This window comes from Paraburkholderia phytofirmans PsJN, assembly GCF_000020125.1.
Lineage (GTDB): Bacteria > Pseudomonadota > Gammaproteobacteria > Burkholderiales > Burkholderiaceae > Paraburkholderia > Paraburkholderia phytofirmans.
Window position 1 is genome coordinate 1370380 of record NC_010681.1, and the last position, 228441, is coordinate 1598820.

The following is a 228441-nucleotide window of genomic DNA, read 5'->3' on the forward strand; positions in this document are numbered from 1 at the left end:
CCTGCTTGACCGCGCTCTCGCCGCTCCTATACTCTTTCGAAGCTTTCGGGGCGCCCGTGGCCATCCGCTATGGGATCCACCACCCGTCAAACACGGGCCAACATTTCAATAATAGGGAAGAGGAGACGTCATGGCTCACGACGCCGACGCGAACAAGGCCAGCAAGCACTGGCTCTGGTTGCTGCTGTTGCCCTGGATCGCGATGATCTGGGTGCCGTCATATAACAAGGTCGAACCGGTGCTGTTCGACTTTCCGTTCTTCTACTGGTATCAGCTCCTGTGGGTGCTGATCAGCGCAGTCATCACGGCGCTCGTGTACTTCAAGACCAAGACGCGCTCGCGTTCCAATGGCCGTCCGCAGGGGGGCGCACGATAATGAACGCCATAGCAACTTTCGTCTTCGTTCTGTTTTTCATCGGCGTCACGATTCTCGGCTTTATCGCGGCCCACTGGCGGCGCGGCGATCTTGCGCATCTGGAAGAGTGGGGCCTCGGCGGCCGGCGCTTCGGGACCATCGTCACGTGGTTCCTGCTGGGCGGCGACCTGTACACCGCGTACACCTTCATCGCCGTGCCCGCGCTGGTGTTCGGTGCGGGCGCAACGGGTTTCTTCGCGCTGCCGTACACGATCCTGATCTATCCGTTCGCGTTCGTGGTGTTCCCGAAACTGTGGAGCATCGCCAAACGCCAGGGCTATGTGACGTCGGCGGACTTCGTGTCGGCGCGCTATGGCAGCCGGATGCTCGCTCTGGCGATCGCCGTGACCGGCATCGTCGCGACCATGCCGTACATCGCGTTGCAGCTGGTCGGTATCGAAGTGGTGATCGGCGCGCTCGGTTTCGACACCAAGGGCTTTGTCGGCGATCTGCCGCTGATCATCGCGTTCGCGATCCTGGCGGCGTACACGTACACCTCGGGTCTGCGCGCGCCGGCCATGATCGCGGTGGTCAAGGACGTGCTGATCTACATCACGATCTTCGCCGCGATCATCGTGATTCCGCCGCAACTGGGCGGCTTCGGTCACATCTTCAGCGTGGTGCCCCCGGCCAAGCTGCTGCTGAAGGCGCCGGACGTCTCGAGCCTGAACGGCTACAGCGCGTACGCGACGCTCGCGGTGGGGTCGGCGCTGGCGCTGTTCCTGTACCCGCACTCGATCACAGCTGTGCTGTCGTCGAAGTCGGGTAACACGATCCGCCGCAATATGGCGATGCTGCCGGCTTACTCGCTGGTGCTCGGCCTGCTCGCGCTGCTCGGCTTCATGGCTTTGGCTTCTGGCGTGAAGGACATGCCGGAGTTCGCGCCGTACTTCAAGGCGTTCGGCCCGAACTTCGCGGTGCCGGCGCTGTTCCTGCATTACTTCCCGTCGTGGTTCGTCGGCGTGGCGTTCGCGGCGATCGGCATCGGCGCGCTGGTGCCGGCGGCGATCATGTCGATCGCGGCCGCTAACCTGTACACGCGCAACATCCACAAGGAGTTCGTCAATCGCAACATGACGCATGAGCAGGAGACCAATGTCGCCAAGCTGGTCTCCCTGATCGTCAAGGTCGGCGCGGTGGCGTTCATTCTCGGCCTGCCGCTCACGTACGCGATCCAGTTGCAGCTGCTCGGCGGGATCTGGATCATCCAGACGCTGCCGGCGATCGTGCTGGGTCTGTACACGCGTGTGCTCGACTACCGCGGCCTGCTGGCCGGCTGGGCGGTTGGCATTGCAACCGGCACGTGGATGGCGATTTCGCTGAAGCTGGCCGGCTCGATCTTCACGATCCACCTGTTCGGCATGGCGATTCCGGGCTATGCGGCGGTGTGGTCGCTGATCGTGAACCTGGTGGTGGCGGTGGTGGTGAGTCTGCTGGTGCGTGCGTTCGGCATGCAGCGCGCCGAAGACCGCACCCGTCCGGAAGACTATCTGGACGTGGTCGAAAGCTGATCAAGGCTGCTTCATGTCGCGCAGATCCACGGGGCGCGACAGCCTGAAAAACGCGACGCCCGCACACCAAAATGTGCGGGCGTTTGTCCTGATGAGGCACTCCAGGGCAGGATAGCGGAACTGTCCTTCATCGTATCGAGCGCGCCGCCATGGCTTCTGCCGATTCCCGCACCGTGATTCCACGCCGCTCGGCCTTCAGCCGGATGGTCCGCGCGGTGACGTCGCCTTACTACCGCTATCGCCACGCCAAGGTGCTGCACAGTCTGCGTGTCGGGCTGGCCATGCTGGTGTCGATTCTGGCCACCACCGGCATCGACATTCCGCACGGCATCTGGTCGTCGGTCACTTTGCTGGTGGTGATCGGCGGCTTGCAGCATCACGGCAATATCCGCAAGAAGGCGGCGGAGCGGGCGGCGGGTACGCTGCTCGGGGCATCGATCGGGCTCACGCTGATCGTACTGCAGAATCTGACCGACTCGCCGCCGCTCACTTACGTGCTGATGTCGATCGTCGCGGGCATCTGCGCATGGTTCGCGATCGGCTCGTCGGGCTATATCGGGCTCCTGACGGCGATCACCATGTGCATTGTCGCGGGTCACGGCGACAACCAGATCGACGTCGGCCTGTGGCGCACGGCGAATGTGCTGATCGGCATCGTGATCGCGCTGGCGTTTTCGTTCGCGTTGCCGCTGCACGCCACTTATTCATGGCGCTACGGGCTCGCAATGAATCTGCGCGAATGTGCGCGCATCTACACGCGGCTGCTGGAGGGCGAAATGATCAGCGAGGAAGAGCAGGTCAGGCGCTTTCTGGCGATCAACAAGCGGCTTGTGCAATTGCGTTCGCTGATGCCTTCGGTCGCGAAGGAAATCGAGGTGCCGCAATCGAAGCTTGAGGAGATTCAGCGGCTGCACCGCTCGGTGCTCAGTTCGCTGGAGTTGCTCGCCACCGGTCCGCTGATGCAGGCCGACGCCACGGCGCGCGCCGCGTACGCCGAGCAATGCGGCGTCGAAGTGCGCGCTGTGCGCGCGACTCTGCTGGCGATGGCACGCGGCCTGCGCTTTGGCCGGGCGACGCACTTCGGCATTCCGTCCGCGTCGGCGCTGGCGCAGAGGCACGGCGACGCGGCGCTGAAGCTGCCGCCCGAATTTCAGGGACCTTACTGGCTCGGACAACGGCTTGCCGAACAGGTGGACCGCCTGCGCGAGCGGTTATTGGAAACCGAGCCGAACTGGAACATCGAACGGCGTGCGCGGCCTTTGTTGAAGGCTTGATGCGTTGGCGCCCGCTCCTGGGCGGCGCGGCGGGCTGACCGAATCGAGAGCAGTGACGAGCGCAATCGCGGCTGCCGTCGCGAGCGCCGCTGCGAACGCGGCAACTGCGGCAACCGCAACCACTGCTGGTGCGCACGCTCACTGTGGTCTGCTGTGCCGTCCCGTTCAACTGTCGGGCACTGTGACCATCCACATGAGACCGAAGCGATCGACCACCATGCCGAAGCCTTTGCTCCAGAATGTTGGCTGAAACGGGAGCGTTACCTGACCGCCGTCGGCGAGCGCATTGAAGAACTGTTTGGCGGACGCATCGTCGTCGGCGGTGAGTGAGAGGCTGAAGCCGTTCATGGTGGCAGCGGGATCGCAATGACCGTCGGAGGCCATCCAGTCGGTTGAGCCCATGCGCACATTGGCGTGCATGATTTTTTCTTCGAGACCGGGTCGCGGCTGATTTTGCGGATCGGGCGGCGCCTCCTTGTAGCGCATCTTGAAGGTGACTTGAGCGCCGAGCTTAGCGCAGTAATAGTCGAGCGCTTCCTCGCACCGTCCGTTGAAAAATACGTAAGGTTGAACAACCATGACCGTCTCCGGAAGATGTGAGCAGCGCGACATCCCGCAAGAGCCCACGGATTGAAGAAGTACCGCGCCGGCGCGCGCAGCGCCGCCGGAAGAATGAGTGCCTTGTCACGAAAGCGGAATGTGCGAGAACACAGATTCCAGATGCACCACTACCGCGACTGTGCGAGGGCTCCGCTTATGAGCTGGCGGTGTGAAGCGGCTTTCTTTGCCTACTTTCTTTGCCGCGGCAAAGAAAGTAGGTGCCGCCCCGCACAGGGGCGACGCCAATAGACCACCGAGAAAGGCCCTTGCAAAAAAGATTCTAGTCGTCGATCAGGCGTCAATTGTGACTAAATGTCGTAGACGCGACGGCGCGCGACGCGGTTCAAATGCAGCAGCAGACACGTGCCGCAGGTGAGTAAACGGCACACGGCCCTGAACCGTGAAGTCCAAGGCCGTGTACGTGGCGCGCCGCCAAGAAGCAGCGCAAGCGACTCTTACCGCAATGCTTCGATCAACTTCTCCAACTTAACCGCATCAGCAGCAAACGCACGAATCCCTTCAGCGAGCTTCTCAGTCGCCATAGCCTCGTCATTAACTAGAAACCGGAACGACGCTTCATCAACCGGCACGCGTTCAATATCCGCATCTTTAGCGCTATCCGGCGACAGCTTCCGCTCCACCTTCTCCGTGCTCTCCTGCAGCTTCTGCAGCAGATCCGGACTGATAGTCAGCAGATCGCACCCAGCCAGTTCGAGAATCTGCCCCGGCGTGCGAAAACTCGCGCCCATCACCTCGGTCTTGTAGCCGAACTTCTTGTAGTACGCATAAATGCGGCGCACCGATTTAACGCCCGGATCATTGGCGCCGCCATCTTTCGCTTCATCCCACGCGCTGCCGGCGTTCTTCTTGTACCAGTCGTAAATCCGCCCGACGAACGGCGAGATCAACTGCGCGCCGGCCTCGGCACAGGCCGCCGCCTGAGCGAGCGAAAACAGCAGCGTCATGTTGCAGTGAATGCCTTCCTTCTGCAGCACTTCCGCCGCGCGGACACCTTCCCACGTGGAGGCCAGCTTGATCAGCACGCGTTCGCGGCCGATGCCGTGCTCCTTGTACAGCGCGATCAGTTCGCGGCCCTTGGCGATAGAAGCTTCAGTGTCGAACGAGAGGCGCGCGTCCACTTCCGTCGACACGCGGCCCGGAATGATCTTGAGAATTTCGGTGCCGAAGGCGATCAGCAACTGGTCGATGATCGCGCCGACCGGCTTCGACGCGTGCGCCTTGACGGTCTTTTCGAGCAGCGGCTTGTAGTCGTCTTTTTGCACCGCTTTCAGAATCAGCGACGGATTGGTGGTCGCGTCCTGCGGCTTGTACTGGGCAAGCTGCTGGAAGTCGCCGGTATCGGCCACGACGGTGGTGTATTGCTTGAGTTGATCGAGTGCGGTTGTCATGTTCGGGCCTTCAGGGCGCGTGCGCGCCGTGGTTCGGGAGAAATGAGGTTGCCGCCGGCCTGAAACGCAAACCAGATCCGGCGGCCGCGGGTCACGCTGCAGCGCTGCCCGTCATCCTGCCAGGGAATTTTGACGGAAAGCGCTGCCGGATGCTTCTATTCTATGGCGGATCGGCTGATGCAGTGTTGACACTTGCCCGAGGCGATCCGTTCACTCCAATTTCAGACGGCGTTTTCCGCCGATTGATCCGGCGCTGACTGATTCTGCCGGGCGATCTGCCGACTGGTTTCGGCAGCAATCGGCGGCGGGACTGCGCGTCGTTGCTTCGCGTTGCAGGCCCTTCAGGCACGCGGCGCGTTTCTATACCATTTGCGTCGGCGCGGCTATCACCCGCCACTGGAGCACCGGACCGCTTTGCTGGGCTGCAGACGCATCAAGCGCGCCGCGCATTCAACACTACTTGCGTCAGCACACCCGCCACCAGCCCCCAGAAAGCCGAGCCGATGGACAGCAAAGTCAGCCCCGACGCCGTCACCATGAACGTGACCAGCGCCGCCTCGCGCTGCTTCATGTCCTGCATGGCATTGGCGAGCCCGCTCATGATCGAGCCGAACAACGCCAGCGCCGCGACCGACACGACCAGCGCCTTCGGCAAGGCCGCGAACAGCGCGGCGATGGTCGCGCCGAAAACCCCGGCGATCAGGTAGAAGATGCCGCACCACACCGCGGCCATATAGCGCTTGTTGCGGTTTTCGTGTGCTTCGGGGCCGGTGCAGATCGCCGCGGTAATTGCTGCAAGATTGATGCCGTGCGAGCCGAACGGGGCGAGCAGCAGCGAGGCGATGCCGGTGGTCGAAATCAGCGGCGCCGAGGGCGTGGTGTAGCCGTCCGCGCGCAGCACGGCGATGCCCGGCACGTTCTGCGAGGCCATTGCCACGACGAAAAGCGGAATCCCGATGCTGACGCTAGCCGCCACCGAAAACACCGGCATCGTGAACACCGGATGCGCCAGCGCGACGTGAAAGCGGCTGAAGTCGAGCAGCCCGAGCCCGCCGGCAGCCGCCGTGCCGACGATCAGCGTCGTGACGATCGCGTAGCGCGGCGCGAGCCGTTTGACGATCAGATAGGTGAAGAACATGGTCAGCACGAGCGCGGTCTGGAATTGCGCGGCGCGGAATATCTCGATGCCGATCTCGAACAGGATGCCCGCCAGCAAGGCCGAGGCGATGCCCGCCGGAATCTTCTTCATCAGCGTGTCGAACCAGCCGGTCAGGCCAACCAACGTGAGCAGCAGCGCGCAGACGATAAACGCGCCGATCGCCTCCGCATACGCCACATGCGGCAGGGAGGACACCAGCAGCGCAGCGCCGGGCGTCGACCAGGCGATCACGATCGGCGCGCGAAAGCGCAGCGACAGGCCGATCGTGCAGACGGCCATGCCGATCGACAAGGCCCAGATCCACGACGAAATCTGCGCGTCGGATAGATGCGCCGCCTGGCCCGCCTGGAACATCAGCACGAGCGAACTGGTGTAGCCCGTCATCATCGCGACGAAACCGGCGACGATGGCGGACAGCGAAGTGTCGGCGAAAGGATTGAGGCGCCCGGGCGGCGTGACGGCAGGGGACAAATCGGGCGTGGAAGACGGACTCATGCAGATGCTTTCTTATCGTTAAAGGTAAAACGAGGGCAAAACGAGGGTAAAACGAAAGTCAAACCTGGACGGGCTATTTGCTCAGCATGCGCATGGCGGCCTCGAGGCCGGCGAGCGTGAGCGGGTACATGCGATGGCCAAGCACTTCGCGGATCGCGCTGACCGACTGCCGGTACGCCCACAAGCCTTCCGGTTCGGGATTGAGCCACGCGTGATGCGGGAAATGATCGGCGAGCCGGCGCAGCCATACCGCGCCGGCTTCGGCATTGTTGTACTCCACCGAGCCGCCGGGCTGCAGCACTTCGTACGGGCTCATGGTCGCGTCGCCGACAAAGATCAGCTTGTAGTCGGACGTGAATTTGTGCAACACCTCCCACGTCGGCATGCGCTCGGCGTGACGGCGGCGGTTGTTCTTCCACAGGAAGTCGTACACGCAGTTGTGGAAGTAGTAGAACTCCAGGTGCTTGAACTCGGCTTTGGCGGCGGAGAACAACTCTTCGGTGCGCTTGATGTGATCGTCCATCGAGCCGCCCACGTCGAGCAGCATCAGCACTTTCACCTTGTTGTGCCGCTCGGGCACCATCTTCAGATCGAGCCAGCCGGCGTTCGCGGCGGTGCTGCGGATCGTGTCGGGCAGGTCGAGCTCTTCGGCGGCGCCTTCGCGCGCGAAGCGGCGCAGGCGGCGCAGCGCGATCTTGATGTTGCGCGTGCCGATTTCCACCTGGTCGTCGTAGTCGCGATAGGCGCGCGCTTCCCAGACCTTGACGGCGGTGCGATTACCCGCCGCGTCGCCACCGATGTGCACGCCCTCCGGGTTGTAGCCGCCATTGCCGAACGGCGACGTGCCGCCGGTGCCGATCCACTTGCTGCCGCCTTCGTGGCGCTCTTTCTGTTCGTCGAACAGTTCCTTCAGGCGCTCCATGAGCTTGTCGAGGCCGCCCATCGCCTCGATCTGCGCTTTTTCTTCGGGCGACAGATCGCGCTGCAGCTTCTTCTTCAGCCAGTCGAGCGGGATGTCGAAGGCAAGCTCCGAAGCTTGCGCGACACCTTTGAAGTACGCGCCGAACGCCTGGTCGAACTTGTCGAAATACTGCTCGTCCTTGACCAGCGTAATGCGCGCGAGATAGTAGAACTCGTCGAGCGACGGCGCGATCACGTTGGCCTTGAGCGCTTCGAGCAGCGTCAGGTATTCCTTCACCGACACCGGCAGTTTGGCGGCGCGCAGCGAGTAGAAAAAGTCGATCAGCATGCTGGGTCCTCTCCGGCGGCGGTTGGTCGGGGCGGCGCGCTTTTCCGTGGCGGCCTCGCGACCCTCCGGCTCCTGGTCACGATCTATACGCGCTCATTGAACGTTCAGTGAGCGCCCAATCAACGCTCAATCAGCGCTCGATCAACGGTTATTGCGGTTCATGAAGATCAGCCGCTCGAACAGGCTCACGTCCTGCTCGTTTTTCAGCAGCGCGCCATGCAGCGGCGGAATGATCTGCTTCTGGTCGGACGAGCGCAGCGCTTCGGGCGGAATGTCTTCGGCGAGCAGGAGCTTGAGCCAATCGAGCAGTTCCGAGGTGGACGGCTTCTTCTTCAATCCGGCGACGTTGCGCAGTTCGAAAAAGCTCTGCATGGCGGCCGCGAGCAGTTCCTTCTTGATGCCGGGGTAGTGCACCTCGACGATCTGCTGCATGGTGACCGGATCGGGAAACTTGATGTAGTGGAAGAAGCAGCGGCGCAGGAACGCGTCCGGCAGCTCCTTCTCGTTGTTCGACGTGATGATCACGAGCGGGCGCTGCTTCGCGCGAATCAGCTCGTGCGTCTCGTACACGTAGAACTCCATGCGGTCGAGTTCACGCAGCAAATCGTTCGGAAATTCGATGTCGGCCTTGTCGATCTCGTCGATCAGCAGCACGGTTTGCTCGTCCGACTCGAACGCCTGCCACAGCACGCCCTTGACAATGTAATTGCGGATGTCCTTGACGCGCTCGTCGCCGAGTTGCGAATCGCGCAGCCGCGACACCGCGTCGTACTCGTACAGACCCTGCTGCGCCTTGGTGGTGGACTTGATGTGCCACTGCAGGAGTGGCATGCCGAGCGCGGCGGCGACTTCTTCGGCGAGCATGGTTTTGCCCGTGCCGGGTTCGCCCTTGATCAGCAACGGGCGCTTGAGCGTCATCGCGGCGTTGACCGCGAGCTTGAGGTCGTCGGTGGCGACGTACTGCGATGAGCCTTCGAAACGCATGGCGAGATGCTCTTTTTTCGGGAAAAAACCCAGTATAAGTCAGAAGACCTGTTGGCCTGAAACCGCCTCGCGTAAGGTGTCACCCGCGGTGCCGTGGCGTGCAGCGAGTGCGCATGCGGCGTCGGCGAACGGGCCGAAGGCTCGCCCGGCGGGCCCGGTGGGCGGGCGCGCCGGGCGCGGGCGGGCTGAATGCGGCGTCGGTTGCCGTGCTGGCCGCGGAGCGAGCCGGTGCAACCTGCGCGAGCGGCCCGGATGCGACGGCGGCGGCCATGCCCTGCGAGTCGGGCGCGGCCGAGCAAAGCGGCGCTAGCCGTGGCTTTGCGGCAGCCGGATGCGCCGCGGCCCCGCGCGGTGGACGTTCGGCGCGGCGTCGCGGTACAATTAGCCCGATTTTTTTGGCCTGCGTGGCTACCCTATAAGAATAACGGCGCGGGCCGTTGCCTTTTGGTCGCCCGTTTCCCCTCAAGCCAGGTTACATGCTATGAATAAATTCGTTGGCAAAAACGTCGTGATCGCAGCGCTGTCGGTGCTCGCGGGCTATACGGCCAGTGTGCAGGCTGCGGATGTCGTCGGCAACGCGAAGGCGGGCCAAGGCAAGGTCGCGATGTGTATTGGCTGCCACGGCATTCCTGAATACCGCACGGCTTACCCTGAGGTCTACCGCGTGCCGATGCTCGGCGGGCAGAACCAGGCGTACCTCGAGAACGCCCTGCATGGCTACAAGAAGGGCGACCGCCATTTCGAAACCATGCGCGCCATCACCGCGTCGCTGTCGGATCAGGATATCGCCGACATCGCGGCCTACTACGCAGCGCAAAATTCCTCTTCGAAGAGCAATCCCGACAAGTGACCGGCTGCGGCTCGTCCATCCAGTCACTCGGCAAATAAATTCGCGGGATAGGAGAATTCATGAATAAGCCCCAACAGCCACTCCACACGGTGTTCAAGGCTGCATGCGCGTCGGCGGCAGTGATCGGTCTGGTTGCAGCGAACCTCGCGCACGCGGCCGACGCCGGCAACGGCAAGGTGCTGTCCGAAAGCCACAACTGCGCGGCATGCCACGGCGTGAACCTGAACAAGCCGGTGAGCCCGGAGTATCCGAAGCTCGCGGGTCAGCATTCGGATTACGTCTACTTTGCGCTGCGTCAGTATCAGATGGGCAACGGCAACCCGCATTTCGGCCGCAATAACGCGATCATGCAGGCGCAGGTGCAAAGCCTGTCGCAGAGCGATATGAAAGACATCGCCGCTTATATCGAATCGCTGAACGGCGATCTGGTGCAGAAGAAGTAAGCGCGTCGCACATCCTTCGCGCCGCTTTCTGATTGAACGACACCCCGCTTCGGCGGGGTGTTGTGCTTTTGGAGCCGCGGTCTTTGCCCGGCTCGCGTGTGTGCGCGCGACGCCGGTCTTAGTCGCGCGTGGCGCGCCGCTCGATGCGTTGCAGATACGCATCCGTGTCCGGCGGCGTGCCTGTGCGCTGCGCTTCCCAGATGGTTTCGCCGAGGCAGTCCATGATCGCGTGCTGCGCCTCGTGGGTCGAGCCGAGGCGAGCGGCAAGCCGTTCATGCGCCGCGCGAATGCCGGGCGGCTGGTCGATCGACAACTGTTCGGTGATCGCCAGATGCATCGATAGATGCAGAAACGGATTGGTTTGGCCGCGTTCGGGCGAATAGTCCTGAGCTTGGGCGGCGTCGCCGTCGGTCAGGTCGGCGTGGTACTCGGGATGTTCGACGATCCAGTCGGCGGCGATGGCCTCCAGCGGCGTCAGAATCTCGCCTTTGCGCTGCTTGCGCCAGGTGTCGGTGAAGAAAAGACGGACTTCGTCGCGGCTGGGATTGAACATCGTAAGACCGGTGCGTTGAGTGGGGCGTTGGACGTGAGCCTGTAAAGCGTCAACTCGTGAAGCGGACGAGCGGACGAGGCAGGGCGTCATTTTACGCCGGGGCGCCGCGGGCTGCTGGCGGCGCTTCAGCGCGCCGGCGCTTCAAGCGGCGCCGTTGCGCTTACAGCTCCGGCGGCGGCGTTTTCGGCCGGAACTCGCACAGCGGCTCGATCACGCAATGCCAGCATTCAGGCCGGCGCGCCTTGCACACATAACGGCCGTGCAGGATCAGCCAGTGGTGCGCGTCCTGCTTGAACTCGGCGGGCGTGAATTTCTCCAGCGCCACTTCGACTGCGCGAACGTCCTTGCCGGGCGCAAGACCGGTTCGATTCGCAACCCGAAAGATGTGCGTGTCCACCGCAATGGTCGGATGACCGAATGCCGTGTTCAGAATCACATTGGCCGTTTTCCGGCCGACGCCCGGCAGACTTTCGAGCGCTTCGCGATCCTCGGGCACATCGCCGCCGTACTGGTCGAGCAGAATGCGGCAGGTCGCGATGACGTTCTTCGCCTTGGTGCGATAGAGGCCGATGGTCTTGATGTAGCCGGTCACGCCTTCTTCGCCCAGATCGAAAACCTTCTGCGGTGTGTTCGCGACCGGGAACATCTTGCGCATGGCCTTGTTGACCGACACGTCGGTGGCCTGCGCCGACAGCAGCACGGCGATCAGCAGTTCGAACGGAGTGGTGTACTCGAGTTCGGTTGTCGGGTGAGGATTGAGACTCTGAAGCGTCTCGTAGATGGCGCGGCGTTTGTTCGCGTTCATGCTGGGCGTGACGGTGCGGTTAGCGCTTGTCGGACGGCGTGCCGGTGTCGTCCGCGGCGAGGCCGAGACGGCGGCGGCGTGCTTCGGCGGCGTCGATCTGCGCCTGCACATCCGCGCTCACGCGCTCGGTGTTCAGCGGGCCTTGGCCCTTGGCGGCCAGTTCCTCTTTTTTCTTGCGAGCACGTTCGAGCGCGGCCTGGATAATCGCGCGTTTCTTGGCTTCGGCGTCGTCCGCTGCGGGTGCGGCCGATGGCGCCGCGTCAGTGTGCGCAGTTGTTTCGGTAACCTGAGCAGTGGCAGCGCTGCCTGCTCGCCGCGCTGCAGCACGTGCTTCGGCAGCCTCGCGCTCGCGTGCGAGACGCGCCTCGCGCCGGTCGTGGCGTGCGCGCGCGGCGTCGGCCTGCGCCTGGCTCCACGCATCCCAACCGGTCGCTTCGCCCGTGACCGGCGGCAAGGCGATGCAGTCGACGGGGCAGGGCGGCACACACAGGTCGCAGCCGGTGCAAAGCTCGACGATCACCGTATGCATCTGTTTCGGTGCGCCAACTATTGCATCGACCGGGCAGGCCTGCATGCACAACGTGCAGCCGATGCAAACTTGTTCGTCGATAACCGCCAACGGGCGCGGCCTTTCGACGCCGTTGGCGGAATTGAGCGGAATCACCGGTTTGCCGAGCAACGCAGCGAGTCGCGCGACACCTTCGGCGCCGCCCGGCGGGCATTGGTTGTAATTGGCCTCGCCGCTTGCAACGGCTTCGGCATAGGGACGGCATGCGGGGTAACCGCACTTGGTGCATTGCGTCTGGGGAAGCAGATCTTCGATGCGGTCTGCGAGTGTTCTGGTATCGGTCACGGTCACGGCGTGGGGCTCTGACTGGTGCTTTGGCTTGCGGCCGCACAGCTTGAACTAAATAGCACATTATCGCCGATTTCCCCAATTGCCATCCGCAATCCATGTGCCATAATCGAAGCGCTTTTTCGAAAGACCGCAGAAGGGTATTCCCCCAACCAGCCCGTTCAGTGCTGTCGGTGCAAGGCCCGAGGAGAGGCCGGCGGCGCGATCCGGATAACGCGGCTCACGAAGACGATGCCACCATGAATCAGCCGAAAATCAAAAGAGATCCTGAAGGCACACGGCGCCGCATTCTGCTCGCGGCGGCCGAAGAGTTTGCAAATGGTGGGCTATTCGGCGCGCGCGTCGATCAGATCGCTCGCCGCGCGGAAACGAATGAGCGCATGCTCTATTACTACTTCGGTAGCAAGGAGCAACTTTTCACCGCGGTACTCGAGCACGCGTTCAGCGCGCTCAACGAAGCGGAGCGCACGCTCGAACTCAATGGCATTGCCCCGGTCGAGGCCATCACGCGTCTCGCGCATTTTGTTTGGGATTACTACCGCGATCACCCCGAGCTGCTGCGTCTCATCAATAACGAGAATCTGCACGAAGCACGCTATATGCAGAAGTCCACGCGCATCCGCGAAATGATCTCGCCGATCGTCGCCACGCTCGGCGGCATTCTCGAGCGCGGTCAACGCGCGGGGCTGTTTCGCACCAATGTCGATCCGCTGCGCTTCTATGTCACCCTGTCCGGCATGGGCTATTACATCGTGTCGAACCGCTTTACGCTCGAAGCCACCCTCGGCCGCGATTTCAGCAGCGCGAGCGAGCGCAGTGAAGTGATTCAGATGAACACCGAGTTGCTGCTCGCCTATCTGTTGCGAAAGTAAGCTCGCGTCGTGCGTTGCGCACTGAGGCTTCGGGATCCTCATAAACGAAAACGGCCTCCGAAGAGGCCGTTGTCTTTCGACTATGCGTGCGAAGCTCAGGCTTCGACTTTTTCCTTCGCTACCTTCGGCGCCTTGTTGTGCTCGAGGATGAAGTCGCGAAGCTGCGGGTAGATGATGGTGCGCCAGCGGCGCCCCGAGAAAATGCCGTAGTGCCCGCACTTTTCCGCGGTGAAGTGACGCTTGTGCTCTTCCGGAATGCCCGTGCACAGATCGTGTGCGGCATAGGTCTGGCCGTCGCCGGAGATATCGTCCAACTCGCCTTCGATCGTGAAGAGCGCGGTCTTCGTGATGTCCTGCGGTTTCACCCGTTCGCCGGAGACGTCCCACGTGCCTTCGGCAAGGCTGAATTCCTGGAAGACCACGCGGATCGTGTCGAGGTAATAGTCCGCGTCCATGTCGAGCACGGCGTTGTACTCGTCGTAGAAGCGGCGGTGCGCTTCCGCGTCGTCTTCGTCGCCGCGCAGCAGGCTCTGGTAGTAATCCCAATGCGACGCCGCGTGGCGCTCCGGATTCATGGCCACAAAACCGGTGTGCTGCAAAAAGCCCGGGTAAACCTTACGGCCCACGCCCGGATAATTCGGCGGCACCGTGAAGATCACGTTGTTCTCGAACCACTCGTACGAGTGCTGCGTGGCGAGCGAGTTGACCGAGGTCGGGCTCTTGCGCGCGTCGATCGGGCCGCCCATCATCGTCATGGTGCGCGGCGTGTCTTCGCCGCGGCTCGCCAGCAGCGAAATGGCGGCGAGCACCGGCACGGTCGGCTGACATACCGAGATCACGTGCAGATTCTTTGCGCCAATGTGACGGATAAATTCCTGAATGTAGGCGACGTAGTCGTCCAGACGAAACTGGCCGGCTTCGAGCGGCACCATGCGCGCGTCGATCCAGTCGGTCAGGTAGACCTTGTGATCCTGCAGCAGTGTTTTAACGGTGTCGCGCAGCAGCGTGGCGTGGTGTCCTGACAACGGTGCGCACACCAGCACGACCGGCTCGTCTTTCAATTGGGTAACAGCGTCGCTGTCGTCCGCGAAACGCTTGAAGCGCATCAGGCGGCAAAACGGCTTCTCGATGATCGTCTGTTCGATGATCGGAATGTTGTGGCCGTCTTTGACGATCTGATGGAGGTTGAACTCAGGCTTTTCGTAATCTTTGCCAAGCCGGTAGAGTAGTTCGTAACCGGCTGAGAGGCGCGTGGCGCCGGGCACGTAGGCCAAAGGGCTGGCGGGATTCGCGAAGGATTTCGACGCGGCCTGAGCCCAGGCGGTGAGCGGGCTCAACATCGCCCGTTGGAATTCGTGCAGTTGGTAGAGCATGGGTGCTCCGTTTTAAGCGGTTCGCATGAGGCTTCGCAAACACGCGTGTGGCGCTGCGGCAGGCCATTCTGGTTGTAGGCACATTGTTTTTCGGCCGACAGTCTCGTCGATCATATCGAACAAAGCGTACTTGTGCAATGCAGCATTTTGCGCGCGGCTAGCACGCAAACTGTCATTAAATCATGCTACTGGCGATGTTGCCGCGCCGCTATCCGGGGTTGCAGCAGCATCAAGTTCCGTGGCTCCAGTGCCGTTATGGGGCGGCTGCCCGGTCGCCTGCGCCATGGCCTGTTCATGTTTCATCAGGTTCAGGCCGGTGTGCACGAGCGCCACGTGCGAAAACGCCTGCGGAAAATTGCCGACCAGACGCTTCGCAGCGGGATCGTACTCCTCCGCGAGCAAACCAACATCGTTGCAGAGCGCGAGCAGCCGTTCGTACATCGCGATCGCTTCGTCGAGGCGGCCTTGCAGCGCCAGGTTGTCCACCATCCAGAACGAGCACGCCAGAAACGTCCCTTCTCCCGGCGGCAGGCCGTCGTCGTATTCGGTCGTGCGATAGCGCATCACGAAGCCGTCGTGCATCAGGTCGCGTTCGATCGCGGCCACGGTGCCTTTCACGCGCGGATCGTGCGGCGGCAGGAAGGCGACTAACGGCATCAGCAGCACACTCGCGTCGAGCTGGTCGGTGCCGTAGCACTGCGAGAACGCGTTGAGCGCGGGATTCCAGGCCTTCTCGCAGACTTCCGCGTGAATTTGCGCGCGGGTGGCGCGCCATTCGTCGAGCGGGCCCTCGAGCTCGAACATTTCCGCCGACTTGATCGCGCGGTCATACGCGACCCACGCCATGACCTTCGAGAAAGTGAAATGCTGGCGGCCGCCGCGTGTTTCCCAGATGCCTTCGTCGGGTTCCTGCCAGATCGTGTCGAGGTGCTTCAGCAGCGCGCGTTGCACGTTCCATGCGGTGTCGTCCGCCTGCAGGCCGCCGACGCGCGCCAGATGCAGCGCATTCATCACTTCGCCATAGACGTCGAGCTGGCGCTGGCCGACCGCGTTATTGCCGATCCGCACCGGTTTCGCGTCCTGATAGCCCCGCAGCCAGTCGATTTCGAACTCAGGCAGACGGCGCTCGCCGGCGATGCCGTACATGATCTGCAATTGATCCGGCGCACCGGCCATCACGCGGCCGAGCCAGCTGCGCCACGCGCGCGCTTCGTCGTAGTAGCCGCCGCGCATCATGGCGAGCAGCGTGATGGTCGCGTCGCGCAGCCAGCAGTAGCGATAGTCCCAGTTGCGCGTGCCGCCGAGCTGCTCCGGCAGCGAAGTAGTAGGCGCGGCGACGATGCCGCCGGTCGGCTCGTAAGCGAGCGCCTTCAGCGTGATCAGCGACCGGCGGATCGGTTCGGCCCAGCGTCCTTCAACCGTGCTGCGCGCCGACCATTCGAGCCAGTGATTCTCGGTGCGTGCCAGCGAGGTGTGCGGATCGCGCGCCGGCGGAATGCGCAGATGCGAGGCCGCGTAAGCAAGCGAGAACGGCACCCGTTCGCCTTCGCTGACAGTGAATTCGGCGACCGTCTTCATGTCTTCGCCGCGCAATTCGACCGGCGTGCGCAACACGGCGGTGTCCGGTCCGACGATCGCCTTGATGCCGCTGTCGTGCGTCAGGCGGTCGACCCACGGCACCGAAAAGCCGTAATCGAAGCGCAGCACCAGTTCCATTTTCATGCGCACGGTGCCGCGTCTGCCGACCACGAGCCGCACCATCTCCGACCAGCCGTTACCCGGCGGCATGAAATCGATCAGCGTGATGGCGCCCTCGGGCGTCTCGAAGTCGGTTTCGAGGATCAGCGTTTCGCCGCGATAGCGCCGGGTGATGGTCGGCGGCGTGTCCGAGACCGGCGCGATCAGCCAGCGGCCGTTTTCGGGCGTGCCGAGCAGGGCGGCGAAGCAGGCGCCCGAATCGAAGCGCGGCCAGCAGAGCCAGTCGACCGATCCATCGCGGGAAACTAGCGCGGCCGTATGGCCGTCGCCGATGAGCGCATAGTCTTCGATGAGTGCTGACATGGGAGCGGGTCAGTAGTGCGCGCGGCGTGTCGCGCCGCGCGAGGTGTCGTTGAAGTGTCGTTGCCTATACCCGACTTGCGCGATGCGTTTTGGTTCATCACGCGACGCAAAAACGCGGGTTGGTAATTGTCAAATCAATGCCTACAATCAGATTTCATGCCGACGCCCGGAGGAGCTTTCGGGATTATGAACCGGCCCCGCCCATGGCGCATACAGACGCCGTTTCCGAGGACCCAAGCTATGCTGAACCCGTCGAAATCCGATTGCATCACGATTCTCTCGGCCGCCAGCGAACTTGCCGACGATTCGATGTTGCCGCTCGACCATGGCCGCCTGGGCCTGAGTCGCAACGGCTTGTTGACCGCTGCCGCCTTTCTGGTCGAACGGGCCTGCTTTCGCCGCTATCAGGCAGGCGACGGCCATTATGCCGTCGGTGCGCTGTCGCTGCAGGGACGGCTGCGTCTCGACCAGCTTTCGAACGGTTAAGCTGCGGCGCTTCATGGGCACCGGATGGTGATTTCACAGCACTGACCGCAAAACTCACCCTGCTTCGGGCGAACGAACGTTGCTTCGCCATGCCGTCCGGGTTTATCGCTTGCATCGAGCTTCACGGCCAATCGGCGCGTGAAGCTTTCGCACGTCTCATGTCTTACCTCCATGCGAGGCGCAGCCGGGCCGGCGCTGCGCCCGGTCGCACTTTCCATGCTTGCGTAACCCTTGCGTAAGCATGGAACGCCGCCGCTCAGAAGTGCGACGACCCCACGCCGAAGATCCCAATGATGCCGATGATGATCAGATAGAGCGCGACGATGTAGTTCAACAGGCGCGGCATGACGAGAATCAGAATACCGGCGATCAACGAAACCAGCGGGCCCAGGCTGAGTGTGACGTTCATGAAGACTCCGTAGTGTGAGACGCGATTGAAAAAACGACCCGTCAGGCGGGACAATTGCTATTCATGCTGCCGATTGTCGATTGCCGGCTGACCCGGCGCGGGTCGACGGAATCGCTGCATGATCCGGCACAACGCTTTTATACTTCTTTCGATAAGAACAACGCTCGACCGATTGCGCGGCAGACCAGCGACACCATGACAACCGCTTCAACCAAATAACCGCTGTCCGAGGAGGTCATATGCTTCGTCGTCACCGAGCCGCCGCGATGCGTGCCGTTGCGGATTCCCGCTTGCCTTCTGCTGCTGATTCCACTTCATGGCGCGTCGCGCAAACACCATTGCGCTCTGCCCGCTCGATAATAAAAGGTTTCGTGCTCATGGTCTCGATTGTTGCTTCGCATGCGTTTGCGCAAGATTCCGGCCCGGCTCCCGCCGACGGCGTGTATGACATGCTGGTCGGCACTTATACCGGCCCAAAGAGTGAAGGGCTGTACGTCTATCGCTTCGACACCAAGACGGGTGAAGCGACGCGCGTCTCGGCCGCGCAGACGGTCAACCCGTCCTACCTCGTGGTGAGCCGCGACCGCCGCTTCGTCTACGCAGTCAACGAAATGCCCGGCGACAACGGCCCGGCCACGCAACGCGGCGGCATCAGCGCGTTTCGCTTCGATGCCGCGAGCGGCCAGTTGACGTTTCTCAACAAGGTCTCCTCGGACGGCAACGACCCCTGCTATCTGAGCCTCTCGCCGGACGGCAAATATTTGCTAACCGCAAACTATTCGGTGGCCGCGGATCCGGGCGGCAGCTTCGCGGTGTTCCCGTTGCAGGCCGACGGCCAGGTCGGCGCGTCGGTGCTCACCGTACACCACGAAGGCGGCGGTCCGGTGAAGGGCCGTCAGGACAACTCGCATGTTCACTCCACCGTGTTCTCGCCGGATGGCCACTATCTGTTCGCGCAGGATCTCGGCGCGGACAAGCTGTACTCGTATCGCTACACGCCTGACGGCAGCCGCGGCCTGTTCGGCCCGACCGACTGGCGCTACAACCAGGAAAAAGCCGGCTCGGGTCCGCGCCATCTGGTGTTCGGCGCCGACGGCAAACACGCGTATCTGACGAGCGAAATGGCCGCCACGGTCAGCACGTTCGACTACAACGACGGCAAGCTCACGCAGGTGCAAACGCTGCCACTGACCGAACCTGGCTTCAAGGGCGCGGTGGGCGCGGCGGCGATTCATCTGTCGCCGGACGGCCGCTTTCTGTATGCCACCAATCGCGGCGACGCCAACGACATCGTGATCTTTTCGGTCGACCCAACCAACGGGCACCTGAAGAAGGTCGGCCATCAATCGAGCATGGGCAAGTCGCCGCGTGAGTTCGCGATCGACCCGACCGGCAACTGGCTGATCGTCGGCAATCAGAACAGCGATACCGTATATGTGTTCAAGCGCGACCAGCAGAGCGGTTTGCTCGAAGCGAATCCGAAACATTTCGAACTCGGCGCGCCGGTGGATTTCAAGCTGGTCTCGCCGTCGTAACACGAGATGCCGACGAGGCCGTGAACGACGAGGCGGGTGCTGTCGACGCGCCGCGCGCGGGATGAAAAAACGGGCCGCTTTTGTGAAGCGGCCCGTTTCTTTTTTGTGGTCGATTTCGCAACGAGGCTGTTTGCGCTTGCGTTTTGCGCCCTTCGGAAGCGCCGGCAATCAACTGCAATCAGCGGCGTTCACTGGCCATTCGCCGCCTATTCCGCCGGCCCGGGCGCCAGCACTTCGCGGCTGCCGTTGATGCCCATCGCCGACACGAGGCCCGCGGTTTCCATCTGCTCGACGAGCCGCGCCGCGCGGTTATAACCGATGCGCAACTGCCGCTGCACCGACGAGATCGACGCACGCCGCGTGCGCACCACGAAGGCGACCGCCTCGTCGTAGAGCGGGTCGGCTTCCGCATCCGGCGACTCGCCGAACAGGTCTTGCGCCGCGCCGCCGTCGGTGGCCGGGCCGTCGAGAATGCCTTCCTCGTACTGCGGCTCGCCGAACTGCTTCAGATACTCGACGATCCGATGCACTTCCTCGTCGGCGACGAACGCGCCGTGCACGCGTTGCGGATAGCCCGTGCCGGGCGGCAGGAACAGCATGTCGCCCTGGCCGAGCAGCGACTCGGCGCCCATCTGATCGAGAATCGTGCGCGAGTCAATCTTCGACGATACCTGGAAGGCGACGCGCGTCGGAATATTCGCCTTGATGAGGCCGGTGATCACATCAACCGAAGGACGCTGCGTCGCCAGAATCAGGTGGATGCCGGCGGCGCGCGCTTTCTGCGCGAGGCGCGCGATCAGCTCTTCGATCTTCTTGCCGGCCACCATCATCAGGTCGGCGAGTTCGTCGATCACGACCACGATCAGCGGCAGCGGCGCGAGCGGTTCGGGCGCTTCCGGCGTCAGCGAGAACGGGTTGCCGAGCTTCTTGCCCTTGGCCTCGGTATCGCGGATTTTCTGGTTGAAGCCGGCCAGGTTGCGCACGCCGACCGCGGACATCAGGCGGTAGCGCTTTTCCATTTCGCCGACACACCAGTTGAGCGCGTTGGCCGCCAGCTTCATGTCGGTGACGACGGGCGCGAGCAGATGCGGAATGCCTTCGTAGACCGACAACTCCAGCATCTTCGGGTCGATCATGATCAGGCGCACTTCTTCCGGCGTCGCCTTGTAGAGCAACGAGCAGATCATCGCGTTGATCGCCACCGACTTGCCCGAACCGGTCGTGCCGGCGACCAGCATATGCGGCGCCTTCGCCAGATCGGCGACGACCGGATGGCCGGTGATGTCCTTGCCCATGGCGAGCGTCAACTGCGAATGCGAGTTTTGATAGACGCTGGCTTCGAGAATTTCGGAGAGGCGGATCGTCTGACGCTTGGCGTTCGGCAATTCGAGGCCCATGCAGGTCTTGCCGGGAATCGTCTCGACCACGCGAATGGACGTGAGGCCGAGGCCGCGCGACAGATCCTTCATCAAGCCGACGATCTGACTGCCGCGCACGCCGAGCGCCGGTTCGACTTCGAAGCGCGTGATGACCGGGCCGGCCGACGCGCCGACGACGGTCACCGGCACCTTGAATTCCTGCAGACGCTGTTCGATCAGCAGGCCGGTTTCGATGAGCTTTTCTTCGGAGACCGGTTCGACGTCGATGTCCGCGGGCGCGAGCAGGTCGAGCGTGGGCAATTCGACCATCGATGCCGCGGGCGCGCGGAACTCGAAGCCGTTGGCGGGGCTGTGGCCGCGCAGGGGAGGGCGCGGTTGGGCTGCGGGTTCGGTGGGTTCGGTTGCCGCGGTTGCCGCGGTCGCCTCTGCGGATGGGGTCTTCTCGGTGGTAAATGGCGCCGCGAGCGATGTTGATGTTATCGGCGCTGGCGGCGGCATGGCGGCTTCGTTCGGACGTTCTGCGATGGCGAAAGATTCGTCGTCAGCGACGTCGGATGCCACGGGCGCAGTCTGAACCGCGAAGCCTGGAAAGCGAACCACGTTTGATGCTTGCGGCGCGTGGCTCTGCGGCGGCACCGCGATGGGCGGGTTCGACGCGTGCTCGTTAGCCGACGAGTCCGACGTCTGCGGTGCAGTGCTTTGCGGCGTCGCTGCGGTGCTTATGTTGGCCGCGTGTGCGGTGGCCGATGTCTCCGAGACGTGCGGCGCGACATGCTGCGGCGGCATTGCGGCGGTGAGGTTTGCAGCGTGCGCGGCGGTCGGCGAGTCCGATGCTTCAGGTACGTCCGACAGGGCAGGGGCGTCCGCCGTTTCCGTTTCGACGGGCGTGGCGGACTCGCCAGCGCGGGCAATGCTCAGCGATGGCATGGCGGCGTCAGGCGTCGGGCCGGTTCCGCTCGACACAACGACGCGGCTGACAGCCGGCACACTGGATGACGAAGCGGCGTGTTGGGCCAGCACCGCGTCGAGCTCGGCTTCCCACGGCGCGAGTGTTTTATCGATCACGACTTCGGCAGCCGAAGCAGCCGCGGCGGGTTGCGGCTCGACAAACGATGCGGCTTCTTTCACTTGTTCGGCCATCGCCGGCGCAGTGGTCTGCTCGCCGACGCGCGGTGCAATGACTTCTGAATGGTGCGCAGGCTGACTGAGCGTCTGTGCCGTTTCAATGCTCGGGCTCGCGTAATGGTCGGCGTGAGTCGTCGATACGGTCGGGTTGTCTTCGAACGGCGGTTCATCCTCGTGCGCTTCGCTTGCTTGCAACTGCGCAGCGAAAATCTGGAACGGCGTCGGCGTGGCGACTGGCGGCACATACGGCGATGCCGGCGAAGACGAAGGCGAAGACGAAGACGAAGACGAAGACGAAGATGCAAGTGCAGGTGCAGGTGCAGGTGCAGGCTCAGCAATCGGCGCCTGCTCAACGAATGGCGCAGACGCAGACGCAGACGCAGACACTGACGCATGCGTAGGCGTAGGCGTAGGCGTAGACGCAGACGCAGCAACCGGCGCGTGCTCAGCCACTGGCGCGCGCTCAACCACTGGCGCCGCCGTCAACGGCGGTTGAATAACTGGCGGCTCGATCGGCCACTGCACGACGGGTTCGTGGCTGACTTCGGGCGGCACTTCGAACGAGGCTTCCACGCGCGGCGCATCGGCCGGCGCGTTTATCGCGTGATCGACCGGTGCGCTGTCCACAACTTCAAGCGAAGGCCGATGCGCATCCGGCGTCAAAGCCGCTTCTGTCGCATCCGTTCGCGGCACATCGACAATCGGCTGCTCAGGCTCGAACGACGGCGCTGCGTTCGGCGCACTCGTCAGCTTCGCGTTTTCCGAACCGGTGCTGCGCGCGAGGCTCACGCCCGCGATATCGGTCCAACGTGCGGCGTTTTCCGCGATGCTGCGAAGGGTTTCCTGGACGCTGGCAGGCGGCGTGACTTTCTGCGTCGCCGGCATCGGACGCGTGTAGCTGGGCGCCAGACGGCTCGCTGCCGGTGTCGGCGCGACATCGTTCGAACCCGGTGCAGGCGAGAAAGCTTGCCGGGGCGCCGGCGCGCGATTGACGGAAGCCGCCGACGCCGCCGCACCTTGGGCCATCGTCGAAGGGCGGCCCGCGCCGGCCGCTGCGGTTCCAACTGAACCTACGGCGGAATGAGAACCCGCGCTGCCCGACAGGGCCCGCGCCGTCGCTGACGTGTGCACTGCTGCCTGAGTTACCTTGCCTGCAGCACCCGCAGCACCCGCCGCGAAAGCACCGCCGGCCGCCAACCCCGCGCCGGCTCCTGCCGATCCGACGGGCCGTTGCTCACCGGCCGAACGACGTCCAACCTGTGACGCGCCAACGCGAGCGGAAGCACCAGAAGCACCTGCCACCCCCGTCGCACCTGCTGAACCTGCGACCGAACCCGCCACCGAACCCGCCACCGATCCCGCTCCCGGCACAGCCACGCGCGACCCAGACTCGCGCAACCAACCAGCCGGCGCAACGGGCTCAGCCGGCATCCACGCAGCCTTCTCCGCTTTAAGTGGTGGCGTCTGCATCGGCACATGCCGCGGCGATGTCGTCGCCGCGCCCGTGCGCAGTACCGGCTCGGCCTGCTTCGCATGGCTGCGTGGCGTTGTCGCGCCCGTGCGCCAGCTCGGCGCAGCGCCACGCGCCGCCGCATCCTTGCCCGCCACGCTCGCCGCGGCGCCGGCCGCAGCCGCGTCGCGCCCACGCGCCGGCGGACGCCAGACTGTCGGGCGCGTATAACGGCCATTGGTTTTAGGCGCCATCGTATTGGCAGCCGGCGAAACATGCGACTGCAAACCGTCGTCGACACTGCGATGACGGCGCGCTTCCTCGTCGCGTTTGGCGAGGCCGCGCGACAGGCCGAGGCCGAACGCGCCGTCGGCCCAGGCGGCGAAATCGCGCCAGCGGAAATCGATCAGCCAGGGCAGGCTGATGAAAAACAGCGCGAGCGCCGCGAGAGGCGTGCCGATATGCCCAAGGAGATGGCCGAAGCCCGCAGCCAGCGCACGGCCGAAGCCATTCACGCCGGCCACGGCGATCAGCGACGCCTCGAGTGTGCAGCTCGCCACCAGCACGCAGACGAAGCCGAGCCACAGCCGGATCGTGCCGGGGCCGCGCAGACCCGCGCCGCCCGGCAGAGCCGACTTCACGAGACGCCACAAAAGAGGAATGAACCAGACGGCTGACCCGCCGAACCAGCCGAAAACTACCGTGTGCATACTAGACATCAGCGAATGACGGACGCGCAAAAACGCAATCCGTCGAGTTTAACCGGCGAAGCCCGATGCTTCGAAGGCAGACGCAAGTATGCTTGCGTCCAATTGGAAAACAGACCGGCGCGCGGTCTGCCGTCGGTGAAAAACAACGGCTGTCGGGACAGCCTTCACCCGTCATCCGGACCTTCCGGATCGCGGCGCCGCTGTGGGCATCCCGCTTCGCTCATCAGCGCGCCGGCGCATCGACGGGACGATCCTCGACGCGTTCATTTCGTGCTGCTGTCGAAGGTCAGCGTGTCGCCGTTGTCAAGCACCAGTTGCATCTGCTGCGGCGCGCGCATCTGCACGCCGGTACGGTCGATGTGCGTGAGCGCATTGAGATACGCCCCTTCGATCTGTCCGCCCGGCGTCGCGCATGCCATGCGCGTGCCGCCGAGCGTGCCGAAGCTCAGCTTGCCGTCTTTCAGCGCGTACGAGCCCATGTAACGGTTGCAGCCGGAAAAACCGCTGGCGTGGCGTTGGCCGGTCGAGGTGGAGAGCGTCAACGTGATCGGCTTGCCCTGATCGGCGGCCGGGATCGCGCGCGCCGTGCCGTCGGCCTGTTTCCAGGCGCTCAGCACCCAACTGGTGTCGTCGAGCAGTTGCGCGGCGGCGGGATTGAATGGATCGGGCGCGGCGGCTTGCTCATCGGGATGTTTCGGGATCGCACAGGCGCTCAACAGCGCGGCGACGCTCAACGCGGCAATGGCGGTGCGCAGATAAGGGTTGAAGCAAGGGGTGAAGCGCGCAACACGTCGCGCGGAGGAGCTTTGGAGCATGGCGTCGTTCCTCTTCAAACTGGCGAAGGCGTAAGGGTAACGCACTAAGCTCGCCGCACGCGAGAGCAACGGCACGCGAAAGCGCCGATTCGGAGCGCCGCGGCGCCCTTGCGCGCCGCCTTCGCGCCACGCCGTTGCCCTGCACGCGCGAATCATGGTGCGGCCGCCGCGAGCAAGGCGCGGCGAGGGGCCCGCATGTTAACATCGTGCTCTATCCAATCCCACCCTCATCCGACTTTTATCTGGAGACCTCATGCAGATCGGCCAACGGATCGGCACGCCCCTTTCTGAATCCGCCACGCGCGTCATGCTGCTCGGCGCCGGCGAGCTCGGCAAAGAGGTGATCATCGCGCTGCAGCGGCTGGGCGTCGAAGTGATCGCCGTCGACCGTTACCCGAATGCGCCGGGTCACCAGGTGGCGCACCGCGCGCACGTGATCGACATGACCGACCGCGCCGCGTTGCGCGCGCTGGTCGAACAGGAGCGGCCGCATCTGATCGTCCCCGAGATCGAGGCGATCGCCACCGACGCGCTCGCCGCCATCGAAAGCGACGGTCTCGCCGAAGTGATCCCAACCGCGCGCGCCACGCAGCTCACCATGAATCGCGAAGGCATCCGCCGTCTGGCCGCCGAGGAACTCGGCTTGCCGACCTCGCCGTACGCATTCGCCGATTCGCTCGACGAACTGCGCGCGGGCATCGCCAAGGTCGGTTATCCGTGCGTGGTGAAGCCGGTCATGTCGTCGTCGGGCAAGGGGCAGTCGGTGCTGCGCAGCGACGCCGACGTCGAACCCGCATGGCAATACGCGCTGGCCGGCGGCCGCGTGAATCACGGCCGCGTGATCGTCGAAGGCTTTATCGACTTCGAATACGAGATTACGCAACTGACCGTGCGCGCCATCGACCCGGCAAGCGGCGAGGTCAGCACGTATTTCTGCGACCCGATCGGCCACGTGCAGGTGGCGGGCGACTACGTCGAATCGTGGCAGCCGCAGCCCATGAGCCCGCTCGCGCTGGAACGTTCGCGCGAAGTCGCGCACAAGGTGACGGCCGCGCTCGGCGGCCGCGGCCTGTTCGGCGTGGAACTTTTCGTGCGCGGCGATGACGTATGGTTTTCGGAAGTGAGTCCGCGTCCGCATGACACGGGTCTCGTCACGCTGTGCTCGCAGCGCTTTTCGGAATTCGAATTGCACGCGCGCGCGATCCTCGGTTTGCCGGTGGATACGTCACTGCGGGCGCCGGGTGCGTCGGCGGTGATTTATGGCGGACTCGACGAGGCCGGCATTGCCTTCGAAGGCGTGGCCGCGGCGCTGGCGGTACCGAACGCGGACCTGCGGCTGTTCGGCAAGCCGGAGAGTTTCGCCAAACGCCGCATGGGCGTGGCGCTCGCCACCGGCGAGAACACCGACGAAGCCCGCTCGCGCGCGAAGCAGGCCGCGGCGGCGGTGCGGCCGGTGTCGGCGAAGTAAGTGACGGCACAACGCAGCGAATCGCGGTAGCCGAAGCGATTCGCCGCGCGCCGTGCAACCCGCGTGTCCGGCGCCATTGCCGCGCGTGCAATCTGAGTGCTTGGGGCTCGTCGAGCCCACCGGAGTAGAGGTAAGTATGGCGCTGGAAATCCGCAACACCACGCGGCGCGGTTGGACCGGCCGACTCGGCACACTCGGCGTGTTGTTTGCGCTGTGCGCCGGCTTGAGCGGATGCGGCCTCGCGGCCGCGCCGTGCCGGGTCGCGTCGGCAGGCCTGAAGATCGTGCCGCTGGTCGGGCATGTCGCCGCCGCGCCGACCGACGCGTGCGCCGACGTGATCGATCCATAACCGGGTCCGTCGCCGGTCGTTTAGCCGCAACGCCACGCGCAATGTGCAGTGCGTCATTCGTGTTTGATTGGTAGCAACGATCGAGGCATCTCATGAAGAAATGGCTTGTTGCAGTCACCACGGCGGCGGGTCTCGCGGCGCTATGCGGCGAGGCGTGGGCCGCGCCGTTGCAGTTCTCCGAGATTCAGACCAAAAACCGTCAGACGCACAAATACACCTGTGCGACCGGCAAGATCCTGCACGTCACTTACTGGAACACGGCGAATGGCCAGAGCTTCGCGCTCGTGCCGGTGAAGGGCAAGCAACTGCTGTTCGTCAACACGCTGTCGGCGTCCGGCGCGAAATATCAGGCCGGCAGTTACACGTGGTGGACCAAGGGCCCGCGCGCCGACCTGTACGACGCCATGGCCGGCGAAAACGCGCCGCCCATGCTCTCCGACTGTATCACCATCAATCGCTGAGCGCGATGCGGCGGCTTTTCCTTCCCATGCCGCCGCTTCTTCTTTCGACCTCTGCCTTGCGCTTCGCGGCATTGCCCGCCGGCGCACACCGTTTCCATTCGAGTAGTAAGCTGTCCCGCATGGCATTGCCGCCGTGCCGCCGCGTCCTGCCATCGTAGTCATGCCAGGGGCTGCCGGCGTGGCCGTCGTCGTTTTCGATCGTCCGTTTCCGGAGCCCGAGCGTTGGGCTCACGGCCCGCGTCCGTATCATCAAGCGAGACCCTCAATGAAAGCATCGGACCTGTTCGTCAAATCGCTGGAAGCCGAAGGTGTCGAGTACGTGTTCGGCATTCCCGGTGAAGAAAATCTCGATCTCCTCGAATCGCTGCGCCGCTCGAAAATCCGTCTGATCCTCACGCGTCACGAACAGGCGGCCGGTTTCATGGCCGCCACGTACGGCCGTCTCACCGGGCGCACGGGAGTGTGTCTGGCCACGCTCGGGCCGGGCGCGACCAACTTCGTGACCGCCGCGGCGTACGCGCAGCTTGGCGGCATGCCGATGCTGATGGTCACCGGGCAAAAGCCGATCAAGTCGAGCAAGCAGGGGCATTTCCAGATCGTCGACGTGGTGCGCATGATGGAGCCGCTCACCAAGTACACGCGGCAGATCGTCTCGATCGCCAATATCCCGGCGATGGTGCGCGAGGCGGTTCGTCAGGCGGAGGAAGAGCGGCCCGGCGCCACGCACCTCGAATTGCCCGAAGACGTCGCGCATGAAGAAGGCGACGGCAAGCCGATTCCGAAGAGCTTCAGCCGCCGTCCCGTCGCCGAGGAAAAAGCCGTTGCGCGCGCGGTCGAGGCGATCACCGGAGCGAAGCATCCGTTACTGATGATCGGCGCGGGCGGCAATCGCAAGACCACCACCAAAATGCTGCGCGAATTCGTCGACCAGATCGGCATTCCGTTCTTCACGACGCAGATGGGCAAGGGCGTGATCGACGAATCGCATCCCATGTGGCTGGGCAATGCGACGCTCTCTGACGGCGACTTCGTGCACCGCGCGATCGATCATGCGGACTGCATCATCAACGTGGGTCACGACGTGATCGAGAAGCCGCCGTTTTTCATGCGCAGCGGCGACGCGGGCGAGAAAACGGTGATTCACGTCAACTTTCTCGGCGCGGAAGTGGATACCGTTTACTTCCCGCAGATCGAAGTGGTCGGCGATATCGCCAACGCGGTGTGGCAACTTAAGGAAAGTCTCAAAGAGCGGCAGGAGCATTGGGACTTCACGCGCTTCAAGGAGATCAAGGAGCACTTCGAGGCGCATCTGGCCAAAGGTCAGCACGACGACCGCTTTCCGATGTATCCGGTGCGCGTCGTCAACGACGTGTACGAGACCACGCCGGTGGACGGCATCGTGTGTCTGGACAACGGCATGTACAAGATCTGGTTCGCCCGCTACTACCGCGCGCACGAACCGAATTCGCTGCTGCTCGACAACGCGCTGGCGTCGATGGGCGCGGGCTTGCCGTCCGCGATCGCCACCAAGATCGTGCACCCGGACCGCAAGGTCATGGCCGTGTGCGGCGACGGCGGCTTCATGATGAACTCGCAGGAGCTGGAAACGGCGGTGCGTCTGAAGCTGGACCTGGTGATCCTGATTGTGCGCGACGACGCCTTCGGCATGATCCGCTGGAAGCAGGAAAACATGAACTTCCCGGACTACGGCATGACGCTGAGCAATCCGGATTTCGTCGCGTATGCCGAGAGCTACGGGGCGAAGGGGCATCGCATCGAAACGGCGGCGGAGTTCGCGCCGTTGCTGCGCGAATGTTTCGCGACGCCCGGCGTGCATGTGATCGATCTGCCGATCGACTATTCGGACAACGAGCGCGTGCTGAATCGCGAAATCAAGCGGCTTTCGGCGCAACTGTGAAAGCATCGGATCAAGGAGACGCGTCATGTTGCAAAAGACTTACCCGTACTACCTGGCGAACGTTGCGGTGGCCGCCAACACCGATCTCGAAGTCACCGATAAATTCAGCGGCGAAGTCGCCACCCGCGTCGCGATGGCCGACGCCGCCGCGATCGACAAAGCGATCGGCCATGCCGTCGACGCCATGCCCGCTTTGCGCGCCTTTCCCCCGTTCAAGCGCCAGGCGGTGCTCGAACATTGCGTGAAGCGCTTTCGCGAGCGCTACGACGAGCTGGCGCTGGCGCTGTGCATCGAAGCCGGCAAGCCGATCAACGACTCGAAAGGCGAAGTCACGCGCCTGATCGATACGTTCAAGGTGGCGGCGGAGGAATCGGTGCGCATCGACGGCGAGATCGTCAATCTGGAGATATCGCCGCGCGCCAAGGGCTATCACGGCTATGTGAAGCGTGTGCCGATCGGCCCGTGTTCGTTTATCTCGCCGTTCAATTTCCCGCTGAACCTGACCGCGCACAAGGTCGCGCCGGCTATCGCGGCGGGCGTGCCGTTCGTGTTGAAGCCGGCGAGCCGCACGCCGGTCGGCGCGCTCATCATGGGCGAGATTCTGGCGGAGACCGACCTGCCGAAAGGCGCATTCTCGATTCTGCCCGCGCATCGCGACGGCGCGGATCTCTTCACCACCGACGAGCGCTTCAAATTGCTGTCCTTCACCGGCTCGCCGGCGGTGGGCTGGGACCTCAAAAAGAAAGCCGGCAAGAAGAAGGTGATTCTGGAGTTGGGTGGCAACGCGGCGGCGATCGTCGACGGCGATCAGGGCGAGAAGCTCGACTACGTGGTCGAGCGGCTCGCGTTCGGTGCGTTCTATCAATCGGGGCAGAGCTGTATCGGCGTGCAGCGGATTCTGGTCCACACGAAAATCTACGATGCGCTGCGCGAGAAGCTGATCGCGAAGACGAAGTCGCTGGTGATGGGCGATCCGAAAGACGAAAAGACCTTCGTCGGGCCGATGATCTCCGAATCCGAGTCCAAACGCCTCGCCGGCTGGATGGACAGCGCGGTGCAGGCGGGCGCGAAAATCGTCGCGGGCGGCAAGGTGGACGGCGCGATGTTCGAGGCCACGCTGCTCGAAGGCGTGAAGCGCGACACGGATCTGTATCGCAAGGAAGCCTTTGGGCCGGTGGCGATTCTGGAGCGCTTCGACGATTTCGGCGCGGCGCTCGCGACCGTCAACGACAGCGACTTCGGCCTGCAAGCGGGCGTGTTCACGGATTCGCTCGCGCATGCGCATCGCGCGTGGGACGAACTCGACGTCGGCGGTGTGGTGATCAACGACGTGCCGTCGTTCCGGGTCGACAACATGCCGTATGGCGGCGTGAAGGATTCGGGGCTGGGGCGCGAAGGCGTGCGCTACGCGATCGAGGACATGACTGAACTGCGCTTGATGGTGATGCGCGAGACGTGGTGAGACGCGCTGTCACGCAACTGTCGTCTCCACGAACTACGCTCGCGAGCGAGGCGCGCCGGTGCTTTGCCGCGATTTGCCGGCGGCTGCGCCGCCTGCCTGCACCCGCCTTTCGCTGACGTAAGCAGAAAGCCGGCACATGCGCCATGAGTGTTTTTGCTGAAGTGCTACAATACCGGCCTTTCCGGCGGGTGTTTCCGCCGGCCGGAGCCGGCCGCAATTTTTCCCGCCGTACCGACAGTACCAACGGGTCCCGTGCGGAACGCCGTGGCTCCGCCTTCATCACAATGCCCTCTGCGGTTCCAACCGCGGCCGCGCGCACGCGCGAAGCGCATTTTTAGCGAAAGCCACCATGTCCGACACAGCCGTCACGCCCAGTACTGCGACTTTTGATCAATTCGGCCTCGCGCCCGACATCCTGAAAGCCGTCAAAGAGTCGGGCTACACCATCCCCACGCCGATCCAGGAGCAGGCGATCCCTGTCGTGCTGGCCGGCCGTGACATGATGGGCGCCGCGCAAACCGGCACCGGCAAGACTGCCAGCTTCTCCCTGCCGATCATCCAGCGTTTGCTGCCGCAGGCCAGCACGAGCGCTTCGCCCGCCCGCCATCCGGTGCGCGCGCTGATCCTCACGCCGACCCGCGAACTGGCCGACCAGGTCGCCGCGAACGTGCAGGCGTATGCGAAACACACCGCGTTGCGCAGCGCGGTGGTGTTCGGGGGTGTGGATATGAATCCGCAATCCGAGCAACTGCGCCGCGGCGTCGAGATTCTGATCGCCACGCCAGGCCGTCTGCTCGATCACGTGCAACAGAAAACGGCCAACCTCGGCCAGGTGCAGATTCTCGTGCTCGACGAAGCCGACCGGATGCTCGACATGGGCTTCCTGCCGGATCTGCAGCGCATTCTGAACCTGCTACCGAAAGAGCGTCAGACGCTGCTGTTTTCGGCCACGTTCTCGGGCGAAATCAAGAAGCTGGCCGCCACGTACCTGCGCAACCCGCAGACCATCGAAGTCGCGCGCAGCAACTCGACCGCGACCAACGTGACGCAAGTCGTCTACGAAGTCGCCGAGGGCGACAAGACCGGCGCCGTCGTGCAATTGATTCGCGAACGCGGCCTCAAGCAGGTGATCGTGTTCTGCAATAGCAAGATCGGCGCGAGCCGTTTGGCGCGCAGCCTCGAGCGCGACGGTGTGGTCGCGACCGCGATTCACGGCGACCGCACGCAGAATGAGCGGATGCAGGCGCTCGACGCGTTCAAGCGCGGTGAGATCGAAGCGCTGGTGGCGACGGACGTCGCCGCGCGCGGCCTGGACATCGCCGAACTGCCGGCGGTGATCAACTTCGACCTGCCGTTCAACGCGGAAGACTACGTGCACCGGATCGGCCGCACCGGCCGCGCGGGCGCTTCGGGCGATGCGTTGTCGCTGTGCAGCCCGAACGAGCGCAAGCAGCTGGCCGACATCGAGAAGCTGATCAAGCGTCCGCTGGATGTGCAGCGCCTGACGGTGGAGGCGCCGGTGCGGCATCATCATGAAGAACGCGCGCCGCGTCGCGAGCGCAGCAGCGAGGGCCGTGAGGATCGTGGCAGCCGTCGTCGCACAGGGGCGTCGTCGGGTTCGTACGACCGGCCGCATCATCATCGCGCGCAGCCCGTGGATGATTTCTTCCTGAAGCCTTATGAGCCGTCGCCTTCTTCGGTTCGCAAGATCGAGGAAGCTGCTGCTGCGGCCGCGCCGCAAAAGCCGGCGTCCAAGCAACCGCTGGCAGCGCTGCTGGGCGGGTTTGGGATGCCGCGGAAGTCGTCCTCGTCTACCTGATTTGTAGTTCGCTGGCGCGGCTCGGTTTATCTCAAGGGACCGGGCTTGGCCGCAAGCGGGGCGCCGCTTGAAGCGCGGCAAGATTTGGGGCGCTTCGAAAACTCACGCCGCACGTTACCGCACCACGTACCACACAGCATGCCGGTTGCCGCAGTCAGTCTGCGCAATGCGCGCCGCGCCCGGCGAGATCATTTTCAAACGCGAATCGCGTTCACGCTGCTGGTAAGCCCATCCGTTTTGCCCATGCCGCCGTGGCGGCAGCGTAAAAGCCATCTAGCGTCGTCTGGGCCGCAGCGTTTTCCAGATCGAGCCCGAGGTGCCGTGCCGCCGCGCTCAGTGCTTCGAACGGCTTCTCGCTGTCCAGTGCTGTGGCTCCGTTCTGCTTGCTGAGTTTTTCGCCCGCTTCATTCGTGACGACGGGCACATGCAGATATTCCGGTGTCGGCACACCCAGGCAGCGCTGCAAATAGATCTGCCGTGCCGTTGAGTCCATCAAATCCGCGCCGCGCACGATGTGCGTAATGCCCGCGTCCGCGTCGTCGACGACCACCGCCAGTTGATACGCCCATTGGTCGTCCGCGCGCTTCAGCACGAAGTCGCCGACCTCGGTGGCCAGATTCTGCGTCTGTTTGCCTTGCCAGCGGTCTTCGAATGTGATGACCGCACTGTCGCCGTCGGGCACGCGCAGGCGCCAGGCGCGCGCCGGTTTGCCGTGCAGGCCGTCGCGACAGGTGCCGGGATAGGCGAGGGTCGTATTGCGCGTGTGCGCGTTGAGCAGCGAGTCGGCGATTTCCTTGCGCGTGCAGCCGCACGGATAAATCACGCCGTTCGCTTTCAATTGCTCCAGCGCTTCCTGATAGCGTGGCATCCGCGCGCTTTGCCACACAGGCGGTTCGTCCGCGTGCATGCCGAAGCGTTCGAGCGTGGCGAGGATGTCTTCGGCGGCGCCCGGCACGGTGCGCGGGCCGTCGATGTCTTCAACGCGAACGAGCCATGCGCCGCGATGCGCACGCGCGTCCAGCCAGCTTGCGAGCGCGCTGACCAGCGAACCGAAGTGCAATGGCCCGGTGGGTGAGGGCGCGAAACGTCCGCGGTAGGTCATGGCCGAGTGGTGGCGTGGTGCGCCGCCACCCTCACGCGGCGCGCGCCGCCTTGCTGTCCGGATGGCATTCCGGACAAGTCTTGCCGGCTACGTACAGCGGCGATTCTTGCGCTTGCGGCGGGACTACCGCGCGGCAGCCGAAGCATTGCGTGGTCTTGCTAGGCTCGAGTTGCGGATTAAGTGCGGTGCGGTAGTCGAATACGAAGCAGTCGCCGTGATAATGCGCGCCGCCTACTTCCTCGAAGTATTTCAGAATGCCGCCTTCAAGCTGGTACACGTTCTCGATGCCGACTTCCTTCATGTGGATCGCGGCCTTCTCGCAGCGAATCCCGCCCGTGCAGAACGACACCACCGTCTTGCCTTCCAGGTCGGCGCGATTTTGCTCAATCACCTCGGGAAACTCGCTGAATTTCGTAATGCGGTAGTCGAGCGCATTGTCGAACGTGCCGACGTCGACCTCGAACGCATTGCGCGTGTCGAGCATCACGACCGGACGGCCCTGGTCGTCGTGACCGCGGTCCAGCCAGTGTTTCAGCGTAGGCGCGTCGACGAACGGCGCGCGGCCGAGTTCCGGACGAATGGCCGGCTTTTTCATCGTGATGATCTCGCGCTTGAGCTTGACCAGCATGCGGGTGAACGGCTGCTTGTCCGACAGACTTTCCTTGAACTGCAGATCCACGAACTTGCCTTCGAACAGCGCGTCGTGGCGGATGTAGTGGATGAAGGCGTCGGTGTTTTCGCGCGTGCCGGCGACGAACAGATTGATGCCTTCCGGCGCGAGCAGAATGGTGCCCTTCAGGCCAAGCGCGTTGCAACGTTCCGTGACGAACGGGCGCCATGCGGCGGTGTCTTCGATAGTCGCGAAATGATACGAAGAGAGATTGACGATACTCATGAGTGTCCAGCGGTAAGAAGTGACCGGCCTCGCGGAAAACGGGGGCGCATTGGGCTGCCCGCCTTCAAACGCCATACGGCGCGGCCACGTCGAATAGAGCGAAACCCGTATTATCCCTCAACCCGGCTCTTTCCCCGACTAGGCCGAATGACCAACGGGTTGCGGTAGCGCAAATCGTTTGTCAACTTGCTGTCGATTCGCTCTGCGCGAGTGTCCGTTCGCGTGCTCGGACGACGTAGAAGCGCCTGTGCACACGGCTTGCGCAATGGCGTCCTAAGCCGATCGGCCAACGCGTCGTTTCGGCCTGAAAAGTCCGGACGGGTGGCGTTACAATGTCGCCCATGTCAGATCCCCGCTTCGTCCATCTCCGCGTTCACTCCGAATTCTCGATTGCCGACGGCATCGTGCGTCTTGACGACATCGTCAAGGCCGCGGCCAAAGACGGTCAGGGCGCGCTCGCCCTCACCGATCTCGGCAACGCGTTCGGCCTCGTCCGTTTCTACAAGGAAGCCCGTGGCAAAGGGGTCAAACCCATTGCCGGCTGCGACGTCTGGATCACCAATCCGGACGATCGCGACAAGCCTTCCCGTTTGCTGCTGCTCGTCAAAGACCGGCGCGGCTATCTGAACCTGTGCGAACTGCTCAGCAAGGCATCGCTCACCAATCAGTACCGCGGTCGTGCAGAGGTCGAAGCAGGCTGGCTCGAATCCGGTCTCGGCGAAGGCTTGCTCGCACTATCAGGCGCGCAGCAGGGCGACGTCGGCCTCGCGCTTGCGGCGGGTAATGAGGAAGCGGCCAAACGCAACGCGTTGCACTGGGCGAAGGTGTTCCCGGGCGGCTTCTATATCGAGTTGCAGCGCAGCGGCCAGCCGGGCGGCGAGCAGTACGTGCAGCAGGCGGTCGCGCTCGCGGCGTCGCTGAAATTGCCGGTGGTCGCCACGCATCCCATGCAGTTCATGACGCCGGACGACTTCACCGCGCACGAAGCGCGCGTGTGCATTTCCGAAGGCGACATTCTGGCCAATCCGCGCCGCTCGAAGCGCTTTACGTCAGAGCAGTACTTCCGCACGCAGGAAGAGATGGCGGCGCTATTCGCGGACATTCCGTCGGCGCTCGCCAACTCGGTCGAAATCGCCAAGCGTTGCAACCTCACGCTCGAACTCGGCAAGCCCAAGCTGCCGCTGTTCCCCACGCCCGACGGCATGTCGCTCGACGACTACCTCGTGCAGCTATCGAAAGAGGGCCTCGAAAAGCGTCTCGAGCAGTTATATCCGGACGCGGCCGAGCGCGAAGCGCAACGCGAAACGTATTACGCGCGCCTCGAATTCGAGTGCGGCACGATCATCAAGATGGGCTTTCCCGGCTACTTCCTGATCGTGGCGGACTTCATCAACTGGGCGAAGAACAACGGCGTACCGGTCGGGCCGGGTCGGGGCTCGGGCGCGGGTTCGCTGGTCGCGTACGCGCTCGGCGTGACCGACCTCGACCCGCTGCGCTACAACCTGCTGTTCGAACGTTTCCTGAATCCGGAGCGGGTGTCCATGCCCGACTTCGACATCGACTTCTGCCAGCACGGCCGCGATCGCGTGATCCAGTACGTGAAGGAAAAGTACGGTGCGGACGCCGTGTCGCAGATCGCCACCTTCGGCACGATGGCGGCGAAGGCGGCGGTGCGCGACATCGGCCGGGTGCTCGACCTCGGCTACATGTTCACGGACGGCATCGCCAAGCTGATTCCGTTCAAACCGGGCAAGCACGTCACCATCGCCGACGCGATGAAAGAAGAGCCGCTCCTGCAGGAGCGCTTCGACAATGAAGACGAAGTGCACCAGCTGCTCGAACTCGCGCAGCGGGTGGAAGGGCTGACGCGTAACGTCGGCATGCACGCGGGCGGCGTGCTGATCGCGCCAGGCAAGCTGACGGATTTTTGCCCGCTGTATACGCAGGGCGATGAAAGCGGCGTTGTGAGCCAGTACGACAAGGACGACGTCGAAGCCGTCGGCCTCGTAAAGTTCGACTTTTTGGGTCTGACCACACTGACGATTCTGGATTGGGCCGAGCGCTATATCCGCCGTCTCGATCCGTCCAAGCAGGACTGGTCGCTCGGGCAGGTGCCGCTCGACGACCCGGCGTCGTTCTCGATCCTGAAGAAAGCGAATACGGTCGCCGTGTTCCAGCTGGAAAGCCGCGGCATGCAAGGCATGCTGAAAGACGCGCAGCCTGACCGTTTCGAGGACATCATCGCGCTGGTCGCGCTGTATCGTCCGGGCCCGATGGACCTGATCCCGAGCTTCTGCGCGCGTAAGCACGGCCGCGAAGTGGTCGAGTATCCGGATCCGCGTGTCGAATCTGTTCTGAGAGAGACCTACGGCATCATGGTCTACCAGGAGCAGGTCATGCAGATGGCGCAGATCATCGGCGGCTATTCGCTGGGCGGCGCCGACTTGTTGCGTCGCGCGATGGGTAAGAAGAAGGCCGAGGAAATGGCCGAGCATCGCGAGCTGTTCCGCCAGGGCGCCGCGAAGAACGGGCTGACTGCGGAAAAAGCGGACGAAATCTTCGACTTGATGGAGAAGTTCGCGGGCTACGGCTTCAACAAGTCGCACGCGGCGGCGTATGCGCTGCTCGCGTACTACACCGCGTGGCTGAAGGCGCATCATCCGGCGGAATTCATGGCGGCGAATATGTCGCTCGCCATGGACGACACGGACAAGGTCAAAATCCTGTTCGAAGACTGCCTCGCGAACAAAATGGCGGTGCTGCCACCGGACGTCAATCTGTCCGCTTACCGCTTCGAACCGGTTGCCGAGCCTGACGGCAAGCGTTCGAAAACGATCCGCTACGGCCTCGGTGCCATCAAGGGCAGCGGGCAGAACGCGATCGAGGAGATCCTGCGCGCGCGTGAAGAAGGTCCGTTCATCGACATCTTCGATTTCTGCAACCGGGTCGATCGCCGCATTGTCAATCGCCGCACGGTCGAGGCTTTGATCCGCGCCGGCGCGTTCGACACCTTGCATGCGAATCGCGCGCAACTGATCGCGTCCGTCTCACTCGCCATGGAAGCCGCCGAGCAGGCGAGCGCCAACGCGTTGCAGGCGGGTCTGTTCGACATGGGCGACGCACCCTCGCAAGGTCACGAACTGGTCGACGAACCGGAGTGGCCGGAAAAGAAAAAACTGCAGGAAGAGAAGGCCGCGCTCGGTTTCTACCTGTCGGGCCATCTGTTCGACGCCTACAAGAACGAAGTGCGCCGCTTCGTGCGTCAGAAGATCGGCGAACTGAAGGAAGGGCGCGACAAGCTGGTTGCGGGCGTGATCGCATCGCTGCGTACGCAGATGACCCAGCGCGGCAAGATGCTGATCGCGCTGCTCGACGACGGCACCGGCCAATGCGAAGTCACGGTGTTCAACGAGACGTTCGAAGCGCACAAGCAACTGTTCAAGGAAGACGAACTGCTGGTCGTGCAGGGCCAGGCGCGTAACGACGCGTTCACGGGCGGCATCCGCTTCACCGTCGACACGGTCATGGACCTCGGCCGTGCGCGCTGCCGTTACGCGGAAGCGGTCAAGGTGCAGATGAACGGCAATGCGGACGCGCTGGCGTTGCGTCGCGTGCTCGAAGCGCACAGCGCGGGCAAGGACGAACCGCAAGCAGTCGCGGCGCCGGCGGCTTCATCGCGAGGTGGAAATGGTGGAAATGGCGGCGGCCGTAATGGCGGTGGCTATGGCGGAGGTGGCCAGCGTCAGGCGGTACAGATCCCGAACGGGCTTGCCGTTCAGGTGGTCTATCGCAGCCAGAATGCGGAAGGCGAAATGCGTCTGGGCGACGCATGGCGCGTGAAGCCGACCGACGAACTGCTCGCAGCGTTGCGCGGTGAGTTCGCGGGAAGTTCGATCGAGATAGTCTATTGATCGCTCAGGAGGCCGGCGCGGCTTACGTCCCACTACCTATCGCCGCGCCTTCTTCCCCAGCCGCGCCAGCTTCAAAAACCGGTAATACACCGTCTCCGCATTGAAGATCGCGATCATGAAACCGGCGCGGCCGTCCAGAAAACCACGCCGCAACAAGTAAGTCCGCACGAACGCCCACGCACCGCGCCCGAGTGCCTTGCCGAAGCTGCCGCGCTGACCCGCCGCATGACGTTGCTGGGCGCCCGCTGTCGAATACGCGTCGAGCTTGCGCAACACGCCTTCGAAGTCCTCGTACGAGTAATGCATCAGCTTGCCGGTGAGCCGCTGCGCAGGCGTGTCGAACACCAGCCGCTCGTGCACGAGGTCGTCGGAGAATCGCGCGGCGCCGCGTTTGAAGAGGCGCGGAATCCAGTCCGGATACCAGCCGCTGTGATGAATCCAGTGGCCGCAAAAACTCGACAAACGGTCTACCGCGTAGACATCGGCAGTGGGGGCCAGCAGCGCCGCGCGAATCGCCGACGCCAGTTCCGGCGAAACGATTTCATCGGCATCGATCGACAGAATCCAGTTCGTGCCGAGCGCGTCGACCGCGCGATTCTTTTGCGGGCCGAAGCCCGGCCAATCGGTCTGTTCGATCACGCGAGCGCCGTGCGCGCGTGCGATCTCGGTGGTGCCGTCGGTGCTGCCGCCGTCGATCACGACGATCTGATCGGCGAAGGCCACGGCTTGCAGGCATTCAGCCAGCCGCGCCGCCGCGTTTTTAGTGATGATGGCGACGCCGAGGGTGGTTTCTTGCATACGTGAGTAGCGTAAGGGCGGAGTGACGGAGCGAAGCGCGCAGGCGAGCCGCGCGAAACGAGTCGCACCGGGAGTATACACAGCCGGCTTCTAACCGCCGACGCTCACCCCCAAGCGTTTACAATGCTCCTTTTCGATATTCCGCCCGGCCGGCATTCCGTCCGCCGCGCGGCAGCCGTTCCGCCTTCTCAGAGGATTCCTTGAGCGCGAAGCCAACGTTAAGCAAACCCATCGGTTCAGGCGAGGCGTCGTCGGCCGCCGTCGTCTTTAAACGGCTCTGGCCGTACATCCAGCCGCTGATCTGGGTTCTCCTCGGCGCAATCGTCGCAATGGCCGTCAGCGCCGCCACCGACGCGGCGATCCCCGCCTTGCTCAAGCCTCTGCTGGACAAGGGCTTCGGCGCCCACGCCAACGACAAGACCAAGTGGTTCGTGCCGGCCGCGGTGATCGGCCTCGCCCTGGTTCGCAGCCTGTCGCAATACGCGTCCGGGTATCTGCTTGCCTACGTGACGAACAAGATCCTGCTCGACCTGCGCCTGAAGATGTTCAGCCGCATGATTCACACGAGCGTCGCGTTCTTCCAGCGCGAAACCGCGAGTACGGTCATCAATGCGATCGTCTTCGAGGTGAACCAGATTCTCAACGTGCTGCTGAGCGTGCTGGTCACTCTGGTGCGCGATTCGCTCACGGTGGTCTTCCTGCTCGGCTATCTGTTCTATCTGAACTGGCGTCTGACGCTGATCGTCGCGGTGCTGCTGCCGGCCATCGGCTGGCTGGTCGGCAAGATCAACCGCCGTTTGCGCCGTCTGAACCGCGAGCATCAACTGTTGACCAATGAGCTTTCGTACATCGTCGAAGAATCCGTGGGTGGCTACAAGGTCGTCAAGGTGCACAACGGCGAACAGTACGAGATGGACCGCTTCGAGTCGATGAGCAAGCGTCTGCGCGGCTATGCCATGCGCATGACCGTGTCGGGCGGCCTCGCGCAGCCGTTGACTCAGTTCCTCGCGTCGATCGCGCTCGCTGTCGTGATTACGATCGCGGTGGTGCAGTCGTCGTCGGACCAGACCACGGTCGGCGGTTTCGTCGCCTTCGTCACGTCGATGCTGCTGATCATCTCGCCGCTCAAGCATCTGATGGACGTGAACCAGCCGCTGCAACGCGGCATGACGGCGTGCGAACTGATCTTCGGTCTGATCGACGAGCCGTCCGAGCCGGCAGGCGGCGGCAAGCCGCTCGAGCGCGCGCGCGGCGAAGTGGAATTCCGCGACGTCTCGTTCAACTACAGCGCCAACGCCACGCACAACCGCCACACGCTCGACCAGGTGTCGTTCAAGGTGGCGCCGGGCGAAATGGTCGCGCTCGCGGGCCCATCGGGCAGCGGCAAGACCACGCTGGTGAATCTGCTGCCGCGCTTTTTCGATCCGACCGCCGGCCAGATTCTGGTCGACGGCGTGGCGATCCCCGAATACGATCTGCACGCGTTGCGCAGTCAGATCGCGATGGTGAGCCAGGACGTGGTGCTGTTCAACGACACGGTCGCCAATAACGTCGCCTACGGCCAGACCGCGGATCCCGACAAGGTCAAGGCTGCGCTGCGCGCGGCCAATCTGTGGGACACCGTCGAGGCCATGCCGAAAGGCATCGACACACTGGTCGGCGACAACGGCTTGATGCTCTCGGGCGGCCAGCGGCAGCGTCTGGCGATCGCGCGCGCGATCTACAAGGACGCGCCGATCCTGATCCTCGACGAGGCCACCTCGGCGCTGGATTCCGAGTCCGAGCGCCACGTGCAGGCCGCGCTGGAAACCTTGATGAAGGGCCGCACGACACTCGTCATCGCGCACCGCCTGTCGACTATCGAGCGCGCCAGCCGGATCCTCGTCATGGAAGCGGGGCGGATCGTCGAGAGCGGCAGCCATCGCGAACTGCTGGCGCAAGACGGGCTGTACGCGCATCTGCACCGCATCCAGTTCCAGCAGACCGCGGCCTGAAGCGAACGACACGTCGATCCGCCTTTCGGGTTCCCATTCACGCGGTCCGCCAGCGCGGACCGCGCATGATTTCTCCCTCTAATATTTGACGAGGCGCAGGCGCGCGCTGTCTGAATGAAGAAACTTGGACTCTCCAGTAACGCCCTGCGGCACAGCGGCGGGCTCGAGCGCTACGCCATGGATCTGGTGCGTGGCTTCGCCGCGCTCGGCGTGGAGCCGGCTTTTTTCGCGCGCCGTTTCGACGCGTCGCTGCCCGAATTCAAACTGGTCGAGCCGCACCGTATCAACGTCTCGTTCCTGCCGGGCAAGCTGCGCGATCGCTGGTTTTCGTGGCGCCTGCGCGCGGCGCGGCGCGCGGCGCAGGTCGATGTGCTGATCGGCTGCAACCGCGTCGATTCCTCGGAGATGGCAATTTGCGGCGGCACGCATCTCGGCTTCTTACGGGCCACGGGCCGCGAGCGGAAGCGCTCGGACGATTGGCAGATCGCGCTGGAGCGCCGCCAGTACGAGCGCTCGAAAGTCGTGGTGGCGCATTCACAGTTGATGCACGACGAACTGCGCGAACTGTACGGTGTCGACGAAGCGAAGATCCGCGTGCTGTATCCGCCCGTCGATGCCACTCGCTTCGCGCCGACCGACGCCGCCACGCGCGCCGCATTGCGCCAGAAATATGGTTTCGCCGACCACGAAATCGTCCTGCTGTTTCCGTCGAGCAGCCATGAGCGCAAGGGCTTGCCGCTCATCGAAGCCGCGCTGCGCGACACCTCGCTGCCCGTGGTGGTGGCCGTGGCCGGGCGGCCGCCGGCGCGCACATCCGAACGGCTGCGCTACATCGGCTATGTGAAAGAGCTCGCCGAGTGCTACCAGGCCGCGGACTTCACGATCCTCGCATCGACGTATGAGCCGTTCGGCCTGGTTGGCATCGAATCGGTGATGTGCGGCACGCCGGTTATTTTCCCGTCGAGCATCGGCTGCTGCGATGCGATCGCGCCGCACGCGAAGTTCGTTTTCGCGCCGCACGACCTCGCCGACCTGCGTGCCACCCTCGAGCGAGCGGTGCGCGCGCATGGCGACGGCACGCGTCGCGCGCCGTCCGAGCTTGCCCGCGACGCGGTGCTTTACAACGCAAGCGTGACCGCTCACGCAAGCGCGCTGTTGACGCTGGCGCGGCAGATCGACGCCTCGCGCTAGGACCCGCCGCAGGGTTGCCACGTAAGGCGCGGGCGGCCCTGCTGGCGCGGTTTTGCGTCGTTCGGCGGCAGGGCCACATGTTATAATTTTGTGCTATCAACGCTCGAACTCAATTCGAGCCGAACACCCCTTTTATTTCATCGAGCTTTCCATGCCGGCCTGGGCAGGCGGCGGGCGAGAGGCGCCGCGTCCGAGCCGCGCCAGCCCGCCGTGACGGGGCCGTCGCCGCTGCACTGGAGGCCTTCGGGAAGAATACCGCTGGAGATTGTGCATGGCGAACGCGACCTCACGCCGGGTATCGGCGTACAGCAAGATCGCGGCGGGAACCCACGCGCCGATGAGCCTATGAGTCGGCTTGCCGGGCGTCTTCGTATTTTTGCGCGGGCCATCCCGCGACTGCTGATCAAGCCATTGCGCCGCGAGCCACGCCACCCGCGCCGTATCCTGATTGCGCATCATCTATTGCTGGGCGACACGCTGCTGCTCACGCCGTTGCTCGCCAAGCTGCGCGAGCAATACCCCCAGGCGCAGATCGTTCTCACCTGTCCGAAGGCGATCGTGCCGTTGTATGCCGGCCGGCCTTTCGACGTCACGGCCTTGCCGTTCGATCCGCGCGATTCGAAGTCCGTGCGCAACGTTTTGCTTTCCGGACCTTACGACATCGGCATGGTGCTCGGCGACAACCGTCACAGTTGGCTCGCATTGGGCGCGGGCTGCCGCTGGATCATCGGGCACGCGGGCGACCGCCCGGCCTGGAAAAACTGGCCGCTCAACCGCAGCCTGCCGTATCCCGACACGGCGGCGGCCTGGGCCGACCTCGCCACGGAACTGATCGACGGGCCGCCGCCGCGCGCTTATCGCCCGGCCGACTGGAGGGCGCCGCAGCACGCGGCGCTGCCCGAGCCCTCGCTGCTGACAAAGCCATACGTCGTGCTGCATCCGGGCGCGAGCACGAGCGTCAAACGCTGGCCCAACGCGCGCTGGCGCGAGCTTGCGCAACGCGTCGAAGCACTCGGCTATCTGCCGGTATGGACCGGCGGACCGGGCGAAGCGGAACTGATTCGCGCGATCGACCCGGAACCGCATCATCCGAATCTGGCGGCGCGGCTCGGCCTCGGCGAGTTATGGCATCTGTTTGCCGGCGCGCAAGCCGTGGTTTGTCCCGATACCGGCGTCGCGCATCTGGGGCGTCTGATTGGGGTGCCCACCCTCGCGCTGTTCGGGCCGGGTAACGCGGCGATTCACGGCGCGGGCCGCTATTGGCGCGAGGTGCCCTTCGTGCCGATTACGATCGCCGATATGCCGTGCCGCGATCAGCCTTTTATTTTCCGGCGGGAGGTAGCATGGGTGCGACGCTGTGATCGCAACGAGACGACCTGCGTCGCGTGGCGCGGCGACCATGCCGACTGTATGGGCCGGCTGTCGGTCGAGTCGGTATACAACGCATTGCAAAATGTTCTGGTGAAAGTGTAATGACTCACACGGCTGCGCGAGTGGAGCGCGTGTTCTGGGTTGCCTGTCCGGTCATTCTGTTCGTGGTGATGTTCGGCCACATGACGGCGATCGTCTTCAATGCGCTCGCCCTGATGGCGCTCGGCGTGGCGGCGGCGGCCTGGTCGCCGGAGCGGCCCTCGCTGTGGCGCTGGCCGCTGGCGTTGCCCATCGCGGGCTGGGCCGGCTGGAGCCTCGCCTCGGTCGCGTGGTCCATGTATCCGATGATCAGTCTGCACGCGTGGTGCGACGAGGTGCTCTATCCGCTGGTGTCGTTCTGGGGCTTCTGGCTATTCGGCACGCAACTGCGGCGGCCCGAGCCCGTGGTGGCCGTCAACTGGATCGCCTGCCTGGCGGTCGCCGTGATCAGCGCGCTCAACTGGGGGCATTTGCAGCCGCCCACCGCCAATACCTTCCCCATGCATTTCTATAACCGCGTCGGCCACACCAGCACGCTCGCGGTATTTGCCATGGCGCTGTTCGCGGGCTTCCTGCTGCGGCCGCGCTGGCGCGTGATCGGTGCGAGCGGCATCGTGCTGTGCCTCTTCATTGGCCTCGCCACGCTCAACCGGTTCTTCTGGCCGGCGGCCGCCGCGACGCTGCTGGTCGCGCTGTTCCCGCTGTACCGGCGGCGCCTGCCGCTGGCATTGCTGGTGGTCGCCGTCGTGGGCGCGGCCGGCGTCGGCACGCTCGAGCTGAGTTCGCGTTTGCGCTCGGCCGCGCTGCCTCCTGCGGCGCAGCAGCCGCATGATCTGGCGATCGAAGGTCATCAGGTGTACGTGCCGGGTTCGCTGTCCGCGATCGGCGACACGGTATCCGCCGACACGCGTCCGAAGCTCTGGGCGTTCTATATCCGCGAGGCCGAGCGCCACGCGTGGGTCGGCGTGGGCTTCGGCAAGCCGCTGCCGGGTATCGTCTATCGCAGCGAAATGCCGGCCAGTTTGCTGGCGGTCGAACCGCAAGCACTGACGCATGCGCACAATCTGTTCATCAATACCTGGTTGCAGACGGGATTCGTCGGCATGGTGCTGCAGACCGTGCTGTTGCTGTGTCTCGCCCTGCGTTTCTGGCGCTTGCGACGAGTCAACCCGTGGCTGTGCGCCGCGGGCGTCGCGCTGGTGGCCGGCATGATCGCGAAAAATTCGACGGATGATTTCATGTGGCAGACTACCATGCTTGCATTCTGGGCTTTTGCGGGCCTGCTGCTAGGCTGCGCAGAACAGGCTCGCGCGCCGGGCGCGGCGTCGAGCGGGACTGCACGTGGGCAATCCACGGCGGCACGCAGTGAACAGCGGCGCGAAGCGCCAACGGCCGAGTTGGGCGAATAACCGAGATGACGAACGTGAACCCCCACTCAGTTGAAGCTGACCGCACGCCGCTGCGCATCCTGTTTCATATCAACGATTTCGGCAAGGGCGGTACCGAGACCGCGTTGCTCTCGTGGCTGAAGACGCTCGACCGGAGCCAGTTCGCGCCGAGCCTCTCGGTGGCGTATCCGACCGACGACCTGACATTCTGGCGCGCACAGTCCATTCCCGAAGACGTTCCCGTCCACGTACTCGCCTCGTCGAAATGGATGTACGCGCTGCATCAGGCGGCGCGCGTGCGCAAGCTGGGCACCGGCGAGAAGTTATTGCACAAGCTGTCGACTTACGGCGCGATCCGGCCGCTGCTGGCGTTGCGTATGCGGCATCTCGTCAGGCAACACGATCTGGTCTGCGATTTCGATTTTTCGCTGCGCCATATGGCGGGCAGTTGCAATGTTCCCTGGTTCGGCGTGAACCATTTCAGCCTCGCGGCACGGCTCGGCAGCAAGAGCGCGCGATACATCGCGCGGCGTGTGCGGCATTACGCGCGTTACTCGGCCATCACCGTGCTGATCCCCGCCATGCTGCACGAGGCGCGGGAACTCTTTTCGACAACCGGCGTGGACATGGACATCGTCGAGTTGCCGAATGTGATCGACGTCGACGCGCTGCGCTCCGCGGCGCGCGCGGAGATCAAACGTCCGGCTGAGTCGTTCATTGTTTCGGTGGCGCGTCTGGACGAAGGTCAGAAGGACCACAAGACCTTGTTGCGAGCCTATGCCCAGTTGCGTGAGAGCGGCCGCTGCGAGGCAGCGCTCGTCCTGATCGGCGACGGGCGCGACCGGGGCGAACTGGAGCAACTCGCCGAGCAACTGGGGATCGGTGCGTCGGTGCAGTTTCTTGGCTTCTGTGCGAATCCGCTGCCCTATATCCGGCAGGCGGAAATGCTCGTCCTGAGCAGCCGCTACGAGGGTTGCGCCGTGGTGCTCGGCGAGGCGATGGCGCTCGGCACGCCGGTGCTGTCGACGGATTGCCCGACCGGCCCGCGAGACATGCTGGAAGGTGGCAAGGCCGGCCTGCTGGTGCCGATCGGCGACGTGGACGCCATGGCGCTCGCCATGGAACGTCTGCTGACGGACACCGAACTGCGCCGCAGCGTCGCGCAAGCCGCGCTGCAAAAGGTCGAGACCTTCACGCCGCCGCGCGCCAATCAGCGGATGCTGGATCTGGCGTTGCGCCTGCTGGCGAAGCAGGGCTCGCCGTCGGGCGTGCTGGAAGCTCGCTGAAGCGCAAGCCGAGATTCACACGCCGCCAGTCACCAGCGGCAATACCGTCAAGTCTGGATGCGTGCCTTCCACGATGCTGCGGCCCACGTGCACGGCTTCATACACGGCTTCGTCCTCGCCCGCGAAGCTCTCTTCGCCGTCGGGGTGAAACGGCACCGCATGGCCCGGAATGGCCGGGTCCGCGCCTGGATGGCAAACGTAGCCGATATACGTGTAGCGCTGATTCGCCGCGGTCGGCGTGTGCCCTTCGCTCGGCGGGTTTTTCAGAAACGGCGCTACGTGAATCTCGAATCCCTCGTATTCCACCATCTGCCAGGCTGCGGTTTGATCGGCCATGGCCGCCTCCGTCTAGTCACGTGCTTGTCAAAAAGTCTAGGTGATTTCAACGTGAAGCGCGCTCAAAACGGCTACGGCTAAACCACTACGGCTTGATGGCGCCGAGTTGCTTGAGCAGCGTCAGGTTGTCTTCGAGGTGCCAGTTTTCGACGATGCGGCCGTCTTTCACGCGATACAGATCGAAGGCCTGGAAGTCGACGGTCTGGCCGCTGCCTTTGAGGTCCTGAAATTGCCCGGTGAAATGGCCATGGAAATGCAGATGAACCGAAGCGCGATCGCCGGCTACCACGAGGTCGTCGATTTCCGCGTGCAGGTCGGGCACCGCCGCGCGAAAACCCTTCGATGCCTGCAGCGGACCGTCAGGACCTTGCGGGCGTCCATCCGGCAAGGTGCGGTCGATGAAGGCGGGCGACAGTGCGAGCTTTGCGTAGGCATTGTCGCCGGTGTTCCAGAAGGCGGCGTAGCGGCGGGCGGTCAATACGACTTCGGCGCTTTGCGCCGAGTTCGACGCGACAGCGACGTGGTGCGGCACGGGCAGGTCGGCGTCGCTTGCGGCGTGGGCGCTCAAGGCGCCGGCGAAGCTTGCGGCGACCAGCATATGGCGGGCGATCCGGGAGAGAGAAGAGGTGGACATGGCGCGCTCCAGACAAAGAGTTGAAATGGATGAAGCGCATTCTCCAGCGCAAACCCGCATTTGATAATCGGTCTGTCGCTTAAAGGATTTTCGCGTTTTATTTGAAAATGGCCACCGTGCCGTGAACGCTCGGGCGATGAAGTAACAGAGTCCTTCCAGCCGCCCGCGCGACGTCTATCGTCAGATAGAATGGTGCGCTTTGCCCGTACACGACACTGCCCATGTGGTTCAAAAACCTTCAGCTTCACCGTCTTCCCGCTCCGTGGTCCGTCACTGCGGAACAGATGCAAAAGTGGCTCGCGCCGCACGCGTTCGCGCCCGGCAATAGTGTCGAGATGCAAAGCCATGGCTGGGCGTCGCCGCGTGATAACGACTCGCTGGTGTACGCACTCAACGGCCAGATGTTGCTGGTGTTTCGCGCCGAAAAGAAACTGCTGCCGGCCTCGGTCGTCACGCAGGTGACCAAGGAACGCGCGCTCGAACTCGAAGATCAGCAAGGCTTCAAACCCAGCCGCAAGCAGATGCGCGAACTCAAGGAACAGGTCACCGACGAACTGTTGCCGCGCGCTTTCAGCATTCGCCGAGACACGCGCGTGTGGATCGATTGCAAGAACGGCTGGCTCGTGATCGACGCCGCTTCGCAAGCGGTCGCCGATGAAGTGCGCGGCCTGCTGGTCAAGTCGATCGATCAATTGCCGCTCGGCACGGTGCGCGTCACACACTCGCCGGTCGCGGCCATGACCGAATGGCTGCTATCCGGCGAGGGCCCCGCCGGCTTCACGCTCGACCAGGACACCGAGTTGCGCTCGCCCACCGAAGGCAACGCGACCGTGCGCTATGTCGGACATACTTTGGATGCCGAAGATATGCGCCGTCATATCGAAGCCGGCAAGCAATGCATGCGGCTCGCGATGACATGGAACGATCGCGTGTCGTTCGTGCTGACGCCTTCGCTGACGATCAAGCGTATCGCGCCGCTCGACGTGCTGAAGGAAGCGAGCGATCCCACCGCGCAAAACGACGACGAACGCTTCGACTCCGACGTCACGCTGATGACCGCCGAACTCGACCGCATGCTGAGCGATCTGCTCGATGCGTTGGGTGGCGAGCAGGGCGGCGAAGCCATGCCGCAAGCCAAGGCGGCGTAAGCAGCTTCTGGTTTGATGGTTCGTTGCAGGCCGGCGCGTTGAAGTCATTCCGCGCCGGCTTTTTTCATGGCCGAACGATCTAAGCATGAAAGCGCAGCCGCGTGAGCGGCACAAAAATACTCGGGCGAGGCGTGGTGAATGTGCGCTGTCGCTACGTGGGTCACGCCGGAGCGTTGCATGCTCGCAGCGCGAAACTGGTTAAGATGGCGCTCAGCAGAACGCATCTGTCACGGAGGACTTGCAATGGTTCGTCTGGTCATGATTCTGTTGGGCGTCGACTATCTGCGCACGCGTTGGCTATCGTTGCGGATCGTCGGTTGCATCAGTTTTCTGCTCGGTGTCTTCGTATTCATCGACGCGCTCGATAGCGCGCTCTATTTTCCCATCACCCCGTTCGTCTCGTTGCTGCTGCTCGAAGGCCTTGCCACGCTGGCCGTCGCCTGGACCGGCATGGGCGGGCAACGCACGCTGCGCTATGTGAAGGGCATCGCGTTCACCACCGCGGCGGCGCTGATTCTGATCGGCCACGAGCACGGCAATTTCATTCTGTCGATGATCTTCGGCACGCTCTTTTTCGCCGATGGCCTTTTGCAGATCGTCGCGGCGAAAGTGGTCCGCTTTCGCACGTGGCGGCTTGCGATGATCGGCGGCGCCGTCGAAATCGCGCTGGCGATTTTCTTTTATCAACCCTATCCGACGCACTACGTGGGCACGGTGCCGTACTGTGTCGGACTCGGCCTGATCTTTGGCGGATGGAACATGATCCTGCTGAGCGCGCGGGTGCGGCGGCTCGCGTCGAACCCCGCGGTCGCCGCGGGCGATTCCGCGGCCGACGCCGGCATTGCCGCCGCGAGCGCGCTGGCCGCGAGCCGTGTGATTGCGCACGAGTGGGACGGCCCGCCCGCCGCCGACGAAGCCGCATTGACCGTGCATGTCTGGACGCCGGTCGGCTCCGCGAAGGGCGAAGCGCGCCGGCAGCTGATCGTGGACCGCTATATCGCGGCGGTGGATCGCAACGGCGTGATATCGACCGGCCATGCCGCGCTCGAATCGCCCGAGGGCGTCTATATCAGTCTGTATCCGGGCGTGGAGATCGATCGTTCGCCGGACGATTTCGCGCGTCTTCTGCGTGCCACGCGCGAGAACGACGTGCCGGGGCTATTCCAGCCCGATTACCCGACGGAATCCAAGGCGTGGTGTCCGTCGACGGTTCAGGTGCGCATCCGCAACTACGATCCGGTACGCCTCGCCCGCTTCTGGGACACCTATCGAAAGGACACGACCTACAACCTCACGCATCGCAACTGTTCGAGCAGTGTCTCGCGCGCATTGGAAGCAGCGATCGAAGGCGCCTCGGCGCGCGTGTGGGGCAATCTTGGCGGCTGGCAGCCGTTTCTGCGTGTGATCTCAACGCCCGAATTGTGGGTCGCCGCGCAAGTGCGCAAGCGCGCCGCGACGATGGCATGGACACCCGGCCTCACGCTCGACTACGCGCGGGCGCTCAGCATGCTGGCCGACCCGCGGCCTTCGGGCTGGGTCAAGATGGCGCGGCTCGCGGTGCGCAGAATGGTTCGCTCGCGTCAGCAATGGCGTAAAGAGGCCCGTCACGCACACGTTGCCGACGACGCGGCGCGCGCCACGGTGCGCGAATGACGCGCGCCTCGTACGCGTGCTGCCCAACTTCGGCGTTGCGGTAGAAATGGCAATCGCATCAACAGGTTGCAGTTTTTGCCGAATGGTTATGCACAGATTTGCAAACAGATTCTGTTGATAACTTCGCGCGCGCGATGCCGGGGCCAAATGAATGTTTTCAACCAATATGGCGGGTGTATGCTCAACCCGTTAGTTTCTGTTTGAGAGCACTCGACCACACCGCTATCCGGCCGTGGCTCATTGAAGATCAAAACCGCGCTGCGCGCTTTTTGCCCGCTGTGGCCGCGGCTTTTTACAAGCGTGAACGCGATGGACAGGATGAACCCGGCAGCATCCATTGGGCGGCCGGATGAATGAGCCGCAGCGTTTCACGGTGCGCCACGTCAGCGTCTACCGTTATTCGGAACCCGTGCGCTTCGGCGAACATCGCATGATGTTCCGGCCGCGCGCGAGCCACGATTTGCGTCTTGTCACCAACAAGCTGGTGATCACGCCCGTGCCGTCGCGGCTGCATTGGCTGCACGACGTGTTCGACAACTCGGTGGCGGTCGCGAGTTTCGCGGACAAAGCGAACGAATTGCGCTTCGACAGCGAAGTGACACTCGAACACTTCGAAGCGCCGATGCCCGATTACGCGCTCGAACCGTATGCGGTGAACTGGCCGTTCGCCTACACCAACGAGGAAGCGTCCGATCTCGTGAACGCGCGCAGCCGCCAGTATCCGGACAGCGACGTGGACGAGTGGGCGCGCCGTTTCGTGCCGACCGCGGGTGTTGCCGCAAAGAGCGCCGCAGGCAGCAAACGCGGCGCCGCAGGCAGTGGCACGATGGCGCTCCTGCGCGCCATGACGCTCGAAATCAAGAGCACGTTTTTCTATGTGCGGCGCACGGAAAAAGGCGTGAACCGTCCCGGCGACACCTTGCGCAGCCGCAGCGGCAGTTGCCGCGATTTTGCCGTGCTGATGATGGACGCGGTGCGCTCGCTCGGCCTCGCGGCGCGCTTCGTGAGCGGCTACATATTCGTTCCCGAGCACGACGCCACGCAAGGCGGCGGCGCCACGCAAGGCGGCGGCGCGACGCACGCGTGGTTGCAGATCTATTTGCCAGGCGCCGGCTGGGTCGATTTCGATCCGACCAACAGCATCGTCGGCAATCGCCATCTGATTCGCGTGGCGGTGGCGTGGAACGCCTATCAGGCGCTGCCCTTGTGGGGCACATGGCATGGCGCGCCGCATTCGTTTCGCGGTTTGCAGGTGGACGTGAGCGTGACGGAAGGCGAATGACAGTCAAAGCCCGGCGCATACGGACGAGCAAGGGCGATCAAGATCGAATGAACGCGCGCCGCGAGTCACGGCGTGTCGAATCGAAACGTGTTTGCGGGGAGTGCCGCTTCGGGCGGCTCGCCGTGCGCGTCAATTGAATGTTTCAACTGGAAGAGGGCGCCGCGATGAAATTGCGCGTTGGCTACGAGCTGGTCTATGAGTGCGTGCAACCGACGCCGATGATGCTGATGTTGAACACCCACTATTCGCATGCGAAAGAAGTGCTGAATCCCGACTTGCTGGCGGTCGATCCGCCGGTGCCGATCAGCCAGTATCGCGACTCGTTCGGCAATCTGTGCAGCCGGCTGGTGGCGCCGCCGGGAAAGATTTCCTTTTCGACGAGCGCGGTGCTTGAAGTATCGTCCGAGCCGGAGACGCGGCCGCCGTACACCGAACAGCATCCGGTGGAAATGCTGCCCGACGACACGCTGGTCTTTCTGCTCGGCAGCCGCTATTGCGAAACCGATCTGCTCTCCGAATTCGCGTGGCAGACCTTCGGCAAGCTGCCGCTCGGCCGCGGGCGCGTGGATGCGATCTGCAATTACGTGCACAACCACATCGTGTTCGGCTACGACTTTGCGCGTTCGACCAAGACCGCATGGCAGGCCTGGCAGGAGCGCAAAGGCGTGTGCCGTGACTTCGCGCATCTGGCCGTGGCGCTATGCCGGGCCATGAATATTCCGGCGCGCTATTGCACGGGCTATATCAGCGACGTCGGCCTGCCGCCGCCGTACGCCCCGATGGATTTCGCCGCGTGGTTCGAGGCCTATGTCGGCGGATGCTGGCAGACGTTCGACCCGCGCAACAACGCGCCGCGCACGGGGCGTGTGCTGATGGCGCGAGGACGCGACGCGGCCGACGTGGCGCTCAGCAATGCGTTCGGGCCCACGCAGCTGTTGAAATTCGCGGTGGTGTGCGAGCCTGTCTAGCTGCGTGGCGGATAAAGATCTAAAGTTTCAGACGTGAAATGCCGACATGTTCGGCATCCACACCCGCTTCACGAACTGATCTGTCAACAGCATGATGTTCCGCGCTTTAGCCGCTACGTCCGCAGTCATTCTGCTCGCCATGCCGTCGGTGCATGCTTTGCAGGCTGCGCCGTTGGAGCTCGCTTCGATCCCGGTAAGTTTGACCGTGCAGGAAGCCTGCCTCGTGCAGTCCGCCGACGCGCTGATCAGTACGGCGAATCAGCCGGAGGTGTCCTGTATCCACGGGGCGCCGTTCCAGATCACGCAGGCCGGGTTCGATCCCGGCACGCCAGCCGACACTGCACGCAACGCGACGCAGCCAGTCGAATTCGTCGCCACCCACGACACGCAACACACCGTCTGGACCGTCAACTTTTAGTGGTTTCCTCGCATCGGGCTTTCCTCAGAAAGTGATCGTCGCGGTGATCGTGTCGCTGTAGCTGCCCGGCATGGGAGTGCTCTGTGCCGGCACGCGGCCATACACGTTGATCGATAGGGCATTGCCGCTACCCGTGCCGGTGGCCATCGTGGTGCCGGCCGTGCCGTCACCCCAGGCGCTTGTGTGGCCTGAATCCGTGTAGAGCTGGTAATTCACCGTGCCGCCGCCGCCTGAGCGCTGCATCTGCCGGGCCGCGACGTTGCCGCTCGAGCCGCTGCTGAGCGCGATCCGGTACGCGTCGCCGTTGGTGCAGCGCGCCGTGATCGCGCCAGTCGCGTTGAGTGCGGAGCTGAGCACGCCCGTCGACGTGAACGCGATGTTCGTCGCGCTGATCAGGCAGTTGTTGACGACCGTTGCGTTGACGGTGAAACCGAAGCTGCCGGCGCTCGTCGTCAGCGAGGCGCATGTCGGCCCGAGCAGCAGAAAGAAGGCGTAGGTCAGAGAGGTTTGGCTCAACGTCTGTGAATAACTGGTGCTGCTGTTACCTGTGGTCGGCACGGCCGGCTGATTGGCGGCGATCTGGCCGTAGAAATTGACCGTCGCTGAGGCGGTCGTGCCGCTCACCGGTTTCTCCAGCGTCAGCGATATCGGCGTCGTGCCGAGCGTGCTCGAGCCCCATGCGAGCGAATGCGCCGCGTCCTGGTACAGATCGTATTGCAGCTGGTTGCTGCCGGCGCTCAGATGGCGCGGCGTCGTGCCGCCCATGTTCAGGCACACCTGCACACTCGGCGTCAGCGTGACCGCGGGCCACGTGCATTGCACCGTGACGCTGCCGGTTGCGGCCACGGCGCTGAGGCTGATGGGGCTCACGTTGCCGAAGCTTAGCGCCGACGGACTCGCCGTGCAGGTCTGCGCGCTAACGTGGCGCGGCATGATGCCGAGCAGGGCGCATAGTGCGAGGAGCAGCAGGAGCCGTTTCATTGCGCTGCTCTTGCGTGCGGCAGCAGGCTGTCGAGCAGAACGCGTTGCAGGAAGGGCAAAAAGATACCGCCTCATTGCGCTGCCTTCACGTTTGTCGCGGCATCCGTGACTGCATTCGCCGCGGCATTCGCTGTAGCGTTCATTGCTGCGGTTGCCGCTGCATTAGCTGCTGCATTCATCGCTGCATTCGTCGCAGCGGCCGACATTGCATCCGCTGCCGCGTTGGAACCACGCGCGCCGCAGGTCAGCGGTCCGATGGTCGGCAACGAGCCGTTAGCAGGGCGCTCGTAGATGAATTCGACGCTACACGTCGCGGAGCCGTTCTCGACTTCCAGATGATTGTCGTGCTGCAGGTTTTCGATGAAAGTCAGGCCGTCGTAGCCGACGATCGTGTCCACCCCGCTTTCCACGTGGTGCACGCGCGTGCCCGGCGGCATCAGGTGGCCGTCGGCGCTGCGCAGAATCACCGAGGCCGCGCTATAGCGCGACACGCGGAAGCTCGCCAGCACGCCGGCACGCGACTTCGGCACGAGGTCCATCGCGGTCGTGGCGATACGCGCGTCGGCAGGCAGATTCATGCTGTCGATCCCGACCTGGTTGTGCTGGTACGCGTTCAGATCGGGAATCAGCAGATGCCCACCGCGGTCGGTCGTACCGATCACGCGGTTCTCGTGCAGCACCGGCACGCTCGCCGCGCCGTCGGTGGAAACCAGCGCGAAGCCGTCGTCGATCCGGCGCGCCGGTTGCACGGTGCGGTCCATCAGCACGATCGCGCCGGTGACGTCGAGCGAGGCGCCCGCATGCCGGTCGATGTCCTGCGCAAGTGCCGTCACCTGGCCATATCTGCCGAGATATCGCGCCTGCGCCTGACGGTACGGCACCGCGCCGGAGCCGCCCGCCTGCACGCCCCAACCCCAGCCGCCGGCGTAATCGGGTGGACGCTGCGCGTTGACGTTGTAGGTGGACTGGCCGTTCTGGCGGCCCACGCTCGCGTTGATCGCGGTGTTATTGCCGAGCCCGAAACTCGCGGTCAGAAACACGCCTTGCGCGTTGTGCTGCAGAAAGTCTTTGTAGGTGCTGAGCGTGAGCGACGCGAGATTGCCGAAGTTGAGCGTGTACGACAGCGAGCCGATGCGCGACGCCGGCACGCCGGGATAACGGTAGCCGACGTAGCTAAGCGACAGCGTCTGGCGGCTGAAGAAGGGCAACGCCAGCGTGACGCGGTCGGTGGCGGTGGGCACGGGTGTGCCGTCGCGCGCGGCGAGGTCGCCGTAGTTGCCGTACACGCGCAAGGTTTGTGCGTCGATCGAGAAGTGTGGCTCGATCAGTTGATAGCCGAGACCGAGTTGGATGCCGTTCAGCTTACCCGCGCTCCCCGACACCGAGCCATTGATCACACCCGCCATGCCTATGCGCACCAGCGCGCCGGCGCCCGCATTGGCGAGTCCGCCGGTCGCTTCCGCGTGGCCTTCCAGCGTCAGCGTGTCGCTCATGCCGCGGCGCGCGGTGGCGCTGACGGCGGGACGCGGATCGTAGGAAAACGAATCGATGCCGTATGCGCGGCGCAGGAAGCCGGCTTCGAACGAATAGCTCGACAGGCCCGCGGCCAGCATGCGCGTATCGACGTAGAGCGGCAGCGAAGTCGAAATGGTGCGGCCGAGCGCGTCGTGCGTAATCACGGTGGCTTCGCCCGCGCCGGTGATGCCCGGCACGTTGTTGACGATAAACGGTCCGCTCGGCACGTTGCCGCTGAACTGGCGCACGTTGTTGATATACAGGTCCACCGCCGACGGGACCACGGCCGTGCCCGACAGCGCCTGCACGGGAAAGGTCACGAGGTCGGGGCGCAGCGCGAAGTTGCTGCGCCACTGAAACCCGCCGATGCGAATCGAGCGGCTCCAGTCGAGCGATGACGAAATGGTGTCGCCGAACTGGGTAGTGCTGAGCGCCGCGGGATTCGACCTGCTCCACGAAGTGTCGTATCGCACGTAGCGATGCAGATCGCGATATAGATACGCAATGCCGGTGTTGCTCAACACACCGGCCGGGTCGAAGTAGCGTTGCTCGCTCCATAGTGCGAACTGCGCGTTGGTGTCGGTTTGCGCGAACGCATCGTAGTTGATCAGAAAGCCGCGCGACGCAGTGGCGTTCGGCGTCTGCGCCAGCTCGCGCGTGTCGAACGTGTATGGCTTGCGGATGGCGTCGGGCACCTGCAGGTCGATGCTCTGACGCCCGGCGTCGTAGTGATAGCGCAGGCCAGGGATCTGGTCGAGTTCGAGCGTGGCGGTGTCGGCGGCGCCGAGCTTCTCCGTGGCGACGCCGATGTCGCTCAAATCCCTGGCCGTCGCGCTGAGCCGGCCGTCGCTTTCGCGAAAGTGGGCGATCAAAGAAGTGCGTTGGCCGTTCAGCATGACTTCCAGATACAGATCACGGCCCGCAGCGGAAGCTTGCGCGGGCTTCGCTGTGACAGACCTTGCGCTGTCCACGTTGGCGGCTGGCGTGGGCGCGCGGGCATCGGCGTGACGGCCGCCCATGTCCACGTCCGAGTCGGTGCGCGCATCGACGCCCGTATCCGCGAACTGCAGTGAAGGCTGCGCTTCGGCCCGGTCCATGCCCAGCATGTACAACGTGGCTGCGAGCGCGATGGCATGCGGTTTCCATCCAAGACGTATTCGCCGTCGTGTCATTCTCATTGGTTGAATGGCGGTCGATCGTGTCCGTTCCCCATGGCCGGGGCGCGCTCGTGGCCGGCGGCGTGTGCTCGCCGGCTGTCTTATGCCCTCGCATGTTTACTCGACAGTCACGCTGGCTTCAGCCGGCAAAGAGTTGACAGCGGCGCGCACCTTCAGCGGACCGTTCTGCGCGACGTTGTCGGGGAGCGTGATCGGCCAGTGCCGTTGACGCCCGGCAAGCGCATAGCCGAGCAGTCCCTTGTTGATCGGGTAGGCGTTGCCGGCGTTGTCGATCAATTGCACGGCGGCGATTTGCGCGCGCCTACGGCCCGTGTTGTCGACGCGCAGCATCCAGGCTTGCTCGCCGGTGCCGCGCGATAGATGCCACGACAGCCTGGGCTGGCCGACGTCGACGGCCGGTTCGACGAACACCGGCACCGAGTAGCGAAGGCGGATCGTCACGCCGCTGGTCGGCGCGGCGTCGGCTTCCGGCAACTCGTCGATCAGCACGCGATAACCCTGCTCGGATGCGGATGGCGCTGGCGCGGTGCGCACCAGCCGCACCAACTGGTCGGCATGGCCGGCGATCTGGATCAGCGGCGGGCTGGCGACGAGGTCCTGGGTCGGCGTGAGGGTGTCGTCGCCGTTAGCCTGATCCCAGCGGAACACGCGCACCTGACCGAACAGCGGCTTCTCGCCGGGGTTTTTCAGCGTGATGCCGGTGGCGTTGGCTTCGGCCGCCATGTCGACCATGACGGGCGAAATCTGCAGCGTGGCCGCGTGCGCGAATGTCGGACTCAGACACCACGCGCAGGCGCATGCCGCCAGGAGCCGGCGAGGCGCGCTCATGGCGCTCGCACGACGCGTCAAAAGTAGACCGTGGCGGTGATGGTGGTCTGGTAGGTGTCAGGTTTCGGCGTGGTCTGCGCGGGCACCTGACCGTACACCACAATCGATTGCGCCGACCCGGTGCCGGTGCCGCTGACGGTATTCGTACCTTGGGTGTTGCCCCACGCCGTGGTGTGGCCGGCGTCCTGATACAGCTGGAAGCCGACGGTAGTGGACGTGTTGCCGGTGGCGGTGCCGGCCATCAGGCGATTGGTCACGGTTGAGCCGGTGACGGTGCCGGCGTCGAGCCCGACGTTGTACGGCGTGGTGTTGGTGCAGGTCACGGCAACCGTGGTCTGCTGGTTGATGGCGGTGGCGAGCACGCCGTTCGTGCCGAAGTTCAGCGGGTTGGCGCTGATCGAGCAATTGGCGTTGAGCGTGAGCGTGACGGTAAAGGTGGTGACTGCGGTGCCGTTCGAATAAACCGCGGCGTGCGCGAGCTGCAAAGGCAAGCCGAACATCAAGGCGACGATCAAGCTGGATGACAGCAATTTTTGTTTCATCACGCTACCTCTCTCTCGGGCCTACGAAACACCGGTTGTCATTGCGCGGTCATTAGAATCGAACCCGCCAGATAACGGGATGAATTACTGAAAATGCCGTGCTGGATAATCGCGTTATGTGAGTAGTCAATAGGATTGATGAAAATTAGTCTACACAGACTTTCTGGATCGTACAAATTATTGCGTAATGAATTGATATCGAATTCCGCGTAAGAGGCTCGCCCTGATTGGATCTTGAGGAGGGGGCGGGAAATTTGTTCTGAATGATGGCTGGGGCAATTACCTAAATGCGGTATTTTTTTCTAATTGATAATTTTGCGTGACTATAGAGTGGTGGCAATTGCGAATGCATAATTATGCAAATCGAATTTTTTTAAGAAATTTTGATTGGCCTATTGAAAGGTGCGTAGGCGAGAAAGTCGATGTAATGGCGCGCCCAGCGTCCGATATGAATCACGGCATTCGGGTGAGCCAACGCGACTTCATTCCCCGAGCGCCAGTGCGCGCTGCTTCCTCCGCACCAGCGCCGCACCGATCGACACCGCCGCGCCGATGCCGCCCATCGTCAGCGAAAGAATGACGATAAGCGGCCCGGTTTGCGTGCGCGCCGAGAATACGCTGACCAGCAAGCCGGCGAGCGGCTGCGTCATGTTGTTTAGAAGGATCACCACGCCGGTCGTCTTGCCGTAGTCTTGCGCTGGAATGATTTGTTGCCGCGCGCTGCGGATGTAGACGTTGAACATCTTGTCGAAGCCGACGATCAGCAGGAAGCCGAGCGCATAGCCCCACGGCGCCGCGCTCGCGCCGGCGATCACGCCGCCCGCGCAGATCGAGACGAAGGCGACCAGTCCCAAAGTGCGCGCCGGCCAGGCGGCGCGTGCGATCGTCAACAGAATCAGCACCGTAGCCACGGCGCCGGCTGTTTGCAGTCCGGCATAGTAGCGATTCGATTGCGCATGAAGGCCGGTCACCATGGCGGCGGACGTGGCGAGCGTCACGCCGATCACCAGATTTTCAGCGGCGGCGAGCAGCACGACTTTCTTCAGGCCCGGCAGCATCAGCACATGCCGCAGCGCGATACGCAGCGGCAGCGTCCAGTGGCCCGGCGCCGGGGGCGGCGGCTCGGCGGCGCGAAAACCGCTGGTGCGGTGCCACAGCAGCAGTGCGGCATCGGCGAGGAGAAACAGCGTGCCGGTTGCGCCGACGACCCATTCCCAACGCCACAAGCCGAGCAGCAGTGCGGCGAGCATCGGACCGAGCACGAACCCCAACTGATCGGCCAACTGCGAGTAGGCAAGCACGCGCTGAAACTGCTGCGTACTGAAGATTTGCGGCAGCATGACTTCACGCGCGACCAAGCCTTGGCTCGTCAACACGCCGCAGACCGCCGAGAGCGCGATCAACCAGCCGATGCCGCCGAACAACGCATAAGCGAGTATGCCGCCGAAACATGCCAGCGCCCGCACCGTCTGGCTCACGCGCATCAACCTGAGCGGCGAGATGCGGTCGCACAAGGCGCCGAAGAAAGGAAACACCAGATAGCGCGGCAGCGTTTCGATAAAGAACGCGAGGCCCGACCACGAGACTTGATGTGTGGTCTGGAAGACGACGAGCGGCACGAGAAACAGCAGGACCTGATCGGCGAGACGCGCGACAAACAGCGAGCAGAAGAAAGCCTGATGGTTGACGCGCACCGTTCATGTCCCGCCGTTAATGAGCCGAGACCGATCCTATCAAAGATGGAGGCGTCGCGTCCCAGGCCGGCAAGCTCGCTGCGCTGCGCCGTGAGTGCTCGGCGCGTTGCAAGCGGACCGCGCGCCGACGCCGGCGACGCGCGGTCAGGGGCGTACTTCAGGCGCCGCGATAAGCCGCTTCGAGCGGCGCGATATCGAGCTTGACCATGCTCATCATCTGCTTCATCACGCGGCTCGCCTTGACTGTGTCCGGGTCGCGCAGCATCTCGCCGAGTACGTCGGGCGCGATCTGCCACGAGACGCCGAAGCGGTCCTGAAGCCAGCCGCATTGCCACTCCTTGCCGCCGTCGAGGAGCTTTGTCCAGTAACGGTCGATTTCCTCCTGCGACTTGCAGTGCACGAACAGCGAAATCGCCGGCGTGAAGGGGAACTGCGGGCCGCCGTTCAGGGCCATGAACTCCTGGCCTTCGATCTCGAACGTGATGGCCAGCACCTCGCCCTCCGGCCCGGGTCCCGCATCCGTGTAGTGCATTGTGGTGGCGATGCGGGAATCGGAAAACACGGACGTATAGAAGCGTGCCGCTTCTTCGGCATTGCCGTCGAACCACAGGCACGGCGCAATCTTTTGCATGACGTTTCTCCTCCTTCTCACCGGGCGGACCGTGCCTTACTTCATGCAGTCCATCATGCCTTTCTGGATTTCTTCCGGGCTCAGGTCGCGCTTGTGCGTGGCCAACGACCAGCTATGGCCGAACGGGTCTTTCACCTGGCCGTAACGATCGCCCCAGAACATGTCGGTGACGGGCATCACGGCGGTCGCGCCGGCGTCGACTGCCTGCTTGAAGCTGGCGTCGACATCTTCCACATAGTAGTGAATCGTGACGGGCGTGCCTTTCAGCGTATTCGGGCCGAACGACTGGTGCTCGGGCCATTCGTCGGTCAGCATCAGCATGGAGTCGCCGATCTTCAGCGTGGCGTGCATGACCTTGCCGTTCGGGCCCGGCAGGCGGACCTGTTCGACGGCGTTGAAGGCTTTCGTGTAGAACGCGATGGCTTCGGCGGCATTGGCGCAGATCAGATACGGGGTGAGCGAATGCATTCCCTCGGGGATCGGTTTGACAGCGTTGCTGGACATGACGGCGACTCCTTGAAGTAACAGGTTCGTGAGTTGAAAGACCGACTCGTCGAGTCAGGTCTTCAACGTTACGACGAGTACATGACCGTTGAATCGACACTCCGGAAAAAATATTTTTTGGCGCGCGTCTCAACCGGCGGCATTGTCCTCGTCCGGCGGCGCGGCGGACGGCGCCGGCGCGCCGAGGATGCTGATCTGGAACGTCGGCGTCGCCGCGAGGGATTGCAGCGTGGCGTCTTCGGGAATGTGTTCGAACAGCGGCAGAATCACCGAGCCGCCGATCACCGCGCGCCGGCTGTTGTCGGCGGGCCGCAAGCCCCATACGTCCTGATAGACGACCGGCACCGCGCTGCCGTTGCGGGTGGTGTTGCCGATATACAGCATCACGTGGCCGCCGATGTAGATCAGCGTGCGCAACGGTTCGCCGTGTTGCGCCAGATAGTCGAGCCGCTGCGCGGGCGTGGACGACGACAGATCGATCATGCGCCCGGCGCTCATCTGCGTGGACGAATGGCGCGGCAGCCAGACGCCGAACGCGGCGAAGATGCTTTGCAGTTCCGACGAGCAGTCGTTGTAGAGCCCGCTATTGCCCCAGCCGTAGGGGCGGCCGATCAGCGTTTTCATCAGCATCGCCAGATGGCGCGGCGTGGCGGCGAGCGACGCCGGCGCGATTTGCGCGTCGCTCAGGGCGGCGCTGCGGATCAACGCCTGGCCGTCGGCGTCGCGGGCCGGGACGAGTATTTGACGCGCGGCTGCCGGCCCGGCTACGGCGCCAATGTCGCTCGCCGCAGGCTTGGCTTGCGCCGGCCGCGCGGCGTTGGCGGGCTCGATCGGCAGCAGCGTGCCGGCCGGCGCGTCGAAGCGGAACACGCCGCGGCTGTCGCGCACCGGCGCCGACGCCACGATCACCGCGCCGAGCGATTTGCCCGTTGCGGCGCGCCATGTATCGACGAAGCGATCGTCGGCCATGCCGACGCCGTCGCTGCGCACCCAGCCCTGCACGTCGGGCGTCTGCACGTAATGCCACGCGCCGTCGACGCTGCCGCCGAGCACATACAGCGGCGTGCCGGGACGCACGGCCGAGATCTGCAGGTTGTCGAACGGATAGCCTTCGCCGGCCAGATGGTGGTCGTAGAACGACGGATCGGTGGTCGGCAGTTCGCGCACCATCAGGTTGCCGGTGGCGATCGCGCGGCGCCGCGGCTGATAAACGGCCATCTGCGTGAACTGCGCGACATTCATGTTTTGCGCGATGGCGTCGATCCACGCCTTGTCGTGCGGCCGGAAATTTTCGCCGTAGCCGATGTCCGCGCCGCTCTTGCCGGTGTTGTCGAACCGGTCGATACGCCGCTGCTGCAATGCGGCAATGTCCGCGCCTTGCTGCCGGTAGACGCGCATCGTGACGTAGCTGGCATTCCACGGCGAGGGCGCCGCAGTGCCGGTGCCGAAATAGCGCGCGTAGAGCGCTGTGAAGTGCGCCTGCTGATCCGCCGGACTCAGGAACGGCTGGTCGTAGCCCGGGCTGTCCGGTTCGAGCCAGTGATCGACGTTCTGGTCGTAGTGTGCGATGGGAAACAGCGTGACGGTATCGAGCGGCGCATGGGTGTCGTGCGTCGGCGACGGGTTGCTGCAGGCGGCGATCGCCGCGACGGCGGCGCACAGCGCGGCGGCACGGCAGGCGTTCGGCCAGGCGGCGGCAACGCGGGATAGGACGGCAACGGGCATGAGGTTCGGCGAAGAAGGTCTAGGGCACGATGATACGGTGTCGGCGCACTGTGCAGCACGTTGTAGCGGCACAGCGTTGCGCGCACCCATGCATAATGCTTATGCGGATGCATTGGAGGTTCGCATCGTCCATAGCGGCTGCGCGATACCGTGCTTCACGCGCAGACTGCCGCAGCCGGCGCCTGTTTCATTACACTCAATGCTCAACCCAACGCATGGCCTCGAAACAACGTTCGCACCAGGCCGCCTGATCAAGAGGAACAACATGCAAACCAGCGCACGCAATCAATTCGCCGGCGAAGTCACCGAACTCAAACACGGCGCCGTGAACGACGAAGTCACGCTGCGCACTCAGGACGGCCTTGAGATCGTCTCGATCATCACCCACGGCAGCGCGGCGTCGCTCGGCCTCGCGGTGGGCAAGAAAGCTTTTGCGCTGGTCAAGGCTTCGTCGGTGATCGTGATGGTCGACGTCGCGCAAAATCAGGTGTCGGCGCGCAATTGCATCGCCGGTACGGTGGCGGCGCTCACGAAGGGCGCGGTGAATTCCGAAGTATCGATCAGTGCCGGCGGCGCGCAGATCGCGGCAATCATCACCAATGAGAGCGTCGATCGCCTCGGCCTCGCGAACGGCAAAGCGGCGACGGCAATCTTCAAGGCGTCGAGCGTGATCATCGGCGTCGATCAGTAGTCGTCGTGTATTGTCGCGTGGTTCCGAGGCTGGCAGGCCTGACGGACCCGGAACGAAAGAGGGCTTGACTCTGTGCGCCCGTCGTCGCGCGGCGCCGGCATGCCGTGAAGGAAATGGCGGCTTGCTTTAAACTGCACGACTCGCTGCTCCTCTTTCCGCTTTCATCACGGACGCCGTCATGTTCGAAGTCTCCTCCGCCTCGCATCTGCCCAAAGCCGCGCACTATGAAGAACTGGTCGCGCAGGCGCGCTCGCTGCTCGCCGGCGAAACCGACTGGATCGCCAACGCCGCGAATTTTTCCGCCTTCGTGTTTCATTCGCTCAGCGATCTGAACTGGGCCGGCTTTTATTTCCACGATGGTAAGGAACTGGTCGTCGGACCGTTCCAGGGCAAGCCGGCGTGCGTGCGAATTCCGCTCGGCAAGGGCGTCTGCGGCACGGCTGCACAGACGCGGCAAACGCAGGTGGTGCGCGACGTGCGCGAGTTTCCCGGCCATATCGCCTGCGATTCGGCTTCGCAATCGGAAATCGTCGTGCCGCTCGTCGCGCCGGACGGCACGCTGATCGGCGTGTGGGATGTGGACAGTCCGAGCGTCGCGCGCTTCGACGAAGAAGACGCGAAGGGCATGGAAGCGCTATGCGCGGTGTTTATCGAAGCGGCGTTGCCGCGCGCTGCGTAAAAAACACAGCGGCGACGGGGCGGCGCCGTATGCTTCTCCGTACATAGAGTCAATGCAGTTCAGGGGATGGGTCGGTGAACCTCATCCCGCTATCGTTCTCTGCCGCGCGCTCGAAACAACTCATGAGCACGACGAACCTCACCAGGTTTGGAGACATGCATGGGTTCCGTCGCTGCAACTGCCACTGCGACCGCCAGCCCGCCGACATTCCAACGTTCCTCGCCTTTACCCCCACAACTGCACTTTCGATAGCCACGACTGGGAGATTCTCAGCCGCTACTGGCAACCGGTGGCGTTCGCCGCCAAGGTCACCGACAAACTCATCAATCAGTGTGACGCTGCTCGACGTCCTGCTCGTGGTGTTCCACTCGTACGGCCAACCGGTGAGCGCGCGCAACGCATCGCGCAAGCGTGCCGCTCGCGAAGATCGGGGATTACACCAAGGGAAACGATTGCCGCGAAGATTGCGGGGCGGCCAATTCGGCGGGGGCGCGAAAGCCGTTATCATACGCACGGTTGCCCGAAACATCGGACCGGAATTTCGAGGCTCTACTGGTTGCGCCCACGCGTCAGGAACACGCTCGATCGCTCTCACTACTCAGGAAAATCAAAAGGCCGGCGCGATGCAAGTCCCCCTCTACGCCGAAACGCGTACGCGCGATGCCGCGCTTGCATCGGCGCCTTACGGCATGTTTACCTGCACTGCGGACGGCACGTTCGACTGCGTCAACGCCGCTTTCGAAAAGCTGACGGGACTGGCGGCTGAAGAACTGATCGGCCGGCGCACCTTCGAGTCTTTGTTCGATCCGGCCGAACTGGCCAAGCGTCGCGCCGAACTGCCGTCGCTTGCCATGGTGACTTCGCGCTATGAAGGCGAGTGGAGCTTCTTGCGACGCAACGGCACGCCGGTTCGCGTTGTGCTGGCGTTGGCGCCGCTCGTCACCGAGCCCGCGCGGACCGCTTGTCCCGCGCTGTATGTGGGCATCGCCATCGACATGACGCGTTACGCGCAATCGGAAGCGCGTCTCTGGTACGTCGCGCATCACGACGGCGTGACCCGCCTGCCGAATCAAACGCTTTTCACCGAACGGCTGGAACTCACGATCGCGCGTTGCGAGCGTAGCGGCAGCGGTTTTACCGTGCTGATCGCCGAGCTCGATCATCTGCGCAAACTGCGCGACGCGCTCGGCTTGCATGCGGCCGAACTCGTGCTGCAAATCGTCGGCGAACGGTTGCGCGGTCTTTTTCCGAACGACGGCACGATCGCCTCGATCGGCGGCACGCAGTTCGCATTGCTGGTCAACGAAACCGGCCCGGCGGCCGATGCGTTCGCCGCCGAAGCGCTGGGCCGCATTGCCGAGGCGATCGATTACGCCGGCACCGCGTTGAACATTACCGCGAGCATCGGCATCGTGGCGTATCCGGCCGACGGCGGCGATGCGCCTACGCTGATGCGCCGCGCGGGCGTGGCGTTGTCGGCGGCCTCGGCGGTGAACGGCAATGCGGTGCGGCGCTTTTCCACCGCGCTCGAAGGCCAGGCCGCGCGCCGCTTCGAACTGCAGACCATGTTGCGCGACGCAATCGATCGTCAGCAACTGCATCTCGTGTATCAACCGCAGGTCACGCTCTCCAACGGCCATATCGCGCAGGTGGAGGCGCTGCTGCGCTGGAACCACCCGCAACGCGGCCTGATCAGTCCCGTCGAATTCGTGCCGGTTGCGGAGGAGGCGGGCTTGATCGAGCAGATCGGCGAGTGGGTGATCCGGACCGCGTGCCGCGATGCCGGCAAGTTGCTGCGGCTGACGGGCAACTTGCCGCGCTTCGCGGTGAACGTCTCGCCGCAGCAGTTCCAGCGGCACAATCTGTTCGAGACCATCCGCGAGGCGTTGGAAGATGCCGCACTCGACCCGTCGTATCTCGAAGTGGAAATCACCGAGGGCGTTCTGCTCGGCGACACCGAACAGGCGTTGCAGACGCTCTTTGCATTACGCGATCTGGGCGTGGAGGTGGCGGTAGACGACTTCGGCACCGGCTATTCGAGCCTCGCTTATCTGACGCGCTTTCCGTTGAATCGCCTGAAAATCGACCGCTCGTTTGTGATGCGCATGAGCACCGATCCGCAGTGCGCGGCGCTGGTGGGCGCCATCATCGCGATGGCGCACGCGCTCAAACTGCGCGTGACGGCCGAAGGCGTCGAAACGGCGGAGCAGGCCGCGCAACTCGAAGCGCTCGGTTGCGATGAAGCGCAAGGCTTCTGGTTTTCGCGGCCGATCACCGTTGCGGCACTGCGTAATCTGTTGAGGCCCTTGGGCACTCTCTGAAGCCGGAGGGCGGGCGGCAAGGATTGCCGTGCGCCTGCATGTGCTTAGCCATCCCTATCAATTATTCAGTCGATGCAGCGCGTCGCCGCGATGAACGGCATGCTTGCCGCTTTTCTCGCTTTGCACCTCGTAGTGTGGATCGGATGTGGAGGCATCGACGGTTCTGCCATCCACGGTCGTGTGGGTAGAAATGACGCGCACAATCTTGCCGTGCGTGACACCTTGCGGCGTGTTCCAGCTGACACGGTCGCCAGATTTCAGATGTTGGGACATGTGACGCTCCACGGTGGCATTCCGCATATTTGCGTATTCGGATATGGGAGCAAGTCGCGTGCCTTCGCACATGAAAAGTGAAGAGCGGGAACGTAACCTGCTTCCTTGCGTCAGGGTACCTATACCGTAACGGACCGAAGACTCAAGATGAACGATCTCCTGACCCGACTTTTTCACTTCCAGCCGTCGTTGCTCGTCACGCTGACGCACGACGCCCTGCATATCGTGCTGGCCGTGCTGATCCTCGCGCTCGGCTGGTGGCTGTCGAACCGCGTCGGCTCCATGTTCGCCCGCGCGCTCGCGCGCACACATGCTGACCCGACCCTCGCGCCGATGCTGGCGGCCATGGGCACCTGGGCCGTGCGGGTGCTCGTTTTCATCGCGGCGCTCAGCGAAGTCGGCATCGCGACCGCAAGCGTGCTTGCGGTGCTGGGCGCCGCCGGTCTCGCAATTGGGCTCGCGCTGCAAGGCACGCTGCAAAATATCGCGGCCGGCATGATGCTGTTGATGCTGCGGCCGTTTCGCGTCGGCGATGTGATCGAAGGCAGCGGCGCGGCAGCAGGCATCGTGCGCGAAGTGGGGCTCTTCACCACCCGCATCGAACGCGGCGACGGCAATGCCGTGTTCGTGCCGAACAGCCAGATCTGGAGCAATCCGGTGATCAACTACAGCAGCGGCGGCACGCAGCGCATCGAGGTCGAAGTGGGCCTCGCGCAGCGCAAGGACGTCGACGCCGCGATCGGCGAATTGAAGAAACTCGTCGCCGACGAACCGCGCGTGCTGGGCGGTGCCACGCTCGCGCCGATCGTGACGGTCGCGGACTATCCGGACGATGGCGGCGCGACGCTGCGCATCGCGGCGTGGGTGCGCACGCCGGACGCGTCGCTGACCAGCGGCGACCTGCACGAGCACGCGCAGGCCGCGCTCGAACAGGCCGGTTGCCCGGTAGCGGCGTAGTTCGCCGCGGGCGTTGCACCTCGCCACCGTGCGACAGCGACGCGCCGGCGCCGACGGCCCGTAGACGGGCGTGAGGCACACCGTACCAATCGCACCGCGTGCCGTCTGGCGACCGCCTCTATAATCGTTCACTGCTCATTCACAATGAACCGGACTCGTTTGACGTTTGACCGACACATCTGAAACCACTGTCCGCTCGTCTTCGGGTGGAAACGAGGGGGCGGCCGGCGCACTACCCGCTGCGCTTGTCGCGCTGCGCGCCGCGACCGCTGAACGCCACGAACTGCTGCACGAAATCATGCCGCTGTCGGTCGACAGCGTCGCATTGCGCGACTATCTCGCGCACCTGCAAATTCTGCGTGACTGGCTCGAACCGCTCGAAGCCTGGCTGGGCACTTTCAGCGATGGTCCGCAGTCGCCGCTGCTTCCAGCGCGCATCAACCGCCTGGCGCTGATCGACGCCGATCTCGCGCATGAATCGGCGCTGCCGCAGGAGCGCGCCGCCTCGGCGGCGTGGAACGCGCACCGCTGGCAAGGCGGCGCGAGTGCTGCCTATCGCTGGGGCGTCTGCTATGTGATCGAAGGTTCGCAACTCGGCGGCGCGGTGCTGTATGCGCGCCTGAAAGACCGCCTCGCGCCGCATCCGCTAGGCTTTCTGCAAGCCGGCCGCGAATCGCTCGCCGCGCGCTGGCAGGCCTTCCATCGCGCCATGGCTGCGGAGGTTGCCCATTCCACCCTGATCGATGAAGCGTGCCGCGGCGCGGCCGATGCCTTCGACCGTCTGATCGAACTCGCGCGGCGCCCTGTCACGGCCGCCTGCGCGAACGCCGATTGAAGCGCGACCGGAACACACCTATGGACAGCCGCCACCAGGAACCTTCCTCGCCGACTCGCCAGTTCGACGCAGCCGCCGCATTCGAGGCGTTGCCCGAGGCCTACCTGATCCTCAACCACCGCTACGAGATCCTGCTCGCCAACGCACGTTATCTGCACTTGACGGGGCAGTCGGCGGTCGATCTGCTCGGCAAATCGATTCTCGACGTTAATCAGTTCGGCTCGTCCGAGCAACGGGAAGCGCGGCGTGCGTGGCTGACCACTGCCTTGCGCGAGCTGTCCACTGGCGAGTCGAAATGGTCGCCGCTGTTTCGCTACGAAATGCCCGGTCACGCGGGGGCAGGCGGCGAGAGCGAAACCCGGCTGCCGCGCTACTGGACGATCAAGGCGAGCCTGTTGCCCGCGCGTGACGGACAAGCCAGCGCGATCGCGCTGCGTGTGAGCGAAGTCACCGAGCGCGTTTCCGACTACGAACGCGACCAGCGTGAGCGCGCGAAGCTGCGCTCGCAGGCCCAACTGCGCCGGCTCCTCGCCGATGAAGCCAGGGCGCAATTGCGCGAGCAGCAGGAGCGCTTCCAGATTGCCATGACGTTTTCGCAACTGGGCGCGTGGGAACTGGATCCGGTGACCGGTGCGATTGATTGCACCGATCAATGCAAGTTGAACCTCGGTCTGGGGTTGAACGCGGAGTTGACCGCAGCGCGCCTGTTCGACGAAATCGTGCATCCCGAAGACCGCGCCCGTTTGCGTGATGCGATGAATCAGGCGCTGGCGGCCCACGACCATTTCGAAGTCGATTACCGGGTCGGCTGGGCAAACGGCAGTGTGCGCTGGATCCTCGTGCGCGGCGTCGGCCGTTTCCTGCCGGACGGCACCTTGAGTTCCATCATCGGCTTCACGCTCGACATCACGTCGCGGAAAGAAGCCGAACTAGAGCAGCGGGAGATCGCGGCTTCCGAGAAACGCATGCGCGAGCATAGCGAACGTCTCGCCATGGCAATGGATCATTTCGTCACCACCGTCAGCCACGAACTGCGCTCGCCGCTTTCGGCCATCATGTCGTGGACCGATCTGTTGCAGCGCGCAGCCGATCCTTCGCATCTGGCGCGCGCCACCAGCGTGATCAGCCGCAACGCGCGGCAACTGTCGCATATGGTGGACGATCTGCTCGACAGCGGCGCGATCGTGACCGGCAAATTGTCGGTCAATTTGCAGCCCGTCGATCTTGGCGCGCTGGCCGGGATCATCGCTGAAGATATGCGCATGCATGCCGAAGCCAAAGGCTTGCGGCTGATTGCGGACGATCTGGCGTCCGCTACGGTGCTCGCCGACGAAGGCCGCATGAAGCAGGTGGTCTGGAATCTCGTGTCGAACGCGGTGAAATTCAGCCCGCAAGGCACCGTCGAACTGTCGGTGCGGGCCGACGCCGAGTGTGTCGAAGTCGCGGTGCGCGATACCGGGCTCGGTCTGGATCGGGAATCGATGGAGCGGATTTTCGAACGCTTCCAGCAGTTCGGTGCCGATGGTTCTGGCCGCGTGGCCGGTCTCGGTTTGGGATTGTGGCTCGTGAAGAACCTGGTGGATCTGCACGGCGGCACGGTCACCGCGGAAAGCCCCGGCCCGGGACAGGGCGCGACGTTTCGGGTGAGGCTGCCGGCGTACCGCTAGTGCGCGGTGATGAAGCGCGCTAGCGTGGTCGATCGATGCTGCAAATCAGCGTGGATCAGCGTGTTTCAGCGTGCATCAACGTGGATAAGGCGGCGGCTCGTTCAGCACGCCCCAGAACACGCCGAGGTCGTTGATCGCCGCCATGAAATCGTCGAACGCGACGGGTTTCACCACGTAGGCATTGACGCCGAGATCGTAACTGCGCAACAGATCGCTTTCTTCGCGCGACGACGTCAGCATCACCACCGGAATGCGCTTGAGTTTGTCGTCGGCGCGCAGGGCTTTGAGCACCTCGTGACCATCGATCTTGGGCAGCTTCTTGTCGAGCAGAATCACCGCTGGATTGTCTTCCGAGCGGTTCGCCCATTGGCCTTCGCGGCGCAGATATTGCAAGGCTTCCTCGCCGTCGCGCAAAGACACGACGGGATTGGCGAGGCGCGTTTTTTCGAGCGCGATCAGCGTGAGCTCCACGTCGTTGGGATTGTCTTCAACCAGCAGGAAAGGTCTTAGCACGCTGTGTCCTTCATTTTGATTCATCTTTCGACTCCTTCGGCACGGGGCGAAAGCGCTTGCCCGGCGCCAACGCGGTTAGTCGCGCCATGGCCGCCGCGGGAGATTTTTCTCCCGCAGCCGGGGCGGCGGCGAATACGTGGGGAAGCGAAAAATAGATCGCTGCGCCCTTGTCGATTTCGGCCGCCGCCCAGGCTTTACCGCCGTGCCGCTCCACAATTCTTTTGACGCCAGCAAGCCCGATTCCCGTACCGGCGAATTCCTCGACCCGATGCAGCCGCTGGAACACGCCGAAGAGTTTATCGACGTAGCGCATGTCGAAGCCGACGCCGTTGTCTTTGACAAAAAAGACATCCTGCCCGGCCAGTTCGCCGTCACCCGCATAGCGGCCGATTTCGATTTCAGCGCGCTCGCGGGTCGACGTGAATTTTACCGCGTTCTCGATCAGGTTCCGGAGCACGACATGCAGCAGCACGGCGTCGGCGGTCACATGGCCGAGCGCGCCAACGCGCCATGCAATGTCGCGCGAGGGCGCGTCCTTGACTTCGTCCGCGATGAGCGCTTCGGTCATGGCGTTCACATCGACCGATTGCGGACGCAAGGCCGCGCGCCCCATCTGCGAAAAGGCGAGCAGATCGTCGACGAGTTTGCCGCCGAAGCGCGCCGAGGAAATGATTCGCTCGACGAAATGATTGCCGCGCGCCGACAGGCGCTCGCTTTCCATCTGGCGCAGCAGGTCGCCGAAACCGACGATGTGCCGCAGCGGCGCGCGCAGGTCGTGCGATACCGTGTACGAGAAACCTTCGAGTTCCTTGTTGGCGCGCCCGAGTTCGAGCGCCAGTTGGGCGAGTTCCTCGGCGCGGCGCAGCACGATGCCCAGCAGCGCGGTACGGAACTCGACCGCGATTTCGAGTTCGGCGGGACGCCAGGCCGGCGAGCGGCCGCGTACGGTATCGGTCCAGACAGCAAAGCTCTCGCGCGGCGAGAGGGAAGCGGACAGGCTGGCCAGTTTCACGCGCGGATCGCCCGCCCATTTGATCGTCTGAACGACTTCCTTGCGAAACCACAGCACGTAGTTGCGAAACAGCTTGGAAATCGATACCGCGAGCACGCCCGCAAAGTCAGGATTAACCGGCAACGCCGGGTATGCGGTAGCGAGCGTGTCTGTGGCGAAGGTGTCGTCTACTTGCGTGTCGAGCCATTCGACGAGCTTCGACACTTCCGGCTCGGAAGGCGTGGTGCCGACCAGCAGCACACGCCCGTCGAAGACGATCGCCGCGCCGTCCGACGCGGTCAGTCCGAGCAGATCTTGCGGATCGCCGGCAAGCGCGTCCGTGAAACTGTCCGTATTGGCCATGACCGCGAGCAGGCGCGCGAGCGCGCGGCGCAGTTCGAGCCGGTACTCGGCTTCCGCGTGATCCTCCTTCGCTTCGATCTGCAGCGACAGCACTTGCGCGATGTGTTCGCACGCGGTGCGCACCTCGAAGGGCGGGACGCGCGCGGTGTCGTGATGGCAGGAAATCAGTCCCCACAGCTTGCCGCGCACCACGATCGACATCGACATGGACGACAGCGTGCCCATGTTCTTCATATATTGCACGTGCACCGGCGAGACGCTGCGCAGCGACGCGTAGGTGAGATCCGTCGGCCGGCCGGTGGACGGATGCAGCGGCGGCACGAGCGGCGCGGGCCGGTAGTCGGCGTCCGCGATCAGACGGATGCGGTTGCGCACATAGAGCGCGCGCGCTTGCGCGGGGATGTCGGAGCCCGGGAAGTGTTGGTCCGCGTAGGACGCATAACCCGGCTCGACATGTTCCGCGATCACGTGGCCGCTGCCGGTGCCGTCGAAGCTGTAGACCAGCGTGCGGCCGTAACCGGTGATGCGCTGCACTTCGTCGGCGGCGAGTTGCGCGAGTCCCGCGACCGTTTGCACGTCTTCCAGACGGTTGATGAACGTGCGCACCAGCGGGTACATGGACGAGAACACGTCGAGCGTGCCGCGTGCCGGTTCCAGTTCGACGATTACGACGCCCTGATACCGATGCACGATGACGGCGAACGGCGCGGCGGGTGAACCGGCGACGTTCGCGCGCGGATCGTTCATCGAGCCGACGTAAAGCGGAATGCCTTCTTCCTGGTGCGTGGCCAGCGTACTGACAATGCGTTCTGCCCATTCGTCGCCGACGATTTGCGCGATCGGCTGGCCCAGCGCGTGTTCCGCGGGTAAGCCGGTCAACGTTGCCGTGTTGGCGCTGACTTGCAGCAGCGTGCCGGTGGCCGAAATGCTGAACAGAAAACCGTGCGGCTGGATGCCGCCGGGAATCTGGATAGGTTCTCTCGCGCAGTCGGCTTCGACTGTCGAAGACGCGGAAGAGTTGAGGTCTGCCATGCGTGCTCCACGAACGGTACGCTTCATTTTCGCATAGCAAGCGCGCGCGCTCGCTTGAGTGGGTCGATGGCGAGGCGCCGATTGTTCAATGCCCGCGTGGATGGGCCAGGAAAAACCTCACCATTTCCGCGGTGGCGTCGGGACCGGACGGATCTGTGTACGAACCGCGCTGACTGCCGCCGGCCCACGCGTGAGCTGCGCCGTGAATCGACCACGACTCCGCTTCCACGCCGTTCGCCGCGACATGCCGTTGCCGCGTATAGGCACGCTGGCCGCTTGCCGCGCCCGATTGCTGGCTGAGGGTGGTGGTGCCGGCGTCGAAGGCCGCGACGATCTCGGCCGCGTTCGACGGATGGACCGTCGTGTCAGCGTCGCCATGAAACACGATCAGCGGACGTTGCGGCGTGCCATGTGCGCGTTTGCCTTGCGCTTTGCCGCCCTTCATCGCGCCGAGCGCCGAAGGCAAGTCCTTCGCGCAGCCGTAGGCGAGCCCCGAATGCACGCCGGCCGCGGCGTAGAGATCGGGCGACGTCTTCAGCATGATGTCCGCCATCGCCCCGCCCGCCGACAGACCCGCGACGTACACGCGCGCGGGATCTACTCGATAGCCACCCATCACTTCTCGCGTGATGCCGGCGATCAACGACGGCTCGCCCTGGTCGCGCAGTTGATCGGCAGGCTTGAACCAGTTCCAGCATTTCGAATGATTGGCCGCTTGAGCCTGATTCGGATACACGACGATAAAGCCATGACGCTCGGCCATTTCGTTCATGCGCGTGCCGGCGGCGAAGTCGTCGGCGTTCTGCGTGCAGCCGTGGAGCATGACGATCAGCGGCACGGGTTCGCTGTTGTAGACAGCCGGCACGTAGAGCTTGTACTGGCGTTGGCCCGCTGCGTTGCTGAACGTGTGCGTGCTGAAGGTGCCCGGCGAGTCGGCTTCGAAAGACGGCGCGCCGGGGGCGTGCGGAGCGGGGCGCGCCTGCGCTTGCGTTTGCATTTGCTTCCACGCTTGCGCCCATTCGCTGGCATTCGGCGTGTTCGATGCTGGGGAGTGGTCCGCGCGGCCCTCGTTCGCTTTGCCGCCCGCGAGCGCGCGCTGAACCGCCGCGGTGGCTTCCTGCGGGCCCTTCGTGCGCAATAGCTCGAAGGCATCTGTCATCGATTTCAGGAAATCTTCGTTCATCTTCATGGTGGTTGCGTAGACCTGTGTGGGGCGTGGGTGAGCGAGTCGATTGATGCGTCGCTGCTTCAGCCACGGCAATGAGTCGAGCGCCGCGCCTAGCTGATGCGGCCGGCAAGCGCCGCCTTGACAGCGGGCGACGCATGAAACGCGCCTAGCACCACCACCGATGCAATCGTGGCCGCCGCGAGCTCGGGCGGCACATCGGCTGCGATGCTGGCGAGGCCTAGCACGTGAATGTCCAGTTGTTCGTGCGCGGCCTGAGCCGCTTCGAGGTCCTGACGCGAGAAGTGCTGCATGCCCAGCACCATGGCGCGCCGGGTCACCGTCTCCGCGACGGCCTGAGCATGCACCGCGATCTGGTTGCGGATCGCCGTGCGGATCAGGTCGGTGCGGTTCGAGTAAAAGCCCTCTTCGACCAGCAAATCGATCTGGCCGAGGTCGATCGGGCCCAGGTTGATGGTGATTTTTTCGGTTTCGCCGCCTTTCGGGCGTGAAGCGTCGATGAGCTTGAGTTTTGACATTTACACTCCGGTAGCCATCTGATGGCCATCCAATTAACATCCAGTGGGATGGTTATACGCCTCGCGGCGGAGCGCGGTCAAGAAGGAAATTGAGGGTTCGTTCGGGGTTTGCCGTGGGCAGCGGAGGGCCGTGAAGCGCCTCGCGGGTGCGGGTCCTGCGATTGCAAGTCGAGGTCGCTCTGGTCCCATGCGCCGCAATCCGCATGGGACCACAGCATTCTTTTTTATCAGTAGAATGCTGCAATCGCAAAGGGCCGTATTGCTTCGAAGCCGGCTTTCAGGCCCACCAGGCTAACGAGCTCGTTAAGACCGTGATGCCCATTAGCACACGTGCTGTCGCAAGACGATGCGGACAAGTCAAACGCACAACTTGTCCGGCCGATGCAGTTCGGGAGGAAGGGGTACGCCACCCGGAAAGAACGGGTTGCTGCGGCGACAACAGAAATACCGATGGCGACGCTTCGTCACCTGGACCTGAGGACACCGTCGACGCTGAACCGGCCGCCTGCCGGCCTGGTATAGCACCAGATTTCAAACCAACTTCTCGTGGTACTTTCCTGGCCGCCATACTGTGTATTCCAAAACGCAAATCGATCCGGTAGTGAGCTTCCTCAACTCGCAGGGCGAGCAGGTGCGGGGCACGATCATCAATCTTCAGCGAAAGTCCCTGGTGATGGAGGTCTATAACCCGTACTCGATTGTCCAGGTCAGCGAGGTGTTGAGCGACCTGTCGGTCAAGATGGGTGTTGAGCACGCCTATTCGGGCAAGGCGGTCGTGATCAGCATGGTCAACACCGGCCTGACAGCCATTGTCTCGGTGACGTTGATCGCCGAGTGGCGAGAACTGAGCGGCGGCACGCTGGAAGCGCGCGCGGTCGGGGAGGAAGCGCGCCGCTTCTCGCAGGACTGGGCCGAGCGTTTCAAGATCCGCCGTGACTACCAGATCGCGGTCAACCAGATCCGGGCGTTTCTCTCGGACATGTCGCGTTGGGTCGAACAGGCGGACCTGGCCGACAGCATGCCGAAGGAAGGCAAAAGCCTGCGCGAGGACTTCTTCCTCGAACTGGCATCGCCGCTGATGGAAAGGACCAAGGTCTACTTCGACGAATTCGAAGGCGAGGCACGTCTGGTCGACGAAGAACTCGCGCCGGCGCACCGTGCCTTTGCTCAGGCCGCGCTGCATCCGCTGCTGCTGCGTTCACCCTTTGTGTTCCGCACGTTCACCAAGCCGCTGGGTTATGCCGGCGACTACCAGATGGTCAACCAGATGCTCGACGATCCCCGCCAGGGCCCGAGCACGTATTTCCAGATCGTCAACGCGGCCTTCCTGCAAACGGCCGTGGCACGCGCGCACCGCAATCGCGTCGAACTGCTGGTGGACTACCTGACCCGGCTTGCCAATGAAGCGCGCGCCGCGCGGCGGCCGTTCCGGGTCCTGAACGTGGGTTGTGGCCCCGCTCAGGAAATCCAGCGCTTCATGCATGAATACGACGAACCGGAGTGGCTGACGTTCGAACTGCTCGACTTCAGCCAGGAAACACTCGATTGGACCCGCGACCGCCTGGGCGCCATTGCGCAGAAAACGTCCAGGCGCATGACCATCAGCTATACCCATGATTCGGTCCACCACCTGCTCAAGCGCCGGATGGATGCGGACGCACCCGACGTTCGCGAGTTCGACGCGGTCTATTGCGCCGGCCTGTTCGACTATCTCTCGGACAAGGTCTGCGCCCGGCTGAACCAGCATTTCGCCAGCCGCACCAGGCCGGGCGGCCGCCTGCTGGTCACCAATGTCCACGCCGACAACCCGGAGCGCTTCAGCATGGAGCACGTGCTGGAGTGGTACCTGATCTATCGCAACGAGGCACAGATGGCCGAAATCATGCCGGAGAACTGCGGCGAGCCGCGCCTGTATACGGACGCGACCGGCGTGAACGTGTTCGCCGAGGTGGTGATCGGCCAGCAGCAAGTAGCCTGAGATGACGACATCGCTGGCTGGGCTACAGTCGAACTATCGTGAAGAATTGCGCGACTACCGGTTGCTGCGCAGCAAGGCCGGCGGTCTGACCGTGATCGTGCTTGTGCTGATGGGCGTGGCGCTGGACTATGTCGTGTATCCGGCCGAGCAGAAGCGCTTTGCCATCGTTCGGATACTGACCAGCGCGGCCATCGGCCTCGCATTGCTCTCGCTTTACACGCAAACGGGCAAACGCCACGTGCAGGTCATCACCTTCTTCTGGCTGCTGCTGCCGCAGGCAATGATCTCGTGGATGATTTATGTCACCCAGGGTGGGGAGTCGCTGTTCTATGCCGGACTCATGCTGACGATCTTCGCGGTCGGGATCCTGTTCCCCTCCGGCTACTGGCAGACGCTGGCATTCGGCCTGGCCACCGTCTTGCTCTATTACGTCGCCTGCGCGGCACATCCGGGCGGCATCCAGAACCCAAGCAAGTTTCAGTTCCAGCTCATCCTGATCTTCTTCTGCGCGTTGGCCAGTTCCATTTACACCTACTTCAACGAGAAGGGCCGTTTCCAGCTTTTCCGTTTGAAGGATGAGGTGGCGCACAAAAACGACCAGCTCGCCCTGACCAATGAAAACCTCGCGCAGATCAAGGGCCAGCTGCTGCAGCAGGAGAAGATGGCTGCGATCGGCACGTTGTCCGCGGGGCTGCTCCACGAGGTCAACAACCCGGTGAACTTCTGCCTGATGGCCATCGAAATAGCCATGGAGGAACCGCAGGTCAAGGACAGCGCGTCGCTGCAGGAGTGCCTGACCGACGTCAAGCAGGGCATGCACCGCATCCAGCATATCGTGTCGGACCTGAAGACCTTTGCTTACCGCAAGCCCGGCGCGGCGGCGGACGACGTGCCGTTCCTGTTCGAAAAGGCCCTTGACTCGTCGATCCGGCTGAGCGCGCATGAACTGCGCGGCGTGAGCGTCACGCGCGAGCTGCCTGGCGACACGCTTGTGCTGGGCGACGAAGCCGCCATCATCGGCGTGCTCATCAACCTGTTCTCGAATGCCGCTCTGGCCATGCAGAAGGCCGGCACCGTATCGCCGAAGGTCCATGTCACGGCGCAATGGCGGGACGACCGGCTGCATGTGAATGTGCGCGACAACGGCCCGGGGATCGCCGCGGAGAATCTGGCGCGGGTGTTCGAACCGTTCTTCACGACCCGCGAAGTCGGCCAGGGCCTCGGCCTTGGCCTGTCAATCAGTTATGCGGTGGTGGAGCGGCACGGCGGCACACTGTTTGCGGAAAGCCAGTTGGGCGAGTGGACAGCGTTCAACTTCGACCTGCCGCGTCTGGAGTGATGTCGAGATGAAAGAGACCCAGCAAGCGCGGCCCACTGTCCTGTATGTCGACGACGAGGAACTGGCTCGCAAGTACTTTGCGCGCTCGGCCGGCCGTGAGTATGAGGTGCTGCTCGCCGGCGACGCCGACGAGGCCCTGTCGATCCTGCGCCGCGAAGGTGCGCGCGTGACGATCCTGGTGACCGACTTCCGCATGCCGGGCCGGCACGGCGACGATCTGCTGCGGCAGGTCTCAGAGGAGTATCCGCATATCGTGCGAATCCTCGTGACAGCCTACGCGGAAAACCACGCGCTCCCGGGAGCGGTTGATTCTGGCGAAGTATTTCGCATCCTGGAAAAACCGCTCGGCGTGGCCACGGTGCGCGAGGTCCTGGCGTCAGCGGCAACGGCCACGGCATCGCGCCCGAAATGACGCGGCGTTTGCGGGTCGGCCCGGTTATCACGAGCGTCGGCGCGAGCGGCTGCGACATGATTTTCTGCAACCGCGTCATGCAGTCCTTCGGCGGGAGGATCAGGATCGTATCCGCGCCCGGCGCCGGCACGACCGTGACGCTGGAATGCCCAAATTTGAAAGATCGAATCAGGAGTTACCCATGAGCGATACGATTGCCAACCAGACACCGCCCCCGGCGATTCTGTTCGTTGATGACGAAGCCACCGCGGTCAAATACTTCGAGCGCGCCATCGGCGCAATCGCGCCGGTGGTGACGGGCGCCTCCGTGGAGGACGGCAAGGCAATGCTGGATGCCCACGCCGCCAGCCTGGCCGTGCTGGTGTCCGACCAGCGCATGCCGGGCGAATATGGCAACGAACTTCTGCGCTACGCGCGCGAGCGCTATCCGCACATCGTCCGGATTCTGACCACCGCCTATTCGGAGCTGGACCAGACCGTCGAGGCCGTCAACCAGGGCCAGATACATCGCTATATCAAGAAGCCTTGGGACATCAGCGCGCTGCGCATGGAGATGAAGCAGGCGCTGGAGCTGGCGGGACTGCGCAAGGAACGCGACCAGCTCGTGCGCGAGAAGCTGAGCGTGCTGCAGACGCAGACCGTGGCCACCCGCATCGGCATCGTGCAAACGTTGTGCGCCAGCCTGATAGGCCCCGGCCGCTTCCAGCCGGTGGAGACTTACCTGGCCGGTGCCGACCTGGCTGGTACGCGCAATGTGGAGCCGGACTGGCAGCGGATGGACTACGCCGACCTGGTGCGCGTCGAGAGCGAAGGCAGCGGCAGTTTCGGCCATGCGGTCAGCACGCGTCTGGCGCAGTTGCGTACGCAGAATGCGGGGCGTAGCGCTGCAGAGGCGGTGCAGGTTTTCACTGAAGTTCTCGGCGCCGCAGTGCGCGGCGATGGGGACGCGCTCATCTGGACTTCGCCGGCCACGTTGAGTGAGTTCCTCACCCGGCCCGTGGCTCAGCCTGTATCGGCCGAGCACGCTGGCTGGCTGGCTTGCCTGCTGTGGCTGGAAGAAGCCGGCGGCGCCCTGCGATGCGTGCGTGAAGGCGACACCATCGTCTGCCGCGCCGGCACACGCGCTGCCAGTTTTGCGACCGACCGCCTGGCGCTCTGGATCGAACGGTTCTCGGAGCGGGCGTTCGATTAGGCGAAGGAGACGATCCGCTGTACGAGAAGCAACGCATGACGCCGGCCGCTGCAACCCGTTGTTAGGCGTCCGCGCGCCCCTGGCGCCGTAGGACGACGTGCGTGGCCTTCTCCGATGCTGCGAATTCGACGCATTCGTATCCCAGAGCCCGCAAGTCAACCCCTTCGAACAGCCGTTCTCCTTGACCGAGCAGGACCGGTGCGATAGCAATGTGCAGTTCATCGATGAGGCTCTCGCGAAGATACTGCTGGATGGTGTTCGGTCCGCCGCCGATGCGCACGTCCATTCCACCGGCCGCCTCGCGTGCCCTTTCAAGCGTTTCCCGAACACCGCCCGTGACGAAATGGAATGTCGTGCCGCCTTCCATCTCGATGGGTGGACGCGCATGATGCGTCATGATGAAGACCGGAACGTGATACGGTGGATTGTCCCCCCACCAGCCTTTCCAGCTCATGTCCGGCCAAGGCCCGCGATCGGGGCTGAACATGTTCCTCCCGAGAATCCAGGCCCCGACATTCTCAAAACCACGAGCGGCGAAGTCGTCGTCAACCCCGGTCGTGCCGCCGTCCTTGCCGAACAAGGACCGCTGGAACGTGCGTGTTGGAATCAACCAGTGGTGTAGATCCGTTCCGCCGATGCCGAGCGGATTGTCGATGTCCTGGTTTGGGCCTGCTCCGTAGCCATCGAGCGAGATGGTGAAGCCGTTCACGCGAACTCGTGTCATCCTGTGTCTCCGTCTGGACGTTTGATCATCCGTTCTGGGACAGTGTACTGAGGTTGAGCCGGTTCGACAGATGGATATGCAGGAAACCTCACCACCTACGAGATGGGCTTTGCCTCCGGCAGCGTCCACTTCCCATCGAGAATTTCAATTCGAGGACGATAGAAGCGGACCATATAGTTCCAGCCCGGCATGATGGCGATGCAATTGGTTGCGCCAGGCGTGCAATCGCCGAAGCGAATGGTCGTCGAACCGCCCGGCGATTTTTTTGCGGTCAGGCTATTGATGGAGTATGCGTTGTCCGGGTTCGGGTGCAGGTCGCCGGCTGCGTCATACACGGTGACCGACCAGAAGGCGTCCACCGGCACATTCGACATGTCGAGACGATAAGCCGTCGTGCCGTCGTTTCGTTCCGGCGTGACAAGCTGGTAGTACGCATCCTTTTCCGGAATCCCACCCCATGCAATGGCGCTTCCGATCAGGTGTCGCACCGGGTCGACTTCGGCGGCCGTGCCGAACATCCGCCGGGAATCAGGAATGGTCGTACCGAGGGCGATCAGCAGTTTGCGGATAGTGTCCTGACTCGCGGTGTCCCAGCCAGGAACCTCGAAGCGACCCGGGCCATTGGGCTGCTCAACCCGGATGGCGTCTTGCAGTGTCCATGCCTGCTTCGCGTCGTCGGACTTGTCGGGATCGACCAGCGTACGGACACCCAGCAGGACGTAGCGGGTCCCGATGTCTTTTCTGTTGAATGTGTGGCTGGCGCCGCCGTGATACACGCCGAAGACGTGGCCGTCTTCGTCAAACACTGCGAGCGACATGTACCGCGTGCCGGCGTCGGGCAGGGTTACAGTGACTGGCCCGGCATCGAGATCGAATACCGCGCTCGAGTACAGCGTATCGCGGTTCGGGCGGACCACGGTCTTGCTGCCCACAGGCACGAACTCGCGCCCATGGAAGAACTTGCCGAAGCCGCCGCGTTTTACTGTCAGGCTGAAGTAGCGGTCCGATTCGCTGCGCGGGAAATTGTCGACAGTCACCCGGATGGGGGCGGTCTTCATGGTCTGCGCGTGAACATTCGGCAGAGCCACAATCACCATGGCACAAGCGACTGCACGCAATGGTTTCATGGACATCTTGGTCTCCCTCGTTTGGCTTGCGGTACGGCGAAATATTGCAGCGTGGGGGCTCGTCGGCGAGACATAGCCGCTAGCGGTCGCCCGGTCTCTGAGCACGCAGAACGGAAACTTCACCAGGTGTATTGCTTAGCGCACAAGCATGTACACCCTGGAGGCCTGCTCGACCTCCCAGTCCCGCACTGAACATCGGTTTCATCTGCGTCGTGCGACTCGAGCGTCGGGGCGTTCAGATCGGCTATGCAGCTTAACGCAGGCAAGCGCCGCCTTACCCCACTCAGAAAGGGGGGCGCCAGCATATCAACGGAGGGAACGGCGATTTGCCGCGTCCGGCAAACCCGGGTTAAAGCATCGGGATCGCCGAGAAATGCGATTGAAAAGTCTTCTTGCGCGACCTTGATCGAGATTGCGGAAACGCTCGGCTATACCTTCGGAGAAGGCATTTGCACGAGTATTTCAACGCTGGTCAGGCATGGCGCCTTTCTGAAAGTCACATCAGCACAATATCGTACTGCTCCTGACTCAAATTCGACTCCACCTGCAGCGACACCGGCTTGCCAATAAAATCAATCAGCATCGCCAGATGCTGCGACTCTTCCTCGAGAAACAGATCGATCACCTGCTGCGACGCCACCACGCGAAACTCGCGCGGATTGAACTGCCGCGACTCGCGCAGAATCTCGCGCAGCACGTCGTAGCACACCGTTCGCGGCGTCTTGACCTGCCCCTTGCCCTGGCAAACCGGACAAGGCTCGCACAGCACATGCGCGAGAGACTCACGCGTACGCTTGCGCGTCATCTCCACGAGGCCGAGCTGCGAGAACCCGTTCACCGTCACACGCGTGCGATCGCGCGACAGCGCCTTCTTCAATTCGCCCAGCACCTGATCGCGATGCTCGACGTTCTCCATATCGATAAAGTCGATAATGATCACGCCGCCCAGATTGCGCAGACGCAATTGCCGCGCAATGGTGTGCGCGGCTTCGAGGTTGGTCTTGAAGATCGTATCGTCGAAGTTGCGCGCCCCGACGTAGCCGCCGGTATTCACGTCGATGGTCGTCATCGCTTCGGTCTGGTCGATCACGAGATAACCGCCTGACTTCAGATCCACCCGGCGCGACAACGCGCGCTGAATTTCCGCCTCGATGTTGTACAGATCGAAGAGCGGCCGCTCGCCGGTGTAGTGGTGCAGCTTGGACGACACCGCCGGCGTGAACTCGGCCGCGAAATCGGCCAGCATCTGATACGTCTCGCGCGAGTCGACCTGAATGCGCGACGACTCGTCGTTGACGAAATCGCGCAGCACGCGTTGCGCGAGATTCAGATCCTGATACAGCAGACTGGTTGGCGGCATGCGCTGACCTTGCGACAGAATCGTCGCCCACGTCTTGCGCAGATACGCGACGTCGCCGGCCAGCTCTTCGCTGGTCGCATCTTCCGCGATGGTGCGCACGATGTAGCCGCCTTTCTCATCGGCGGGCAGCACGGCGGTCAGACGCGCACGCACGGCTTCACGTTCGGCTTCGCTCTCGATCTTCTGCGAGATGCCGATATGCGGCTCCTGCGGCAGATACACGAGCGTGCGCCCGGCAATGCTCACTTGCGTGGATAGCCGTGCGCCCTTGGTGCCGATCGGATCCTTCACGACCTGCACCATCAGCGTCTGGCCTTCGAAGACGATTTTCTCGATCGGCTGATGCGGTGTCTGATGCTGCGGCTCGCCGGCAATGCGCGGGTGCCAGATGTCGGCGACGTGAAGGAACGCGGCGCGTTCCAGACCGATGTCGATGAAGGCGGATTGCATGCCCGGCAACACGCGTACGACCTTGCCGAGATAGACGTTGCCGACGCGGCCACGCGACAGCGTTCGTTCGACGTGAAGTTCCTGGACGGCGCCTTGCTGGACCAGCGCGACGCGCGTTTCCTGCGGCGTGACATTGATCAGGATTTCTTCATTCATGGTGTTATTTTAGAAGTCGATGCGCGCTGCACGCAGGAGGGCAGCGCATTCAAAAAGCGGCAAACCCATGATACCTGAATAGGACCCGTCGATATGCTCGATAAACTCCGCGGCGCGCCCCTGCACACCGTACGCGCCCGCCTTGCCGAGCGGCTCGCCGCTCGCCGCATAGCGGCGGATCGCGTCTGCGTGCAGTGCAGCAAAACGCACCTTCGATACGGATAGCGCGGCGGGCAGCAACGTGCCCTCGGCATCGACCACGGCCACGGCTGTCAGCACTTCGTGATCGCGGCCGGCGAGGCGCTTGAGCATCGCGACGGCGTCGTCGGCATCGACGGGCTTGCCGAGTATCGCGTCGTCGATCGTGACGGTTGTATCCGCAACCAGAATCGGCCGCGCTGCGTGGCCGCCGGCCACGAGGCGCGCGCGCGCCGCATGCGCCTTGGCGACGCACACCCGCTGCACGTAGTCGTGCGCGCGTTCGCCGGGCAGTTCGGCTTCGAGCGCTTCGGCGTCTTCATCGGGGCGCGGCAGCAGCAGTTCGAAACGCACGCCGAGCTGTTGCAACAGCTCCTGGCGGCGTGGACTCTGCGAAGCGAGGTAGACGAACGGATGCAGCGAAGCGGCGGACGTGGACATGAACAGGTCTCGATGAAGCGGATTGCGTGAGGGCGCGACGGGCGTCGGGCGTCGATCGGTGCGGTGGGAAAATCGTTAGTGCGAGCATGACGACGCATACCGCGCGCACGTTGTTGTGCACGCCAGCATACGCGTCGCTTAACGCCGCAAATCGGCCGCCTCCACAGACGCCTTCATTGCGGATATCTTGCGCGGACCGAACAACATGGCGAAGGCGCGATTCTACGTGCGATACGAGGCGCGACTACGAGGCGCGATTTGGTGTCGCGACCGCAACCGGCACCCGCAACAAGCACCCGCAACATGCGCCGGCAATCCTCGACGCAATCCGCGCTCGCGCCCGCGCATTCTCCGCGCAGCCGCGTTCGCTCACACGCGATGATAGGGGTGATTTTGCGTGATGGTCCACGCGCGGTAAAGCTGTTCGGCAAGCAGCACGCGGACCATCGCGTGCGGCAAGGTCAGGCTGGAGACGCGCAGCAGCATATCGGAACGCGCTTTCAACTGAGGATCGAGCCCATCGGCGCCGCCGATCAGGAACGCCACGTCGCGGCCGTCCTGCTGCCAGCCGGGCAGGGCGCCGGCGAGCTGCATGGTGGTCCAGTCCTTGCCGCGTTCGTCGAGCGCGACAATGCGCGCGTTCTTCGGCAACGCGGCTTCGATTTTCAGCCGCTCGGCGGCCATCACGCTGTCCGCCTGCCGTCCCGACGAGCGCTGCTCGGGTTTGATTTCGCGCAACTCGATGCGCAGCTCGGGCGGCATGCGCTTCGTGTATTCGTCGAAGCCGGTGGCGATCCAGTCCGGCATCTTGTGGCCGACGGCGAGGATATGCAGTTTCATGACGGATCGAAAAACGCGAATGTCATCACGGACCAGAGCGTTGTGAAGCGCCCGCGGCCCGCCGGCTGACTGACTTACTTGCGGCGTGCGGCCGTCTTGCGCGCGGGCTTCTTCACGGCCGGCGCTGCTTCGAGTTCGTCCTCGTCCTCGTCTTCATCGGGTTCGCTCGAGCGCGCGCCGCCGAACGGATCCGGCGTGGACAGCTTGATGCGCACCGGCTTGTCGCCCCAGATTTCTTCGAGGTTGTAGTACTGGCGCAGCGCCGGTTGCAGGATGTGCACGATCGCGTCGCCGCAATCCACCAGCACCCATTCGCCGACGTCCTCGCCCTCGGTACTGACGATGTCGCCGCCGTTTTCCTTGACGCTCTCGCGCACGCTCGAAGCGAGCGCCTTGGTCTGGCGATTGGAGGTGCCGCTCGCGACGATCACGCGATCGAACAGCGCGGTCAGGTGGCTGGTGTTGAACACCTTGATGTCTTGCGCTTTGACGTCTTCGAGAGCGTCGACGATCACGCGTTGCAGTTTGCGAATATCCATTGAGGTTACCGGTGGTACAGATGATGTTGAAGAATATAGTCCCACACCGCGGTGGGGACATGGCTCGCCGCCTGGTCTTGCTGTTCGTCGCCTGCGAGGGCGAGCCGCTGGCTTACCTGTTCGCGCAGATGCGCGCGAATGTCGGTGGCCGAAACGTTGAACGCAAGCGTCGTATCGATCAGCAAGTGGCCGCAGGGCGTGGCTTGCAGAACGTCGGCGCGGGCACGGCGCGCGTCGATTTCTTTTGCGACCACGGGCGGAATCGACGCGAGGTCGAAGCCGGGCCGCGTGGCCGCGCAAATATGCGCATAGTCGAACAGGCGCCGCCAGTCGCGCCATGTGTCGAGATGCACCAGTTGATCCGCGCCCATCAGGAGCGCAAGCGAGGCATCCTCGCCTTCACGTTCACGCCAGCGTTGCAGCGTGTCGACCGTGTAAGTCGGGCCGTCGTGCTCGATTTCGTCGGTCGCGACACGCACGGTCGCGCCCGGCAACGCGAGTTCGCTAGCCGCCGCGCGCGTCATGGCAAGCCGATGCACGGCCGGCGAGACGTCCGCTTTCTGCCAGGGCTGGCCGGCCGGCAACAGCACGAGTTCGGTCAATTTCAGCACGTGCGCGAAACGCCGCGCGAGCGCGAGGTGGCCGTCGTGGATCGGATCGAAAGTGCCGCCGAGCAGTCCGATCCGGCGAGGCAGGGCAACAGGATGAGCGTTCGGCTTCAGGTGAAGATCCTTTGTCGTGACGATGCGCGGTGCGGGCCTGAGCCTCACACCCACTCGCGCGGCACGAGAAAATCGCTATAAAGACGCGCTTCCGGCGTGCCCGGTTCGGGGTGCCAGTTGTAGCGCCAGTTCACCACAGGCGGCATGGACATCAGGATCGATTCCGTGCGCCCGCCGCTCTGCAGCCCAAACAGTGTGCCACGGTCGAAGACCAGATTGAACTCGACGTAGCGCCCGCGCCGGTAGGCCTGGAAATCGCGCTCGGCCTGACCGTACGGAATGTTGCGGCGCTTTTCGACGATCGGCAGGTACGCTTTGAGGAACGCGTCGCCCACACTTTTGAGCATCGCGAACGATTGATCGAAGCCTGGCGCCGAAAAATCGTCGAAGAAAATTCCGCCGATGCCACGCGCTTCGTTGCGGTGCTTGAGGAAGAAATACTCGTCGCACCAGCGCTTGAAACTCGGGTAGAGGTCCGCGCCATAAGGCTGCAGCGCGTCGCGGCAGGTGCGATGGAAATGCCGCGCGTCTTCCTCGTAGCCGTAGTACGGCGTCAGATCCATGCCGCCGCCGAACCAGAACACCGGCTCTTCGCCGGGCTTGGTCGCGATCAGCAGACGCACGTTCATATGCACGGTCGGGCAGTGCGGATTGTGCGGATGCAGCACGAGCGACACGCCCATCGCCTCGAAGCCGCGACCGGCCAGTTGCGGACGGGCCGCGCTCGCCGAACCTGGCAAGGCGTCGCCCGCGACGTCCGAGAAACCGATGCCGGCCCGCTCGAAGAACTTGCCGCCTTCCAGAATCCGCGTGTAGCCGCCGCCGCGCAGCTTCTCGCCGGGCGCCCGCTGCCATGCGTCGGTGGCGAACGGCGTGCCGTCGAACGCGCCGAGCGTGTCCGCGATATGCGTTTGCAGGCCTTGCAGCCAGCTGCGCACGGCCTGTGCGTCGTAGCTCGAATCGGTCATGAATGCAGATGCTGAGGGCGGCACGCTTATCGTGCCGCAGGTTCTTCGTGAAGGGCGACGGCCGGGCCCGCGTCAGGGTGAATCTTGCGAAGGCGCGGCCATACGGGGTTTCGCTTCGGGCGGGAAACTGCCGCCGAGGCGGGCTTTGGTCAGGTCACGTTGGGCTCGTGCCGGTTCATATCGGCCCACCACCTGCGGCGGGCGTGGCCACCGGTGCAAAGCGTGACGCAACGCGACGTAAGGCGACGCAAACGCGACGCAAAACCCGTCGCGAAAACCCGCAGTGTAGCGCCGTTGGCGCCGCACGCGGGCGAGTGGGGTCGTCCCTCAGTGCTTGCCGTCCGTCTTGACGTCGTGCTTGCGGTTCAACGCACGGTAGCCGATGTCGCGGCGATACTGCATGCCGTCGAACGAGATCTGGTTGATCGTTTCATACGCGACCGACTGCGCGCTGCGCACCGAATCCGCCAGACCCACCACGCACAGCACGCGGCCGCCCGAGGTGGTCAGCTTGCCGTCCGCCAGCGTGGTGCCCGCGTGAAACGTGACCGAATCCGCGGTTTCAGCGGGAATGTCGTTGATGCGATCGCCCTTGCGCGGCGTGTCCGGATAGTTGTACGCGGCAAGCACGACGCCGAGCGCGGTGCGGCGATCCCACTCCAGTTCCACCGTATCGAGCGTGCCGGCGATGGCCTGCTCGACCACCTTCGAATAGTCGCCCTTCAGACGCGCCATGATCGGCTGCGTTTCGGGGTCGCCCATGCGGCAGTTAAATTCGAGCGTTTTCGGATTGCCTTGCGCGTCGATCATCAGACCGGCGTACAGGAAACCGGTGTAGCGGATGCCTTCCTTCTCCATGCCGCGTACCGTAGGCAGGATGATTTCGCGCATCACGCGGGCGTGCAGTTGCGGCGTGACGATCGGCGCGGGCGAGTAGGCGCCCATGCCGCCCGTGTTCGGACCCTGGTCGCCGTCGAGCAGACGCTTGTGATCCTGGCTCGACGCGAGCGCCAGCACATGTTTGCCGTCGACCATCACGATGAAGCTCGCTTCCTCGCCGGCGAGGAATTCCTCGATCACGACACGCGCGCCGGCGTCGCCGAGCTTGTTGTCCGACAGCATCATGTCGACCGCGGCGTGCGCTTCTTCCAGCGTTTGCGCAACCACCACGCCCTTGCCCGCAGCGAGGCCGTCGGCCTTGATGACGATCGGCGCGCCCTTGGCGTCGAGATAGGCGTGCGCGGCGGCGACGTCGGCGAAGGTTTCGTATTCGGCCGTCGGGATCGCGTGGCGCTTCATGAACGCCTTGGCGAAGTCTTTCGAGCTTTCCAGCTGAGCGGCTTCTTTGGTCGGCCCGAAAATCTTCAGACCGCGCGAGCGGAACAGATTGACGATGCCAGCCGCCAGCGGCGCCTCCGGCCCGACCAGCGTGAACGCGATCTGTTCCTGTTCGACGAAATCGGCGAGCGCAGCCGGGTCCGTGATGTTGAGGTTGCGCAGACGCTCGTCCTGGGCGGTGCCGCCGTTGCCCGGAGCAACGTAGACGAGCTGAACCCGCGGCGATTGCGCGAGCTTCCATGCGAGTGCATGTTCGCGACCGCCGGAACCGACGACGAGTAACTTCATGTGAATCCCCGAGACTTAAAAACCATAAACGGCTGACGCAGCACGCTCAGCCGTGGAAAGACAGCAAGGTTCGCATGAGGCCCGCAGCAGCCGGTGGCGGCGCGCAGGGCACAGTGCGAACCCGGGTGGTCGCGCGGCGTGAGGCAACACGCACGCCCGCTCAGCAACGACGCGAGGGCCGGCCGGCGGCGCTGGCGCGGTGCGAGGCAAGTGCATGCGCCACGCAACACGCGCCGCCGGGGCGCGCTCATTCGTCGGCGATCGCGGCGTTTGTATAGACTTCCTGCACGTCGTCCAGATTCTCCAGCGCGTCGAGCAGCTTCTGCATTTTCACGGCGTCTTCGCCGGTGAACTCGACTTCCGTCTGAGGTTTCATCGTCACCTCGGCCAGTTCGGCCTTGAAGCCGGCGGCTTCCAGCGCCGACTTCACCTTCGGAAAGTCGTTCGGCGGGCACAGCACTTCGATGCTGCCGTCGTCATTCGTGACGACGTCGTCGGCGCCGGCTTCGAGCGCGGCTTCCATCAGCTTGTCTTCCGCCGTGCCGGGCGCGAACAGGAATTGGCCGACGTGATCGAACATGAACGACACCGAGCCGTCCGTGCCCATGTTGCCGCCGTTCTTCGAGAACGCGTGACGCACTTCCGCCACCGTGCGCGTGCGGTTGTCGGTCATGGTGTCGACAATCACCGCCGCGCCGCCGATGCCGTAGCCTTCGTAGCGGATTTCTTCGTAGCTTGCGCCGTCCACGCCGCCCACGCCACGCTGGATTGCGCGATTGACGTTATCTTTCGGCATGTTGGCGTCGTACGCCTTTTCGACGGCGAGCCGCAGGCGCGGGTTCGAGTCGATGTCGCCGCCGCCCATGCGAGCCGCGACCTGGATTTCCTTGATGAGCCGCGTCCAGACCTTGCCGCGCTTGGCGTCGGCCGCTGCTTTCTTATGCTTGATGTTGGCCCATTTCGAATGACCCGCCATACCTATTCTCCATCGCGCGCGCCGCTGGGGCGCACGCATTATGCAATTGTCGTTGCGATGTCGGGCGCTTGCTCGTGTTCGCGCGCCGTGCGCGCGTTCGCGGTGTTGTGCGCCTCGCTGTCAAACCGCCCGCTGCCTGACGGCCCAGCTCAACTGTTCGTGGCCGACCGCCCGTGGCTGAGCGTTTCGCGCCTGATCACGGCCAGCCGGGTCCGGCTGGCGGGACCGCGAGTTCGCAGCGCGATTGGGACGGGGAGGTGCGGCTGGCGCGCGGCAAACGCCGCGCCGGCCTGCCAGGCCCCGCGAAAGGCGCGATGCGCCAGGCGGTGTGGTCAACGGTAATGCGAGTTGAGCCGCTCTTTGAGCGGATTCGAATTTTATCACGCCGCAAGGGGGCGGCAGAGGACGAGATAGCGGCCATCGCCGCGAAAAGTGCGTGGCGACGGCGGGTGGCGCACGCCGTCGCGCGCTTTTCAGGCCGCGTTCAGTTCTTCGTGCCGAACAGACGGTCGCCGGCGTCGCCGAGACCCGGCACGATGTACGCATGCTCGTTCAGATGCGAATCGAGCGAGGCGACATACAGCTTGACGTCCGGATGGGCGTCCTGGAACACCTGCACGCCTTCGGGCGCGGCGACCAGCGCGAGGAACATGATGTTCTCGCCGGCCACATTGCGGCGCTTGAGCACGTCGACCGCGTGCACGGCGGAATAGCCGGTCGCGACCATCGGATCGCACAGAATGAACACGCGGTCTTCGAGGTCGGGCAGGCGCACCAGATATTCCACCGGCCGATGGTCCTCGGCGCGATACACGCCGATGTGGCCCACCCGCGCCGACGGCACCAGTTCCAGCAGGCCGTCCGACATGCCGATGCCGGCCCGCAGCACCGGCACGATCGCCAGTTTCTTGCCGGCGATCACCGGCGCGTCGATCTCGACGAGCGGCGTGGTCAGGCGGCGCGTGGTCATGGGCAGGTTGCGGGTGATTTCATAGCCCATCAGCAGCGTGATTTCGCGCAGCAGTTCGCGGAACGTGCGAGTCGAGGTATCCCGGTCGCGCATATGCGACAGCTTGTGCTGGATCAGCGGGTGATCGAGGATGAAGAGATTGGGAAAACGGCTGTCCTGGGTCATGGCGGGTGCGCACGGGGCGGCTAGAGGGATCGGTTCGGCGCGCCGCGCGGCCGGAGAACCGGCTGGCTGGCGAACGCGCCACGGCGCAAGTTTACCGAAAGAGTGCCGCCCGAAGATACCGGAGATTGCACAGGCCCGGCACAGTCCGGCACCGATTCTTCTAGAATCGGGGAAACTTTTGCCGCGAGAGGGCCCTGGATTTGTCGCTGGGGTCGAGGCCGAGGGGCGAGCGCTCGAGGCGGTCCGCGGCTTCCCGAGAATGCTGCCTCAGACCTGTCGCAATGCGCCGAGCTTTACGGAACGTAGAAAACTTGCGGCGGCCCGGCGTTTTTCACGCGGCATAACTTCACGAGGAGAACACTGATGGACATGGGAATCGCAGGACGCACCGCGCTGGTCTGCGCGGCGAGCAAGGGCCTGGGGCGCGGCTGCGCGGAAGCGCTCTCCGCCGAAGGCGTCAACCTGACGATCGTCGCGCGCACCGCCGAGACGCTTGAGGCGACCGCGGCGGAGATCCGCAAGCAAAGCGGCGTGGAAGTGAAGACGGTGGCCTGCGACATCACCACGCCGGAAGGCCGCGCGGCGGCGCTCGCCGTGTGTCCGCAGCCGGACATTCTGGTTAACAACGCGGGCGGCCCGCCGCCCGGCGACTTCCGCGACTTCACGCATGAAGACTGGATCCGCGCGCTCGAGAGCAACATGCTCACGCCCATCGAACTGATACGCGCGACCATCGACTCGATGAGCGCGAACGGTTACGGCCGCATCGTCAATATCACAAGTTCGGCGGTGAAGGCGCCGATCGACGTGCTCGGCTTGTCCAACGGCGCGCGCTCGGGGCTGACCGGCTTCGTCGCGGGACTTGCGCGCAAGGTCGCGCCCACCGGCGTGACCATCAACAACCTGCTGCCGGGGCTGTTCGACACCGACCGCATCGGCGTCACTTTCCAGGCGCAGGCCAAGGCGCAAAACATTTCCGTCGACGAGGCGCGCAAGCAGCGCATGAAGACGATTCCCGCCGGCCGTTTCGGCACGCGCGAGGAATTCGGCGCCGCCTGCGCGTTTCTGTGCAGCGTGCATGCCGGCTATATCACCGGACAGAACTGGCTGATCGACGGCGGCGCCTATCCGGGCACGTTCTGAGCGGCCCATCATCGAGCGTCACCACAACAACGACAATCACAACGGTTTCAGGAGTCTTACGTCATGACCACCCGCATCGCGCTGATCGCGCACGATCATAAAAAGGACGATATCGTCAAACTGGCCGGCGAATACGTCGACACGCTCAGGCGCTGCGACATCGTGGCGACCGGCACGACCGGCGGGCGCATTGCCGACGCGCACGGCCTCACGGTCGAACGGATGTTGTCCGGCCCGCACGGCGGCGATTTGCAGATCGGCGCGCAGCTCGCGGAAGGGCGCGTGGACATGGTGATCTTCCTGCGCGACCCGATGACGCCGCAGCCGCACGAGCCCGACATCAACGCGCTGGTGCGCGCGTGCGACGTGCACAACATTCCCTGCGCCACCAACATTTCGACGGCGCGCATGGTGCTCGACTCGCTGACCTTGCGACTCACGCAACAGGTTTGAGCTTTCGCTCCCGGCACGCCTGAATCAAAACCAACCTCAAGGAGACGAGATGACCAAAGCAATCCGATTCGATAAAACCGGCGGTCCCGAAGTGATGAAGTGGGTCGACGTCGAAGTCGGTGAGCCGGGCACGGGCGAGATCCGCGTCAGGCAGACGGCGGTCGGGCTGAACTATATCGACGTGTACTTCCGCACCGGTCTCTATCCGTTGCCTTTGCCCGGCGGCCTCGGCATGGAAGCGGCCGGCGAAGTGACGGCGCTCGGCCCGGGCGTGACCGGTCTGAAGGTGGGCGATCGCATCGCGTACGTGGGCCGTCCGCCCGGCGCGTATGCGCAGGAACGCGTGCTGCAGGCAGCGCAGGTCGTGAAAGTGCCCGACGCGTTGAGCGACGAGCAGGCCGCCTCGGTGATGCTGCAAGGCCTGACCGCGCACTATCTGCTGCGCCGCACGTATCCCGTGAAAGCCGGCGACACGATCCTGATCCAGGCCGCGGCGGGCGGCGTCGGTCTGCTGGTGTGCCAGTGGGCGAAGGCGCTCGGCGCGACGGTGATCGGCACCGTCGGCTCGGATGAGAAAGCGGAGATCGCCACGGCGCACGGTTGCGATCATGCGATCGTCTACACGCGCGAGAACTTCACCAAACGCGTGCGCGAGATCACCAACGGCGCGGGCGTGCCGGTGGTGTACGACTCGATTGGTAAAGACACGTTTACGGGCTCGCTCGATTGCCTCGCGCCGCTCGGCCTGTTCGTGAGCTTCGGCAACGCGTCGGGGCCGTTGCCGCCGATCGATTCGTCGGAATTCGCCGGACGTGGTTCGCTGTTCTTCACGCGCCCGACGCTCTTTACCTACATCGCCAAACGCGGCGACTACGAGGCGGCGTCCACCGAGTTGTTCGACGTGCTGGTGTCGGGCAAGGTCAAGACGAGCATCAATCAGCGCTACGCATTATCGGACGTCGGCCGCGCGCATGCGGATCTCGAAGGGCGCCGCACGACGGGCTCGACGGTGCTCCTGCCGTAACGCACGACGACGGCCTGAGCGCGAGAGCGACGGCCGTATAAAAACGAAGCTCATTGAAGGTCGCGCCCCAACCGTAGTCAAACCGGCGCCGCACGCCGCAAAACCAGGCCCAGCCAACCCGAGGCCGTTCCATCGCAGGATGGAACGGCCTCGTCCGTTTACGCGATTTTTATATCCCCCACTTCATCTTTGACCAGGCCTTTACACGGTTCGGCATAACGTTGCGGCTATCCAAAGTCCGTGTAATGGAGAACAAAAATGGATGTGCTGTATGTCGGGGGGCTGGTGCTGTTTGCCGCGCTGACCTTCGCTTTGATTGCCGGCTGCGAGAAGTTGATGCAGTTCCGTCGTGGGCAGGGAGCGCGCTGATGAACTGGATTCTGTGGTTATCGGGCGCGGCCACCGCGCTGCTGTTCGTCTATCTGGTCTATGCGCTGTTGCGCGCGGAGGACATTGAATGAACTCGAACAATGTCCTGCAAGCGGGCCTTTTCATCGTCGTGCTGCTGGCAGCCGCGGTGCCGATGGCCCGCTATCTCAGCGCCGTGATGGACGGCAGCTCGCGCGTGGTCCGCTTCGGCGGTCCCGTCGAGCGTCTGCTGTATCGCATCGCGGGCGTCGATGCGTCGAAGGAAATGAGCTGGAAGCACTACGCGATCGCCACGATCGCCTTCAACGTGCTCGGCGTGGCGTTCCTGTACGTGCTGTTGCGCGTGCAAGGCTGGCTGCCGGGCAACCCGCAGCAGTTCGGCCCGATGACCGTGGACGGCGCGTTCAATACCGCGGTCAGTTTCGTGACCAACACGAACTGGCAGGATTACACGCCTGAGCAGACGGTCGGCTATCTGACGCAGATGCTCGGCTTCACGGTGCAGAACTTCTTCTCCGCGGCGACCGGCATCGTGGTGGTGGTTGCTTTGATTCGCGGCTTTGCGCGTCACACTGCGCAAACCATCGGCAACTTCTGGGTCGATCTCACGCGCGTGACGCTCTACGTGTTGCTGCCGATGGCGGCGATCGTCGCGGCTCTGTTGATGAGCCAGGGCGTGGTGCAGAACTTCAAGGCCTATCAGGACGTGCCGACGCTGCAAACCACCACGTACGCCGCGCCGAAGCTCGACGCGCAAGGCAACCCGGTGAAGGACGCCAAGGGCAATCCGGTGACGGTCGATACGCCCGTGAAGACGCAAACCCTCGCCATGGGCCCGGTCGCGTCGCAGGAAGCGATCAAGATGCTCGGCACCAACGGCGGCGGCTTCTTTAACGGCAACTCGGCGCATCCGTATGAAAACCCGACACCGTTCTCGAACTTCCTGCAGATCTTCTCGATCCTGATCATTCCCGCCGCGCTGGCGCTGGTGTTCGGCCGCATGATCGCGGACCGCAAGCAGGGCGTGGCCGTGCTCGCCGCCATGACGATCGCGTTTGCCGTCTGCGTGTTCGGCGAGATCAGCGCGGAGCAGGGCGGCAATCCGGCCATCGCCGCCTTGCATGTCGATCAGTCGGCTAATGCGTTGCAGTCGGGCGGCAACGCGGAGGGCAAGGAAACGCGCTTCGGCATCGCGCAGTCGGGCATCTTCACGGTCGCGACCACCGCGGCTTCATGCGGCGCGGTTGCCAACACGCACGACTCGCTGACGCCGATCGGCGGCCTCTATCCGATGCTGCTGATGCAACTCGGCGAAGTGATCTTCGGCGGCGTGGGTTCCGGCATGTACGGCATGCTCGTATTCGCGATGCTGGCTGTGTTCGTGGCGGGGCTGATGATCGGCCGCACGCCGGAATACGTCGGCAAGAAGATCGAAGCGTACGAGATGAAGATGGTGTCGATCGTCGTCTTGCTGACGCCGCTGCTGGTGCTGGTCGGCACGTCGATCGCGGTGTTGAGCGACGCGGGCAAGGCGGGCATCGCCAACCCCGGCGCGCACGGTTTCTCCGAAATCCTCTACGCGTTCAGCTCGGCTGCCAATAACAACGGCAGCGCGTTCGCGGGCCTCACCGTGAGCACGCCGTTCTACAACTGGCTCACCGCGATCGCGATGTGGTTCGGCCGCTTCGGCACGATCATTCCGGTGCTCGCGATTGCCGGTTCGCTTGCCGCGAAAAAGCGCATCGGCGTGACGGGCGGCACGTTGCCCACGCATGGACCGCTGTTCGTCGTGCTGTTGCTCGGCACGGTGCTGCTGGTTGGCGCGCTGACTTATGTGCCCGCGCTCGCGCTCGGTCCTGGTGTCGAACATCTGATCATGATGGGCGCCCATTGAGGCGGCCCAACGAGATGACCAAATGAGATGACACAAGCGACCCATGACTGACCAGGCGCAAACGGGAAATTCGAGGATTCAATGACTGAACATAATGCAACCCGGTCCATGTTCGACCCAGCGCTGCTGCGCCCGGCGATCGTGGACTCCTTCAAGAAGCTGACGCCGCGCACGCAGTTCCGCAATCCGGTGATGTTCTGCGTGTACGTGGGCAGCATTCTCACGACCATTCTCTGGATCGCCGCGCTCGGCGGCCAGGCCGAGGCGCCCGCGGGCTTCATTCTCGCGGTCACGTTGTGGCTGTGGTTCACGGTGCTGTTCGCCAACTTCGCGGAAGCGCTCGCCGAAGGCCGCTCGAAGGCCCAGGCCGCGTCGCTGCGCAGCGCGAAGAAAGACGTGATGGCCAAGAAGTTGAACGAGCCGCATCCGAAGTCGCCGATCCGCATTCTGACGGCTTCAGATCTGCGCAAGGGCGACGTCGTGCTGGTCGAAACCGGCGACGTGATTCCTGCCGACGGCGAAGTAATCGACGGTGTCGCGTCGGTCGACGAATCGGCGATCACGGGCGAGTCCGCGCCGGTGATCCGCGAGTCGGGCGGCGACTTTTCGTCGGTGACGGGCGGCACGCGCGTGCTGTCGGACTGGATCGTGGTGCGTGTCACCGCGAATCCGGGCGAAGCGTTCCTCGACCGCATGATCGCGATGGTGGAAGGCGCAAAGCGTCAGAAGACGCCGAATGAAATCGCGCTGACCATTCTGCTGGTTGCGTTGACGATCGTGATGCTGCTCGCCACCGCCACGCTGCTGCCGTTCTCGATGTTCTCGGTCGAAGCCGCGAAAGCGGGCCACGTGGTGACGATTACCGCGCTGGTCGCGCTGCTGGTGTGTCTGATTCCGACGACCATCGGCGGTTTGTTGTCGGCGATCGGCGTGGCCGGTATGAGCCGGATGATGCAGGCGAACGTGATCGCCACCTCGGGCCGCGCCGTGGAAGCAGCCGGCGACGTCGACGTGCTGTTGCTCGACAAGACCGGCACCATCACGCTCGGCAATCGCCAGGCTTCGCAGTTCGTGCCGGCGCCGGGTTTGACGGAAGAAGCGCTTGCGGACGCCGCGCAACTATCGTCGCTCGCCGACGAAACGCCGGAAGGCCGCAGCATCGTCGTATTGGCGAAGCAGCGCTTCAACATTCGTCAACGCGACATGGCCTCGCTGCATGCCACGTTCCTCGCGTTCACCGCGCAAACGCGCATGAGCGGCGTCGATCTGCCGGGCCGCGAAATTCGCAAGGGCGCGGCCGACGCGGTGAAGAACTACGTCGAGGCCAACGGTGGCCGTTTCCCGAATGAAGTAAGCAACGCCGTGGCCGAAGTCGCGCGGCGCGGCAGTACGCCGCTGGTGGTCGCCGAAAAAGGCGAGCAGGGCGCGCGCGTGCTCGGCGTGATCGAGTTGAAGGACGTGGTGAAGGGCGGCATCAAGGAACGTTTCGCCGAACTGCGCAAGATGGGCATCAAGACCATCATGGTGACGGGCGACAACCGCTTGACGGCGGCGGCGATCGCCGCGGAAGCCGGCGTCGACGATTTCCTCGCCGAAGCCACACCTGAAGCGAAGCTCGCCACGATCCGCGCGCACCAGGCTGAAGGCCGCCTCGTGGCGATGACCGGCGACGGCACCAACGACGCCCCGGCGCTTGCACAGGCCGACGTCGCGGTGGCGATGAACACGGGCACGCAGGCCGCTAAAGAAGCGGGCAACATGGTCGACCTCGATTCGAATCCGACCAAGCTGATCGAGATCGTGGAGATCGGCAAGCAGATGCTGATGACGCGCGGTTCGCTCACCACCTTCTCGATTGCCAACGACGTCGCCAAATACTTCGCGATCATTCCGGCCGCGTTCGCCACGACCTATCCGGCACTGAACGCGCTGAACGTGATGCATCTGGCCACGCCCGCCTCGGCGATCATGTCGGCGGTGATTTTCAACGCGCTGATCATCGTGTTGCTGATTCCGCTGGCGCTCAAGGGCGTGCGTTATCGCGCGCTCGGCGCGGCGATCCTGCTGCGCCGCAATCTGCTGGTCTACGGTTTGGGCGGGATCATCGTGCCGTTCATCGGCATCAAGCTGATCGATATGGTGCTGGCCGCATTCGGTTGGGTCTAAGCGCCAGTGCGCCAGTTCATAAGGAATCATTCATCATGAAAAATCTGTTCCGTCCGTTGATCGTGATTTTCGCGGTGCTCACCGCCGTGACCGGGCTTGCTTATCCTGCCGTTATGACCGCCGTCGGTCAGGCGGCCTTCAGCGATCAGGCTAACGGCAGCATGCTCGAACAGGACGGCAAGGTGGTCGGCTCGAAGCTGATCGGCCAGCAGTTCGATGCGCCGCAATACTTCTGGGGCCGCCTGTCGGCCACCAGCCCGATGCCGTACAACGCGCAGGGTTCGGGTGGTTCGAATCTCGGCCCGACCAATCCGGCGTTACTCGACGAAATCAAAGGCCGTATCGACGCGTTGAAAACGGCCGGCACGGATATGTCGAAGCCGGTGCCGGTGGATCTGGTGACGTCGTCGGGCAGCGGTCTCGATCCGGAGATCAGCCCGGCCGCGGCGGCTTATCAGATCGAGCGCGTCGCCAAGGCACGCAAGCTCGCGGCGAACGACGTGCAGGCGCTGGTGGATCGTTACACGAGCGGCCGTCAGTTCGGTATTCTCGGTGAGCCGCGCGTGAACGTGCTGCAACTGAATCTGGCGCTTGACGAAATGAAGCACGGCTGATCGACGAAACGCTGTAGCGCTTCGCATCGCAAAGGCGGCGTCCGCGCGACTCCGCCTTTGCCATTTGACGGCGCGACGCAATACAGGTAATAGCGCCGTTATTTGCGGCCGGCCCGCCGCCGTGCCACCATGCACACACCGAAGCTCGCCCAACGATGAAAACCATTGAGCATGAACCGCCCCGATCCCGATGAGTTGCTCGACAAGCTGCAACGCGACGAAGAAAAACGTCAGCGAGGCAGGCTGAAGATTTTTTTCGGCGCGTCGGCGGGCGTCGGCAAAACCTATGCGATGTTGCAGGCCGCGCGCCGTCGTCATGACGAAGGCGCGGACGTGGTGGTCGGCATCGCCGAAACGCATGGCCGCACCGAAACCGCGGCGCTGCTCGACGGTCTCGACGTGCTGCCGCTCGCGCAGATCGAATATCGCGGCCGCAAGCTCGGCGAGTTCGATCTCGACGCCGCGCTCGCGCGCAAGCCGGCGCTGATTCTCGTCGATGAACTCGCGCATTCGAACGTGCAGGGCGCGCGGCATCTGAAGCGCTGGCAGGACGTGTATGAACTGCTCGACGCGGGTATCGACGTCTATACGACGGTCAACGTCCAGCACCTCGAAAGCCTGAACGACGTGGTCGGCCAGATCACCGGCATTCGTGTCTGGGAGACCGTGCCGGACCGCGTGTTCGATCGCGCCGACGAAGTCACGCTGGTCGACCTGCCCGCCGAGGAACTGCTCGACCGGATGCGCGACGGCAAGGTGTACATGCCGCAGCAGGCCGAGCGCGCGGTGCGCAACTTCTTCCGCAAAGGCAATCTGATCGCGCTGCGCGAGCTGGCGTTGCGCCGTACCGCGGATCGCGTCGATGCGCAAATGCACGAGTACCGCGCGGACCGTTCGATCCAGCGCATCTGGCAGGCGCGCGAGCGTTTGCTGGTGTGCGTCGGCCCCGGCCCGGAAGCACCGATGCTGGTGCGCGCGGCGGCGCGCCTCGCCGCGAGCCTGAAGGCCGACTGGATCGCCGTCTATGTGGAAACGCCGGCGCTGCAGCGTCTGCCCGACGCGCGTCGCGAACGCACGTTGAACGCGCTGAAGCTCGCCGCGGAACTCGGCGCCGAAACCGCGACGCTCGCGACCGCCGACGCGGCCGTCGCGTTGATCGGCTATGCGCAGGCGCGCAACGTGTCGAAGCTGGTGGCCGGCGCGTCGGCACGCACGGGCTTGAGACGCTGGCTGCGCCGGCCGCTCGGCGAACGGATCGCCGAGAAGGCGGCCGATCTCGATCTCACGCTGATTCGCGCGTCCTCCGAGCGCGACGGCGGCGAGCATCGCCATCTGTTGAACACCACGGCAAATGCATGGCGCGAGGCGCTGAGCGCGGCGCGCGAACGCCGCTCGCCGCCGCGCGCCTACGGCTTCGCGCTGTTGATCTGCGCGGCCATCACGCTGCTGGCGAGCCAGTTGATCGACCATATCGATCTGACCAATCTCGTCATGCTCTATCTGCTCGGCGTGATCTTCGCCGCCGTGAAGCTGGGGCGCGGGCCCGGCGTGGTGCTGTCGTTCATGAGCGTGGCCGCGTTCGATTTCTTCTTCGTGCCGCCGCGCATGTCGCTGTCGGTCTCCGATACGCAATATCTGCTGACCTTCTTCGGCATGCTGCTGACTTCGCTGGTGATCAGCCATCTCACTTCGAGTCTGCGCCGCGAGGCAAGCGTGGCGCGGCGTCGCGAACAGCGCACTGGCGCGATGTACGCCATGGCGCGCGAACTCGCCGCGGCGCTGACCACGGAACAGATCGTCGGTATCGGCAGCCGGCATGTGAGCGAGGTGTTCGGCGCGCGTGTCGCGATTCTGTTGCCGGACAGCGCCGATCAGGTGAAGCAGAAAATCGAGGATCCGGACGCGACGATCACGCTCGAAGGCGAATTGCTCGATAGCGACGTCGGCCAATGGGTCTACGACCAGCAGAAGCCGGCCGGCCACGGCACTGACACGCTGCCGGCCGCCGCCGCGCTCTACCTGCCACTCAAGGCGCCGATGCGCACGCGCGGCGTGCTCGCTGTGGTGATGCGCGACGAGGGCGAACTCGACGTGCCCGAGCAGCAGCGCATGCTCGACGCGTTCGCCGCGCAGATCGCGCTCGCGCTGGAGCGGGTGCATTACGTCGATATCGCGCGCGATGCGCTCGTCAACATGGAGTCGGAGCGCTTGCGCAACTCGTTGTTGTCGGCGATCTCGCACGATTTGCGCACGCCGTTGACGACCATCGTCGGCTTCTCGTCGATGCTCGCACAAGCGCCCGACGCGCAGCCCAACGGCGAGCTGGTCGAAGCGATTCACGAGGAAGCGCTGCGCATGACCGGCATCGTCACGAATCTGCTCGACATGGCGCGTCTGCAGGCGGGCAGTCTGCAACTGAACCAGCAATGGACGCTGCTCGAAGAGACGGTGGGCGCCGCGCTGCGGGCTTGCAAACGTGTGCTGACGAATCATCCGGTGCGGGTGAAACTGCCCGCCGACCTGCCGCTCTTGCACCTCGACGCCGTGCTGATGGAGCGCCTCTTCTCCAACCTGTTCGAGAACGCCGCGAAATACACCGCGCCGGCCACGCCGCTGACAATCGGCGCGCAGCGTCTCGACGCGGACGGCAAGTCGTTCGTGCGCGTGACCGTCGACGATAGCGGCCCGGGTCTGCCCGCCGGCATGGAAGCGCGCGTGTTCGAGAAATTCACGCGCGGCGAGAAGGAGTCGGCCAAGCCGGGCATCGGCCTGGGACTGGCGATCTGCCGCGCGATCGTGGAAGCGCACGGCGGTACAATCGGCGCGCTCAATCGCATGTCGGCGGACGGCCGTGTCGAGGGCGCGCGCTTCTGGTTCACGCTGCCGGTGGACACGCCGCCTGACGCGCCGGATGCACTGGAAAACGAAGGCGCCGATTCCTTGACCCACGCCGACACCGGCGGCGATTCAACTCTTAATCCGCTTTCCAAGCCTAGCCATGAGTGACCCGAGCATCACCGTCGTCCTGATCGAAGATGAAAAGCAGATTCGCCGCTTCGTGCGAACGGCGCTGGAAGGCGAGGGCATCGTCGTGCATGACGCCGAGACCGGCAAGCAGGGTCTCGTCGAAGCCGCGACGCGCAAGCCCGATCTGGTGATCGTCGATCTCGGCCTGCCCGACACCGACGGTCTCGACGTGATCCGCGAACTGCGCGGCTGGAGCGAGTTGCCGGTGATCGTGCTGTCGGCGCGTACCCAGGAAAGCGAAAAAGTCGCCGCGCTCGATGCCGGCGCGGACGATTACCTCACCAAGCCGTTCGGCGTGTCCGAGTTGCTGGCGCGGATTCGCGCGCATATGCGGCGCCGGAATCAGGGCGGCGCCAACGAAACACCGCAGGTGCGCTTCGGCACGGTGACCGTCGATCTGGCCTTGCGGCAGGTGAGCCGCGACGGCGCGGTGGTCCATCTGACGCCGATCGAGTACCGGCTGCTCGCGACGCTGGTGCGCCATGCCGGCCGCGTGCTGACGCATCGCCAATTGCTGCGCGAGGTGTGGGGGCCGTCGCATGTCGAGAGCCATCACTATTTGCGCATCTATATGGCGCATCTGCGCGGCAAGCTGGAGCGCGACCCGGCGCAACCGGAGCACATCATCACGGAAACGGGTGTCGGATACCGGCTGGTGGGCGCGATTTGAGCGTGAGGCGACAATTTGCCACCGCGCGACACGCGTTCCGGCAGCGAGCGCCCACCGGCGGCCTCGAGCTATTTTGGTATAATTACAGTTCGTAAGGACGACCTTGCGGTTTCACGAACGGGGACGGCCCCATCTGACCATGGAGCTGTCTCATGTCCTGGATTCTTCTGTTAATTGCCGGTTTGCTCGAAATCGCGTGGGCCGCCGGTCTCAAAACCTCCGATGGTTTCACCCGCCTGTGGCCGTCCGTGTTCACAATCGTGACGGCGCTCGGCAGCTTCGTGCTGCTCGCCATGGCCATGCGTCAGCTGCCGCTCGGCACGGCGTACGCGGTATGGACGGGAATCGGCGCGGTCGGCGCGTTCATCTTCGGAATCGTGGTGATGGGTGAGGCGTTGACCGTCGCGCGAGTGGCCAGCGCGGCGCTGATCGTGATCGGATTGATCGGCCTGAAGCTGTCTTCCGGGCATTGAGCCCGGCATTTCGACCTACTGCCGGGCGTCTTTACCCAATCCGGGTGCGCCCGGCCCGCGCCTTCAATCAAGCCGGCCAATTATTCGCCGCTCTGCGTTCTGCGAATTAAGGTGGCTATAATGAGATCGAATCCAACCTGAAATTGTCCGCGGCCCATTTGGCGCGACCGGCTTGGCGCGGGTCTGACGACTTCGATGCGCGGCCCCATTCGTGGCCCGTCGTAGCGCCCGGCACGCACAGCGCGCCTGGAGGCGGCCATGCTTGAATCACTTTCGCTCGCGGCGGGCCTCTCATGGGGCAGCGGCCTGCGCCTCTACCTGACGGTCCTGCTGGCCGGCGTGTTCGCCCGGCTCGGCCTTGTCCATCTTCCCGATACGCTGTCCGCGTTGTCCTCTCCGTGGGTGATCGGCGTGGCGGGCGTGCTCACAGTCACCGAATTTCTCGCCGACAAGATCCCCGCGTTCGATTCGCTGTGGGACGCGGTCCATACCTTCATCCGTATTCCGGCCGGCGCGGTGCTGGCCGCCGGCGCGCTAGGCCATGCCGATCCGGCGCTGCTGACGGTGGCCGCGCTCGCGGGCGGCACGCTGGCGGGCACCGCGCACCTCGCGAAAGCGGGCACACGCGCGTTGATCAATTTGTCACCGGAACCGGTCTCGAATGTGGTGACCTCGACTGCTGAAGACGGACTCGTGTTCGGCGGCATGCTGCTCGCGCTGTTCGTGCCGCTCGTTTTTCTGGTGTTGATGATCGGTTTCCTGATGCTGGCCGGCTGGGCGTTGCCGCGGCTTTGGCGTGGGGTGCAGGGCGGTTTTCGCGGCATGGCGACGCACATGGTGTCGCGCTTCGCCAGGAGCAGGCACGATTGAGCGATACGGTACGGGGTTCCACGGCGCACAGAGCTTTACCGGTGACGACGCGCCGGTTCGGCGGCATGGATCTGGTGCGCCAGTCCATTCGCATGACGTCGCGCGACTGGCGCGCGGGCGAGCTGACCATGCTGCTGCTGGCGCTGGTACTCGCCGTGGCGGCTTTGTCGAGTGTCGGCTTTCTGGCTGACCGTCTGCATCAGGGGCTCGAGCGCGACGCACGGCGCATGATCGCCGCCGACTTCATCGTGCGGGCCGATCATCCGGTCGATCCGCAATTCGCCGCGCAGGCCAAGGCGCTCGGCCTGAAGACCGCCAGCACGGCGATCTTTCCCAGCATGATCAATTCGACCGGCACGCAGCCGGTCTCGCGGCTCGCCGCCATCAAGGCGGTCTCGCCGGGTTACCCGTTGCGCGGCGCGTTGCGCATTGCGCCGGCGCCGGGCGCGGCGGACCACCCGGCGCAGTCGATTCCGCCGCCGGGCGTCGTGTGGGTCGATCAGGCGCTGCTCGATGCGTTGAAGGTGCGTGTCGGCGATCGCGTGAAAGTCGGCGGTCGCGATTTCATGATCGGCGCGGTGATCACGCGCGAACTCGACCGCGGTTTCTCGTTCGTCAACTTCTCGCCGCGCCTGATGCTGCGTGCCGACGACGTGCCGTCCACCGGCCTCGTCACCTACGGCAGCCGCGTAACGTACCGCCTGCTGGTCGCGGGCACGGACGAGTCGGTGGCGCGCTTCGCGCAGTTCGCGCATGAGCGCGTGGACGGCGGCAAGATGCGCGGCGTCGCGCTCGAATCGTTGCAGGACGGCCAGCCGCAAGTGCGTCAGACGCTCGATCGCGCGAGCCACTTCCTTACGCTCGTCTCGCTGCTCACCGCGTTGCTGGCGGCCGTGGCGATTGCGATGGCCGCGCATCGGTATATGCGCCGGCATCTGGACGGCTGCGCGGCGATGCGTTGCCTCGGCGCCAGCCAGTCGACTTTGCGTGCGCTTTTCACGCTCGAATTCGTCGGGCTCGGTTTGATCGGCGGCGCGCTTGGTGTGGCGCTCGGTTTTCTCGGGCATCTCGCGTTGCTCACGTGGCTCGGCAGTCTGATCGATGTCGTGCTCCCCTATCCGACGGCGTGGCCGGCACTCGAAGGCATCGCGGCCGGTCTCGTGCTGCTGCTGGGCTTCGCCTTGCCGCCGCTGTTGCCGCTCACGCGCGTGCCGCCGGTGCGCGTGCTGCGCCGCGAATGGGGCGAAGCGGGGCGCACGGCGTGGGCCGCCTACGCGCTCGGCATCGCGCTGTTCGCCGCGCTGCTGATCATCGCGGCGGGCGAACTGAAGCTCGGCGGAATCGTGGCGGGCGGCTTTGCGGGCGGGATGCTGGTGTTCGCGTGCATCGCGCGGCTGGCGCTGTGGGGCGCGGCGCGCGTCGTGCGCAGCGAGCGCGTGAATGCGAGCATCGGCTGGCGTTATGCGCTGGCGTCGCTCGAACGGCGCAGCAGCGCGAGCGCGTTGCAGATCACCGCGCTCGGCATCGGCCTGATGTGCCTGTTGCTGATCGCGATGACGCGCAACGACCTCGTGGCCGGCTGGCGCAAATCGACGCCGCCCGATGCGCCGAACGAATTTATCATCGACATCCAGCCCGATCAGCGCGACGCGGTCACGCAGTACCTGAGCACGCACGGCGTGCCCGGCACGGTGCTCGCGCCGATGGTGCGCGGACGGCTGACGGCGATCAACGGCAAGCCGGTCAACCCCGATTCGTTCAAGGGCGACGACGCCAAGCGTCTGGTGGATCGCGAATTCAATCTCTCGTACACGACCGAGCTGCCCGACGACAACCGCCTCGCAGCCGGCACCTGGTACGGCGACACGACAACGCCGCAGATTTCGATCGAGCAGGGACTCGCCAAGCTGATCAACGTGAAGCCCGGCGACATGCTGCGTTTCGACGTGACCGGCTTGCAGATCGACGCGCCGGTCACGAGTGTGCGCAAGCTCGACTGGGGTTCGTTCAAGGTCAACTTTTTCGTGCTGATGCCGCCTGCCGCGCTGCAGGATTTCCCGGCGACGTTCATCACGAGTTTCCATTTGCCGCAGGAAAAACAGTCGACCATCGACGGCCTGATCGCCGCCTATCCGAACCTCACGGCCATCGACACCGGTCCGATTCTCGCGCAGGTGCAGCGCGTGTTGCAGCAGGTGATCGGCGCGGTGCAATTCCTGTTCGCGTTCACGCTCGCGGCGGGCGTGCTCGTGCTGTACGCGGCGCTCGCCGGCACGCGCGATGAGCGTATGCGAGAATCCGCGCTGCTGCGCGCGCTGGGCGCGTCGCATCGCCAGGTGCGGGCGGTGCAGGTCGCCGAGTTCGTCGCGGTGGGTGCATTGGCGGGCTTGATGGCGGCGGCCGGCGCGCAGGCCATCGGCTATGTGCTGGCAACGCGCGTGTTCGAGTTCTATCTGAGTTTCAATCCCTGGTTGTTGCCCGCGGGCATTGCCGCCGGCATCGCGTGCGCCGGTGTGGGCGGCTGGCTGAGCCTGCGGCATGTGCTGGCGCGGCCCGCGTTGCAATCGTTGCGGGACGCGTGAATTTTCTTATCGGTTGGTGAGCAGGTATGAGTGATTTGAACGACGAGGTGTCTGCGGCGCAGCCGACGGCCTTCGAACTGGTGGGCGGCGAAGCGCGTGTGCGCGAACTGGTCGACCGTTTTTACGATCTGATGGATCTCGAAGCGGACTTCGCCGGAATCCGCGCGTTGCATCCCGAATCGCTCGACGGTTCGCGCGACAAGTTCTTCTGGTTTCTGTGCGGCTGGATGGGCGGCCCCGATCATTACATCAGCCGCTTCGGTCATCCGCGTTTGCGCGCGCGGCATCTGCCGTTCGCGATCGCGTCCAGCGAGCGCGATCAGTGGCTCAGATGCATGGCGTGGGCAATGGAAGATGTCGGTCTCGACGAGCCGCTGAGGGAGCGCCTGCTCGGCTCGTTCTTCGAAACAGCTGACTGGATGCGCAACCGGAATGGCTAACGGGTTGGACTCGGGCCAGCTTTGCGCTGAATACGCTTGTTTGCCTACGGAAGCGCGGGAGGTTCTCGACTGCTGGTTCGGCATACCCGGCACGCCGGAGTACGACACCGAGCGCAAAATCTGGTTCTCACGCAATGCGGCTTTCGACGCGATGTTGCGGGAACGCTTCGGTGCGTTGATCGACATGGCACGCGAATCCATGCTCGATAGCTGGACGCAAACACCGCTCGGCGCGCTGGCGCTCGTCATCGTGCTGGATCAGTTCTCGCGCAATTGCCATCGCAATACAGCGCGCGCGTTTGCGGCTGACCAGAAAGCCTTGCGTATCGCGCAGCAGATGATCGCGAGCGGGGCTGACCGCTTGTTGCCTACCGCGCATCATCGTGCGTTCGCTTATCTGCCGTTCGAGCACGACGAAACACCTGGGAGCCAGCGTGAGTCGCTGCGTCTATTCGAACAGTTAAAAGCGGAGCCGGGCGGCAAATCGTATTACCGGTTCGCGGTGCGGCACGCGGAAATCATCGAGCGTTTCGGGCGCTTTCCGCATCGCAATGCGACGCTCGGGCGAACCTCGACGGCTGAAGAAATCGCCTTTCTGCGTACACCCGGCTCATCGTTTTAGGCGCGCAGCGCCCCGTGCTATGCGTCGATCGCCGCTCTCGCGGCGCTTGGCGCAAGCACGCAAATCACGCCAGTACATTCGCCTCACCCGCGCAAGGCAAGGCGGCCGCTCGTGCATGAGCGCGGCCGGTTATAACGAGAAAAAGCGGGAAGCGAGCTGACGCCTTAGCGTCCGCCGGACACGTCGAGCAGCGCGCCCGTCACATACGAGGCGGCATCGCTCAACAACCATACGATGGTCTCGGCCACTTCGTCGGCCGTGCCGGGGCGGCCCAGCGGTGTGGTCGCGCCGAGTTGCGCGGCGCGTTCGGGCTTGCCGCCGCTCGCATGAATCTCGGTATCGATGAGGCCAGGGCGCACCGCGTTCACGCGCACGCCTTGCGGGCCGAGTTCCTTGGCGAGGCCGAGCGTCATCGTATCGACAGCGCCTTTCGAGCCGGCGTAGTCGACATATTCGTTCGGTGAACCAAGACGCGAAGCCGCGGACGACACGTTAACGATCACGCCGCCCGCGCCGCCTCGATCAGTCGACATGCGCCGCGCGGCTTCGCGCGCGCACAGATACGCGCCCAGCACGTTGACGTCGAACATGCGCTTCAGGCGCGCGAGGTCCATGTCGGCAAGCTGGCTGGACGGCGCGACGATCCCGGCGTTATTGACGAGCGCGTCGATCCGCCCGAACTTCTGCTGAAGCGCGTCGAACATGGCGAGCACGTCGGCTTCATTCGCGACGTCGCCGGCGATGGTCAGCGCGCGGCCGCCGGCGCGTTCCACTTCAGCGGCAGTATCTTGCGCGGCAGCGAGATTGCGCGCGTAATTCACGCCGACGAACCAGCCGCGCGCACCCAGCAAACGCGCGGTCGCGCGGCCAATGCCGCGGCTGCCACCGGTGATCAGAACGGTTTTCGTCATCGCAAACTCAGCAACCTTCAGGTTCGGAAAAGTCAGACCGCGTCGCGCTTGATCGCCCACTTGTCGCTGACGGGCGGCTGGTAGCGTTGCAGCTTGCCGATCAACCCGGCGGGATCGGCGTCGATCTGCAGGATGTCGAAATAGGTTTGGCGCATGAAACCTTCGTCGACCGTGTGCTGAAGCATGTTGATCAGCGGATCGTAGAAGCCGTCGATATTCAGCAGTGCCACCGCTTTCTGGTGATAGCCGAGTTGCGCCCACGTGTAGACTTCGAACAGCTCTTCGAGCGTGCCCGCGCCGCCCGGCATCGCGACGAACGCGTCGGACAGGTCGGCCATCATCTTCTTGCGATGATGCATGTCGGGCACCACGTGCAATTCGGTCAGGCCGTTATGGCCGACTTCCTTGTTGACCAGCAGCTCGGGAATCACGCCGATCGCGCGGCCGCCTTCGGCCATCACCGTGTCGGCGATCACGCCCATCAGGCCGACCTTGCCGCCGCCGTACACCAGCGCGAGATCGGCTTGCACCAGCGCGCGGCCGAAGGTGCGCGCCGCTTCCGCATACAACGGTTTGGCTCCGTTGGAAGAGCCGCAATACACACACACCGACTTCATGCTCAAACGTCCTTCGGTTCGTTGCGGGGCGCGGCGCCTTCCTTGGGCGGCAGGTAGTCGTAAAACTCGCGCTTGGGCAGCTTGCCCGACACGAGGTCGTCGAAAATCTGCCGCGAGCGGCCGCGCAGATAGGGCGCCATGAGCGACACGATCTGCACGCTCACCTGATGCAGCTCCGCGCGAATCGCTTCCTGCTCGTTGTATTTGCGCGGGTTCATCACGAACTGATACGAGAGCCAGTACGTGCCGATCACGCCGACGTTGGTGGCGATTACGTGAAGCTCTTCCGGCGTGACGACCATTTCGCCGTCGGCGACGAGTTGTTCGCAGAACTGGCTCGCGAAACGCACCTTGTGGCTGATGATCTGCTTGAAGTGCGTTTCAAGCGTGCGATTTCGCGCCAGCAGATCGTTCAGATCACGATACAGGAAACGATAACGCCAGGTGAAATCGACCATGTACTGCAGATACGACCACATTTCGTCGATGGTCGCGCGATGGTCGTCGGGGAAACGCAGACGCTTTTCGATCTCCTGCTCGAACTGGCTGAAGATGCTGTTGATGATGTCGTCTTTGTTGCGGAAGTGGTAGTACAGGTTGCCTGGACTGATTTCCATTTCCTCGGCGATCGTCGTCGTCGTGACGTTCGGCTCGCCGATTTCGTTGAACAGCTTCAACGACAGCTCGAGAATCCGTTCGCGCGTGCGGCGGGGAGGTTTGGCTTCCATGTCGTCCGGCCCTGGTTACGCCGGGCTGGGGCACACGGCGGCGAGCCGCTCTTTGCGTGATCCGCCCGGACGCGGTTGGTGTATCGGACGATTATAAACCGAGCGTTCTAATACCAAGCGGATAGTCAGGGTTTTCATTCCTCGCGACGCTTCGCGCGTCGATCGAACGCGCCTGTACGGCGTTAAAACAGCCTGCCGCGCGCCTTCACAGCCATGCCTCGACCCAATGCGCGACGAGCGGCCCGACGATCAGCAGCCACGTCATCAGGCACATGCCGAGCGCGACCATCACAGCCGCGCTGCCGAGATCCTTCGCGCGGCGCGAGAGTTCGTGGCGTTCGAGTGAAATCCGGTCGATGGCCGCTTCCACGCTCGAATTCAGCAACTCGACGATCAGCACGAGCAGCACCGAACCGAGCAGCAACACGCGCGACACCGGCTCGACGGGCACCAGCACGCCGCAGGGAATCAGGATCGCGGCAAGCGTGAGTTCCTGACGAAACGCGCTTTCCTCGCGGATCGCGACGCGAAAGCCCGCGAGCGAATTTTTCATCGCGTGCCAGGCGCGCGTGAGGCCGCGATTGCCTTTGTAGGGATTGAAAGGCAATGGCGCGAACGGATCGTCGGGGCTGAGGGGTTCGTTCTGCGTGTCGTGTTGCGTGACGTTTTGTTGCGTGCCATTCGCGTCGTTCAAACCATGCGCGTGATCTGCATGATTCGCCGTGCCTGGCTCGTGCACGTCGTCGAACGGTTCGATGCTTGCGGTGTGGTTGTCGTTGTCGGTATCGACGGCACGCAGCGCGCCGTTCGGCGCGCGCCCCACGGTGGATGGTCTGGTTCGCATGGACGGCTCGGCACACCGCGTCACGCGGCGGCGCTTTCCTCGCGATACGAGGCGCGCGGCAGCGGCTTCAGATGCGCGGCGAATTGCTCGGAGGCCGCCGCCCACGAGAAGCGTTCGGCCCACGCGCGCGCATGGTTGCGGTCGATCTTCAAGGCTTCGAGGCAGGCTTCGCGCAGATCTTCATGCATCGCGCCCGCGCCGCCGTCGCCGAGCACATCGATCGGGCCGGTGACCGGATACGCCGCGACCGGCGTGCCGCAGGCGAGCGCTTCGAGCAGCACGAGCCCGAACGTGTCGGTGCGGCTCGGGAACACGAAGACGTCCGCCGCCGCATAGACCTTCGCCAACTCGGCCTGCGTCAGCACACCCAAATAATTCGCTTGCGGATAGCGCGACTTCAGTTCGGCGAGTGCCGGACCTTCACCTGCGACCCACTTCGAACCGGGCAGATCGAGCTTCAGAAACGCCTCGACGTTTTTCTCGACTGCCACACGTCCCACGTAGAGAAAGATCGGGCGCGCGCTGTTGAGCACCTTCGAGTCCATCTGATGGAAGATGTCCAGGTCGACACCGCGCGTCCAAAGCACGACGTTGGTAAAGCCGAATTTTTCGAGGTCGGCTTTGACGACCGGCGTAGGCGCCATCACGGCCAGCGACGGCTTGTGAAACCAGTGCAGGAACTTGTAGGTCGCGGCGAGCGGAATGCCGAAACGCGCCTGCACGTACTCCGGAAAACGCGTGTGATAAGCGGTGGTGAACGGCAGCTTGTGCTGGATCGCGTAGGCGCGCGCGGCCATGCCGAGCGGACCCTCAGTGGCGATGTGCAAGGCGTCGGGCGAGAACGCGTCGATACGTTCGCGCAGTTTGCGGCGCGGCAGCAGCGAGAGGCGGATCTCCGGATAAGTCGGGCAAGGGATCGTCTTGAATTCGAGCGGCGTCAGCAGATCGACGTGATGGCCGAGCGCGCTGAGTTCGCGCGTGGTGTTTTTCAGCGTGCGCACGACGCCATTGACCTGCGGTTCCCATGCGTCGGTGACGATCATGATCTTCATCGGTTTCGGCCCAATAGAGGAGTTGACAAGCAGGGACTATGCGGTCGCCCGGGCCTTTTGCACGCCCACTTCCGGAGAGCGCATCACGGTCCAGTAGATCACCTTGAGTTCGCCTTCATACGTCTCGACGAGAGCCGACAGGCTTTCGACCCAGTCGCCGTCGTTGCAATACAGGACGCCGTCGATATCGCGTATCTCGGCTTTATGGATGTGCCCGCAGACCACGCCGTCGCAGCCGCGGCGGCGCGCTTCGTCGGTCATCACGCGTTCGAACGAGGAGATGAAATTGACCGCGTTCTTCACCTGATGCTTCAGGTACTGCGACAGCGACCAGTACGGAAAACCGAGCCGGCTGCGGATCCGGTTAAACCAGCGGTTCAGGATCAGGATCATCGTGTAGAGCGTGTCGCCGAGATAGGCGAGCCACTTGGCGTGCTGGATCACGCCGTCGAACAGATCGCCGTGCACGATCCACAGACGCTTGCCGGCGAGCGTGGTGTGAAACGCCTCGCCGCGCACGTGGATGTCGCCGAACGCGAGGTCGCAGAACTGGCGCGCGGCTTCGTCGTGATTGCCGGGCACGTAGATCACTTGCGTGCCCTTGCGCGCCTTGCGCAGCACCTTCTGCACGACGTCGTTGTGAGCCTGCGGCCAGTACCAGCCTTTCTTCAACTGCCAGCCGTCGATTATGTCGCCCACCAGGTACAGATATTCCGACTCGTTGTGACGCAGGAAGTCGAGCAGATAGGGCGCCTGGCAGCCGCTCGACCCGAGATGGATGTCGGACAGCCAGATGGTGCGGTAGCGGTGCGGCTCGGCGTGATCGTCGTCGTGATGACTGGCTTTGGCGTCGAGCGGCAGTGGCGCCACGGGCAGCGGCAAGCCGTGACTGTGGTTGGGTTCCGGGCGGAACGCGACAGGGTCGACGCTCGGGCCGGTCTGGCGGAACAGGGAAGTCGCGGACGTTTTGGGGTCCATGGCTCACGCGTCGAGTTGCGGTGCCCGTATTGGGCCAAGTGTGCGTGACTGTGCCGTGACAGTCATGAGAAGTTCTTATTACTGCGGGGGCGGGAGAGGATCGGGTCGGCGTGAAAGGCGGAGCTTGAAACGCGGATGACCCGCGACAGACATGGCTCTCGCGGATTGGTGGCGGACCGACGGTAGGGTGAAGTAACCGGGAGGTCGGCTAAGCCGCGGATCGCGCGAGGCGCGTCGTGTGGTAGCGGCCCGACAGCAGCAGCGCGAAATAATCAGGCGGCTAGTGCGGCAGCGTCTGGCGAGGCTCGCTGAAAGCGATGGCTACTCGGCAGGAGGGCGAAATAAACGACCGGCTGGCCCGCGACAGCTCAGCGCGAAACGCTGACGATTCGAGTGCCCGCGAGGCGGTCGTGCAGGAACTGGCGCTGCGGATCGAAGCGGCCGGTAGCCGCCCACAGCACGAACCAGATGCCGGCGATTATCAGCGTCTGCGGCAGCTTGAGCCCGAGCAGCGGATGCAGCGCCAGCGGCGGCAAAAACCACAGCCACGCGAGCACGTAGCGGGCGATTGCGCGGCCGGTGGAGAGCGGCGCGCCGTTGGCGGCGACCACGCGCAGACGCCAGGTTTTCATCGGCAAGGTCTGGCCGCTGTGAGTCCAGAACCAGACGAAGTACACGCCGACCACGAGGCCGATCCATGCCGCCAGCAGGTTGTGATGCGTCAGGCCGTTGCGTTGCTGTGTCAGCGTGCTGAACAGATAGCCCGCGATGAACACCACGCCGAACAGGATCAGCGCTTCGTAGAGCAGCGCCGCGAGGCGCCGCCGGACGGTGGGTAGGTCGCCGTTGTTGCTATCGGCAGCGATGGCCTGAGAAGCGAGCGGTTGGGACACGGCGGCGGCGTCAGGCTCAGGAGCCGTTGAAGATCGACGGCGCTTCGGCCGGCGAAACCGGCAGCGGCGTAGCGGGAACGAAGCTGCCGGCGGCGGGAATCGGCGGCGCGGCGGCGGGGCTCGGCAACGAAGCCGCGGCTGCGGCGCTGGCCGCCGCCGCGCCGCTAGCGCCGTGCTCACGCGCATTGACGAGACGATCGAGCCCCTTGATCTCGCTGCGGCCCGAAGGCGGTGCGCTGACCACGCTGGGACGGCGCTTGCGCTCGCTGGCGGCGAGCCGTTCCTTCTGCTCTTCGGGCAACTGCTGATAGGCCTTCCACGCGTTCTGACGGGCTTCGCGCGGCAATTCCTTCGACACCTGGTAGTTTTCACGCGCGACGCGCCGCTGGTCGGGCGTCATACGGGTCCATTCAGTCATGCGGTCATGCAGACGTTTTTGCGCATCAGCCGACATCTTCGGGTAACGCGACGCGATCTTGATCCATTTTCGCTTGCGTTCCTCGCTAAAGGAATCCCACTGGGCTTCGAACGGCGCGAGCGCGATATGCTCGGCTGAAGTCAGCCGCGACCACGCCATCGGACTGTTGCTGCCGGGCAGGCTGGGCAATTCGACGGCGAGCGTCGGCGCGGGCGCCTTGGCGGTCACGTTGCCGCCCGCGGCAGGCGCGCTGACGGGCGAGGGGCTCGGATGAAAGCGCGGATAAGTCGCGGCAAACGACACCAGGGCCGCGATCGTGCATCCGAAAACAACGGCCAGGCCGCGCTTGTAACTCACCCGAAGAATCTCCCGCTCAGTGGGCGCGTGAAAGGTACGCGTTGAAACCGTGGTCGAGATAGGCATTGAGCGGCAGGTCGTCGCTTAGCATGGCGGCATCGATATCGGCGAGTTCGGCGGTGCGTTGCTGGTCTTCCCAGTAGGCAATGCCCACGAGACTGATGACCAGCGCGGCCAGCGGCCACGCAAGCGCGAAACGGCGCAGCGGCGAACGGCGGCGCTGCGGCAGTTCGACCGGCGGCATGCCGGCTGCCATGCCCGCGCCGGCGAAGGCCGGCACGAACACCGGCGCGCTCACGGTTTCGGGCTTCTTGCGGGCAAGCGCGGCACGGCGCGCCGCCGCGAGTCGATCGACGGTGGCGGACGGAATGCTGGCAGCGTTTTCGTCGAGCGCGCGGCGCACCTGGCGGGCGAACTCGAGTTCTTTGGTTTCTAGGGAGCTCATAGCGTGATTCCTTTGGCCTTGAGCGCTTGCGCCAGCGTGTGGGTGGCCCGCGAGCAGTGCGTTTTCACACTGCCTTCGGAGCAGCCCATAGCGGCGGCAGTCTCGGCGACATCCATATCTTCCCAATAACGCATGAGAAACGCCTCCCGTTGACGTGCCGGTAACTTTTGGATCTCGTCGTCGATTAACTGCAGGACCTGTTCGCGTTCGAGTTTCTGTTCGTTGCTCTCGGAGCCCGCCGAGCCCTGCTGGGCCTCGAAGGTTTCGAGCGGGTCGAAATCTTCGTCGTCGGCGTTGCCGAGCGACGAGAAGAGACTGACCCAAGTATTGCGTACTTTGGCACGACGGAAATAGTCGTGCATCGCATTCTGCAGAATACGCTGAAACAGCAGCGGAAGTTCGGCCGCCGGACGGTCGCCGTATTTTTCGGCGAGCTTGATCATCGCGTCCTGCACGATATCCAGCGAGGCGTCGTCGTCCCGCACGGCGTAGACCGTCTGCTTGAATGCGCGCCTTTCGACGCCCGCCAGAAAATCGGCGAGTTCCTTGTCTGATGCCATCCGTTGGGGGTCGGCGCAGCGAGCGTGCGCGTAATCGGTCGAAAAATGTCGTAAAACTCGCGGATGCTAACAAACTTTTGCGCCGCTGGGGCGAAACGTGATGCACCTTGCATCTCTATAACAAGGTTTCGGTCGCTTTTGGCGAGTGGCGAGATTCGGCTGATGGCGCCATGGCAATATTTGCTTGACCGCGCGGGCGTCTGCAGATATCGTCGCTGGTTCGCAACATAAGTGACTTGTCTCAATTGAGGTGTGGCCCAAGAAGCTCACCTGTCAACTGGACGCGCCGCTTGAACCCGAGCCACAAGCCCGGCAGAGAGCACCCGATCAAATTTTTGCCGAAATTTCGAAAGGTGAATTAATGAATATGCCCAGCGCGGAATTCTCCACGTCGGATACGACACCCCATCCCGAAGCTGACTCTATCGGCGCCACCGTGCTCATGAAGGCACTGGCCGACGAAGACGTCGAGTTTGTGTGGGGCTATCCCGGCGGCTCGGTACTCTACATTTACGACGAGCTGTACAAGCAGGACAAGTTCCAGCATATCCTCGTGCGCCACGAGCAGGCCGCGGTCCACGCCGCCGACGCTTATTCGCGTTCCACCGGCAAGGTCGGTGTGTGCCTCGTGACCTCCGGCCCCGGCGTCACCAATGCGGTGACCGGCATCGCCACCGCGTACATGGATTCGATTCCCATGGTGGTGATCAGCGGCCAGGTGCCGACTGCCGCGATCGGCCAGGATGCGTTCCAGGAATGCGACACGGTCGGTATCACGCGTCCCTGCGTGAAGCACAACTTCCTCGTGAAGGACGTGCGCGACCTCGCCGCTACCGTCAAGAAAGCGTTTTTTATTGCCCGTACCGGCCGTCCCGGCCCGGTGCTGATCGACATTCCGAAAGACGTCTCGAAGGCGCCTTGCCAGTACGAACCGCTCAAGACCGTTTCGCTGCGCTCGTACAACCCGGTCACGAAGGGCCACTCCGGCCAGATCCGCAAAGCGGTCTCGCTGTTGCTGTCGGCCAAGCGCCCGTACATCTACACCGGCGGCGGCATCATTCTCGCGGATGCATCGCGTGAGCTGAACCAGTTCGCCGATCTGCTCGGCTATCCCGTTACTAACACGTTGATGGGGCTGGGCGGCTACCGCGCGAGCGACAAGAAATTCCTCGGCATGCTCGGCATGCACGGCACGTACGAAGCCAACATGGCGATGCAGCACTGCGACGTGCTGATCGCGATCGGCGCGCGCTTCGACGACCGTGTGATCGGCGACCCGGCGCACTTCTCGTCGCGTCCGCGCAAGATCATCCATATCGACATCGATCCTTCCTCCATTTCCAAGCGCGTCAAGGTCGACATTCCGATCGTCGGCGACGTGAAGGAAGTGCTCAAGGAGCTGATCGAGCAGTTGCAAACGGCCGAGCATGGCCCGGACACCGCGGCGCTCGCCGACTGGTGGAAGGACATCGAAGCCTGGCGCGCGAAAGACTGCCTCAAGTTCGACCGCAAGAGCGACATCATCAAGCCGCAGTACGTGGTGGAAAAGGCGTGGGAACTGACCGACGGCAATGCTTTCGTGTGTTCCGACGTCGGCCAGCATCAGATGTGGGCGGCGCAGTTCTATCGCTTCAACAAGCCGCGCCGCTGGATTAATTCCGGCGGTCTCGGCACGATGGGCTTCGGCCTGCCGGCGGCGATGGGCGTGAAGATGGCGCACCCGGATGACGACGTGCTCTGCATCACGGGCGAAGGCTCGATCCAGATGTGTATTCAGGAGCTCTCCACCTGCAAGCAGTACGAGACGCCGGTGAAGATCATTTCGCTGAACAACCGCTATCTGGGCATGGTGCGCCAGTGGCAGCAGATCGAATACAGCAAGCGCTATTCGCATTCGTACATGGATGCGCTGCCGGATTTCGTGAAGCTCGCCGAAGCGTACGGCCACGTCGGCATGCGTATCGAGCGCACGGCAGATGTGGAGCCGGCGCTCAAGGAAGCGCTGCGCCTGAAAGATCGCACGGTGTTTCTCGATTTCCAGACCGATCCGACCGAAAACGTCTGGCCGATGGTCCAGGCCGGCAAGGGCATCACCGAGATGCTCATGGGTTCGGAAGATCTATAACGACGGCATCGGTGCCGGCTTCGTCATGCGCGCCTTCATGAAAGGCGAGGGCGGACGAAGCGGCGCGAAGCCGTTCGCGGACATCGACAAAACATCTGGAAGAAGCGAATCATGAGACACATCATTTCCGTCCTGCTGGAAAACGAACCGGGCGCGTTATCACGCGTGGTTGGTCTCTTCTCGGCACGCGGCTACAACATTGAAACCTTGACGGTGGCTCCGACCGAAGACCGTTCGCTGTCGCGCATGACCATCGTCTCCATTGGCTCGGACGACGTGATCGAACAGATCACGAAGCATCTGAACCGCCTGATCGAGGTGGTGAAAGTGGTCGACCTTACCGAGGGCGCCCACATCGAGCGCGAGCTGATGCTGATCAAGGTGAGGGCGGTCGGCAAGGAGCGTGAGGAGATGAAACGGATGTCGGATATTTTCCGCGGCCGCATCATCGACGTCACCGAAAAGACCTACACGATCGAACTGACGGGCGCGAGCGACAAGCTCGATGCCTTTATCGAAGGGCTCGACGCTACGGCGATTCTCGAAACGGTCCGTACGGGCGGCTCGGGGATCGGTCGCGGCGAGCGCATTCTGAAGGTGTAACGCGCGAGCGTTCAACCGTCTCGATCCAGGCCGGGCCGTGCCTTTAAGAACCCGGCCAGCAACAACTATATGCAGTATTTGAATCTCACTGAATCATCGAATTTAGCCAAGGAACCGACATGAAAGTTTTCTACGACAAGGACGCTGACCTCTCCCTCATCAAGGGTAAGCAAGTCACGATCATCGGCTATGGCTCGCAAGGCCATGCGCACGCGCTGAACCTGAAGGAAAGCGGCGTGAACATCACGGTCGGTCTGCGCAAGGGCGGCGCATCGTGGAGCAAGGCTGAGAATGCCGGCCTGCAAGTCAAGGAAGTGGCGGAAGCGGTCAAGGGCGCGGACGTGGTCATGATGCTGCTGCCGGACGAGCAGATCGCCGAAGTCTATGCGAAAGAAGTGCACGCCAACATCAAGCAGGGCGCTGCGCTGGCCTTCGCGCACGGCTTCAACGTTCACTACGGTCAAGTGATTCCGCGTGCCGACCTCGACGTGATCATGATCGCGCCGAAGGCGCCGGGCCACACGGTTCGCGGCACCTACTCGCAAGGTGGCGGCGTGCCGCACCTGATCGCTGTCGCGCAAGACAAGTCGGGCGCAGCACGTGACATCGCTTTGTCGTACGCAGCAGCGAACGGCGGCGGCCGCGCCGGCATCATCGAAACCAACTTCCGCGAAGAAACGGAAACCGACCTGTTCGGCGAACAAGCCGTGCTGTGCGGCGGTACGGTCGACCTGATCAAGGCCGGCTTCGAAACGCTGGTGGAAGCGGGCTATGCGCCGGAAATGGCGTACTTCGAATGCCTGCACGAACTGAAGCTGATCGTCGACCTGATCTACGAAGGCGGCATCGCGAACATGAACTACTCGATCTCGAACAACGCCGAATACGGCGAGTACGTGACGGGTCCGCGTATCGTGACGGCTGAAACGAAGAAGGCGATGAAGGCCGTGCTGACGGACATTCAGACGGGCGAGTACGCAAAGAGCTTCATCATCGAAAACAAGGCTGGCGCACCGACGCTGCAATCGCGCCGCCGTCTGACGGCTGAACACCAGATCGAAACGGTCGGTGCCAAGCTGCGTTCGATGATGCCGTGGATCGCTGCGAACAAGCTGGTCGACCAGTCGAAGAACTAAGCTGCTTGTCGCTGATGTCCGGTGCGGCGTCATGCCGTAATAGCCGGACAGATCAAAAAGCCGCCCAAGGGTGCTGAACCCTGGGCGGCTTTTGCTATCCTACGGTTTTACAAAAACACAGAAGCCATTCATGAATTACCCTCATCCGATCATCGCGCGAGAAGGCTGGCCGTTCATCGCCATCGCGGCCGTCGTTGCACTCCTGGTTCACTTCATCGCGGGTTTCGGCTTTTCATGGCTGTTCTGGCTCCTCCTGATCTTCGTCGTGCAGTTCTTCCGCGATCCCGCGCGCCCGATCCCTACGCAGGCGAATGCCGTGCTGTGCCCGGCCGACGGCCGCATCGTCGCGGTCGAAACCGCGCATGATCCGTACGCCAATCGTGAAGCGCTGAAAATCAGCGTGTTCATGAACGTGTTCAACGTCCATTCGCAGCGTTCGCCGGTGGATGGCGCGATCTCCAAGGTCGAATATTTTCCGGGTGCGTACCTGAATGCCGCCGTGGACAAGGCTTCGACCGAAAACGAGCGCAATGCGGTGGTGATCGAAATGGCCGGCGGCCAGACGGTGACTTCGGTGCAGATCGCCGGTTTGATCGCGCGGCGCATTCTTTGCTACGTACGGGCAGGTGAGCCGCTCACCCGTGGTCAACGTTACGGATTTATCCGCTTCGGTTCGCGCGTCGACGTGTATCTGCCAGTGGGCAGCCGTCCGCGTGTGTCGATCGGCGAGAAGGTTTCGGCGTCGTCCACGATCCTCGCTGAACTATAAAGCGGCACCAAGGAGGTTTTCCGAATGGCCGCATTCAAACCGCGTCGACCCCGTAACAGCGGACCGCTTCCGCGTCCGTTCCGCCGCAACAAGCCGATGGTGACGGAGGCGGCGGTCGACAGCCGGCGTGCGCAGCGTCAGCAGTTCCTGAGAAAGCGCGGCATTTATCTGCTGCCGAACGCCTTCACCACGGCCGCTTTGTTCTGCGGCTTCTTTGCCGTGGTGCAGGCCATGAATGTGCGTTTCGAGGTCGCGGCCATCGCGATCTTCGTAGCCATGGTGCTCGACGGCATGGACGGCCGCGTCGCCCGCATGACGCATACGCAAAGTGCGTTCGGCGAGCAGTTCGACAGCCTGTCCGACATGGTGTCGTTCGGCGTGGCGCCGGCGCTGGTCATGTACGAGTGGATTCTGAAGGACCTCGGCCGCTGGGGCTGGCTTGCGGCGTTCGTCTACTGTTCGGGCGCGGCATTGCGTCTCGCGCGGTTCAACACGAACATCGGCGTGGTCGACAAGCGCTTCTTCCAGGGCATGCCGAGCCCGGCCGCGGCGGCGCTTATCGCTGGTTTCGTGTGGCTCGCCACGGACAACCGCGTGCCGCTCAAGCTGGTGTGGTTGCCGTGGGTTGCTTTCGTGCTGACGATTTACGCCGGCGTGACCATGGTGTCGAACGCGCCGTTCTACAGCGGCAAGGCGCTCGACGTGCGGCATCGCGTGCCGTTCGGCGTGATTCTGCTGGTGGTGGTCGCGTTCGTGCTGGTGTCCTCCGATCCGCCGTTGATGCTGTTCGGCCTGTTCGTGCTGTATGGCCTGTCCGGCTACGTTTTCTGGGGTTATCAGGCGGTGCGGGGTAGGGCGAATCCGGCTAGATCGGTGTCGGTAGACAGGTAGCGATCGCTTGACGTGCGCTGCAGGCACGGCATGGAAAAACGGCGGCCTCCGGGCCGCCGTTTTGCTTTGGGCGAGACCGTCCGGCGGCCCTCCGCGGCCTGTCGCAGGCAGGTCCGGCGCTAATTGCACGGCGGCGGGAATGTCGCTATAGTCGTTGGATCAATGCGTTCCCGCTCCTTGCCGAGCCGCGTAACAAGTCTCGACAGCGGCGCGCCGCTGAGCGTGCCGATGCTGGAGCGTCTGCCGCGCGGATCGTCGCGCCGACCTTCACGCTTTCGGCCACGCTGATCGTTTTTGCCCTCGGTTCACCTCGTCCGTAATCGAGCGTCGCCAGCGGTGGCGCAGACAGCCAGGTTCCAATCCCATCCCCACAATTGAACGACTCCGCAGGAGACTCGACATGTCCGACAAACTGATCATATTCGACACCACGTTGCGAGACGGCGAACAATCGCCCGGCGCGTCGATGACGAAGGAAGAGAAAATCCGTATCGCCAAGCAACTCGAACGGATGAAAGTGGACGTGATCGAAGCAGGCTTCGCGGCAAGCTCGAACGGCGACTTCGATTCGATCCATACGATCGCGGGCCTGATCAAGGACAGCACGGTCTGCTCGCTCGCCCGCGCGAACGACAAAGACATTCAGCGCGCGGCCGACGCGCTCAAACCCGCCGATCACTTCCGCATCCACACGTTCATTGCAACCTCGCCGTTGCACATGGAAAAGAAGCTGCGCATGACGCCGGACCAGGTGTTCGAGCAGGCGAAGCTGGCCGTGCGTTTCGCCCGCAAATTCACCAACGACGTCGAGTTCTCGCCGGAAGACGGCAGCCGCTCGGATATGGATTTCCTGTGCCGCGTGCTGGAAGCGGTGATCGCCGAAGGCGCGACCACCATCAACATCGCGGATACGGTCGGCTATGGCGTGCCGGAGTTGTACGGCCAGCTCGTGAAAACGCTGCGCGAGCGCATTCCGAACTCGGATAAAGCGGTGTTTTCGGTGCATTGCCATAACGACCTCGGCATGGCGGTGGCGAACTCGCTGGCCGGTGTGCAGATTGGCGGCGCGCGTCAAGTGGAATGCACGATCAACGGGCTTGGCGAGCGCGCGGGCAACACGTCGCTCGAAGAAATCGTGATGGCTGTGAAAACCCGCAAGGATTACTTCGGGCTCGATATCGGTCTCGATACCACGCAGATCGTGCCGGCTTCCAAGCTGGTGTCGCAGATCACCGGTTTCGTCGTGCAGCCGAACAAGGCGGTGGTCGGCGCGAACGCTTTTGCGCACGCATCGGGCATTCACCAGGACGGCGTGCTGAAGGCACGTGACACCTATGAAATCATGCGCGCCGAAGACGTGGGCTGGAGCGCGAACAAGATCGTGCTCGGCAAGCTGTCGGGCCGTAACGCGTTCAAGCAGCGTCTGCAGGAACTGGGTATCGCGCTGGATAGCGAAGCGGAATTGAACACGGCGTTTGCGCGCTTCAAGGAACTGGCCGACCGCAAGTCGGAAATCTTCGACGAAGACATTATCGCGATCGTCACGGAAGAATCCGCCGAAGCGCAGGAGAGGGAGCACTACAAGTTCCTGTCGCTGTCGCAACACTCGGAAACCGGCGAGCAACCGCACGCCAGGATCGTGTTCTCGGTGGAAGGCAAGGAAATAACCGGCGAAGCGCGCGGCAACGGTCCCGTCGACGCCACGCTGAACGCGATCGAAACGGAAGTGGGTAGCGGCTCGGAACTGCTGCTGTATTCGGTGAACGCGATCACCACCGGTACGCAGGCGCAAGGCGAAGTGACCGTGCGTCTGTCGAAGAGCGGACGTATCGTCAACGGCGTGGGCACCGATCCGGATATCGTCGCCGCTTCGGCCAAGGCGTACATCTCTGCGCTCAACAAGCTGTATTCGAACGCGGACAAGTTGAATCCGCAACGTTCGGAGTAAATGGCGCAGTTGCAGCGCGCTGTCGGCGCGGCTGTGTGGCCATCGTCCGCCGTTGCCGTATGAGTTAGGAAAGCCCCGTGCCTTGATTGGCGCGGGGCTTTGTTCATTGCGAGCAGCGTTATTCCGTCGCCGTGCGTCGCATGGACCAGCCGCGTGACGCGCGCGCTTGTGCCTGGACCTGGTGCCGCACTTCGACCGCGATATCGCGCCGCGGCGCATCGGTCACGAACGTGTCGAGCAGTTCGCGCACGTCGTGGTCGACGAAATCGGCGCGCGTTGCATCGACGATCAAGGTGGCGCCATCGGGAATCTGCTGCAGGTAGTGTTTGAGCGGTACCTTGCCGAGAAACGACACGTCTTTGCGGAACGACAGCAGATAGTGATCGCCGTGTTGCGCGAGCACGATCGGGCTGCGCAGATTCGCATACAGCGCGAGCAGCACGCTGCACAGAATGCCGAGTACGATGCCGATCAGCAGGTCGGTCGCGAGCACGCCGACGAGGGTGACGATAAACGGCGCGAACGGCGCAAAACCCTGTTTCGCGATGGCGACGAACAGCGACGGCTTGGCGAGCTTCAGTCCCGTGAAAATCAGAATCGCCGCGAGACAGGCCAGCGGAATCAGGTTGATGACGCTGGTGAGCGCAAACACGCTGACGAGCAGCAGCACGCCGTGAATGATTGCTGAGAGCCGGCTTTGTGCGCCCGCGTGCACATTGGCCGAACTGCGCACGATCACCGACGTGATCGGCAATCCGCCGATGGCGCCGGCAATCAGATTGCCCACGCCTTGCGCCTTCAGTTCGCGATCCGGCGGCGCGGCGCGTCGTTCGGGATCGATCTGCTCGACGGCTTCGAGGCTCAGCAAAGTTTCCAGGCTCGCGACGATGGCCAGCGTGATCGCGACGCGCCAGACATCCGGATTGACGAGCTGTGCGAAGTGCGGCCCGAAGTCGGCCCACTCCAGTGCGAGTTGCAGCGCGGCGAACGATTCCAGCGGCGGCAGGGCGACCCGATGCTCAGCGAGCGGCGCAAGCGACGGCGCCAGCATGCTGAGCAGCAACGTCGCGCCGATTCCTAGCAGAACGACCGCGAGCGGCGCCGGTACGCGGCGCACCAGTGCGAAGCGTCGAAATGCGCGGGTTTCCCAGCCGATCAGAATTGCTAGCGATAGCAAGGTGATCACGCAGGCCGCCAGCGAGATCGAACCGAACGGCGTGGCGACCGCGCCGGCCGCCTGCGCGACACCTTGCGTGCCCGGCGCCGAATTCACGCCGGATAACCCGAGCGCGAGCGGGAACTGTTTGACGATCAGCAGCACGCCGATAGCCGCGAGCATCCCCTTGATGACCGGCGACGGCACGTAGGCGGCAAAACGACCCGCCTTGAGCATGCCGAAGCCGAACTGGATCGCGCCGGACAGCAGCACGGCCAGCAGGAACGCGGAGAAGCTGCCGAGCTGCGCGATCCCGTCGACGACGATCACGACGAGGCCCGCCGCCGGCCCGCTCACGCTCAAGCGTGAACCGCTCAGCACGGCCACCACCAGCCCGCCGACGATGCCCGAGACGAGCCCGGCAAATGGCTCGACGCCCGATGCGTTGGCGATGCCTAAACAGAGCGGCAAGGCCACCAGAAAAACGACCGTGCCCGCAAGCAGGTCGCGCTGAAACGTGGAGAAGAAAGCTCGAAGGTTCATGGTGTCGGTGCCGTGAGGAGTGGGGCCTGGAATGCGGCGAAAGCTGAACCGGATCGGATTCGCATGAGGTGTCGCCGAAGCGCCGCCGCAGTGCCGCGCTAGGCGGCGCTGTGGGCGGCGGTCGCGCAGGTCATCGCGTCGTCGGCGTCGTAGCCGGACGTGAGGACTTTGATGCGCCCGTCTTCGAGCGCGAAGATCCAGCCGTGCACGAGCGGCGCCGCGTCGGCGTCCCGCACGATGGGGTGCGCGCGTAACCCGCGCACCTGTTCGAGCACGTTCAGTTCGGCGAGACGGTTGACGCGCTCACGCTCTTCCTCGTGACCCTGCAGTTCTTCGCGATGCGCTTTGGCGAGCGTGCAAAGCGGTGCGATCCGCCGGTTCACATGCGGCAGGCTCGGCTCGGGCGGCAGCAGCGCGGCGCGTACGCCGCCGCACCCGTAGTGGCCGCAGACGATCACATGACCGACCTTCAGCACCTTCACCGCATATTCGAGGACGCTCGCCGAATTGTCGTCGTCGGGCTGAAAGAGGTTGGCAATGTTGCGGTGGACGAAAAGGTCGCCGGGTTCGCAATGCGTGATGGTTTCGGCCGGCACGCGGCTGTCCGAGCAGCCGATCCACAGTACGTGGGGATTTTGGCCTCGCACCAGATCGCGAAAAAACTCGGGGTTGCGCACGGCGGTTTCATGCGCCCAGGCGACGTTGGCGACCAGCAGGCGTTTGGGGCGGTTCATCGATAGTGGCTCCGTAAGTGGGGCGAACTCATTCGGCGTCGAAATCACGGCTACGCTCGTGCGGCCCCATGAGAGGCCAGCACCGAATCAATCCTTACGAAAGCCTTTCTATCAAAAAATAAATCCGCTGTGCGCGAAATAAAATTCGCCGTCATGCGCAATAAATAAAAAAAAGCCGCTTGGGAAGGCGGCTTGGTAGATATATGCGAATCGGCTCAAAGTGGCGCTCAGAACAGGCTGCGGCGATCGGGATCGTGCAACGGGTCGGGCGTTTTTTGCGTAAGACGCACGATACCCTGCTCGTCGAAATAAAAGCTGTACATCATGTACCAGACGTTGTCTTCCAGATAGCGATAGGTCCAGACCTCGCGCTTCATCAACGGGAAGTACGATGTTTCGACCGGTCGGCCGAAGTTCACCAGCACGTCGCTCTTGGTCCATTTGCCGATTTCCGCACGATAGAACTCGTTGGGCTGCAGCACCTGGCGCACGTTGACGATTTTGCCGGCCGCGTCGATGTCGGCCGCGGTGGTGGTTTCGCCCATCGGCTGGGTCGGCCACATCAGCCGCTTGCCGCCGTTCGGCAGGTCGTAGCTTTCACGCGGCGGGCCGAGGCGCGCGACAATGGTCGATTCGTCCGCGCCTTGCTGGTATTGCTGCCATGGCTGCACGCAGCCGGCGAGCGCCAGCGCACTCACGCAGACGAGCGCCGCGCGGCGCAGGCGCCCTGCGGCCGGCGCTCCGATCGAGGCCGCCGTGGTGTGATGGCGGTTGAACATGTATTCCTCCGATGGTGTTTGAGTAGCGGTTTTTATCATCGAGACGCATTATTTTGACACGCGCTGCGGCAAAAGATTTGCGCTTCGTGAAGAGCCGGCTGGGCACTACGGTAACGCTTGCGCCGGCTTGCTTATTCCGTCATGAACGACCTATGATCCGCGCTTTCATCTTTCAGGCGGGGCGATGACGATGGCGAAGTGGCAACGGAGCGCGGCAGTGGCGCTGGCGGCGATGTCGATGGCTGCGGTGGCGTATGCGGCGAGCGAGCCGGGTGCGACTGCGACTAACCGGGCGGTCGGCCCTGGAGCTAACCCGGCAACTGGCCCGGCAGTCGGCGTCGCAGCTAGCTCGGCGCCCAGCCCGGTAGCTAGCGCGGCGGCGAAGCCCGTGAGCAAGCCCACCGGCGCGCCGATCCAACTGGCGCTGATCGAAGGCATGTCCGGCCCGTTCGCCAACGCGGGCGCAGCGGTGGAGCGCAACTTGCGCTTCGGCGTCGAGCAGGTGAATGCGCATGGCGGCGTGAAGCTCGCCGATGGCGCGCATCCGTTCGAACTGGTCGTGCTCGACAGCAAGGGCGGCACCGAAGAAGCGCTCACACAACTGCGCGCAGCCGCCGACCGCCATATCGGCTACATCATGCAGGGCAACAGTTCGGCGGTCGCCGCCGCGCTGATCGGCGCGATCGACAAGCAGAACAGCCGCGAACCGGGCAACCGCGAACTGTTTCTCAACTATTCCGCCGACGACCCGGCGCTGACCAACGCCAACTGCAGCTTCTGGCATTTCCGCTTCGACGCGCACGCGGGCATGCGCATGGATGCGCTGGCCGACGTGATCCAGCGCGACAAGGCGGTGAAGAAGGTCTATCTGCTGAACCAGGATTACAGCTTCGGCCACGACGTCAGCAGCCTCGCGCGCTCGACGCTAGCGACGAAGCGTCCGGACATCGCGGTGGTCGGCGACGAGTTTCATCCGATCGGGCGCGTGAAGGACTTCGCGCCCTACATCGCGAAGATCCGCGCGAGCGGGGCGGACGCCGTGATCACGGGCAACTGGGGCAACGACCTGACGCTGCTCGTCAAGGCTGCCCGCGAGCAGGGGCTGGACACGAAGTTCTATACGTTCTACGGCAACAGCCTCGGCGCGCCAGCCGCGTTGGGCGACGCCGGCGTCGGCCACGTGATCGCGGTGGCCGACTGGCACCCTAACGCCGGCGGCGCGCAATCCGACGCCTGGTACGCCGCCTTCCGGACCCGTTTCCCGGCCGCGCAGGACGATTACCCGGTGCTGCGCATGCCGCTGATGATAGAAACCCTGGCCGCGGCGATGACCCGCGCCGGCAGCGCCGATCCGACGGCGGTGGCGAAAGCGCTGGAAGGAATCAAGTTCGACAACGGCTTCCACGCCACGCGGATGCGCGCCGACGACCATCAACTGATTCAGCCCCTTTACGTCATGGAGATGGACAAAGCCGGCACGCCGGGCGTGCATTTCGATAACGAAGGCTCCGGCTACGGTTTTCGCACGGTGCTCGCGCTGCCGCCAGAGCGCACGGTCCCGCCCACCGTCTGCAAGATGAAGCGGCCGTGACGCGGGCGGCGCACGTCATCGCCCGGTGCGGCCGGCTTCGCGGCCGGAATCGGCTGTGCTACAATACGCGTCCCGTTGTGAGGCGAACCGGTATGCAAGGTGCGTCGGCAATATTTAAAGCACACGGGTAACCCACGGCACGGCCTTTCTTCCGTGACCGCCTGTCTAGTTCTTAAGGAAATCGACATGTCCGCAGTTGAAACAAGCAAGAAGTCCGAAGTCGTTGCGCAATTCGCACGCGCAGCTAACGACACCGGCTCCCCCGAAGTTCAGGTCGCGCTGCTCACGACCCGCATCAACGAACTGACCGTTCACTTCAAGGCACACACGAAAGATCACCACAGCCGCCGCGGTCTGCTGCGCATGGTGAGCCGCCGTCGTAAGCTGCTCGACTACCTGAAGGGTAAGGACGCGGATCGCTACCGCGCACTGATCGAGAAGCTGGGTCTGCGTAAGTAATCGGCCAGTCGTTCAGCAAGATGCCTGTGTCAGTTCCACTGATACAGGCATTTTGTTTTTGCACGGTGCGCTTCATGTGATGCGCGCCGGCTGTTCTCCGCAGTGGCGTGCCGGTTCATGCGGCGGGAGCAGGTAGTAGGAATCAGACAGCAGTAATCAAGCAGTAGAGCAAGCAGTAAAGAAGAGATTCATGGCCGGGCTTCAGGGGCGGAGCTTTGTGTCATTCCAGCGGTTCGCGCGCGTACTTGTCGTAAGGCGTGGTTCTCTGGAATGGCATAACACTACTCTTCCCATGCGGCGCCGGTCCTGGCGTTGCCGCGCCGCTTCTGGTCCGCGCGGCATTACGAAGAGGAAAAGCAATGACTATGTTCAATAAGATCGTCAAAGAATTTCAGTGGGGACAACATAAGGTTCGCCTCGAAACCGGCGAGATCGCTCGCCAGGCGAGCGGTGCGGTAATCGTCGACGTCGAAGATACCGTGGTGCTGGCCACCGTGGTCGGCGCCAAGACGGCCAAGCCGGGTCAGGACTTCTTCCCGCTGACCGTCGACTACCTCGAAAAGACCTACGCCGCCGGCAAGATCCCGGGTGGCTTCTTCCGCCGCGAAGGTCGTCCGTCGGAAGGCGAAACGCTGATCTCGCGCCTGATCGACCGTCCGCTGCGTCCGCTGTTCCCGGAAGGCTTCTACAACGAAGTCCAGGTCGTGATCCACGTCCTGTCGCTGAACCCCGAAATTCCCGCTGACATCCCCGCGCTGATCGGCGCGTCGGCGGCGCTCGCCGTGTCGGGTCTGCCGTTCAACGGCCCGGTCGGCGCAGCACGCGTGGCCTACATCAACAACGAGTACGTGTTGAACCCGACGCGTCCGCAAATGAAGGAATCGGCGCTCGACCTGATCGTCGCCGGTACGGAACGCGCGGTGCTGATGGTGGAATCGGAAGCGCAGCAACTGAGCGAAGAAGTCATGCTCGGCGGCGTGGTGTTCGGTCATGAGCAAATGCAGATCGCGATCGACGCAATCCATGATCTGGTCCGCGAAGGCGGCAAGCCGGAATGGGATTGGCAACCGGCGGCGAAGAACGAGCCGCTGATCGCACGCGTGACGGAACTGGCGCAAGCCGATCTGCTCGCCGCCTATCAACTGCGCGACAAGCAAGCCCGTTCGGCCAAGCTGAAGGAAGTCTACGCAGCAACGTCGAAGAAGCTGGAAGAAGACGCTGCAGCAGGCGGCACCGTCGCAGCCGACAAGGCAACCGTCGGCAACGTGCTGTTCGATATCGAGGCGAAGATCGTCCGTACGCAGATCCTGAACGGCGAGCCGCGTATCGACGGCCGCGACACGCGCACCGTGCGCCCGATCGAAATCCGTACCGGCGTGCTGCCGCGTACGCACGGCTCGGCACTGTTCACGCGCGGCGAAACGCAGGCCATGGTGGTCGCAACGCTGGGCACGAAGGGCGACGAGCAGAACATCGACGCGCTCGAAGGCGAGTACCGCGAACGCTTCATGCTCCACTACAACATGCCTCCGTTCGCGACCGGCGAAACGGGCCGCGTCGGTTCGCCGAAGCGCCGTGAAATCGGTCACGGCCGTCTGGCCAAGCGCGCGCTGGCTGCATGCCTGCCGAGCGCCGACGAATTCGGCTACTCGATTCGCGTCGTGTCGGAAATCACGGAATCGAACGGTTCCTCGTCCATGGCTTCGGTGTGCGGCGGCTGCCTCGCGCTGATGGACGCCGGCGTGCCGATGAAGGCGCACGTCGCCGGCATCGCCATGGGCCTGATTCTGGAAGGCAACAAGTTTGCCGTGCTGACCGACATCCTCGGCGACGAAGATCACCTCGGCGACATGGACTTCAAGGTGGCGGGTACGGAACAAGGCGTGACCGCGCTGCAGATGGACATCAAGATCCAGGGCATCACCAAGGAAATCATGCAGGTCGCCCTCGCGCAAGCGAAGGAAGGCCGTATGCATATCCTGAGCAAGATGACCTCGGCGGTCTCGGGCGCGAACACGGTGCTGTCGGACTACGCACCGCGCATGATCACCATCAAGATCAATCCGGAAAAGATCCGCGACGTGATCGGCAAGGGTGGTTCGGTGATCCGCGCGCTGACCGAAGAAACCGGCACGACGATCGATATTTCGGACGACGGCGTCGTCACCATCGCGAGCACGAGCAGCGAAGGCATGGCCGAAGCGAAGAAGCGTATCGAGAACATCACGCTGGAAGTCGAAGTGGGCCAGGTGTACGAAGGCACCGTGCTCAAGCTGCTCGATTTCGGCGCGATCGTGAACATCCTGCCGGGCAAGGATGGTCTGCTGCACATCTCCGAAATCGCCAACGAGCGTATCAAGGACATCAACGACTACCTGAAGGATGGCCAGCAAGTGAAGGTCAAGGTCATCCAGACGGACGAAAAGGGCCGCGTGCGTTTGTCGGCCAAGGCGTTGCTGAACGAAGGCGCGAATGGCGCAAGCGGCGCGCCGCAAGGCGAGCCGACGCCGCAGTAATGCGGTAGCAGGACAACGGCCGGCAGCGCGAATGCGCGCCGGCCGTTTTTTATGAAGGGTTCAGGGTGGATTGCGTTGCAGGTAATTAGAAACGGGTACTCTACTTGTTCATCCCGGCATGCAACGCAATCCAATCTTGGAGTTGACGCAGATGAAAGCGATCGAAATCACCGAATTCGGTGCGCCGGACGTCCTGAAGCTGGCTGAGCGGCCCATGCCGCAGCCTAAAGCAGGCGAGGTGCTGATCAAGGTGGCCGCATCCGGCATCAACCGTCCGGACGTGTTCCAGCGCAAAGGCGGCTATGCGCCGCCGCCGGGCGCGTCGGATCTGCCAGGGCTTGAAGTGGCGGGCGAAATCGTCGAAGGGTCGATCGACGAGAAGAACAACCCGTTCGGTCTGAAGGTTGGCGATCGCGTGTGTGCGTTGCTGGCCGGCGGCGGCTACGCGGAATACGCGGTCGCGCCGCTGCTGCAATGTCTGCCGGTGCCGGCCGGCTTGTCCGATGTCGAAGCTGCTTCGCTGCCCGAAACGTTTTTCACGGTGTGGAGCAATGTGTTCGACCGTGCGCAACTCGGCAAGGGCGAAGGCGCGCCGAACGAAACGCTGCTGGTGCAGGGCGGCTCGAGCGGCATCGGCGTGACGGCAATCCAGATTGCGCATGCGCTCGGTTTTCGCGTGTTCGCGACAGCCGGATCGGACGAGAAGTGCCGCGCGTGTGAAGCGTTGGGCGCCGAACGTGCGATCAACTACAAGACTGAAGACTTCGTCGAAGTGATCAAGTCGCTGACCAACGATCGCGGTGTCGATGTGGTCCTCGACATGGTGGCCGGCAGTTATGTGTCGCGTGAGCTGACGGCGTTGGCGGACGGTGGGCGTATCGTGTTGATCGCGTTGCTGGGCGGCGCGAAAGCCGAGCTGAATCTGAACGAAGTACTGCGCCGCCGCTTGACGGTGACCGGTTCGACGCTGCGTCCGCGGCCGATCGAATTCAAGGCGAAGATTGCCGCGCAGTTGAAAGAGTACGTGTGGCCACATCTCGAAGATGGCCGCATCAAGCCGGTGGTGCATCGTGTATTTCCGGCGGCGCAGGCTGCCGACGCGCATGCGCTGATGGAGAGCAGCACGCATGTCGGCAAGATCGTACTGTCTTGGGGTCGGGACGCTTGACAAGGTCGGTTTGACACGGTCTGTTTGACCCGATCCACCCCACGCAGTAAAATTGCGCGTTTTGCGCACGCCGCATGAAACCGAAAGGCGGACTGTAAGCGCAAACGAAGTCCGCCGCCAAGACAAGACGAGACGATGTCGAAACAACGAGCCAAGCTGGTAGTCGGTAACTGGAAGATGCACGGGCGCCTCGCCGAAAATGCCACGTTGCTGCAAGCGGTGGCGCATGGTGCGGGCGAATTGCCGGCCGACGTGCGCGTCGGCGTCTGCGTGCCGAGTCCGTATCTCGCGCAGTCTCAATCGTTGCTGGAAGGCAGCCGGGTGGTATGGGGCGTGCAGGACGTGTCGGCATTCACGCATGGCGCCTATACCGGTGAAGTGGCCGCGCCGATGGTGGTGGATTTCGGTGCCACGCTCGCGATCGTCGGGCACTCGGAGCGCCGTGCCTATCATCGCGAAAGCGCTGAACTGGTTGCGGTGAAGACGCAGCGCGCGTTGGAAGCAGGGTTGACGCCGATCGTCTGCGTCGGCGAAACGCTTGAAGAGCGCGAAGCCGGTTTGACCGAGCAGGTGGTCGGCACGCAACTGGACGAAGTGCTGGCGAAATTGTCGGTGCAAGAGGCGGCGCGGCTTGTCGTCGCATACGAGCCGGTCTGGGCGATCGGTACCGGCAAGAGCGCGAGTTCGGAGCAGGCGCAGGCGGTCCATGCGTTCCTGCGTGCGCGTCTGGCGGCAAAGGGCGCGGCGGTGGCGGATGTCCCGCTGTTGTACGGCGGTAGTGTAAAGCCGGAGAACGCGGAAGAATTGTTCCGCCAGCCGGATATCGACGGTGGCCTGATCGGCGGCGCGTCGTTGAAAGACCAGGATTTCCTGGCGATCTGCAAGGCGGCGGCCGCAACGAGCGTGGCCGGTTAAGCAGGGCGCCTTGGCGAGGATGACCCCATCCCGCGTGACACGCAATGTGTGGCGCGGTTAAATAAAGACTCAGGTGAGTGTGATGCTGTATTTGAAAACATTGATTATCGTCGTTCAGCTGTTGTCGGCACTCGGGGTGATTGGCCTCGTCTTGCTGCAACACGGCAAAGGCGCCGATATGGGCGCGGCTTTTGGTAGCGGCGCGTCGGGCAGCCTGTTCGGCGCGACCGGTTCGGCGAACTTTTTGTCGCGTACAACGGCCGTGCTCGCAGCGGTGTTTTTTGTCACCACGCTGACGCTCACTTACCTCGGCGCGTATCGTGCGAAACCTTCCGCAGGCGTGCTGGGCGCGGCTGTGACTGCACCGGTCGCGGCTTCGGCTGCGTCCGCGCCGGCGGCTGGCTCGGCTGTTTTGCCTGCCTCGGCTGCGTCCGTCCCGGCAACCGACGTGCCGAAATAAATTTTCGCTCAAACGTGCTTTTGTGCGTTGAACAATCTGTTTAGACCAGTTACAATCTAAGTCTTGAAGCGATTCGCGGGTTTTATAAGTTGTTTTCCCGGATTGCATGCAGTGCCGACGTGGTGAAATTGGTAGACACGCTATCTTGAGGGGGTAGTGGCGAAAGCTGTGCGAGTTCGAGTCTCGCCGTCGGCACCAAAATGTTATCTAAATGCCAGCCGCTTGCTTCGCTTCGGCTGGCATTTTCACTTCTGGCGTGCGGCTTGCGTTGGGCTTGCGGCATGTGCGTTTCGGAAGTGATTTCGCGTCAGGAGTGCTATGCTCCTGACGGCACTCAGAACCAACCGATTGAGGATAGTCTTGAACCTCGCAGCCTATTTCCCCGTCTTGTTGTTCCTCGTTGTGGGCACCGGTTTAGGCGTAGCACTGGTCAGTATCGGCAAGATCCTCGGTCCCAACAAGCCTGATACCGAGAAGAACGCACCGTACGAGTGCGGCTTCGAAGCATTCGAAGATGCGCGCATGAAGTTCGACGTGCGCTATTACCTCGTCGCCATTCTTTTCATCATTTTCGATCTTGAAACCGCGTTCCTGTTTCCGTGGGGCGTTGCCCTGCGTGACATCGGCTGGCCTGGCTTCTTGGCAATGATGATTTTCCTGCTCGAATTCCTGTTGGGCTTCGCCTATATCTGGAAGAAAGGCGGCCTCGACTGGGAATGATGGATTAATCGCCGGTTTGCGTGGGTGGCCAAGGCTTGCCGCCCCGTCTGGAGTGGAAAGCAAATGAGTATCGAAGGGGTCTTGAAGGAAGGGTTTGTCACCACCACGGCTGACAAACTGATCAACTGGACGCGCACCGGCTCGTTGTGGCCGATGACGTTCGGTCTTGCGTGCTGTGCGGTCGAGATGATGCATGCGGGCGCTGCCCGTTATGACCTCGACCGTTTCGGCGTGGTGTTTCGTCCGAGTCCGCGTCAGTCGGACGTGATGATCGTCGCCGGCACGCTGTGCAACAAGATGGCGCCGGCTCTGCGCAAGGTCTACGACCAGATGGCCGAGCCGCGCTGGGTGATCTCGATGGGTTCGTGCGCGAACGGCGGCGGCTATTACCACTACTCGTATTCGGTGGTGCGCGGCTGTGACCGGATCGTGCCGGTCGACGTCTATGTGCCGGGTTGTCCGCCCACTGCGGAAGCGCTGGTGTACGGCGTGATCCAGCTCCAGGCCAAGATTCGCCGCACCAACACAATCGCCCGTCAATAAGGCCAACGCCTCCCCCACAATATGGCAAGCAAACTCGAGACCCTGAAAGCGAACCTCGAGGCGGCCTTTGGCGGCCTCCTGCTGAACCTCAGCGAAGCAATCGGTGAGTTGACGATCGTCGTGAAGGCTAGCGACTACCTCAACGTTGCAACGCGTCTGCGCGACGACCGCTCGCTCGGCTTCGAGCAATGCGTGGATCTGTGCGGCGTCGACTATCAGACTTACGCTGAAGGCGCTTACGACGGTCCGCGTTTCGCGGCCGTGCTGCATTTGCTGTCGGTGCAGAACAACTGGCGTCTGCGTCTGCGCGTGTTCGCGCCGGACGACGAAGTGCCGATCCTGCCTTCTGTCGTCGAAATCTGGAATTCGGTCAACTGGTACGAGCGCGAAGCATTCGACCTGTACGGCATCGTCTTCGAAGGCCATCCGGATCTGCGCCGCATCCTCACCGATTACGGTTTCATTGGTCACCCGTTCCGCAAAGATTTCCCTGTCTCCGGTTATGTCGAAATGCGTTACGACCCGGAAGAGAAGCGCGTCGTCTATCAGCCTGTGACGATCGAGCCGCGAGAAATCACGCCGCGCGTGATCCGCGAAGATCGCTATGGCGGTCTGAAACACTAAGAGAACGCCATGGCAGAGATCAAGAACTACACGCTCAACTTCGGCCCTCAGCACCCGGCAGCGCACGGTGTGCTGCGCCTCGTGCTCGAGCTCGACGGCGAAGTCATTCAGCGCGCCGATCCGCACATCGGTCTGCTGCATCGCGCGACTGAAAAGCTCGCCGAAACCAAAACATTCATCCAGTCGGTGCCGTACATGGACCGTCTCGACTACGTGTCGATGATGGTCAACGAGCACGGCTATGTGATGGCGATCGAAAAGCTGCTCGGCATCGAAGTGCCGGTGCGCGCGCAATACATTCGCGTGATGTTCGACGAAGTCACGCGCGTGCTGAACCACCTGATGTGGATCGGCGCGCACGCGCTCGACGTCGGCGCAATGGCGGTGTTCCTGTACGCGTTCCGTGAGCGCGAAGACTTGATGGACGTGTACGAAGCGGTGTCCGGCGCACGGATGCACGCGGCTTACTATCGTCCGGGCGGCGTCTATCGCGATCTGCCTGACGCAATGCCGCAATACAAAGCGTCGAAGATTCGCAATGCCAAGGCATTGTCGAAGATGAACGAGAACCGTCAGGGTTCGCTCCTCGACTTCATCGACGATTTCTTCACGCGGTTCCCGAAGTGCGTCGACGAATACGAAACGCTGCTGACCGACAACCGGATCTGGAAGCAACGTCTGGTCGGTATCGGCGTGGTCAGCCCGGAACGCGCGCTGAATCTCGGCATGACCGGCGCGATGCTGCGTGGTTCGGGTATCGAATGGGATCTGCGCAAGAAGCAACCTTATGAGGTCTATGACAAGCTCGATTTTGACATCCCGGTGGGGGTCAACGGCGACTGTTATGACCGATATTTGGTACGCGTCGAAGAAATGCGCCAGTCCACACGCATTGTGAAACAGTGCATTGAGTGGCTGCGTAAGAATCCCGGCCCCGTGATGATCGACAATCACAAGGTTGCGCCGCCGTCGCGCGTGGGCATGAAGTCGAACATGGAAGAGCTGATTCACCACTTCAAGCTCTTCACGGAAGGCTTCCATGTTCCGGAAGGCGAGGCATACGCCGCGGTCGAGCATCCGAAGGGCGAGTTCGGCATCTATCTGATCTCCGACGGCGCTAACAAGCCGTATCGCCTGAAGATCCGCGCGCCGGGCTACGCTCACCTGTCCACGCTCGATGAAATGGCGCGCGGTCACATGATCGCCGACGCCGTGACGATCATCGGCACGCAGGACATCGTGTTCGGCGAAGTGGATCGCTAGGACGTATTCATCAGAGCGCGCCTTCAGATTGCACCGAAGCGCGCGTCAAGCAAAGGAACGCCGGGTCTGTCGCATCATGCAGCGCGCGACAGGTTTTCGTTCGGTAGGAATTGAAAGAGTCGTGTCTGAAAATGATCTCAGCTGAAGGCCTGAAAGAAATCGATCGCGCGATCGCGAAGTATCCCGCCGATCAGAAACAGTCCGCCGTGATGTCGGCGTTGGCCACTGCTCAGGAAGAGCATGGCTGGCTGACGCCCGAACTCATGCAGTTCGTCGCGGACTATCTCGGCATGCCGGCAGTCGCCGTGCAGGAGGTGGCTACCTTCTACACGATGTACGAGACCTCGCCGGTCGGCAAATACAAGATCACGCTCTGCACCAACCTGCCGTGCCAGCTCGGCCCGGACGGCGGCTCGGACAGCGCTGCTGAATATCTGAAGCAGAAGCTCGGCATCGACTTCGGCGAAACCACGGCCGACGGCAAGTTCACCCTGAAAGAAGGTGAGTGCATGGGTTCGTGCGGCGACGCGCCGGTGATGCTGGTGAACAACCATCGCATGTGCAGCTTCATGAGCCGCGCGAAGATCGACCAGCTGCTCGAGGAACTTTCGAAATGACGTCTTTACACGATCGTCACATCAAACCGCTGATTCTCGCCGGCCTGAACGGCGATAACTGGCATCTCGAAGACTATGTGGCGCGCGGCGGTTACGCCCAGCTGCGCCGTATTCTGGAAGAGAAGATTCCGCCCGAGCAGGTGATCGCCGACGTCAAGGCGTCGGGTCTGCGTGGCCGTGGCGGTGCAGGCTTCCCGACCGGTCTGAAGTGGAGCTTCATGCCGCGTCAATTCCCTGGCCAGAAGTACCTCGTCTGCAATTCGGACGAAGGCGAGCCGGGCACGTTCAAAGACCGCGACATCCTGCGTTTCAATCCGCATTCGCTGATCGAAGGCATGGCCATTGGCGCGTATGCGATGGGCATCACGGTCGGCTACAACTATATCCACGGCGAAATCTGGGAAGTCTACAAACGCTTTGAACAGGCGTTGGACGAAGCTCGCCGCGCCGGGTTCCTCGGCGAAAACATCATGGGTTCGGGCTTCTCGTTCGAACTGCATGCGCACCACGGTTACGGCGCCTATATCTGCGGCGAAGAAACCGCGTTGCTCGAATCGCTGGAAGGCAAGAAAGGCCAGCCGCGCTTCAAGCCGCCGTTCCCCGCGAGCTTCGGCGTGTACGGCAAGCCGACCACGATCAACAACACCGAGACGTTTGCCGCTGTGCCGTTCCTGCTCGCAATCGGCCCGCAGAATTACCTCGAAATCGGCAAGCCGAACAACGGCGGCACGAAGATTTTCTCGGTCGCAGGCGACGTCGAACGTCCGGGCAATTATGAAATTCCGCTCGGCACGCCGTTCTCCACGCTGATGGAACTGGCCGGCGGCATGCGCGGCGTCAAGAAGATCAAGGCCGTGATTCCTGGCGGCTCGTCGGCACCGGTGATTCCGGGCGACATCATGATGCAGACCGATATGGACTACGACTCGATCGCCAAAGCCGGCTCGATGCTCGGTTCGGGCGCGGTCATCGTCATGGATGAGACGCGTTGCATGGTGCGCTCGTTGTTGCGTCTGTCGTATTTCTATTACGAAGAATCGTGTGGTCAATGCACGCCTTGCCGCGAAGGCACGGGCTGGCTGTACCGCGTTGTGCATCGTATCGAGCACGGGCTCGGCCGTCCGGAAGATCTGGATCTGCTGAACTCGGTCGCTGAAAACATCATGGGCCGCACAATTTGCGCGCTCGGTGATGCAGCGGCCATGCCGGTTCGCGGCATGCTCAAGCACTACTGGGACGAATTCGAATATCACGTCGCCCATAAGCATTGCCTCGTCGGCGGTCATGCCGGCGCAGCGGCGGCGTCGGAAACCGTAGCGGCTTGAGTCTGCGAATCGATAAGCAGATAAGCACGCAGAGAACACGTCATCCGCGGGATTCATTGCCTGAAACGGGCGATGAACGGGCGAACGATTGAGCGGTAACAGGTTAAGGAAGATTGACCATCATGGTTGAACTTGAAATAGACGGCAAGAAAGTAGAGGTGCCTGAAGGCAGCATGGTGATCCAGGCTGCGCATAAGGTCGACACGTACATTCCTCACTTCTGCTATCACAAGAAGCTGTCGATTGCGGCCAACTGCCGGATGTGTCTGGTCGATGTCGAAAAGATGCCGAAGGCCGTGCCTGCATGCGCCACGCCGGTATCGGCCGGCATGATCGTGCGCACCAAGTCGGACAAGGCGGTGAAAGGCCAGCAAGCCGTGATGGAATTCCTGCTGATCAACCACCCGCTGGACTGCCCGATCTGCGACCAGGGCGGCGAGTGTCAGTTGCAGGATCTGGCCGTGGGCTACGGCAAGTCGGGCTCGCGCTATAGCGAAGAAAAGCGCGTGGTGTTCCACAAGAACGTCGGCCCGCTGATCTCCATGGAAGAAATGTCGCGTTGCATTCACTGCACGCGTTGCGTCCGTTTCGGTCAGGAAGTGGCCGGCGTGATGGAGCTCGGCATGCTGGGCCGCGGCGAGCATTCGGAAATCACGTCGTTCGTCGGCAAGACGGTCGATTCGGAACTGTCGGGCAACATGATCGATCTGTGCCCGGTCGGCGCGCTGACCAGCAAGCCGTTCCGTTACAGCGCCCGTACGTGGGAGCTGTCGCGCCGCAAGTCGGTGAGCCCGCACGATTCCGTCGGCGCGAACCTCGTGGTGCAGGTGAAGAACAATCGCGTGATGCGCGTTCTGCCGTTCGAAAACGAATCCATCAACGAATGCTGGATTTCGGACAAGGACCGCTTCTCGTATGAAGGCCTGAACAGCCCCGAGCGTCTGACTCAGCCTATGCTCAAGCAAGGCGGCAAGTGGGTCGAGACCGACTGGCAAACCGCGCTCGAATACGTGGTGAAGGGGCTGAAGGGCATCAAGGGCGACCACGGCGCGAATGCGCTGGCCGCACTCGGCAGCGCCCACAGCACGGTCGAAGAACTGTTCCTGTTGAAGCAACTGGCGCAAGCAGTCGGCACGCCTAACGTCGACTTCCGTCTGCGTCAATCGGATTTCTCGGCACCGGTCAACGGTACGCCGTGGCTCGGTACGGCGATCGCCGATCTGTCGAACGTCGACGCCGCACTGGTGATCGGTTCGGATCTGCGGCGCGATCATCCGCTGTTCGCCGCTCGTCTGCGTCAAGCCGCCAAGGGCGGCGCGAAGCTTACGCTCGTGCAGTCCACCAACGACGATGCGCTGATCCCGCAAGCGGAGCGTGTAGTTGCTGCGCCGTCCGCATGGCTCGACGCACTGGCCGGTATAGCCGGCGCGGTGTCGGAAGGCAACGGCGTGGCTCTGCCGGAAGCCTTCGCCGGCACGCAGCCGACGGACGCCAACAAGAAAGTCGCGAAGTCGCTCGCTACCGGCGAACGCCGCCTCGTATTGCTCGGCAACAGCGCGGTTCGTCATCCGGACTTCGCCGCCATTCACGCCGCGGCGCAATGGATCGCGGACGCGACCGGCGCGACACTGGGCTTCCTGACGGAAGCGGCCAACACGGTCGGCGCGCATCTCGTGAACGCGTTACCGGGCGAGGGCGGTCTGAACGCTCGCGAAGTGTTCGAGCAACCGCGCAAGGGTTATGTGCTGCTGAACGTCGAACCGGAGTTCGACACGGCCAATCCGGCACAGGCTTTGGCCGCGCTGAAGCAGGCTGAAATGGTTGTCGTGATGTCGCCGTTCCAGACCGGCGCGGAATACGCCGATGTGCTGCTGCCGATCGCTCCGTACACGGAAACGGCCGGCACGTTCGTCAACGCCGAAGGTACTGTGCAGACGTTCAACGGCGTCGTACGTCCGCTCGGCGACACGCGTCCGGCATGGAAAGTGTTGCGCGTGCTGGGCAGCCTGCTGGGCCTGCCCGGTTTCGAATTCGACACGTCGGAAGAAGTGCGCACGGCCGCTCTCGGCGACGGTGAACTGAACTCGCGTCTGTCGAACAAGACGAGCGCCACGGTTGCACGCGGCAAGGCGGCGAAGGCAGCGGAAGGCAAGTTTGAGCGTCTCGCGAACGTGCCGATCTATCACGCCGACGCGCTGGTGCGTCGCGCCGAATCATTGCATCTGACCGCGGCGGCACGTGCGGCGAACTCGGTCGGGTTGCCGGCCGGACTGTTCGACAAACTGGGTTTGAAGGAAGGCGACGCAGTGCGCGTGCGCCAGGGCGAGCAATCGGTGCAGTTGCCGGCCGTGCGCGACGCGAATCTTGCGGAGACGGTCGTCCGCGTATCGGCGGCTACGCCTGCCGGTGCAGCGCTGGGCAGCCTGTTCGGTGAACTGGTGGTGGAGAAGGCGTAAATGAGCTTGTTCGATACGATCAACTCGGGCGGCACCCAGCTTCTCGGTGTGGCATGGCCCACGGTGTGGGCACTGGTGCGCATCCTGGTGGTAGCCGTCGTGATCCTGCTGTGCGTGGCTTACCTGATTCTGTGGGAGCGTAAGCTGATCGGCTGGATGCACGTGCGTCTCGGCCCGAACCGCGTCGGCCCCGCAGGTCTTCTGCAGCCGATCGCCGACGTGCTGAAGCTCTTGCTGAAAGAAGTGATTCAGCCGGCGCAGGCAAGCCGCTGGATTTACCTGATCGCGCCGATCATGGTGGTGGTGCCGGCCTTCGCGGTCTGGGCGGTGATTCCGTTTCAGGCCGGTGCGGTGCTCGGCGACATTAACGCAGGTCTGCTGTACGCGATGGCGATCTCGTCGATCGGCGTGTACGGCGTGATCCTGGCCGGCTGGGCGTCGAACTCGAAGTACGCGTTCCTCGGCGCGATGCGCGCCGCGGCGCAGATGGTCTCGTACGAAATCTCGATGGGCTTCGCGCTCGTCGTCGTGCTGATGACCGCTGGCACGCTGAACCTGTCGGGCATCGTCGCTTCGCAGGAACACGGCATCTTCGCGTCGTACGGCTTGAACTTCCTGTCGTGGAACTGGCTTCCGCTGCTGCCGATGTTCGTCGTGTACTTCATCTCGGGCATCGCCGAAACGAACCGTCACCCGTTCGACGTGGTGGAAGGGGAGTCGGAAATCGTCGCGGGCCACATGATCGATTACTCGGGTATGGCGTTCGCGCTGTTCTTCCTCGCCGAGTACATCAACATGATCGTGATCTCGGCGTTGGCTGCAACACTGTTCCTCGGCGGCTGGAGTGCACCGTTCGGCTTCCTGTCGTTCGTCCCGGGCATCGTGTGGCTCGTCGCCAAGGTTTTCTTGCTTCTGTCGGTGTTCATCTGGGCGCGCGCCACATTCCCGCGCTATCGCTATGACCAGATCATGCGTCTAGGCTGGAAGATCTTTATTCCGGTCTGCGTGGTATGGCTGGTGGTGGTCGGCTTCTGGATCATGTCGCCGTTGAACATCTGGAAATAAAGGGCGGATGAACCTATGACCGCAATCCAAAACTTTTTCAAGACCTTCTTTCTCACGGAACTGCTCAAAGGCCTCGCGCTGACCGGACGTTACACGTTCCAGCGCAAGGTGACGGTGCAGTTCCCGGAAGAGAAGACCCCGATTTCGCCGCGTTTCCGTGGGCTGCACGCGCTGCGCCGCTATGAAAACGGCGAAGAGCGCTGCATTGCCTGCAAGCTGTGCGAAGCAGTGTGCCCGGCGCTCGCCATTACCATCGAGTCGGAAACGCGCGCGGACAACACCCGCCGCACCACGCGTTACGACATCGATCTGACCAAGTGCATCTTCTGCGGTTTCTGCGAAGAGAGCTGCCCGGTCGATTCGATCGTCGAAACGCACATTCTCGAGTATCACGGCGAGAAGCGTGGCGACCTGTACTTCACGAAAGACATGCTGCTGGCCGTGGGCGATCGCTATGAAGCGGAGATCGCGGCGAACAAGGCAGCCGACGCACCGTATCGTTGAAGCGCTTCAGTTAATAAATTAGTCAATGCGGCAGTAAAAGCAGCAATCACGGCCTGTTGTCAGGCCGGGCGCCGCGGCCTGAACGCCGCGGCACGGCGCACCTGTGCGGCTGTGCTGGCGATACGCCAGTTGTACGGCATTCACAGGTGCCAAAGAACAATGCCTGACGATGGCCTAACGATGAACCGGTAATCATGGAATTCACGACCGTACTGTTCTACATCTTCGCGCTGCTCCTGGTGGTTTCAGGGCTGAAGGTGATCACCTCGCGCAACCCGGTGTCGTCCGCACTGTTTCTGGTGCTGGCGTTCTTCAACGCAGCCGCGATCTGGATGCTGCTGCAGGCCGAGTTCCTCGCGATTCTGCTGGTGCTGGTCTATGTCGGCGCGGTGATGGTGCTGTTCCTGTTCGTCGTGATGATGCTGGACATCAACATCGACGTGCTGCGTAAAGACTTCAAACGTTTCGTGCCGATGGCCACTCTGGTGGGCGCGATCATCGTGATCGAAACCGCGCTGATCCTCTGGCACGGTTACGGCGCGACCGCCACGGCGCTGCGCGACACCACGGCCGCCGCGAACGGCATGGGCGACTGGTCGAACACGCGCCTGATCGGCAAGGTTATCTACACCGACTACATCTTCGCGTTCGAAGTGGCCGGTCTGGTGCTGCTGGTGGCGATCATCGCCGCGATTGCGCTGACCGCGAGCCACAAGAAAGACAGCAAACGTCAGAACGTCAGCGAGCAGGTCAAGGTACGTGCTCAAGACCGTGTGCGCGTCGTGAAGATGAAGTCGGAAAAGACCGCGGCAACCGTCGCGGCAGAAGAAGCCGCGGCAGCGGCTGCAGCAGCAGCGGCCGACTCGGCACCGGCTAAGAACAGCTGAGCGGACAGGAGATAGAAATCATGTTGACCCTTGCCCATTACCTTGTCCTCGGCGCGATCCTGTTTGCGATCAGCATCGTCGGCATTTTCCTGAACCGTCGCAACGTCATCATCATTTTGATGGCGATCGAACTGATGCTGCTCGCGGTGAACACCAATTTCGTCGCCTTCTCGCATTACCTCGGCGACGTGCACGGCCAGATCTTCGTCTTCTTCGTGCTGACGGTTGCAGCAGCGGAGGCGGCAATCGGCCTCGCGATTCTGGTGACCCTGTTCCGTAGTCTCGACACGATCAATGTCGAGGATCTCGATCAGCTCAAAGGTTAATTTCAGGAAAAGCGGTTATGTCCACGATACTCAATGAAAACCTGCTGCTGGCGATCCCGCTGGCACCGCTGGCCGGCTGTCTGGTTGCCGGTCTGGCCGGAAAAGCGGTAGGGCGAGCCGGTGCGCATTCGGTCACGATCCTCGGCGTCGCGATCTCGTTCATCCTGTCGGCCATCGTCTTCTTCCAGGTGCTGAACGGCGCGAGTTTCAACGCGACCATCTACGAATGGATGTCGATCGGCAAGACGAAGTTCGAAATCGGCTTCCTGGTCGACTCGCTGACGGCCATGATGATGTGCGTGGTGACCTTCGTGTCGCTCATGGTGCACATCTACACGATCGGCTACATGGCCGACGAAGACGGCTACCAGCGCTTCTTCTCGTACATCTCGCTGTTCACGTTCTCGATGTTGATGCTCGTGATGAGCAACAACTTCCTGCAACTGTTCTTCGGCTGGGAAGCGGTGGGTCTGGTGTCGTATCTGCTGATCGGCTTCTACTTCACCCGTCCCACGGCGATCTACGCCAACATGAAGGCGTTCATCGTGAACCGCATCGGCGACTTCGGCTTTTTGCTGGGTATCGGCCTGCTGTTCGCGTTCGCCGGTTCGATGAACTACGGCGACGTGTTCGCGAAGCGCACCGAACTCGCGGCACTGAGCTTTCCGGGTACGGACTGGGGTCTGCTGACGGTCGCCTGTATTTGCTTGTTCATCGGTGCAATGGGCAAGTCGGCGCAGTTTCCGCTGCACGTCTGGCTGCCGGATTCGATGGAAGGCCCGACGCCGATCTCCGCACTGATTCACGCGGCAACCATGGTGACGGCCGGTATCTTCATGGTCACGCGCATGTCGCCGCTGTTCGAACTGTCGGATACGGCGCTGTCGTTCGTCATGGTCATCGGCGCGATTACCGCGCTGTTCATGGGCTTCCTCGGGATCATCCAGAACGACATCAAGCGCGTGGTGGCGTATTCCACGCTGTCGCAACTGGGTTACATGACGGTCGCGCTGGGCGCGTCGGCTTACTCGGTCGCCGTGTTCCACCTGATGACGCACGCGTTCTTCAAGGCGCTGCTGTTCCTCGGCGCGGGTTCGGTGATCATCGGCATGCATCACGATCAGGACATCCGCAACATGGGCGGCCTGCGCAAGTACATGCCGATCACGTGGATTACGTCGCTGGTCGGTTCGCTGGCGCTGATCGGCACGCCGTTCTTCTCGGGCTTCTACTCGAAAGACTCGATTATCGACGCAGTGAAACTGTCGCATCTGCCCGGTGCAGGCTTCGCGTACTTCGCAGTGGTGGCGAGCGTCTTCGTGACCGCGCTGTATTCGTTCCGTATGTACTTCCTGGTGTTCCACGGCGAGGAGCGCTTCCGTGGTCCGAAGCATCCGGAATCGCCGATGGGCATCGAAGCGGCCGCGCATGCGCATGACGCGCACGGCCACGATTCGCACGGCCATGGCCACGACGCACACGGCCACGGTCACGACGACCACGCTCACGAGCCGCACGAAACCCCGTGGGTGGTGTGGCTGCCGCTGGTCCTGCTGGCAATCCCGTCGGTGGTGATCGGCGCGATCGGCATCGGTCCGATGTTGTACGGCGACTTCTTCCAGCATGGCGTGGCCTTCGACAAGGTGATCTTCATCGGCGAAAACCATCCGGCGCTGCATGAGATGGCCGAAGAGTTCCAGGGTTGGGCGTCGATGGGCCTGCACTCGGTCGCGGGCCTGCCGGTCTGGCTGGCGCTCGCGGGCGTGGTGGTCGCGTGGTTTCTGTACCTGGTTCGTCCGGATCTGCCGGCTGTCATCAAGCGCGCGTTCGGTCCGATCTACACGCTGCTCGATAACAAGTACTACATGGACAAGATCAACGAAGTCGTGTTCGCGCGGGGCGCCGTGGCAATTGGCCGTGGTCTCTGGAAGGAAGGCGACGTCGTGGTGATCGACGGCATCGTCAACGGCAGCGCACGCTTTATCGGCTGGTTCGCCGGCGTGATCCGCTTCCTCCAATCCGGCTACATCTATCACTACGCGTTCGCCATGATTATCGGCATGCTGGGGCTCCTGACCCTGTTTGTAACGCTCGGCGGCAAATAAGGCGAGGGACACTAATGCACGCTTATCCGATTCTCAGTATTGCGATCTGGTTGCCGATCCTCGTCGGCCTCCTGGTCCTGGCCATCGGTTCTGACCAGAACCCGGCTCCCGCGCGCTGGATTGCGCTGATCGGTTCGGTCGTCAGCTTCCTCGTGACGATCCCGTTGATTACCGGTTTTGATTCGAGCACCGCCGATCTGCAGTTCGTCGAAAAGGCGAACTGGATCGAGCGCTTCAACATCACGTATCACCTGGGTGTCGACGGCATCTCGATGTGGTTTGTCGTGTTGACTGCATTGATCACGGTGATCGTCGTGATCGCCGCGTGGGAAGTGATCACGAAGAAAGTGGGTCAGTACCTGGCCGCGTTCCTGATCCTGTCCGGCATCATGGTCGGCGTGTTCAGTTCGGCCGACGGCATGCTGTTCTACGTGTTCTTCGAAGCGACGCTGATTCCGATGTACATCATCATCGGCGTATGGGGTGGGGCGAACCGCGTCTACGCGGCGTTCAAGTTCTTCCTGTACACGCTGATGGGCTCGCTGTTGATGCTGGTCGCGTTGCTGTACCTGTACATCCAGACCGGTACGTTCGACCTCGCCACGTGGCAGCATGCGCAGATCGCCATGACGCCACAGGTGCTGATATTCATAGCGTTCTTCATGGCCTTCGCCGTGAAGGTGCCGATGTGGCCGGTTCACACGTGGTTGCCTGACGCCCACGTGGAAGCGCCGACCGGCGGCTCGGTCGTGCTGGCCGCGATCATGCTGAAGCTGGGCGCCTATGGTTTCGTGCGCTTCTCGCTCCCCATCGCGCCCGACGCCAGCCACTTTCTGGCGCCGGTCATCGTCACGCTTTCACTGATCGCGGTGATCTACATCGGTCTCGTCGCGATGGTGCAGACGGACATGAAGAAGCTGGTCGCGTATTCGTCGATCGCGCACATGGGTTTCGTGACGCTCGGCTTCTTCATCTTCAACCAGCTCGGCGTGGAAGGCGCGATCGTGCAGATGATCTCGCACGGTTTCGTATCGGGCGCGATGTTCCTGAGCATCGGCGTGCTGTACGACCGTATGCATTCGCGTCAGATCGCCGATTACGGCGGCGTCGTCAACGTGATGCCGAAGTTCGCGGCGTTCGTCATGCTGTTCTCCATGGCCAATTGCGGCCTGCCGGGCACCTCCGGTTTCGTCGGCGAATTCATGGTGATTCTGGCTGCTGTCCAGTACAACTTCTGGATCGCGGGCGGCGCGGCAGTCACGCTGATTCTCGGCGCGGCCTACACGCTGTGGATGTACAAGCGCGTGTACTTCGGCGCGATCGCCAACAATCACGTGAAGGGCCTGCTCGACATCAACCGTCGCGAATTTTTCATGCTGGCAGTGCTTGCCGCACTGACGCTGTTCATGGGCCTGTATCCGAAGCCCTTTACCGATGTGATGCACGTATCCGTGGAAAACCTCCTCGCCCACGTTGCGCAGTCAAAGCTGCCGTTGCCTCAGTAACGCAGAGCGAGGAATTCAAGACCATGCAAAACGCCCCTATGACTGCTCTGTTGCCCGACGCGCTGGTGATGCTCGCCGTTGTCGTCGCGTGGCTCAACGATACGTTCGTCGGCCAGGCCGGTCGCCGTACCACGTACTTCATCGCGTTCTTCTCGACGCTGGTCGCCGGCGTCTGGTTCGCGATGAACGCGTTCGATCCGCAAGTGCACTACTACTTCGGCCACATGTACGTGGTGGATTCGTTCGCCAACGTGATGAAAGCGGTGGTGACGCTTGGCTACGCGGTGTCGATCGTATATTCGCGACGTTACCTGGAAGATCGCGGTCTGTTCCGCGGCGAGTTCTTCCTGTTGGGCATGTTCTCGCTGCTCGGTCAGCTCGTCATGATCTCCGGCAACAACTTCCTGACGCTGTATCTCGGCCTGGAACTGATGTCGCTGTCGCTGTATGGCGCGATCGCCCTGCGCCGTGACGCAGCGCCGTCGAACGAAGCGGCCATGAAGTACTACGTGCTCGGCGCACTGGCTTCCGGTTTTCTCTTGTACGGTATTTCCATGTTGTACGGCGCGACCGGTTCGCTCGACCTGAACGAAGTGTTCAAGGCGATCGGCACGAGCCACTACGATCCTAGCGTGCTGCTGTTCGGCGTGATCTTCATCGTGGCGGGCGTAGCGTTCAAGATGGGCGCGGTGCCGTTCCACATGTGGGTGCCCGATGTCTATCAAGGCGCACCGACGGCGATGACGCTGATGGTCGGCGGCGGTCCGAAGGTTGCCGCGTTCGCGTGGGGCCTGCGTTTCCTGGTGATGGGCCTGCTGCCGCTGGCGGTGGAGTGGCAGCAAATGCTGGTGATCCTTGCTGCACTGTCGCTGATCGTCGGCAACATTACCGGTATCGTGCAACGCAACGTCAAGCGCATGCTCGCATATTCGGCGATCTCGAATATGGGCTTCGTGCTGCTGGGTCTGCTGGCCGGCGTGGTCGACAGCAAGACCACCGGCGCAGCCAACGCGTACGGCTCGGCGATGTACTACAGCATCGTCTACCTGATTACGACGATGGGCACGTTCGGCGTCATCATGCTGCTGGCGCGCCGCGATTTCGAAGCGGACACGCTCGAGGACTTCAAGGGCTTGAATCAGCGCAGCCCGGTGTTCGCGTTCGTGATGATGATCATGATGTTCTCGCTCGCCGGCATTCCGCCCGCGGTCGGCTTCTACGCGAAGCTCGCGGTGCTGCAGGCCACCATGAACGCCGGTTTGACCTGGCTGACGGTGCTGGCCGTAATCACCTCGCTGTTCGGCGCGTTCTACTACCTGCGTATCGTCAAGCTGATGTATTTCGACGATCCGCAAGACAAGTCGCCCATTCTCGCCGACACCAGCACGCGTGCGTTGCTCGCGTTTAACGGTGTGGCCGTACTGGTGCTCGGTATCGTGCCGGATCCGTTGTTGAAGGCCTGCCTGCAGGCAATCCAGCACACGCTGCTGCTCTGATGTCCGCTGCGGGTTGGTTTATCGTGCTGTTGGCGCTGGTCGGCGCCAACCTGCCGTTCCTGAATCAGCGCCTCTTCGCCGCCGTGCCGTTGAAAGCGGTGAAGAAAAGCGCCTGGCTCCGGATTGCCGAATTAATCGTGCTGTACTTCGTGGTCGGCGCGCTTGGTTTCCTGCTGGAAGCGCGCGCGGGTAACCGCTTTGAGCAGGGTTGGCAGTTCTACGCGATCACGTTTGCGCTGTTCGTGGTGTTCGCGTTCCCTGGCTTCACCTTCCAGTATCTCGTCAAACGCCGCTGACGGCGTCTCGCCGTCGGCGCAACCTGTCCCCAAGGTCCGCATATGGCTGAACTTCCCGATCACGACGCCGCGCTCAAAGAGACCTGCCTCGAGAGCAAAACGATCCATCAGGGACCGTTTCTGACGCTCAAATGCGATACCGTGCGGCTGCCGGACGGTAAGCACGCCACGCGCGAATATGTTCAGCATCCCGGCGCCGTGATGGTGATTCCCTTATTCGACGACGGTCGCGTGCTGCTCGAAAGCCAGTATCGCTATCCTATGGGCAAGGTCATGGTCGAGTATCCGGCCGGCAAGCTCGATCCGAACGAAGGTGCGCTGGCTTGCGCGATACGTGAGTTGCGGGAGGAGACGGGTTATACCGCCCGCGAGTATGTTTATCTGACGCGCATTCACCCGATCATTTCCTACTCGACTGAGTTCATCGATATCTACCTCGCGCGCGGTTTGACCGCCGGCGAGCGCAAGCTGGACGAAGGCGAATTTCTCGAACTGTTCACGGCGACTGTGCCGGAGATGTCCGAGTGGGTGCGCACTGGCAAGGTCACCGATGTCAAGACGGTGATCGGCACGTTCTGGCTGGAGAAGGTGTTGTCGGGCGCGTGGCCGTTGGCTGAGCCCGAATAACGCCGGCAGCGAAGAAGGTGCGCGCGCTGCGTGCCGCTTAGGAAGTCTGAGAAAAGCCCTTGTTGGTCTGAGACCGGCAAGGGCTTTTCTCTTTGCGAGGCGTGCGAAATCGGGCAGTCGCTGGCATGTTGGCCGACGTCTCAAAAAGTGTGTCGTTTGCCTTATGCCATTCGACAGTCTCGCCGCGCGGCCTTTGTCCCACTAGTATCGACCTTTGAGAGCGACCGCCACGATCCGTTTTATTTCGGATGACGAAGTTGTGGTGGGCGCATTTGATTCCGGATGTCGAATGAGTTGTCACTTGACAACCAATTCTCCACTCGCTAAATTGGAGGGCATTAGATGGTTCGAGGAACCCATTCTAAGAAAGAGGTCGAGGCCGCGTTGGCGTACGCCGAGAAAAATGGCTGGCGTATTCAGGGCGGTGGCAAAGGTCACGCTTGGGGAAAAATGTACTGTCCTGATAAAGACGCGGAATGTCGGTGCGGCGAGTTCTGCATATCGAGTGTCTGGAGCACGCCAAAGAATCCTGGCAGCCACGCCAGACATCTGCGGCGCATCGTCGACAACTGTACGGCGCGGCGGTAGCAAATCCGTTCTTTCGGCGAAAGCCTTGGGACTGAATGAAGGCAGGAGTAACTTATGGAATATGTGTTCACGTTGAAATACCGGCTTGCGGCTGAAGACTGCGATCTTGACGCGATCGTCGAGCGTCTGGGCGAAGCCGGGTGCGACGACGCCACCGTCGGTATCGGGCAACCGGGCCGCATCGCGCTGTTTTTCACTCGCGAAGGCTCGTCCGCATTCGAGGCGCTGCTCAGCGCTCTGCAGGACATCAAGCGGGTGGTGCCATCCGCGCGTCTTGTCGAGGCCGGCCCCGATTTCGTCGGCCTGACCGACGTCGCCGAAGTCGCCGGTGTGTCGCGGCAAAACATGCGCAAGCTGATGCTCAACCACGCAATCGACTTTCCGCCGCCGGTCCACGAGGGCAGTGCGTCCGTATGGCATCTGTCGGACGTCCTTGACTGGCTCGCTGCGCGCGGCGGCTATGAAATCAAGGCAGACGTGTTCGACATTGCGAGAGCGGTCAAGCAGATCAACCTTGCGAAAGAGGCACGCGAACTCGAGCCGCGGCTTAGCCGTCAACTGGAGCGTCTTGTCGCATAGAAACGGTGCGGCATGCAGCGTGCGAAGCGGCGCAAGCGTATGTGATCGGCAGGCCCGTTTGCCTCCCAGAGCACCTCCGGCAAGCGTGTACGCAAAGCGTTAAAATCGCCCACCGAGTTTGAATTATCAGCAACTTCCGGCGTTGGTACTTTCGTCCGTAAAAATTTACGAACGACCGTTCACAAATTTATGTTTTGCGCTAAACTGGCACGCAAGCCCTGATTCCACATGAAGGTCCTCGATTTACAGTGTCCGCATGGCCATCGGTTCGAAGGCTGGTTCGCTTCGGCTGATGACTTCGAATCGCAGCAGTCCCGCAAGCTCGTCGAATGTCCGATCTGCGGTGCGAACGAGGTGAGCCGTTTGCCGTCGGCCCCGCGCCTGAACCTGTCGGGTGCGACCGAAACGAAAGCGCCAGCGGGCGCGGGGGAAATGCAGGCGCGTGTAATGCGCGCCTTGCGCGAGGTGCTGGAAAAGACCGAGAACGTGGGCGACCGCTTCGCCGAGGAAGCACGGCGCATTCACTACAATGAAGCGCCCGCACGCAATATTCGCGGTGTCACGACACCGGAAGACGCGAAAGCCTTGGTCGAAGAAGGCATCGAAGTGATGCCGCTGCCGGTCCCGGCTGCCTTGAAGGAACCGCTGCAATAGCGCAGTGGCTCACTGGCGGTGGGTGGTGGCGGCCAGGAGGCACGACACATGGATCTGGACTATTCCCCCGCTGATAACGCGTTCCGCGCAGACATCCGCGCCTGGCTCGAAGCGAATCTGCCACGCGAGCTGAGCGACAAGGTACTCAATCACAAGCGTCTTGCGCGCGAAGACTACGCCGGCTGGCATAAACTGCTCGGCACGCGTGGCTGGTCGGTAATCGCATGGCCGAAGGAATATGGCGGCCCGGGCTGGGATGCGACCCAGCGGCATATCTGGGACGAAGAGTGCGCGCGCATCGGCGCGCCGTCTGTGCTGCCTTTCGGCGTTTCCATGGTGGCGCCCGTGCTGATGAAGTACGGCAACGAGGCGCAGAAGCGCCACTACCTGCCGCGCATTCTCGACGGCACGGACTGGTGGTGCCAAGGCTATTCCGAGCCGGGCTCGGGTTCGGATCTGGCCTCGCTGCGAACACGCGCCGAGCGCGTCGGCGACCATTACGTGGTCAACGGTCAGAAAACCTGGACCACGCTCGGCCAATACGCCGACATGATGTTCTGCCTGGTGCGCACAGACGGCGGCGCCAAAAAGCAGGAGGGCATCTCGTTCCTGCTGATCGACATGAAAACGCCGGGCATCACCGTGCGGCCAATCATTACGCTCGACGAAGACCACGAAGTCAACGAAGTCTTTTTCGAAGACGTGAAGGTGCCGGTCGACAATCTGGTTGGCGAAGAGAATCGCGGTTGGACTTACGCGAAATATTTGCTGGGCCACGAGCGCACCGGCATCGCGCGGGTCGGGCAGTCGAAGCGCGAACTCGTTTTCCTGAAACGCCTTGCCCTGAATCAGAAAAAGAACGGCAAGCCGCTGCTGCAAGACCCGGTGTTTGCCGCGAAAGTCGCGAGCCTCGAGATCGAGTTGATGGCGCTCGAAGTCACCGTGCAACGCGTCGTCGCCAATGAGACAGGCGGACGCGGACCGGGACCGGAAGCGTCGATGCTGAAGATCAAAGGCACCGAAGTCCAGCAGGCGCTGACCGAGCTGATGTTCGAAGCAGTCGGGCCGCTTGCCGCACCGTTCGACGTTCCGTTTCTGGAAGGTGAACGCGAACACAGCCTCGCCGGTGACGACGATGCCGCGCCTCTCGCCGCGTATTACTTCAACTTCCGCAAGACGTCGATTTACGGCGGCTCGAACGAAATTCAAAAGAACATCATCGCGCAGATGATTCTCGGACTCTGAGGAGCGGCGCATGGACTTCACTTTCAACGACGAACAGCAGCAATTCGCCGACGCGCTGCGCCGCTATCTGGACAAGAGCTACGGGTTCGAAGCGCGCCAGGCGACTGTGCGATCGGAAACCGGCGTGTCGGACGCGCATTGGGCCGCGTTTTCGGAGTTGGGCCTGACAGCGTTGCCGGTGCCGGAGGCGCAAGGCGGTTTCAATGGCGGCCCAATCGACATGCTGGTGGTCATGCAGGAACTCGGCCGCGCGTTGGTCGTCGAGCCTTATTGGGCGACTGCGGTCGGCATCGAGGCATTGCGCCTCGCGGGTAGCGACCAGGGCGAAGACGCGTCGCTGCTCGAGCGCGCTGCTCAGGGCGAGATCAAACTGGCGATGGCATTTCACGAGCCGCATGCACGTTACGATCTGTTTGCGGTCGAGACAAGCGCGAACGGGCAGGGCGAGCAACTGACGCTGACAGGCAAGAAGTCGGTGGTGCAGCACGGCGCGCAAGCGGATTACTGGATTGTCCCGGCCCGGCTGAACGGCGAGATCGCGCTCTTCGTCGTGGCGCGCAATGCGGCCGGCGTCGAGATTACCGACTACCGCACGATCGACGGCCAGCGTGCCGCCACACTCGAATTCAACAACACGCCTGCGCGTCGGCTTGCCGGCAAACACGCCGGTGCGGCCGCGCTCGAACATATTGCGGACTACGGCACGGTCCTATTGTGTGCCGAGGCAATCGGTGCGCTCGACGCCTTGAACCTCGCCACCGTCGATTACACCAAGACGCGCCAGCAGTTCGGTCAGCCGATCGCGCGGTTTCAAGCCTTGCAGCATCGCATGGTCGAGATGTTGATCCACGCCGAGCAGGCGCGCTCGGTCACGTATCTGGCCGCGATGCGCTACACGAGCATGGATGCGGACGAACGTCGCCGCGCGGTTTCCGCCGCGAAGGCGCGGGTCGGTCAGGCCGCGCGTTTCGTCGGCCAGCAGGCGGTTCAGTTGCATGGCGGCATGGGCGTCACGAACGAAGTGGCTGCGGCGCATCTGTTCAAGCGGCTTGCTATCATCGAAACCACGTTGGGCGATGTCGATCACCATCTCGCGCGGTTCGCCGCGCTGCCCGGCTTTGTGACTGCCGAGGCCTGATCAGACATCCGAATCGGATACAAGGAGGTGCGACGATGGGTTTGAGTTACGAGGACTTGATAGTCGGCACAAGCACTGAAATCGGCAAGCACACGTTCACGCGCGAAGAGATCGTCGAGTTTGCACAGAAGTTCGATCCGCAGCCGTTCCATCTGGATGAAGCCGCAGCCGCTGAGTCGCCGTTCCGCGGGTTGGTCGCGAGTGGCTGGCATACCTGTTCGGTCATGATGGGCATGCTGGTGCGCAACGCGTTCGCGGGTTCCACGTCGATGGGCTCGCCCGGTATCGACGATATCCGCTGGTTGAAGCCGGTACGTGTCGGTGACACGATCACCATGATGAACGCCGTGCTCGACAAGCGCATCTCGGAGAGCAAGCCGGATCGCGGCATCGTGTCGACGCAGTGGGAAGGTATCAATCAGCATGGCGAAACGGTGATCACGGTGCGCTCGAAGGGACTGTTCGGCCTGCGCAATCCGGGCGCCGCGTCATGACGGGCAGCGCGGCGCCCGCCGCAACCTTCCGCAGCGCTGCGGCTTTGGGCGAGTTGGTGGGCGGCGAGCCGCTCGTGAGCGAATGGCTGACGGTGGATCAGGCGAGCGTCGATCGTTTCGCCGAAGCGACCGGTGACCATCAATGGATTCACGTCGATCCGGAGCGGGCACGGCGCGAGTCGCCGTTCGGCGGTCCCGTGGCGCACGGTTTCCTGACGCTATCGTTGATCCCGGCGCTACTTGGTAAGACAGTGGCGCTTGAGCAGCGCATGGGCGTCAATTACGGATTGAATCGCGTGAGGTTTACGTCGCCGGTGCCGGTCGGCTCACAGTTGCGCGCTAAATTCGCGGTCGAGTCCGTTACCGAAGTCGATAACAACGGCGTGCAAGTGGTGTGGAACGTGACGTTGGAGCGGCAGGGCAGTGAGCGGCCGGTGTGTGTCGCGGAGTTCATCACGCGGCATTATTTCTAGCCGCGGCGTACGAGAAAAAGCGCGAGCGGCATTCATGCCGGCTCGCGCTTTTCTACAGAAGCAGTTTTAGATTCAGGCGCGGCTGCGAATTCAATGCTTCGCGTATTGCGTCGCACCGAACAGCACTTCCTTCGCCTTGTCGTCCATGAGCGGTTGACGCGCGGACGCCAGCACTTCAACACCGCGCACGACCGCAGGACGCGCGGCGATCTCTTCATGCCAGCGCTTCACATTCGGAAACGCGTCGAGTTCCAAGCCCTGGTTTTGCCACGAGCGTGTCCACGGGAAGGCGGCGATGTCCGCGATCGTATAGTCGTTGCCCGCGAGATATTGCGTCTTGCCGAGTTGCGTGTCCATCACGCCATACAGGCGCTTCGTTTCGTTCGTGTAACGGTTGACCGCGTATTCAATCTGCTCCGGCGCGTAGTTGCGGAAGTGGTGCGTTTGACCGAGCATCGGACCCAGACCGCCCATCTGGAACATCAGCCATTGCAGCGTCGAATAGCGCGCAGCCGGATCGGTCGGCAGAAACTTGCCGGTTTTCTCGGCGAGATAAATCAGAATCGCGCCGGATTCGAAGAGAGCGAACGGCTGGCCGTCCGCGCCCTTGGGGCCTTCGGAATCGACGATTGCCGGGATCTTGTTGTTCGGGCTGATGGCGAGAAACTCGGGGTTGAACTGGTCGCCCGTGCCGATATTCACACCGTGTACGTTGTACGCGAGGCCCGTCTCCTCGAGCATGATGTGAATCTTGTGGCCGTTCGGGGTTGCCCAGCTATAGACATCGATCATCTTAGTTCCTTTGTCTCGTGAAAGCGGCGCCTCGAAGGGCGCCGCTGTTGACGAAAATTAGAGCATAGATCCCGCGATGCTGCTTGCGGCGCTGCGAGTCAGTCGCGACCCGCCGCGCCGTGCTGAATTTCCGGGCTGGGCTTGGCTTGCCTCAGCTCGGCATCAGACTCGCGTGATTGGCGTTTCCACGCGAGCCGCCGCGCCCGCATCCATATAACGCGCGAGTTCGAGCTTGGCGATCGCATTGCGGTGCACCTCGTCGGGACCGTCGGCGAAACGCAGCGTTCGCGCCGACGCGTAGGCATACGCGAGCGGAAAGTCATCGCTAACACCGCCGCCGCCGTGAGCCTGAATCGCCCAGTCGATCACCTGACACGCCATGTTCGGCGCGACGACCTTGATCATTGCGATCTCGCCGCGTGCACCCTTGTTGCCAACGGTGTCCATCATGTAAGCCGTTTTCAGCGTGAGAAGACGCGCCTGCTCGATCATGCAGCGCGCTTCGGCGATACGTTCCTGCGTGACGCCTTGAGCGGCGACCGGTTTGCCGAACGCAACACGTTGCAGCGAACGTTTCGACATGAGTTCGAGCGCGCGTTCAGCAAGACCGATTAGACGCATGCAGTGATGGATGCGTCCCGGCCCGAGCCGGCCCTGCGCGATCTCGAAGCCGCGGCCTTCGCCGAGCAGCATGTTGCCGACCGGCACGCGCACATTCTCTAGCGTGATTTCCATGTGCCCGTGCGGCGCGTCGTCGTAACCGAACACGGTCAGCGGCCGATGCACGGCGATGCCGGTGGCGTCGGCGGGAATGAGGATCATCGACTGCTGCTGGTGGCGCGGTGCTTCCGGATCGGTCTTGCCCATGACGATATAGATCTTGCAGCGCGGATCGCCCGCGCCGGACGACCACCACTTGTGGCCGTTGACCACATAGTAGTCGCCATCGCGCACGATGCTGGTCTGGATATTGGTCGCGTCCGACGACGCCACTTCAGGCTCGGTCATCAGAAACGCCGAACGGATCTGACCTTGCAGCAGTGGTTCGAGCCACGCACGCTTGTTGTCGTCGCTGCCGTAGCGCTCGATCGTTTCCATGTTGCCGGTGTCGGGCGCGTTGCAGTTGAATACTTCAGGCGCCCAGGGCACGCGGCCCATGATCTCGCACAACGGCGCATATTCGAGATTCGTCAGGCCGGCGCCGCGCACGGAGTCGGGCAGAAACAGGTTCCACAAGCCGGCGTCGCGCGCTTTCTGTTTGAGCTGTTCGATCAGCTCGGTCGGCAGCCACGCGTTACCGCTATGGCGATTGCGTGCGATCTCCGCGTAAAACGCCTGCTCGTTCGGATAGATGTGCTCGTCGAAGAAGGCGAGCAGTTTTTCGCGCAACGCTTGAACCTTCGGGGTGTAATCGAAATTCATGTAAGACCTCGCGGATAACGGATAACGGACGACGTTTGTTCAAAGCGCGGCAGAACGCACAAGCGGACGCACAACCGGACGCACAACCGGACGCGTGATTCAGCACGCGACACCAGTCAGCGCACTTTCTGCGCGTAGCGCCAGGCGAGTTCGGCCATCGGCTTCGCGCGGCGGCCGGCATCGAGCGCCTGAGCGCTGGCTGCCGTACCGTCGACGACGCGTTTCATGATCCCCTGCAGGATCGCGGCGATGCGAAACATGTTGTACGCCAGGTAGAAATTCCAGTCGCCGTGAATCTTGAAGCCGGTACGTTGACAGTAACGCGCGACGTACTGTTGCTCGTCCGGAATGCCGAGAGTCACCCAATCGAGGCCTGCGATGCCACGGAATTGCGCCGGGTCGACGTGCCAAGCCATGCAGTGATACGCGAAATCGGCGAGCGGATCGCCGAGCGTCGACAACTCCCAGTCGAGCACGGCAAGTACGCGCGGTTCCTCGGGATGAAAGATCAGGTTGTCGAGCCGATAGTCGCCATGCACGACCGATGCGCGCTCGCCCGTTTCGGCCGGCATATGCTGCGGCAGCCATTCGATCAGGCGCTGCATTGCGTCGATCGGTTCGGTCTCGGAGGCGATGTACTGCTTGCTCCACCGGCCGATCTGGCGCGCGAAGTAATTGCCTGGTTTGCCGTAGTCGGCGAGACCCACGGCCGCGACGTCGACGCTGTGCAGCGCCGCGATCACGCGGTTCATTTCGTCGTAGATGGCGGCGCGTTCGGCAGGCGTCATGCCGGGCAGCGATTGATCCCACAGCACGCGGCCCTCGACGAACTCCATGACATAAAACGCGCGGCCGATCACGCTTTCGTCCTCGCACAAGGCGAGCATTTTCGCGACCGGCACGTCGGTGTCGGCGAGCGCGTGCATCACGCGGTATTCACGTTCGACGGCGTGCGCCGACGGCAGCAGTTTCGCCGCCGGCCCAGGCTTGGCGCGCATCACATAGGAACGCGATGGCGTGAGCAGTTTGAACGTGGGATTGGACTGGCCGCCGGCAAATTGCTCCAGCGTGAGCGTTCCGGAAAATCCGTCGACATGCTGGGTCAGCCAGGCGGCGAGCGCGTTGGTATCGAAGCGTTGCCGCTCGCTGACGGGGCGCGTGCCTTCGAAATCTGAATAATCCGGTTGATGTTCTGGTTCGCCGGTCTGTGTGGCTTGCACCATCTGTCTCCTCCAGTTCGGGGTTCAGCTACGCTTGTATTGGGTAAACTGTGCGTAGAGCATTTCCATCGTGGTGTTGCGGACGTCGCGATGCAGCGGCGACGGTGGTGAATAGTTGATCGTGCGCAGGACCCAGTCGCGCGGCGCCGCGCCCACGTCGAGCGCGTTGATGCAGCCGGTGGCTTGCGCCAGATGGCCGAAGAACGTGCGGCCGCCGGCCGTGAGCGCATGCGACAGGATCGCCCGGTTCACGCCGCCATGCAGAACGAGCAGCACGGTGTCCCACGACGAGTCCTCGCGCAACGCAGCGACTGCGGGCAAGACGCGATCGAACAGCGCGCCGATGGTCTCGCCGTCGAGAAACCGCGTGCTTTCCGGCACGATGCCGTCGAACACGCCAAGAAACGCGGCCTCGATGTCCTGCAGCGGAATATTGCTGAGCTTGCCGCCGCGAATCTCTTCCCAGGCGGGCTCGATTTCAAGTTCGATCTGCTGGTTGATCTCGGCCAACACACGCCGCGCGGTTTCGATGGTACGCGGCAGGCCACTCACAATCACCCGGTCGAAGCGGACCTGCTGTTCGGCGAACACGCGGCCTGCCGCGCTGGCCTGCTCGCGGCCGTTAGCGTTCAGCGGCACCGTTTCGGGATCGATCGCGCGGCCGGAGTCGTCGAAATAGGTAACGTCGCCGTGACGCATCAGAAAGATGCGGCGGCGCTTGGGCAGTTGATAGTCAGGCATCGTTCCTTCGTTCACTTGTAGACCGGCGCGCGTTTTTCGAGGAATGCGGAAATCCCTTCCAGCCCTTCGCGATGATGCAGCGAGGCGACAAAGCTGTCGCGCTCCGCCACGAGATGATCGGCGAGCGGCTGCGCGCCGGCTGCGCTGATCAACCCCTTGATGCGCGCGACCGAGTTGGGCGAAATCTTGCCGAGTTCGTCGGCCCAGGCGACTGCGGCGTCGCGCACGGCGCCGGTCTTTGCCAGTTTGTTGACGACACCGAGTTCATGCAGACGTGTGGCGCCGATCGGTTTGCCTTCGATCAACACTTCGGTGGCCAGTTGACGCGGCAGCGCTTGAGCCAGAAACCACGAGCCGCCGCCGTCGGGCGTCAGGCCGACGCGTGCATACGACATGACGAATTTGGCTTCGTCCGCGGCCACGATCAGGTCGCACGCGAGCGCGAGCGAGAAGCCCGCGCCGGCGGCGGCGCCATCGACCGCAGCGATCACCGGCTTCGACGAAAGACGCACCGCCGAGATCCATTCGCCGAGCAGATCGATGCTCTCCGCTTGCACGGATGGATCTTTCGCGCGATTTTCCAGCAAACGGTTCAGATTGCCGCCCGCGCAGAAGAAGTTGTCCGCGCCGGTGATCACGACGGCGCGAATCGACGCATCGCGTTCCACCGAGTCCAGCGCCTCGATGCCGGCGGCGTACATGTCCGGATGCAGCGCGTTGCGTGCGCCTGGGTTCGAGAGCGTGAGGACCAGTGTCGATTCGCTTTCGGTGGGGCGCGAGGTCAGCAGTTCGGCGCTCATTGTTGTGTCTCCTGAGTCTTCGTTTCGAGGTCGGCTGCATCGCGTTGGGTCAACGACATGCCCAGTTGCGCTCGCCGCGCGAGCCAAGGCGAAGGGCGATAGCGCGGATCGCCAAGCACACTGAACATGTTGCGCAGGATCGTGAGAATGGTCGTCGAGCCGAGCGCGTCGCCGAGGCCTAGCGGGCCGCGCGGGTAGCCGAGGCCGAGTGTCACGGCGAGATCGATGTCTTGGGGTGTGGCGATCTGTTTTTGCGCGATGTCGCAGCCGATGTTGACGATAGTCGCCACCACGCGTTGCGCGACAAAGCCGGTCGAGTCGCGGATCACGGTGACGGGCACGCCGTCGGCGGCGAACAGCGCATGCGCCGTGTCACGCGCGGTGCGCGTGGTGGCGGGCGTTGTCATCAGTGTGCGGCGTTGCGCGCCGACGAGCGGGAAGAGCGCATCGATTGCGACGACGCGGGTCGCGTCCAGCGCTTCATCGACCGCGGCCGTGGTCGCGTCGTGGCCGAACGGCGTGACGACGATCAGCGAGTTCGCCGCGGGCGTGGCACCGTCGTCGAGCTTCACGCCGGCTTTCTCGATGAGTTGCACGACCGCGTCGTGAGCTTGCGGATAACGCTTGCTGACCCACACGCCGGCCGGCAATCCGGTCGGCGCGGGCGCTTCGGCAGGCACCTGCTGCTTGCCGTCTTCGTAGCGATAAAAGCCTTCGCCCGTCTTGCGGCCGATCAGTCCGCCCGCGAGCCTCGTACCGGTAATGGGCGACGGCGTGAAGCGCGGCTCTTCATAAAACTGGTGGTAGATCGACTCCATCACCGGATGCGAGACGTCCAGCGCCGTCAGATCGAGCAACTCGAACGGCCCGAGGCGAAAGCCCGCCTGCTCGCGCACGATGCGGTCGATGTCGGCGAAGCTCGCCACGCCTTCACCGGCCACGCGCAAGCCTTCGGTATTCATGCCGCGGCCCGCGTGATTCACGATGAAGCCGGGCATATCTTTCGCGCGCACCGGCGTGTGTCCCATGCGGCGCGCGAGATTCATCAACGCGTCGCCTGCTGCGGGGTCGCTGCGCAGACCGTCGATGACTTCGACGACCTTCATCAACGGCACGGGATTGAAGAAGTGATAGCCGACCACGCGCGACGGGTCACTGCAGCCGGCGGCAATCGCCGTGATGGACAGCGACGACGTATTGGACGCCAGCACGCAGCGGCCACTGACGACGGTCTCGAGTTCGCGGAACAGCGCCTGTTTCACGTCGAGTTTCTCGACGATCGCCTCGACAACCAGATCGCAACCAGCCAACTCGCCGATGCTCTGCGCGCCGCTTACGTTCGCAAGTGCGGCAAGCGAGCGGGCCTGATCGAGCTTGCCTTTGGCGGTCAGCTTGGCGAAAGTCTCGGCGAGATAGTCGCGCGCGGCGCCGATCGCGGCAGGGTTGGTGTCGTACAGACGCACGGTGAGACCGGCCAGCGCGGCGATCTGGGCGATGCCGCGACCCATTGCTCCGGTTCCGACAATGCCGATAGTCTCGATGCTGAAATTGCGAGAGGTCATTGGAATGCTCGACTCCATGGTTATTTTAGAATAGCACGATCGTGCAATTTACTGGATGATTGATCGAAGGCCGCTGCTGGGAAGTCGACGAGCGGTCGCATACAACTCGAAGGAAGGAGACACCCAATGATCAAGCTGTGCGGTTTCGCGCTCTCTAACTATTACAACAAAGTGAAGTTCGTGCTGCTCGAACACGGCATTCCGTTCGAGGAAGTGTCCGTGAAACCCAGCCAGGACGAGGCCATGCTCGAGCATTCGCCGCTCGGCAAAGTGCCTTATCTTCAAACTGAAGACGGCGATCTGAGCGAATCGCAATGCATTGTCGAGTATCTGGCGGCGCGTTTTCCCGATAAGGCGATTTTCGCCGCCGACCCGTGGGAAGCGGCCAAGGAGCGCGAACTGATCATGTTCGTCGACGTGCATCTCGAACTGACTGTGCGCAATCTCTACAAGGAGGCATTCTTTGGCGGCATCGTGACCGAGGCGACCAAAGGGCGCGTCGAGAAACTGCTCAGGCATCACATTGCCGGCTTCAAACGGATCGCGAAGTTCGGGCCGTATCTGAGGGGCGAGCGCTTCAGCGTCGCGGATACGGCCGGCTATGTGAGCTTGCCGCTGGTGGGCATGGCGACGCAGACCATCTACGGCAGCGATTTTCTGCTCGACGCCGGAATCGATTGGAAGAGCTATGTGAAAGCGGTCAACGTGAGGCCGGCCGCGCAGCGTGTGACCGAGGACCGCAAGGCGTATATCGCGGCGTCGCGCCCGACTTGACGGGCGCTGCCCGGAAGCAGGCGAATCGGGGCGTGCTGCGCACGCCTTGCCCGCTGCGCGCGATGGCGAGGAACGTTGGTTCGTTCGCAGCATCGCGCGGGACATCCTAGAGGCGCGCCAGCCGCTCGAGTGCGGTGGCCAGCGTGCTCTCCTGCTTGGCAAAGCAGAAGCGCACCACGCCCGATTCGTGGGCCTCGTGATAGAAGGCCGAAACCGGAATGGCCGCGACGCCGATCTCGCCAGTCAGCCATTGCGCGAATTCGGCTTCGGGCAAGTCGCTGATCGCCGAATAGTCGACGCACTGAAAGTACGTGCCCGTGCACGGCAGCAGCTTGAAGCGTGAGTTCGCGAGGCCAGCGCGGAAGAAGTCGCGCTTCTTCTGATAGAACGCCGGCAGGTCGAGATAGGGAGCGGGGTCTTTCATGTAGTCGGCGAGGCCGATCTGCATCGGGGTGTTCACCGTGAACACATTGAACTGGTGCACCTTGCGGAACTCGGCGGTGAGCGCGGCGGGCGCGGCTACATAGCCGACCTTCCAGCCCGTTACGTGATACGTCTTGCCGAAGCTCGACACCACGAAACTGCGCTGCGCCAGTTCCGGATAGCGCGCCACGCTCTCGTGCGGCGCGCCGTCGTAGACCATGTGCTCATACACTTCGTCAGACAGGATCAGCACGTTGGTGCCGCGCACGATCTCCTCGAGCTTGCGCATGTCGTCCGCGCGCCAGACCGTGCCGGTCGGATTGTGCGGCGTGTTGATCAGCAGCAGCCGCGTTTTCGGCGTGATCGCGGCAGCCAGCTTGTCGAACGGGATCGCGTAATCGGGCGCATCGAGCGTGACAAACACCGGCTTGCCGCCGGCCAGTTCGATGGACGGCAAGTAGCTGTCGTAGGTCGGCTCGACTACGATCACCTCGTCGCCCGGATGGACTGTGCAGAGAATCGCGGTCAGCAACGCTTGCGTCGCGCCTGCTGTCACGGTGATTTCGGTGGTAGCGTTGTAGCGGCGGCCGTAGAGGCTCTCGATCTTGTCCGAGATCGCCTGACGCAGCGGCGCGACGCCGCCCATCGGCGGGTACTGGTTGTGGCCGTCGCGCATGGCGTTCGCGACCGCATCGACGATCCGCGGATCGCAGTTGAAATCGGGAAAGCCCTGACCCAGGTTCACCGCGCCTTTTTCGGCGGCGAGCGCACTCATCACGGTGAAAATCGTCGTGCCGACGTCCGGCAGGCGAGACGGAAACGTGGGACTCGAAGGCGTGTCGTGCGGTGCATTCATGGCGCTGTCCGGAGCGTGGGCAAATGAGTTAGACAAAGGCGTCGTTTGAAACGGGCGAAGCCTGATTGTAGGGAATCGCGGCGCCGTGTGCGCGCCGCGGACTTCACGTTAGCCGTCTGGCCAGGGCCATGCGGCTCGAGGGTCATGCGCTTAGAGGCTCGACGGCGGCGCTCAGGGACATGCCGATGGCGGCAACGAAAGGCGCCGGCTGGGCGATCTGAAAGCCGAAATCACGCGCGATCCGTTTGGCCAGCTTCAAGACGGCACGGTCCTTCGAAACCAGCCAGTCGGCCCGCGCGGCGTGCGCGAGCTCGAGAAACTTCTGGTCGTCGCGGTCTTTGCATTTGGGCAAGGGCCTCGCATCTTCCGCTTGCGCCTCGGGTTCGACCAACTGCGCGAGCCGTGAAACGACGGCCAGTGCCACGGCTTTGTCCACATTTCGATGCACGAATTGCGGATAGTCGAGCACGTAGGTTAATTCGGCGAGGCAGCGCGCGTCGATCAGGGCGGTCAGCGCGCCGCCTTCGAGCGCGGCCGCGATCGGCCGCGTGTGCGGGTCGTCGAACACGAGAATGTCGATCCACACATTGGAATCGAGGACGACGCGCAAAGCGTCGGGTGAGGCATGGGAACCGGGCATTCGTTACAATCTGGCTTTCGTCTTTGACCGCCAGGCACGGCGTGCCTGCAAGCCTCTATGATAATCGTTCTGTCGCCGGCGAAATCGCTCGACTACGAAACCCCGCCTCACGTCAGAAAGCACACGATCCCCGATTTTGTCGACGACGCGGCCGAATTGATCGGCGGATTGCGCCGTTTGTCGCCGCAGCAGATCGCTTCCTTGATGGACATTTCGGATCAACTCGCGCACCTCAATTTCCAGCGTTACGCGGAGTGGTCGCCCAAGTTCGGCACGCACAATGCCAAGCAGGCGGTGCTGGCGTTCAACGGCGACGTGTACGAGGGCTTTAACGCGAAGACGCTGTCATCGGCCGATCTGGACTATGCGCAGAATCACGTGCGCGTGTTGTCCGGCCTGTACGGTTTGCTGCGTCCGCTTGATCTGCTGCAGCCTTACCGGCTCGAAATGGGTACGCGTTTCGCTAACCCGCGAGGCAAGGATCTGTACGCGTTCTGGGGCGAGCGGATCACACAGGCGTTGAATGCGCAACTGAAGAAGAACGCGGTGGCGTCGCGCGTGCTGGTGAATTGCGCATCGGGCGAATATTTCAAATCGGTCAAGCCGAAGCTGCTCGAAGCGCCGATCATCACGCCTGTTTTCGAAGACTGGAAGGGCGGCCGCTACAAGATCATCAGCTTCCACGCAAAGCGCGCGCGTGGACTGATGGCGCGCTATGCCGTTGAGAACCGCATCGACAGGCCCGAGCAACTGAAGGACTTCGACGCCGACGGCTACGCGTTCGACGCCGAAGCCTCGAACGATTCCACTTACGTATTCCGCCGCCGCGTCGTTGAATAAGCGTCGCCGCGCGGACAAGCAGGGAAGAACATCATGACGTTATCGATTACAAGCAACTTCGACGCGGGTGCGATCGAAGTGCTCTCCTGCGAAGAGGCGGGCAACATCCGCTTGCGCGTGCGGCCGGACAGTCATGCCGAGTTCGCGCAATGGTTTTATTTCCGCTTGTCGGGCGCCGCGGGCGAACGCTGCGTGATGACTTTCGAGAATGCGGCCGCGTGTGCCTTTGCCGAAGGCTGGCGCGACTATCAGGCAGTGGCGAGCTACGACCGCGTGAACTGGTTTCGCGTGCCTACCTCGTACGACGGCCGCGTGCTGACGATCGATCACACGCCGGATTTCGACCGTATTTACTACGCGTACTTCGAGCCGTACAGCGAGGAGCGCCACTCGGAGTTTCTCGGCGCGGTGCAGCAGATGCCGCAGGCCACGCTCACTGAGTTGGGCACGACCGTCGAAGGCCGGCCCGTGTCGCTCCTCACGCTCGGCACGCCGCAAACTGGCGACACGCCCAAGAAGAAGATCTGGCTGATCGCGCGCCAGCATCCAGGCGAGACGATGGCCGAATGGTTTATCGAGGGTCTCGTGAAGCGGCTCGCGGGTTGGGGCGATTGGGCGGGCGACCCGGTCGCGCGCAAGCTCTACGATCACGCGGTCTTTTACATCGTGCCGAACATGAATCCGGACGGCAGCGTGCACGGCAATCTCCGCACGAATGCCGCTGGCGCGAATCTGAATCGCGAATGGATGGAGCCGGATGCCGCGCGCAGCCCTGAAGTGCTGGCGGTGCGCGACGCAATTCATGCCACGGGTTGCGATCTGTTCTTCGATATTCACGGCGACGAGGCGTTGCCCTATGTGTTCGTGGCCGGCTCCGAAATGCTGCCCGGTTTCACCGAAAGGCAAGGACAGGAACAGAAAGCGTTCATTGAAGCATTCAAGCAGGCGAGTCCTGATTTCCAGGACAAGTATGGCTACGCTGCGAGCAAGTATCGCGAGGACGCACTGAAGCTGGCGTCGAAGTACATCGGCAACGAATTCGGCTGCCTGTCGCTGACTTTGGAGATGCCGTTCAAAGACAATGCCAATCTGCCCGACGAACGAGTGGGCTGGAACGGCGAGCGCAGCGCGGCGCTCGGCGCTGCGATGTTGCAGGCGATCTTGCGGCACGTAGAAACATTTGCTTGAACATCGCTGCACATGAAAACGAGGCACACACCGTGAGGTGTGTGCCTCGTTTTCATTGGGGCGCCTGGTTGATCTGCCTCGCTGGCGAGGGGCTGCCGCAAGCTTGAAAGCTTGAGCCGCTATTGGGTTTTTTTCTTCGCCGGCGTCTTCTTGGCAGTTGCTTTGTTCGAGCTTGTTCGCGACGATTTGCCCGAGCTCGGTTTGGTGGACTTGGTGGTGGCTTTCTTCGTTGTCTTGCCGCTCGCCGAGTGCTTGCCTTTGGCGCTCTTATGCTTGCCCGACGATGCACGCGACCCCGAAGGTTCCGAGCTGTGCGCGCGGGCCGGCGGCACCGGATCGTTCCAGCTGAACGCCAGCATCTGCGCGCCGACGTAGCCGCAGCGGAATTTGAGATCGGCGGGATCGCCGCTGCCGCTCTGGCGGATGCCGAGCCCTTCGACGGTGACAATATTGTCTACCTTGACGCGCTGCTTGCCCTCGTCGAACGAATCGTTCCACGGCGTGACCGACGCATGCGCGCTGTCGAACGAACTAGGGGGAAATTCGACATGGTCGAAGGCGGTCGACGTGCTGGCGACAAAGTTGCCATGAGCCGCGCAGTCCGCAACGAGCGGGTCCGCGTGCAAGTCATTGACAAATTTGTTGACGAGATCGTTGTGCTGTTCGAGTTGATCGGCGAATGCGGGAGCAGAGCATATGAGCGAGAGACTCGCCGCACATGTTGCCAACCGGCCGACCATCCGCAGCAATCGGCGCGGTACGTTGGTGCGATCCATCTAGGTAGTTAGACGCTAATCAGACATGAGGCACGTAAGATGCCCGGCAAGAGGGCGGAGTTCAATCCTGACACAAATATTTTGTCCTGTTGGTAGTGTGTGGGCGCGGGCAGCCCGACGTGGCGGAGTCACCGATCACCGTTAGTACGCGTTCGGTGCCCGCGTGAGTGTCAGGTGCGTGGTCCGCCCAGCCGGTATCTCCGCACATCATAAGTGGTGACCCACGCAGGACGGTAGACCGCGATCAAAGCCGTGGACATGCCGGTGAACCAGGATTCCCCGGTGGCAAGCAGGAACACGCTGAACGCGTAGCCGGCGGGCACCACGGTCATGGAACCGTCGGCGAGCGCGATATGAATGCCGAGGGCGGCGGCTGCCGTGAGCGACACGGCGATGGCAGGCGAGACAAAGCCCTGGCCGAGGATGAACATGAACAGATTGCGTGGCAGCCACGCGATGCTGATGCGCTGGAGCAAAGTGGAAATGCCGACCGGCAGTGCACCGTACACGAGGAACGTGAGTGCGAGGCCCTGCCATGGCGCGTCGAAGACTACGGCGGCAAGACCCGTGACCACCGCCATGGCGATCAGCGCCAACGCCCAGTCGAACAACGTGACGACTAACGTGGCGCCGAGCAGATGCATGACCGTGCCGTCGTCGAGCCATGCATTACTTGCCCACAGCACCGAGACTGCGACGATGATCGCAAGCCAGACATGCTGCAGTGTGCCGTCCTGAAGTCGTTTGAAAGGATTTTTCCACAGCGCGAGCGCAACCACTATCGCAGTGGCGATCCAGCCACCGACAGCGACCCAGAACGGAAGCGGTGTGTAGAGGAAACCCATAAGTCTCATATTACTCGTTGGACGAGAAAAGGTGTGAGCGGATTCCATGCCAGCAGGCGCAAACGCTGCCGGAAGTTGCTCGCCCGGATTCTGCTGCGCACGCCGGCTGTCTTCATGCAGGACCTTGTGCGAGCGGGTCCGATGCGGGCCCGGTGGACGGTGCATCGCCATACGGTGCACCTGGTTCTGCCGCCATGGGCAACAATGCCGCGGTGTCGTTAGCCGGCAACGGATACTGAAAGCGCCGCCGCGCGCGACGCCGTAACGGCACTACGCCGGGCTGGCCCATGATGGGGCGCACCGGGCCGTCGCCGCCATTGCGCAGCACTTGCAAATGGTTCGACAGCCAGCCGTTATAGAGCGCGACCGCGGCCGCGCGGTTCGGCGCGCCGAGCTGTTGGAATATGCTGGTCAAATGGATCTTGACGGTGCCCTCGCTAATGCCGAGCGTGCGCGCGATCATCTTGTTGGTGCTCCCCATATGGACGCAGCGCATGATCTGCTGCTGACGGGGCGACAGTACGTTGGCCAGTCTGGCGCGGCGCGGTGGCGGGCTCTTTTCGTCGAACGGCCGGATAGTGATGTCCGGTGGCAGCGGAGGATCCAGCGCCAGCGCGCCAGGCGGTACGTAGTGCCCGCCCAGCAGCACCATTTCGAACGCGCGCACGATCAGGCAAGGATCGGTGTCGCGCGGCACGACGCCGAGCACGCCCTCGTCCATGAGATCTCGCACCGCGGCCGGCGAGATCTGATCTGAGAGCACGGCAACGCGCAGATCAGGGTAATGGCTGAGCAGATGGCGAACGTCCGCGATCGACATCCAGTCCTCCCAATCGACCAGCAGCAGATCGGGCCGCTGACGTTTGAGCGTGCGTTCGACCTGACGCCAGTCTTGTGCCTCGTTGAAACGCGCCAGGCGGTCGATTTGCCGCAGCAGTGCTTTGAGCCCGTCACGTCGTTCGGCGTCTGAGTTGAGTATCGAGAATCGCATGCATGTCTCCAGATGAGTCGGGCAAAGTGGCGCGATGCCTGCGCACGGCTTGTGAGAGCCGGATGCGTTTGTGATGCGCCGTTATGCCTATGATGACAAATTCCCTTCAGTTTGACGGCCTGTCCAAAAGGCATAAGAGGAATGACGTAAAACCGAACGGGCACAAAAAAGCCTCGCGCACGGCGAGGCTTTTTTATGTCGACGCCGACGCGCAAAATGCGCCGGCGAGGATGGTCAATGGAAGTGCGGCTGCGCGGGCTCCGCGTCCTCCGGCATTTCGGCGTGGACGATTTCGCCGAGCGGATCGGCATACAGCGGTACGCCGCAGTCGTCACAGTACTCTGGCTCGAAGCGGCCCGCATGGCGGCGCACTTCGGTCACGCCGGTTTCCTTGAGCAGCGCGACGATTTCTTCGAGTGGGTCGTCCGATGCGGCGGTTTCCTGCGGCTCTTCGTCGATGCCTGGCTCGCCGTTCTCACGGCCGTACAGTGGCCACACGACGCCGTAGATCACATCATTGCTGCCGCGGCGCGTGAAGCCGACGCGGTATTCGTCGATGCGGCGTTCGCCGAAGCCTGCGACAACAGCGCGCAGCTCCTGCGGCGCCGCGCCGATCGTGTCGAACAGATAGCGCACGGCAGTGCGCACCGTGTGAGGGCGCACGCGTTCGTCGGCGTCGCGGCAGGCCGAGTAATAGGCGTCTGGCAGCAGGCACTCGAATTCGCAGCCCGGCAACACCAGCGACAGATTGGCGCCACCTTGCGTAGCCCATTGTTCAAGGCATTGCCCGCGTTCGATCCGGTTGCCGTGTTCTTCTTCCTGCCAGCGGAACGTGGGTTCGCCGACCGGCGCCGCGACCACGGCCAGCAGGAAGCGCGGGTCGGCGAGAATCGGCGAAGTTTCGGGCAACTCGCCGAAATTCAGTTTGGCGTTGCCACCAGCCGTGGCCGCCTGCGCGAGTTGCTGGGCGATGCGCCAGGTTTCGACATGGTGGCGCGGCAGTTGATCGATGCTGTACAGGAACGGCGCCATGGCGACCCGCGTGTTGGCCGCGAGCACATGCGCTTGCAGATGCGCGCGCAGGGCGTCGGCGGCGTCGGCCTTGAGCGGGCCGGACGGGATCATGTAGCGCGTCCACGCGAGCACGGGCGCGGCGATCAGCAGCGCCTCGTAAGGCACGCCTTCGTGTTCGACGATGAACGATTCACTATGGGTTTCCGCCATATCGGCGAGCGCGCCGTAGGCATCGGGATGATTTTGCTGCAGATGATCGAGCGCGGCGTCCAGCGTAGTCTGGTTGGCGTTGCGGACGATTTTGGCCAGCAGCGCGTCGAGTTTTGCTTCCCAGAAGCGGTCCTCGGTGCGGCTGCCCGACGCGAAAAGCGCGAGCGAGAGACCGACAAGCTTGTCGGCATCGGGGGGGAGACGTTTGGCGATTCGCGAGCGCATAAATCCGGAAATTGGGGTGCACAGAACCTTATATTCTAGTCTTTTCTATGCCGCCATATTGTTTGGCCGGCAATGCCGGATGAATTAGGACGTTTCTACAGGGAAAATCAGCACTATTGAGCGGACCCGTCGGGCCTTTGTTACGCGACCTGGCCTGATGATATAAGACGCCCCGGGCGCATGCCGCGCTTCTATACTGACCCTTTCAGAGAGCGCTCTGCAAACTTACGTCCGCTCGACACCGGAGTTTGGCGCAACAGGAGATTCATCGTGAAATCGGACCAACTGATCGAACGTCTTGCCGCGGTGTTCGCGCTAATTATTCTGGTGGGCGGGTCGCTGCTGGTGCTGGCGCCTTTCACGACCGCGCTGCTGTGGGGCGCGATTCTCAGCTATAGCTCGTGGGGCTTGTACCGGCGACTGACCGCAGCTTTGGGCGGGCGTCGCAAAGGGGCCGCCACGTTGATCGTGTTGATCATTCTGATTGTGGTGCTTGGACCGTTCGTCTACGCGGGCTTTGCCTTTGGAGCGCACGTGCACGAGATCGTCGCACTGGTGCAGCGGCTCTTCGAGGCCGGCTTGCCGGATTTGCCGCCGTGGGTTGCCCGGATTCCGCTGGTGGGTTCTAACATCGAGGCATTCTGGGAGCGGCTTACAAGTAGCAATTCGGAACTGATCGCGCAATTGCGTACGCTCGCTGCGCCTGCCGGCAAGTGGATTCTGGCGGCCGCGATTGCTGTTACGCATGGTCTCGGGCTGCTGGCGTTGAGCATTGTGCTGGCGTTCTTCTTTTATACAGGGGGAGAGGGCGCGGCTGCCTGGCTGAATGCGGGCATGCGACGTATTGCGGGCGAGCGTGCCGATTATCTGCTGGCGCTGGCTGGTAGCACGGTGAAAGGTGTCGTGTACGGAATTCTCGGCACGGCGCTCGTGCAAGGCATTTTGGCCGGTTTCGGATGCTGGATCGCCGGGGTTCCGGCGCCGGCGCTGCTCGGGTTGGCGACATTCTTCCTGTCGGTGATACCGGGCGGTCCTGTTGTCGTCTGGTTGCCTGCGGCAATCTGGCTGTACCACGGTGGCGCGACGGGATGGGCGATTTTCCTGGTGGTGTGGGGCGTGCTGGCGGTCGGCATGTCGGACAATGTCATCAAGCCAATCCTGATTGGCAAGAATAGCGACATGCCTCTGATCCTCGTGATGCTAGGTATACTGGGCGGTGCGTTTGCTTTCGGCTTCCTTGGGGTTTTCATCGGACCGACTTTGCTGGCGGTCGCATATACCGTACTCCACGACTGGACGATTGGCGCGCCGGCCGCGCGCGCCTTGGTGCCGGACGTGAAGGCGCTTGTTGTCGATGACCCGGGCCCCGTAAAAAAGGTGCCTTGAATAAATTCCAGATAACGCTTGCAAGGCGGGGTGTGGGTCGCTAGAATCTCGCTCTTTCGTGCTTCGGACAACGAGGCACGGGAAGCGGGAGAGCCAGCAATGGCAAGGCTTTCAGCGAAGCGGGCAGGTTCAGGAAGTTGGAAAAACCTGTTGACGGCGTAGCGAAAGTTCTTCATAATCTCGTTTCTCTGCTGCTGATGCAGCGACGCAGAACGAAGCGGTGCCGGGTAGTTGGAATGCTGATGATAGATGTCAGCGGCGTGCGGTGCCGGTTTGGTGGTGAATGCGGAATCGATCTTTAAAAATTAACAGCCGATAAGTGTGGGCGCTTGATGCGCGACGCGCAGTGGATCCTTCGGGGTTTGCTGGAAGCGAAAGTATCAAGTCTCACACAGTAATGAAAGGAAGGTTTTTCCATTGAAAGATGGAGAGATCATTCGTCAGTACGTTGAGTGAGCGACCGGTTGGTAAAACAACCGAAAAACAGTAACAGGTTTGAACTGAAGAGTTTGATCCTGGCTCAGATTGAACGCTGGCGGCATGCCTTACACATGCAAGTCGAACGGCAGCACGGGGGCAACCCTGGTGGCGAGTGGCGAACGGGTGAGTAATACATCGGAACGTGTCCTGTAGTGGGGGATAGCCCGGCGAAAGCCGGATTAATACCGCATACGATCTGCGGATGAAAGCGGGGGATCTTAGGACCTCGCGCTACAGGGGCGGCCGATGGCAGATTAGCTAGTTGGTGGGGTAAAGGCCTACCAAGGCGACGATCTGTAGCTGGTCTGAGAGGACGACCAGCCACACTGGGACTGAGACACGGCCCAGACTCCTACGGGAGGCAGCAGTGGGGAATTTTGGACAATGGGCGCAAGCCTGATCCAGCAATGCCGCGTGTGTGAAGAAGGCCTTCGGGTTGTAAAGCACTTTTGTCCGGAAAGAAAACCTCTTGGTTAATACCTGAGGGGGATGACGGTACCGGAAGAATAAGCACCGGCTAACTACGTGCCAGCAGCCGCGGTAATACGTAGGGTGCAAGCGTTAATCGGAATTACTGGGCGTAAAGCGTGCGCAGGCGGTTCGCTAAGACAGATGTGAAATCCCCGGGCTTAACCTGGGAACTGCATTTGTGACTGGCGGGCTAGAGTATGGCAGAGGGGGGTAGAATTCCACGTGTAGCAGTGAAATGCGTAGAGATGTGGAGGAATACCGATGGCGAAGGCAGCCCCCTGGGCCAATACTGACGCTCATGCACGAAAGCGTGGGGAGCAAACAGGATTAGATACCCTGGTAGTCCACGCCCTAAACGATGTCAACTAGTTGTCGGGTCTTCATTGACTTGGTAACGTAGCTAACGCGTGAAGTTGACCGCCTGGGGAGTACGGTCGCAAGATTAAAACTCAAAGGAATTGACGGGGACCCGCACAAGCGGTGGATGATGTGGATTAATTCGATGCAACGCGAAAAACCTTACCTACCCTTGACATGTATGGAATCCTGCTGAGAGGTGGGAGTGCCCGAAAGGGAGCCATAACACAGGTGCTGCATGGCTGTCGTCAGCTCGTGTCGTGAGATGTTGGGTTAAGTCCCGCAACGAGCGCAACCCTTGTCCCTAGTTGCTACGCAAGAGCACTCTAGGGAGACTGCCGGTGACAAACCGGAGGAAGGTGGGGATGACGTCAAGTCCTCATGGCCCTTATGGGTAGGGCTTCACACGTCATACAATGGTCGGAACAGAGGGTCGCCAACCCGCGAGGGGGAGCCAATCCCAGAAAACCGATCGTAGTCCGGATCGCACTCTGCAACTCGAGTGCGTGAAGCTGGAATCGCTAGTAATCGCGGATCAGCATGCCGCGGTGAATACGTTCCCGGGTCTTGTACACACCGCCCGTCACACCATGGGAGTGGGTTTTACCAGAAGTGGCTAGTCTAACCGCAAGGAGGACGGTCACCACGGTAGGATTCATGACTGGGGTGAAGTCGTAACAAGGTAGCCGTATCGGAAGGTGCGGCTGGATCACCTCCTTTCTCGAGCTCACGTGTCAATCGTGTTGAGCGCTCACGCTTATCGGCTGTGAATTAAAGACAGAAACGCAGACAGACTCAGGGGTCTGTAGCTCAGTCGGTTAGAGCACCGTCTTGATAAGGCGGGGGTCGATGGTTCGAATCCATCCAGACCCACCATTGTCTTGTCTGCGATGGCTGACCGGCAAAACCCCTGAGTGGCAACAGATGATGGTCTGTGCATGACTGGGGGATTAGCTCAGCTGGGAGAGCACCTGCTTTGCAAGCAGGGGGTCGTCGGTTCGATCCCGTCATCCTCCACCAATCCTCAATGCGTAGCGCTGCTGTGAGAAGCAGAGTGCTGTGCATTGGCGATTGAGCCAGTCAGAGTGATACATGGTTATAGCAACCATGATATCGGCTGTCGTTCTTTAACAATCAGGAAGAAGTAGTAAAGAGATTCACGAAAGCATGCTTAGAGATGGGTGTGCGAGTAGGTGAATCAGGGTTGTGATTGTATCAATGTATGAAAAGGTGATCGAAAGATTGCTTTGGAATACGGCGCAACACGAATACTCAACCTGTAGCGAGTGTGGCAGCCACGGTCCTTCCCAGTGAAGGGCGTGCGAGACACACCCGTTATAGGGTCAAGCGAACAAGTGCATGTGGTGGATGCCTTGGCGATCACAGGCGATGAAGGACGCGGTAGCCTGCGAAAAGCGGAGGGGAGCTGGCAAACGAGCTTTGATCCTCCGATATCCGAATGGGGAAACCCGGCCCGAATGGGTCATCCATGACTGAATACATAGGTCATGAGAAGCGAACGCGGTGAACTGAAACATCTAAGTAACCGCAGGAAAAGAAATCAACCGAGATTCCCAGAGTAGTGGCGAGCGAAATGGGACCAGCCTGTACTCTTTATCTTCATTGTTAGTCGAAGGCTCTGGAAAGTGCCGCCATAGCAGGTGATAGCCCTGTAGACGAAAACAGCGAGGAAGAACTAGGTGTACGACAAGTAGGGCGGGACACGTGAAATCCTGTCTGAAGATGGGGGGACCATCCTCCAAGGCTAAATACTCGTGATCGACCGATAGTGAACCAGTACCGTGAGGGAAAGGCGAAAAGAACCCCGGGAGGGGAGTGAAACAGATCCTGAAACCGCATGCATACAAACAGTCGGAGCCTCGCAAGGGGTGACGGCGTACCTTTTGTATAATGGGTCAGCGACTTACATTCAGTGGCAAGCTTAACCGATTAGGGCAGGCGTAGCGAAAGCGAGTCCGAACAGGGCGATTCAGTCGCTGGGTGTAGACCCGAAACCAGGTGATCTATCCATGGCCAGGATGAAGGTGCGGTAACACGTACTGGAGGTCCGAACCCACTAACGTTGAAAAGTTAGGGGATGAGCTGTGGATAGGGGTGAAAGGCTAAACAAACCTGGAAATAGCTGGTTCTCTCCGAAAACTATTTAGGTAGTGCCTCGTGTATCACCTTCGGGGGTAGAGCACTGTCATGGTTGTGGGGTCCATTGCGGATTACTACGCCATAGCAAACTCCGAATACCGAAGAGTGCAATCACGGGAGACAGACATCGGGTGCTAACGTCCGGTGTCAAGAGGGAAACAACCCAGACCGCCAGCTAAGGTCCCCAAATATTGCTAAGTGGGAAACGAAGTGGGAAGGCTAAAACAGTCAGGAGGTTGGCTTAGAAGCAGCCATCCTTTAAAGAAAGCGTAATAGCTCACTGATCGAGTCGTCCTGCGCGGAAGATGTAACGGGGCTAAGCAATATACCGAAGCTGCGGATGCACATTTATGTGCATGGTAGGAGAGCGTTCCGTAAGCCTGCGAAGGTGCATTGAAAAGTGTGCTGGAGGTATCGGAAGTGCGAATGCTGACATGAGTAGCGATAAAGGGGGTGAAAAGCCCCCTCGCCGTAAGCCCAAGGTTTCCTACGCAACGTTCATCGGCGTAGGGTGAGTCGGCCCCTAAGGCGAGGCAGAAATGCGTAGCTGATGGGAAGCAGGTTAATATTCCTGCACCATTGTTAAATGCGATGGGGGGACGGATCGCGGAAGGTTGTCCGGGTGTTGGAAGTCCCGGTCCTTGCATTGGAGAAGGCGCTTAGGCAAATCCGGGCGCGGAATTCAAGGGTGCGAGGCCATTCACTTCGGTGAAGAAGCAATCGGAAGTGGTTCCAAGAAAAGCCTCTAAGCTTCAGTTTAACAGGACCGTACCGCAAACCGACACAGGTGGGCGAGATGAGTATTCTAAGGCGCTTGAGAGAACTCGGGAGAAGGAACTCGGCAAATTGGTACCGTAACTTCGGGATAAGGTACGCCCCTGTAGCCTGATGCGCCTGCGCGCAAAGGGTGAAGGGGTTGCAATAAACTGGTGGCTGCGACTGTTTAATAAAAACACAGCACTCTGCAAACACGAAAGTGGACGTATAGGGTGTGACGCCTGCCCGGTGCCGGAAGATTAAATGATGGGGTGCAAGCTCTTGATTGAAGTCCCGGTAAACGGCGGCCGTAACTATAACGGTCCTAAGGTAGCGAAATTCCTTGTCGGGTAAGTTCCGACCTGCACGAATGGCGTAACGATGGCCACACTGTCTCCTCCCGAGACTCAGCGAAGTTGAAGTGTTTGTGATGATGCAATCTCCCCGCGGCTAGACGGAAAGACCCCATGAACCTTTACTGTAGCTTTGCATTGGACTTTGAACCGGTCTGTGTAGGATAGGTGGGAGGCTTTGAAGCGTGGACGCCAGTCTGCGTGGAGCCATCCTTGAAATACCACCCTGGTTTGTTTGAGGTTCTAACCTTGGTCCGTAATCCGGATCGGGGACAGTGCATGGTAGGCAGTTTGACTGGGGCGGTCTCCTCCCAAAGTGTAACGGAGGAGTACGAAGGTACGCTAGGTACGGTCGGAAATCGTGCTGATAGTGCAATGGCATAAGCGTGCTTAACTGCGAGACCGACAAGTCGAGCAGGTGCGAAAGCAGGTCATAGTGATCCGGTGGTTCTGTATGGAAGGGCCATCGCTCAACGGATAAAAGGTACTCTGGGGATAACAGGCTGATACCGCCCAAGAGTTCATATCGACGGCGGTGTTTGGCACCTCGATGTCGGCTCATCTCATCCTGGGGCTGTAGCCGGTCCCAAGGGTATGGCTGTTCGCCATTTAAAGAGGTACGTGAGCTGGGTTTAAAACGTCGTGAGACAGTTTGGTCCCTATCTGCCGTGGGCGCTGGATATTTGAAGGGGGCTGCTCCTAGTACGAGAGGACCGGAGTGGACGAACCTCTGGTGTACCGGTTGTCACGCCAGTGGCATCGCCGGGTAGCTATGTTCGGAAGAGATAACCGCTGAAAGCATCTAAGCGGGAAACTCGCCTTAAGATGAGATATCCCCGGGGCTTCGAGCCCCTTGAAGGGTCGTTCAAGACCAGGACGTTGATAGGTCAGGTGTGGAAGCGCAGTAATGCGTTAAGCTAACTGATACTAATTGCCCGTAAGGCTTGATCCTATAACAGGTGTGTTTCGACATGAGTTAGCGCTTCAGCGCTTACTCAGGTCAACCCCCGAAGGGGGCAGGAACACTCAGGTTCAGTGATCGTGTTGTGCCAGAATCAACACAACCCCAACCGCTTTACCCCTGGTGAGCATCACCAGAAACTACTTCTTCCAGATTGGCTGCAGCGCTCCCCGAGCGAGGCAGCAACCCGTCAAAGCCTGATGACCATAGCGAGTCGGTCCCACCCCTTCCCATCCCGAACAGGACCGTGAAACGACTCCACGCCGATGATAGTGCGGATTACCCGTGTGAAAGTAGGTAATCGTCAGGCTCCCCTGCAGCATCAGAAACCCCACCCCAACATAGGTGGGGTTTCTGCGTTTACACCGCAGAAATACTCAGACAATCCCGCGCAATACGGCCGCCTTCACTTTTGCCGTACCTATCTAGACGGTACTGCCATGACGCTTACGTCCTAAAAAAGCATTCATCACTTCCCCAGACCGTTCCTGCGACAGTCCGACAGCATCCCTCAGTCTTAACATCCACTCCAAAATACTGTATAAATATACAGTGAAAACTCGTCACCTCATGCTTGCTCGATGCCGGGCAGGGCGGAGCATTCCCTAATTCAAGAGCGTGTCTATGGCAGCAGCGATTCAGCTTGCGACATCCGCCCTGTCGTCCCAATTGCGGCGTCAGGTGTGGCAGGGCAATGAGCTTGCCGAGGCAGACTCGCGTGTGATTTCCAGCGGCTATGCCGCGCTGGATTGTTTGTTGCCGGGGCAAGGCTGGTCAGCTGGCGGTCTGACGGAATTGTTGATCGAGCATGGTGGCGTTGGTGAAATACGTCTACTGGCCCATGCGCTGTGTCATCTGACGAAGCACGTCAAGCGGCATGTCATGCTCGTGGCGCCTCCGTATCAGCCATGCGCTGCCGCATTGAAAGCCTGGGGTGTCGATGTCGAGCGAGTCTTATGGGTGCGCTCGAGTGAGGATCAGGCCTTGTGGGCCGCTGCTCAGGCCTTGAAGCAGGATGGCATCGGCGCGGTCCTGGTTTGGCTGCCGAATGCGCGCGCCGACAAGGTCAGGCGTCTGCAGGTAGCGGCCCAGGAGTCGGCATCGCTGGCATTTTTGATCCGGCCTGTCGAAGCCGCCACGCAATCTTCCCCGGCGCCATTGCGAATGATCTGCGAGCCGCTCTTACCGGCCAATGCGCAGACGATCAACCGTCGTCAATGGTTGCAGGAGATTGGTGTGTCGATCGACATCTTCAAGCGTCGCGGGCCGCCGCTAGCCGAGCCTCTTCGTCTCGTTTTGCCTTTACAAAGCGTCTTGTTGCCGGAAAACGGAGTGGGTGGCCATCAAGGGCCAGAGATTAAACATGCTGTGGATCGCAGTCACATTGCCACTCTTGTCGCTGGAAGCGGTGAAGCCTCTCACGCCGCTCCCGGATGGTTCGCTCGCGAAGCCGAATCGGCGTGAATCGCGCGACGAGACAAGCCAACTTCACGATGCCGACAACATCGTCGAAGGGCGTTGTTACGCGCTAGCCGACCACGCGCACATTCTGATGCCGGATTTGGATGCGCTGCGCGCCGGCGTGCACGCGGGTCATTCGCGTTCGTACGCCTTGGCGTTGGCGCCGGGGCTCGAACTGCTTGCCGCCGATACCGCCCGCGAAACTCAGGCATTCGAAGCCATAGCGCTTGCCTTGCTGACGTACACGCCGAAAGTGTCGCTTACCGAAGCGCATACCCTGTTGCTGGAAGTCGGCTCCGGGTTGAGGTTGTTCGGCGGCTTGCGTGCGTTGTTGTCGCGGGTGTCGGCCACGGTGGCGGAATTCGGCTACACGGCGCGCATCGCCTGTGCGCCGACTGCCTGGGGAGCGTGGCTATTGGCGCAGGCTCGCGCCGTTCGGCAGAAGAATCGCTGGCACGTGATCAAGGAGACGTCGCTTGCGCGTGTCCTCGATGGTTTATCGGTATCGTTGCTGCCGGTCACGCAAGCGCATCGCGATGCGCTTGCGCACGTCGGCTGCACGACGCTGGCCGATTTGCGTCAATTGCCGCGCTCCGGTGTCGTGCGACGTTTCGGCAGCGGCATTCTGGATCTGCTGGCACAAGCGTATGGCACGCGCCCGGACCCACGCGAATCGTTTCGTGCGCCGGCGTCGTTTCATGCGCAACTCGAATTGCCCTCGCGGGTCGACAACGCGGATGCCTTGCTGTTCGCCGCGCGTCGGCTGATCGTGCAGCTGGCCGGCTGGCTGAGCGCGCATCACGCGGCGCTCAGCGGCTATACGTTGCTGCTCGAGCATGAATTGGCGTCCCGTCATGCGCCGACGACATCGAGCCTGAAGGTCGCGTGGGCCATACCGTCGCGCGATGCCGAGCATCTGATCTGGTTGCTGCGGGAAAAATTGAATCAGACCGTGCTGGCGGCACCGGTCATCGAGTTGAAGCTGGTTGCGGATCAAATTGGCGAATATGCCGGGCAGTCGGACACCTTGTTTCCCATGCCCGAATCCGATGGCGATTCGATTGCGCGTCTGCTCGAACGCCTGAGCGCGCGGTTGGGGCCGGAGAATGTGCTGCAGATGTCGGTGCAGGACGATCATCGTCCCGAGCGGGCAATGCGCGTCGAAGCCTACGAGGCGCAAGCGTTTTCGCGCAAGAAGCGTTCGCCGGCGAAAGCCCGGACAAAAGTTAAAGCAGACAACGCCTGGCTGACCGATGCATTGCAGCACGCCGCATCGGCGGAAGAGGGGCGCGCAGACGGCGATGCGCTTGCGCGAGTGGCACTAGCGGCACAAGCAGCCCAACACCTAAACGAAACAGCCAACGCAAGAAACAATCGCCGATCCGACTCCCAACCGGCCGATACCCAAACCTCGCTCGATCTACCCGACAGTGTGTTGCCGTCGCAGCCTCGCCCGGTCTGGATGCTCGACAAACCGCTGCGCCTGATGATGCGCGACCAGCGGCCCATCTATCGTCGGCCATTGAAAATGCTCACGCGCACCGAGCGGATCGAAGCAGGGTGGTGGGACGGCAACCGGGTAGAGCGCGATTACTATGTCGCGGCCGACGACCGCGGTCACATGTTCTGGGTATACCGCGAACGCCTTAACGGCGAGTGGTATTTGCAGGGTCTGTTCGGCTGACCATCATGCCACCAACCCAGCCGTCACTCCTCGTGCAGCAGCCACTCGCCACTCAGTTGCCGGCGTATGCGGAATTGCATTGCCTGACTAATTTCTCGTTTCTGCGGGGCGCATCGCATCCTCATGAGCTCGTCGAGCAGGCGATGTCGCGCGGCTACAGCGCGCTCGCCATCACCGACGAATGCTCGTTGGCCGGCGTCGTGCGCGCTCACACGGCGTTGAAGGAAATCAAAACGGAGCGGGAGCGTCAGCAGAAAGAGCGCGAGGACAAGGCAAACACTGCGCAATCGGAAGCGCCTTCGGAAGACGGGACACAAATCGAAGCGTCGCAACAGGAAACCGCGCCACAGGAAACTGCAGAAGCCGAGGCACCAAAACCCCTCCCTCACCTGATCATCGGCAGCGAACTCAATCTCACCGACGAAACCGGCGATCCCTTCTGCACCCTCGTTGCGCTAGCAACCAACCGCAACGGTTACGGCAACCTTTCCGAACTGATTACGCTAGCCCGCTCGCGCGCGGACAAAGGCAGCTATCGCCTCGGTCCATCCGACTTCACTGCCTCCTTACCCCATCTGGCGCATCTAAAAACCTTACCCGATTGCGTACTGATGCTCGTGCCGCAGCGCACGGCGACGCTTTCGCATACGCTGCGCTGCGCGCATTGGCTCGCCTCGTTCGCTGCACAACGGGCATGGATCGCGCTCGAACTTTGGCAAACGGGCAGCGACGATCTTCAGATCGACGCCTTGCGCATGATTTCAAAAGCGAGCGGTTTGCCGCTGGTCGCGGCAGGCGGCGTTCTCATGCATGCCCGATCGCGCAAGCCGTTGCAGGACACGATGACCGCCATCGGCCTCGTCACGCCGCTATCGCAATGCGGCCATGCGCTCGAGGCGAACGCGGAGCGGCACATGCGTACGCGCGTGCGGCTTGGCAAACTGTATCCGCGCGATACGCTGGAAGAAACGCTGCGTATCGCCGCGCTATGCCGCTTTTCGCTCGACGAACTCAAGTATGAGTATCCCGAGGAACTCGTGCCCGCCGGCGAGTCGCCATCGAGCTATCTGCGCAAGCTGGTTATGGCCGGCGCGATGGAGCGCTGGCCCAAGGGCATCGACCTGAAGCGAATCGGTCAGATCGAAAAGGAGTTAGGGCTGATCGCCGATCTGAAATACGAAAAGTATTTTCTGACGGTGCACGATATCGTGAGTTTCGCGCGCTCCAGAAACATTCTGTGTCAGGGGCGAGGGTCAGCGGCGAATTCGATCGTTTGTTATTGCCTGCACGTGACGGAAATCGATCCGGTGCACATGAACATGCTGATCGAGCGTTTCATCTCGCGCGCGCGCAACGAGCCGCCTGATATCGACGTCGACTTCGAGCATCAGCGGCGCGAAGAGGTCATTCAATATATCTATACGAAGTACGGCCGTCATCGGGCGGCGCTGACTGCGTCGCTGATTACATATCACGCGCGTAGCGCACTGAAGGACGTCGGCAAGGCGCTGGGTCTCGAGGTGTCGTTGATCGAGCGGATCAGCAAGTCACAACAATGGTGGGACGGCACGGATGCGGTCGCCAAATATCTGGCTGAAGCGGGCTTCGACGCCAATTCGCACATCACGCAGAATCTGATTCGTCTCACGAAGGAGTTGCGCGCTTTCCCGCGTCATCTGTCGCAACACGTCGGTGGCTTTGTGATCGCGAAAGACAAACTGTCGCGACTCGTGCCGATCGAGAACGCGACGATGAAAGACCGCAGCGTGATCGAGTGGGACAAGGACGATATCGACGCGCTCAAGTTGCTGAAAGTCGACGTGCTGGCGCTCGGCATGTTGTCGGCGATCCGGCGCGCGCTGGAATTCGTCGCGTTGAGGCGTGGCTTTCCGAAGTTCAGTGTGCAGGATATTCCGCGTGAGGATCGCGCCGTCTACGAAATGTGCGGCCATGCCGATACGATCGGCGTATTTCAGATCGAATCGCGTGCGCAGCAAAGCATGTTGCCGCGTCTGAAGCCCAACAAGTACTACGATCTCGTGATCGAAGTGGCGATCGTGCGGCCCGGGCCGATTCAGGGCGGCATGGTGCATCCCTATCTGCGCCGCAAGCAGGGGCTCGAGGCGGTCGACTACGCGAAGGATGAATTGCGTCCCGTGCTCGAACGTACGCTCGGCGTGCCGATTTTCCAGGAACAGGTCATGCATCTGGCGATGGTTGCGGCGAAATATACCGGTGAGCAGGCCGATCAGTTGCGGCGCGCAATGGCCGCATGGCGGCGCAGCGGCAACCTCGCGAAGTATCAGAAGGATTTGAACGAGCGCATGCTCAAGCGTGGTTATGAACAGGAGTTCATCGACCGCATCTGCAAACAGATCGAAGGCTTCGGCGAATATGGTTTTCCGGAGAGCCATGCGGCGAGCTTCGCGCTGCTCGTCTATCTCAGCGCATGGTTGAAGCGCTATGAACCGGCTGCTTTTCTGGCGGGTTTGCTGAACAGTCAGCCGTTGGGGTTTTATTCGCCGTCGCAACTCGTTCAGGATGCAAAGCGTCACGGCGTCGAGGTATTGCCGCCCGACGTGACCTTGAGCGATTGGGAGTCGACATTCGAGAGACGTGGTCATGAAGGACAACGGATCTCAGCGGACGAAACCTGTTTGCATCGTCAGCAGGCCGTACTATCCGCGCAGCAATTGCGCGATCTTTCGCTGCGGCGTCTGACGGTGAGCAGGACGGTCCGGCGCGCGGCGCAGCGATTGACTGCCCGCGTGTTTCAACCGTCGCACACTTATGGCGCGCGCGGTCCCGCTGTGCGCATCGGCATGCATCTGATCAAGGGCTTCTCGCAAGCGGCGGCCGAACGCATCATGGCCGCCCGGAACGAGGCGCCGTTTACCGATGTCGACGATCTGGCGCGACGCGCGGCCCTGACGCGGCGCGATCTCGAAGCGCTTGCCGCGGCGAACGCGCTGGTCAGTATCGCGGGACATCGACGCGAAGCGTGGTGGGCCGTGACGGCGCAGCACACGGTGCCCAAACTGCTGCGCGATGCGCCGATCGCCGAAGCGCCGCTAATGTTGCCGCAGGCAGCCGAAAGCCGCGAAATCGTCGACGACTACGCGAGCCTTGGCCTTACGCTCAATCGTCATCCGCTTGCGCTTTTGCGTGCACGCCTTGCCCAGCATCGTTTTCGCACGGCCGCCGAACTCGCCGCGTGTCAGCACGGCACGCTGGCGCGAGCGTGCGGCATCGTCACCGTGCGGCAGCGGCCGGGCACGGCAAACGGCACGGTGTTCGTTTCCATCGAAGACGAGACCGGTTCGATCAATGTGATCGTCTGGCCGTCACTGGTGGAAAAGCAGCGCAAGGTTTTGTTGGGCGCATCGTTGCTGGCGGTCTACGGCGTTTTGCAGCGCGACGACGGCGTGGCGACCGGCGGCGACCAGGCCGGCAACGGAGTGAGCGCGAATCAGGCTAAGGGGAAGCGGAAGAACAAGGGTGAAGTGATCCATCTCGTCGCTCATCGTCTCGAAGACCATAGCGAATGGCTGGGTGAACTGGCCACGGCGAGCCGCGATTTTCATTGAGGCCGGTTCGCGGTAGTCAAGCGCACCGGCTCGACGTAAGACCGTCGTGCCGGCGCGCATCGATCGAAGCACAACGCGGGCGACTTACCGCGCTCAATCGCACCTGCCAGACAAAACGTTCTATGCGTGTGCGGCGCCGCGCCACGGAAATGCCGCTAACACTTGCCGAATCGCCGTATCGAACGGCGTGCGCCGGCCTATGCCGAGCGCCTCGAGGCGGCTCGAAGCCAGGTGGCAGTTATGCGGCCGGGGCGTCGAATCGGTCGGCGTAGCTTGCGGCGTCAGATGCGCGTCGAGTTGCAGCGCTTCGGCAAGGCGCACGGCGATCTCGTACTTGTTCATCGGTTCGTCGCCGGACCATTGCACGATGCCGCGGATCGCGTCGCCTTGCGCATGCCGTTCGAGCATCTGGCGGATTACGAACGCGACGTCCGGCGTGAAAGTGGGGTAACGGATCGCCCATGCATCCATGACGGCGGGCTTGCTCCCCGGCGCCGCCGACCCGGCGATCGCGGGCACGAGACTCGTCACGGCCGACTCCGCCCAACTGACGATCGGCCCGTACAGCAGCGGCAGACGCAACACGCAGCCGAGGTCAGTCGATTCAGTCAGCGCGTGCTCGCCTTCAAGCTTGCTATGCCCATAGGCGTTGAGCGGCGCGGGCACGGAATCGTGCTGGTAGGGCGGGTGCGTGCCGTCGAACACATAGTCGGTAGAGATCGACAGCGTCCATGCGCCGCGCCGGTTTGCCGCGCTGGCAAGGGTGCGCACCGCATCGACATTCAGCGCGCGCGCCAGCGCGGGATCATGCTCGCACACGTCCGGCCGACGCTCCGCCGCGGCAATCACGAGCGCGTCCGGTGCTTCGCGTTCGACGAACTGCTCGACCGCCCGCGCGTCGCGGATATCCAGCGAGACCTTGCCCGGCGCCGGCCGGCTGAATGCTGTGGCGACGACTTGCCAATCGCTCTGCTGCGCCAGTTCGTCGACGAGCGCGCGGCCAAGCAGCCCGGAGGCACCAATGACGGCAACTTTGAACATGATGAACTCGCTTAACGGGCCGCGCCGGGCGAGCCGCTGGCCGTGCCGCTCGTGATGCCCGTCACGGTGTAGCCGGCTTCGTCGATGGCAGCCTTCAGCGTCTCGGCCGGTTGCGCCGATTCCACCGCGACGCGCCCGGACGCCAGATCCACGCGGACTTGCGCGCCGCTATCGTGTTCGCGGATGGCGTTCGTGACCGCCGTCACACAATGCTGGCAGCTCATGCCTTCTACCTGGAATTCGATCGTCATCGGGGTTGCCTCGGGGAAATGGATAGTGCGACGGTTGAATTATGCCTGCCGATCCGCAATTCAGTGGATGACCTTCCCATTATGGGAAGGTGTACGATCGACGCACACACTGGAGAAACGGCCATGAATATCGGTGAAGCGGCCCGCGCGTCGGGCCTCACGGCGAAAATGATCCGCTACTACGAGAGCGTCGGCCTGCTGGCGGCGAAATCGCGTACCAGCGCCAACTATCGCGTATACGGTCCGCAAGAGGTTCACTCGCTGCGCTTCATTCGCCAGGCGCGCCGGCTTGGTTTTCTGATCGAGGATATTCGAAGGCTGCTTGCGCTGTGGCACGATCGCTCGCGGGCTAGCGCCGAGGTGAAGTCGATTGCGCTGGAGCACGTCGCGGAACTCGATCGCCGCATCGCAGAACTGACCGACATGCGCGACACGCTGGCGCATCTCGCCGACCACTGTCACGGCGACGATCGTCCTGACTGTCCGATTATCGAGCGCCTCGCCGACACTGATCTGGTTTCGGGGCAGGGTTGTCATCCGATTTGAGATTGTGTTTTGCCGCGGGTGCAACCTTGTCCTTCGATTTGTCGCAACCGCAGCGGAATTTGCACCAATGTTGGGCTAAAAAATATGGGGCGACATCGAATGACGCTGAAATCCGATCTCAACTTGAATTAAATCAGGCATTTACGCGCACCACGCGCGTGCACCATTCCAAATCGGAATGCACGTCATGCGGGCATTTCACTAGCCAGGTTGCACTATAGGGCTATAATCCGGGTTAACCCTTTTACGGGAAATCCCTGATGCCCAATCCACCGGGGATTCAATCTGATCCTTGGAGAACATCATGTTTGCATACGTACTTGAAAAGCTGAGCACTTGGTTTGAAACCGCTGAACGCACCCGTCGCGAAGCCTACCTGGCATCGTCGTCGGACATCGTCCAGCTCGAACAGCGCATCCGCTCGCTCGAAACCAACGGCTACTCGCTGTAAGTTTCATCGGCATCGCGTTTGACCCGGCGGCGTTCATCGCAGCCACGGCAGTAAAAGCATCAAGCCCCGTCTAAGCGGGGCTTTGTCGCATCTGGACTACGAGTATTTCAGCCGGACGGCGCTTGAACGCTACGCGTGGCGAATATCGACTAGCCTCGCGGCGACCGTCGCGGTAAGGTAAAGCGTTTTCCGCGAAATCCGGCTTTCCCAAACTCAACCGGTCCGCCCATGCCACCTGTTCGCCCGCTCAAATCCATTCTGACCGTGACAATTGCAATCTCGCTGAGCACGGCCTTCGCCGTGTCGAGCGCTTATGCGGCGTCGGCCAGCGCGCGTAAGCCGGTGATTCTCGATTCGCAGAACGGCATCAACGACGGCCAGAGCGGAACCGTGCTGCAGACCGCGCCGCTTTCGCATCAGCCGATCGTCGAAGCGCAGCCCATCGCGACGCCGGCCGAGCTGGCGCCGAATTCGTCGATCCCGATCGTTGTGGCGCCTTATATACAGTTGCCCACAGGAGGAGGTACGTTGCCGCCGCAACCGCAGCCTCGTCCAGCGCCTCGGCCGCAATAGGCGCTCGCTCTCTGCGTCAGATCCGGTCGCAACATGTGGCGGCCCGCGCCAGCGCAACTGCAGCGTGGTCCAGCGACGCGGCACTTGGCAAGTGCTGGAGACGCGACTTCTCACGGCAGTGCTTCCCATCTTATTCAATGCCTTTCCCTGCATAACCAACTCGCCGACGTACGAGTGCCCGCATGAGCGCGCACTCAATTGACTCAATTTCCCCTCGTCGACCAACGACAACAGCGCGGCCTTAACGCGAGCGCAGACAAAGAATCGGCAACTCATGCGCCGACGCGTCACGTGCGCCATTGGGGTTTGGGCGCATGGCGCGGGCGCAACCGTGCGACGACAATCATCGCGCGCGGTCTCTCGCCGTTGACTGGGGCCACACATCAAGCCCGGCGTGACCGCATCGAACGAAAAACAGAATAAGGAGACATCGAATGCACACCCACTGGATGCGACAGGCCGCCGGCGCCTGCGTTACGCTGCTTGCGCTGGCCACGTTGCCGGGCGCCGCGCTTGCCAAAGACACACCGGAAAAACCCGCGCTGACCATGGCCGTCGGAGGTCTGCCGGGCCTCTACTATCTGCCGGTGCTCGCCGCGCAACAGTTGGGCTACTTCAAGGACGAAGGCCTCGACGTCACGCTCGAGGATTTCGCGGGCGGATCGAAGGCGTTGGAAGCGGTCGTGGGCGGCAGCGCCGACGTCGGCGCCGGCGCGTACGAGCACACGCTGTTCATGCAGGAGAAAGGGCAGCATTACCGGGCGTTTGCGCTGATGGGGCGCGCGCCGCAAATCGTCGTCGCGGTGCTGAAATCGAAGGCCGATCAGCTCAAGACTCTGGCGGACTTCAAAGGCGCCAAAGTCGGCGTGAGCGCGCCGGGTTCGTCGACGGATCTCGTGCTCACCGTGGCTTTGCGCAAGGCCGGCGTGCAGCGTAACGAGATTTCGGCGATCGGCGTGGGCAGCGGCGCCTCGGTGCTCGCGGCAGTAAGCGGCGGCCAGATCGACGCGCTATCCAACGTGGATCCGATGATGACCAAGCTGTCGCGCAGCGGCGCGATCAAGGTGCTGGTCGATACGCGTACGGTGAAGGGCACGCAGGAGGTATTCGGCGGCACGATGCCGGCAGCGACGCTTTATGCCTCGGACAATTTCATCCAGAAGTATCCGAAGACCACGCAGGCGCTCGCCAATGCCATCGTGCGCGCGGATCACTGGCTGCAGAGCGCGAGCGACGCCGATCTGCTGAAGATGGTGCCGCCGGCCTATTTGCTCAACGATTCGGCGCTCTATGTGGAGGCCTTTCACAACGTGCGCGACGCTTACTCGCCCGACGGCTTGATGCCTGCTGACGGCCCGGCGACGTCATTGCGCGCGTTGTCCTCGTTCGATAACCGGCTCGATCCGAAAAAGATCGACCTGAACGCGACTTATACCAACGACTTCGCCCGGAAGGCCGCGGCGCAGCTTAAATAGTCGGTAGCTTGGGCTGACTGAGCAACTGGACCGGCCGCGCGCGTCGTGCGCGCGTGGCCGGCGAAAACGACGCTAGGCCGGCTCGGCGAACTGTACGCTCGGAGGCCGCAAAAGCTCAGAAGCCACAAAACCGTGAAGGCTGCAAAACCCTCGCGGCCAACAAAACCTCGCAGCCCACAACAAGAAACTCAGTCGCCGCGATACTCCACCTTAAACTGCGCGGCCTTGTCTTCACCGAGCGCCTTGACGAGCCAGGGCATCTGGTCCTTCAGCGTTTTTGCCAGCGTATACGGCGGGTTCAGAATGAACATTCCGCTGCCGAAGAGCCCAAAACCATCTTCTGGCGGATTGCTGACGGTCAGGCTCACGTGCAGCCAGTTCTTGTCCTGCAACTTCTTCAGCTGGTCGGGGAAGCGCTGCGACTCAGGGCGCCTCACCTGCGGATACCAGACGGCATAAGTGCCCGTCGGAAAACGCTTCAGGCTTTCTTCGACGCAGCGCAGCGTGCGGATGTAGTCACGCTTGTCCTCATACGATGGATCGAGCAGCACCAACGCCCGGCGTGGGGCCGGCGGCAACAAGGCGAGAATGCCGTCGAAGCCGTCGCCCGCATACAGCATCGCGCGACGGCCCGCGTCGCGGAAATTGTGGCGCAGCACGTCGATTTCGGTGGTGTGCAGTTCGAACAGGCGCATGCGATCCTGTTCGCGCATCTGCCGCCACGCGATATACGGCGAGCCGGGATAGAAACGCAACTGGCCGTCCGGATTGAGCGCGCTCACTTCGTCGACGTAGTCGGCGAACATCGGCGGCAGATCGTTGCGCCCCCACAGTTTGCCGATGCCGCTCTGGAACTCGCCGGTCTTGGTCGCGTAACCTTCCTTCAGCGAGTAGACGCCGGCGCCCGCATGCGTGTCGATATACCAGTAGGACTTGTCCTTCTGGCCAAGGTAGCGCAGAAGCTGCAACACGACGGCGTGTTTCAGAACGTCGGCGTGATTGCCTGCATGAAAGGCGTGGCGGTAGCTGAGCATGATGAGGAGACGCTGAAAGAGGGCGCGCCGCTCCAGGGCGGATTCGGCGATGCGGATGCAATGCGGCTGCACAATGAACATACGGCGCCGGTGTGCAGCGCGGTCGCGTATTGTACGCGACGCCGCGTTGCGCACCGCGCATTGCAGCGGGTTGCACGCGTAACGCTGCAATGGCCGCAGTGCGACCACGGCCATGTCACGCGTTCACCCGAGTCCGATCAGTCGTGCGCGTCGCCGATGATTTCCTCGATTCGCGTTTTGACTTCCGGCGTGATCCGTGCGGCCACGTCGGCGGACTTCATGTTCTCGCCGATCTGTTCGACCCGCGACGCACCCGTTATCACGGTGCTGACATTCGGATTCTTCAGAATCCAGCCAATGGCGAGTTGACCGATCGTGCAGCCCAACTCGTTAGCCACTTCGCCGAGCTTGCCGACCACGTTGTTCTTGCCCGCGTCGGTGACCTGCTTGCGTAGCCAGTCGTAACCATCCAACTGCGCGCGGCTGTCGGCCGGCACGCCGTCACGGTATTTGCCGGTCAGCAAGCCGGATGCGAGCGGGCTCCAGGTAGTCAGCCCGAGGCCGATATCCTCGTAAAGCCGCTTGTATTCCTCCTCGACGCGCTTGCGATGGAACAGGTTGTACTGCGGCTGCTCCATGACCGGCTTGTGCAGATGATGACGCTCCGCGATGTCGTAAGCGGCGCGGATTTCGTCGGCGCTCCATTCGGACGTGCCCCAGTACAGCGCCTTGCCGCGAGTGATCATGTCGCTCATGGCCCAGACGGTTTCCTCTACCGGCGTGTTCGGGTCCGGACGATGACAGAACACCAGATCGACATAATCGAGCTGCAGCCGTTTGAGCGACGCATCGATCGCGTTCAGCAGATATTTGCGGTTCAGCGTGTGGTACTGGTTCGGTGCTTCCGCGAGTCCCCAGAAGAATTTCGTCGACACCACGTAGCTCACGCGCGGCCACGCCAGTTCCTTGAGCGCCTGGCCCATGATTTCTTCGGACTTGCCGCCGGCATACACCTCGGCGTTGTCGAAAAAGTTGACTCCTGCGTCACGTGCGGCCGCGAGCGATTCGCGTGCCGCGTGGGTGTCCACCTGATTGCCGTAGGTGACCCACGAGCCGATGGACAGTTCGCTGACTTGCAGGCCGGAACGGCCCAGACGTCGATAATTCATGCATTCCTCCTTGTTGGTGATGCCACCGGAATTCTGCCGAAACGTCCAGTTTAAAGAGATACGCTTCGACGCGCAGTTTACCGATGCAGTTCACGCGGTTCATGCACAATAGCAGCGTTGGCCGCAGTGCAGCATTCGGCCAGACGGCCTATGTCGTCTGGCTGACTTCCCGCCGCCCGCGGCCCGTGGTCTCATTGCTCATCAACTGCATGGAGGTTATGGATGTCGTCAACGAACACGAATCTGAATGGCAAGGTTGCGGTTGTTACGGGCGCCGCAAGCGGCATCGGCAAGCAGATTGCGCTGACTCTTTCCGCAGCAGGCGCGGCTGTCGCGATCGCCGACCTGAATCAGGACGGCGCGAACGCTGTCGCTGAAGAAATCAAAAAGGCCGGCGGCAAGGCAATCGGCGTGGCGATGGACGTCACGAGCGAAGACGCCGTCAATCAGGGCATCGACAAAGTGGCCGCGGAACTCGGCTCGGTGGATATCCTCATTTCCAACGCCGGCATCCAGATCGTCAATCCGATCGAAAACTATTCGTTTTCGGATTGGAAGAAGATGCAGGCAATCCACGTGGACGGCGCGTTCCTGACCACCAAGGCCGCGCTCAAGCACATGTACAAGGACGATCGCGGCGGCATCGTGATCTACATGGGCTCGGTCCACTCGCACGAAGCGTCGCCGCTCAAATCGGCCTATGTGACGGCCAAGCACGCGCTGCTGGGTCTCGCGCGCGTGCTGGCTAAAGAAGGCGCGAAGCACAACGTGCGCTCGCATGTCGTGTGTCCGGGTTTCGTGCGCACGCCGCTCGTCGACAAGCAGATTCCCGAGCAGGCCAAGGAACTGGGCATCAGCGAGGAAGACGTGATCAAGCGCGTCATGCTGGGCGGCACGGTCGACGGTGTCTTCACCACGGTGGAAGACGTCGCGCAAACGGTGCTGTTCCTGTCCACGTTCCCGACGGCGGCGCTGACCGGCCAGTCCTTTATTGTGAGCCACGGCTGGTACATGCAATAAGGGGGTGCCTATGGCGCAACGCAATCTCAAGCGGGCGCGCGTCGGCGCGCCCGGCGACGGGGAAGGCGAGGGCGCCGGTCCGGCGCCCGCCACGCATCCCGGCCGGCACCTCCATTTGCCCAAGTACGAAACCGTCGCCTTGATGCTGCAAGGCGGTGGCGCCCTGGGCGCTTATCAGGCCGGTGTCTTTCAGGGACTTTACGAGGCCGGCATCGAACCGAACTGGCTGGCCGGCATTTCGATCGGCGCGTTGAATACGGCAATCATCGCCGGCAATCCGCCTGAAAAGCGCGTTGAACGGCTGCTGCAATTCTGGGAGACGATCTGCCAGCCGGCCTTCGGGCCGCCGCTGCCTGCGTTCATCGAGCACGCTCTCTTCAATTCCAGCGACGCAATACGCAAGGCCTTCACGGCAACGCAGGCCGTGGGCGCCATCGTCGAGGGGCAGAAGGGCTTTTTTGTGCCGCGCTTCCCGCCGCCGTTGCCCACGGTGTCCGGGCCGCCGCAATTGGCCAGCTATTACGACACCACGCCGTTGAAGGCCACGCTCGAAGCGTTCTGCGATTTCGACCGGATCAATTCGAAAGAAATGCGCGTCTCGGTCGGGGCGGTCAATTGCGGTACGGGAAATTTCGCGTACTTCGATAACACGCATACAACGCTCAGGCCCGAGCATTTCATGGCGTCAGGCGCGTTGCCGCCCGGTTTCGCGGCGGTCGAGATCGATGGTCAGTACTACTGGGACGGCGGCTTGATGTCGAACACGCCGCTCTATGAGGTGATCCAGTCCACGCCGCGTCGCGACACGCTCGCCTTCCAGGTCGATCTCTGGAGCGCGATCGGACCGGTGCCGGACAACATCACCGACGTGCAAGGGCGCATGAAAGACATCCAGTATTCGAGCCGCACCCGTCTCGTGACCGATATGCTGCAGCGGTCGCAGCGTTTCCGGCATGTGTTGCGCGAGGTGCTGGATCGCGTGCCGTCCGATCAGCGTGACGACCCGTGGTGCAAGCTGGCCGAGGATCTCTCGTGTTCGAAGCGCTACAACGTGGTCCATCTGATCTACCGCCACAAGGAATACGAAGGTCACTACAAGGACTTTCAATTCGGCCTGTCGACGATGCGGGAACATTGGCAAAGCGGTTTGGAGGACATCCGCCATTCGCTCGCGCAACCCGATTGGCTCGACATGCCGGATAACGACGCGGGCTTTGTCACGCACGATATCCATCGGGATGCGCGCTGAAGGAGTCACGAGTCTGAGTAGCGCGTGACCGAGGTGAGACGCGGCAATCGTGGCAGCCCTTGGCAGTATCGAAAACGGCCCTGTTCAAGCAATAAGCAACCGGCAATCAGCAACAAGCACGTTGCAAACCGCCACCGGGCCACAAACAAAAACGGCGCCCTAAAAGGGCGCCGTTTCCAGAACCAGTTTCAGCAGAGCGCGTGCAGTGCATGCCCGCGCCCGCCAATACCTTACTTCAGCACGTGAGCGACCGCGCTGGCCACCACATCGAGATTGCGCGTATTCAGCGCAGCCACGCAGATGCGACCGGTGCTCACGGCATAGATGCCGAACTCTTCACGCAGGCGGTCCACTTGCGGCGCCGTCAGACCCGAGTACGAGAACATGCCGCGTTGCGCGTTCACGAAGCTGAAATCGCGATCCACGCCGCTTGCCTTCAGGCGTTCGACCAGACCGTTGCGCATGGCGCGAATACGGTCACGCATTTCGGCCAGTTCGGTTTCCCACGTGGCGCGCAGTTGCGGCGATGCGAGCACCGCCGCAACTACCGAGCCGCCGTGCGTCGGCGGGTTCGAGTAGTTCGTGCGGATCACGCGCTTGAGTTGCGACAGCACGCGAGCGGATTCTTCCTTGCTTGCCGTGATCACCGACAGCGCGCCGACGCGCTCGCCGTACAGCGAGAACGACTTCGAGAACGACGACGACACGAACACGTTCAGTTCCGACGCTGCGAAAAGACGCACGGCTGCAGCGTCCGATTCGATGTTGTCGCCGAAACCTTGGTAAGCGATGTCGAGGAACGGCACCAGGTTGCGCGCCTTGACCACTTCGACGATCTGCTTCCATTGCTCGACGCTCAGGTCCACGCCGGTCGGGTTATGGCAGCACGCGTGCAAAACAACGACGGTGCCTGCTGCGTAGCTGTTCAGCGCGCTCAGCATGGCGTCGAAATTCACGCCGTGGGTTTGCGCGTCGTAGTACGGATACGACACGACTTCGAAGCCTGCGCTTTCGAACAGCGCACGATGGTTTTCCCAGCTCGGATCGCTGATCGCGACCTTCGCGTTCGGATTCAGGCGCTTCAGGAAATCCGCGCCGATCTTCAACGCGCCCGTGCCGCCCAATGCCTGCGCCGTCACAACGCGGCCCGCTGCGATCAGCGGCGAGTCGTTGCCGAGCAGCAGTTTCTGCACGGCGGCGTCGTAAGCGGCAATGCCTTCGATCGGCAGATACCCGCGCGGCAGCGCAGCTTCGACGCGCGCCTTTTCGGCGTCGCGCACGGCGCGCAGCAGCGGAATCTTGCCTTCTTCGTTGAAATACACGCCGACGCCAAGATTGACCTTGGTGGTGCGCGCATCGGCGTTGAAGGCTTCGTTCAGGCCCAGAATCGGGTCGCGGGGAGCAAGTTCGACGGCGGAGAACAGAGACATGATGGGTGGGCAGCAGTAGTGAGAAGAGGGCGGCTTCGATCGCGGACGGCCGGGCCAGCGGCGTCCGACGCAAAACGTGGACGCGCTGCGGGCGGCAGCGACCGGGCGCAACTTCGCATTGTAACGAATTCGCGCCCATTTTTCGGACGCCAACGCCGCTCGTAGGGAATTTTTTGCTTGAAAAACAGGCACTCCGGCGCCAACTGCAAACCACGACGCTGTCCGCCAGGCCGCCTGAAGATAGCCGGAAAGCGGCCCGCAGCCGGCGGAATCAGGGCTCGTTGCGGCAGTTCGGTCGCCGTAAGCGAATGCCACGCGACTGCGCCCAAAGGGCCACAGCATTGCGCCTGAACCGGCCCGCGCGACTCCCCAAAACCCTACGCAGACCCGCTCGATCTTCGATTCCCGCAACCCGTTAGAATAGTTCTTTGCCCCCAAGGCCCGGTACCGCCCCCCCATGTCCGAACAACATCTGACTGAAGCCGACGAAACGCTGGACGAATCCAAATTTGTCCGATTCGAAGGCTCGCCGTTCCAGCTATACCAGCCGTATCCGCCCGCCGGCGACCAGCCCACGGCGATCGACACGCTCGTCGAAGGCGTCGAAGATGGCCTCTCGTTCCAGACGCTGCTCGGTGTGACCGGTTCCGGCAAGACCTTCACGATGGCCAATACGATCGCGCGGCTCGGCCGCCCGGCCATTGTGTTCGCGCCGAACAAGACGCTCGCCGCGCAACTCTACTCCGAGTTCCGCGAGTTCTTCCCGCGCAATGCGGTCGAGTACTTCGTCTCGTACTACGACTACTACCAGCCGGAAGCGTACGTGCCGCAGCGCGATCTGTTCATCGAGAAGGACTCGTCGATCAACGAGCACATCGAGCAGATGCGGCTGTCGGCCACCAAGAGTCTGATGGAGCGGCGCGACGTGGTGATCGTCGCTACCGTGTCGGCCATTTACGGTATCGGCAACCCGTCTGAATATCACAAAATGATTCTGACGCTGCGCACCGGCGACAAGCTCGGCCAGCGCGACATCATCGCGCGTCTGATCGCCATGCAGTACAACCGCAACGAGGCCGACTTCCAGCGCGGCTCGTTCCGCGTGCGCGGCGACACGATCGATATCTTTCCGGCCGAGCACGCCGAGATGGCGGTGCGCGTCGAGTTGTTCGACGACGAAATCGAAACCCTGCAACTATTCGATCCGCTCACGGGCCGCGTGCGTCAAAAGATTCCGCGCTTCACGGTGTATCCGTCGTCGCACTATGTGACGCCGCGCGATACCGTGGTGCGCGCGGTCGAAACGATCAAGGCCGAACTGCGCGAGCGGCTCGAATTCTTCTATAGCGGCGGCAAGCTCGTCGAAGCGCAGCGGCTCGAACAGCGCACGCGCTTCGACCTGGAAATGCTGCAGGAACTCGGCTTCTGCAAGGGCATCGAGAACTACTCACGGCACTTCTCGGGCGCGGCGCCCGGCGAGCCGCCGCCTACGCTGGTCGACTATCTGCCGTCGGACGCGCTCATGCTGCTCGACGAATCGCACGTGCTGATCGGCCAGCTGAACGGCATGTACAACGGCGACCGCGCGCGTAAGGAAAATCTGGTCGACTACGGTTTCCGCCTGCCGTCGGCGCTCGACAACCGGCCGCTCAAGTTCAACGAGTTCGAGCGCAAGATGCGCCAGGTGGTGTTCGTGTCGGCCACGCCGGCGGACTACGAGCAGAAGACGGCAGGGCAGGTGGCCGAACAACTGGTGCGTCCGACCGGCCTCGTCGATCCAGAAATCGAGGTGCGTCCGGCTCGCAGCCAGGTCGACGACGTACTCGGCGAGATCAACGAGCGCGTCAAGGCGGGTGACCGCGTGCTGGTCACGGTGCTGACCAAGCGCATGGCCGAACAGTTGACCGAGTTTCTGGCCGACCACGGCGTCAAGGTGCGTTATCTGCACAGCGACATCGACACCGTGGAGCGGGTGGAAATTATCCGCGATCTGCGTCTGGGCACCTTCGACGTGCTGGTCGGGATCAACCTGTTGCGCGAAGGGCTGGATATTCCGGAAGTGTCGCTGGTCGCGATTCTCGACGCGGACAAGGAAGGCTTTCTGCGCGCCGAGCGCTCGCTGATCCAGACCATCGGCCGGGCGGCGCGCAACGTGAACGGCAAGGCGATTCTCTACGGGGACAAAATCACGGACTCGATGCGCCGTGCCATCGACGAAACCGAGCGGCGGCGCAACAAGCAGATCGCCTTCAACCTCGCGAACGGCATTACGCCGCGCGGCGTGGTCAAGCGCATTCGCGACATTATCGACGGCGTGTACAACGTCGACGACGCCCGCGCCGAACTGAAGGAACAGCAGGCGCGCGCGAAATTCGAGGACATGTCCGAGAAGCAGCTTGCCAAGGAACTCAAGCGCCTCGAAAAGCAGATGATGGAGCACGCCAAGAACCTTGAGTTCGAGAAGGCCGCGCAGACCCGCGACCAGCTCGCGCTGCTGCGCCAGCGCGTGTTCGGCGCGAACGTCGGCGATCACGTGTCGGGCGCCGATTAATCGCCCGCGCGCCTGGGGCGCGGCTGTGCGCCGCGCCCGATCGATCCATGCCGGACGCTCGCCCGGCATCGCATCACTTCCTCCCCAGCGCTTCCTTAACTGCGCCTTAAGACCCTGCTGCCACAAGGCTTGCCGCGCGTTCTCATTTGTTCTCCCATGCGATCAATGATAAACTCGACCAATATTGAGAATGGTTCGCATTAACGTTCGTAATGCCGCCCGCCGACGATTATCGCGGCGTGCAAGCGCCGCGACCGCTGCATCGCACGGCATGCGCGACGCACTGTTCCAATGGGTTCGATTCCAGTCTGATAAAAATAAGGAGTTTCAATGCGGATTTCTTCATTTGTGCGTGGTGGCGCAGCAGCGGTGGCCGCAGTCGCGGCGTTCTCGGCAACGGCGGCGGAATATCCGATCGGCAAGCAGCAGATTCATGGCGGCATGGAAATCAATGCGGTCTATCTGCAGCCGATCACGATGGAACCCGAAGGCATGATGCGCAAAGCCTCGGATTCGGACATCCACCTGGAAGCCGACATTCACGCGGTCAAGAACAACCCGACCGGCTTCGCCGAAGGCGACTGGATGCCGTATCTGCAAGTGCACTACGAACTGACGAAAGCCGGTTCGACTCAGACGCAAAAGGGCGACCTGATGCCGATGGTCGCCAACGACGGCCCGCACTACGGCGACAACGTCAAGCTGCAAGGCCCGGGCAAGTATCACCTGAAGATGGTTGTCGAGGCGCCGATGCAATCGGGCCACATGGCGTTCGGCCGCCACGTCGACAAGGAAACCGGCGTGGGTCCGTGGTTCAAGCCGATCACCCTCGAATACGACTTCGCGTACGCCGGCATCGGCAAGAAGGGCGGTTACTGATCGCCGCGCATCATCACGCGTGAGTACGCTTTGCCGAGTGGCCGCGCGTGAATGGATGGCTCGATGAGTGGGTGAATGAATGGCCGAATGAGGCCGAACGAGTCAGTGCAGCACACGGCGCATTGGCGATCGACTGCCAACGCGCCGCGTTTTCCGGATGGGCTAATGAGAATCAACCGAAAGATCGCGATCTTCGCCGCCACGGTTTTGCTGGCAAGCGCGGCGCAGGCGGCCGACCTGCCGACCTTCAAGCTGGAAATGAACGACGGCAAGCTGAATCCGGCCCGCATCGAAGTGCCGGCGGGACAGCGTATCAAGATCGAAGTGCGCAACACGGGCAAAGGCGCGGCCGAATTCGAAAGCGTGCAGTTGCGTAAGGAAAAAGTGTTGGCGCCGGGCGCGGATTCGTTCGTCGTGATCGCGCCGCTCGAGCCGGGCGAGTACAAGTTTTTCGACGATTTTCACCAGCAGGCGCAGGGCGTCATCGTCGCAAAGTAGTGACTTGGGACGCGAGCGCAGAGCCCTGACGGGTTGCGCGCTCGCCAGACCAGAAGAAGGGAGAGCTTGATGGGTCAGATTCTATTCATCGTGTGGCGGGAAAGTGTCGAGGCGTTGCTGGTCGTCGGCATCCTGTACGCGTGGCTGAAAAATGGCGACGACGACGCGCGCCGCGGTTTGCCGTACCTGTGGGGCGGCGTGGCAGCCGGTCTGATTGCGGCGGTGGCGCTCGGCGCCGCGCTGGTGGGTTTCACCGAAGTGCTCTCCGGCGACGCGCAGGATTATTTCCAGACCGCGATGGTGCTGGTCGCCTGCGTGCTGATCGTGCAGATGGTGCTGTGGATGAAGCAGCACGGCCGCACGCTCAAGCGCGACATGGAACAGTCGCTGCAAAAGAGCCAGCGCGATTCGAACTGGTGGGGCGTCGCCTTGTTGGTAGCGTTGGCGATCGCGCGTGAAGGCAGCGAGACGGTGATCTTTCTGTACGGCCTCGGCTTCGGCCAATCGGGTCACGTGGGCGCCAGCCAGATGCTCGCGGTCGTGATCGGCCTGGCGCTCGCGTTCCTGACCTTCTATATCCTGCAGTTGGGCGGCAAGATCTTCTCGTGGCGGCTCTTTTTCCGCATCACGGAAATCATGCTGCTGTTCCTCGGCGCGGGTCTGTTCCAGACCGGTGTGGACAAGCTGATCGACAAGGAAATCCTGCCGACCATCATCGATCAGATGTGGAATTCGTCGGCGGTCCTCGACGATTCGAGCACCTTCGGTTCGCTGGTTGCCACGCTCACCGGCTATCGCGCTCACCCGGCGTTGATGAATCTGATCGCTTATGCGGCTTACTGGGGTGTGGTCTACCTGCTGCTGCGCCGCGCGAATCGCAAGCCGGCACGACAAGCCGCTGGGCGCACGGCATGAGTACGGTAATGACCCGCCCAGGCCGCCTCGCCGCGGCCGGGCAGTGGATGCAGCGTCACGGTGCCGCGATTCGCGGCATTCAATGGGTCGTGGTGGCGGTGTACGCGTTTCTGATTCTGGTGCCGGCGGTGATGCCGCTGCCGGACGACTCGGCGCACTTGTGGAACAACCTGACGCTCGCCGCGCAGTTCGTGTTCTGGGGTATCTGGTGGCCGTTCGTGTTGCTCTCGATGGTCATGCTCGGTCGTGTCTGGTGCGGGGTGCTATGTCCCGAAGGCGCGCTCGCCGAATTCGCCAGCAAATACGGCCGAGGCAGGGCGATCCCGCACTGGATGCGCTGGGGCGGCTGGCCGTTCGTCGCGTTCGGCATCACCACCATTTACGGTCAGATGGTGAGCGTCTACCAGTATCCGAAAGCCGTGCTGCTGGTGTTAGGCGGCTCGACCTTCGCGGCGATGATCATCGGCTTGCTATACGGACGCGAGAAGCGCGTCTGGTGCAAATACCTCTGCCCCGTCAACGGGGTTTTTTCGCTTCTGGCGCGGCTCGCGCCGTTTCACTACAAAGTCGATGAAGAGGCATGGCGCCGTTCGTACAAGAACGGCGAGCATGGGCATCGCGTGATTCCGATCAATTGCGCGCCGCTCGTGCCCTTGCGCAATATGAAGGGCGCGTCGGACTGCCATATGTGCGGCCGCTGCAGCGGCCACCGCGACGCGATTGCGTTGACATGGCGTGCGCCGTCGTCGGAAGTGGTGCAGTTGGGCGACAAGCAGGCCAACCCGTGGGATACCGCGTTGATCCTGTACGGCCTGCTGGGCATCGCGATCGGCGCGTTTCACTGGACCGCGTCGCGCTGGTTCGTCGATCTGAAGATTTTCCTCGCGAACTGGCTGGTCGATCACGACATCACGTGGCCGCTCGACACCAACGCGCCGTGGTTCCTGTTCACGCATTACCCCGAACAGAACGACGTGTTTTCGTGGCTCGACGGCACGATGGTGATCGGCTACATCCTCGCCACGGCGTTGGTGTACGGCACCGTGCTACTGGTGCTGCTGATGGGCGCGACGCGCATGCTGGGGCGCTTCAATGGCGTGCGTCTGCATCATTTGACGCAAGGGCTGATTCCGATTGCTGGCGCGGGCGTGTTTCTCGGTCTGTCCGCGACCACGCTGTCGCTGCTGCGCGCGGAGCATGTGTCGCTGTGGTGGGCGTCGGATATGCGCATCGCGATTCTGGCGATTGCCAACCTGTGGAGCGCATGGCTCGCCTGGCTCGTGACGCGTCGCTACAGCGAGCGTTTCGTTCAACGCGGCCTCGCGATGGTGTGGTTCGCCGCGGCGTTGGCCGTGGTCGATAGCGCGTGGTGGCTGATGTTCTGGGGCTGGGCTTCGAAGTAACGTGCTCGATGCTTTTAACGCGGTTGCACTAGTCCGCGCCTGGCCAAACAAAAAGCCGTGGAGATGAAATCATCCCACGGCTTTTTCATTTTCCGCATGATCGACGCACAAAGTAGCGTGTCGCCGTATCGAGTGAGAACCAAAAAAAGCGGCTTGGCTTGCTGCGACGGCTGGCTTGGTGTCTGCACGAAGGGGTCTAGTTCTCACGTGCAAGCCGTCGTGGCTGGCTACTGCCCAACACCTCTCTGGGAGGTGGTCCCCACAATACCCGGTACTAACTGCTATTCATTCCTACTTCGTCAGGATCAGCTTGCCTAAGCGCGTGGCCCGCAGCTGGTAGGTCTCGCCGTTATGCACGATGCTGACGTGGCTATGTCCCTGCAGCAAGGTGTCGCTTTGAACGACCCGCGCCGACGTCTCGCCCGAACCGTTGGCGCGGTCCGCGCCAGGCTTCTGGCCGGTTACCGTTGCCGTCGACGTTTTCGGACGGCTGGTCAGCGCGGCCGCCGGACGGCGCAGGCTGAGTGTGGAAGGGCGCGTGAGATCGGTCATTCGTTTTTGCTGTTGGTCGATTCGATGGATTAATTCTAAATGATAACTATTCCCATTTACAAGGAAGAGAAATTGATCGGATTTGAATTTCGATAGTCAGGAAAGCTTAAAGGCGGACGGGAGTCTGGAGAACGACCAACTGCTCGTTCCGGTGGTCTTGCGCTCTATGGCGGGCAGGGCGCCCGCGCGATGTTCAATGCAACGAGCCGGGTTCCTGCTTCGCCTGCACAAACTGGCGAATCAGCCGAACGGTATCGATATCGTTCTCCCGATACGCCGACTTCACGATCTCCTGCGTCTGATGCGCATCAGGGTCGGTCGACTCGGGCAGCGTGGTCGCGTATTCGAAGCGCAGGAACAACTGCAGTTCGTCCGGTTGCTCGATGGTCATGGTGAGCGAGCCGCCAACGTAGTCGGCCGTCGGCAGAATGTCGTAGCGCACGCTCTGGCTTTCCGCGAGCGTGACGCGGTCACGCACCGTGGCCTGGCCGTAGTGCAATTCCCGTTCGAGTACGTTGCCTTCGCGCGAAAGGATCGTGCAACTGTCGAGCCCCATCACGAACAGCTGCGGCTGTTCGGCGCGCAGCACGAGACCTTCCCACAATTGCTCGCGGGTCATCGATTCGACAAACGGATTCAACGGGTCGTTGATCTGGATAAGGTGTTCGAAATTCAAAACGACGGCTTCCTATGAAAGCGTTTAAGCGACGGCGAGCCCCGAACGGATCGTGATCGAATGCGTGAGGATCTTGTGGACCGGGCACTGATTGGCTATTTGCAAAAGCCGTTCCCGCTGCTCATCGGACAGGTCGCCTTCGAGCACGATCTTACGGTCGATGGTCGTACCGGCGTCGCCAGTTTCGAGCGAGAGCGTCACGCGCACGTCGGCGAGCGGCCAGTCCTTGCGCTGAGCGTACATCTTCAGCGTAATCGACGTGCACGCGCCGAGGCTCGACAGCAGCAGCGAGACGGGCGTCGGCCCGCGATCGCCGCCGCCGAGCGACTCGGGTTCGTCGGCGAGCCATGTGTGCTTGCCATCGTCGAAAAGAACCTGGAAATTCGTCGAGCCGATGTGGGCGGTGACGGTGGACTCTGCCATGCGCGCTCCTGAACAGGGACGGAAATTGCCGCGCGCCACGGCCTGTTATAAGTGAACGGCGTGGCGCGCGGCCTGAATTGCTATTGTGAACGAATTCACCGGCCTTCGCGCCCTCGGTTGTGATGCGCCGGGCGGCGAATTAATGCGTGATCGCACCCATGCGCCCGGCCTGGTAATCCACGACGGCCTGACGAATCTCGTCTTCCGTATTCATCACGAACGGGCCGTAGCGCACCACGGGCTCCTTCAGCGGCACGCCGCCTAGCAGCAGCACCTCGAGTGGCTCCGCGCCGGCCGTGAGCGTCACGGCGCCGCCATCGTTCTGAAACACAACCATTTGCCGCGCGTCGACTTCTTGACGCGCTTCGCCTTCGCCATAGAAGCCCTTGCCGGACAAACTATAGGCGAACACGCGATAGTCGGCCGGCACCGGTTGCCGGATCGTGGCCCCCGGTTGCAGCGAGAAATGCTGATACAGAATCGGCGTACGCGTTTCGATTGCCGCTTTGACGCCGAGCGCTTCGCCGGCGATCACCTTGACGCGCACCTTGCCGTCCGCGGACGTCGCCACGGGAATGCTCGCCGACGGGATTTCCTGGTAGCGCGGCGCAATCATCTTGTCGCGGCGCGGCAAATTCACCCATAGCTGTATTCCGTGCACGCGTCCGCCCGTGCGGACGAACGACGGGTCCGGCATCTCGCTGTGCACGACGCCCGCGCCTGCGGTCATCCACTGCACGTCGCCGGCGCGCAGGGTGCCGGAATGGCCGGCCGAATCCTTGTGGCCGAACTCGCCCTCGAGCACGTACGTGACTGTTTCGAAGCCGCGATGCGGATGATCCGGCGCGCCTTTCGCCTCGCCCGGCGCGTAGTCGATCGGGCCCATTTCGTCGAGCAGCAGGAACGGATCGAAGTCCATTAGCAGGCGGGTCGGAAACGGGCGGTGGACGATAAAGCCGCCACCCTCGGTCGTGCGAACGGCCGGAAACGTGCGTTCGATCGTGCGGGTCGTGCTCATCAAAGTCACCTCAAAAAATCGGGAATAGCGTTGTTTTTGAAACATGGAGCTATTATAGGGACCGTTTTCGGGGGTGCCAGCCGTCCTCACGCAATGGATTGTTCTATTACTGGAACGATGAGATGAAGATCGATTCACACAATCTGAATGACCTGATGTATTTTTCGCAGGTCGTCGAACATGGCGGCTTTTCCGCCGCCGAACGCGTGCTGGGGATTTCCAAGTCGCGCCTGTCGCGCCGGCTGACCGAGCTCGAGGCGTCGCTCGGCGTGCGGCTGCTGCAGCGCTCCACCCGCAAGCTGGCGCTCACCGAAGCCGGTCAACTGTTCTATCAACATTGTCAGGCGATGCTGAGCGAGGCGCAGGCGGCCGTCAATGTCGTCCAGCAACTGCGCTCGTCGCCGCGCGGCACGGTGCGCGTCAGCGTGCCGGTCACGGTCTCGCAGACCATCCTGTCGCAGATCCTGCCCGAATTCATGCATCGGTATCCGGAAGTGCGCGTGGTGATGCGCGTGACGAACCGCGTGGTCGATCTGTTCGAGGACTCGATCGACGTCGCGCTGCGCGTGCGTTCCGATCCGCCCGAGAACGCCAACATCGTCGTGCGGCCGCTGTGGCGCACGCAGCAGATGCTGGTCGGCGCGCCGAGCCTGCTGCAACAGAATGCGCCGCCGTTGCTGCCGGCCGACCTGAACGGTTTCGAAACGCTCGACGTGCCGACCGGCGACGGACGCCACGTCTACAACCTGATCGCGCCCGACGGCACGCGTCACGCGCACGAACACGAGCCGCGCCTCGTGACCGCCGATCTGATGACGATCCGTGAAGCGGTGCTCGCCGGCGTCGGTATCGCGGCGCTGCCGGAGATGATGTATGGCGCCGCGCTGCGAGCCGGGCAATTGTCGCCGGTAATGCCGGGCTGGACCTTTCCGACGCCGCAGTTGTACGCAGTATTCGTGTCGCGGCAGGGGATGGTGCCGGCCGTGCGCGCGTTTGTCGATTATCTGGTCGAGATGCTCGATCCCGACGACGGCAAATACATCATGGGCGAGTGTCCCGCCCGCGAAGAAAAGGTCGCTGTCGCGCAGCCGATGTACGCGATCGCGTCATAGCACTTCTTACGGGCCGCGGCATCGCTTTTAGCATTTAAGCGTGGCCTGTCATGAGTACTTTCAATGGCCGTTTGCTTGATTGCGCGGGCTCGCGGGCCTATAGTGAAATCCCTTCGCTAAGGAGTCTCTTATGCGGAAACTCATGGCCGCTATCATAGCCGGCCTGATAGGGCTGACCGCGCTGTCCGTGTCGATCACGGCTGTCGCATGCGGTGATTCGACGAGCTATCAATCTTCGACCGATGGCAAATGATCCCGCCGCCCGAAGGCGCCGAGTGCGCACAAAAAAAGGCCTTCATCTGACGATGAAGGCCTTTTACTTTTTGGCCCCTGTTTCATGGCCTATTCAGCACATCACTTGCTTTTCGGTTGGGTCACGAAGCCGATTTTCGTGAGGCCGCCGGCTTGTGCGGCCGCCATCACCTGCGCCACTTTCTCGTACGGAACCTTGCGGTCCGCGTCCAGATGCAGTTCGGGTTGTGGGTTCGCTTGCGCGGCTTGCGCAATCTTCGCGCTCAGCGCGGCTTCGTCGACTTTCTTGTCGTCCCACGTGACGTTGCCGTCCGCATCCACCGCGACCGTCACTTGCGCCGGTTTGGTGTCTTCTTTCTGACTGCTCGCGTGCGGCAGATCGATTTTGACAGCGTGTCGAATCACGGGAATCGTCACCATGAAGACGATCAGGAGAACCAACATCACGTCGACGAGCGGCGTCATGTTGATTTCGTTCATCAGGCCGTCGTCATCGTCGCCGGCGAAGGGGCTCATTGCCATCGGAGTACCTCGTCGATCAGTTCGCGCGTGCGGCGAGACGCAGGCCGTCGCCGCGCCTGGACGACGACAGGCGCGCGCCCGTCACGAAGAATGCATGCAGGCCATGCGCAAAGCGGCTCAGCTTGGCGACCACGGCCTTGTTGGCGCGCGTCAGTGCGTTGTAGCCGAGCACCGCAGGAATCGCGACGAACAGGCCGAACGCGGTCATGATCAACGCTTCGCCGACCGGACCGGCGACCTGATCGATCGACGACTGGCCGCTCGCGCCGATGGCCAGCAGCGCGTGATAGATGCCCCACACCGTGCCGAACAGGCCGACGAACGGCGCCGTGCTGCCGATCGACGCGAGAATCGCGAGACCGCTCTGCATGCGCGCGACGCTTTCGTCCATCGTGTCTTTCAGGCAGCGCGTGACCCAGTCCGACACATCCATGCGGTCATGCAGATGCGGCTGCGTCTGATGATGGTGATCGGCCGCTTCCTGGCCCGACAGCGCCAGCGCGAGGAACGGATTGTCATGCGGCGTCGACGAGCCGGCGCCGAGCTTCTTCACGCCGTCGGCGAGATCGTCCGAATGCCAGAACGCCTGTTCCGCATTTTTCGTGAGGCGGTTCAGGCGCATCACATTCCAGCCTTTGATGACGATCACGCTCCACGACATCACCGACATGATCAACAGCGCGAGCGCGATGCCGCGCGTCACGAAATCCCCTTGCGCCCAGACGTGCGCCAGTCCGTAGTTTTGCATTGCAATTCCTTTTTTTAAAAGCTGCCTCAATCGTTCAGACTGAAGTTGAAACGCTGGCTGGTCGGGACCCGTACCGGCTGCCCGTTCTCAAGATAAGGTTGGCAGGCGCTCGAGCGCACTGCGTCAAGCGCGGCGTCGTCGAGGCGGCTGAAGCCGCTGCTCTTTTTCAGCGCGACGTTTTCGATCTTGCCGGTCACGCCGACCACGAGGCTCACGATCACCGTGCCAGTCTCGCCGCGGCGCCTGGAGAGAGGCGGATAGTCAGGTTGGCCCACATTGCACGAGAGGTGCGACATGTCTTTGGGCGCGCTGATCTCCATCGTCTGACGGCCGATTGCCGGTGCAGCGGGGGCAGGCGGCGCAACCGGTGCGGCAGGCGCGGGCGGCGTCGGATCGGGTGCGGCGACGGGCGTCGGCGACGGCGCGGCGGCCACCGGTAGGGGCGTAGGCGTCGGCTTGGGTGTCGGAGTCGGTTTCGGCTGGACCTTCGGTTTGGTACGAACCGGCGGTGTCGGCGTGGGCGGCGGCGCGATCGATTGAATCGCGACCGGCGCGGCAACCGGCGCCGGCGGCAGCAACTGCGCGGTCATGACGCGCGATTCCAGAACGGGCTGCACGGGATCGTGACGCAAGGTCATCACCACGGCAAGCAGCGCGACGTGAATCGCTGCAACCACGGCGGTCGCGGTCAGGACGCGGGAGTTCGATCGGGTCGACGAAGCCGGCACGGCGCCGGCTGATACGGTAGGCGAGGCCGGCATGTTAGCGTGGTGGCGCGCTGTCGATGCAGCGCGTCAGGCAGGACATCGTCATGTTCGAAAAATCAGCAGCGAAATGAACAAAGTAGTCACGAAACCAATCAGCAATTCCATCTCGAACTCCTGTGACGGGTGAGCGGGTAGCTGGCTGGTACGAATACTGGCTTGCTGACGGCAGTGGGATAACGCTTGAACAGCGAGAACGGCATCGGACGCGAAATGCCCGAAGCGCTCGAAGCGCAGAGGGAGCCGCGCCTCGAAATATTGGCTTAGGCCGCCTTGCGTTCGTAAAACGTCAGCGGAACAGCTTGCGGGTGATGTTCAAAACCACAGCGGCTCGCGCAGACACCGCTTTTCATCATGACGTCGCGCACGGAATCGGCGCACTTGCCACAGCAGGATGCGACGCCGAGCTCGAACTGGAGCTCGTCGAACGAATCCATGCCTTCCTCGATCGAAGCACGGATCTTTCGGTCAGAAACAGACTTGCAGACACAGACAATCATGGCGGGCGTCATAGCTAACGTTAATGCGAATTATTATCATTTTGTTTGGGCCGTTTGGCAAGCGTCCTGCGTGATTTTTTGTAACAAAACCAGACTCTTAGAAGGGTTTCGTCTATGAGGCGGTGGCGAGTGAGTCGCCGGGCGGCGCGGGAAAATGACCTGAAAAGTTCGCCAAAGTCCCCGTGCTGGGCCGAAAACGGCGCTTGGCAGCCCGTTTATGCAGCTTGGGAGTTGGGAGCTGCCGTGCGGCGCGAGGGGATCGACACCGTTTCGACGGTCGCGTCAATATGCAGCAGGGTGGCGGCCAATTGCTGCTGATGGGTGCCGTCGCCAGTGGAAAAAAAGCGGGGCGAAACAGTAGCCGCGCTTGGCGGCACCGCGCGCAAACCGTGTTGGTCGAGCACGCGTTCCAGTTGCCGCGCAATGGCGATGCTCGTGTCGATCAGCATCAGCCGGTCGCCGACGATATCGCGAATCGCCGCATCGAGAAACGGGTAGTGCGTGCAGCCGAGCACCAGCGTGTCCGCGCCAGCGTCGAGCATCGGCTGCAGGTAGCCGCGCAGCAGCGCACGCAATTCCGCGGAGCCGACGTCGCAGCGTTCCACGGCCTGCACGAGCCCGTGGCCCGGCTGGCAGAGAAAGCGGCAATCCGCCGCGTAGCGTTCGAGCAGCGCCTGAAAGCGGGCGCTGCGCAGCGTCACTTGTGTGGCGAGGACGCCGGCGACACGGGTTTTCGATTGCAGCGCCGCGGGTTTGACGCCAGGTTCGACGCCGACCAAAGGAATAGGCAGCTTTTCGCGAACCAGCGCGATCGACTGCGCGGTGGCCGTATTGCAGGCGACCACCAACGCTTTCGCGCCTTGCTTGACGAGCCATTCGCCGATCGCAAGCGTACGGTCCGCGATGAAGTCGTCGTCGCGCTCGCCGTAGGGGGCGTAGAGCGAGTCGGCGACATACAGGATCGCTTCGTCAGGCAGTTGTGCCCGAACCGCCCGCAGCACCGACAGACCACCCAGCCCCGAATCGAAAATGCCGACCGGTGTGCGCGTTCCGGCGCCAGACGTGAACATTCCTGTATTCGCGGTGGAGGATTCTGCGGGCATAGACGGCGAGGACGCGTGCGGCACGGCGCTCAAGGGACACTCGGAAAAACGGGACGGTGCGCAAGTATATCGCCCGCGCGGCGTGGATCATCGCAAATAAGCTGAGCCATGAACGGCGCGCGGGTAGGTGCAGCGTGGGTCGATCAGGACTCGACCGAGCCCATTGCGGATTGCTGGTAGTTCTGGATGCCGATCTTGTCGATCAGGTCGATTTGCGTTTCGAGCCAGTCGATATGTTCTTCGGTGTCGTCGAGAATCTTCGTGAAGATTTCACGGGAGATGAAATCGCGCACCGTTTCGCAATACGCGATAGCTTCTTTACAGGTGCTCTGCGAAATCTGTTCGAGCTTCAAATCGCATTCGAGGATTTCTTTCGTTTCCTCACCGATCAGCAATTTGTGCAGATCCTGCAGATTCGGCAGACCGTCGAGCATGAAAATGCGTTCGATGAGCCAGTCGGCGTGCTTCATCTCGCCGATCGATTCGTCGTATTCGTGCTTGCCGAGTTTCTCGAGACCCCAGTGCTTATACATCCGCGCATGCAGGAAGTACTGATTGATGGCGGTCAGTTCGTTCTTCAACTGCGAGTTGAGATATTCGATGACCTTCTTGTCGCCTTGCATGGTGTGTCCTTATAGGGGCTTTGAATTTCCCAGAACAATAAACGGCGAAACGCAAAAAGCCAAGCCAAAAAATCAGATTTTCGCTTGATTTCAGAGGGTTTTTCGCGTGATGCGTACCGTTCTCATTTCATCATAAAAAAGCCGGGGTTTCAGGCCCCGGCTTTGAATGATTCAGCGGATGTCAATACTTCAAACTGTCGCGACCGGAATCTTGCCGATCTTTGCTTGCCATTCCTTCGGCCCGGTTTGATGAACGGAAGTGCCGTTCGAATCGACGGCCACGGTCACCGGCATGTCCTGCACGTCGAACTCGTAGATCGCTTCCATGCCGAGGTCTTCGAACGCGAGAACCTTCGCGCTGCGAATCGCCTTCGACACGAGGTACGCCGCGCCGCCCACGGCCATCAGATACGCCGCCTTGTGCTTCTTGATCGCCTCGATGGCGACCGGGCCGCGTTCCGCCTTGCCGATCATCGAGATCAGGCCGGTTTGCGACAGCATCGTCTCGGTGAACTTGTCCATGCGCGTTGCCGTGGTCGGGCCCGCGGGACCGACGGCTTCATCGCGCACCGGATCGACCGGGCCGACGTAGTAAATCACGCGGTTCGTGAAGTCGACCGGCAACTTCTCGCCCTTGGCCAGCATATCGGCGATGCGCTTGTGAGCCGCGTCACGGCCTGTCAGCATCTTGCCCGACAGCAGCAGCGTCTGGCCCGGCGTCCACGCGGCGACTTCTTCCGGCGTGAGCGTGTTCAGATCGACGCGCTTGCTCTTCTCGGTATCCGGTTCCCACTGCACCTTCGGCCATGCGTCGAGCGACGGCGCTTCGAGCTTGGCGACGCCTGAACCGTCCAGCGTGAAGTGTGCGTGACGCGTAGCCGCGCAGTTCGGGATGATCGCGATCGGCTTGCTCGCGGCGTGCGTCGGCGCGGCCATGATCTTCACGTCGAGCACGGTGGCGAGGCCGCCCAGACCTTGCGCGCCGATGCCGAGCGCGTTGACCTTCTCGTGCAGTTCCACGCGCAGTTCTTCGATCCAGTCCTTCGGGCCGCGTGCGATCACGTCCTGAATGTCGATCGGATCCATCAGCGATTCCTTCGCCATCACCATCGCTTTTTCAGCGGTGCCGCCGATACCGATGCCGAGCATGCCCGGCGGGCACCAGCCCGCGCCCATGGTCGGCACGGTCTTGAGAATCCAGTCGACGATCGAATCCGACGGATTCAGCATCGCGAACTTCGACTTGTTTTCCGAGCCGCCGCCCTTGGCCGCGACCTGCACGTCGACCGTATTGCCCGGCACGATCTCGTAGTGGATCACGGCCGGCGTGTTGTCCTTCGTGTTCTTGCGGCCACCTTCCGGCGGGCTCACGATCGACGCGCGCAGCACGTTGTCCGGGTTCAGATAACCACGGCGCACGCCTTCGTTGATCATGTCGGTGACGCCCATCGTCGCGCCGTCCCAACGCACGTCCATGCCGACCTTCACGAACACCGTGACGATGCCGGTGTCCTGGCAGATCGGGCGCTTGCCTTCGGCGCACATGCGGCTGTTGGTGAGAATCTGCGCGATGGCGTCTTTCGCGGCGGGGCTCTGTTCGAGCTCGTAGGCGCGGCCGAGAGCCTGGATGTAGTCGAGCGGATGGTAGTAGCTGATGTACTGAAGCGAATCAGCAATGCTCTGAATCAGATCTTCCTGTTTGATGACGGTCATGGCTAGCTCAGTGGGGACGGTGGCGCTTGTTGTCGGACTCGCCGGGCAGGGCGGGTCAGTCGTGCGCCTTCAGGGGAGTGGAACCTTTAACGGAGCCCACGGCGTGCAGGACGGCGGGCTCTTCGAAATGTTTGGGATGCGTGTGCGTGGTGAGGCGGTCGACCGCCGCCATCACGAGCGCCGAGACGAGGAACGCGACGTGGATGATCACCTGCCACATGATCGTATGCGTCGAATTCTGGTCGGGGCTGATGAAGGTCTTCAGCAGATGGATCGACGAGATGCTGATCAGCGCCATCGACAGTTTGACCTTGAGCACGCCGGCGTTCACGTGGTCGAGCCATTCCGGTTCGTCCGGATGACCCTCGACGCCCAGGCGCGACACGAACGTTTCATACCCGCCGATGATCACCATGATCAGCAGGTTCGAGATCATCACCACGTCGATCAGACCGAGTACGACCAGCATGATGTTGGTTTCGTCGAGCGTCATGGAGGCCGTGACGAGATGCCAGACTTCCTTGAGGAACAGCACGACGTAGACCGCCTGGGCCACGATCAGACCCAGATAGAGCGGCAACTGCAGCCAGCGGCTCATGAAGATGATGGAAGGGATCGGGCGCATCGGGCGGCGCTGATGGGCGGAGTCGGATCGCGGAGCGGACATGGGCAAGAGTCGGACGAAACGCAGGTGACGGAACATGGACTAAATGCGCGGACTGAATGCGCCGGCGCGGCATGCACGGTACGCGGCACATACATGGCAGGCACGCGTTGGATCAGGCACGCAGACCAGGGCGCAGACGGCGCGGTGCACGGCCAGAGAAGACCGGAAAAGCTCGCATCAGGCGCGCTATTGTACAGCGTCGGGTGAGTTTGCTGCATTGCGGCGGGCAGGGTGGCGCCGCTTCGGCGGGCGGCGCGCTTGACCGCGCACCTTGCGGACGCCGGCTGGCGGCGAGTCCCTAAACGCTCACGACGTCGCTGACGGCACCCTTCTGACCTTCAGGCTCGCCAGCCCGATCCCCGTGACCACGCAGGCGAGCGCGATACCGTGCGCGAAGGTGGGCCGCTCGCCGAGAAACGCGATGCCGTAGCTCGCGGCCGCCACGGGCAGCACGGCGCTGAACACGCCCGCGAGACTGCCCGGCACATGACGGATGCCCTTCATCCACAACCAGAACGAAAAGATGCTGGCCGACAGTCCGTACCAGAGCACCAGCGTCCAGACACTGAGCGGCACGGCGCGATAGTCGAAGTCGAGCAGCGCGCTCGCGCCGAACGGCAGCATCAGCAGAAGGCCGAAGAGATGCGTGTACGCGCAGATGTCGATCGGTGCGAGTGTCTGCGTGAGACGCCGTGACAGGATGATGTAAAGCGATTCGCAGCACACCGCGCCGAGCACCATCAGGTTGCCCGCGAACGACGTCTCGCCGCCCGAGCTCCGATCCGCGTGCGCGAGATTGATGACGACCACGCCGACGATCGCCAGCGCGATCGACGCGAGTGCCCGACCGTTCGGACGCTCTTTGAGGATGAGCCACGAGAGCAGCGCGACGACCGCGGGAATCGTGCTCGTGATGACGCCGGCCGCGACCGCGCTCGTGCGTTGCACGCCACCGAGCATCAGCAGCGTAAACCCGAAGGTGCCGAACAGAGCCTGCAGGAACAGGTTGAACCATTCGCCGCGCTTCACGCGGCGCAGTCTGGACATGCGCAGAAGCGGCCACAGTACGGCCATTGCGATCATGAAGCGCAGCAGCGCGAACAGAGGGACGGGGACGAACTCAACGATCGATTTACCGATTCCGACATTGCTGCCGACCAGCAGCATCGAGGTGATAAGAAGCAGGGAGTAACGATTAAGACGCGGGGAGTAACGATTCAAGCTGGAATCCAGACGGCTAGTTCAGTTAGCATTGTAAAAGGCCGTGCGAGCCAGCGTAAGGGCGCGTCGCAGGCATGCGGGGTTCGCACGGCGTCGCGGTATGCAGCGCGCTCGCTCCGCGCTCGATCTATGCGCGGCTTCAGACACATGATCGTCGGTCAGCGCGTAGCATGCGTTGCTTCGCGCTGCATTCATCATTCGACGCTTGGGTCGCGTGAGCCGCCTTAGGGTTTTCGCTGGCAATCCGGCGCATTGCACGTAAGTGGCCGGTAAGTTGCAGCGTTTATGTTTGAGCGTGAGAGCGGAACGTCGTTTGGCATGTACTCATGTTGCGGTGCCGCATGAGTGATGCATGCAGACGGATAGGCCGCGGCGCATCGGTCGGCGATCGAAGCGCGAGGGTTGGAGACAGCACGCCGCTCGTTGCGGCGTCAACAAGACAGAGGGCGCGCGCGAGGCGCGCCGGCACAGGTTTTACGTTTCATCTTCACCAAGGGGTTGTCGATGTCTGCGATTGAATCGGTTCTTCACGAACGCCGTGTTTTCCCTCCCTCCGCTGAAGCAGCGGCAGGTGCCGCGATCTCCGGAATGGACGCGTACCGCGCGCTGGCCGCCGAGGCCGAGAGCGATTACGAAGGTTTCTGGGGGCGCCTCGCTCGCGAGACGCTGAGCTGGAATACGCCCTTCACCAAAGTGCTCGACGAAACGAACGCGCCGTTCTACACGTGGTTCGAAGACGGCCAGATCAACGCGTCGTATAACAGCATCGACCGTCACGTCGAGGCGGGCAACGGTGAGCGCGTCGCGATCATTTTCGAAGCCGACGACGGCACCGTCACTAACGTCACCTATCAGGATCTGCTGCAGCGTGTGTCGCGCTTCGCGAACGCGCTGAAAAAGCGCGGCGTGAAGAAGGGCGACCGCGTGGTGATCTATATGCCGATGTCGATCGAAGGCATCGTCGCGATGCAGGCATGCGCGCGGATCGGCGCGACGCATTCGGTGGTGTTCGGCGGCTTCTCGTCGAAGTCGCTCAATGAGCGGCTGGTGGACGTGGGCGCCGTTGCGCTCGTCACCTCCGACGAACAGATGCGCGGCGGCAAAGCCTTGCCGCTGAAAAACATCGCCGACGAAGCGCTGGCAATGGGCGGTTGCGAAGCAGTCACGAGCGTGATCGTCTATCAGCGCACCGGCGGCAAGGTCGCATGGAACGAAGGCCGCGATCTGTGGATGCACGAACTCACGCAGGCCGAGTCGGATCAATGTGCGCCCGAGTGGGTCGGCGCCGAGCATCCGTTGTTCATCCTTTACACGTCCGGTTCGACCGGCAAGCCGAAGGGCGTGCAGCACAGCACCGGCGGTTATCTGCTGTGGGCCGCGCAGACGCTGAAGTGGACCTTCGACTGGAAGCCGTCGGATGTGTTCTGGTGTACCGCCGACATCGGCTGGATCACCGGCCACAGCTACATCACGTATGGTCCGTTGACGCTCGGCGGCACGCAGGTCGTGTTCGAAGGTGTGCCGACGTATCCGAACGCCGGCCGCTTCTGGGACATGATCGCCAAGCACAAGGTCTCGCTGTTCTATACGGCGCCGACCGCGATCCGCTCGCTGATCAAGGCCGCCGACGCCGACCAGAAAGTGCATCCGAAGAGCTACGACCTGTCCACGTTGCGCATCATCGGCACGGTCGGCGAGCCGATCAACCCGGAAGCGTGGATCTGGTATTACGAGAATGTCGGCGGCAGCCGTTGCCCGATCGTCGATACGTGGTGGCAAACCGAAACCGGCGGCCACATGATCACGCCACTGCCGGGTGCGACACCTCTGGTGCCGGGTTCATGCACGTTGCCTCTGCCGGGCATCATGGCCGCGGTCGTCGACGAAACCGGTCAGGACGTGCCGAACGGGCAGGGCGGCATTCTGGTGGTGAAGCGTCCGTGGCCGTCCATGTTGCGTAACGTGTGGGGCGATCCGGACCGCTACAAGAAGAGCTACTTCCCCGAGGAACTCGGCGGCAAGCTGTATCTTGCAGGCGACGGCGCGGTGCGCGACAAGGACACCGGCTACTTCACGATCATGGGCCGCATCGACGACGTGCTCAACGTGTCGGGTCACCGGCTCGGCACGATGGAGATCGAGTCGGCGCTGGTGTCGAACCCGCTGGTCGCGGAAGCCGCTGTGGTGGGGCGCCCCGACGCGACGACCGGTGAAGCCGTGTGCGCGTTCGTCGTGCTGAAACGCGCGCGTCCGGAAGGCGAGGAAGCGGTGAAGCTCGCCAACGAACTGCGCAACTGGGTCGGCAAAGAGATCGGTCCGATCGCCAAGCCGAAGGACATCCGCTTCGGCGAAAACCTGCCGAAGACGCGTTCGGGCAAGATCATGCGCCGCCTGTTGCGCTCGCTCGCGAAGGGCGAGGAAATCACGCAAGACGTATCGACGCTGGAGAACCCGGCGATTCTCGATCAACTCGGCGAGTCGCTTTAAGCTTGCCTGGGTCTGTGTGAAGGGCGAGGGCGTATCGAACCAGGATCCTTGGTCCCACGCAGATTGCTGATCGTGAAGCCAGGTTGTTGAAGCCACTGGGCGGACAATCCCGATTGCCTGCCCGGTGGCTTTTTGATACATAGGCGCATGGCCGCGCCGCACCACTCCTCTCACGCTACGCTGAATCCCCTGCCGGAACCGCCCGCGGTCTCGGCAGTGATGGCGCGCGCGCATCAAAAGTACTGGCGCTTCAACCTCGCGTTGATTGCGACGTTGATGACCTTGGGCTTCATCGTGTCGTTCGTGTTGCCGTTGATGGCTCCCGCGCTGGCACACGTGCGGATCGGCGGCTTCAGGTTGCCGTTCTACTTCGGCGCGCAGGGCGCGATCCTGATCTATCTGGCGCTCATCGTCGTGTATATCGTGCTGATGCAGCGCGCCGACCGCCAGCTCAAACGCGCCTTCGACGCGGATACCGACGCCGGCGCTGGCGTCGCCGCCGATGCGTCCATCGCGCCCGGAAGCTGAGCCGATGAAGCTCACGAACCGGCTGATCAGCTCCTACGCCCTTTACACGCTCGGCTTCCTGCTTTTCATCTATGTGATGTGGCGCATCGAGCGCACCACCGGTCCTGGCGTGTGGATCGGCTATGTCTTCCTGTTCGTGCCGATTGCGGTGTATGCGGTGATCGGCTTGCTGTCGCGCACTTCCGATCTGGTCGAATATTACGTGGCCGGGCGGCGCGTGCCGTCCGCTTTCAACGGCATGGCGACCGCGGCCGACTGGCTTTCGGCGGCTTCGTTCATCGGCCTCGCCGGCTCGATCTATGCGACCGGATATGACGGTCTCGCGTATCTGATGGGCTGGACCGGCGGCTATTGTCTGGTCGCGTTCCTGCTCGCGCCGTATGTCCGCAAGCTCGCGCGCTACACGATTCCCGATTTTCTCGGTACGCGCTTTTCGAGCAACGCCGTGCGCGGCCTTGCCGCATTGGCGGCGGTCTTGTGTTCGTTCGTTTATCTGGTCGCGCAGATCCAGGGCGTCGGCCTGATTGCGACGCGGTTTATCGGCGTGGATTTTGCCGTCGGCATCTTCTGCGGACTGGCGGGCATTCTGGTGTGTTCGTTTCTCGGCGGCATGCGCGCCGTGACGTGGACGCAGGTCGCGCAGTACATCATCCTGATCGCGGCGATTCTGATTCCCGTGTCGATGATCGCGCACAAGGACGGCCTCGGCTGGGTGCCGCAATTCAATTACGGCCGCTTGATGGAGCGGGTCGAAGGCCTCGAGAAGCAGGTGCGCGACGATCCGCTCGAACAGACCGTGCGCGACGATTATCGCCGCCGTGCCGCGTTGATGCAGATGCGGCTCGACACCTTGCCGCAATCGTTCGTCGATGAGAAGCTGCGTCTCACGCAGGAAGTCGCCGATCTACGCCGCCATAACGGCCCGCTGCGCGAGATCAAGGAGCGTGAACGCTCGCTCGAACAGTTTCCACGCGATGCCGCCGCCGCGCAAATCGTCTGGGCCCAGCGACGCGATGAAATGCTGATGCGCGCAGCCGCACCGGTGCCGATGCATGAGCCGTTTCCCGCCGTGAGTGATGAAGACCGGCGCATCCACGAACGCAATTTTCTTTCGCTGCTGCTGTGCCTGTCGCTCGGCACGGCGAGCCTGCCGCATATTCTGACGCGCTATAACACGACCACCTCGGTGGCTTCAGCGCGACGCTCCGTCGGATGGACGCTGTTCTTCGTCGCGCTGTTCTATCTGACGGTGCCGGTGTTGGCGGTACTGATCAAGTACGAAATATTGACCAACCTGGTCGGCCATCATTTCTCGGACTTGCCGCAGTGGCTCATGCAGTGGCGCAAGGTCGAGCCGAGCCTGATCAGTCTTGCCGATACGAACGGCGACGGCATCGTGCGGTGGAGCGAGATTCAGATGCAGCCCGACATGGTCGTGCTTGCCGCGCCGGAGATCGCGGGGCTGCCGTATGTGATGTCGGGGCTGATCGCGGCCGGCGCGCTGGCCGCGGCGCTCTCCACTGCGGACGGTTTGCTGCTCACCATCGCCAATGCTTTGTCGCACGATGTGTACTACCACATGGTCGATCCGAACGCGTCGAGCCAGCGGCGCGTGACGATCTCGAAGATTCTGTTGCTGGGGGTGGCGCTGTTCGCGTCGTACGTGGCGTCGTTGAATACGGGGAACATTCTGTTTCTGGTGGGCGCGGCGTTTTCGCTGGCGGCTTCGAGTCTGTTTCCGGTGCTGGTGCTGGGCGTGTTCTGGAAGCGCACCACGCGCCTGGGCGCGGTGGCGGGCATGGTGGCGGGGCTGGTGGTGTGCATCTATTACATCGTCTCGACGTACCCGTTCTTCACGCAGATGACGGGTTTCGCCGGCCCGAGGTGGTTCGGGATCGAGCCGATCAGTTCCGGCGTATTCGGCGTGCCGGCGGGGTTTCTGGTGGCGATCGGCGTGAGCCTGATCGACCGGAAACCGGACGCTTATACGCGGGCGCTGGTGGACTATATCCGGCATCCTTAAGCCGGTTCGCGCATGGGTATGGCGCGGCGCGCGAAGTTTGCTATAATTCGGCTCCCCGCCGGAGAGATGGATGAGCGGTTTAAGTCGCACGCCTGGAAAGCGTGTATAGGTTAATAACCTATCCGGGGTTCGAATCCCCGTCTCTCCGCCAGGACCGAATGATAAGCCGTTGAATCCCAAGGATTCAACGGCTTTTTGTTTTCCTGCCAGAGCCGCCGAACCTTACCGCCGCAATCTTTCCGTAATCTGTAGAATGCGCGGATGGAAACGCATAGCATCCGAGACGCAAGCTCCTTGCGCTACGTGACCGGCCTCGATGGACTCCGAGCCATCTCGATGATGCTGGTCGTCCTGTTCCACTACACGAGCTATTTTTCCAGCCCCCTGTCACAGTTGGGTGGCGCATGGTCCGGCATCGTGCGTATTGCGTCGACCGGCTGGATAGGCGTGGACGTGTTTTTCGTGATCTCGGGCTTTCTCATCACCACGACGCTATTAAAGCGGCCCGTCAATTCAGTCGCGTCCTACGCGAAATTCATCCAGCGCCGGGCAATCCGCTTGCTGCCGGCCTATGTCGCGAGCCTGTTGATCTTCACGCTTATCGCACTGCTGATCGACCCGCATAGCAAGGTCTTGAAAAACGAGTACCTGCTATGGACATTCACGACCAGTCTGCAGTCGCTATTCGGCGATCGGGTCGCGCTGGCGGATCAACATTTCACCATGGCGCATTTCTGGACGCTGGCCGTGGAATGGCATTTCTATATCGTGTTCCCGATTCTCGTCGCCCGGTTCCATTCGTACTTTCGCCCGGCCGTGGTGCTCCTGCTGGTGGCGATGTCGTTCAGAGTGGTGTGCCATTTTGCCGGGATTTCCGACAACGGCATTTATACCTTCACGCTTTGCCGGATTGACTCGATTGCAGTAGGTTGCCTGCTGGCACTCGTACCTTCCCATCTTCGTTCCAGGCAGTCCGCGGCGGCCGGCGTGCTCGGCGTGGCGATGTTCATGGCGATCTGGATAGCGTTGGCATGTTCAGATGTCCCATTCAAAACCTTGGCGTGGCTTCAGACGTTCGGCTATACGCTGCTCGCCGTGTCAGTCGCATTGATGATTTACCGGGTCATCCATTCGTCTGCGCGCTCGCCGGTCGTGCGTGCGCTGGAATGCAAGCCGCTCACTGCAATAGGGCGCGCAAGCTATAGCCTGTACATCTGGCACGTGCCGTTCTATCCCAGCATCGCGCTGCTGGCGCAACGCAATTTCGCGGACATCAGGCTTGCGTACCTGGTCGCGGTACTGGCCGGTGTCGTGATGACGGCGGCGCTCGGCAGCCTCTCGTACCTGCTCGTCGAATCCCGATTCACCCGGGCGCGTCCGGCGGTTCTCGCCTGAAGGCGGCGAGCCGATTCGTCGCTGCAGGCGACGTGTGCCGCGCAAGGCCGTAACCCAAAACAAATCATCTTGCTCTACACTAGCGGCCGCCCAAGTCCGCCCAGTCAAGAGCACGAACGCCATGCCTCCAGCGCCCGCCGAACCGCCCGGCACCTCTTCCGTTAGTTTGCCGAAACACCCCGCATTTCAACGTTTCTGGTGCACTCGCATCCTCTCGTCGCTGTCGTTCCAGATGCTCGCCGTGGCGATGGGCTGGCACATCTACGCGCTCACGCATAGCGCTTTCGCACTCGGTCTGGTCGGCCTCGCGCAATTTCTGCCGATGTTCGTGCTGACGCTCGTGGTCGGCCATGTCGCCGACCGTTACGACCGCCGCCGTATCGCGGCCATCTGTCAAAGCCTCGAAAGCGTCGCTGCATTGTTATTCGCTGTCGGCACCTTCAGCGGCTGGATCAGCGCACCCGTGATTTATGTGCTGGCCGCATGCGTCGGTGCGGCGCGCGCCTTCGAATCGCCCGCGGTGGCTTCGCTATTGTCGGGCGTCGTGCCGCGCGGTCAGTTGCCCAAAGCGACGGCATGGGCCACGTCGGCAAATCAGACCGCGCAGATCGCGGGCCCGGCGCTGGGCGGTCTGCTTTACGGCATCGGCCCTGGTGCGGCTTATCTTGCTTGCACGCTGTCGTTCGCGGCCGCAGCCGCAGCGGTGTCGGGCATCTCGCTACAGACAAAGCCGGCGAACCGCGCACCTGTCACGCTTGAATCGGTGTTCTCGGGCATTGCCTTCATTCGTCGTGAACCGGTGATTCTCGGCGCGTTGTCGCTCGATCTGTTCGCCGTGCTGTTCGGCGGCGCGACTGCGCTGTTGCCGATCTTCGCGCGCGATATCCTGCACACGGGGCCGCTCGGGCTAGGGTTGTTGCGTTCGGGTACCGCCATCGGCGCGCTCGCCGGCACCGTCTGGCTCGCGCATTTCCCACTGCGCAACCGGCCGGGCGCGGCGATGTTCGGCGGCGTGGTCGCGTTCGGCGCGGCCACGGTCGTGTTCGGCCTGTCGCATCAATTTCTCGCCTCGCTCATCGCGCTGATGGTGCTCGGCGCGTCGGACACCATCAGTGTGGTCGTGCGTCTGTCGCTCGTGCAACTGCGCACACCGGACGAAATGCTGGGACGCGTCAGCGCAGTCAATTCGCTTTTCATCGGGACGTCGAATCAATTGGGCGAATTCGAATCCGGCTTGACGGCGGGTTGGTGGGGCGCACAACCGGCCGTGCTGGTCGGCGGCGTGGCGACCATCGCGGTCGCCTTGCTCTGGATGCGCTTCTTCCCGGAACTCAGACGCACGCGCTCGCTGGAGCGCGAAGAGGAACTGGCGCCGAGCCCCTGATCGACGCAACCCTTGCTTCAGGCCTGTGCGGCGCTCACACGCAACGCGGTCCATCGCACGGTCGCCAGAATCGATGCCGCGACGATCAATGCGCCGCCGACCCACGCGCTTACCGAAATTCGCTCACCCAACCAGATGCAGGCAAACAATGCCCCGAACGCCGGTTCGCTGCCCATCAGCAGCGAGACGCGTGTCGGGCTGCTGCGCTTGATCGCGAAGTTCTGCGCAAAGAACGCGAACAGCGTGCACGCGATCACCAGATAGCCGACATAGCCCCAGAACGCCGCGTGTCCCGCAATCGAGGGCACAGCCTGCCATTGCTGCGGCGCGAACAACCAGGCGGCTGCGGCGCTGCCGAATGCCACCACGCCAGACTGAACCACAGTCACCGACAGCGGCGGCAGCGCCGAATCGCGCATCACGCGTTTGGTCACACACACCGTCAACGCGCGCAGCAGCGCGGCGAGCAGAATTAGCGCGTCGCCGGGATTGAGGCTCAGTTCACCGTCGCCGGCGAGCAGCCATGCGCCCAGCAGCGAAAGCGCCACTGCCACCCATTCGACGCGGCTCGGCTTGCGCTTGAGCAGCAACCATTCGACGAGCGGCGTCAACACCACGCACAAGCTGATCAGAAACGCGGCGTTGGCCGCACGCGTCATCAGGATGCCGAAGGTTTCACAGAGAAAGATACCGAGCAGCAGCACGCCGGAGAACAGCACGCCGCGCAACGTGCGGGCGTCGGTGGCGCGCAGGTGGCGCAAGGCGGGCGACAGGAGCACGAAAGTGATGCCAAAGCGCAGCGCAAGCAAACCCAGCACCGGATAGAACACCAGCGCGCTTTTGACCACGCCGTAACTGGTGCCCCAGACGACGGCGACGGCGAGCAGCATCAGATCGGACAACATGAGCAGGCGTTCTTGTTTCGACATGGACGGACCTCGAGCTAATAAGGCGTATTGTCGAACTTTGCGCAACGCGCGATAATCGGATCTCGGCGCACAGCGTTTATGTCCAAAATGCATTAATAGCTGGTCGCGCTCACGGACCCGGAACGATGACTCCAAACGAGCTTTTCGCCTTGCTGCCGGACATGGCGGTTTTTGCGCGCGTCGTCGACGCCGGCAACTTCTCGGTGGCGGCGCGGCAACTCGGCAGCACGCCTTCGACGGTCAGCCGTCAGATCAAGCGGCTCGAAGACGCGCTGGCGACACGTTTGCTCGAGCGTTCCACGCGCACGGTGCGGGTGACGGAATCGGGCGCTCAGGTGGTGCGATTCTGTCGCGACATGGTGAGCGCCGCGTCGGGCGCGGTCGACGCCGCCGGGCAACTGGCGGGCAGACCGCAAGGCAAGGTGAGCGTGAGCGCGCCGACCCAGTTCGCGCGGTCCGTGATCCACCCGCTGATCGCCGGCTTCCTGCGCGCTTACGACGAAGTCGACCTGCAACTCCTGTTCACCGATCACGACGTCGATCCGCTCGCCGACGATGTCGATCTCGTAATCCGCCTGACCGAGCATCCACCGCAGGGACTCGCGGGGCGCCGATTGGGCGCGGTGCGCTGGCTGCTGGTGGCGTCGCCGGCGTATTTGCGTGAGCGCGGCACACCGGCGCAGCCGCGCGATCTGCACAAGCACGCCTGCATCTACCTGGGCGAGACCGCCGACGACAACCGCTGGCGCTTTCGCCGCGGCACGGAGACACAGAGCGTCGACGTGAAAGGTCGCTACATCGCCAACCATGCCGGCGCGCGACTCGAAGCCGCGCTGCAGGACTTCGGCGTTGCGTGCGTACCGGAATTCGCGGCAGCAGACTCACTGCAAAGCGGCGCGCTCGTGCAGGTTCTGCCCGACTGGAATCTCGAAGCGCGCGCTTACGTGGGCTCGGTGTGGCTGCTGTATCCGCCAAATCGATTCTTGCCGCCGAAGGTGAGGGCATTGATCGACTACCTCGTCGAGCATCTGCACGACACCTTGGATACCGCATGAGAACCACCGCGCTGGACGAAAGCGGAATTGCCCGCGTAAGTCATGATTCAATGCAGGCCCAGCGATTCGATCGATTACGAGGAGAACCAGCATGAGCACGCGCGAAACCGGGCCGACTGCGGCGACTGTCTATCGTGGCGCTTCGATTGAGAACACGCATGTAGCGCACGTCGCGGTGGTCGATGCGAGCGGCCGCTTGCTGGCTTCATTCGGCGATCCGTCGCGTATGACGCTGGCGCGTTCCGCCGCGAAGCCCGCGCAAGCGTTGGCGGTGTTGGAGACCGGCGCACTGGAGCGTTTCGGTTTCGACGAAGCCGACCTTGCGCTGATGTGCGCCTCGCACAGCAGCGAGGCGCGCCACATCGAGCGCACGCGCCAGATGCTCGCCAAGGCGCAGGCGAGCGAAGCCGATCTGCGCTGCGGCGGCCATCCCCCGTTATCCGACGCCGTCTACATCGACTGGCTCAAACGCGACTTCAAGCCGGACGGCGTGTGCAGCAACTGCTCCGGCAAACACGCGGGCATGCTGGCCGGTGCACAATCGATCGGAGCGTCGATGGAGGGTTATGAACGACCGGACCATCCATTGCAGGTGCGAGTCAAACACACGGTCGCGGACGTTTGCGACCTGCCCGACGAAGCAGTGCAATGGGCGACCGATGGTTGCAATCTACCGACACCGGCTTTTCCGCTCGATCGCCTCGCACGCCTGTTCGCGAAGCTGGCCGCCGCAGAAGACGAGGTATCGTCGGGCGCACAGTCGGTCACATCGCGCACTTCAGCACTCGCCCGAATCTACCGCGCGATGACAATGTATCCCGAATGGGTAGCGGGCGAGGGCCGCTTCTGCACGCAGCTGATGCAGGCATTCGACGGCGCGCTGGTCGGCAAGGTCGGCGCGGACGGCAGCTACGCGATAGGCGTACGGGCGTCGGAGCAGACGAAGAGGGCAGGCGCGCAAGGCGCGCTGGGCTTCGCGGTAAAGATCGAGGATGGCAACGTCGGGATACTGTATGCGGTGGTGGCGGAAGTGCTCGCGTTGCTGGAGATCGGGACACCGGAACAACGAGCGAAACTCGCGGCGTTCCACGCACCGAAGATGTTGAACACGATGGGCATACAAACGAGCCGGATAACATTTTCGGTTGCACTCCAACGCGCACCGGAAGCCGCGATTGAATGAACGACCGCAGCGGCGCGCGCAGCGCCGCCGGAAGAATGACTGCTGTGTCACAAACGCGGAGTGTGCGAGAGCACAGGTTCCAGATGCGCCACTACCGTGGCTGTGCGAGGGACCCGCTTATGGGCTGGCGGTGCAAAGCGGCTTTCTTTGCCTACTTTCTTTGCCGCGGCAAAGAAAGTAGGTGCCGCCCCGCACAGGGGCAACGCTAATAGACCACCGCGAATTCAAGGAAAGGCCAACAAACCAAGAAGCCCAGAAAAAAACTCAAGCAGCAACCTGAGAAGGCACAACCCCAATCGCATTCCGAATAGCATCAGCCAACTCTGCGGCAGCAAACTTCGCCACATACCCATTAGCCCCGGCATTCTTCACATGCGCTTCATTAGCCGCCCCGGTCAGAGAAGAATGAATAATGACCGGAATATCCCGAGTCCGCTCATCAGCCTTAATCTGCCGCGTGAGCATAAACCCATCCATCTCAGGCATCTCAAGATCCGTCAAAACAAGCGCAATGCTGTCCTTAACACGAGTCCCGTTAGCCTGCGCCTCACGCGCAACCTGTTGCAAGGTATTCCAGGCCTCTTCCCCGGTCTTGGTCATCACATAATCCGCGCCAATAGCGCTCAAAGCCTGCTCGATAAGCTTCCGGGCAAACCCGGAATCATCGGCCGCAAGAATCTTCGCCCCGCGCAGAATCCCCAACGCATCGCCAACGGAAGTCGGATCCACACTAGGATGCTGTGACGGAAACACATCGCGCAACACCTGCTCTACATCGATCACTTGCGCCAACCGCGAATCCCCGGTATTCCCATCTATCCGCGCAATGCTGGTAACCAGATTCCCCCCAGCCGCGCCTTCAGCGGACAACACCTGATTCCACTCCAGCCGCACGATATCGTCGACTTCCTCGACCGCGAACGCCTGAGTCGACCGCGCAAACTCCGTCACCAGCAAGATATTCAGTCCGCGCGTGGGCTCACACCCCATCAACCGCGGCAAGTCGATCACAGGAATGATCTGCCCGCGAATATCCACGGCGCCCATCACGAACGGCGACGAACCGGCAATCGGCGTCACCGCGGGCATCGTGGAGATTTCCCGCACCTTGAAGACGTTGATGCCATAAAGCTCGTGCGCGTCGCTGCCGGGCACCGAGCCCAGGCGGTACAGCAACAACTCGAACTTGTTGGAACTCGTCAGGTTGCTGCGTTCATCGTTCGCGCGGTTGTCTACTGCCATCGAATCTCTCCAGGATTACGGTGCGTGGGATGCGCCACCCAACCGTGTCGTTCGATCCTGGCGCGCGCCTTACCTTTCTGTTATCGGCGCGGCCGACAGAAAATTCAGCGATTCCGCATGGTTTTCCTCGCATGCTCTGGTTAACACGCAAGCGATATCGAGGGCACGAGGCGGCGCAAACACATTTGGCCGCAATACAGGCCTGTCAAGGCATTGATATGAGGGTTACCTAACGTTACAGAAGCGACAGCGTCGTATCACATGCCGCGGGGCACGGCTCCTAGAATTCACAGCGATTAAAGCGTGGCGCCGTCAGCGACGCGAAAGCTGACTGCAAGGTATGCGCGCAGTCGGCCCGACGCCTGAGGCGCACACGCATCGCTGCCGTTTCGCTTCCACCTCAAGGAGAACGTATGATCCGCTTGCCTCTCGCCACTATCGCCAGCACCTGCATGGCTGGACTGCTCGTCGTCGCCGGCGCGGCCAACGCTCAAACTACGCCGGCAGCGGCCGCGGCAGACGCCGGCCGTCTGCATGCCGCCGACCAGACGTTCATCGCGGACGGCACCAAGGCCGTCGCGACGCAACGCGACGCCGCGCGCATCGCGACCTCGCGCTCGACCGACCGCGACGTCAAGGCCTTCGCCGAGCGCGTCTCGGCCGACAACGCGAAAATCTCCGACGCACTGCGCGCGGCGAGCCCGCGCGGCGTCGATGTGCCGAAAAACGATCCCGACGCGGCGGTGCTCGCGAGCATCAACAACCTGCGTGGCGCCGAATTCGACAAGGCCTATATCGAACAGGTCGCGCTCGCCGGCGAACAGAAAGCGCTGTCGGCATTCCAGGCGGAAATCGCCTCGGGCCGCGACGAGCAGTTGAAGGACGCGGCGAAGAAGGCATTGCCGACGATCCAGGAACACTACGCAATGGCGCAGGATCTTGCCAAGCGTAAGCATCTGCCGACCGCGCAGTAAGCGGTCAAACGCGCGTCACGTTGCGGCGTGACGCGCGTGCGTGCGGATGCGTGGTTTTCGGCGATAATCGGCTTCGCTCTTTCGAGTCCGCTGCGCGCTCATCTTGAACGACGCACTGCAACTCAAAAGCTCTCACGGTTTTCACGCGCATTCGATCAAAGCTCTCCGCATGAGCAAGCCCGCCAATTTGCCGCAACAGTTGGACCACATGCTTCGGCAAGCCGTCGCGCTTCAGCAGAACGGCGCATTCGCCGAGGCAGAAGAACTCTTTCGCGAGATCCTCGAACTCAAGCCCCGTCATTTCGACGCGCTGCAATTGCTCGGCGCGTTGGCGCTGCAAGCGGGCCGCTTGCAAGAGGGCGTCGAGTTACTTGGAAAAGCGCTTGCCATCAACGCGAAACAGGCACCGCTTCATTCCAATCTCGCGTATGCGTTGAACGTCCTGCAGCGTTTCGACGAAGCCCTTGCGAGCGCCGATCGGGCGCTCGCCTTGCAGCCCAAATTCCCCGATGCACTCAACAACCGCGGCAACGCGCAAGCCGGCCTGAACCGGCCGCTCGATGCACTCGGCAGCTTCGATCGCGCAATTGCGTTGAACCCGGATTTCGCGCAGGCCTGGAATAACCGCGCGTGCGTGCTGCGCGATCTGGGCCGTCCCGCCGACGCGCTCGCAAGCTGCGATCACGCGCTCGCGCTGCAACCGGGTTATCCCGACGCGTGGAGCAATCGCGGCAATGCCTTCAGCGACCTGAACCAGCCGGAAGAAGCGGAGCGCTGCTACCGTCGCGCGCTGGAATTGGCGCCCGCATTCGCCGACGCCTGGAACAACCTCGGCCTCACGCAGATCGATCTCAACCAGCACGCACAAGCGCTCGTGAGTTACGAACGCGCTCTGGCCGTGAATTCCGATGCCGCGGAAACACATTGGAATGAATCACTGTGCCTGCTGCAAATGAGACAGCTCGAAGCCGGCTGGCAAAAATATGAATGGCGCTGGGAGCGCAGCCGCATCAAGGCAAGCCGGCGCAGTTTTGCGGAACCGCTTTGGCTCGGCGATTTTTCGATCGACGGCAAGACGATTCTGTTGCACGCGGAGCAGGGTCTCGGCGACACGCTGCAGTTTTGCCGCTATGCCGCGCTGGTGTCGAAACTCGGCGCGAAGGTCGTGCTCGAAGTGCCACGCGAACTGATGCGTCTCATGGCCACGCTCGACGGTGTGGACCAGTTGATCGAAGCGGGTCAAACGCTGCCATCGTTCGATTGTCACTGCCCGCTGCTGAGTTTGCCGCTCGCATTCAAGACGGGTCTCGACAGCATTCCATCGAACACGCCTTATCTCTGCGCGGACGCCGAAGCGGCTCGCCAATGGCGCGAGCGGCTTCACGCGCCAGCAGACGCGCGCCTCAAAGTCGGACTCGTATGGGCAGGCGGCAACCGTCCGCATGTCGCCGAACTTCGTAAGAACGATGCGCGCCGTTCGATCGCATTCGCACGACTCGCGCCGCTTCTCGACGTGCCGAACGTGCGGTTCTTCAGCCTGCAAAAAGGACCGGCGGCGCAGCAACTCGAAAGCGACGAGCGGGGCGGACGTGTGATCGACTACACGGGAGAACTCGACGACTTCGCCGACACTGCGGCATTGGTGGCGAACCTCGATCTGGTGATTTCCGTGGACACGTCCACCGCGCATCTGGCTGGCGCACTCGACAAACCGGTCTGGATTCTGAACCGCTTCGACACCTGCTGGCGGTGGATGCTGGAACGCACGGATACACCGTGGTATCCGCGTGCCCGGTTGTTCCGGCAACCCGCGCTCGGCGATTGGGACAGTGTGATGATGGCCGCGCGTGATGCGCTGAACGCATTGGCGGCGGGAGCGATGCATCCACGATAGCGATCGCGTTCGCACGCGCCACGTTCCCTGCGCGCTGGCCGACGGGATCGTTCGGACGCGCGTAGACTGAACGTCCGTTTATCGACGGCTAAGCCATGGAGAGTCATCAATGGAATACAGACATCTGGGTGCATCGGGTTTCAAGGTGCCGGTGCTGAGTTTCGGCACGGGCACGTTCGGCGGCAAGGGCGAATTCTTCCAGGCGTGGGGCGCGACCGACGTCGCCGAGGCCCGGCGTCTGCTCGACATCTGCTTCGATGCGGGCGTCACCATGTTCGACACCGCGGACATCTATTCGAGCGGCGCGTCCGAATCGGTGCTTGGCGAAGCGCTCAAGGGCAAACGCGACAAGGCGATCATCTCGACCAAGGCGACCTTCCGTTTCGACGACGGGCCGAACAACGTCGGCTCGTCGCGCTTCCATCTGATCCAGGCCGTTGACTCAGCACTCAAGCGCTTGCAAACCGATTACATCGACCTGTTCCAACTGCACGGTTTCGACGCCAGAACGCCGGTGGTTGAAGTCATGTCCACGCTCGACGATCTGGTGCGCGCCGGCAAGATACGCTACACGGGCGTGTCGAATTTCTCCGGCTGGCATCTGATGAAATCGCAGGACGTCGCGGATCGCTACGGCTATCCGCGCTACATCGCCAATCAGACGTACTACTCGCTGGTCGGCCGCGATTACGAGTGGGAGTTGATGCCGCTCGGCGTCGATCAAGGCGTGGGCGCGGTGGTGTGGAGTCCGCTCGGCTGGGGGCGTCTCACCGGCAAGATCAAGCGCGGCCAGCCGCTGCCCGATTCGAGCCGGCTGCATAAAACCGCCGACATGGGGCCGCCGGTGCCGGACGAGTACCTGTTCCGCGTGCTCGATGCCATCGACGAGATCGCCGCCGAAACGGGCAAGACCGTGCCGCAGATCGCGCTGAACTGGCTGCTGCAGCGGCCGACGGTGTCGACAGTGCTGATCGGCGCGCGCAACGAGGAACAGTTGCGGCAGAACCTCGGCGCCGTGGGCTGGAATCTGACGCCCGAGCAGATGGCGAAGCTCGATGCGGCCAGCGCCGTGCGTCCCGCTTATCCGTACTGGCATCAGGAAGGGTTCGTGGAGCGCAATCCGAAGGCGGTGTGAGCGCGCTTTGGTGTGAAAGCACGCCGCCTGACACGCGCATCGAACGCCTCAAGCAAGACCGCCGTTGGCACGCAGAATCTGGCCATTGACCCAGCCCGCGTCAGGACCCGCGAGGAACGCCACCACCGACGCGATGTCGTCCGGCTGACCGAGGCGTTGTAGCGGCGGCATCTTCGCGAAGGTCTGGACCTGTTCTTCGGTCTTGCCGTCGAGGAACAGCAACGTCGCGATCGGACCCGGCGCCACGGCATTGACGGTGATGTTGCGGCCGCGCAGTTCCTTGGCGAACACGTGCGTGAACGCTTCGACGGCGGCTTTCGTCGCGTTGTAGATCGCGTAGCCCGGCATGTTCAGCGCCAGCGTAGTGCTCGAAAAGTTGACGATGCGGCCGCCGTCGTTCATGCGCGCAGCAGCTTCGCGCAAGGTGTTGAAGGTGCCGCGCACGTTGATGCCAAAGGTCTGGTCGTAGAGCGCGTCGCTGGTGTCGGCAAGCGGCACGGTCTTGAGCACGCCCGCGTTGTTGACCAGCACGTCCACCTTGCCGAGCTGCTGTTCGGTGATCTCGAACAGGCGGCGCACGTCGTTGGTGTTCGACACGTCGGCTTTCACCGCGATGGCTTTGGCGCCGGCCGCGGTCAGTCCGGCGACGAGATGATCGGCTTCGGCCGAACTGGATGCGTAATTGATCGCGACGGCGAAACCGTCCTTGGCCAGACGTTGCGCGACCGCTGCCCCGATGCCGCGCGATGCGCCTGTGACGATTGCGACCTGGGCGTTGTTGAGCGTGTTCATGATTCGTTTCCTTGAGTCCGTTGGATGGGTTGAGGTGAATCATGAACGCTTTCGGC

Annotated in this window: 205 protein-coding genes, 4 tRNA genes, 3 rRNA genes and 1 pseudogene; 122 read left to right on the forward strand and 91 right to left on the reverse strand. The window is 62.7% G+C overall.

Annotated elements, in window-relative coordinates; genetic code table 11:
- Window positions 1–130: 130 nt before the first annotated feature.
- The 3 genes from BPHYT_RS06025 to BPHYT_RS06035 all read left to right on the forward strand — a co-directional run bounded on the left by BPHYT_RS06025 (window position 131) and on the right by BPHYT_RS06035 (window position 3200).
- A complete protein-coding gene (locus BPHYT_RS06025; protein WP_012432260.1) occupies window positions 131–376 on the forward strand; it encodes a DUF3311 domain-containing protein in 246 nt (81 codons plus the stop codon).
- Window positions 376–1926 carry a monocarboxylate uptake permease MctP gene (gene mctP / locus BPHYT_RS06030; protein ID WP_012432261.1) on the forward strand — a complete coding sequence of 517 codons (1551 nt, stop codon included), beginning with the start codon at window positions 376–378 and terminating at the stop codon, window positions 1924–1926. The genes BPHYT_RS06025 and mctP overlap by 1 nt, the downstream gene beginning before the upstream one ends.
- Window positions 1927–2075: 149 nt before the next feature.
- Entirely contained in the window at window positions 2076–3200 is a 1125-nt protein-coding gene (locus BPHYT_RS06035; RefSeq protein ID WP_012432262.1) for an FUSC family protein, read from the forward strand.
- 165 nt (window positions 3201–3365) lie between these two features.
- Here BPHYT_RS06035 and BPHYT_RS06040 read toward each other — a convergent pair whose 3' ends face one another.
- The 5 genes from BPHYT_RS06040 to BPHYT_RS06060 form a co-directional block, all read right to left on the reverse strand.
- Entirely contained in the window at window positions 3366–3779 is a 414-nt protein-coding gene (locus BPHYT_RS06040) for a VOC family protein (RefSeq protein ID WP_012432263.1), read from the reverse strand.
- A gap of 476 nt (window positions 3780–4255) precedes the next feature.
- Window positions 4256–5209: a transaldolase gene (gene tal, locus BPHYT_RS06045; protein ID WP_012432264.1), complete on the reverse strand. Its 954-nt coding sequence runs from the start codon at window positions 5207–5209 to the stop codon at window positions 4256–4258.
- 433 nt (window positions 5210–5642) lie between these two features.
- On the reverse strand, window positions 5643–6863 hold the full coding sequence (locus tag BPHYT_RS06050) for a benzoate/H(+) symporter BenE family transporter (protein WP_012432265.1): 1221 nt from the start codon (window positions 6861–6863) through the stop codon (window positions 5643–5645).
- Between the two features lie 73 nt (window positions 6864–6936).
- Window positions 6937–8112 carry a vWA domain-containing protein gene (locus BPHYT_RS06055; protein WP_012432266.1) on the reverse strand — a complete coding sequence of 392 codons (1176 nt, stop codon included), beginning with the start codon at window positions 8110–8112 and terminating at the stop codon, window positions 6937–6939.
- A gap of 141 nt (window positions 8113–8253) precedes the next feature.
- Window positions 8254–9096 carry an AAA family ATPase gene (locus BPHYT_RS06060; protein WP_012432267.1) on the reverse strand — a complete coding sequence of 281 codons (843 nt, stop codon included), beginning with the start codon at window positions 9094–9096 and terminating at the stop codon, window positions 8254–8256.
- 481 nt (window positions 9097–9577) lie between these two features.
- Here BPHYT_RS06060 and BPHYT_RS06065 point away from each other — a divergent pair, with 481 nt between their 5' ends.
- Both BPHYT_RS06065 and BPHYT_RS06070 read left to right on the forward strand, forming a co-directional pair.
- The gene (locus tag BPHYT_RS06065; protein WP_012432268.1) at window positions 9578–9946 is read left to right on the forward strand and encodes a c-type cytochrome; all 369 of its coding nucleotides are present in this window, start codon (window positions 9578–9580) and stop codon (window positions 9944–9946) included.
- A 59-nt stretch (window positions 9947–10005) separates the two neighbouring features.
- Window positions 10006–10389: a c-type cytochrome gene (locus tag BPHYT_RS06070; RefSeq protein WP_012432269.1), complete on the forward strand. Its 384-nt coding sequence runs from the start codon at window positions 10006–10008 to the stop codon at window positions 10387–10389.
- A gap of 118 nt (window positions 10390–10507) precedes the next feature.
- Here the strand turns inward: BPHYT_RS06070 and BPHYT_RS06075 are convergent, their stop codons facing one another.
- The 3 genes from BPHYT_RS06075 to rsxB form a co-directional block, all read right to left on the reverse strand.
- Complete coding sequence (locus BPHYT_RS06075) at window positions 10508–10942, reverse strand: DUF1841 family protein (protein ID WP_012432270.1); 435 nt, start codon at window positions 10940–10942, stop codon at window positions 10508–10510.
- A 160-nt stretch (window positions 10943–11102) separates the two neighbouring features.
- Window positions 11103–11747 (reverse strand): endonuclease III, encoded by a 645-nt coding sequence (gene nth / locus BPHYT_RS06080; protein ID WP_012432271.1) that lies wholly within the window; start codon window positions 11745–11747, stop codon window positions 11103–11105.
- 19 nt (window positions 11748–11766) lie between these two features.
- Window positions 11767–12600 carry an electron transport complex subunit RsxB gene (gene rsxB / locus BPHYT_RS06085; RefSeq protein WP_049869138.1) on the reverse strand — a complete coding sequence of 278 codons (834 nt, stop codon included), beginning with the start codon at window positions 12598–12600 and terminating at the stop codon, window positions 11767–11769.
- Between the two features lie 242 nt (window positions 12601–12842).
- Between rsxB and BPHYT_RS06090 the strand changes: the two genes are divergently transcribed.
- Window positions 12843–13475, forward strand: a complete 633-nt coding sequence (locus BPHYT_RS06090) for a TetR/AcrR family transcriptional regulator (protein WP_012432273.1) — start codon at window positions 12843–12845, stop codon at window positions 13473–13475.
- A 95-nt stretch (window positions 13476–13570) separates the two neighbouring features.
- Here BPHYT_RS06090 and BPHYT_RS06095 read toward each other — a convergent pair whose 3' ends face one another.
- Window positions 13571–14848 (reverse strand): polyhydroxyalkanoate depolymerase, encoded by a 1278-nt coding sequence (locus BPHYT_RS06095; RefSeq protein ID WP_012432274.1) that lies wholly within the window; start codon window positions 14846–14848, stop codon window positions 13571–13573.
- 180 nt (window positions 14849–15028) lie between these two features.
- The gene (locus tag BPHYT_RS06100) at window positions 15029–16909 is read right to left on the reverse strand and encodes a glycoside hydrolase family 15 protein (RefSeq protein ID WP_012432275.1); all 1881 of its coding nucleotides are present in this window, start codon (window positions 16907–16909) and stop codon (window positions 15029–15031) included.
- A 240-nt stretch (window positions 16910–17149) separates the two neighbouring features.
- On the opposite strand from BPHYT_RS06100, the gene BPHYT_RS06105 reads away from it, so the two are divergent.
- On the forward strand, window positions 17150–17395 hold the full coding sequence (locus BPHYT_RS06105; protein ID WP_012432276.1) for a hypothetical protein: 246 nt from the start codon (window positions 17150–17152) through the stop codon (window positions 17393–17395).
- A gap of 256 nt (window positions 17396–17651) precedes the next feature.
- Here the strand turns inward: BPHYT_RS06105 and BPHYT_RS37135 are convergent, their stop codons facing one another.
- Together BPHYT_RS37135 and BPHYT_RS39425 are read right to left on the reverse strand one after the other, a co-directional pair.
- Window positions 17652–17804, reverse strand: coding sequence for a DUF3096 domain-containing protein (locus tag BPHYT_RS37135; RefSeq protein WP_007175701.1), 153 nt, complete (start codon window positions 17802–17804; stop codon window positions 17652–17654).
- A 250-nt stretch (window positions 17805–18054) separates the two neighbouring features.
- A complete protein-coding gene (locus BPHYT_RS39425; protein ID WP_274378461.1) occupies window positions 18055–18183 on the reverse strand; it encodes a hypothetical protein in 129 nt (42 codons plus the stop codon).
- On the opposite strand from BPHYT_RS39425, the gene BPHYT_RS06110 reads away from it, so the two are divergent.
- On the forward strand, window positions 18182–19339 hold the full coding sequence (locus tag BPHYT_RS06110; RefSeq protein ID WP_041758331.1) for a lactonase family protein: 1158 nt from the start codon (window positions 18182–18184) through the stop codon (window positions 19337–19339). The genes BPHYT_RS39425 and BPHYT_RS06110 overlap by 2 nt on opposite strands.
- Before the next feature lie 206 nt (window positions 19340–19545).
- Here BPHYT_RS06110 and BPHYT_RS06115 read toward each other — a convergent pair whose 3' ends face one another.
- Both BPHYT_RS06115 and BPHYT_RS06120 read right to left on the reverse strand, forming a co-directional pair.
- Complete coding sequence (locus tag BPHYT_RS06115; protein WP_012432278.1) at window positions 19546–24003, reverse strand: DNA translocase FtsK; 4458 nt, start codon at window positions 24001–24003, stop codon at window positions 19546–19548.
- Between the two features lie 263 nt (window positions 24004–24266).
- On the reverse strand, window positions 24267–24818 hold the full coding sequence (locus BPHYT_RS06120; RefSeq protein WP_012432279.1) for an META domain-containing protein: 552 nt from the start codon (window positions 24816–24818) through the stop codon (window positions 24267–24269).
- A 253-nt stretch (window positions 24819–25071) separates the two neighbouring features.
- On the opposite strand from BPHYT_RS06120, the gene purT reads away from it, so the two are divergent.
- The 3 genes from purT to BPHYT_RS06135 all read left to right on the forward strand — a co-directional run bounded on the left by purT (window position 25072) and on the right by BPHYT_RS06135 (window position 27096).
- Window positions 25072–26286 carry a formate-dependent phosphoribosylglycinamide formyltransferase gene (gene purT, locus BPHYT_RS06125; protein ID WP_012432280.1) on the forward strand — a complete coding sequence of 405 codons (1215 nt, stop codon included), beginning with the start codon at window positions 25072–25074 and terminating at the stop codon, window positions 26284–26286.
- A gap of 136 nt (window positions 26287–26422) precedes the next feature.
- Window positions 26423–26635 (forward strand): DUF6726 family protein, encoded by a 213-nt coding sequence (locus BPHYT_RS06130; RefSeq protein WP_012432281.1) that lies wholly within the window; start codon window positions 26423–26425, stop codon window positions 26633–26635.
- 92 nt (window positions 26636–26727) lie between these two features.
- Window positions 26728–27096: an MliC family protein gene (locus tag BPHYT_RS06135; protein WP_012432282.1), complete on the forward strand. Its 369-nt coding sequence runs from the start codon at window positions 26728–26730 to the stop codon at window positions 27094–27096.
- Here BPHYT_RS06135 and BPHYT_RS06140 read toward each other — a convergent pair.
- Complete coding sequence (locus BPHYT_RS06140) at window positions 27086–27328, reverse strand: hypothetical protein (RefSeq protein WP_148225072.1); 243 nt, start codon at window positions 27326–27328, stop codon at window positions 27086–27088. The two genes, BPHYT_RS06135 and BPHYT_RS06140, sit on opposite strands and share 11 nt — an antisense overlap.
- Before the next feature lie 33 nt (window positions 27329–27361).
- Here BPHYT_RS06140 and BPHYT_RS06145 point away from each other — a divergent pair, with 33 nt between their 5' ends.
- The 3 genes from BPHYT_RS06145 to BPHYT_RS06155 all read left to right on the forward strand — a co-directional run bounded on the left by BPHYT_RS06145 (window position 27362) and on the right by BPHYT_RS06155 (window position 32295).
- Window positions 27362–29014, forward strand: a complete 1653-nt coding sequence (locus BPHYT_RS06145) for an acetolactate synthase large subunit (protein WP_012432283.1) — start codon at window positions 27362–27364, stop codon at window positions 29012–29014.
- Window positions 29015–29039: 25 nt separating this feature from the next.
- A complete protein-coding gene (locus BPHYT_RS06150; RefSeq protein WP_012432284.1) occupies window positions 29040–30476 on the forward strand; it encodes an aldehyde dehydrogenase family protein in 1437 nt (478 codons plus the stop codon).
- A gap of 349 nt (window positions 30477–30825) precedes the next feature.
- The gene (locus BPHYT_RS06155; protein ID WP_012432285.1) at window positions 30826–32295 is read left to right on the forward strand and encodes a DEAD/DEAH box helicase; all 1470 of its coding nucleotides are present in this window, start codon (window positions 30826–30828) and stop codon (window positions 32293–32295) included.
- A gap of 211 nt (window positions 32296–32506) precedes the next feature.
- On the opposite strand, the gene gluQRS is transcribed toward BPHYT_RS06155, so the two are convergent.
- Both gluQRS and BPHYT_RS06165 read right to left on the reverse strand, forming a co-directional pair.
- Window positions 32507–33397 carry a tRNA glutamyl-Q(34) synthetase GluQRS gene (gene gluQRS / locus BPHYT_RS06160; protein WP_012432286.1) on the reverse strand — a complete coding sequence of 297 codons (891 nt, stop codon included), beginning with the start codon at window positions 33395–33397 and terminating at the stop codon, window positions 32507–32509.
- Window positions 33398–33428: 31 nt separating this feature from the next.
- Window positions 33429–34292: a sulfurtransferase gene (locus BPHYT_RS06165; protein WP_012432287.1), complete on the reverse strand. Its 864-nt coding sequence runs from the start codon at window positions 34290–34292 to the stop codon at window positions 33429–33431.
- Between the two features lie 332 nt (window positions 34293–34624).
- On the opposite strand from BPHYT_RS06165, the gene dnaE reads away from it, so the two are divergent.
- Window positions 34625–38203, forward strand: coding sequence for a DNA polymerase III subunit alpha (gene dnaE / locus BPHYT_RS06170; RefSeq protein WP_012432288.1), 3579 nt, complete (start codon window positions 34625–34627; stop codon window positions 38201–38203).
- Between the two features lie 36 nt (window positions 38204–38239).
- Here the strand turns inward: dnaE and BPHYT_RS06175 are convergent, their stop codons facing one another.
- Together BPHYT_RS06175 and BPHYT_RS39060 are read right to left on the reverse strand one after the other, a co-directional pair.
- On the reverse strand, window positions 38240–39001 hold the full coding sequence (locus tag BPHYT_RS06175; RefSeq protein WP_012432289.1) for a glycosyltransferase family 2 protein: 762 nt from the start codon (window positions 38999–39001) through the stop codon (window positions 38240–38242).
- A gap of 118 nt (window positions 39002–39119) precedes the next feature.
- On the reverse strand, window positions 39120–39377 hold the full coding sequence (locus tag BPHYT_RS39060) for a hypothetical protein (protein ID WP_238535673.1): 258 nt from the start codon (window positions 39375–39377) through the stop codon (window positions 39120–39122).
- Here BPHYT_RS39060 and msbA point away from each other — a divergent pair.
- The 5 genes from msbA (at window position 39289) to BPHYT_RS06200 (ending at window position 46270) form a co-directional block, all read left to right on the forward strand.
- Window positions 39289–40995, forward strand: coding sequence for a lipid A export permease/ATP-binding protein MsbA (gene msbA / locus BPHYT_RS06180; RefSeq protein WP_238535648.1), 1707 nt, complete (start codon window positions 39289–39291; stop codon window positions 40993–40995). The two genes, BPHYT_RS39060 and msbA, sit on opposite strands and share 89 nt — an antisense overlap.
- 114 nt (window positions 40996–41109) lie before the next feature.
- Window positions 41110–42186 carry a glycosyltransferase family 4 protein gene (locus BPHYT_RS06185; RefSeq protein WP_012432291.1) on the forward strand — a complete coding sequence of 359 codons (1077 nt, stop codon included), beginning with the start codon at window positions 41110–41112 and terminating at the stop codon, window positions 42184–42186.
- A gap of 345 nt (window positions 42187–42531) precedes the next feature.
- A complete protein-coding gene (locus BPHYT_RS06190) occupies window positions 42532–43659 on the forward strand; it encodes a glycosyltransferase family 9 protein (RefSeq protein ID WP_012432292.1) in 1128 nt (375 codons plus the stop codon).
- Window positions 43659–45005: an O-antigen ligase family protein gene (locus tag BPHYT_RS06195; RefSeq protein ID WP_012432293.1), complete on the forward strand. Its 1347-nt coding sequence runs from the start codon at window positions 43659–43661 to the stop codon at window positions 45003–45005. The genes BPHYT_RS06190 and BPHYT_RS06195 overlap by 1 nt, the downstream gene beginning before the upstream one ends.
- 5 nt (window positions 45006–45010) lie before the next feature.
- Window positions 45011–46270, forward strand: a complete 1260-nt coding sequence (locus tag BPHYT_RS06200; protein ID WP_012432294.1) for a glycosyltransferase — start codon at window positions 45011–45013, stop codon at window positions 46268–46270.
- Window positions 46271–46285: 15 nt separating this feature from the next.
- Here the strand turns inward: BPHYT_RS06200 and BPHYT_RS06205 are convergent, their stop codons facing one another.
- Together BPHYT_RS06205 and BPHYT_RS06210 are read right to left on the reverse strand one after the other, a co-directional pair.
- On the reverse strand, window positions 46286–46606 hold the full coding sequence (locus tag BPHYT_RS06205; protein WP_012432295.1) for a hypothetical protein: 321 nt from the start codon (window positions 46604–46606) through the stop codon (window positions 46286–46288).
- Window positions 46607–46691: 85 nt separating this feature from the next.
- A complete protein-coding gene (locus BPHYT_RS06210) occupies window positions 46692–47240 on the reverse strand; it encodes an ester cyclase (protein WP_012432296.1) in 549 nt (182 codons plus the stop codon).
- A gap of 221 nt (window positions 47241–47461) precedes the next feature.
- Here BPHYT_RS06210 and BPHYT_RS06215 point away from each other — a divergent pair, with 221 nt between their 5' ends.
- The 5 genes from BPHYT_RS06215 to BPHYT_RS06235 all read left to right on the forward strand — a co-directional run bounded on the left by BPHYT_RS06215 (window position 47462) and on the right by BPHYT_RS06235 (window position 52709).
- Window positions 47462–48388: a recombination-associated protein RdgC gene (locus BPHYT_RS06215; RefSeq protein ID WP_012432297.1), complete on the forward strand. Its 927-nt coding sequence runs from the start codon at window positions 47462–47464 to the stop codon at window positions 48386–48388.
- Between the two features lie 243 nt (window positions 48389–48631).
- On the forward strand, window positions 48632–50041 hold the full coding sequence (locus BPHYT_RS06220; RefSeq protein WP_012432298.1) for an HdeD family acid-resistance protein: 1410 nt from the start codon (window positions 48632–48634) through the stop codon (window positions 50039–50041).
- A gap of 349 nt (window positions 50042–50390) precedes the next feature.
- Window positions 50391–51323 (forward strand): transglutaminase family protein, encoded by a 933-nt coding sequence (locus BPHYT_RS06225; RefSeq protein WP_012432299.1) that lies wholly within the window; start codon window positions 50391–50393, stop codon window positions 51321–51323.
- Window positions 51324–51487: 164 nt separating this feature from the next.
- Window positions 51488–52291, forward strand: a complete 804-nt coding sequence (locus tag BPHYT_RS06230) for a transglutaminase-like domain-containing protein (protein ID WP_012432300.1) — start codon at window positions 51488–51490, stop codon at window positions 52289–52291.
- A gap of 91 nt (window positions 52292–52382) precedes the next feature.
- Entirely contained in the window at window positions 52383–52709 is a 327-nt protein-coding gene (locus tag BPHYT_RS06235; protein ID WP_012432301.1) for a hypothetical protein, read from the forward strand.
- Window positions 52710–52733: 24 nt separating this feature from the next.
- Here the strand turns inward: BPHYT_RS06235 and BPHYT_RS06240 are convergent, their stop codons facing one another.
- From BPHYT_RS06240 to BPHYT_RS06275, 8 genes are all read right to left on the reverse strand, one after another.
- Window positions 52734–53690 (reverse strand): Csu type fimbrial protein, encoded by a 957-nt coding sequence (locus tag BPHYT_RS06240; protein WP_012432302.1) that lies wholly within the window; start codon window positions 53688–53690, stop codon window positions 52734–52736.
- A 71-nt stretch (window positions 53691–53761) separates the two neighbouring features.
- Window positions 53762–56224, reverse strand: a complete 2463-nt coding sequence (locus BPHYT_RS06245; protein ID WP_167315753.1) for a fimbria/pilus outer membrane usher protein — start codon at window positions 56222–56224, stop codon at window positions 53762–53764.
- Window positions 56225–56479: 255 nt separating this feature from the next.
- A complete protein-coding gene (locus BPHYT_RS06250) occupies window positions 56480–57211 on the reverse strand; it encodes a fimbrial biogenesis chaperone (RefSeq protein ID WP_012432304.1) in 732 nt (243 codons plus the stop codon).
- Window positions 57212–57228: 17 nt separating this feature from the next.
- On the reverse strand, window positions 57229–57711 hold the full coding sequence (locus BPHYT_RS06255) for a Csu type fimbrial protein (RefSeq protein ID WP_049869140.1): 483 nt from the start codon (window positions 57709–57711) through the stop codon (window positions 57229–57231).
- A gap of 524 nt (window positions 57712–58235) precedes the next feature.
- On the reverse strand, window positions 58236–59447 hold the full coding sequence (locus tag BPHYT_RS06260) for an MFS transporter (protein ID WP_012432306.1): 1212 nt from the start codon (window positions 59445–59447) through the stop codon (window positions 58236–58238).
- Between the two features lie 157 nt (window positions 59448–59604).
- A complete protein-coding gene (locus BPHYT_RS06265) occupies window positions 59605–60078 on the reverse strand; it encodes a VOC family protein (protein ID WP_012432307.1) in 474 nt (157 codons plus the stop codon).
- 36 nt (window positions 60079–60114) lie between these two features.
- Window positions 60115–60582, reverse strand: coding sequence for a VOC family protein (locus BPHYT_RS06270; protein WP_012432308.1), 468 nt, complete (start codon window positions 60580–60582; stop codon window positions 60115–60117).
- A gap of 129 nt (window positions 60583–60711) precedes the next feature.
- Window positions 60712–62307: an SH3 domain-containing C40 family peptidase gene (locus BPHYT_RS06275; protein WP_012432309.1), complete on the reverse strand. Its 1596-nt coding sequence runs from the start codon at window positions 62305–62307 to the stop codon at window positions 60712–60714.
- Window positions 62308–62572: 265 nt separating this feature from the next.
- Here BPHYT_RS06275 and BPHYT_RS06280 point away from each other — a divergent pair, with 265 nt between their 5' ends.
- The 3 genes from BPHYT_RS06280 (at window position 62573) to BPHYT_RS06295 (ending at window position 65998) form a co-directional block, all read left to right on the forward strand.
- Window positions 62573–62998, forward strand: coding sequence for a TOBE domain-containing protein (locus tag BPHYT_RS06280; RefSeq protein WP_012432310.1), 426 nt, complete (start codon window positions 62573–62575; stop codon window positions 62996–62998).
- Between the two features lie 178 nt (window positions 62999–63176).
- Window positions 63177–63677, forward strand: a complete 501-nt coding sequence (locus tag BPHYT_RS06285) for a GAF domain-containing protein (RefSeq protein WP_012432311.1) — start codon at window positions 63177–63179, stop codon at window positions 63675–63677.
- A 623-nt stretch (window positions 63678–64300) separates the two neighbouring features.
- Entirely contained in the window at window positions 64301–65998 is a 1698-nt protein-coding gene (locus BPHYT_RS06295) for a putative bifunctional diguanylate cyclase/phosphodiesterase (RefSeq protein ID WP_012432313.1), read from the forward strand.
- 57 nt (window positions 65999–66055) lie between these two features.
- On the opposite strand, the gene BPHYT_RS06300 is transcribed toward BPHYT_RS06295, so the two are convergent.
- Complete coding sequence (locus tag BPHYT_RS06300) at window positions 66056–66271, reverse strand: hypervirulence associated TUDOR domain-containing protein (RefSeq protein ID WP_012432314.1); 216 nt, start codon at window positions 66269–66271, stop codon at window positions 66056–66058.
- A 147-nt stretch (window positions 66272–66418) separates the two neighbouring features.
- Here BPHYT_RS06300 and BPHYT_RS06305 point away from each other — a divergent pair, with 147 nt between their 5' ends.
- The 3 genes from BPHYT_RS06305 to BPHYT_RS06315 all read left to right on the forward strand — a co-directional run bounded on the left by BPHYT_RS06305 (window position 66419) and on the right by BPHYT_RS06315 (window position 69730).
- The gene (locus BPHYT_RS06305) at window positions 66419–67228 is read left to right on the forward strand and encodes a mechanosensitive ion channel family protein (RefSeq protein ID WP_012432315.1); all 810 of its coding nucleotides are present in this window, start codon (window positions 66419–66421) and stop codon (window positions 67226–67228) included.
- 166 nt (window positions 67229–67394) lie between these two features.
- On the forward strand, window positions 67395–68063 hold the full coding sequence (locus BPHYT_RS06310; RefSeq protein ID WP_012432316.1) for a biliverdin-producing heme oxygenase: 669 nt from the start codon (window positions 67395–67397) through the stop codon (window positions 68061–68063).
- A 20-nt stretch (window positions 68064–68083) separates the two neighbouring features.
- The gene (locus BPHYT_RS06315) at window positions 68084–69730 is read left to right on the forward strand and encodes a sensor histidine kinase (RefSeq protein WP_012432317.1); all 1647 of its coding nucleotides are present in this window, start codon (window positions 68084–68086) and stop codon (window positions 69728–69730) included.
- A gap of 75 nt (window positions 69731–69805) precedes the next feature.
- Here the strand turns inward: BPHYT_RS06315 and BPHYT_RS06320 are convergent, their stop codons facing one another.
- The 4 genes from BPHYT_RS06320 to BPHYT_RS06335 all read right to left on the reverse strand — a co-directional run bounded on the left by BPHYT_RS06320 (window position 69806) and on the right by BPHYT_RS06335 (window position 74333).
- The gene (locus BPHYT_RS06320) at window positions 69806–70243 is read right to left on the reverse strand and encodes a response regulator (RefSeq protein ID WP_041758811.1); all 438 of its coding nucleotides are present in this window, start codon (window positions 70241–70243) and stop codon (window positions 69806–69808) included.
- Between the two features lie 10 nt (window positions 70244–70253).
- Complete coding sequence (locus tag BPHYT_RS06325) at window positions 70254–72629, reverse strand: ATP-binding protein (protein WP_012432319.1); 2376 nt, start codon at window positions 72627–72629, stop codon at window positions 70254–70256.
- Window positions 72630–72714: 85 nt separating this feature from the next.
- Complete coding sequence (locus BPHYT_RS06330; RefSeq protein ID WP_012432320.1) at window positions 72715–73818, reverse strand: extracellular catalytic domain type 1 short-chain-length polyhydroxyalkanoate depolymerase; 1104 nt, start codon at window positions 73816–73818, stop codon at window positions 72715–72717.
- 89 nt (window positions 73819–73907) lie between these two features.
- Window positions 73908–74333: a CopG family transcriptional regulator gene (locus BPHYT_RS06335; RefSeq protein WP_012432321.1), complete on the reverse strand. Its 426-nt coding sequence runs from the start codon at window positions 74331–74333 to the stop codon at window positions 73908–73910.
- A gap of 571 nt (window positions 74334–74904) precedes the next feature.
- On the opposite strand from BPHYT_RS06335, the gene BPHYT_RS06340 reads away from it, so the two are divergent.
- The 5 genes and pseudogenes from BPHYT_RS06340 (at window position 74905) to BPHYT_RS06360 (ending at window position 79254) form a co-directional block, all read left to right on the forward strand.
- Complete coding sequence (locus BPHYT_RS06340; RefSeq protein ID WP_012432322.1) at window positions 74905–76311, forward strand: class I SAM-dependent methyltransferase; 1407 nt, start codon at window positions 74905–74907, stop codon at window positions 76309–76311.
- A gap of 1 nt (window position 76312) precedes the next feature.
- Window positions 76313–77650 carry a sensor histidine kinase gene (locus BPHYT_RS06345; RefSeq protein WP_012432323.1) on the forward strand — a complete coding sequence of 446 codons (1338 nt, stop codon included), beginning with the start codon at window positions 76313–76315 and terminating at the stop codon, window positions 77648–77650.
- A gap of 7 nt (window positions 77651–77657) precedes the next feature.
- Window positions 77658–78032 (forward strand): annotated as a pseudogene (locus BPHYT_RS06350) (response regulator); the annotation flags it as partial.
- Window positions 78033–78058: 26 nt separating this feature from the next.
- Window positions 78059–78247 carry an ATP-binding protein gene (locus tag BPHYT_RS39630; protein ID WP_012432325.1) on the forward strand — a complete coding sequence of 63 codons (189 nt, stop codon included), beginning with the start codon at window positions 78059–78061 and terminating at the stop codon, window positions 78245–78247.
- Window positions 78244–79254, forward strand: a complete 1011-nt coding sequence (locus BPHYT_RS06360) for a response regulator (RefSeq protein WP_012432326.1) — start codon at window positions 78244–78246, stop codon at window positions 79252–79254. The genes BPHYT_RS39630 and BPHYT_RS06360 overlap by 4 nt, the downstream gene beginning before the upstream one ends.
- Window positions 79255–79315: 61 nt before the next feature.
- On the opposite strand, the gene BPHYT_RS06365 is transcribed toward BPHYT_RS06360, so the two are convergent.
- From BPHYT_RS06365 to upp, 11 genes are all read right to left on the reverse strand, one after another.
- Window positions 79316–79978, reverse strand: coding sequence for a dihydrofolate reductase family protein (locus tag BPHYT_RS06365; protein WP_012432327.1), 663 nt, complete (start codon window positions 79976–79978; stop codon window positions 79316–79318).
- A gap of 95 nt (window positions 79979–80073) precedes the next feature.
- Window positions 80074–81111, reverse strand: a complete 1038-nt coding sequence (locus tag BPHYT_RS06370; RefSeq protein WP_012432328.1) for a DUF1254 domain-containing protein — start codon at window positions 81109–81111, stop codon at window positions 80074–80076.
- Between the two features lie 490 nt (window positions 81112–81601).
- Window positions 81602–83071 carry a ribonuclease G gene (gene rng / locus BPHYT_RS06375; protein WP_012432329.1) on the reverse strand — a complete coding sequence of 490 codons (1470 nt, stop codon included), beginning with the start codon at window positions 83069–83071 and terminating at the stop codon, window positions 81602–81604.
- A 9-nt stretch (window positions 83072–83080) separates the two neighbouring features.
- Window positions 83081–83710: a Maf family protein gene (locus BPHYT_RS06380; RefSeq protein ID WP_012432330.1), complete on the reverse strand. Its 630-nt coding sequence runs from the start codon at window positions 83708–83710 to the stop codon at window positions 83081–83083.
- Window positions 83711–84079: 369 nt separating this feature from the next.
- The gene (gene rlmH / locus BPHYT_RS06385) at window positions 84080–84550 is read right to left on the reverse strand and encodes a 23S rRNA (pseudouridine(1915)-N(3))-methyltransferase RlmH (RefSeq protein WP_012432331.1); all 471 of its coding nucleotides are present in this window, start codon (window positions 84548–84550) and stop codon (window positions 84080–84082) included.
- A gap of 74 nt (window positions 84551–84624) precedes the next feature.
- Window positions 84625–85089: a ribosome silencing factor gene (rsfS, locus tag BPHYT_RS06390; RefSeq protein WP_012432332.1), complete on the reverse strand. Its 465-nt coding sequence runs from the start codon at window positions 85087–85089 to the stop codon at window positions 84625–84627.
- Window positions 85090–85094: 5 nt separating this feature from the next.
- Window positions 85095–85811 carry a nicotinate-nucleotide adenylyltransferase gene (locus tag BPHYT_RS06395; RefSeq protein ID WP_049869142.1) on the reverse strand — a complete coding sequence of 239 codons (717 nt, stop codon included), beginning with the start codon at window positions 85809–85811 and terminating at the stop codon, window positions 85095–85097.
- Between the two features lie 44 nt (window positions 85812–85855).
- The gene (gene hemF, locus BPHYT_RS06400; RefSeq protein WP_012432334.1) at window positions 85856–86779 is read right to left on the reverse strand and encodes an oxygen-dependent coproporphyrinogen oxidase; all 924 of its coding nucleotides are present in this window, start codon (window positions 86777–86779) and stop codon (window positions 85856–85858) included.
- 327 nt (window positions 86780–87106) lie between these two features.
- Entirely contained in the window at window positions 87107–88405 is a 1299-nt protein-coding gene (gene purD / locus BPHYT_RS06405) for a phosphoribosylamine--glycine ligase (RefSeq protein ID WP_012432335.1), read from the reverse strand.
- 247 nt (window positions 88406–88652) lie between these two features.
- The gene (locus tag BPHYT_RS06410) at window positions 88653–89381 is read right to left on the reverse strand and encodes a YebC/PmpR family DNA-binding transcriptional regulator (RefSeq protein WP_012432336.1); all 729 of its coding nucleotides are present in this window, start codon (window positions 89379–89381) and stop codon (window positions 88653–88655) included.
- A gap of 484 nt (window positions 89382–89865) precedes the next feature.
- Window positions 89866–90516, reverse strand: a complete 651-nt coding sequence (gene upp, locus BPHYT_RS06415; RefSeq protein ID WP_012432337.1) for a uracil phosphoribosyltransferase — start codon at window positions 90514–90516, stop codon at window positions 89866–89868.
- A gap of 363 nt (window positions 90517–90879) precedes the next feature.
- Between upp and BPHYT_RS06420 the strand changes: the two genes are divergently transcribed.
- The 15 genes from BPHYT_RS06420 (at window position 90880) to BPHYT_RS06490 (ending at window position 106863) form a co-directional block, all read left to right on the forward strand.
- The gene (locus BPHYT_RS06420; protein WP_012432338.1) at window positions 90880–91659 is read left to right on the forward strand and encodes an SDR family oxidoreductase; all 780 of its coding nucleotides are present in this window, start codon (window positions 90880–90882) and stop codon (window positions 91657–91659) included.
- Window positions 91660–91722: 63 nt separating this feature from the next.
- On the forward strand, window positions 91723–92112 hold the full coding sequence (locus BPHYT_RS06425) for a methylglyoxal synthase (RefSeq protein ID WP_012432339.1): 390 nt from the start codon (window positions 91723–91725) through the stop codon (window positions 92110–92112).
- A 49-nt stretch (window positions 92113–92161) separates the two neighbouring features.
- Window positions 92162–93136, forward strand: coding sequence for a quinone oxidoreductase family protein (locus BPHYT_RS06430; protein WP_012432340.1), 975 nt, complete (start codon window positions 92162–92164; stop codon window positions 93134–93136).
- A 258-nt stretch (window positions 93137–93394) separates the two neighbouring features.
- Window positions 93395–93505 carry a hypothetical protein gene (locus tag BPHYT_RS06435; RefSeq protein ID WP_012432341.1) on the forward strand — a complete coding sequence of 37 codons (111 nt, stop codon included), beginning with the start codon at window positions 93395–93397 and terminating at the stop codon, window positions 93503–93505.
- Window positions 93505–93597: a K(+)-transporting ATPase subunit F gene (kdpF, locus tag BPHYT_RS06440; RefSeq protein WP_011487462.1), complete on the forward strand. Its 93-nt coding sequence runs from the start codon at window positions 93505–93507 to the stop codon at window positions 93595–93597. Before BPHYT_RS06435 ends, kdpF begins: the two co-directional genes overlap by 1 nt.
- Window positions 93594–95399 (forward strand): potassium-transporting ATPase subunit KdpA, encoded by a 1806-nt coding sequence (gene kdpA, locus BPHYT_RS06445; protein WP_012432342.1) that lies wholly within the window; start codon window positions 93594–93596, stop codon window positions 95397–95399. Before kdpF ends, kdpA begins: the two co-directional genes overlap by 4 nt.
- Before the next feature lie 81 nt (window positions 95400–95480).
- Complete coding sequence (kdpB, locus tag BPHYT_RS06450) at window positions 95481–97565, forward strand: potassium-transporting ATPase subunit KdpB (protein WP_012432343.1); 2085 nt, start codon at window positions 95481–95483, stop codon at window positions 97563–97565.
- 35 nt (window positions 97566–97600) lie between these two features.
- Window positions 97601–98179, forward strand: coding sequence for a potassium-transporting ATPase subunit KdpC (gene kdpC / locus BPHYT_RS06455; RefSeq protein WP_012432344.1), 579 nt, complete (start codon window positions 97601–97603; stop codon window positions 98177–98179).
- Between the two features lie 171 nt (window positions 98180–98350).
- Window positions 98351–101185: a DUF4118 domain-containing protein gene (locus BPHYT_RS06460; protein ID WP_012432345.1), complete on the forward strand. Its 2835-nt coding sequence runs from the start codon at window positions 98351–98353 to the stop codon at window positions 101183–101185.
- Entirely contained in the window at window positions 101178–101876 is a 699-nt protein-coding gene (gene kdpE / locus BPHYT_RS06465) for a two-component system response regulator KdpE (RefSeq protein ID WP_012432346.1), read from the forward strand. The genes BPHYT_RS06460 and kdpE overlap by 8 nt, the downstream gene beginning before the upstream one ends.
- Window positions 101877–102028: 152 nt before the next feature.
- Window positions 102029–102349: a quaternary ammonium compound efflux SMR transporter SugE gene (sugE, locus tag BPHYT_RS06470; protein ID WP_012432347.1), complete on the forward strand. Its 321-nt coding sequence runs from the start codon at window positions 102029–102031 to the stop codon at window positions 102347–102349.
- 258 nt (window positions 102350–102607) lie between these two features.
- Complete coding sequence (locus BPHYT_RS06475; protein WP_012432348.1) at window positions 102608–103219, forward strand: DUF4126 domain-containing protein; 612 nt, start codon at window positions 102608–102610, stop codon at window positions 103217–103219.
- Complete coding sequence (locus tag BPHYT_RS06480; RefSeq protein ID WP_012432349.1) at window positions 103216–105801, forward strand: ABC transporter permease; 2586 nt, start codon at window positions 103216–103218, stop codon at window positions 105799–105801. Before BPHYT_RS06475 ends, BPHYT_RS06480 begins: the two co-directional genes overlap by 4 nt.
- A 26-nt stretch (window positions 105802–105827) precedes the next feature.
- On the forward strand, window positions 105828–106241 hold the full coding sequence (locus BPHYT_RS06485) for a group II truncated hemoglobin (protein ID WP_012432350.1): 414 nt from the start codon (window positions 105828–105830) through the stop codon (window positions 106239–106241).
- Complete coding sequence (locus BPHYT_RS06490) at window positions 106234–106863, forward strand: DUF924 family protein (protein WP_012432351.1); 630 nt, start codon at window positions 106234–106236, stop codon at window positions 106861–106863. The genes BPHYT_RS06485 and BPHYT_RS06490 overlap by 8 nt, the downstream gene beginning before the upstream one ends.
- A gap of 164 nt (window positions 106864–107027) precedes the next feature.
- On the opposite strand, the gene BPHYT_RS06495 is transcribed toward BPHYT_RS06490, so the two are convergent.
- The 10 genes from BPHYT_RS06495 to BPHYT_RS06540 all read right to left on the reverse strand — a co-directional run bounded on the left by BPHYT_RS06495 (window position 107028) and on the right by BPHYT_RS06540 (window position 114666).
- Window positions 107028–107774 (reverse strand): SDR family oxidoreductase, encoded by a 747-nt coding sequence (locus BPHYT_RS06495; RefSeq protein ID WP_012432352.1) that lies wholly within the window; start codon window positions 107772–107774, stop codon window positions 107028–107030.
- Window positions 107775–107806: 32 nt separating this feature from the next.
- A complete protein-coding gene (locus BPHYT_RS06500) occupies window positions 107807–108391 on the reverse strand; it encodes an LOG family protein (RefSeq protein WP_012432353.1) in 585 nt (194 codons plus the stop codon).
- A 2-nt stretch (window positions 108392–108393) separates the two neighbouring features.
- Entirely contained in the window at window positions 108394–109119 is a 726-nt protein-coding gene (locus BPHYT_RS06505) for a TetR/AcrR family transcriptional regulator (protein WP_012432354.1), read from the reverse strand.
- 205 nt (window positions 109120–109324) lie between these two features.
- Window positions 109325–109963 carry a diacylglycerol kinase gene (locus tag BPHYT_RS06510; protein ID WP_012432355.1) on the reverse strand — a complete coding sequence of 213 codons (639 nt, stop codon included), beginning with the start codon at window positions 109961–109963 and terminating at the stop codon, window positions 109325–109327.
- Window positions 109964–109983: 20 nt separating this feature from the next.
- On the reverse strand, window positions 109984–111015 hold the full coding sequence (locus BPHYT_RS06515; RefSeq protein WP_012432356.1) for a glycosyltransferase family 4 protein: 1032 nt from the start codon (window positions 111013–111015) through the stop codon (window positions 109984–109986).
- 36 nt (window positions 111016–111051) lie between these two features.
- The gene (locus BPHYT_RS06520) at window positions 111052–111993 is read right to left on the reverse strand and encodes a UDP-2,3-diacylglucosamine diphosphatase (protein ID WP_012432357.1); all 942 of its coding nucleotides are present in this window, start codon (window positions 111991–111993) and stop codon (window positions 111052–111054) included.
- A 368-nt stretch (window positions 111994–112361) separates the two neighbouring features.
- Window positions 112362–112886 (reverse strand): RDD family protein, encoded by a 525-nt coding sequence (locus BPHYT_RS06525; RefSeq protein WP_012432358.1) that lies wholly within the window; start codon window positions 112884–112886, stop codon window positions 112362–112364.
- A 16-nt stretch (window positions 112887–112902) separates the two neighbouring features.
- Window positions 112903–113661, reverse strand: a complete 759-nt coding sequence (locus BPHYT_RS06530) for a DUF3106 domain-containing protein (RefSeq protein ID WP_012432359.1) — start codon at window positions 113659–113661, stop codon at window positions 112903–112905.
- Window positions 113662–113677: 16 nt separating this feature from the next.
- Window positions 113678–114106 (reverse strand): DUF3619 family protein, encoded by a 429-nt coding sequence (locus BPHYT_RS06535; RefSeq protein ID WP_012432360.1) that lies wholly within the window; start codon window positions 114104–114106, stop codon window positions 113678–113680.
- On the reverse strand, window positions 114103–114666 hold the full coding sequence (locus BPHYT_RS06540) for an RNA polymerase sigma factor (protein WP_012432361.1): 564 nt from the start codon (window positions 114664–114666) through the stop codon (window positions 114103–114105). Before BPHYT_RS06540 ends, BPHYT_RS06535 begins: the two co-directional genes overlap by 4 nt.
- Before the next feature lie 361 nt (window positions 114667–115027).
- Here BPHYT_RS06540 and BPHYT_RS06545 point away from each other — a divergent pair, with 361 nt between their 5' ends.
- The 6 genes from BPHYT_RS06545 (at window position 115028) to BPHYT_RS06570 (ending at window position 122138) form a co-directional block, all read left to right on the forward strand.
- A complete protein-coding gene (locus BPHYT_RS06545) occupies window positions 115028–116791 on the forward strand; it encodes an acetolactate synthase 3 catalytic subunit (RefSeq protein ID WP_012432362.1) in 1764 nt (587 codons plus the stop codon).
- Between the two features lie 111 nt (window positions 116792–116902).
- Window positions 116903–117394, forward strand: a complete 492-nt coding sequence (ilvN, locus tag BPHYT_RS06550) for an acetolactate synthase small subunit (RefSeq protein WP_012432363.1) — start codon at window positions 116903–116905, stop codon at window positions 117392–117394.
- 119 nt (window positions 117395–117513) lie between these two features.
- Window positions 117514–118530: a ketol-acid reductoisomerase gene (gene ilvC / locus BPHYT_RS06555; RefSeq protein ID WP_012432364.1), complete on the forward strand. Its 1017-nt coding sequence runs from the start codon at window positions 117514–117516 to the stop codon at window positions 118528–118530.
- A 130-nt stretch (window positions 118531–118660) separates the two neighbouring features.
- A complete protein-coding gene (locus BPHYT_RS06560) occupies window positions 118661–119299 on the forward strand; it encodes a phosphatidylserine decarboxylase (protein ID WP_012432365.1) in 639 nt (212 codons plus the stop codon).
- A 24-nt stretch (window positions 119300–119323) separates the two neighbouring features.
- On the forward strand, window positions 119324–120190 hold the full coding sequence (gene pssA / locus BPHYT_RS06565) for a CDP-diacylglycerol--serine O-phosphatidyltransferase (RefSeq protein WP_012432366.1): 867 nt from the start codon (window positions 119324–119326) through the stop codon (window positions 120188–120190).
- A 400-nt stretch (window positions 120191–120590) separates the two neighbouring features.
- Window positions 120591–122138: a 2-isopropylmalate synthase gene (locus tag BPHYT_RS06570; RefSeq protein ID WP_012432367.1), complete on the forward strand. Its 1548-nt coding sequence runs from the start codon at window positions 120591–120593 to the stop codon at window positions 122136–122138.
- A gap of 118 nt (window positions 122139–122256) precedes the next feature.
- Here the strand turns inward: BPHYT_RS06570 and BPHYT_RS06575 are convergent, their stop codons facing one another.
- The 3 genes from BPHYT_RS06575 to BPHYT_RS06585 form a co-directional block, all read right to left on the reverse strand.
- Window positions 122257–123837, reverse strand: coding sequence for a SulP family inorganic anion transporter (locus BPHYT_RS06575; RefSeq protein WP_012432368.1), 1581 nt, complete (start codon window positions 123835–123837; stop codon window positions 122257–122259).
- 98 nt (window positions 123838–123935) lie between these two features.
- Window positions 123936–124571: a carbonic anhydrase gene (locus tag BPHYT_RS06580; protein WP_012432369.1), complete on the reverse strand. Its 636-nt coding sequence runs from the start codon at window positions 124569–124571 to the stop codon at window positions 123936–123938.
- 227 nt (window positions 124572–124798) lie between these two features.
- A complete protein-coding gene (locus BPHYT_RS06585; RefSeq protein WP_012432370.1) occupies window positions 124799–125350 on the reverse strand; it encodes a hypothetical protein in 552 nt (183 codons plus the stop codon).
- A 184-nt stretch (window positions 125351–125534) separates the two neighbouring features.
- Between BPHYT_RS06585 and BPHYT_RS06590 the strand changes: the two genes are divergently transcribed.
- The 30 genes from BPHYT_RS06590 to BPHYT_RS06730 all read left to right on the forward strand — a co-directional run bounded on the left by BPHYT_RS06590 (window position 125535) and on the right by BPHYT_RS06730 (window position 153989).
- A complete protein-coding gene (locus BPHYT_RS06590) occupies window positions 125535–126941 on the forward strand; it encodes a branched-chain amino acid ABC transporter substrate-binding protein (protein WP_012432371.1) in 1407 nt (468 codons plus the stop codon).
- 186 nt (window positions 126942–127127) lie between these two features.
- A complete protein-coding gene (gene rpsO / locus BPHYT_RS06595; RefSeq protein WP_011487489.1) occupies window positions 127128–127400 on the forward strand; it encodes a 30S ribosomal protein S15 in 273 nt (90 codons plus the stop codon).
- A 359-nt stretch (window positions 127401–127759) separates the two neighbouring features.
- Window positions 127760–129916, forward strand: coding sequence for a polyribonucleotide nucleotidyltransferase (gene pnp, locus BPHYT_RS06600; protein ID WP_012432372.1), 2157 nt, complete (start codon window positions 127760–127762; stop codon window positions 129914–129916).
- Between the two features lie 151 nt (window positions 129917–130067).
- A complete protein-coding gene (locus tag BPHYT_RS06605; protein ID WP_012432373.1) occupies window positions 130068–131084 on the forward strand; it encodes an NAD(P)H-quinone oxidoreductase in 1017 nt (338 codons plus the stop codon).
- A gap of 135 nt (window positions 131085–131219) precedes the next feature.
- The gene (gene tpiA, locus BPHYT_RS06610; RefSeq protein ID WP_012432374.1) at window positions 131220–131999 is read left to right on the forward strand and encodes a triose-phosphate isomerase; all 780 of its coding nucleotides are present in this window, start codon (window positions 131220–131222) and stop codon (window positions 131997–131999) included.
- An 82-nt stretch (window positions 132000–132081) separates the two neighbouring features.
- Complete coding sequence (gene secG / locus BPHYT_RS06615; protein ID WP_012432375.1) at window positions 132082–132459, forward strand: preprotein translocase subunit SecG; 378 nt, start codon at window positions 132082–132084, stop codon at window positions 132457–132459.
- A gap of 113 nt (window positions 132460–132572) precedes the next feature.
- Window positions 132573–132657, forward strand: a tRNA-Leu gene (locus BPHYT_RS06620).
- A 162-nt stretch (window positions 132658–132819) separates the two neighbouring features.
- Window positions 132820–133179, forward strand: coding sequence for an NADH-quinone oxidoreductase subunit A (locus tag BPHYT_RS06625; protein WP_012432376.1), 360 nt, complete (start codon window positions 132820–132822; stop codon window positions 133177–133179).
- A gap of 63 nt (window positions 133180–133242) precedes the next feature.
- On the forward strand, window positions 133243–133722 hold the full coding sequence (locus tag BPHYT_RS06630; protein WP_006052903.1) for a NuoB/complex I 20 kDa subunit family protein: 480 nt from the start codon (window positions 133243–133245) through the stop codon (window positions 133720–133722).
- A gap of 21 nt (window positions 133723–133743) precedes the next feature.
- Window positions 133744–134346, forward strand: a complete 603-nt coding sequence (locus BPHYT_RS06635) for an NADH-quinone oxidoreductase subunit C (RefSeq protein ID WP_012432377.1) — start codon at window positions 133744–133746, stop codon at window positions 134344–134346.
- Window positions 134347–134355: 9 nt separating this feature from the next.
- Window positions 134356–135609, forward strand: coding sequence for an NADH-quinone oxidoreductase subunit D (locus BPHYT_RS06640; RefSeq protein WP_012432378.1), 1254 nt, complete (start codon window positions 134356–134358; stop codon window positions 135607–135609).
- Window positions 135610–135740: 131 nt separating this feature from the next.
- Window positions 135741–136226 carry an NADH-quinone oxidoreductase subunit NuoE gene (nuoE, locus tag BPHYT_RS06645; RefSeq protein WP_012432379.1) on the forward strand — a complete coding sequence of 162 codons (486 nt, stop codon included), beginning with the start codon at window positions 135741–135743 and terminating at the stop codon, window positions 136224–136226.
- The gene (nuoF, locus tag BPHYT_RS06650) at window positions 136223–137551 is read left to right on the forward strand and encodes an NADH-quinone oxidoreductase subunit NuoF (RefSeq protein WP_012432380.1); all 1329 of its coding nucleotides are present in this window, start codon (window positions 136223–136225) and stop codon (window positions 137549–137551) included. The genes nuoE and nuoF overlap by 4 nt, the downstream gene beginning before the upstream one ends.
- A gap of 122 nt (window positions 137552–137673) precedes the next feature.
- Window positions 137674–140007 carry an NADH-quinone oxidoreductase subunit NuoG gene (gene nuoG / locus BPHYT_RS06655; protein WP_012432381.1) on the forward strand — a complete coding sequence of 778 codons (2334 nt, stop codon included), beginning with the start codon at window positions 137674–137676 and terminating at the stop codon, window positions 140005–140007.
- Window positions 140008–141072, forward strand: a complete 1065-nt coding sequence (nuoH, locus tag BPHYT_RS06660) for an NADH-quinone oxidoreductase subunit NuoH (RefSeq protein ID WP_012432382.1) — start codon at window positions 140008–140010, stop codon at window positions 141070–141072.
- A 15-nt stretch (window positions 141073–141087) separates the two neighbouring features.
- A complete protein-coding gene (nuoI, locus tag BPHYT_RS06665; RefSeq protein WP_012432383.1) occupies window positions 141088–141576 on the forward strand; it encodes an NADH-quinone oxidoreductase subunit NuoI in 489 nt (162 codons plus the stop codon).
- Between the two features lie 194 nt (window positions 141577–141770).
- Complete coding sequence (locus BPHYT_RS06670; protein ID WP_012432384.1) at window positions 141771–142463, forward strand: NADH-quinone oxidoreductase subunit J; 693 nt, start codon at window positions 141771–141773, stop codon at window positions 142461–142463.
- Window positions 142464–142483: 20 nt separating this feature from the next.
- The gene (nuoK, locus tag BPHYT_RS06675) at window positions 142484–142789 is read left to right on the forward strand and encodes an NADH-quinone oxidoreductase subunit NuoK (RefSeq protein WP_006052894.1); all 306 of its coding nucleotides are present in this window, start codon (window positions 142484–142486) and stop codon (window positions 142787–142789) included.
- Between the two features lie 17 nt (window positions 142790–142806).
- Entirely contained in the window at window positions 142807–144894 is a 2088-nt protein-coding gene (gene nuoL / locus BPHYT_RS06680) for an NADH-quinone oxidoreductase subunit L (RefSeq protein ID WP_012432385.1), read from the forward strand.
- A 14-nt stretch (window positions 144895–144908) separates the two neighbouring features.
- A complete protein-coding gene (locus BPHYT_RS06685) occupies window positions 144909–146399 on the forward strand; it encodes an NADH-quinone oxidoreductase subunit M (RefSeq protein WP_012432386.1) in 1491 nt (496 codons plus the stop codon).
- A 23-nt stretch (window positions 146400–146422) separates the two neighbouring features.
- On the forward strand, window positions 146423–147895 hold the full coding sequence (nuoN, locus tag BPHYT_RS06690) for an NADH-quinone oxidoreductase subunit NuoN (RefSeq protein ID WP_012432387.1): 1473 nt from the start codon (window positions 146423–146425) through the stop codon (window positions 147893–147895).
- Window positions 147895–148191: a DUF2818 family protein gene (locus tag BPHYT_RS06695; RefSeq protein ID WP_012432388.1), complete on the forward strand. Its 297-nt coding sequence runs from the start codon at window positions 147895–147897 to the stop codon at window positions 148189–148191. Before nuoN ends, BPHYT_RS06695 begins: the two co-directional genes overlap by 1 nt.
- A gap of 42 nt (window positions 148192–148233) precedes the next feature.
- Window positions 148234–148818 carry an NUDIX domain-containing protein gene (locus BPHYT_RS06700; RefSeq protein ID WP_012432389.1) on the forward strand — a complete coding sequence of 195 codons (585 nt, stop codon included), beginning with the start codon at window positions 148234–148236 and terminating at the stop codon, window positions 148816–148818.
- Between the two features lie 342 nt (window positions 148819–149160).
- Complete coding sequence (locus tag BPHYT_RS39065; RefSeq protein WP_012432390.1) at window positions 149161–149406, forward strand: hypothetical protein; 246 nt, start codon at window positions 149161–149163, stop codon at window positions 149404–149406.
- Between the two features lie 54 nt (window positions 149407–149460).
- A complete protein-coding gene (locus BPHYT_RS06705) occupies window positions 149461–149985 on the forward strand; it encodes a helix-turn-helix transcriptional regulator (protein WP_012432391.1) in 525 nt (174 codons plus the stop codon).
- 228 nt (window positions 149986–150213) lie between these two features.
- Window positions 150214–150639, forward strand: coding sequence for a DUF1178 family protein (locus tag BPHYT_RS06710; protein WP_012432392.1), 426 nt, complete (start codon window positions 150214–150216; stop codon window positions 150637–150639).
- A 48-nt stretch (window positions 150640–150687) separates the two neighbouring features.
- A complete protein-coding gene (locus BPHYT_RS06715; protein WP_012432393.1) occupies window positions 150688–151884 on the forward strand; it encodes an acyl-CoA dehydrogenase family protein in 1197 nt (398 codons plus the stop codon).
- A gap of 10 nt (window positions 151885–151894) precedes the next feature.
- Entirely contained in the window at window positions 151895–153022 is a 1128-nt protein-coding gene (locus BPHYT_RS06720) for an acyl-CoA dehydrogenase family protein (protein ID WP_012432394.1), read from the forward strand.
- 35 nt (window positions 153023–153057) lie between these two features.
- The gene (locus BPHYT_RS06725; RefSeq protein ID WP_012432395.1) at window positions 153058–153516 is read left to right on the forward strand and encodes a MaoC family dehydratase; all 459 of its coding nucleotides are present in this window, start codon (window positions 153058–153060) and stop codon (window positions 153514–153516) included.
- Window positions 153513–153989, forward strand: coding sequence for a MaoC family dehydratase (locus tag BPHYT_RS06730; RefSeq protein WP_012432396.1), 477 nt, complete (start codon window positions 153513–153515; stop codon window positions 153987–153989). The genes BPHYT_RS06725 and BPHYT_RS06730 overlap by 4 nt, the downstream gene beginning before the upstream one ends.
- A 90-nt stretch (window positions 153990–154079) precedes the next feature.
- On the opposite strand, the gene BPHYT_RS06735 is transcribed toward BPHYT_RS06730, so the two are convergent.
- The 6 genes from BPHYT_RS06735 to BPHYT_RS06760 form a co-directional block, all read right to left on the reverse strand.
- Entirely contained in the window at window positions 154080–154781 is a 702-nt protein-coding gene (locus tag BPHYT_RS06735; protein WP_012432397.1) for a glutathione binding-like protein, read from the reverse strand.
- Window positions 154782–154943: 162 nt separating this feature from the next.
- Complete coding sequence (locus BPHYT_RS06740; protein WP_012432398.1) at window positions 154944–156203, reverse strand: acyl-CoA dehydrogenase family protein; 1260 nt, start codon at window positions 156201–156203, stop codon at window positions 154944–154946.
- 116 nt (window positions 156204–156319) lie between these two features.
- Entirely contained in the window at window positions 156320–157426 is a 1107-nt protein-coding gene (locus tag BPHYT_RS06745) for a phosphotransferase (RefSeq protein ID WP_012432399.1), read from the reverse strand.
- A gap of 21 nt (window positions 157427–157447) precedes the next feature.
- On the reverse strand, window positions 157448–158164 hold the full coding sequence (locus BPHYT_RS06750; protein WP_012432400.1) for a histidine phosphatase family protein: 717 nt from the start codon (window positions 158162–158164) through the stop codon (window positions 157448–157450).
- Window positions 158165–158175: 11 nt separating this feature from the next.
- The gene (locus BPHYT_RS06755; RefSeq protein ID WP_012432401.1) at window positions 158176–158964 is read right to left on the reverse strand and encodes an oxepin-CoA hydrolase, alternative type; all 789 of its coding nucleotides are present in this window, start codon (window positions 158962–158964) and stop codon (window positions 158176–158178) included.
- The gene (locus BPHYT_RS06760; protein ID WP_012432402.1) at window positions 158961–160526 is read right to left on the reverse strand and encodes a 3-hydroxyacyl-CoA dehydrogenase; all 1566 of its coding nucleotides are present in this window, start codon (window positions 160524–160526) and stop codon (window positions 158961–158963) included. Before BPHYT_RS06760 ends, BPHYT_RS06755 begins: the two co-directional genes overlap by 4 nt.
- A 126-nt stretch (window positions 160527–160652) precedes the next feature.
- Here BPHYT_RS06760 and BPHYT_RS06765 point away from each other — a divergent pair, with 126 nt between their 5' ends.
- On the forward strand, window positions 160653–161300 hold the full coding sequence (locus BPHYT_RS06765; protein ID WP_012432403.1) for a glutathione S-transferase family protein: 648 nt from the start codon (window positions 160653–160655) through the stop codon (window positions 161298–161300).
- A 106-nt stretch (window positions 161301–161406) separates the two neighbouring features.
- On the opposite strand, the gene BPHYT_RS06770 is transcribed toward BPHYT_RS06765, so the two are convergent.
- Window positions 161407–162579, reverse strand: coding sequence for a pyridoxal phosphate-dependent aminotransferase (locus tag BPHYT_RS06770; RefSeq protein WP_012432404.1), 1173 nt, complete (start codon window positions 162577–162579; stop codon window positions 161407–161409).
- Between the two features lie 142 nt (window positions 162580–162721).
- Window positions 162722–163219, reverse strand: a complete 498-nt coding sequence (locus tag BPHYT_RS06775; protein WP_012432405.1) for a putative toxin-antitoxin system toxin component, PIN family — start codon at window positions 163217–163219, stop codon at window positions 162722–162724.
- Between the two features lie 57 nt (window positions 163220–163276).
- Here BPHYT_RS06775 and yaaA point away from each other — a divergent pair, with 57 nt between their 5' ends.
- Both yaaA and BPHYT_RS06785 read left to right on the forward strand, forming a co-directional pair.
- The gene (yaaA, locus tag BPHYT_RS06780; RefSeq protein ID WP_012432406.1) at window positions 163277–164059 is read left to right on the forward strand and encodes a peroxide stress protein YaaA; all 783 of its coding nucleotides are present in this window, start codon (window positions 163277–163279) and stop codon (window positions 164057–164059) included.
- Between the two features lie 33 nt (window positions 164060–164092).
- Window positions 164093–165247, forward strand: coding sequence for a M14 family metallopeptidase (locus BPHYT_RS06785; protein WP_012432407.1), 1155 nt, complete (start codon window positions 164093–164095; stop codon window positions 165245–165247).
- A 119-nt stretch (window positions 165248–165366) separates the two neighbouring features.
- On the opposite strand, the gene BPHYT_RS06790 is transcribed toward BPHYT_RS06785, so the two are convergent.
- The 4 genes from BPHYT_RS06790 to BPHYT_RS06805 all read right to left on the reverse strand — a co-directional run bounded on the left by BPHYT_RS06790 (window position 165367) and on the right by BPHYT_RS06805 (window position 169308).
- Window positions 165367–166023 carry a BspC domain-containing protein gene (locus BPHYT_RS06790; RefSeq protein WP_012432408.1) on the reverse strand — a complete coding sequence of 219 codons (657 nt, stop codon included), beginning with the start codon at window positions 166021–166023 and terminating at the stop codon, window positions 165367–165369.
- A 170-nt stretch (window positions 166024–166193) separates the two neighbouring features.
- Window positions 166194–166868 (reverse strand): energy-coupling factor ABC transporter permease, encoded by a 675-nt coding sequence (locus BPHYT_RS06795; protein WP_041758346.1) that lies wholly within the window; start codon window positions 166866–166868, stop codon window positions 166194–166196.
- Window positions 166869–166980: 112 nt separating this feature from the next.
- Complete coding sequence (locus BPHYT_RS06800; protein WP_012432410.1) at window positions 166981–167859, reverse strand: response regulator transcription factor; 879 nt, start codon at window positions 167857–167859, stop codon at window positions 166981–166983.
- Window positions 167860–168093: 234 nt separating this feature from the next.
- Complete coding sequence (locus BPHYT_RS06805; RefSeq protein ID WP_012432411.1) at window positions 168094–169308, reverse strand: DUF2863 family protein; 1215 nt, start codon at window positions 169306–169308, stop codon at window positions 168094–168096.
- A gap of 270 nt (window positions 169309–169578) precedes the next feature.
- Here BPHYT_RS06805 and BPHYT_RS06810 point away from each other — a divergent pair, with 270 nt between their 5' ends.
- The 9 genes from BPHYT_RS06810 (at window position 169579) to BPHYT_RS06850 (ending at window position 182964) form a co-directional block, all read left to right on the forward strand.
- The gene (locus tag BPHYT_RS06810; protein ID WP_012432412.1) at window positions 169579–170694 is read left to right on the forward strand and encodes an AI-2E family transporter; all 1116 of its coding nucleotides are present in this window, start codon (window positions 169579–169581) and stop codon (window positions 170692–170694) included.
- 497 nt (window positions 170695–171191) lie between these two features.
- A 16S ribosomal RNA gene (locus BPHYT_RS06815) occupies window positions 171192–172722 on the forward strand.
- A gap of 79 nt (window positions 172723–172801) precedes the next feature.
- Window positions 172802–172878 (forward strand) — tRNA-Ile (locus BPHYT_RS06820).
- Between the two features lie 68 nt (window positions 172879–172946).
- Window positions 172947–173022 (forward strand) — tRNA-Ala (locus tag BPHYT_RS06825).
- Window positions 173023–173343: 321 nt separating this feature from the next.
- Window positions 173344–176223, forward strand: a 23S ribosomal RNA gene (locus BPHYT_RS06830).
- 205 nt (window positions 176224–176428) lie between these two features.
- Window positions 176429–176542: ribosomal RNA gene (gene rrf, locus BPHYT_RS06835) — 5S ribosomal RNA — on the forward strand.
- The 16S, 23S and 5S rRNA genes sit together here with 2 tRNA genes alongside, the layout of an rRNA operon.
- Window positions 176543–176856: 314 nt before the next feature.
- Window positions 176857–177696, forward strand: coding sequence for a translesion DNA synthesis-associated protein ImuA (gene imuA, locus BPHYT_RS06840; protein WP_012432413.1), 840 nt, complete (start codon window positions 176857–176859; stop codon window positions 177694–177696).
- Window positions 177596–179377: a Y-family DNA polymerase gene (locus BPHYT_RS06845; protein ID WP_012432414.1), complete on the forward strand. Its 1782-nt coding sequence runs from the start codon at window positions 177596–177598 to the stop codon at window positions 179375–179377. Before imuA ends, BPHYT_RS06845 begins: the two co-directional genes overlap by 101 nt.
- Before the next feature lie 5 nt (window positions 179378–179382).
- A complete protein-coding gene (locus BPHYT_RS06850; RefSeq protein ID WP_012432415.1) occupies window positions 179383–182964 on the forward strand; it encodes an error-prone DNA polymerase in 3582 nt (1193 codons plus the stop codon).
- A 120-nt stretch (window positions 182965–183084) separates the two neighbouring features.
- Here the strand turns inward: BPHYT_RS06850 and BPHYT_RS06855 are convergent, their stop codons facing one another.
- Both BPHYT_RS06855 and BPHYT_RS06860 read right to left on the reverse strand, forming a co-directional pair.
- On the reverse strand, window positions 183085–184005 hold the full coding sequence (locus BPHYT_RS06855) for a dTDP-4-dehydrorhamnose reductase family protein (RefSeq protein ID WP_012432416.1): 921 nt from the start codon (window positions 184003–184005) through the stop codon (window positions 183085–183087).
- A gap of 11 nt (window positions 184006–184016) precedes the next feature.
- Entirely contained in the window at window positions 184017–184256 is a 240-nt protein-coding gene (locus BPHYT_RS06860; protein ID WP_012432417.1) for a heavy-metal-associated domain-containing protein, read from the reverse strand.
- A 123-nt stretch (window positions 184257–184379) separates the two neighbouring features.
- Here BPHYT_RS06860 and cueR point away from each other — a divergent pair, with 123 nt between their 5' ends.
- The 4 genes from cueR (at window position 184380) to BPHYT_RS06875 (ending at window position 187301) form a co-directional block, all read left to right on the forward strand.
- Window positions 184380–184802 carry a Cu(I)-responsive transcriptional regulator gene (gene cueR, locus BPHYT_RS06865; protein WP_012432418.1) on the forward strand — a complete coding sequence of 141 codons (423 nt, stop codon included), beginning with the start codon at window positions 184380–184382 and terminating at the stop codon, window positions 184800–184802.
- Window positions 184803–185106: 304 nt separating this feature from the next.
- Window positions 185107–185253, forward strand: coding sequence for a DUF3563 family protein (locus tag BPHYT_RS37150; protein ID WP_012432419.1), 147 nt, complete (start codon window positions 185107–185109; stop codon window positions 185251–185253).
- A gap of 228 nt (window positions 185254–185481) precedes the next feature.
- The gene (locus BPHYT_RS06870) at window positions 185482–185826 is read left to right on the forward strand and encodes a hypothetical protein (protein ID WP_012432420.1); all 345 of its coding nucleotides are present in this window, start codon (window positions 185482–185484) and stop codon (window positions 185824–185826) included.
- 434 nt (window positions 185827–186260) lie between these two features.
- A complete protein-coding gene (locus tag BPHYT_RS06875) occupies window positions 186261–187301 on the forward strand; it encodes an ABC transporter substrate-binding protein (RefSeq protein WP_012432421.1) in 1041 nt (346 codons plus the stop codon).
- 188 nt (window positions 187302–187489) lie between these two features.
- On the opposite strand, the gene BPHYT_RS06880 is transcribed toward BPHYT_RS06875, so the two are convergent.
- Together BPHYT_RS06880 and BPHYT_RS06885 are read right to left on the reverse strand one after the other, a co-directional pair.
- Complete coding sequence (locus tag BPHYT_RS06880) at window positions 187490–188335, reverse strand: 23S rRNA (adenine(2030)-N(6))-methyltransferase RlmJ (RefSeq protein WP_041758821.1); 846 nt, start codon at window positions 188333–188335, stop codon at window positions 187490–187492.
- A gap of 218 nt (window positions 188336–188553) precedes the next feature.
- Window positions 188554–189525 (reverse strand): potassium channel beta subunit family protein, encoded by a 972-nt coding sequence (locus BPHYT_RS06885; protein ID WP_012432423.1) that lies wholly within the window; start codon window positions 189523–189525, stop codon window positions 188554–188556.
- Window positions 189526–189747: 222 nt separating this feature from the next.
- Between BPHYT_RS06885 and BPHYT_RS06890 the strand changes: the two genes are divergently transcribed.
- Both BPHYT_RS06890 and BPHYT_RS06895 read left to right on the forward strand, forming a co-directional pair.
- Complete coding sequence (locus BPHYT_RS06890; protein ID WP_012432424.1) at window positions 189748–190545, forward strand: 3-hydroxybutyrate dehydrogenase; 798 nt, start codon at window positions 189748–189750, stop codon at window positions 190543–190545.
- A 10-nt stretch (window positions 190546–190555) separates the two neighbouring features.
- Window positions 190556–191794, forward strand: a complete 1239-nt coding sequence (locus BPHYT_RS06895; protein ID WP_012432425.1) for a DUF3734 domain-containing protein — start codon at window positions 190556–190558, stop codon at window positions 191792–191794.
- A 230-nt stretch (window positions 191795–192024) separates the two neighbouring features.
- Here the strand turns inward: BPHYT_RS06895 and BPHYT_RS06900 are convergent, their stop codons facing one another.
- Window positions 192025–193224 (reverse strand): amino acid aminotransferase, encoded by a 1200-nt coding sequence (locus BPHYT_RS06900; RefSeq protein WP_012432426.1) that lies wholly within the window; start codon window positions 193222–193224, stop codon window positions 192025–192027.
- Between the two features lie 457 nt (window positions 193225–193681).
- Between BPHYT_RS06900 and uvrB the strand changes: the two genes are divergently transcribed.
- The 5 genes from uvrB (at window position 193682) to BPHYT_RS06925 (ending at window position 199470) form a co-directional block, all read left to right on the forward strand.
- A complete protein-coding gene (uvrB, locus tag BPHYT_RS06905) occupies window positions 193682–195775 on the forward strand; it encodes an excinuclease ABC subunit UvrB (protein WP_012432427.1) in 2094 nt (697 codons plus the stop codon).
- 330 nt (window positions 195776–196105) lie between these two features.
- Complete coding sequence (locus tag BPHYT_RS06910) at window positions 196106–196654, forward strand: iron transporter (RefSeq protein ID WP_012432428.1); 549 nt, start codon at window positions 196106–196108, stop codon at window positions 196652–196654.
- Window positions 196655–196819: 165 nt separating this feature from the next.
- A complete protein-coding gene (locus BPHYT_RS06915; protein ID WP_012432429.1) occupies window positions 196820–197152 on the forward strand; it encodes a cupredoxin domain-containing protein in 333 nt (110 codons plus the stop codon).
- Between the two features lie 69 nt (window positions 197153–197221).
- Entirely contained in the window at window positions 197222–198067 is an 846-nt protein-coding gene (locus BPHYT_RS06920; protein WP_012432430.1) for an FTR1 family iron permease, read from the forward strand.
- Window positions 198064–199470, forward strand: a complete 1407-nt coding sequence (locus tag BPHYT_RS06925) for a 4Fe-4S binding protein (RefSeq protein ID WP_041758348.1) — start codon at window positions 198064–198066, stop codon at window positions 199468–199470. The genes BPHYT_RS06920 and BPHYT_RS06925 overlap by 4 nt, the downstream gene beginning before the upstream one ends.
- 291 nt (window positions 199471–199761) lie before the next feature.
- Here the strand turns inward: BPHYT_RS06925 and hemP are convergent, their stop codons facing one another.
- The 4 genes from hemP to BPHYT_RS06945 all read right to left on the reverse strand — a co-directional run bounded on the left by hemP (window position 199762) and on the right by BPHYT_RS06945 (window position 202139).
- Window positions 199762–200022 carry a hemin uptake protein HemP gene (gene hemP, locus BPHYT_RS06930; RefSeq protein ID WP_012432432.1) on the reverse strand — a complete coding sequence of 87 codons (261 nt, stop codon included), beginning with the start codon at window positions 200020–200022 and terminating at the stop codon, window positions 199762–199764.
- A gap of 193 nt (window positions 200023–200215) precedes the next feature.
- Window positions 200216–200698: an SRPBCC family protein gene (locus BPHYT_RS06935; protein ID WP_012432433.1), complete on the reverse strand. Its 483-nt coding sequence runs from the start codon at window positions 200696–200698 to the stop codon at window positions 200216–200218.
- 24 nt (window positions 200699–200722) lie between these two features.
- A complete protein-coding gene (locus BPHYT_RS06940) occupies window positions 200723–201121 on the reverse strand; it encodes an OsmC family protein (RefSeq protein ID WP_012432434.1) in 399 nt (132 codons plus the stop codon).
- A 139-nt stretch (window positions 201122–201260) separates the two neighbouring features.
- Window positions 201261–202139: a pirin family protein gene (locus BPHYT_RS06945; RefSeq protein ID WP_012432435.1), complete on the reverse strand. Its 879-nt coding sequence runs from the start codon at window positions 202137–202139 to the stop codon at window positions 201261–201263.
- Between the two features lie 122 nt (window positions 202140–202261).
- Between BPHYT_RS06945 and BPHYT_RS06950 the strand changes: the two genes are divergently transcribed.
- Entirely contained in the window at window positions 202262–203251 is a 990-nt protein-coding gene (locus BPHYT_RS06950) for a LysR family transcriptional regulator (RefSeq protein WP_012432436.1), read from the forward strand.
- 354 nt (window positions 203252–203605) lie between these two features.
- On the opposite strand, the gene BPHYT_RS06955 is transcribed toward BPHYT_RS06950, so the two are convergent.
- The 9 genes from BPHYT_RS06955 to BPHYT_RS06995 all read right to left on the reverse strand — a co-directional run bounded on the left by BPHYT_RS06955 (window position 203606) and on the right by BPHYT_RS06995 (window position 211364).
- Entirely contained in the window at window positions 203606–204025 is a 420-nt protein-coding gene (locus BPHYT_RS06955; RefSeq protein WP_012432438.1) for an ExbD/TolR family protein, read from the reverse strand.
- A gap of 16 nt (window positions 204026–204041) precedes the next feature.
- Window positions 204042–204773, reverse strand: a complete 732-nt coding sequence (locus BPHYT_RS06960; protein ID WP_012432439.1) for a MotA/TolQ/ExbB proton channel family protein — start codon at window positions 204771–204773, stop codon at window positions 204042–204044.
- Window positions 204774–204799: 26 nt separating this feature from the next.
- Window positions 204800–205534 (reverse strand): energy transducer TonB, encoded by a 735-nt coding sequence (locus BPHYT_RS06965; protein ID WP_012432440.1) that lies wholly within the window; start codon window positions 205532–205534, stop codon window positions 204800–204802.
- 266 nt (window positions 205535–205800) lie between these two features.
- Window positions 205801–206037, reverse strand: coding sequence for a (2Fe-2S)-binding protein (locus BPHYT_RS06970; RefSeq protein WP_012432441.1), 237 nt, complete (start codon window positions 206035–206037; stop codon window positions 205801–205803).
- A 215-nt stretch (window positions 206038–206252) separates the two neighbouring features.
- Complete coding sequence (gene murI, locus BPHYT_RS06975) at window positions 206253–207107, reverse strand: glutamate racemase (RefSeq protein ID WP_012432442.1); 855 nt, start codon at window positions 207105–207107, stop codon at window positions 206253–206255.
- Window positions 207108–207283: 176 nt separating this feature from the next.
- Entirely contained in the window at window positions 207284–207763 is a 480-nt protein-coding gene (gene bfr, locus BPHYT_RS06980; protein ID WP_012432443.1) for a bacterioferritin, read from the reverse strand.
- A gap of 189 nt (window positions 207764–207952) precedes the next feature.
- Window positions 207953–209476, reverse strand: a complete 1524-nt coding sequence (locus BPHYT_RS06985) for a fumarate hydratase (protein ID WP_012432444.1) — start codon at window positions 209474–209476, stop codon at window positions 207953–207955.
- Between the two features lie 55 nt (window positions 209477–209531).
- On the reverse strand, window positions 209532–210143 hold the full coding sequence (locus BPHYT_RS06990; RefSeq protein ID WP_012432445.1) for a TIGR00645 family protein: 612 nt from the start codon (window positions 210141–210143) through the stop codon (window positions 209532–209534).
- A 306-nt stretch (window positions 210144–210449) separates the two neighbouring features.
- Complete coding sequence (locus tag BPHYT_RS06995) at window positions 210450–211364, reverse strand: DMT family transporter (protein WP_274378462.1); 915 nt, start codon at window positions 211362–211364, stop codon at window positions 210450–210452.
- Window positions 211365–211868: 504 nt separating this feature from the next.
- On the opposite strand from BPHYT_RS06995, the gene acs reads away from it, so the two are divergent.
- From acs to BPHYT_RS07025, 6 genes are all read left to right on the forward strand, one after another.
- Window positions 211869–213851 (forward strand): acetate--CoA ligase, encoded by a 1983-nt coding sequence (gene acs, locus BPHYT_RS07000; RefSeq protein WP_012432447.1) that lies wholly within the window; start codon window positions 211869–211871, stop codon window positions 213849–213851.
- A 147-nt stretch (window positions 213852–213998) separates the two neighbouring features.
- Window positions 213999–214379: a DUF4212 domain-containing protein gene (locus BPHYT_RS07005; RefSeq protein ID WP_012432448.1), complete on the forward strand. Its 381-nt coding sequence runs from the start codon at window positions 213999–214001 to the stop codon at window positions 214377–214379.
- Window positions 214380–214383: 4 nt separating this feature from the next.
- Complete coding sequence (locus tag BPHYT_RS07010) at window positions 214384–216402, forward strand: sodium:solute symporter family protein (protein WP_012432449.1); 2019 nt, start codon at window positions 214384–214386, stop codon at window positions 216400–216402.
- A gap of 60 nt (window positions 216403–216462) precedes the next feature.
- A tRNA-Ser gene (locus BPHYT_RS07015) sits at window positions 216463–216553 on the forward strand.
- A gap of 110 nt (window positions 216554–216663) precedes the next feature.
- Window positions 216664–217797 carry an acyltransferase family protein gene (locus tag BPHYT_RS07020; RefSeq protein WP_012432450.1) on the forward strand — a complete coding sequence of 378 codons (1134 nt, stop codon included), beginning with the start codon at window positions 216664–216666 and terminating at the stop codon, window positions 217795–217797.
- 121 nt (window positions 217798–217918) lie between these two features.
- Window positions 217919–219181: an MFS transporter gene (locus tag BPHYT_RS07025; RefSeq protein WP_012432451.1), complete on the forward strand. Its 1263-nt coding sequence runs from the start codon at window positions 217919–217921 to the stop codon at window positions 219179–219181.
- Window positions 219182–219198: 17 nt separating this feature from the next.
- On the opposite strand, the gene BPHYT_RS07030 is transcribed toward BPHYT_RS07025, so the two are convergent.
- Window positions 219199–220110: a DMT family transporter gene (locus BPHYT_RS07030; RefSeq protein WP_012432452.1), complete on the reverse strand. Its 912-nt coding sequence runs from the start codon at window positions 220108–220110 to the stop codon at window positions 219199–219201.
- 125 nt (window positions 220111–220235) lie between these two features.
- Between BPHYT_RS07030 and BPHYT_RS07035 the strand changes: the two genes are divergently transcribed.
- Entirely contained in the window at window positions 220236–221165 is a 930-nt protein-coding gene (locus BPHYT_RS07035; protein ID WP_012432453.1) for a LysR family transcriptional regulator, read from the forward strand.
- A 91-nt stretch (window positions 221166–221256) separates the two neighbouring features.
- Window positions 221257–222348, forward strand: coding sequence for an asparaginase (locus tag BPHYT_RS07040; RefSeq protein ID WP_012432454.1), 1092 nt, complete (start codon window positions 221257–221259; stop codon window positions 222346–222348).
- A 264-nt stretch (window positions 222349–222612) separates the two neighbouring features.
- Here BPHYT_RS07040 and BPHYT_RS07045 read toward each other — a convergent pair whose 3' ends face one another.
- Window positions 222613–223590, reverse strand: a complete 978-nt coding sequence (locus BPHYT_RS07045) for a chemotaxis protein (protein WP_012432455.1) — start codon at window positions 223588–223590, stop codon at window positions 222613–222615.
- Between the two features lie 413 nt (window positions 223591–224003).
- Here BPHYT_RS07045 and BPHYT_RS07050 point away from each other — a divergent pair, with 413 nt between their 5' ends.
- The 3 genes from BPHYT_RS07050 (at window position 224004) to BPHYT_RS07060 (ending at window position 227593) form a co-directional block, all read left to right on the forward strand.
- The gene (locus BPHYT_RS07050; RefSeq protein WP_012432456.1) at window positions 224004–224564 is read left to right on the forward strand and encodes a DUF4142 domain-containing protein; all 561 of its coding nucleotides are present in this window, start codon (window positions 224004–224006) and stop codon (window positions 224562–224564) included.
- A gap of 169 nt (window positions 224565–224733) precedes the next feature.
- On the forward strand, window positions 224734–226458 hold the full coding sequence (locus BPHYT_RS07055) for a tetratricopeptide repeat protein (RefSeq protein WP_012432457.1): 1725 nt from the start codon (window positions 224734–224736) through the stop codon (window positions 226456–226458).
- A 109-nt stretch (window positions 226459–226567) separates the two neighbouring features.
- The gene (locus BPHYT_RS07060) at window positions 226568–227593 is read left to right on the forward strand and encodes an aldo/keto reductase (RefSeq protein ID WP_012432458.1); all 1026 of its coding nucleotides are present in this window, start codon (window positions 226568–226570) and stop codon (window positions 227591–227593) included.
- A gap of 48 nt (window positions 227594–227641) precedes the next feature.
- Here BPHYT_RS07060 and BPHYT_RS07065 read toward each other — a convergent pair whose 3' ends face one another.
- The gene (locus BPHYT_RS07065) at window positions 227642–228385 is read right to left on the reverse strand and encodes an SDR family oxidoreductase (protein WP_012432459.1); all 744 of its coding nucleotides are present in this window, start codon (window positions 228383–228385) and stop codon (window positions 227642–227644) included.
- Window positions 228386–228441: the final 56 nt, after the last annotated feature.

Coding starts and splice junctions, on each gene's coding strand:
- BPHYT_RS06590 (WP_012432371.1), top strand. CDS start 125,535: ATGACGATGGCGAAGTGGCAACGGAGCGCGGCAGTGGCGCTGGCGGCG.
- BPHYT_RS06305 (WP_012432315.1), top strand. CDS start 66,419: ATGAACGATCTCCTGACCCGACTTTTTCACTTCCAGCCGTCGTTGCTC.
- nth (WP_012432271.1), bottom strand. CDS start 11,747: ATGAACGCGAACAAACGCCGCGCCATCTACGAGACGCTTCAGAGTCTC.
- BPHYT_RS07060 (WP_012432458.1), top strand. CDS start 226,568: ATGGAATACAGACATCTGGGTGCATCGGGTTTCAAGGTGCCGGTGCTG.
- BPHYT_RS06220 (WP_012432298.1), top strand. CDS start 48,632: ATGGTTCGTCTGGTCATGATTCTGTTGGGCGTCGACTATCTGCGCACG.
- BPHYT_RS06585 (WP_012432370.1), bottom strand. CDS start 125,350: ATGTTCAACCGCCATCACACCACGGCGGCCTCGATCGGAGCGCCGGCC.
- BPHYT_RS07050 (WP_012432456.1), top strand. CDS start 224,004: ATGATCCGCTTGCCTCTCGCCACTATCGCCAGCACCTGCATGGCTGGA.
- BPHYT_RS07040 (WP_012432454.1), top strand. CDS start 221,257: ATGAGCACGCGCGAAACCGGGCCGACTGCGGCGACTGTCTATCGTGGC.
- BPHYT_RS06800 (WP_012432410.1), bottom strand. CDS start 167,859: ATGCGATTCTCGATACTCAACTCAGACGCCGAACGACGTGACGGGCTC.
- tpiA (WP_012432374.1), top strand. CDS start 131,220: ATGTCGAAACAACGAGCCAAGCTGGTAGTCGGTAACTGGAAGATGCAC.
- BPHYT_RS06910 (WP_012432428.1), top strand. CDS start 196,106: ATGCGGATTTCTTCATTTGTGCGTGGTGGCGCAGCAGCGGTGGCCGCA.
- BPHYT_RS06505 (WP_012432354.1), bottom strand. CDS start 109,119: ATGGAAGCCAAACCTCCCCGCCGCACGCGCGAACGGATTCTCGAGCTG.
- rpsO (WP_011487489.1), top strand. CDS start 127,128: ATGTCCGCAGTTGAAACAAGCAAGAAGTCCGAAGTCGTTGCGCAATTC.
- purD (WP_012432335.1), bottom strand. CDS start 88,405: ATGAAGTTACTCGTCGTCGGTTCCGGCGGTCGCGAACATGCACTCGCA.
- BPHYT_RS06750 (WP_012432400.1), bottom strand. CDS start 158,164: ATGCCTGACTATCAACTGCCCAAGCGCCGCCGCATCTTTCTGATGCGT.
- BPHYT_RS06485 (WP_012432350.1), top strand. CDS start 105,828: ATGAGTGATTTGAACGACGAGGTGTCTGCGGCGCAGCCGACGGCCTTC.
- BPHYT_RS06215 (WP_012432297.1), top strand. CDS start 47,462: ATGTGGTTCAAAAACCTTCAGCTTCACCGTCTTCCCGCTCCGTGGTCC.
- BPHYT_RS06510 (WP_012432355.1), bottom strand. CDS start 109,963: ATGCGAACCAGACCATCCACCGTGGGGCGCGCGCCGAACGGCGCGCTG.
- BPHYT_RS06095 (WP_012432274.1), bottom strand. CDS start 14,848: ATGCTCTACCAACTGCACGAATTCCAACGGGCGATGTTGAGCCCGCTC.
- BPHYT_RS06250 (WP_012432304.1), bottom strand. CDS start 57,211: ATGAGCGCGCCTCGCCGGCTCCTGGCGGCATGCGCCTGCGCGTGGTGT.
- nuoF (WP_012432380.1), top strand. CDS start 136,223: ATGACGTCTTTACACGATCGTCACATCAAACCGCTGATTCTCGCCGGC.
- BPHYT_RS06110 (WP_041758331.1), top strand. CDS start 18,182: ATGGTCTCGATTGTTGCTTCGCATGCGTTTGCGCAAGATTCCGGCCCG.
- BPHYT_RS06335 (WP_012432321.1), bottom strand. CDS start 74,333: ATGTCAAAACTCAAGCTCATCGACGCTTCACGCCCGAAAGGCGGCGAA.
- murI (WP_012432442.1), bottom strand. CDS start 207,107: ATGTTCACGTCTGGCGCCGGAACGCGCACACCGGTCGGCATTTTCGAT.
- rlmH (WP_012432331.1), bottom strand. CDS start 84,550: ATGAAACTGCATATCCTCGCCGTCGGCCACAAGATGCCGGACTGGATC.
- ilvC (WP_012432364.1), top strand. CDS start 117,514: ATGAAAGTTTTCTACGACAAGGACGCTGACCTCTCCCTCATCAAGGGT.
- BPHYT_RS06330 (WP_012432320.1), bottom strand. CDS start 73,818: ATGAAGATGAACGAAGATTTCCTGAAATCGATGACAGATGCCTTCGAG.
- BPHYT_RS06120 (WP_012432279.1), bottom strand. CDS start 24,818: ATGCTCCAAAGCTCCTCCGCGCGACGTGTTGCGCGCTTCACCCCTTGC.
- rsfS (WP_012432332.1), bottom strand. CDS start 85,089: ATGGATATTCGCAAACTGCAACGCGTGATCGTCGACGCTCTCGAAGAC.
- BPHYT_RS06985 (WP_012432444.1), bottom strand. CDS start 209,476: ATGACCGTCATCAAACAGGAAGATCTGATTCAGAGCATTGCTGATTCG.
- nuoK (WP_006052894.1), top strand. CDS start 142,484: ATGTTGACCCTTGCCCATTACCTTGTCCTCGGCGCGATCCTGTTTGCG.
- BPHYT_RS06725 (WP_012432395.1), top strand. CDS start 153,058: ATGGGTTTGAGTTACGAGGACTTGATAGTCGGCACAAGCACTGAAATC.
- BPHYT_RS06885 (WP_012432423.1), bottom strand. CDS start 189,525: ATGAATTATCGACGTCTGGGCCGTTCCGGCCTGCAAGTCAGCGAACTG.
- BPHYT_RS06460 (WP_012432345.1), top strand. CDS start 98,351: ATGAACCGCCCCGATCCCGATGAGTTGCTCGACAAGCTGCAACGCGAC.
- BPHYT_RS06300 (WP_012432314.1), bottom strand. CDS start 66,271: ATGTCCCAACATCTGAAATCTGGCGACCGTGTCAGCTGGAACACGCCG.
- BPHYT_RS39065 (WP_012432390.1), top strand. CDS start 149,161: ATGGTTCGAGGAACCCATTCTAAGAAAGAGGTCGAGGCCGCGTTGGCG.
- BPHYT_RS37150 (WP_012432419.1), top strand. CDS start 185,107: ATGTTTGCATACGTACTTGAAAAGCTGAGCACTTGGTTTGAAACCGCT.
- BPHYT_RS06920 (WP_012432430.1), top strand. CDS start 197,222: ATGGGTCAGATTCTATTCATCGTGTGGCGGGAAAGTGTCGAGGCGTTG.
- BPHYT_RS06055 (WP_012432266.1), bottom strand. CDS start 8,112: ATGCTGATCGACTTTTTCTACTCGCTGCGCGCCGCCAAACTGCCGGTG.
- BPHYT_RS06280 (WP_012432310.1), top strand. CDS start 62,573: ATGCAAACCAGCGCACGCAATCAATTCGCCGGCGAAGTCACCGAACTC.
- pnp (WP_012432372.1), top strand. CDS start 127,760: ATGACTATGTTCAATAAGATCGTCAAAGAATTTCAGTGGGGACAACAT.
- kdpC (WP_012432344.1), top strand. CDS start 97,601: ATGAAAAATCTGTTCCGTCCGTTGATCGTGATTTTCGCGGTGCTCACC.
- tal (WP_012432264.1), bottom strand. CDS start 5,209: ATGACAACCGCACTCGATCAACTCAAGCAATACACCACCGTCGTGGCC.
- BPHYT_RS06275 (WP_012432309.1), bottom strand. CDS start 62,307: ATGCCCGTTGCCGTCCTATCCCGCGTTGCCGCCGCCTGGCCGAACGCC.
- BPHYT_RS06720 (WP_012432394.1), top strand. CDS start 151,895: ATGGACTTCACTTTCAACGACGAACAGCAGCAATTCGCCGACGCGCTG.
- BPHYT_RS06955 (WP_012432438.1), bottom strand. CDS start 204,025: ATGGCAATGAGCCCCTTCGCCGGCGACGATGACGACGGCCTGATGAAC.
- BPHYT_RS06360 (WP_012432326.1), top strand. CDS start 78,244: ATGAGCGATACGATTGCCAACCAGACACCGCCCCCGGCGATTCTGTTC.
- BPHYT_RS06580 (WP_012432369.1), bottom strand. CDS start 124,571: ATGAACCGCCCCAAACGCCTGCTGGTCGCCAACGTCGCCTGGGCGCAT.
- BPHYT_RS06040 (WP_012432263.1), bottom strand. CDS start 3,779: ATGGTTGTTCAACCTTACGTATTTTTCAACGGACGGTGCGAGGAAGCG.
- BPHYT_RS06150 (WP_012432284.1), top strand. CDS start 29,040: ATGTTGCAAAAGACTTACCCGTACTACCTGGCGAACGTTGCGGTGGCC.
- BPHYT_RS06270 (WP_012432308.1), bottom strand. CDS start 60,582: ATGTCCAGCAACGCTGTCAAACCGATCCCCGAGGGAATGCATTCGCTC.
- nuoL (WP_012432385.1), top strand. CDS start 142,807: ATGTCCACGATACTCAATGAAAACCTGCTGCTGGCGATCCCGCTGGCA.
- BPHYT_RS06605 (WP_012432373.1), top strand. CDS start 130,068: ATGAAAGCGATCGAAATCACCGAATTCGGTGCGCCGGACGTCCTGAAG.
- BPHYT_RS06035 (WP_012432262.1), top strand. CDS start 2,076: ATGGCTTCTGCCGATTCCCGCACCGTGATTCCACGCCGCTCGGCCTTC.
- BPHYT_RS06420 (WP_012432338.1), top strand. CDS start 90,880: ATGGACATGGGAATCGCAGGACGCACCGCGCTGGTCTGCGCGGCGAGC.
- BPHYT_RS06700 (WP_012432389.1), top strand. CDS start 148,234: ATGGCTGAACTTCCCGATCACGACGCCGCGCTCAAAGAGACCTGCCTC.
- BPHYT_RS39630 (WP_012432325.1), top strand. CDS start 78,059: ATGACGCGGCGTTTGCGGGTCGGCCCGGTTATCACGAGCGTCGGCGCG.
- BPHYT_RS06940 (WP_012432434.1), bottom strand. CDS start 201,121: ATGGCAGAGTCCACCGTCACCGCCCACATCGGCTCGACGAATTTCCAG.
- BPHYT_RS07025 (WP_012432451.1), top strand. CDS start 217,919: ATGCCTCCAGCGCCCGCCGAACCGCCCGGCACCTCTTCCGTTAGTTTG.
- BPHYT_RS06410 (WP_012432336.1), bottom strand. CDS start 89,381: ATGGCGGGTCATTCGAAATGGGCCAACATCAAGCATAAGAAAGCAGCG.
- BPHYT_RS06515 (WP_012432356.1), bottom strand. CDS start 111,015: ATGAAGATCATGATCGTCACCGACGCATGGGAACCGCAGGTCAATGGC.
- BPHYT_RS07045 (WP_012432455.1), bottom strand. CDS start 223,590: ATGGCAGTAGACAACCGCGCGAACGATGAACGCAGCAACCTGACGAGT.
- BPHYT_RS06715 (WP_012432393.1), top strand. CDS start 150,688: ATGGATCTGGACTATTCCCCCGCTGATAACGCGTTCCGCGCAGACATC.
- BPHYT_RS06370 (WP_012432328.1), bottom strand. CDS start 81,111: ATGTCCATGAAACCATTGCGTGCAGTCGCTTGTGCCATGGTGATTGTG.
- BPHYT_RS06295 (WP_012432313.1), top strand. CDS start 64,301: ATGCAAGTCCCCCTCTACGCCGAAACGCGTACGCGCGATGCCGCGCTT.
- pssA (WP_012432366.1), top strand. CDS start 119,324: ATGGCCGCATTCAAACCGCGTCGACCCCGTAACAGCGGACCGCTTCCG.
- ilvN (WP_012432363.1), top strand. CDS start 116,903: ATGAGACACATCATTTCCGTCCTGCTGGAAAACGAACCGGGCGCGTTA.
- BPHYT_RS06545 (WP_012432362.1), top strand. CDS start 115,028: ATGAATATGCCCAGCGCGGAATTCTCCACGTCGGATACGACACCCCAT.
- BPHYT_RS06965 (WP_012432440.1), bottom strand. CDS start 205,534: ATGCCGGCCTCGCCTACCGTATCAGCCGGCGCCGTGCCGGCTTCGTCG.
- BPHYT_RS06100 (WP_012432275.1), bottom strand. CDS start 16,909: ATGTCAGCACTCATCGAAGACTATGCGCTCATCGGCGACGGCCATACG.
- BPHYT_RS06090 (WP_012432273.1), top strand. CDS start 12,843: ATGAATCAGCCGAAAATCAAAAGAGATCCTGAAGGCACACGGCGCCGC.
- BPHYT_RS06695 (WP_012432388.1), top strand. CDS start 147,895: ATGTCCGCTGCGGGTTGGTTTATCGTGCTGTTGGCGCTGGTCGGCGCC.
- BPHYT_RS07055 (WP_012432457.1), top strand. CDS start 224,734: ATGAGCAAGCCCGCCAATTTGCCGCAACAGTTGGACCACATGCTTCGG.
- BPHYT_RS06535 (WP_012432360.1), bottom strand. CDS start 114,106: ATGAGCTCCCTAGAAACCAAAGAACTCGAGTTCGCCCGCCAGGTGCGC.
- BPHYT_RS07005 (WP_012432448.1), top strand. CDS start 213,999: ATGGCCGCGCCGCACCACTCCTCTCACGCTACGCTGAATCCCCTGCCG.
- BPHYT_RS06105 (WP_012432276.1), top strand. CDS start 17,150: ATGCTGAACCCGTCGAAATCCGATTGCATCACGATTCTCTCGGCCGCC.
- bfr (WP_012432443.1), bottom strand. CDS start 207,763: ATGCAAGGCGACAAGAAGGTCATCGAATATCTCAACTCGCAGTTGAAG.
- BPHYT_RS06145 (WP_012432283.1), top strand. CDS start 27,362: ATGAAAGCATCGGACCTGTTCGTCAAATCGCTGGAAGCCGAAGGTGTC.
- BPHYT_RS06230 (WP_012432300.1), top strand. CDS start 51,488: ATGAAATTGCGCGTTGGCTACGAGCTGGTCTATGAGTGCGTGCAACCG.
- BPHYT_RS06175 (WP_012432289.1), bottom strand. CDS start 39,001: ATGCAAGAAACCACCCTCGGCGTCGCCATCATCACTAAAAACGCGGCG.
- BPHYT_RS06730 (WP_012432396.1), top strand. CDS start 153,513: ATGACGGGCAGCGCGGCGCCCGCCGCAACCTTCCGCAGCGCTGCGGCT.
- BPHYT_RS06990 (WP_012432445.1), bottom strand. CDS start 210,143: ATGTCCGCTCCGCGATCCGACTCCGCCCATCAGCGCCGCCCGATGCGC.
- BPHYT_RS07065 (WP_012432459.1), bottom strand. CDS start 228,385: ATGAACACGCTCAACAACGCCCAGGTCGCAATCGTCACAGGCGCATCG.
- BPHYT_RS06875 (WP_012432421.1), top strand. CDS start 186,261: ATGCACACCCACTGGATGCGACAGGCCGCCGGCGCCTGCGTTACGCTG.
- BPHYT_RS06315 (WP_012432317.1), top strand. CDS start 68,084: ATGGACAGCCGCCACCAGGAACCTTCCTCGCCGACTCGCCAGTTCGAC.
- BPHYT_RS06205 (WP_012432295.1), bottom strand. CDS start 46,606: ATGGCCGATCAAACCGCAGCCTGGCAGATGGTGGAATACGAGGGATTC.
- upp (WP_012432337.1), bottom strand. CDS start 90,516: ATGACCCAGGACAGCCGTTTTCCCAATCTCTTCATCCTCGATCACCCG.
- hemP (WP_012432432.1), bottom strand. CDS start 200,022: ATGACCGATCTCACGCGCCCTTCCACACTCAGCCTGCGCCGTCCGGCG.
- BPHYT_RS06490 (WP_012432351.1), top strand. CDS start 106,234: ATGGCTAACGGGTTGGACTCGGGCCAGCTTTGCGCTGAATACGCTTGT.
- BPHYT_RS06380 (WP_012432330.1), bottom strand. CDS start 83,710: ATGTCCACGTCCGCCGCTTCGCTGCATCCGTTCGTCTACCTCGCTTCG.
- BPHYT_RS06635 (WP_012432377.1), top strand. CDS start 133,744: ATGGCAAGCAAACTCGAGACCCTGAAAGCGAACCTCGAGGCGGCCTTT.
- BPHYT_RS06255 (WP_049869140.1), bottom strand. CDS start 57,711: ATGTTCGGCTTGCCTTTGCAGCTCGCGCACGCCGCGGTTTATTCGAAC.
- BPHYT_RS06065 (WP_012432268.1), top strand. CDS start 9,578: ATGAATAAATTCGTTGGCAAAAACGTCGTGATCGCAGCGCTGTCGGTG.
- BPHYT_RS06540 (WP_012432361.1), bottom strand. CDS start 114,666: ATGGCATCAGACAAGGAACTCGCCGATTTTCTGGCGGGCGTCGAAAGG.
- nuoG (WP_012432381.1), top strand. CDS start 137,674: ATGGTTGAACTTGAAATAGACGGCAAGAAAGTAGAGGTGCCTGAAGGC.
- BPHYT_RS06755 (WP_012432401.1), bottom strand. CDS start 158,964: ATGAGCGCCGAACTGCTGACCTCGCGCCCCACCGAAAGCGAATCGACA.
- kdpA (WP_012432342.1), top strand. CDS start 93,594: ATGAACTCGAACAATGTCCTGCAAGCGGGCCTTTTCATCGTCGTGCTG.
- BPHYT_RS06495 (WP_012432352.1), bottom strand. CDS start 107,774: ATGACGAAAACCGTTCTGATCACCGGTGGCAGCCGCGGCATTGGCCGC.
- BPHYT_RS06850 (WP_012432415.1), top strand. CDS start 179,383: ATGCCACCAACCCAGCCGTCACTCCTCGTGCAGCAGCCACTCGCCACT.
- BPHYT_RS07010 (WP_012432449.1), top strand. CDS start 214,384: ATGAAGCTCACGAACCGGCTGATCAGCTCCTACGCCCTTTACACGCTC.
- BPHYT_RS06265 (WP_012432307.1), bottom strand. CDS start 60,078: ATGCAAAAGATTGCGCCGTGCCTGTGGTTCGACGGCAATGCCGAAGAA.
- BPHYT_RS39425 (WP_274378461.1), bottom strand. CDS start 18,183: ATGAGCACGAAACCTTTTATTATCGAGCGGGCAGAGCGCAATGGTGTT.
- imuA (WP_012432413.1), top strand. CDS start 176,857: ATGGCAGCAGCGATTCAGCTTGCGACATCCGCCCTGTCGTCCCAATTG.
- BPHYT_RS06795 (WP_041758346.1), bottom strand. CDS start 166,868: ATGGGTTTCCTCTACACACCGCTTCCGTTCTGGGTCGCTGTCGGTGGC.
- uvrB (WP_012432427.1), top strand. CDS start 193,682: ATGTCCGAACAACATCTGACTGAAGCCGACGAAACGCTGGACGAATCC.
- BPHYT_RS06855 (WP_012432416.1), bottom strand. CDS start 184,005: ATGTTCAAAGTTGCCGTCATTGGTGCCTCCGGGCTGCTTGGCCGCGCG.
- BPHYT_RS06630 (WP_006052903.1), top strand. CDS start 133,243: ATGAGTATCGAAGGGGTCTTGAAGGAAGGGTTTGTCACCACCACGGCT.
- BPHYT_RS06710 (WP_012432392.1), top strand. CDS start 150,214: ATGAAGGTCCTCGATTTACAGTGTCCGCATGGCCATCGGTTCGAAGGC.
- BPHYT_RS06575 (WP_012432368.1), bottom strand. CDS start 123,837: ATGAACCTTCGAGCTTTCTTCTCCACGTTTCAGCGCGACCTGCTTGCG.
- BPHYT_RS06520 (WP_012432357.1), bottom strand. CDS start 111,993: ATGGACCCCAAAACGTCCGCGACTTCCCTGTTCCGCCAGACCGGCCCG.
- nuoI (WP_012432383.1), top strand. CDS start 141,088: ATGACCGCAATCCAAAACTTTTTCAAGACCTTCTTTCTCACGGAACTG.
- BPHYT_RS06735 (WP_012432397.1), bottom strand. CDS start 154,781: ATGATCGATGTCTATAGCTGGGCAACCCCGAACGGCCACAAGATTCAC.
- sugE (WP_012432347.1), top strand. CDS start 102,029: ATGTCCTGGATTCTTCTGTTAATTGCCGGTTTGCTCGAAATCGCGTGG.
- BPHYT_RS37135 (WP_007175701.1), bottom strand. CDS start 17,804: ATGAACGTCACACTCAGCCTGGGCCCGCTGGTTTCGTTGATCGCCGGT.
- acs (WP_012432447.1), top strand. CDS start 211,869: ATGTCTGCGATTGAATCGGTTCTTCACGAACGCCGTGTTTTCCCTCCC.
- purT (WP_012432280.1), top strand. CDS start 25,072: ATGCAGATCGGCCAACGGATCGGCACGCCCCTTTCTGAATCCGCCACG.
- BPHYT_RS06425 (WP_012432339.1), top strand. CDS start 91,723: ATGACCACCCGCATCGCGCTGATCGCGCACGATCATAAAAAGGACGAT.
- BPHYT_RS06225 (WP_012432299.1), top strand. CDS start 50,391: ATGAATGAGCCGCAGCGTTTCACGGTGCGCCACGTCAGCGTCTACCGT.
- BPHYT_RS06325 (WP_012432319.1), bottom strand. CDS start 72,629: ATGGCAGACCTCAACTCTTCCGCGTCTTCGACAGTCGAAGCCGACTGC.
- BPHYT_RS06870 (WP_012432420.1), top strand. CDS start 185,482: ATGCCACCTGTTCGCCCGCTCAAATCCATTCTGACCGTGACAATTGCA.
- BPHYT_RS06240 (WP_012432302.1), bottom strand. CDS start 53,690: ATGAAACGGCTCCTGCTGCTCCTCGCACTATGCGCCCTGCTCGGCATC.
- BPHYT_RS06475 (WP_012432348.1), top strand. CDS start 102,608: ATGCTTGAATCACTTTCGCTCGCGGCGGGCCTCTCATGGGGCAGCGGC.
- dnaE (WP_012432288.1), top strand. CDS start 34,625: ATGTCGCCCATGTCAGATCCCCGCTTCGTCCATCTCCGCGTTCACTCC.
- kdpB (WP_012432343.1), top strand. CDS start 95,481: ATGACTGAACATAATGCAACCCGGTCCATGTTCGACCCAGCGCTGCTG.
- kdpF (WP_011487462.1), top strand. CDS start 93,505: ATGAACTGGATTCTGTGGTTATCGGGCGCGGCCACCGCGCTGCTGTTC.
- BPHYT_RS06745 (WP_012432399.1), bottom strand. CDS start 157,426: ATGGTGCAAGCCACACAGACCGGCGAACCAGAACATCAACCGGATTAT.
- BPHYT_RS06765 (WP_012432403.1), top strand. CDS start 160,653: ATGATCAAGCTGTGCGGTTTCGCGCTCTCTAACTATTACAACAAAGTG.
- BPHYT_RS07020 (WP_012432450.1), top strand. CDS start 216,664: ATGGAAACGCATAGCATCCGAGACGCAAGCTCCTTGCGCTACGTGACC.
- BPHYT_RS06685 (WP_012432386.1), top strand. CDS start 144,909: ATGCACGCTTATCCGATTCTCAGTATTGCGATCTGGTTGCCGATCCTC.
- BPHYT_RS06845 (WP_012432414.1), top strand. CDS start 177,596: ATGCTGTGGATCGCAGTCACATTGCCACTCTTGTCGCTGGAAGCGGTG.
- BPHYT_RS06210 (WP_012432296.1), bottom strand. CDS start 47,240: ATGTCCACCTCTTCTCTCTCCCGGATCGCCCGCCATATGCTGGTCGCC.
- BPHYT_RS06060 (WP_012432267.1), bottom strand. CDS start 9,096: ATGCGTTTCGAAGGCTCATCGCAGTACGTCGCCACCGACGACCTCAAG.
- BPHYT_RS06970 (WP_012432441.1), bottom strand. CDS start 206,037: ATGATTGTCTGTGTCTGCAAGTCTGTTTCTGACCGAAAGATCCGTGCT.
- BPHYT_RS06285 (WP_012432311.1), top strand. CDS start 63,177: ATGTTCGAAGTCTCCTCCGCCTCGCATCTGCCCAAAGCCGCGCACTAT.
- BPHYT_RS06760 (WP_012432402.1), bottom strand. CDS start 160,526: ATGACCTCTCGCAATTTCAGCATCGAGACTATCGGCATTGTCGGAACC.
- nuoH (WP_012432382.1), top strand. CDS start 140,008: ATGAGCTTGTTCGATACGATCAACTCGGGCGGCACCCAGCTTCTCGGT.
- BPHYT_RS06430 (WP_012432340.1), top strand. CDS start 92,162: ATGACCAAAGCAATCCGATTCGATAAAACCGGCGGTCCCGAAGTGATG.
- BPHYT_RS06950 (WP_012432436.1), top strand. CDS start 202,262: ATGAAGATCGATTCACACAATCTGAATGACCTGATGTATTTTTCGCAG.
- BPHYT_RS06200 (WP_012432294.1), top strand. CDS start 45,011: ATGACGAACGTGAACCCCCACTCAGTTGAAGCTGACCGCACGCCGCTG.
- BPHYT_RS06435 (WP_012432341.1), top strand. CDS start 93,395: ATGGATGTGCTGTATGTCGGGGGGCTGGTGCTGTTTGCCGCGCTGACC.
- cueR (WP_012432418.1), top strand. CDS start 184,380: ATGAATATCGGTGAAGCGGCCCGCGCGTCGGGCCTCACGGCGAAAATG.
- BPHYT_RS06880 (WP_041758821.1), bottom strand. CDS start 188,335: ATGCTCAGCTACCGCCACGCCTTTCATGCAGGCAATCACGCCGACGTT.
- BPHYT_RS06155 (WP_012432285.1), top strand. CDS start 30,826: ATGTCCGACACAGCCGTCACGCCCAGTACTGCGACTTTTGATCAATTC.
- BPHYT_RS06135 (WP_012432282.1), top strand. CDS start 26,728: ATGAAGAAATGGCTTGTTGCAGTCACCACGGCGGCGGGTCTCGCGGCG.
- BPHYT_RS06050 (WP_012432265.1), bottom strand. CDS start 6,863: ATGAGTCCGTCTTCCACGCCCGATTTGTCCCCTGCCGTCACGCCGCCC.
- BPHYT_RS06900 (WP_012432426.1), bottom strand. CDS start 193,224: ATGTCTCTGTTCTCCGCCGTCGAACTTGCTCCCCGCGACCCGATTCTG.
- BPHYT_RS06670 (WP_012432384.1), top strand. CDS start 141,771: ATGGAATTCACGACCGTACTGTTCTACATCTTCGCGCTGCTCCTGGTG.
- BPHYT_RS06570 (WP_012432367.1), top strand. CDS start 120,591: ATGTCCGACAAACTGATCATATTCGACACCACGTTGCGAGACGGCGAA.
- BPHYT_RS06025 (WP_012432260.1), top strand. CDS start 131: ATGGCTCACGACGCCGACGCGAACAAGGCCAGCAAGCACTGGCTCTGG.
- BPHYT_RS06365 (WP_012432327.1), bottom strand. CDS start 79,978: ATGACACGAGTTCGCGTGAACGGCTTCACCATCTCGCTCGATGGCTAC.
- mctP (WP_012432261.1), top strand. CDS start 376: ATGAACGCCATAGCAACTTTCGTCTTCGTTCTGTTTTTCATCGGCGTC.
- BPHYT_RS06785 (WP_012432407.1), top strand. CDS start 164,093: ATGACGTTATCGATTACAAGCAACTTCGACGCGGGTGCGATCGAAGTG.
- BPHYT_RS07035 (WP_012432453.1), top strand. CDS start 220,236: ATGACTCCAAACGAGCTTTTCGCCTTGCTGCCGGACATGGCGGTTTTT.
- BPHYT_RS07030 (WP_012432452.1), bottom strand. CDS start 220,110: ATGTCGAAACAAGAACGCCTGCTCATGTTGTCCGATCTGATGCTGCTC.
- BPHYT_RS06860 (WP_012432417.1), bottom strand. CDS start 184,256: ATGACGATCGAATTCCAGGTAGAAGGCATGAGCTGCCAGCATTGTGTG.
- BPHYT_RS06345 (WP_012432323.1), top strand. CDS start 76,313: ATGACGACATCGCTGGCTGGGCTACAGTCGAACTATCGTGAAGAATTG.
- secG (WP_012432375.1), top strand. CDS start 132,082: ATGCTGTATTTGAAAACATTGATTATCGTCGTTCAGCTGTTGTCGGCA.
- BPHYT_RS06235 (WP_012432301.1), top strand. CDS start 52,383: ATGATGTTCCGCGCTTTAGCCGCTACGTCCGCAGTCATTCTGCTCGCC.
- rng (WP_012432329.1), bottom strand. CDS start 83,071: ATGAATGAAGAAATCCTGATCAATGTCACGCCGCAGGAAACGCGCGTC.
- yaaA (WP_012432406.1), top strand. CDS start 163,277: ATGATAATCGTTCTGTCGCCGGCGAAATCGCTCGACTACGAAACCCCG.
- BPHYT_RS06790 (WP_012432408.1), bottom strand. CDS start 166,023: ATGGATCGCACCAACGTACCGCGCCGATTGCTGCGGATGGTCGGCCGG.
- BPHYT_RS06115 (WP_012432278.1), bottom strand. CDS start 24,003: ATGCACACGGTAGTTTTCGGCTGGTTCGGCGGGTCAGCCGTCTGGTTC.
- BPHYT_RS06190 (WP_012432292.1), top strand. CDS start 42,532: ATGAGTCGGCTTGCCGGGCGTCTTCGTATTTTTGCGCGGGCCATCCCG.
- BPHYT_RS06070 (WP_012432269.1), top strand. CDS start 10,006: ATGAATAAGCCCCAACAGCCACTCCACACGGTGTTCAAGGCTGCATGC.
- BPHYT_RS06705 (WP_012432391.1), top strand. CDS start 149,461: ATGGAATATGTGTTCACGTTGAAATACCGGCTTGCGGCTGAAGACTGC.
- BPHYT_RS06925 (WP_041758348.1), top strand. CDS start 198,064: ATGAGTACGGTAATGACCCGCCCAGGCCGCCTCGCCGCGGCCGGGCAG.
- BPHYT_RS06075 (WP_012432270.1), bottom strand. CDS start 10,942: ATGTTCAATCCCAGCCGCGACGAAGTCCGTCTTTTCTTCACCGACACC.
- BPHYT_RS06195 (WP_012432293.1), top strand. CDS start 43,659: ATGACTCACACGGCTGCGCGAGTGGAGCGCGTGTTCTGGGTTGCCTGT.
- BPHYT_RS06165 (WP_012432287.1), bottom strand. CDS start 34,292: ATGAGTATCGTCAATCTCTCTTCGTATCATTTCGCGACTATCGAAGAC.
- BPHYT_RS06775 (WP_012432405.1), bottom strand. CDS start 163,219: ATGCCCGGTTCCCATGCCTCACCCGACGCTTTGCGCGTCGTCCTCGAT.
- nuoN (WP_012432387.1), top strand. CDS start 146,423: ATGCAAAACGCCCCTATGACTGCTCTGTTGCCCGACGCGCTGGTGATG.
- BPHYT_RS06895 (WP_012432425.1), top strand. CDS start 190,556: ATGGCGCAACGCAATCTCAAGCGGGCGCGCGTCGGCGCGCCCGGCGAC.
- BPHYT_RS06185 (WP_012432291.1), top strand. CDS start 41,110: ATGAAGAAACTTGGACTCTCCAGTAACGCCCTGCGGCACAGCGGCGGG.
- kdpE (WP_012432346.1), top strand. CDS start 101,178: ATGAGTGACCCGAGCATCACCGTCGTCCTGATCGAAGATGAAAAGCAG.
- BPHYT_RS06560 (WP_012432365.1), top strand. CDS start 118,661: ATGAATTACCCTCATCCGATCATCGCGCGAGAAGGCTGGCCGTTCATC.
- BPHYT_RS06890 (WP_012432424.1), top strand. CDS start 189,748: ATGTCGTCAACGAACACGAATCTGAATGGCAAGGTTGCGGTTGTTACG.
- BPHYT_RS06805 (WP_012432411.1), bottom strand. CDS start 169,308: ATGCGCTCGCGAATCGCCAAACGTCTCCCCCCCGATGCCGACAAGCTT.
- BPHYT_RS06770 (WP_012432404.1), bottom strand. CDS start 162,579: ATGAATGCACCGCACGACACGCCTTCGAGTCCCACGTTTCCGTCTCGC.
- BPHYT_RS06640 (WP_012432378.1), top strand. CDS start 134,356: ATGGCAGAGATCAAGAACTACACGCTCAACTTCGGCCCTCAGCACCCG.
- BPHYT_RS06945 (WP_012432435.1), bottom strand. CDS start 202,139: ATGAGCACGACCCGCACGATCGAACGCACGTTTCCGGCCGTTCGCACG.
- BPHYT_RS06130 (WP_012432281.1), top strand. CDS start 26,423: ATGGCGCTGGAAATCCGCAACACCACGCGGCGCGGTTGGACCGGCCGA.
- gluQRS (WP_012432286.1), bottom strand. CDS start 33,397: ATGACCTACCGCGGACGTTTCGCGCCCTCACCCACCGGGCCATTGCAC.
- BPHYT_RS06960 (WP_012432439.1), bottom strand. CDS start 204,773: ATGCAAAACTACGGACTGGCGCACGTCTGGGCGCAAGGGGATTTCGTG.
- BPHYT_RS06740 (WP_012432398.1), bottom strand. CDS start 156,203: ATGAATTTCGATTACACCCCGAAGGTTCAAGCGTTGCGCGAAAAACTG.
- BPHYT_RS06500 (WP_012432353.1), bottom strand. CDS start 108,391: ATGAAGTCGGTGTGTGTGTATTGCGGCTCTTCCAACGGAGCCAAACCG.
- nuoE (WP_012432379.1), top strand. CDS start 135,741: ATGATCTCAGCTGAAGGCCTGAAAGAAATCGATCGCGCGATCGCGAAG.
- BPHYT_RS06245 (WP_167315753.1), bottom strand. CDS start 56,224: ATGGGCGGCCGTCACGCCGATGCCCGCGCGCCCACGCCAGCCGCCAAC.
- hemF (WP_012432334.1), bottom strand. CDS start 86,779: ATGACCGATTCGAGCTACGACGCACAGGCCGTGCGCAGCTGGCTGCAA.
- BPHYT_RS06915 (WP_012432429.1), top strand. CDS start 196,820: ATGAGAATCAACCGAAAGATCGCGATCTTCGCCGCCACGGTTTTGCTG.